The following is a 162,567-nucleotide window of genomic DNA, read 5'->3' as shown; positions in this document are numbered from 1 at the left end:
CCCTACAATTTTTATTCCCCTTGTTCTTTTCCCTATGTCTCTTGAGACAGCCTTTACTGCATAGACTGCATCAGATTCTATAAAATCAATCTCCCCCAATTCCTCTGTGCTTGAATAAAAGATTATATCCTCTTCTCCAAATGGTGGTGTCACCTCAAGCTAATTTCAAGTCTTTTGGATATTCTACTGTAACTTAATTTTTAATTTTCTTTTATCACTTTGTCAATACTTTTTATGCCCAAAAGTTGTATCGGTAGGTTTTTCATTTTCTTCTCTGTAAGTTTATACTCTATGTTAAAGTTTCTTTATATTAGCAAGCTACCTCTGAAAGAAGCAAATCCCAACTTTTGAAAAACATGAAATAATAAAAATATTTATAGCCATAATTTTCTTTTATTGACTATTTTAGTAATACTTTTTTACTCTAAAAGTAGCCTTGTTATTATTTTTTTAAATGCAAGAAAAAAGTAGAAGTGATTGAAGACAGGTATAGAGATACTTACCAGATAGATGGTAGTAATAAGAATATGGACAGCTTCTTCCCATCTTCCTGATGGAAAACTTATTTAAATTCTCTGCCTCCTTTATTAACTCCATTATGTTAAAATCTAGCTCTGGCTGGAAATATTTCTATTTCACATTCCGAAAATTTTAACTTCTATTATCAAGTATCTGCTTCATCTTAATCATAGAGTCTTTCATCGCCCGTATAAGTCTTTCCATAACTAAATACATGTCATCTAAAATCGTTACAACACTAAATTTTTTTTTGTAATCTGGTAGATTAGATCCCATAGCTCCATTTATTTCTATAAAGCTTGTAATAAAATAAGACTGCACAAAATGCATAAATATCTCAAAAAACTTTTTCTCTGAGAAAATCTGTAATGGCTTTTGAATTTGAAGAAACAATCTATTTGCCTCATCAACGTCATATTTTCCATTTTTTTCAAAGTCACTTATGATACTCCTAGTGAATTTTTCTGTAAGTATTTTCCCATCATGCATCTGGGCTATCACCTCATCTGCATAACTAATAGCATCCACTACCTTTTCCATCATCTTTTTCCTTGAAAGTTCTATCTCTTCAAGTGTAGGATAATTAAGAGAGGATTTTATAGTCTCCAACACCCCTATCCTTTCATTTATATATCTATCTATAGCTTCTTTAAAAGATATGACTTCCGTTCCCGGAATCCTTGCACCACCTTCTGTTGCATTAACTACTTTACCATTAAAGTTTGCAATATCTTTCTCGTAATACTTTAGAAATTTATACCATGTTTCTGTGGTCTTTATCTTAGGGACAAAATTCCCTTCAACCTCTAAAATTCTTTCTCCCTTATGATAATGCTCCTCTTTTTCCCCAAAAGTAGCTCCCTTTGCATGGGTGACATCATCCTCACCAAAAGCAAGATCTTGACCAATAAGAATAATCGGATTGCAACCTAAAAACTCAAGAATCTTAAAAGCCATATTAGCAGCAGATGAACCGATGTTTAAGATCCCTTTTTCTATCTCAAGCCATTGAAATGTGGCAAAATTTCTGTATACGATAATTCTCTCTCCAGGGAAATTAGCATAAGTCTCTGGTCTTATCACAGGACAAGCTGCTAAATATACATCTTTTACATCTTCAGCAGTAAGACCTTCAAATAGTTTAGACGTGGCAATCACCCTTTCCAAAGACGTGACCAAGTGAGGCTTAAGTTCATAATTTTTCATTACCCTTACTGACGCATCCACAGCACAGATAACCGACTTATCTTCTAAACCTCTTAATAGTTCTATATTTTTATTTAAGGACGGACCTGTAGCCACCACGATCCCAGGTTTACCTTTAAATTTATCTTTGAGATCTTTGATACCAGGATTTCTTATTATTTCATTGATATTTAGAAAGATATTTTCTATACCTATCAAAGAATCCCAAGGATCATTGCCGAAATGGAGCAGTACCTCCCTGATTGCGTCCTTTAGATGATTCATAATATTTTTATAGTAATAGGTATGAAGTTTTATAGAAAGTTTGTTATCGATAATATTTATAGCTTTTACATAAAGCTTTAAATTCCCCATCATCAATATATCATGAAAGTTTAAAAACATATTCTTATCAGGATCTCCAATAAAAAGAAAAACTCTCTGATCTTTTATCATCAGCTCATAGTCTATCATTTTCATTGCATGATAAAATGGCTCAATTTCTGGGTCTATCACAATATATACCGATTCAGGAACATTATAGTTTTGAAGCATCCCCATCAGCTCATATCCAAGCCCAAAACCAAAAAACAGATTTAGTATCGGTAAATGTACTTTATCCTTAAGATCCTGTAGAATAGGGGTCAAAGGATCATTATTATTGTAAGCCATCATATCCGATGACAAGTGCAAAAGATTTGGATATCTCTTTGGATGATTAGAAGTAATCACTTTATATTTGGAAGGGGAAAAATTTGCTAATTTTTCATAAATCTCAGGTCTATACTTTTTTAAACATTCCAAATTTTTTTTGTAAAAGTCCATACACACTCCAATTTTATTTTATGTATAATTCATGAAAGCAAAGATAATGCCAAAGATATGGGAAATTTTAAACTTTTAAAATATTACAGATCATCCAAAGTCAAGGGCTCTCCACGTTTTATATCTCTTTTTGCTCTTTTCCCCAAAAGCTCTTTGTAATATTTTGGATGAAGACCATACCCGGGCCTAATCGACCTTATATTTTTATCTGTAAATATCTCTCCCACTTTTATATCATCCACAGCGAAAAGACTTCTACTAAATATCCGACTCTTTTCAACTTTGGGGGATAGATCATATGTTACAGTGCCCAAAGCCTTTTCCACCTCCCTGATATTCTTTACCATCTCTGCAAACTCATTAGGCTCAAGGGAAAAAGCAGCATCGGGCCCGCCCAGCTTCCTATCAATTATGAAATGTTTTTCCACAACTCGAGCACCTAAGGCAACAGAAGCAATCGGTACTGAGATACCCAAAGTGTGATCTGAGATACCTACATTCACACCGAATCGGACTTTCATATCAGGTATTGTTAAAAGATTTGCCTCCTCTAAAGGAGCAGGATAGGAAGATGTACACTTTAGCAATGTGATCTCTTTACATCCATTATCCTTGCATGTATCAACGGCAAGCTGAATATCAGATAATGTGGCTATTCCTGTTGAGATTATTATTGGCTTACCTTTAGAAGCGATATATTCAATAAGCGGTATATCTGTTATCTCAAAAGATGCCACTTTATAAATAGGGACATTGAGGGTTTCGAGAAAATCTACAGCAGTTTTATCAAACGGAGTGGAAAAAAAGATGATACCAAGCTTTTCAGCTAAATCTTTAAGCTCATAATGCCATTCCCATGGGGTATAAGCCTGCTTGTAAAGCTGATAAAGGGTCTGCCCATCCCAAAGGGTCCCCTGTTTAATCTGAAAGTATTCGTTATTACAGTTTATAGTAATTGTATCAGGGGTATATGTTTGTAATTTTACCGCATCTGCACCAGATTCCTTCATCGCATAAAGAGTTTCTTTTGCAATTTTTATATCCTGATTGTGATTTGCCGAGAGCTCAGCAATTATAAAAACGTTTTTATCCAAAAGATTAGTCATATATTATCCCCTATTTTGTAAACTATATAAATATCCAACAAACATTTATCTAAAATAAACCTCAGAATCTTATCAAATAGATTTTAATCTTTCACTAAAATCTAAATAATATATCAGCTCTCTTCTACCACTTCTTATTATATTAATACTATTTCTAACCCCTTCGTTAAAAAGTAGATCCAAAACCCCCATATATGGCAAAAACTCACCAAAAAGTTGATTATACTTTGGATGATCGTAATTGTGATAATATAATTTAATATTCTCTCTTGTAAATGCACCACCAATAGTATCACGATCTATATAAACTGAAGAACCTTGTGGAGATATATATGTATCAGCTCCTATTTCTTTACATAATGCCGCCAGCAGATCATCTTTCTTGTAATTTAAATTTGATAAATCCGAGCTTTTAATAGTCTTAGTTTCTATTCCCAAGATATTTTTGATTTGTTCAATAAAATTGATATTAAATTCAGATAAGATCTGAATTTCATTCATAATCAAGCTACTTACAAAAGGGAAGATATCGTCAAAAAATTTCGATTTTTTATAATTGTACTCAATAGCTTTTAAATGATCTCTTCTCCACCCATCTCCATTCACCAAAGCTTTATTTATTGTAATATCATCCCTTGGAGCTGTATGTTTTATTGGTATAGTTAAAAAAAGTTCGCCATTAGGGCTTTTTATCCTATTTCTCACCTGCCAACTTCTTTTAACCAATTGAACATTATCCAGATACACAAAACAATCAACTCTATCTATCAAATCGAAATACCCCAACCAAGGGTTATATGTGGGCTGCATTATTGCACAAATCATAAACTAAAATCGCCCCAAATAACTATATCAGCATTGAAAATCTTTCTATCAACATGGTAATTCTCCTCATAAAGATGAAAAGTCTTAAAATTATTTAATTTCAAATACTCATTAATTAACAACAAGATTTCAGCTTCTTCATATAATGTAAGATAATTATCTTTCTCATTTGTAATTTCACTTTTTATTATATATTCATTTTCACCTACTTTTTCTGATAAAGCCACCCTCATATCTCTTGGAGATCTAAATCTAATAAAGATTTTACCATTCGATTTTAAAAAAGACCTCAAATCCCAAAGAAGCTTTTTAAATTCTTCTCTTTTAATATAATTTATAATATTAGGCAAAAGCACAACATCATATTTAACTTCAGAGCTCAACAATGAATTAAGATCCCTAATATCACCACAATAGAATTGGAAAGAATTGTCTGAATCTGTTTTAAAAAGATTTTCAAAATTATACCTAGCATTTTTAATTTCATCGTCGTCTATATCAATTCCAACAACATCATATTCATAAGAATAAAATAAAGATAGATTGTTACCATTTCCACACCCCAGCTCTAATACATTTCCTGTAATTTTATCAAGTTTTTCTTTGAAAAAAAATTTTGTTACATACAGATCTGGAAATTTTAAACCTTTAATATTACTTATTAAATTACCCATACTAACCTCTTAAATGTTAACTTGAGTAAAAATCTACCAGATATTTTTTTAAATTTCTACAATATCGATAAGTTTTCTTGCTAAACATCACAAGATTTTTGCAATACAAACCGAATCATTACCACCATCTGCATAAGCAAGAAGATCCATATTATTTTGATCTGATAAAATCAGATTCTTTATAATAGATAGCGTAGAATTTTCCATAAAATTACATTTTACTTATTCACCCTTAGCTATGTTAACATAAATTTAAATAATTGTCAAGTATATCTTCGAAAAGGATTAATGTTATGAAATTGTAAAATACCATTTTCTAAAGGGCAAAGTCCATCTCTTTTCAAAATTTAAAATTCCAACGCTGTACTACTCCCATCGATACCATAAACACTAAAACCATCCAATTCTAAAGCCCACAAATTATTCCCAGCACCACCCCCAACCTCTAAAATTTTTACATCATTTTTGGACTTTTCTTTAAGGTAATATCTCAACACAAAACTGATTACCTTCTCATATGGAAATCTTGCTGATCTACCTTCTTTTCTTATATCTTCCCATAAAGTTTAAAACCACTCATAGATCACTTCCCTAAGGGTTTTATTATCCAGACTAAATTTTTCTAAAATTACTAAGAGGATCTAAATTCAATAGACTATTAAATTTTTTTAACAACTTTTCACTAAAAAGCTCTTCAGATATCATCGATATTCTTTCTCGCAAAAGGTCTGATTTCTCTTTTCTATTCTTATATGATGAAAGCTTTAAAATCTTACTTTTGATGTTAGACAACGGTTCATCCCACCATCCTACATTCTCCACTAGCCCCAATTCCTCAAACTTTTTCACATTACCTATCTGATTCTCTGCTACTATCACTGCTATTGTTGGCACACCCACCCTTGCAAGTTCATAAAGGGTCTGACCACCAGCAGAGATGGCAATATCGCTATCCAACATAATATCCCTAATCTTTTTACCATCTGGATGATATACCAAAAACGTTTTATTATCAACATATTTTTCTATCTCATCTATATTCCTAAATCCTCTCCCTATTATCACATACTTTTTTAAACCAGGATACTCCTCTACAAGAAAATTTAAAACCTTAGGAGTCATATTTTTCACATCATCACCACCGAATGTGATCATTATACTTTCCATATTTACCCTAATCTCTTTTTCAGGGAGATCCCAAAATTCCATTCTCAGTGGTAAATATTCCATACCTAAGAGATATACGATATCACCCCTCTCAGGGTAATTTAGATCTTTTGCATGGATATTACCATTTATCACTACACCCCTCGGGTACTCCAACCTATTGTTGTCGTCGTAATAAACGGGAAGTTTTACAATATTACTAATTTCTTCATACAAAGATTTATCTGCCAAATAACTATCAATAATAGCAATATCAGCACCTTTTATAAGGTCGAATAACCTTGCTTTATTATCAATCCAATCAAAAATCTCACACTCTGCTTCTTTAATAATATCTTCAACAAAATCATCACCATTAACTATAAACTTCGGTGTAATACCTCTTACTTTGAACCCTTGATAGACAGCATACATTCGTGTCAGATGCCCAAAACCTATATCTGATCCACCTTCTGTAATTATATATATCTTCATACAATTATCACCGATGATTAATTATACTATACAAAATTACATACCATCAACGAATTTTCTAATTATATCGGCACTTCCATCTAAATCTTGCAACTTCAAAATCTTTATAGCCTCTTTAAGCTCATCTTTTAAATCAAAAAAGTGCTTTTTTTGGACTACTTTTTTATTTATAATTTTCAACCAAGGTTTCGACCTAAAGAGATGGACAACATCACCTGCTAAAAAATATTGTTCCTTTTCGAATAAAAAGTCAAACACAGCACACAATAAAGCGTAATCCTCTTCGGTATCCAGAGTAATCCTTATATCAGGAGCATACAACTCCTGAGGTGCCTCAAACGATGATATCTTAAACATATCACAATGAGTGGTGGAAATGTATGGGCAAACATGCTCCCTTTCAAAACTATCTTTTGCTTGTAAATGAGCCTTCTCAAGGGCTGAAAAAGATATCACCTCCACATCAAGCCCATGTGGAAAGGTGGGTTTTATAGTATTGGATGTATAATCGGCGTTATCCTTTAGATGTAATTCTATAACCTTGTCGATTATCTGCCAGTCTATACAAGGGCAATCAGAGGTAATTCTTACTATCAAATCGATAGAACTTTCCTTTGCTGCATTGTAATATCTACTAAGCACATCCTCTTTACTTCCCCTAAACCATTTAACACCCTCTTGTTCGGATATATCTATTATCTCATCATCGGCAACATCATTTGTGGTAGCAACGATCAATTCATTGATCATGCTGGACTTAAGGGTTCTTCTTATGACCTGTTGAAGAACTGTAATACCACCCCCAAAAGGTAATTTGAGTAAAACTTTTTTTGGAAGCCTCGTGGAAGAGCTCCTCGCTTGAATAATAGCCCCAATTTTCATAAAGATTTAAACACCCCATACGTTTTATCTATTACATAACTTATATCTTCCTCCGTCATTGCCGGATAGATAGGTAAACTAATCTCCCGCTGATAAAAATCCTCGGCATCTTTACAGATCCCCATTTCATAACCCATTGACTCGTAAAATGGATGATGGTATACAGGGATATAATGCACCTGCACACCGATACCATTCTTTCTTAGTAATTCAAAAATCTCTTTTTTGAGATCTTTATATCTATCTTTTAGCCTAATCGGGTAAAGATGATATGAATGAAAAGCATACCCCTTTTCTAAAGGTATATCAAAATAGACGTTTCCTTTAAAATGGGAATTATAAATATCTACTATTTCTCTTCTTTTCAATACAAAACGATCCAATTTGTTTAGCTGACTTATCCCAAGAGCTGCCTGAATTTCAGTCATTCTGTAATTATATCCCAAAAACTGCATTTCGTAATACCAATCCCCATCAAACATAGAATGATACTTGTTAAACTTCCTTTTCTCTTTTGTAATCCCATGATTTCTAAATAAAAGCAACTTCTCATAAAGATCATAATCATTTGTGAGCACTGCCCCACCTTCACCAGTGGTGATATGTTTTACGGGATGGAAGCTAAAAACCGTCATATCAGAAAATTGGCAAGATCCTACTTTGAATGTTAAACCATTGGTTGTATATCTTGCACCGAGGGCGTGACAGGCATCTTCGACCACCTTTAGCTGATATCTATCTGCAATATTCCTGATTTTTTCCATATCACAAGAATGACCAGCATAGTGGATCGGAACGATAAGCTTTGTCTTTTCAGATATTTTGTCTTCAATCAAATCCACATCTATGTTACCTGTATCTGATTCCACATCTACAAACACAGGCTTAGCTCCCAAATAGATCCCTGCATTCGACGTAGCCACAAAGGTCATCGCAGATGTAATAAATTCATCATCTTTTGATAATCCAGCTACAAAATATGCCCCATGCAAGGCAGATGTGCCACTATTAAAAACCACTGCATATTTCGAGCCACAATATTCAGCCAAACCATCTTCAAACTGTTTTACCTTAGGACCTTGGGTTAAAAAATCTGACTTTAATACCTCTACAACAGCATTTATATCTTCATCATCTATATATTGCTTTCCATAAGTGATATATCGATACTGAGTATTTAAGTTTGTTGGTTTATCATCTGTTATCATTTAAATACTCCAACATTTTAGATTTCAAAATTAAGCTCTTTTATAATCTTTATCAATTCTTCTTTTGTTAGCCACCAATTATTATTATCACTTCTGTAAGAAAAGCCCTCCGGAAGAGTCTTACCACCAACACCAAATTCACTTGGCGCTTTCCAATCCAAAAATTCTGGAATAATCCTATAATGATCTTCATATTCCCTCGTATGCCTTGCATCATCCTCAGGGATCATAACCTCATGCATCTTTTCTCCAGGTCTAATACCTATCTCTTTAATCTCTGCCTCCGGTGCAATAGCTTCAGCAAAATCGATCATCTTCATACTAGGTATCTTAGGAACAAATATCTCCCCACCAGTCATATACCTAAAAGCCTTTACCACAAGCTCCACCGCCTGTGGTAATGTAATCCAAAACCTTGTCATATCCCTGCGGGTAATCGTTATCAAACCCTCCCTCTTCTGCTTTAAAAAAAGAGGTAATACTGACCCTCTACTACCCAAAACATTCCCATACCTTACAACGGCAAACCGTGTAATTCTACCTCCAGCGTAAGCATTCCCAGCCACAAAAAGCTTGTCAGAGCATAGTTTTGTAGCTCCATACAGATTTATCGGTATTGCAGCTTTATCTGTGGAAAGAGCTACAACCTTTTTCACATTGTTGTCAATACAAGCCTCAATAACATTTTGGGCACCCAAAATATTAGTTTTTATAACCTCAAAAGGGTTATACTCCGCAGCTGGCACCTGCTTCAATGCAGCGGCATGTACAACATAATCTATACCATAAAAAGCTCTATAGAGCCTATCCTTGTCCCTTACATCACCTAAAAAGAACCTCAAACGCCTGTCATTACTAAATTCTTGGGCCATCTCATACTGTTTAAATTCGTCTCTACTCAATATCACTACACGTTTAGGCTCACATTTGGTCAATAGATATTTTACAAACTCTTTTCCAAAAGATCCGGTGCCACCAGTTATCAGAATATTTTTATCCTTAAACATCATTTCCCCTTGATCCTTTCAAAGCTAATCTGGATCTTCTGACCGTTAAAGTATGATGTAATATCAAACCTGTCACTTTCATTATACATTTTATTGAAAACTTTTTTCAACTCTTTTGTAAAAAGCATCAAAGAAAATTTTCTGCATCCTTTCATAAAAACCTCCTTAAAGGTTTTTAAAGGTCTCTTTTCAATTACCATGCCAAAAGATCGGGAAATTTTATCCTACCGTGTAAAAAAAGGCGGGGTATACCCGCCCATAATCTCACTTAATCGATGCTAAAATTAAATCTTTATACTTTCAGTTTTCTTTACAATTGTCACTTTACCTGCTTCAAATTTGATTTCAACTGCTCCGTAGTAATCCGTATTAAACATTTCCCTCAACATTTCATAAAGTTTGGTAAGCTGAGATTTTTCTTTATTTATATTGTTGTTTTCACTTTTTCTAACTACTGCAGACATAACTTACCTCCATTTTTTTAATTTTTTAAATTATCAAACTATTTCAAAAGTTGTAAAGCCATCTGTGGAATCTGATTGGCCTGGGCCAGCATAGCCATACCAGATTGCCCAAGAATCTGAAATCTTGTGAATGTAGCCATCTCTTCAGCAACATCAAGATCACGAATTCTTGATTCAGAAGCGGTCATATTCTCCTTTGCCACTGTCAGATTGTTAATTGTGTGTTCAAGTCTGTTGATCTGGGCACCTATAGTAGCTCTGATTGTCACCACCTGACTCAAAGCATTGTCAATATCCGGAATTGCCTTCTGGGCAAGAGACTGGGAAACAAGGTACACATTTTCGATCCCAAGCCCTTTCACATCCAGCTGAGGTATAGATACCGAGAGACTCTGCCCTTTGTTTGGCCCTATTTGTAGATCAGTGGAATTATCCACCACATGGAGGTAATATTTCTTGGTGGAAGCATTAGCATTTTCTTTAAATTTCAATGTACTGTTTGTGGAATCCCATTCAGCAGATACGTTTGCCCTTGAATCTATTACGAGTTCTATACCATTGATCACGCCATTTACTCTATCATTACCTGTCTCATCTGTACCTATTAGATTACCGGTGTGGGCATCTTTGATGGTTACAAGGGTGGTGTTGTTTTCTGATTTCTGAATTTCAGCTAAAGAAAGCGCATTAAGGAGTCTCTGATCACCACTGAAAGCTATCTCCCCCTGCTCTCCCGCAAGAGCTGTCTGAATTATAAAGGTACCTTTTACTGTTCTTGCTCCATCAGTTGTCGGTGTAGAGATATAATCCACCAAATGAGAATTTACAAGAGCATTATCAGATCCTAAACCAAGTTTATTTACGATTGCATCTGTCATCTTGTATTCGAAGTCTGATACGGTGTCATCAGCTTCAAGATAGATCATAGCACTCTTCCCGTTACCCCAGATGGTGAGCTCCTGTTTGTTTTCAAATAGGTTATTCCCATCAGCATCTATGAACCTTGCAATATCTTTTAGCTTTGTAGTTGTAGTAGCTGCTTCACCACCGCCAGAGAGATGAAGGGTACCCTGTCCAGTATTGACGGTACCATCTGTCTTGGCAAATACTATATCTATACTACCAAGGTTTAAATTACCTGTCAGTTCATCCAAATCAGCTAGATAGATTGTATGTGTTATATCATCTGTAGAAGATGCAAGTGAATTAACTGCTGTGAAGTTAATTGTTAGATTAATTTGTTTATCTGAAGGGCCATCCGTCAATATTATCGCACCAGAACCATCTCCCACTGTAGTATAATCAATCCCCCTCGAAATGGAAAATAAAAATCTATCTCCATTTTGAAAGGTCCCTACTGCTGAGAGGCTAAAACCTGCAGTGGTTGTTATACCATCAGCGATATCATTATCTGTAGAAGAACCTATCCTCTGCCCTGTTATTGCATCATAAAAATATGTTATTGCAGCACTATTATTATCACCTGTGATCTCCACAAGAGCATAACCGTCAAAGGTCAAATTTGAGCTTATTGTGTTTAATCCTACAGTTCCTGCAGATCCTGGTTGCAAAAAAGAACCTATCGTTGCCACAGCTGAGTTTGTGGTACTTGCCGTACCTACAAGTGTAAGAGTGTAATCTGAACTCCCGGTAGACCAGAGAGTTCTGGGTTCCCTAACCTCTTTGATATTTGTATCATATGTTGCATTTGCTGTGCTATCTTTATATTCCGCACCAATCTTACCCTCTTGAAGGGTCATTATATCAGTTTTGAATATCTGATTCTTGCCGATTTTGTTAGCTTTGAGGGATATTTCGTAGTTCCCTTCGGCAACATTACCCCTGATGATGGCATTGATCTTATTTTCACTTGCCGACCAAAGGGCTGTACCATCACCGTTTAAGAGCTTTTTGGTATTGAATTCGGTGGCTGCCGAGATACGGTTTATTTCAGATTTGAGCTGTTCCACCTCTTTCTGGAGTTCAACCCTATCATTTGAAGTATAGGTACCGTTTGCCGCCTGTACCGCCAGCTCCCTCATCCTCTGGAGCATTGAAGAGACCTCTTCTAAGGCTCCTTCAGCAGTTTGAAGCATAGATATACCATCCTGGGCATTCATAATCGATCTTTTCAGACCACTTATCTGCCCCCTCAGCTTTTCAGAGATTGCCATACCTGAGGCATCATCTGAAGCGTGATTAATCCTGAGACCTGAAGATAGTCTCTCAAGAGACTTTCCCAACATATTGTTGGTTGCCGTGATATGCCTTTGGGCATTCAAAGACATTAGGTTGTTGTAAATTGACACTGCCATATTATCCTCCTTGATTCTTTCAATAGAGGGTTTCTCTATTTTCTATGACGCTTCCCTGCGTCTTAAGCAGTGAATCGGAACAGTTGATTAAAACTTTAGGAAATTTTTAAAATTTCTTTTAAAAAGTCTGAAATATCAGTCTGAAACTCCATAACTGTTGTTTTTACAGGGTGTTTAAACCGTAAATAATAAGCCTGAAGGGTCAACCTTTTATCCTCCCGCTTTTCATTATACAAAAAATCGTAATACAGAGGATACCCCAACGCTTTAAGATGCACCCTTATCTGGTGGGATCTGCCGGTAAGAGGAACAACATCAATTAAAGTCTTATCGGAAAATCTATCTAAGACAAAAAAGGATGTCAGAGCCTTTCTACCACTTTTGAAATTTATCTTATACCTACCATGATAATTCACCTTTGAGATCGGTAGCATACAGGTAAGATCCGACGGGAATCCCCCTTTGCAGATGGCGTAATACCTCTTGTTAACCTCCGATCTTTCAAATTGTATCGACAAATTCCTGTGAGATCTTTCATTTTTGGCAAAGACCATAAGCCCAGAAGTGCCGTAGTCAAGCCTGTGAATCACAAATATTCTACCATAAACTTCGGTAAGGTGATCCTTTAAATTGGGAAGATCCTTATCATACCTATCCGGTAAAACCAATAAACCATGCCCCTTGTTTACCACAAGAATGTCATCATCCTCGTAAACAATTTCAAAATTCATATAATAGTCTTAAAGTCGTATGGATATACTTTTAAAAGTACCCCTTCTTCGATCTCCCCCACCATCTCGGAAGGTATCATACAGAATCCATTCGACTCAGCAATGGAACGGATCATGTGGGAATCCTGATTATCAAAAGGATAAGCCACAAAACGACCATCTTCATATCTTAGTAATACTCTATTGAAGTGGACTCTATCATTTCTTTTCTTCATCCTCCCCTTGAGATAAGCATCCACAGATTTTGGTAATACATCCTTCACACCGTACATTTTTTTTATGAATGGCACCAGATAGAAAAAGACGCAGAAAGCAGAGCTTACTGGATTACCGGGAAGGGCAAAAAATGGCAGTTCATTTATAAATCCAAAAGAAAAAGGTTTCCCAGGTTTCTGCTTTATCCCCCTAATTAACCATTTAACCCCAAGTTCTTCCGACACATTCCCCACCACATCGTAATCACCACTTGATATTCCGGCACTTGATACTATGATGTCATATTTTTTATCGATACGTTTGAGGAAATTTTTCAAATCTTCGTTATCATCTTTAAAAATACCAAGGTATTCCACATCCACACCAAAATTTTTCAAAAACCCCCTTGCAAAAAATCCATTTGAATCGATGGTTTTTTCTGGATATGCCGCATCAGTGGGGAAAGTAAGCTCACCACCTGTGGAAAAGATCCCTACCCTCAACCTTCTACTCACCTTTATATATGTAATACCTGCGGAAAGAAGCCTTGAAAGTATAAAAGGCGTTATCTCTTTCCCCTCCATATCTATTTCATCACCCACATCCACATCTTCGCCGGCCTTCCGGATATGATTACCATATTTCATCTTACCATCTATGTGAACTTTATAGGATCCTTCATTGGTAATTTCGATTTCCGCCACGCTATCCCCACCGGATGGGATAAAACCACCAGTCATTATTTTATAGCATTCCCCTTTCCCCACATGATATCCGGATACATCATCACCAGCTTTTATTACACCATTAACCCGAAATTCCCTGATCCCATTATTATAATCTTCCCATCTGATGACGTAACCATCCATTGCGGAATTATCCTTAGGAGGTAATTTTCTGTTGGAATACACCTTTTCATAAGCTATTCTACCCAAAGCCTCTGTAGATGGTACGATCTCATAGCCCACTTTATCCGCATACTGTAAAATCAATGTCTGTGCTTCTAAAGGAAAATGCATAAAACACCTCGATATTTTTTCTATTGCTTTTTATAACATAACAATTTAAATTAGTAAAGGAGGTAGATATTTTATACGGTTATACTGATAATGTAAAAGTAGGTTATCTAAGAGCTTTAGAAAAATTTATTAAAAAGAAAAATATATCAAACACTCTCATCTCTAATGAACTTTTAAAACGAATCTCCTCAATATCCTTTGAGATGGGAAGACAGATAGGTCTTTTGATAGATAGAAACAACATCATACAAATCGTCCTTGTGGGTACAAACAAAGAGGTGCTTATTCCAAAACTTGAAAGATTTGCCATAACACCTGGTAAACTAAGGGGGCTAAGACTCATCCACACACACCTATATGGAGAAGATCTGGATGAGGATGATATTACTGATCTAAAACTTTTAAGACTGGACGCTGTATCTGTAATAAAACTAAACGACAGGGGAGAACCATACAAACTCCAGATGGCTTACCTTTACCCATCTCAGGAAAAAGAGTATGATATTAAGGAATATAAAGATCCATATAATATTAAGGATAATTTTATTGAATTCATCTCCGCTATAGAATCGGAGCTTTCCAGAAAGATAAAGGAAAGATATGAGGTAAAAAAGGGGTTTTCTGGAGTTTTAATCGGCGTTTATAAAGACAAAAAAGAGGCGGAAGAAAGTCTATTTGAGCTGAAAGAGCTATGTAGAACCGCAGAAATTATCCCCGAAGAGGTATTCATACAGATAAAAGGGACTATTCATCCAAAATTTGTGGTGGGCCCAGGTAAATTAAAAGAGATAGTGATCTATGCCATGCAAAATAATATCGATTATCTAATATTCGACAACATTCTATCCCCAGCTCAATCCCGTAGTATTGCAGAGCAAACAGAGATGAAAATATTGGATAGAACTCAGCTTATTTTAGATATATTCGCCCGTAGAGCAAAGTCTAATGAAGGAAAAATAAGAGTGGAGCTTGCCCAGCTGAAACATATTCTCCCACGACTCACCGGAAGAGACGACTCCCTATCAAGATTGACGGGAGGAATAGGAGGAAGAGGGCCGGGAGAAACAAAGCTTGAAATAGATAAAAGAAGGATCAGGGATAGAATAGCATTTTTAACCAAAAAATTAAAGGAGATAGAATCTGTAAGGCAGACCCAGAGGGTAAAAAGAACGAGGAAAAATCTTCCCATAGTTTCAATAGTGGGTTACACAAATGCAGGTAAATCGACACTTTTGAATAATCTCACCAAAAGTGATGTCTATGCGGACAATCTAATGTTTGCCACACTTGATACCACCTCCAAAAGGCTTCGTTTCCCGGAAGATAGGGAATGTATCCTTACAGATACCGTAGGATTTATAAGAAATCTTCCGGAAAGTCTGAAAGGGGCATTTAAATCTACCCTTGAAGAGCTTGAAGAGTCTGACCTTCTCATTCATCTTGTGGATATTTCCAATAATCAGTATAAAAAACAGATAGACGCTGTAAATCAAACATTTGAAGAACTCAAATTAAATGATAAACCGAAAATAATTGTGTTTAATAAAATTGACCTCGTGGATGAACAGGTAATTACAGAAGCCCAAAAGGATTATCCAGAAGCTATATTCATATCCGCCCTCAACAAAAAAACATTTGAAGAACTATTGATAAAAATAAATCATATTATTTTTATGGGAGGTAAAAAACTTGGAATCCCCGTCAGAGATTATTTTGAAAAGATTTAATGCTTTTACACAGAATAATCCCGATGTTATATATGGTTGCTACGCCAATGGGAGCGATTTTATAAAATTTTTCCCTGAAAAGCAGTCTTATACAGACTTTTTTGAAAACTTGAAAAAAGAGTTACTGTCGATTAATATCACCATTATAAAGACTGAAGAAAAAAAGAATCTGGCAAAAGTATTATTCATAGAATCTTTTCTCTCAATAGAAGAAGGGCAGGTGGACTATTTTTCGAAATCGATCCTTATAAAAATCAATAATGAATGGAAAATACTGAAAGAGACAAGGGAGAAGTCGATCCGCAAGGTTTGATTTCATCTGTAAAGGTAATAAGGTGGTGTGATTATTTTATCGGCTAAAATTTTTTTAGAGTATGTCACATATGTGGTATTATCAAGCAAATTGATCTTTTGCAATGATTTTTTACTGGTAACCAATACTATCTCACATCCATTCTGATTCAGACATACCCTTTTTGAAAACTGATTCGGATGGGCAATTTTTAAAAACCTAGTGTCATATTCCACATCTATATATCCAAAATCCACATACCTACCCCCACCATTTTTAACATATTCCGGAAGGAATCTATATCTAAACTCATATGAAGACCCCTCAAAGTAAACCTCAGAAGTATCACCTAATAAAAAATACCCCCTCGAATGAGAAAGATCCGGAAAAGCAACCAATTTATTAACCTTTCCAGGGTAAAAAAGTATCAAAAAACCAAAAAGCAATATATACCTGTAATGGAGCGTAGACAGAATAAACAATATTACAATAGTCAACATCCCCACCCATACAGGGACACATTTCAGGATAAAACCAAATTCAGTAATCTTTGAAAGCAGATCTATTAAATTATACGTAAGTCTTTCTGCCAAAATTCCGATAGGCATTACAAGCTTTACGCTTAAAAGTGAAAATATTCCCAGAAGGATTATCAAAAAAGCAAATGGTGAAATCAAAATAGAATTCAGGAAAGATAGTAGATTGATCATTCCAAAATTGGCAAGTATATAAGGGGTGGTAAACACTGTGGCATAGATCCCCACCATAATTCCCGATAAGAATTTATGATCTAAAAAATAATCTCTATCTACCTGCGAAATGCCGTAAACAGCAAGAAATGAAAGGGCAAAAGAAGGGGAGTTTAAAACATCAGGTTCTACGATGAGAAATAACGAAGCCACCCATAAAATGAGTTTGTTCATCCTTACCTTTACATCAAATGTATAAGCTATGGCAATTATCAGGACAAAAACCCCCGCCCGTATAACAGGTATTTTAAAACCCGCAATTGGTATAAATAGCAGAATCATTACAGACGAGATGACCATTTTTAACTTAAAAGGCAGTTTATACAACAAAGAAAAAATCACCAACAAAATTATCCCCACGTGCTGCCCGGATATTGCAAGGATATGATTTAACCCCGCCAGAGTAAAATTTTCAGTATCTTTAGCAGAAATATACCTTTTTTCCCCATAAAACATAGCTGGTATAAGTGTGATCTGTTTATTAGATCCATAGTATAGTTTATCGATGGCATCATTTCTAAAACTTATAAGCGCAGAATAAAAAGGTAACCTCATTCTAAAATACTCTTTTTCTATACTATAGTTAGTTCTAAACCCTTCAATATTCCTCGTTATTTTACCAAAAATAATCGTACCCAGAGAAGTATCCACACCCTCCACAACGCCACCTATGGAATAATACTGATAGGTACCATCTTTTTTAAGTTCTTTATCCACGATAAATACAGAAAAATTTGATACAAAAAACAGCACGGTAATGGAAACAATTAAATACCATTTCAAATTTTTTAGATGAAATATACCAAAGATTACAATCATCAGGAGAAATTTCAATATTATATGAATAGACAAGAAAGAGGCTAAAACTATCAGTATAAAAAATAGTTCCACCTTTTTCCCGTTTAACAATTTGTAAGTAAAGTTTAGATCCATAAAGATATTATACATCAATTTTTAGTATTACAAAAGTTTTTTGTAAAAAAATCTTGCTAATTTTTTATTTTGTGTTATTATAATCGCCCTTTTTAGGATAATAGAGTCAGGAGGCTATAGATGGCAAGAAGATGTGATATATGTGGTAAAGGTCCAATGTTTGGACACAATATAAGCCATGCACACAACGTAACCAGAAGAGTTTTTTACCCAAACCTTCATAAGGTAAAAGTATTAAACCCCGATGGAACTGTGGCAAGAATAAAAGTTTGTACTAAGTGCCTCAAAGCCGGCAAAGTCAAAAAAGCCTAAAAATAAAAGGGGCGCACAAGCCCCCTTTTTTATTTACCCCAATCCCTATTTTATAGTTTTATTATTTTTAAGTATGTTTTTTTAGAATGATGGGGGGTAATTTACCCAGAGAACCTCGGTAATCCCATCATAGGCGTTCTTCCAGGAATGTGGTTGGTTGGATTTATAAACGGCAGAGTCCCCCTCTTCAAGGATGAAATGCTCCCCTTCCACCACAATTTCTAACCTACCCTTCATAACGTATGCAAACTCTTCCCCACTATGGCTATGCTGATCTTTACCACTAAAGGCCCCCGGCTCTAATATCATATACAGCGCCTGCAAATCCGAATCGCTAAATTGTGGTCTTAATAGCTCATAAACCACTTTCGATTTGGGATTCGTCATTCGATTTCTCTCCCCTTTTCTCACCACAATTCTCTGTGTTTTAGTGGGGGAGTCAAAAAAATACATCATATTTACTTCAAGTGCATCAGCTATCTTTTTTAACGAAGATACTGTGGGAGATACAAGATCCCTCTCAACCTGGGATAAAAAACCAAGTGAACAACCAGATATCTTGGAAAGCTGTCTCAAGGTGAGATTTTTCTTCATTCTTAATTCGACTATCTTTTTACCTATGCTCATATGTTCAATTTATCAAACAATTTTCAAGATGTCAACAGGAAAATATGCTCACAGTATAGTATTATCAGTTAATAAACAAATGAATCCTTGTTCATATCATTATCTTAAAAAACCTAATCAATTCAATATTACGAAACAATTTTAAATATAAAGCAACTTTTAACTAAATGTAAAAAAAACGCAAAAATATTTAAACCATCAATAAATAAAAAAATGTTTGACAAATTGGAATCTATTAGCTATATGATAGTTCATAATTTAGAACTTCAAATAATTAACTAAAAGGAGGCAACATGAAAAAAACTGTTATTTCAGGAATTGTTGCAGCGATGGTTACAGTGGGAAGTATGGCTTATGCAGCCGGGGAACTTTCTCTGGGAATCCAGGGGCCAGAAACAGGCAATCTTGCCACTTATGGGGCAAAAACTCTTGCAGGAGCAAAACTGGCAGTTGATGAAATTAATGCAAAAGGTGGTATCAATGGCAAAACCCTCAAACTGATAAACTATGACAGCCGCGGTGATAAAGCAGAATCTGCAAATATTATTCAGCGATTCATCAACAAAGATAAGGTTTGCGGTGTAATTGGAGAGCCAACATCCGGCGCAACTTTTGTTATCGGGCCAATAGCAAACAAAGCTTCCTTACCACTCATCTCAGCAGGAGCCACCGCCGATGGTGTTGTTGAAGGAAAACCATTCGTTTTCAGGGATACACTTCTTGACTCAGATGGTGCACCTGCCACATTGAAATTTTTAATGGATACAAAGAAATGGAAAAATTTCGTTCTCATCACTTCTGTAAACAACGATTACAGTGTTTCCATGACCAAAATCTTTAAAAACGCTGCCAAAAAATATGGAGCGAATATAGTTTCAGAAGAAAAAATATCTGATGGGGATAAAGACTTTTCAGCACAGGTTACAGGATTAAAGAGTCAAAAGTTTGATGCTATTATCTTCACAGGATATTATCCAGAAGCTTCTCTTTTTCTTCTTGAATTAAGGAAACAGGGGATTAATACTCCTATCATAGGTGGGGATGGTCTACTTTCACCTGATTTGTGGAAAGTGGCTAAAGATGCAGCTCTTGGTTCTATCATATACGCTGGTTTCTCACCAGAAGCAAAAGCTAAAAAGATTCAAGAATTTGTAGAAAAGATGAAGTCTCGCGGTGAAGCAGACATGTTCTCTGCTCAAGGTTATGATGCTGTTTATCTTTTTGCAGAAGCCATGAAAAAGGCCAAAACTACTAACTGCGAAGATCCAAAACAGAGAAAAGCCATAAGAGATGCATTAGCAAGTATGCCAGAGTTTGATGGTGTAAGTGGTAAAATGAAATTTGATAAAGAAGGTAACGCCATCAAAAAGCCTTTCATTCAGGAAGTGGCTAAGAGAGCTAATGGTGAATACTATCTTAAATTGTTAAATGAATAATATTTATCACAGGGGAGATTTTCTCCCCTATTTTATCAAAACTACTATCCAAATAGGTTTCGTTTTTAATTAAAAAACAATAAGGAGCTGTTGTGTTAAGTACTCTTTTTCAACAAATAATAAATGGAATCACAGTGGGCAGTATCTATTCACTTGTTGCTTTGGGCTATACTATGGTTTATGGTATTATCAAGCTTATAAACTTTGCCCATGGTGATATTTTTATGTTGGGTGCTTTTATTGGACTAATAGTATCGATTAAGATGGGTGCAAACTTCATCCTTGTTATATTTTTTGCAATGATCTTAACATCTTTTATAGGTATATTGGTGGAAAAAATAGCATATAACCCCTTGAGAAACAGAAACTCAGCAAGAATATCTGCCCTTATAAGTGCAATAGGTGTTTCCATATTTATATCCAATTTAGTTGTATTGATAAATGGTCCCCAAAATGAATCTTACCCTGCACTATTGCCAAACAATATCTTACAACCTCTGATAATAGTGATATCTATCGGGCTTATGTACGGCCTTTACTATATAGTTCATAATACTAAAATAGGGATCGCAATGAGAGCCGTTTCCCACAATGTAAATACAGCAAGACTTATGGGAATAAATCCGGATTTAGTAATATCTTTTACTTTCGCAATAGGTTCACTTCTCGCCGGTGCTGCGGGTGTCCTCGTGGGAACATACTACAGGGCAGTGGATCCTTTTATGGGGATGATGTTTGGTTTGAAGGCATTTGTTGCTGCAGTTCTTGGTGGAATTGGTAGTATACCTGGAGCAATGGTGGGTGGACTTATATTGGGATTGACGGAAGTATTAGGCGTTGCTTTTGTATCATCATCCTTCAGGGATGCAATAGCTTTTGGAATTCTAATTTTGATACTCATCATCAAGCCAGCAGGTCTTTTTGGCAAAAAAACAAAAGAAAAGGTATAAAGAGGTAGAGATGGATTTATCATTTTTATTAAATGATTACGTTTTACAGGTGGCAACCACAACATGTATTAATATAATCATGGTATTGGGATTAAATTTAATCACAGGCGTAACGGGACAGCTTTCTCTTGGTCATGCAGCATTTATGAGCATTGGTGCATATTCTTCTGCTTACCTATCTACAGCTTTAGGTGCCCCTTTTATAGTATCATTAATCTTAGGAACGTTTACAGGTGCACTTTTTGGAGCTATCTTAGGTATACCAATTCTAAGACTTAGGGGTGATTATCTTGCCATAGCCACTCTGGGGTTTGGAGAGATAATAAGAGTATTCCTATTAAATACAGATTTTTTAGGTGGTGCCCTTGGCATTTATGGAATACCAGCTTCAACTAATTTCTGGAATGTACTGGTTTTAGCAATTTTCACAATATTTTTCATGTATAGGCTGGAAAAATCCCGACATGGTATGGCAATAAAAAGTATAAGGGAAGATGAGATCGCATCAGAGATGATGGGGATAAATATTTCACGATACAAAATTATCTCTTTCACCATTGGATCAGCTTTTGCAGCCCTTGGCGGTACACTATATGCCCATTTTATGACTTATATAAACCCGGTGGATTTTGGTTTCATGAAATCGATAGAGCAACTTTGCATGTTGGTTTTAGGTGGTATGGGATCCATTTTTGGTGCAGTGGTGGGTACTATCGTATTAAGTACTATACCTGAATTCTTAAGATTTGCATCCGAATACAGGATGCTAACTTATGGGGTTGTATTAATATTGATGATGATTTTCAGACCTCAAGGTCTATTTGGCAAAATTAAAGTGAACGTATAGGTGAATTATGGCTGATATTTTACTAGAACTAAAAAATATATCGATGCATTTTGGTGGATTAAAAGCTGTGGACGATGTTTCTTTTGTAATTCACAAAGGGGAGATATTAAGCTTAATAGGCCCAAATGGTGCCGGGAAAACAACGGCTTTTAACGTTATAACCGGTGTCTATACTCCAACTCTGGGTGAGGTGATTTTCAAAGGTATCAACATCAATGTTCTTAAACCATATCAAATAACAAAGCTAGGGATAGCAAGGACTTTTCAAAACATAAGGCTATTCGGTCAATTATCAGCAATAGATAATATAATAATCGCCATGCATAGCAGAAGAACAACAAATATGTTCCAGTCAATTTTTAGAACATTTAAATACATTGCTGAAGAAAAAAAATGCATAGAGGAAGCAGAGGCTCTCCTGGATTACATGGGGCTGCTGGGTGATAGAAATGAACAGGCCCAAAATCTTCCTTACGGTAAACAGAGAAAACTGGAGATCGCAAGGGCCCTTGCCACTGGTGCAGATTTACTTCTTCTTGATGAACCAGCAGCTGGTATGAACCCTCAGGAAACGGAAGAACTTATGGAAACCATTCAAAATATCAGAAAAGATCTTGAAAAAACAGTCTTTCTTATAGAGCATGATATGAAACTTGTAATGGGAATTTCTGATAGGATTGTGGTGTTTGACTACGGAAAACTTATCGCAGAGGGGAAACCCGAAGAAATAAGAACTAACCCAAGGGTTATAGAAGCTTACTTAGGTAAAGAGGTAGAAAACAATGCTTAAACTAAAAAATATTCATACAAAATATGGCAATATAGAGGCATTAAAAGGTATAGACATCCATATAAAAGAAGGTGAAATCGTAACGATTATTGGTGGTAATGGTGCAGGTAAGACCACCACGCTAAATACCATATCTGGCATTATCAAACCTGTGGCTGGGGAGATACATTTTTTAAACAAAGATATCACCCATTGGAAGGCGGATAAGATAGTTGCCGAAGGTCTTGTGCAGGTACCAGAAGGGAGACAGATTTTCCCCAATTTAACTGTTTATGAAAATCTGCAACTCGGAGCATATCTTGTAAAAGATAAACTAAAAGTATCACAAAAGCTTGAATATGTATATTACCTTTTCCCAAGATTAAAAGAAAGGGAGAAACAGCTTGGGGGAACCCTTTCCGGTGGTGAACAGCAAATGCTTGCGATAGGTAGAGCTCTAATGTCTGACCCTGTATTACTCTTATTGGATGAACCTTCCCTAGGTCTTGCCCCCATTGTGGTGCAAAGTATATTCAAAATAATTCAGGATATCAATAAAAAAGGAACAACCATTCTACTGGTGGAGCAAAACGCCCACATGGCACTTTCCATTGCCAATAGAGGCTACGTACTCGAAACTGGGAAAATAATTCTTGAGGATAATGCAAAAAATCTTCTTTCAAATGATGAAGTAAGAAAAGCTTATCTTGGTGGCTAAAGGGATCCTACCCATTAGCCCCTTTTTTTAAAATCTATCTCACATCTATACTTCTTACCCCATCTGGACGCCAGGCGGGAGAAATTGTTTTGCTACCAAATCTAAGACAGTTTAGTATGGATCCATGGTGAATAGTCCAGCTACCGTAGCGATTATTTATCTTGTCCACTGCGTTGTACAAATTCACCATTTTGGGATTATCAAAAAGGTTCACAAGACTCTTTGAGTTGTGCAGCAGGTTTGAAAGGGATAATCCTATTAATCTAATACCATTTGATATGTTAAAACTTCCAAAAAGATCTCTGGCTATATCATAGATATGATGAGTCGCAGAGGTATAATAAGGTATCGTAATCATTTTACCATCTTTATCCATGCTGGCATATCTGACATAAGCAGAGATAGTTTTACCAGATATCATATTATTCCTTGCCCTTGCGGATACCATTTCTGATAGCTGTAAAATATAAGGGAGAAGTTTCTCCATTGAATATATATCAAACGGCAAAGTCATACTGTGACCTATAGACTTTACGGGCGGCTCTTCATACACAATCGGTTCATATCTTCCATATGCCATTTCGTAATAATGAAACCCGTTTTTACCAAACCTTCTTACCATCTCCTCTATGCCCAATCTTCTTATATCTTTCAGTGAAGATATTCCATGAGAGTAAAACCTCTGCTCCATCTTTTTTCCTATCCCCCAGATATCCGAAAGTTTGAAATCATCAAGAAACTTTATACTATCCTCCTCTTTTACAAAATAAAATCCATCAGGTTTATTTACCCCACTTGCCATTTTTGCCACAAGTTTGCTAATACCTATCCCTACCGAACATGTTATTTGGAATCTCTCCTTTACCCAACTTTTTATGATATATGCCACATCTTTATAATTCTCTCTATTTATATGCGATAGATCAAAAAACATTTCATCAATGGAATAAGCCTCCACCTTAGGAGAAATCTTTGAGATAAACTCAGTTATAAGTTTTGATATGTATATATATTTTTGATTATTTGCCACCACAAGAATCAGATCAGGACAGATATTCAGAGCCTCATACTTACTCATTCCGGTCTTTACACCACACCTTCTTGCTTCATAAGAAGATGTAACAACTACGGTTCGTTCTTTAGATCCTATCACCCCCACCGGCTTACCCCTCAAAAAAGGGTTTGACGCCTGCTCCACAGAGGCAAAAAATGCATCCATATCGACACATCCTATCATGAAACTCCCTCGGCAACTGCAATTAGAAACCATTTTTGAAGATTTGAATTAAATGCTATCTCGTAGATATTTTCCCCGTCAGTAACGGTAAACTTGTATATAAGATAATACCCTTTCCTTTCGTGCCATTTATAAATGACTCTTAAAACATTTATTTTGCGGCCATTTATAAAAAACCACCTGGGCTTTATATCCCCTCTGTCAAAGACAACACCTGCAACAATCTCAGTATTTTCTTGCCTCATAATCTTCTCCAAATAACCTTATTACCATTTTCAACAAACCAACCACCTCAAATGCGTCATTCTCCGTAATATATATCGGCTTATATTTATTATTTTCAGGCTTTAGATATATACGACCATCATTTGTCATTTTAAAGGTCTTGAGCGTAAATTCACCATTAATCATAAAAGCCCCCACCTGATTATTTAAGATATCCGGCTGTTTTTTGATAATCGCAATATCTCCATCCACTATACCTCTTTCCACCATACTATCCCCTATAACCCTGAGTCCAAAACAGCCATTTATATCACCCAGAATATCTTCCAAATGGATATACCCTTCTATATTCTCTTCGGCATCTATAGGTATTCCTGCGGTAATCCTGCCAAGTATAGGGATGCCATTATTAATCTTTAATAGTTCAATACCCCTTGAAATTGATCTGTTTCGCCTTATGAATCCTTTACTTTCAAGGGTATTGAGAAGCTTAAAACCGGCATTTTTAGATTTTATACCAAGATTATTACATATTTCCTGAATAGTGGGGGGATAACCATAATCTTTTATAAAATGACTTATAAAATTAAGACACTCCTTTTGCCTATCGGTAAGATCCATGAAAACCCCTATCATAGATAGTTAGGTAAACAAATGTTCACCTATCTGATAAAATAAACATAAAATAGAAAAAGTCAAGTGAAAAATTAACTGCCGTCACCCCATTTTTTGAATGTTTAAATTATCCCCCCAACTACACCAGAAAAAAATCTGCTTCGAGGTGATCATAGTTTACCCTTGACAATTTTACCGAAATTCTATCCCCAAGCTTGAGCCTCTTTTTTTTCCTCTTACCTATAAACATATTCTGATTATCCAGGTAATAATACTCATCATCCAGCATATTTTCTATAGAGATAAAACCTGTAAGTAAGAATTTTTCAAGATATATGAATATACCATTAGGAGTAAGCCTATTGATGAATGCATCAAAAGTAGCATCGATATGGGATTGAAGAAATTTAAGTTTTTTATAAAGATGTATCTCCCGCTCAGCCTCTTCGGCCATCTGCTCCATCCTTGATGAATTTATGGCAGTAGCATCAAGATAATCTTCATCAAAATCAAAGAAATACCCGAATAGCTTTTTCTTTAATAACCTATGCACCACAAGGTCAGGGTATCTTCTTATGGGGCTTGTGAAGTGGGTATAACAAGTTGAAGAAAGACCAAAATGCCCTGTGTTATCTGGTGAGTAGATAGCTTTTTGCATCGTTCTTACGAGCATTGAGCTGAGTAGATAACTAAACTTTGAATTGGAAATCTTTTCAGAGAGTAACTGTATAGATTTAGGATCATCAACCACAAGTTCCCCCAACTCAATACCGTAAAGATGACATATTGTTACAAATTCCTGTAATTTTTCTGGATCTGGAAAACCATGAACTCTATACATCCCCCTATCATAAGCTTTTTCCAGAAATTCCGCCACGGCCTCATTTGCCTCTATCATAAAAAATTCAATCAAACGATGGGAAATCTTTCTTTCAAGGGGCTTGATATCCACCATATCCCCATTTTCATCAAAATAGAATTCAACTTCCGGCAGGTCAAAATCGATCATACCATCATTTTTTCTCCTTTGCATCAATTTATCCAGCAAAGAAAGCCCCGCATCTATCAGGTTCAGAAGACGTTTATCATCAGTCTTTTCAATACCTTCAATAATATCGTTTACATAGTTATAAGTAAGTCTATAATCGCTCTTTATTACAGATTGATAAAAATTAGCATTAACTCTATTTCCTTTTTCATCATAATCTATTTCCGCCGTAATGGTTAGCCTATCTTCCCCAGGCCTTAAACTACAAAGATCGTTGGACAGCTCTTCCGGCAGCATAGGTATGGCAAACTCGGGGAAATAGATACTCGTACCTCTTCGATAAGCCTCTTTATCGAGCCTGGAATCTGGCCTTACAAAATGTGACACATCTGCTATATGGACAAAAAGCTTATATCCATTTTCCAGTCTATGGATAGATATAGCATCATCAAAATCTCTTGCGGTCTCTCCATCTATCGTAACTGTAAAAAGATCCCGAAAATCTGTTCTTTTGCCGGGATTTTTAAAAAGTTCGAAAGAGTCCCTTGAAAGATTTTTTTTAACAGATTTAGGAAACTCTCTTCTTATCTCATACTTTTCTATTACAATCTCATTTTCTATCCCTTTATCATTTAGATTACCAAGGATCTTTATAATTTTACCTTCCGGGTTTTTCGATTTTTCCTGATATTTTGTTATTTCACATATAACCACATCATCATCTTTCAGATCTTCAGAGTATTTTTTGGGTATATATATGTCAAAACCAAAACGTTTCACAAAAGGGATGACGTATGCAAAAAATCTCGATTTTTCCACTCTACCTACAATTTTGCTGTATCCTCTCTCTAATATCTCCACTACCCTTGCTTCTTTTTTCCCCCTGAAATATTCGATGGTAACCTTTACCTTATCCTTATGTGATGCACCATTGAGCTTATTTTTAGGTATGAAGACATCTTTTTCCTTTGGGTCATCAGGTATGAAAAAACCATACCCATCCGCCGCCATATCAACTTTACCTATTAAAATCTGCAGGTTTTCTTTAATCTTTTTTTTATGTTTAACCCTTTTTCTGCTCATCAATATTAAGCTCCTTTATTCGTGTTCTTAACGTATTTCTGTTTATACCCAAAATCTTTGCTGCCTCGGATTTATTCCAGTTCGTCGTTTCAAGTGATGCCATAAAAAGTGGTCTTTCCACTATTTTTAGATATTCGGAATAGGCATTAAAACTACCAGTAATCTGGGAATAGTCTATAAGATGTTTCGATAGTTCATATAACCTATCGCTGAGGGAGTCACCATCGTCTAACATCCTAACTGACTTGATCTTTTCAGGGAGATCATCAACTGTTATTGAGTTTTGATTCGAATTAACAATGGCGTACTGTATAACATTCTCAAGTTCCCTTATATTACCAGGCCAGTTATACTTTCTAAAAAGCTCCAATACCTCTTCATCCACTTTAAATTGTGCTGATTTTATATAACTGTATTTATTTAAGAAATGTGCCACCAGAATCGGTATATCTTCCTTCCTCTCCCTCAAAGGTGGTATGTGAATCTCCACCACATTAAGCCTGTAAAAAAGATCCTCCCTAAAAAGCCCTTCCTTGACCATCTTTTCAAGGTCTTTGTTTGTGGCAGCAATAATCCTCACATCGAGCCTTATAGTCTTATTTGAACCCAACTTAGAGATCTCTCTGTTTTGCAAAGCACGTAAAATTTTTGACTGTAGAGAAAGCTCCATTTCTCCTATTTCATCCAGAAAGATAGTCCCCCCATCCGCCTCTTCAAATTTACCCTTTTTATCAGCCAATGCACCTGTAAAAGCACCCTTTACATGACCAAATAGTTCACTCTCAATAAGATCCTTGGGGATTGATGCAACATTAACCGCAACAAACGGGTGAGAATTTCTACTACTTTTTTCGTGTATCATATTGGCAATAATCTCTTTACCGGTACCTGTCTCACCTGTGATTAAGACACTAATATCAGTCCTCGCCACTTTGCCAACCAATTTATAAACATCCAGCATCTTCTTTGAATAAGTCTGATAGTCGTAATCTAAGTAATCTTCCATCCCTGTATCCACAACCTTCTTATCCAAAATATCAATAATCCTACTTTTTAACTCCATAACATCGAATGGTTTTGAGAAAAAGTCGATAGCACCTATGTTCATGGCTTCTATAACGTTGCTGCTGGTATTTTGAGCTGTAATCATTATAAATCTGGTATTTTTATATCTACTACTCCATTTTTTGACTAAAGAAAGACCAGTTTCCCCATCTAAAAAGATATCCACAATACATACATCTATAATATCTTTCGAGAGATACCCTTCCGCAGTTATAGAGTCACTACATGTAATAACAGATATCGACCTGTCTTCCAGCCCCTCTTTTAGTAGCCATAGTATGTTGTCCTCATCATCCAGAATCAAAATTTTAATCATTTTCTCCTCCGATTCTGTACGGGATCAAAATAATAAAATTTGTGCCATAACCATACATAGTGTTAACATAAATCCTACCATCATGTTTTTCAATTATACTCTTGGATATAAAAAGACCCAGCCCACTCCCTTTACTTTTAGTTGTAAAAAATGGGGTAAAAATTTTCTCCAGATGTTCATTAGTTATACCACCAGATATATCACTTATGGCAATTTTTAACATTTTAAATGTCTTACTACCAACTTTTTTTCGAACTTTTACCGAAGAATCCAGAGATAAAGAGATCCTTATACTCGTATCCCTTTTTGCTTCGCAACTATTTTTCAATATATTAAATAGTGCTATATAAAGCAACTTTCTATCCCCAAAAAATTCTGAAATCTCAGGGTCTATCTCCACAATAACATCTGAATCCGGGTGAGATATTCTAATAGATTCCACAAGTTCATTAATAATATCCCTGATATTTATATAACCATAACTCAAATCTCTATGCAATAATGATATCTCATCCAGTATATTCTTAATCCTTTTACTCTCTTTTAAAATTTTATCAGCAGTATTGTACACAAAACTATCTTTAATTTTGATCTGAAGTATCTGGGCAGCACCATCTATTACTGTTAAAGGATTTTTAATTTCATGTTGCAACGACATCAGATCCACCACATGATCAATGTCGTCAAAATATTCTGTTATATCTTTCACGTAAAAAAATTCCCCACACCTATCCACACTATATTTCATACCAGAAACCATAAAAGATCTATTCCTATTTTCCACAGATCTTTTTAAAAACCTTACAGGCTCCTCAGGTAAGTTGAGTGAAAATATATTTAAAATATGCTCAGCATAGTTGTTTACAGGAAAGAGCTCATTATCTCTTTCCACAAACTTGCCTATCTTTAAAAAATCAAGATCATCGATATTATTCATTAATTTATAACGTCATTCTCCTTCGGCTCTTCAATAAAAGGCTCAAACTTGAAATCATCCACAATATCTTCAGTCTTTTTGTTTGTATTCGCATCCACCTTATAATAAACCACATCAGGAGATGCAGGAAAAATATTATACGGTATCTTTGAAATAACAGAATTCATAAACGATACCCATATCGGCAGTGCTGCCCTTCCTCCTGTTTCTCCCCTACCTATTGGAATAAATTCATCAAATCCCACCCAGCTACCAACAACGATATCAGGGGTATACCCTATAAACCATGCATCTTTATAATCATTTGTGGTACCCGTCTTGCCGGCAACCATTCTGGGCACAGACTTAGCCGCCTGAGCTGTACCATCCTCCACGACATTCATCAACATCTCATTCATTATATGTATCACGGCGCTTCTTATCTTTTGTTCCCCCTCACCGGGAGATTTTTCGTATATTGTGTTACCATTATCATCCACAACTTTTTTAATGGCATAAGGCTTTACATTTTTACCCATATTTGGAAATAAAGCATAAGCATATACCATCTCCATTAGAGATATAGAAGCAGATCCGATACTTATGGAAAGATCGTTAGCTAATTCTGAACTGATGCCAAATCTTTCATTAGCAAACTCTTTTATCTTTTTTATACCAATCTTTTCAGCAATCTTTACACTCACGACATTCTTTGAAGTGGTTAGAGCATCTTTAACGGTGGTAAATCCATAATACTGACGATCAAAATTCTGTGGAGTCCAATACTTCCCCTTTTCACCGCTTTCAAGCATAATCGGAGCATCGTAAACCAGAGTGGTGGAATTAAAGCCACTATCAATGGCAGCAGTATAAACAAATGGTTTAAAAAGACTCCCCACCTGTCTCTTCGACTGATAAGCTCTATTAAAATAAGATTTTCTATAGTCAAACCCACCCACCATAGCCAATATATCACCAGTTTTGGGAAATATCGCCAGCAAAGCCCCTTCTATTCTCGGTTCCTGCGTCAAAAGATAACCTTTTTCGGTTTTTTTTACCAAAATATAATCGCCATTGTTAATAATTGTTTTAAAATCTGTAAGCTGGCCTAACTTTGAACCATTGGGATAGGCCCATCTATTTTCGTTGAGCTTTAATATCCCCTCTTTATCACCCAAACTAAAGATTACAGTATCTTTTTCAACAGATTTTACCTTAGCTGGATAGATCCCAAATTCAGAAAGATAAGAGATCTTTTTTAACTTCTCCCCAAAAGATGGATCATCGCCTTTAGCCAGAACCCCAAAATACCCCTGCCTCATATTTACAGCCATCAATCCATTTCTCACAGCTTCTTCAGCCTTTAGCTGCATATCAAGGTCAAGTGTGGTATATATTTTATAACCTAAATCATTTAGATCCGGAAGTTTCAATTCATTTTTTAATTCATTTAATACATAATCCACAAAATACCCGGCATAATTTTTCTTGTTTGGGGATATTTGTTCTGATGTGATGGAGGGGACTATTATATTGTTGTATTCATCTTTAGTTATGTATCCTTCCTCAAGCATCCTCCCCAAAACATGTTTCATCCTTTCCACAGATTTAGCAAAATTTGAACTGGGGGAATATATGCCAGGAGCCTTCGGAATACCAGCTAACATTGCACACTCATAGAGATTAAGCTCCCAAACATGCTTACCAAAGTAATTCAGAGCTGCAGATTCAACGCCATACGAACCCTTACCAAAATAGACCTGATTAAGATATATTTCCAGAATCTCTTCTTTAGTAAGATACTTATCTATTTTGTAGGCTAATACAGCCTCTTTTATCTTTCTTTTAAACTTTCTCTCCGGAGTAAGATAAATTACCTTTACAAGCTGCTGTGTTAGTGTGCTACCACCTTCCACAACCCTTCCGGCTTTAATATTAGAAAACGTAGCGCGTAAAACCCCGATAAAATCCACACCCCCGTGCGTAAAAAAACGCGAATCCTCTACAGAAACCAAAGCATTTATTAGATTTTTAGGAATTTTGTCTATTTTTACTGGGATCCTCCTTTCCAATCCAAGCTCTGCTATCTGGTTACCATTTCTATCATATACATACGTAGGTACTTTGTATTTAAAATTTTTCAGCTGGGCAACAGATGGTAGATCACTAATTATAAAAAAAAGATAACCCAAAATGGCAAGACCGGATAATAAAGACAACCCCATAAATATAAATATCTTTTTCTGATGCTTAATGAAAAACTCTTTCATCTACTACCTCGCCTTGTACTCTAAAATAATATCCCTTATTCTGGCAGCTTTTTCAAAATCGAGGGATTCTGCTGCCTTATACATCTCTTTTTCAAGCTCTGCAATCTGTTTTTCAATATTACCGTCAGACTTTATACCAAATTCTTCAATATCGTACTCAAAATAATCTTTTTCGTAAATAGACTCCAATATATTTTTAATTTCACTTTTTATTGTTTCCGGCGTTATACCATGTTCTTGATTGTACTGAAGCTGTTTTTTTCTTCTTCTTGCCGTCTCCTCCACCGCTTTTTTGATAGACTCTGTGATTCTATCCGCATAAAAGATAGCTTTTCCATTTACATTTCGGGCTGCTCTACCAATCGTTTGAATAAGTGACCGTTCTGATCTTAAAAATCCCTCTTTATCAGCATCCAAGACCGCCACAAGAGAAACCTCAGGTAGATCCAACCCTTCCCTGAGAAGATTGATTCCTATAAGTATGTCAATCTTTCCCAATCTTAAATCCCTTAAAATCTTTACCCTATCAAGGGTATCTATATCGGAATGTAGATACTCAACGCTAAAACCAAGATCCTTCATATACCGAGTGAGATCTTCCGCCATTCTTTTCGTCAAGGTGGTTACCAGTACCCTCTCTCCTTTACTTATAACTTTATATGCCTCCCCTATAAGATCATCCACCTGATTTTTGGCAGGTCTGATCTCCACTTCCGGATCCATAAGTCCAGTGGGGCGTATAATCTGCTCCACCACTACCCCTTTTGAATCCTCCAACTCATACTCGGATGGTGTGGCACTAACATACAAAATCTTTTTTGCTTTCTGATTAAACTCATCAAATTTCAGTGGCCTGTTATCCAGCGCCGCCGGCAACCTGAAACCATACTCCACCAATGTCATCTTTCTTGATCTATCACCATTGTACATACCTCTAATCTGTGGTATGGTTATGTGGGATTCATCTATAATCACAAGAGCATCTTTTGGCAGGTAACTCATCAATGTGGGGGGAGGGGTTCCAGGTAATCTCCCATCGAAATACCTTGAGTAATTTTCAATACCGGTGCAGTACCCTGTCTCTTTTATCATCTCAAGATCAAACATCACCCTCTGCTGCAACCTCTGGGCTTCCAGGAGTTTCTGCTGCTGTTCAAACTCCACCACCCTGTTCTTCAAATCCCTCTCTATTTCTTTAATGGCCTGCTCTATCGTCACCTTTGTAGTCACATAGTGAGTATTTGGATAAATTGCAACTTTACTCCTAGTGGACAATGTTTTACCCGTTACAGGGTTAAATTCAGAGATTCTATCGATCTCGTCCCCAAAGAATTCTATTCTGTAAGCAAGGTCGCTTTCATGGGAGGGGAAAACCTCTATCACATCCCCCTTTACCCTGAAGGTACCCCTATGAAAATCTATTTCGTTCCGATCATACTTTATCTCCACCAGCTTAGCGAGTATTTCATCTATAGGTCTTTCCTCACCCACCTCAACAGAAACAAGCATACCATAATAAGCTTCCGGAGAACCTAAACCATATATACATGATACACTTGCAATAATAATTACATCTCTCCTCTCTAATAGACTTCTTGTGGCTGAGTGCCTCATCTTATCAATATCATCATTGATGGATGAATCTTTTTCAATATATGTGTCCGTCTGGGGTATATACGCCTCAGGTTGATAGTAATCGTAATAACTTACAAAATACTCCACTGCATTATCCGGAAAAAATTCCTTAAATTCTCCATATAGCTGAGCCGCTAGAGTCTTATTGTGGGCAATTATTAAAGTGGGAACATTAAGCTCCTGTATCACATTAGCCATAGTAAAAGTCTTTCCAGAACCAGTCACACCCAAAAGTACCTGGCGTTCTATTCCGGATCTAAAATTTTCAACTATCTGTCTGATCGCCTCTGGTTGATCCCCCTGAGGGGTGTAATTGGAAACCAATTTAAACTTCATAAAAACTATAATAATATATTTTGGATAAATTGTGAAGAAAAATATTGACATTACCATTTATAATAAGCTAATTAATATTAGCTTTTTATTTACTACTTTTATAGGAGGATTTATAAAAAAAACTATTTTATTAAGCCTTATTCTAAGCTCTGCCCTGGTCAGTACGGCAATTTCTGCCCTACAAAAACCTTCAATGGCCCCCCCTTTGCAAAGGCTGCCATCTAACTGATAGCAACATGGTAAGGGGAACACTCTACTACTTTGTGGAAAAAACAAAGACATTCCAATTAGACCTCAGCGCACCAGGTGCACCAGCAAAAGAGGTACTATTCTACGACCAATGCACCAAAGTAAAAAACTTAGAAGATATCACCGAAATGGGTGACTACAAAGGTAGGGCTTTTAGGGTTTACTATTATGAAACACCAGAAGGGAAAAAGATAGCTACCCTCATCACAAGGTTCGACATTTTGAAAACTATAGCTCCAGAAGATAAACTGGACAAAGATGGTCTAAAATCTATCCTTACGCATGATAGATCTGCTATTTTAATCGATGCAAGACCACCAATGGCTTACAAAGCAGGCTATATCCCAGGTGCCATTGTCATCCCGGCAGCAGAGTTGGAGAAACATGTGGATAAGCTTCCAAAAGATAAAAATACAACACTCATATTTTATTGTGTAGGTGGTTGCTCAAGCCCAACAGCAGCCATAAAAGCAAAATCTCTTGGCTATAAAAATGTTAAAATCTATGCTGGAGGTTTTCCGGACTGGATATCCTCCGAAATCTCATATATCGATCCAGAACTTGTTGATAACACACTCAAACAAAATCCTAAAGGTTACATTGTAATAGACACAAACAACCCTGATGTTGCTAAAAAAGCTCATCTACCAAACGCTGTAAACGTAACACCCCAAAATTTTGAAGAGATGTCTAAAAAACTACCATCCAAAAAATTAATACCAATAGTTGTTTATGGTGAAAATGCTGTTGAAATTGCATCAAAGCTTATCAATATGAAGTATAAAGGCACAAGAGTACTGCCCATCACAATATCAGAGTGGAAGAAAAAAGGGTATCAAACTCTATCTAACAAACTTGAATCAGCTTTTGTAGTAATACCAACACCTAAACCTGGTACAATAGCAAAAGATGAGTTTGAAAAAATTATACAACAACCTCCAGCAGATACGATTATTATCGATGTTAGAACAAAACAGGAGTACGAAGCTGGACATTTCCCGAATTCTATTAATATTCCGATAGAAGATATCCCCAGCAGTGCTGTAAAATTGCCGAAAGATAAAACGATAATAGTATCCTGTGCAACAGGGGTAAGGGCTGAGATGGCTTATAACCAATTCAAAGACCTTGGCTTCAAAGTTAAATATCTGGATGCCGTAAACAAATTCACTGAAGATGGTGGATATGAGATAAATCCAAACTAAAAATCAAGCGGGGATAACCCCGCTTTTTTATTTTATCGTAAAATAATTACACAATAAATGTTAAAATCCTTCAAAAATAATCCTTGAAAATAATATCTTTTAATTATAATATTAAATTAGTAAAAAATAACATCTTGGCTGGTAAATGGAGAAAAATGGATATGTAACTATTGTCAAAACCCCAAAATACCGTTGGTTGTATAAAAAAGCTGACGAAAAAAAGATTATCGAATTAAAGTTGTTGTATCCAGAACTTCCTAAACCAATATTGGAAGTACTTATCAATAGGGGTTTTACTAACAAAAAAGAGATAGATGAGTTTTTTGAAGCTCCCCTGAGTGGTATGCTCGACCCCTTTTTGCTCAAAGATATGCATAAAGCTGTCAAAAGGGTGATCCATGCCATAAAAAACAGGGAAAAGATCTGCATCTACGGAGACTACGACGTAGATGGTATAACAGCCACCTCATTGATGTATGAATTTTTATCAAGTGTAACCCCTCTTGTGGATTACTACATACCAAATAGGATTGAAGAAGGATATAGTTTAAATATTGATGCACTGAATGAACTCAAGAAAAAAGATGTGAAGGTTGTCATTACTGTGGACTGTGGCATCACATCAATAGATGAAATAGATTATGCAAAGTCCATCGGTTTGGACACAATTGTCACAGATCACCATCAGCTAAGCGATAAACTCCCATCTTCTGCATACGCCATTATAAACCCACAACAACCAGGTGATACCTATCCATTCAAACATCTATCAGGTGTGGGGGTAGCTTTCAAATTTGTTTTAGCTCTCAAATATGCCATTGAAAAACAGTTTGATATAAAACTACCACCTTTAAAATATTTCCTGGACTTAGTTGCCCTCGGAACCATCGCTGATGTGGTACCCATGATCGGAGAAAACAGAATTTTTGTAAAGCATGGTTTGAAATTACTCGAAAACTCCCCAAGACCAGGTATTGCAGAATTAAAAAAGATATCAGGTCTAATCAGTACTGATCTAACATCAGCAAACATTGGTTACAGCCTTGCCCCAAGGATAAATGCTGTAGGAAGGCTTGGGAACAGTGAAACAAGCGTAAAACTCTTGATAACCAAAAATCAAAATGAAGCAAAATGGCTTGCAGAAGAGTTGGAGACAGAAAATCGTTATCGCCAGGAACTTGAAAAAGCTGTTTTAAAAGAAACCATTGAAAAAATTGAACGAAAAAAACTTAACGATAGATATAAAAGTATCATAATGTATTCAAAAAATTGGCATCCAGGGGTAATAGGTATTATAGCCTCCAGGCTTGTGGAAAGGTATTCAAAACCTGCAATTATACTATCTATAGACAATGATCTGGCAAAAGGTTCCGCCAGAAGTATCCCCAACCTAGATATTTTCTCATTTCTAAAAACATCTTCAGATTTATTGATCGAGTTTGGAGGACATAAATATGCAGCAGGCTTGAAACTCTTTACAAAAAACATCAGGCACCTCCAGAGGAAGCTGGATGAATATATAGAAAAAAATAGCCCCAAAGAGAGTTTAATACCTGAAATAGTCATCGATGCATTTTTAAATCCAGAAGATATAAATCAAGATTTAGTCAAATATATAAATAAATTAAGACCATTCGGCAATACCAACAGCGAGCCTATCTTTTGCATGCAAAAGGTAAAAAAAACGCAAGAATTTTCAATAATGGGTAAAGAAAAAAATATCATAAAAGGCTTTATTGGCAAAAATGATACTTTTTTTGAAGTTGTTGGCTTTAATATGGGAGAATACAGGGATCTTATAAGATCCTGTGATACATTTGACATTGTTTTCACGATAGATATAAACAATTGGATGGGTGGTTCAAATATCCAGCTAAAAATAAAAGATATTAAAAAGAGTTATTAGATTATGGCAAAAGATAAAATCGTTCGTTTAATGGATATACTGGAAGTTCTGCAAAAGAATAATATAACCAATATAGAAAAAATTCACAAAGCATACGTTTATGCTGCTCAGAAACATCGAGGTCAATTGAGAAAAAGTGGAGAGCCATACCTCTCCCACCCTTTGAATGTGGCATTGATTCTTGCAAACATGAATATGGATCTCGATACAGTAATAGCAGGTATTCTACACGATACTCTGGAAGATACTGATGCAACGTATGAAGAATTGGCGGAGCTATTTGGTGAAGATGTGGCATTTCTGGTGGATGGTGTCTCTAAAATAGGGAAGATCTCATTTAAATCCTCTGAAGAAAAGATGGCAGAAAACTTTAGAAAAATGCTCATCTCCATGTCCAAAGATGTAAGAGTCATCGTAATTAAACTTGCAGATCGACTTCACAACATGAGAACGTTGGATTACCTTAGCGAGGAGAAAAAGCAAAGGATTGCCAAAGAAACGATGGAAATTTACGCTCCCTTAGCCCATAGGCTTGGTATAGCCTGGATAAAATGGGAGTTGGAGGATCTGGCTTTCAGGATATTAAATCCAGATAAATATTATGAGATATACAACCTTGTAAAATTAAAAAGAAGCGAAAGGGAGGCGTATCTCAATCAGGTAATAAACCTTCTGGATGCACATCTTAAAAATGTCAACATAACAGCAGAGGTAACAGGACGACCGAAACATTTTTACAGCATATACAGCAAAATGATTAAGAAAAAAACATCTTTTGATGAAATATATGATCTCCTTGCCGTTAGGGTCATTGTAAAAACAGTATCCGACTGTTATGCAACCTTAGGGATTATCCATAATCTCTGGAAACCGATCCCAGGTAGGTTTAAAGATTACATAGCAATGCCAAAAGCAAATATGTATCAATCTTTACACACCACCGTTGTTGGCCCAAATGGGCTTAATGTGGAAATTCAGATCCGTACTGAAGAGATGCACAGGATCGCAGAAGAAGGTATTGCCGCCCATTGGAAGTATAAAGAGGGGAAGGTTTTTGACCCCAAAGATGATACCACTTTTGTGTGGCTAAGGCAACTCCTCGAGCAGAAAGAGCTAAATAAACCACAGGATCTTGTTGAAGCCCTCAAAGAAGATATTTTACCAAGACAAATATACATATTCACCCCAAAAGGGGATGTAATAGAACTTCCGGAAGGTTCCACCCCAATAGATTTTGCATACGCAATACATACAAAAGTTGGTGAAAAATGTGTTGGGGCAAAGGTTGATGGTAAGATGGTAAATTTAAAGTACAAACTTAAAAACGGCGAAAAAGTCGAGATAGTCACCTCACCAACACAGGAGCCAAGATCAGATTGGCTAAACATTGTAAAGACCAATAGGGCCAAAATAAGGATAAGAAACTACCTTAGGAAGAAAGAGGAAGACCTTGCAATCAAAACAGGGCAGGATCTACTTTCAAAAGAGTTTGAACTACGTGGTCTTTCTTTCACTAACCTCATAGAAGATGAAAAAAAGCTACGAAGCATTATAGATAAATTTAGTTTAAAAAATCTTGAAGATCTCTATAAGTCTGTGGGGTTTGGAAGAATTTCCCCAAAACAGGTGGCAAATCTATTTCATAAACCAGATGAAAAAGAAGATGAACAACTCACAAGGCCTTCATCACCCAAAAGCTCCCCTTTTAACATCGAAGGCGTAAACGACATTCTGACCACAATCGCAAAATGCTGCCATCCCTTACCTGGTGATAATCTAAAAGGGTATATCAGTGTTGGCAAAGGATTAATAGTCCACAGAGCAGACTGCCCAAATTTAATCGAACTATCAAAAGCCAATGAAGACAGAATAATAGATGTTAACTGGGCTGAGGGAAAAAATACAAAACTGCCTTTTAAAATAACCACTGTCACCTCTGACAAACCAGGAATTTTAAGTGACATAACCACCATGCTAAAAGATATGGCCATAAATATAATCGAACTTTCAGCAAAACCGCAAAAAGATGGGAATGCAAGACAAACTTTTACAATAGAGTTGAGTGGTAAATCTCAACTGGACAAAGTATTGCAAAAACTTCAATCATTGCCCTACATAAAAGAGATAATCTTTTAGTTTAATTTAGAATATTTCTAATAAATATCCTTGTATTTTTTATTTTTACTTATATAATATAAAATATTAGAATGTAAAAAAGGAGGACATATGATTTCTAAAAAAATGTCTAAGGCATTAAATGATCAGCTTAAAAATGAATTATTTTCATCTTATCTTTATCTGTCGATGTCATCATGGGCCACATCAAAAGGTTTAAAAGGTTTTGCAAACTGGTTTTACGTTCAGGCGAAAGAGGAGATGGTGCATGCTCTCAAATTCTATAATTATATACTTGATCAGGGGGAATTTGCAGAATTACAGGAGATACCAAAACCAGAAAAAGACTTCAAAAATCCTGTAAATGTATTCGAAGAGGTCTTAAAACATGAAAAATTTATCACAAAATCGATCTACAATTTAGTAGACCTCGCCCTTGAAGAAAGGGATCACGCCACCAATGCATTTCTACAATGGTTTGTAACAGAGCAGGTGGAAGAAGAAGCATCCGTAAACGAGATTTTAGATCAATTAAAACTTACAAAATCCGATGGTAATGGTATATTTATGATTGATAAAGAGCTTGCCACCCGCACTTTTGTACTACCAGCCGGGGTTACTATATAATTAAGATAAAAAATGTCTTAAAAAACAACTTGACTTTTTGCAAAAATTGAATAAAATATAATTATTAAAATTAAAAATAGGAGGTAGAAGATGAGTTTAGTATCAAAAACAGCACCAACGTTTGAAGCAGATGCCGTATCAAACAAACAATTTGTAAAAGTGAATTTAGAGGATTACAAAGGTAAGTGGGTGGTACTTTTCTTTTATCCATTGGACTTTACTTTTGTTTGTCCCACAGAAATTACAGCTTTAAGCGATGCGGTGGAAGAATTTAGAAAAAGAAATTGTGAAATTATTGGTGTTTCAACAGATAGTAAATTTTCCCACCTTGCCTGGATTAATCAGCCAAGATCCGAAGGTGGCCTTGGTGATATAGCTTATCCACTTGTGGCAGATTTCACTAAAAAGATTTCTGAAGATTACGGAGTACTTCTCCCTGATGGGATGGCTCTGAGGGCTACATTTATAATCGATCCTGAAGGTAAAGTTCAGTTTGAGCTGATCCACGACTTAGGTATAGGTAGAAATGTTGATGAGATATTAAGAAGCCTTGATGCTTTGCAGTACGTGAGAACTTACGGCGAAGTTTGCCCTGCCGGCTGGAGACCTGGTATGGATACAATGAAACCAGATCCAGAAAAGATGAAAGAGTATTTCAAAAAGAATCCAAAAGGCCATCAGTAATACAAATTAAGCGGGGTTCAAACCCCGCTTTTTTTTATTTGGATGTGGGCTTAAGGATATAAATTGCTTTAGGCCCGTTGAATATCCGGGCAGATTCCATAATATCTTTTAGTGATACATTCTTAATCCCATCAATATATTTACTAAAATAATCACTGCCAAGTCCTAAATTATAAAAGAATGCATTGTACCAGGCAACCTTTCCATTTGTTTGAGCTTCAGACAATATTTTACCTAAAATGTAATTTTTATTCGATGTTAAATCATCTTCTGTCACATAATATTTTATATTCTTATTAATCTTATCCATTATATCAATGGCATCAGGGGCATTTTCATACTGCAACCCTATGTATGCCACAAATCTTGAACTGCATAATCTTGATGCATAGTAGGAACCAACTGAGTAAGCATACCCCTTCTCTTTCCTTAAAATATTAAAATATTTAGAACTCATACCACCACCTAAAATATCAGCAAGAAGTTTTATGGCAAGATAATCTTTACTGGATGCTGATGGGGCGGTGTAAGAAAGAAATAGCTTTGCCTGCTTTATCCTGTCATACTCCTCCTCCACAAATATATCTTTTGATATATGAGCCCCTTCACATGATATCTTGTATTTCGATTCTTTTTTTGGGATCCTTTCAAAAATATCTATAAGTCTGTTTAAAAATTGATCAGAATAATTCCCCGCCACAGATAAAATAACATCATCAGAATTCATCATATCTTGATAATACCTGATGAGATCCTCTTTAGTAAGCTTCGAAACAGATTCCAGAGTACCCAACAAACTCATACCGTATGCAAAGTCTCCGTAAGTCGCCTTATTGAAACCATCTCCGGCAACAGAATTAGCATTATCTCTGATGCTCTTTATACGATTGATCTGTATATTTTTTTCTATATCAAAAATCTTTTTATCAAAATCTGGATTTAAAATAAATTTCTCCAATTCATCCATAATATTCGTTGAAAATTCAGATATTATAGATAGATTCACCTCGCCGTAATCGTAAGAGACGGAGCTATTTATCAAGCCACCATAAAACTCTATTTTTTCCAATATAGAATTACTTTTTAACCATACGGAATTAAAAAGCTCACCTATACCATTGTTATTATGATCTTCTCTAAAAACACCACCTTTGATAAAAATAGTCACAGCTACAGTATTTGTATAATCTCTCTTTTCAGTAATCAGTGTCACACCATTTTTAAGCATCCTATGCTCTCCTGCGTAAATATTAGAAAAAATAGAAAAAAATATGAAAAACACCAGCAAAGCTCTCATATATTACCTCGGAATAGATATTATTAATATTGAATAATAAGTCAATGAAAAAGTTCAAACCTTTTTAAACCTAACAATCCTTCCATCGATGTAGATCCTGTCATTTACAATAAGATCTATGGCCCTGCTATAAATGATATGTTCTTTTTGAAGAATCCTGGCAGACAGTGCTTCCACAGTATCATCCTCTAATACCTCCACAACCTCCTGAAGTATAATTGCCCCATGATCAACCTTCTCATCCACAAAATGTACAGTGCATCCGGTATACTTGACCCCATATTCAAGTGCCTGTCTCTGGGCATCAAGTCCAGGAAAAGCAGGTAAAAGGGAAGGATGTATATTAATTATCTTATTTGGAAAACTCTCCACAAAAAATTTCGTGATGATACGCATATACCCTGCAAGACAAACAAGGTCGATCTTTTCTTTTTTTAATAGCTCCACTATAGCTCTATCGTACTGCTCTCTATCCGAATAATCTTTCGGATTAAGGTAAATAGCATTTAAACCAGACTCTCTGGCATAAGTTAAGCCTGGTGCATCATGTTTATTGCTTATAACTAAAACAATCTCAGCATTTTTTATAACACCTGATTGAATATTTTCGTAAATCTTTATGAAATTGCTCCCCCTACCGCTGAGCAATACAGCTAATTTCTTCAAAAATCCACCCCTTGAATACGTATCTTATTAATACCTGTTACTTCACCTATCACTGAAGCATCCTCACCAAGTAGTTTGATATAATTTACAAGCTCATCAGCAATAGATTTATCGACTACGAGAACAAATCCCACTCCCATATTGAAAACCCTAAAAAGCTCCTTATCATCAACTATATTCAGTGATCTAATATATTCAAAAATCTCCAGCTTGTGAAATCTTTCCGGATAGATATCCGCCCCCAGACCATTTTTTATGACTCTTGGCAGGTTGTCGTAAAAACCACCACCGGTAATATGCACCATACCTTTTACAGGATACCTCTGCAAAATCGACAGAACAAGCTTTACATATATCTTTGTGGGAGAAAGTAGCACTTCTCCGAGGCTTCTATCATTAAACAATTTATCATCTATTTTCATATTTAAATGTTCAAAAAAAAGTTTCCTAACAAGTGAGAAACCGTTGCTATGAAGCCCTGATGACTTTACCCCCACCAGAATATCCCCTTCTTTTATACTTTCACCATTTACGACATTCTTTCTATCAACAATCCCCACACAAAAACCAGCAAGATCAAATTCACCTTCCGCATACATTCCGGGCATCTCCGCTGTTTCACCCCCTAAGAGGGCAACAGAAGACTGAAAACATCCGTCAGTTATCCCTTTGATAACATCCACCATTTTATCCGCCGATAATTTACCCGTAGCTATATAATCCAGAAAAAATAGCGGTCTAGCTCCGGTGACAATTATATCATTCACACACATTGCCACAAGATCTATGCCAACTGTATCATATTTATTCATCATAAAAGCTATCTTTAGTTTGGTTCCAACCCCATCAGTGGATGATACAAGCATAGGTTCAGCCATATCCTTTGCAAAACCTATATTATAAAACCCTGCAAATCCACCGATATTTTCCGGAACATTTTCATCCAGAGTTCTGGCCACAAGTTTTTTTATCTTTTCAACGAAGAGATTACCTTCGTCTATATTAACACCAGAAGAGGAATAATCTAATTTTTCTCTAACCATTATTTATCCATAGATTTAATTTTTTCTATTTCAGATAATATGAGTCTTTCCGCAAGCTCCGGAACGATCTCCCATACTGCTTTTTCAAGACTCTTTGCAAGTACATCTTTGATGACAGATTTTACAAAATCCTCATTAATGATTTCAGATATAATAGACTTAATTTTTTCATCATTGATGGTTGGATATTGTGCAGACAACTCAGGTTCAGAAGTTTTTGGGGAGGTATCATCATCAACACCTTTAGGTTGTTCCAATTCAAGATCCTGTTTTAAAAGATCAGAATCAGATTTCAGTGGGGTTTCTATTATAGCTCCACTATAATTCTCCTCGTCTAAAACATCTGGAATCTTTATATCAATAGCTTCTTCCAATTTTAGTTCTTCGTCTTTCAAGACAGTCTCTTCTTTTGTCAAAACTTCTTCAGATTCTGGAGATCCATCTTTTACCTCATCTACACCAGAATTTATATTATCTAAAATAAGATCCTCAAGGATATCAGACTTATCTAATTTCACAGATGTAATATCTTTTTCTATATCCTCGATAGATAAAAGCTCTTCGCTTTCTTTGTTTTCATCTTTTAAAAGCGCAGAAGCATCAAGCTCCTCCAGCCCCGAAAAGATATCCTCAACATTATCTTCTTCCGTTTTTTCTATATCTTCAAGCTGCAATTCTTCATTTTTTTCAGATTTTACATCACCTGAAACCGTCTTATCAACCTCTAAAACAGGCTCATCAAGATCTATCTTAAGGTCTGTTTCTTCAAATATCTCATTTTCCTTAGGCTCTTTGGCTAATTCATCGAAACCGACGTCCTCACTTATCTTGGACATGAGCTCTTCCACAGCAGCATCTTTCTCCTCTACTGGAGAAACAACTATATCTTCATTTTCATTTTGTGGCAGTAGATTTACAAGCTTATCCTCAAGGGACTGTGAGCTAAAAGGCTTAACCAGAAAGTCATCACATCCATACTGCATCAGTTTAGATTCGTCAAAATCATCAAAAGCCCCCACCAAGAGAATCACCCTGGCACCATACGTACTCTTAAGCTCTTTAACAAAAGATGCTACATTCACCCCTTCAAGCTTATTATCGAGCAAAACAACTCCCGGATTAAATTTCTTTATTTTATTTATTGCATCTTCGTATGTAAAAGCTTTTTCCACCTCAAACCTATCACTCTCAAGAGAAAGGTCTATTACCCTGTGTATGGTAATACTATCATCCACCAGCATTATCCTATTTTTCATAGGCAACCTCTAAAATTTTTTTAGCATCAATTAAATAGCTATCCTCATAATTTGAAATCTTAACTACACCCCTAATGTATTCTAACATAAAATTTTCATTTTTGTAAGTGGAAATTTCGTCATTTTTTATTAATTTTAATATTTTATCCACAAGAAGCCCCACAACTCTACCATCTTTACCAATAAAAATTATATCTTCTCCAGATCTACTGTTTGATTTATCGTACAATGTTCTAAAATCTATTACCTTAATATCGTCCAGCTGATCTTTGACTTTTTCATATTGCTCCACCAAAACAACATGATCAATTTCAACACAAAATAATTTATCATCAACTTGAAATAGTAGTTTTTCCAAACAGAGCCTCCCTTATTTTATGAGCTATTTCATCCTCGTCGAAAGGCTTCATGATAAAATCATTGGCCCCCAGCTCCAGAGCTTTATTTCTATGCTTATCTGTTGCCCTCGAGGTAACAACAAATATAGGGGTTGTATGATCGAGCATTTCAGACCTGATATTATTTATAAGCTCATATCCATTCATCAAAGGCATCTCAAGATCAGTTATGATAAGGTCAAATTTTCTCTCCCTAAGCTTATTGATAGCCGCCACACCATCCGTGGCCTCTTCATAATAAAAACCCATCCCATCAAGAAGCTTACAGATATACTTTCTTATACTTAAAGAATCATCAACTATTAGAATACTATTAGGCTTGTACTCAATCTTATTATCTTTTATAGAAATATTTTTCTCTTCAATCTTGATATTTTGGGATAAATTACCCTCTATTAAGTTAGAGGGATCTATTATCAAGGCAATCTGTCCGTAGGCATTTATAGTAGCCCCAGAGTATCTCTTAAAATTCTTCAAAGCACTTGGAAGGGGTTTTGTTACAGTCACAACCTTATCTAAAACCTCATCAACTACCACAATATACTTATCAACTCTATAGAATAGAACCAATGCAGGCTGGCCACTGGTAAACTTACCATTATTCGTTTGTTTTATTAAAACACCCAGATCAAAAATGTTTAAATCTTCCTTTTGCAAGCTATATTTTAAATCTCCAGATTTTTGTTTTAACATATCAGTATTGATTGTAATTATAGAGCTGATGTAGATTATAGGGACGGCAAAAAGCTGATTATTTTCTTTTATGTATAAATACTCCCCTATTACATCTCTCATAGGTATAGTAATAGAAATTTTAGTCCCCTTACCTCGTTCGGAATGTATTTTTACATTTCCACCTAATCGTTCCACAGACTCTTTTACCACATCAAGCCCTACTCCCCTACCAGAAATATCACTAACATTCGTTTTTGTAGTGAAACCTGGCAAAAACAAAAGTTCCATCAATTTGTCGGCCCTCATATTCTGGGCTTCATATTCCGAAAGAACCCCCTTTTCAATCGCTTTCTTCCTTACAGAGGTAAGATCTACACCAGCACCATCATCTTCCACTTCAAAAACTAAAAAATTTTCATGCCTCTGGGCCCTTAATATAATGGTGCCAACCTCATCTTTCCCAGCAGCCAATCTTATATTACTATCTTCAATACCATGAGAAACAGCATTTCTGACTATATGTAAAAATGATTCCCTCAACACATCAAAAACAGATTGATCCACAGAAAGTTTTTCTCCGGTAAACAAGATTTTAATCTTCTTATTTTCCGCTGCAGCTGCTGTTTTAGCCGTCATTATTGCATTATTGAACAAACGATCAACAGATATCATCCTTATGGATGTTATATCTCTTCTCAGCCTATCGAGCAGCCTGTTGGAGCTATTTAAGTCCTCCCGAAAATCTGTTAGTATTTCAACAATATCTTTATAAGAAAGAGTAATATCATTTACAATTTCCATAAGCTGCCTGGAATAGATATTAAAAATATCGTACCTATCAAGTTCCGCAAGGGAAAACTCATCCGCCAGATCAGAATCCGCCTGATTTTCCTGCTTATAAAGATAAGAATAACTAAAATTTTGCTCCACAACGTTAGACAAATTCTGAAGTCTATTTGTGGCATAATTAAGATCTTCAAATCGATCCATGATTAGTTTTATCTTGCTATCTTCGATATTTTTGTAGGTAATCAATTCCCCTATAAGATTCACCAAAAAATCTACCTGAGATAACTTTAAATGGGCGAAGTGTTCTGCTTTATCCACTTTTGATATTTTAGCAAAAGTTTCATCAGCTTTTTTAAGGATCTCCATTCTACTGGTTTGTTTCTCTACTTTTTCCAGCTTTTCCGGAGTATTAATATCAACAGTAGATGCCTCCTGACGATTTAAATTTTCATCACTTTCATAACTTATTTCATCAGACTCTTTTATTATTTGATTTAAACGATTCGAAAACTCAAGTTTGAGATCATCTGAGATATCATCAGAGGTAGTTTTTAGATGATTAAAAAGATCTTCCACAAAAAAGATAACTCTATTAATGAGATTTTTACTAAACTTTTTCACCCCTATACGCATCAACTCAAAAAGATTCTCAAGCTGGTGGGCCAATTTAGAGACATTATTAAAGCCCACCATTGCTGCAGAACCTTTTATCGTATGAGCACTTCTAAATATTTCATCAATTGTCGACCAGTTTTCATTATCAATTGAAAGTGTTTGAAGTCCATTTAGTATAACTTCAAAATGTTCTTCACTCTCAATCTTAAAAAACTCTACAAGACTCTTTCTATCTATATTGGCCATTATTTTTCCACTTTAAATTTATCAACAGCCTCTTTAAACATCTCCGAAAGCTGTGAAAGTGTAGCTATAATTCTGTTTGTATTTTTAACATCCTCCACAGTCTTTTCTGATATTTCTCTAACATATTTGATTGTCTCTGCCACAGATTCAGCCTCTTTTGCCTGAGTAGCAATACCTTCAGCCATTTCTGATACGGCATCAGATGAAGAGATAAGAACGGTATTTATGTTTTTAATCGAATCACCCGTCTTCTCTATAATACCAGAACTAACTTCGATATTAACAGTACTTTCCTCCACGAGTCTAACCGTCTCAGCAGTCTCACTTTGTATCGATTTTATAAGGTCTGCGATCTCTTTAGTTGCCTTGCTACTTCTTTCCGCAAGTTTCCTGATCTCATCAGCAACCACAGAGAAACCCTGTCCATATTCACCTGCCCTTGCCGCTTCTATGGCAGCATTAAGAGCCAGTATATTTGTCTGGTTAGAAATATCAGAAATAACACCTGTGATATCACCAATTGCCAGAGATTTCTCCCCAAGCGCTTTCACTTTTTTACTTGCCATCTGAGAAAACCTTTTAACGTTAAACATAGCATCAACGGTATTATCAAGCAATTCAAGAGACTTAGACGCATTTATTGAAGCATCCCTAATTATTTCAACAGTTTTCTGCGCCATTTCGTTAAGCTTTAAACTAAGCTCTTTAAATCTCTCAATTTTTGAATCCGCATCTTTTAATTCATCGATCTGTATCTGTGCCCCTTTGCTTGTCTGCTCAGCTGAAAGGAGAAGCTTTTCCGTAGCATCCACAATTGAACTACCAGCAGTCTTAATGTCATTAATCAACGATCTCATGTTTTCCGTCATCATATTGAACGCATCCGCAACAGAACCAAGCTCATCTGCGGTTACCTCCGCCTGTGCTGTAAGATCACCATCAGCAGCATTTGAAACAACCTCAAGCAATGAAATTACCTGTTTTTGCATTCTATCAATATCTTCCTGCGTCTGAATATACTTTGTAATCCTATCAAGCATTTCGTTAAAACCTTTACTTAATTGACCAAATTCATTATCCACTTCGACTTTTGCCCGTATATCGTAATTCCCCTCCATAACTTTCTCCATCGTTACCGAAAGATCTTTTAGTGGGAATAAAGTTTTTCTGAGGTAAATTATACTAAAAAGGATAATTATTAACACGAATGCAGAAGTGAGTGCAATAGCAATAAACTTACCCCGCTCTATAGTGGCAAGAACATAATTTTTATTTTTAAGCATCCCAATTAACATTGGCAGCCTGTTAATTTCAAACTTAGCGAATGAACATATAAACTCATTCCCTTTATATGTTATCACACCCTCATATTTATCAGTATTAGCAAGCTTAGTTTTTATTTGATCAAAAATCTCTTTAAATTGTTTTTCTTCACCCACCAATGACTTATCACCATATATAGGAGAAATGAGCAAAACACCATCTTTATCAAAGATCATTGGAAAACCAACATTTTCAAGAGATTTCTCTCCGGTATGGCATGATGCACATGCTGTTTCAGCTTTATGATTTTTATGCCTTGTAAAAACGCTATTCACATTTACTAAAAGCTTGTGTCCATCCACCAAGGCTATCAAAACTCCCTTAACTACATTATCTTTCACGACAGGAGTATAATAAACAAAATATGGGAAATCTTTTGTTAAATAAGGCTCCACATAAGCCACACCAGGCTTTAACGTATCTATGTCTATTAAAATCTCTTTAAGATCAGGTAGCTTTTGCTGAATACGTGAAACTAATGAAATAATATTATAATCCATACCGGCAAGGGCAAGTAATTCAAATTCTGGAGTCATGTTCAATCTCTTTTTAAAAAGAGCTCCACTTCCCGTATCTTTTTTTAGGACAGCATCTTCAATAAAAATAGGACTGGAAGCCATCATTAAAATCTTATCTTTTATTGGTATATCTTTGGTTTTTACAATAGAATCCTGGAAAGTAAGTATCCTTGTGGCAAGATCATCGTAAACAAATGCAATCTGCTTCTTTTTTGATTGAAAATAAATTATATAACCAGAGATAAAAGACGCAAGAAAAATAATAAGTATTACAAAAATTATAAACTTTGTTACTATGCTTTTCCGGGAAACCTTTTGTGCCATACTTTACTCCTTATCATTTTTACTAAAAATAAATTCCAAATCTAAAATACTCAGTTTATCCCCTTCAAAATCAACACCATATCCCGATACAAAATCATCACCACTTAAAATCTCGTTTTCATCATAAATTGAAACTATATCTTTTACTTCATCCACAAACAACCCAATAGTTCCATCCTGAAAAGAAAGAACTACCACTGCACTCTTTTCAGATTTCCATACCGTTTGAATGTTGAGCATATATCTTACATCATAAACAGGTATTATGTTGTTTCTTAAGTTCATCAGTCCCAACAAAAATATGTTACTATCAGGCACAGGGTAAAATTCCAAAGGCTCAGAAATCTCCAAAACCAGTGGCAAATCTATCAAAAAAAACAAGCCGCCCACTTTAAATCTAAGAAACCTCATGAAAGGTTTCCTGGTTTGGTAAACTGGCTCCCCTTTGGACTTTTTTATTAAAATATCTTTTATCATTTTAAAAATTTCTTAACGGCGGATATAATCTGCTCTTCACTCACAGGCTTCACAAGATAGTCATCTGCCCCTTGTTTCATACCCCAAAATTTATCACTATCCTGCCCTTTCGAAGTTATCAAAATTACGGGAATATTTTTAGTAAAATCATCTTTTTTGATATCCCTGCATATCTGAAAACCATTTTTCCCCGGCATAACAACATCTAAAAGTATACAATCAAACTTTTCGGCTTTCAGTTTTCCAATGGCTTTCTCTCCGTCTTCTACGGTTACAACCTCATGCCCTTCACCAACCAAAATCTTCCTAATAAATTCCCTTTCAGTAATACTATCGTCAGCTACCAATATCTTAGCCATACACTACCCCTATAATTTTATAGTTATGTAATTAGTCATTAACAAAGCACCAAGAAGGTTTTTGACAAATCTTTTATTATTACCAAAAAATGTCAAAATCTTACCCAGAGAGTTTTCCCCATTACATAAACCCAATAATCTTTTCTCAAAGTCTGTCAACATACTTGTGTCCTTTTTACTATTATAATATGGTATAATATTAAAATCAAATAGCAATTTGTTTATCTCTATCTGTTCTTCAATAAACTTTTTATAAAGTTTAGAAAGATTATCTGTATGAACCCAAGATTTTAAAGAAAAATCCTTATCTATATCAAACTTATTTACATAATAGTTATATTGTTCGAGTGTTAATGCATCATTTAAAAGCTCCATCATATAGTTTATAAATGTTCTTTTTATAATCTCATCAGAAAAGTTCAATTCTTTCAACTGCTCATATAGCTCCCTAGAAGTTTTAACTTCAAGAAGACATACATTGAAAACATCCTGACATAGCTCAAAAAGATCAGCAATTTTGTCATCCCCCCTGAATCCATAAGCCATAACTCCATTATCAAAATAAAAAGTAAATACCGATTGAGAGTTAAAAATAACAAGCTCACCGGCACCATCAGAGATAATTTCTTTTATCTTATCTATATTTAGGTTATCACCTTTATGATCGCTAATCATATAAGCCGTTTCTAATCTTAAATATTTTTCTATATATTCTCTTACAAAAGGAATGATGCTTTTTTCTATTTTACTAACTATAATATCGATGGCAGAGGCTGAGGAGGATGGTTCTTCCTGTTTTATAGGTTTACCTTCGGTAAGATCAGGGACAATATCTTTAAATAGTTCCTCCGTTTCATCCTTTTTAATATTCAGTATCTTCTGAATCTTGTCTATAAGCTCTTCCGGTTGAAAAGGTTTTGCGATATAATCGATCTTTGTGAAACGCTCTGTAAATTTTTCCCCCACATCTTCCGCTTTACTTGTAATTAACAAAATTGGAATTTCATCAATCCCCATCTCCTCTCTCAAAATTTTACAGAATTGGAAACCGTTAAGTTTCGGCATTACAAAATCAAGAAGTATAATATCAGGCCTAAATTCTTTTGCCAGCTCTAACCCAGTCACACCTGAATCCGCCAATTTTAATTCATATTCCCCTTCATTGAAAATCATTTTAAAAAGTCTATGCATTGTTGGACTGTCATCTATGGCTAATATCTTATACATGAATAAAACCTCCAAATTAAAATGTTATCTATCTCCTCCTCTTGGGGGATATACACATAAGCAAAACCCTCTATTGCATAACTACCGTCATACCTAATAGATAACCGCAAACAGCAACTTCACTGTCATCATTTACGTCCAAACATTCTTTTGGCACCATATCAATTATTGAATAAAAGTATTTTTCTAAATTATATAGCACATTACAGGCTTTGTCAAATTATATTTTTATTTTTTTCATTTTCGTAAACATTTTCAAAAAGAAAGTCTCTCAAAAAATTTACCTCATCTAACGATTCATCCCTCCAAGATTGTGTCTTAAATAAGCTACAATATCAGCCAACCTTACCACCTGTCCTTCTTAGGTAGATGAAAATTTAAACTTATCAAATATAGCCCATTTCTTTTTTGAGTCCTTCAAGATCCTTTCTACAACCTCTTTGCTAAAATTTAACATTTATTATCGTCGTGTTATCGTCTTGAATTTCTCTTCTATTTTAAGATACACCGGATATGGAACAAAACATGAAACATCACCACCAAGCGAAGCGATCTCCCTAATCATACTGGAACTCAAAAATATGTATTTACTACTTGGCATCAAAAACACAGTCTCGCACTCTGGATACATTTTCCTATTCATAAGCGCCAGTTGCAATTCAAATTCAAAATCTGACACAGCTCTCAAACCTCTTAATATGATATTTATGTTATTTTCTTTCATAAAATGGATTAAAAGATTTGAAAAAGGGACTACCGAAACATTTTCAAGAGATTTTAATGATTCCTTGGCCATTTCAACTCTATCCTCAATTGAAAAAAGAGGTTGTTTTCTCTTATTTTCAGCTATAGCCACCACAAGATGCTTAAACATTCTGGAACCTCTTTCTATAATATCAAGGTGTCCATTTGTCATAGGATCAAATGTACCAGGGTATAAAGCCTTCATCATCACCTCCTCATCTTTCTTATACTATCCAGCAGATATGTCAATAAAAATCTTGCATTTTTATCAAAATATCCTATCATAAAAATATGAGATAAGGAGGATACTATGGATATAGAAAAAGCATTGAAATCAAGGAGATCTATCAATTTTTTTGATCAGAATCACACAATATCAGATGAGGAAATAAACTCTATACTGGAACTTGCCAATTACACACCTTCCTCAATGAACCTTCAGCCCTGGAAAATTATTGTCGTAAAATCTTTTGATATAAAAAATAAGCTTAGAGAAGCATGCTTCAATCAGTCAAAAGTCTCTGAAGCCTCATGTAATTTTGTTGTGGTAGCAGATCCTCATGCACTGGAGGAAAATATAGACGATGTACTAAAAAGCTGGGTTGATCTCGGTTATATTACGGAAGAAACCGCATCAAACTACAAAAATATGGCTTTGGGGCTTTATGAAACACAGGACTCTTTAAAAAGAAAGATCTTTGCTGTCAAAAATAGCTCTTTTTATGCTATGTCTCTGATGTACGCAGCTATGGCAATTGGATATGAAACCCACCCGATGGATGGTTTTGATGAAAATAAAGTTAAGACTCTCCTTAATCTGCCCGAATATGTAATTATCCCCGTGATCATTGCCTGTGGCAAATTTAAAAAAGACGCTGTTTTGTTACCAAGGGCTTTCAGAAGAAACGTAGAGAAATTTTCAAAAATCATATAATAGAGGGTGGATAAACCACCCTCTATAAAAAAAGCTTTTATAGAAATTGTCAATATTTCTTTAAAATCTCCACTTTTACAGACTTTTTACCTTCCTCAACCTTCTTATCCAGAATACTTTTAAGTTTATCCATTCTGAGTTTACCTTCGATATGTTTGGAAACTTCCTCATAAGTATAAGTTTTAGCTGGCCTTTTTTCAGTCACCTTTACTATATGATAGCCGTATTGCGTTTTAAAAGGCTCACTGTACTTCCCTACAGGTGTTGAGAATGCAACATTTTCAAACTCTTTCACCATAGCACCTCTTGGGAAAAAACCTAAGTCACCACCATTTGCAGCAGAACCATCCTGAGAATATTTCTTGGCAAGTTCCTCAAAGCTCTTTCCAGATTTTAGTTCTTTATAAATCGCATCTATTTTACTCTTTGCATCTTTATCATTCTGCTTATCATCCACTTTGATTAGTATATGGCTTGCTTTCACCATCTCTGGATCCTTGAAGATATCTTTGTTATTTTGGTAGAAATCCTTTTTTTCCTGCTCTGTAATCTTAATATCCTTTGTAATACTATTTACATAGTTTTCAAGTATTAAATTCTTTTTAATCTTCTCTTTGACCTCTTTTTCATTTGTTCCGGCACTCTTCATTGCATTTTCAAAATCTTTTGGATCTTTATACTTCTTTTTTAAATTTTCATAAGATTCAGAAGTTTTTTTGTCTATATCCTTAGGGATAGATTTCATGGCAAGGGTTAGCAAAATCTCTCTTTGAACAAGATTTTTTACAATATCATTTTTCACTTCCGCAACTTTTGGGTTATTTTGATCAATCGTTTTGGGATCGATACCCTGTTTCATAACAATATCATTTAAAATAATATTCACCTCTTTTTCAGAGATATTCACCTTTCCAACTTTTGCAACCGTCACATCTGCCGCAAAAATAGAGACAGCAAAAAGAAACATAAACAAAAATAACAGTACTCTCATAGAAACTCCTTAATGTTTTAGGTTATGATGATAATAATACAAAAAAGTTCATTAGTAAACAAAAATAAAAAAACTAATTAGCTTCAAATAATTTTATGTAATCATCTGTTATCACATTACAATCTTTTTTTATAAGGGACTTAAGCTTATTTAAAAATAGATTTATAATCTCATCATGACTTCGTTTTGACAAAAAATCTAAAAGATGTACATTTAAAAACCGAATCTGATACTTCAGATTATTTCCAAATGCCTCTATATCATTCTCTTTTAGATATTCAAAGGAATTATAAATTTTATATATCATGTAATGGAGATAGTTGAGCAGATGATCTGGTTTATCTTTATAATAATAATCATAATTTTCGTAATAGAAGTATTCTTGCAGATTATTAATTAAAATTGGCGTCTCTGATGGCTTGATATCTATGTCAATCTCTGTTAAACATAATGAACGACATAATGATTTATCTAACTTAGACAAAACACTGTACAACTCACTGTCGAATAATGTTATCGCTTCAATTAAGGAGTTATCTTGATCTTTTTCAGCAACAACATTATCAATATATTTAAACATTGAAGAATACATAAAAAGCCTTCCCTGGCTTATTTCAGCCAGGGAAGTAGTATTAAATTCATTTACCATATAAGTTGTTCTGCCTCAAACTTGTATTTTTTACCAGTAGACTTAACTTTAGCAGGTGTATAGTAATAAGCTTGAGTTGCTCCCAAACAGCTCAAAAGTGACCAATCATTTAATGATGGATCCAGCATTTCTACTGGGTTAGGAGTAATACCACTAAATACCCATTTTTCAACACCTAAGCCACTATCATAAAAAGCTTTTGGTTTATTTGTAAAAAGAAGCTCTTTCCAATCCTGATCCATATTTCTTATTGGATTGATGGCAGATTCATCTATAGATACTTTTTCTGGAAGGCTATCTAAAAGCTGTTTAATCTTTTTATTTTTGAATCCTGCTATGTATTTAGGCTTGGATATAACGGTATCACTCCATCTACCAAAGCCGTAAGGAACTACAACGCTACCTTTAATAACACTTGGCTCAACCAGTACAGGAGCCTCAATTTCACCAGTAGGTGTTTCCACTGATATTATATCACCAGTTTCCACCCCGAGTTTTTTCGCATCTTCTGGATTCAGGATGGCAAAGTTATCAGGATTGATCTGTCTGATATAATAATACATAACTGCCCTATGTTTAGTAGACAGTGGTCCAGAGGCAAATGTAAGGACGAATGGATAATCCCCATAAAGTTTTTTAAATGGAGTACCAAAAGCTTTCTCCTCTTTCACACCATTTACAAATGCAGAAGCAGATGGCTCATAATATCTTGCAGTTCCCCAATACTTAACACCTGTAACTGTATTGGTAGTTTTGGCAATATCTTCATTCCAGATGGTATGGAAATCTCTGCCTGGTACTTTTCTTTTTGACATACCTTTTTCATCAAATGAAGTATGATAGCTTGTGAATACACCACCCCTTGCAAGAGCATAACATACATACTTCCATTCATCTGGACTTATAACATCTTTAAATTTAGCAATGTAGTAATTTTTCTCTACAAAATCAATATCTTCTTGCGGAACATCCTTAGGAATTATACCTTTTTCTACAGCATCCATAGCACCATTTGCATAAACCTTCATTATAAAATCATATACCGATTCGATGTCATATTTTTTACCAGCATTTTCCTTCTGCCCATCTACAACACCTTTTCCAAAACCTGCTAGTCCAAGGCTCTTCCCAAGATCTATGAAAAATTCATAGAAGCTTGCGTGTCTTGGGTGCCCTAATGGAGATGTTCCAATCTTTAACGTTTTTGGTTCGATAACTGGTACCCTCCAAGCCTCTGCTATGGTTGAACCACCGCTTGTGGCATATAAATATTGTATTCCAGATGTACCAGTTTCAAGATAAGTGGTATCAGGAACTATATAGTCCGCATACATATAGGTTTCATTAATTGTTGTTGTAATCCCTACAAAGAGGGGTAATTTATCTGGGTCAGAAAGAGTTTCAATAAATTTTACCCCATAATTCGCTGCCAGGACAGGATTAGCAAAGTGAAGAATCATTGCTTTTACCTGATATGGATATTTATAAAACATACCTGCAAAGGTCTCAGTATAGCTCTCCTCAGCAGACAAAGGATACCAGGGTCTTGTCGTCCCATAAGGATTTTTCCCCTCTTTAACCTTCATAAGATATTCGAGGGTTTTTTCATATTTAAACTTCGTTCTATCTATTTGGGGACCCCACTTTGGTGGTTGACCTTTAAATTTTGCAACTTCATAAATATAATGACTATAATCTGTGTGATCAGCTCTACCTAACAAACCACCCTTCTTATGATAGTTACCAATTAAAATATCCAGCATCCTATAACTCATTACATTGTATTCACCTGTAGAGTGCATTGCGACCCCTCTGTGCACGTATGTCCCAGCCTGGGGAGCAGCTGCAGCAAAATCTTTAGCCATCTGAACGATAGTTTTCTCATCTATGCCACAAATTTCACCCCATTCTTTAATCGTTTTTGACATAGCCTCTTCTTTGAGTATCTGAAGAGATGTTTTAACTTCAACTTCACTACCATCAGCTAGGTTAACCTTTCCAGAATAGAAAAGCTCACCTTCATTTATTGCATCAAAAGGTTTGAATTCATTCTGATATCTAACCAGAACTTTATCCTCATTAGATACACCAAGGTCTTTTGCTCTAAGAAAATGACCTTTTTTACTACCAGACGTAATAACTAACCAAGTTGCATTAGATGGGGTTGCATAATTCAAAGCTTTAAGAGCAAGCTTATTTGGAACTTTTAGATATTCTTCATTGTACTTTTTATTTTCAAAAACCCATCTGATAAGTGCAAGGGCAAGAGCGGCATCAGTACCAGGTTTTATTGGCACCCAAATGATATTGGCATTTGCTTCAGTTCTTGGGGCTGTGGGGTTCACATAATAGATTTTCACCTCATTATTTACAGCTCTTTGAATAATTAACCCCTGACCTGTAGCACCCGGATGAAGTCTTCCCATTTGTGCACCAGCCATAATGATTGTTTTAGCACTGTAAATATCAACCTGAAGGTCAGTCTGACCAAATACTGCTTTGTTGGCTGTATAATATCCATTTTGACATGCTGAAGTATGCCTTAGCCAGTTTACAGTACCAAAAGAATTAGCAAAGTTAGTTGAAAAGTAGTCTGTATGACCCTGTCCTCTACCTCTATAGTATATAACTTGGTTTGAAATAGTTCCCAAATCTGGTCTATCCGGATCTATTAAAATATCACTTAATTTTAATCCTTTTGCCGAAAGTACTGCTTCATATTTTGATTTAAAAGAGGATATAGCATTTGAAACGTCAAGTGCCGAACTTTTTTTATCTTCAGCAAGCTTTATGATTGCTTCAGTATCTATCTTCATATCTTCTAACAATTTCTGTGGGTTGTCAACACCTGCTTTCTTAAGTTTACCAAGAGCAAAACTATCAGCAAGACCTGGAAGCTTTTCACCTGTAGCTGAAATTGTACCACCAAATGATATCTCATTTATTAACTGTTCCCATGAAATTGTTTCCCATTTACCTTCTCCTCTTTTACCAGCCCTTTTAAGTGGTTTTAAAACTCTATATGGATAATATGTGTAATGAATTCCATCCTGTCCTCTTGGACAAAGAGATCCCACCCACTTCTCATTTGCTTCTTTCACAGGGGTATTATATGGTATTGGGTCATACTTATGCCCCTGTTTATTGACTTCAGCTGCACGATTGTATGGGTGGTATGGATTACCTACAATCCTATCAACTATCTCATTGCCACCAACATTCTTGATTCTTACTCTAATTCCACATCTCACATTACAACCAAGACATGATGAATAAGTATACTTATATTCTGTATTATCCTGCGGTCTTTTGGCTTTATTTTCACCTTCTTTTGCCACAGCAGGCAAACTAGAAAGAACACCAGCGCCCACTGCACCCCCAACAAGAAGTTGCTTTATAAAATCTCTTCTATCTTTATTCATAATATCTATCCTCCATTAATTAGATTTTTTTTGGTAAACTTTTAAAGAATATTTTAGGTTTAGTTTTAAATTCTGGGTTTCTTACAGAAGTTTTATTTGCTTTTATACTCTTAGAAACCTCACCATCTGAATTCAGATCACCAAATATTTTTGCACTCGTTGGGCAAGCTTCTACGCATGCAGGCAGCTTTCCAGAATAAATTCTATGATCACAGAAGGAGCATTTATTGGCTATACCTCTTATAGGATCCAAAAATCTTGCATTGTATGGGCATGCCTTGACACATTTACCACATCCAATACAAACGTTTTCATCAATGACCACGAGTCCATCCGGGCCTTTATATGTGGCATTAACTGGACATGGTTTCACACATGGAGGATTTATACAATGATTACACTGGATTGGAACAAATATAATCTTACCTTTATTTTCAACCTGTCTTCTTACCTTTGTTCTAAAGGAGTTCAAAGGTACATGATTCTCTTCTGCACAGGCAACAACGCAACCCATACAACCATAACACTTATCCACATCAATATAGAAACCAAATTCTTTATTTTTTTCATTTGACGCTTCTGAGGTCTTTGACATCAATGCCACAGTAGCAATTGTAGCACCGGCAGCTTTCAAAAAACCCCTTCTTTTCAAAGTCACTTTTTTATCATTCACATTGGCCTCCTAAGTTTTATTATTTTTGATGGCATGTATTACAGCTATCTTTGTCCTTAACGCTGAAAGCTACTTTCCCATTATGGCATGCACCGCATGATTTACCTTTTGCCATCTGCGCCATTGTCACACTTTTGTGTTTCTTGGTATTCAAAAAAAGTTTGTCATGGCAGTCGGTACATTTGAGCCCTGCCCCTTTTACGTGATTTTCATGACTAAAAACTACTTTGCCAGCTGGAGAGTTAAAGGTAATATCTCCACCACCAATTTTTGCGATTGCAAAACCAAATGCTAATAGTAAAATCAGTCCACTAAACAATAACTTGCTTCGCATCTAATCCTCCTTTATTTTTGTCATTATATTACAATCAAAAACCATGCCATCTAATTACTAAATGAACCACTCCCAAACCACAGGGTTTATCAAAATTAACGCACATTATTTTGTAAACTTAATTAACAACCAATGTAAAGTAAATTTACAAACATTCCTATTGACCTAATAAAAATTATTCTATATAAATATATGTATGGTAAAAATAATTAGCACTTCAATATTTGTACTGATACTATTTACCAATTTGTTGGCTGAAAGCATCAGCACTATAAAAATAGGTGTTTCATCCATTGTTTCTGCTGAAACAAATATCAAAATGTATGATGGGCTAGCTGAATATATCACAAAAAAAACCGGCACCAGAGCTGAAATTATATATAGAAAAAACTACAAAGATATGAATGAACTAATATCCAATAAGCAGGTTGATTTATCTTTTATATGTACAGGGGCCTACGTATTAATTGATAATGCAATAGATATACTTGCGGTTCCACAGGTAAATGGAAAAACCCACTACAAATCATTAATCATAGTAAATAAAACAAGTAACATTCATACCATATCTGACCTTAAAAATAAGATTTTCGCATTTACAGATCCCCTTTCTAATACAGGATATATTTATCCTGTTTACTTATTTCTAAAAAATGGGATAACCGACCGCAGCTACTTCAAGAAAGTATATTATACAAATAGCCATGATAAATCTATATTTCTTGTGAATAATGGGGTTGTGGATGCGGCAGCTGTAGATAGTATGATATTTGAATACTTATCAAAAATATCTCCTAAATATGTTGATAATATTAATATCATTCACAGTTCAATGGAATTTCCGAATCCACCTGTTGTGATAACGAACTTTTTTCTAAAAGATAAACTTGAAAAGATTTTTCTTAACATGCACAATGATCCCAAAGGTAAAACCATTTTAAGAAACTTAGGTATAGAAAAATTCGTAATTGTACCAAAAAAAGAGTACGATATTATAAAGAAAATAAAATCATTTGTAGATAAAAATGTTAAGAATACGAATAACAAAGTCTTTTAAAAAGAGAATTTTTTTCTCTATAAATATCTTTATATTACTGATTTTTATAACTGGAATTTTCATTGCTTATAACATAAACAAAAAGATTTTGTTTGATCAGATGAAAAATATTGCCTATATAAATTATAAAACCATTGAAAGACAGATCGCAGAAGCTATAATATATGACGACATTTACTCAATTTTCTCAATAACAAATGGTATTATATTAAATACTGAAATCTTCTCAAATATATTTATTCTAGATAAAAATGGCGAATATATCACAGATGCAAAAGTAATCAAAAAAATTCCAAATCAGAAAGAAAATATTCTATCTATGAGCTACAACATAACAATAAATGACACTAAAACCGGAACAATTATTTTTGAAATAAACAAAAAATACTTTACGGATAAGTTAATACGATCGCTTTACCTGCTTATTTTAATGCATATTATAGCCTTCGTGATTGTAAGCGTATTTCTCTACAAATTCATAGACTACCTATTGAAACCTCTGACGGATCTGACAAACAAGCTTGAATCTGTTTCAGATATTTCCAGCATACCGAAAAGTGTAACTATTCATCATAATGATCCAAATGAGATTATAAAACTTAAAGAAACCATTATACAATTGTCTAAAAATCTTTTAAAACAGATCCATAAAAATATCGAGCAGGAAAAAGAGATAATAATAAAAGATAAAATATTTTCAATAGGTATGATGGCAGCAGGTCTGGCTCATCATCTCAAGAATCCAATAATGACCATCAAACTACTTTTAACCCCTTTGAGAAACGTTATTAAAACTGATGATGCGAAAAAAGATATAGAAGTAATAAACTCCGAATTAAATAGAATGCTGAAGCTTATAAATGAATTCATGCAACTATCAAAAGATACCAAAATAGCTTTTGAAGAGGTTAAAGTATCTGAACTATTTAACAAAATTCTTAATAATTTTTCGAGTTTAAAAGGGGTAAATTTTAATTTCAATAGTACAGAAATCAGCTTTAGATCAAACTATGAAAAGTTGTTAATGATCTTTGAAAATTTAATTTCCAACTCAATAAATGCTGGCTCCGATAACATATCTATCAATTTCTTTAAAAGAGATGACAAAATTGTATTCGAACTCACTGACAACGGCTCAGGAATACCTGATGATATAAAAGATAAGATATTCATCCCATTTTTTACCACTAAAAAATCTGGTACCGGTCTTGGTTTAGCCTATGTGGAAAATCTTGTTGCACTGTTAAATGGAAGAATATTTGTTGATAAAAGTTATGGAAATGGAACAAAATTTGTGATAGAAATTAAAGATGAAAACGAAAATACTGATAATTGATGACGATAAAGCCCTCACTTACAGTTTAAATCGTGTACTTTCGCAGGATTATGAAGTTTTCATAGGAAACAATTCAAAGGAAGCTTTGGAAATTCTGTCAAAAGAGCATATCTCTTTTTTACTGCTCGATTATAAATTATCTGATGAAGATGGATTGGAAGTGTTGGAAAAGGTTAAAAGTATTTATCCAGATCTACCATCAGTGATGATGACTGCTTACGGCACCAACAATACTTTAATAAATGCAATTAAAAAAGGTGCCGAGGATTTCATATTCAAACCAATAGAAGTAGATGAAATTAAAGCTATTATCAATAAATATATAGATAAGGATGTACCTTTTTCAAATCAGGGTTATATCAAAATACCAGATTATCCTGTTGATGAACTCATAATAGGGACATCAGATGAGATAAAAGATATTTTAAAAATGGTGGCAAATATAGCCAAGACAGACACCCCAGTACTGATAACAGGAGAAAGTGGAACAGGCAAAGAATTGATAGCAAACCTTATCCAATCAAACAGCAACAGATCAGATAATCCATATATAGTATTAAACTGTGCCGCCATTCCATTCGAACTACTTGAAAGTGAACTATTTGGATATGAAAAAGGTGCTTTCAGCGGAGCATTCAAATCAAAGCCTGGTAAATTTGAGCTTGCCGACACAGGAACGATTTTTCTGGATGAAATCGGAGAACTACCTTTTAAGCTTCAGTCAAAACTGCTTAGATTTATTCAGAACGGTGTTGTGGAAAAACTTGGTGCCACAAGTTTTAAAAAGGTGGACGTTAGAATTATTGCCGCCACAAACAGAAATTTAAAAGAATTGGTGGAAGAAGGGAAATTCAGGCTTGATCTATTCTACAGATTAAATGTTATAAACATTCACATCCCACCTCTTAGAAAAAGGAAAGAAGATATCAAACATCTGCTATTCTATTTCATAAAAAAATACTCAAATGAAGCAGGCAAAAATATATCTTATATTTCCAGTGACGTTCTAAATATGCTTGAAAATTACAATTGGCCAGGAAATGTTAGGGAGCTTCAAAATGTCATAAGAAAAATAATCATTCTGGCAAAAAATAACTGTATCGATGAGGATAGTATTTATTTCATTAAAAACGGTACCAGCGATTGTGATCTTACATCCGACAATCTTATAAAATGGATTTTCGAAAATTTTAAAACTAATACATTAAACGAATTTATCAGCTATATTGAAAAAAAGCTGATTCAGGAAGCTCTAAAAATACACAATGGAAACAGATCGAAAACCGCAGAAAATTTAGGCATATCCCGTGTAACATTAAACGAAAAGATCAATAAATATGGCCTCTCCAATCACTAAAAAACCCCCTACCCGGGGGCAATTTGAAAGGAGGTTTATTATTAGTATTGTTGAAAGAATATCCAAACATATCCCATTTGTCAACTATAAATTTTGTAAATTTACTGAAAATTTTGTAAAGATGCAATAGACAGCGCAGGTCTGATGTCATCTAAAAAAAGGGAAAAACCATCTATCTGGGTAAAATAACATTGCAAAAGAAGCCTTTCATAATCTCCATCCCCATATAGTTTATCACCTACTATTGGAAAATTTAGATAGGATAAAGCTGCCCTGATCTGATGTCTATGGGCAAAATCCACCCCAACATCCACCAACGTATAAAAAGAGTAATTTCTAATTGGTTTGATAACAAGAACGTTATCTCCTTTTTGATCTATGATTGATACCTTTTTCTTTTTATTTGCATCTATCTTTTTATCAAAAATGATATTCTCATTTACTATGCCTTTCACCCAGGCTATATATCTCTTATAAACCTTTACAGGTTGGTAGCTATTTTTAATGGCAGCAATAACGCCATCCGTTTCAAAATCAAGTCTACTTATAAAACGGAAATCTTTAAATTCACTCGTTAATATATCTGATAAACATAAGTCATCCGTTGGTTTATGCCGCTCTGTATGCATAAAAGGTGGCTTATAAAAGAATATAACATCTCTAAAATCATCTAATAAAAATTCTTTTAAATTGAAATTTATTTCAGGACAGCTTACCTCTAAAACAAAATGGTCGTTAAATTGTTCAACAATGTAATCATCCTTTACGATTTTCCCCTGGTATGACACCCTGCGTTCTTTTAGATACTTTTTAGCCAGCCTTTTGGAAATATTATATTTTTTTGAAATAATATCAGATACTTTCAATATTAAGTTTCTCGTAAGATTCTGCTAATTGTACAAATGTCTCAGTTGGACTCTTTTTGTGTATAAAACTGTCAGGAACGTTTAGATTTTTAGATTGTATTAAAACATTAAAATTAGTCCCAAAACCACCCTCAGGGATAATCAGAGACTTGATAGCCGCCCTCTGCAGATCTGTTTTTGCATTTGCAACATAATCAAGTATCCCACTCTGCACAAGATACAAGGTTTGGGGTAAAAAATTTACAACTTCAAGTCCCACATCTTTTCCGTATACCATAAGTCCACTAAAATCCACAAATGCGGTGATATCCTGGTCTCCTATTCTTTCAAAAAAATCGTTATTCTGTTTATGTTTAAAATAGCAGGTGACAGTTCCATCCATTCTAAAAGGTGCATAAAGCTTTTCAGCCGGCCAACCATAATCTATCGTAACCACAACACCTTTTCTAATCTTTTCCCCTAAGGCTCTTATCCATTTTGTGGCATCTAGATTTATATCCGCAATCTGTTTGTCCACCAGCTTAATTTTAAGTCTATTTATATAATCTGAAATCTTTTCTGTGGAAAAAAGATCTGGGTAAAACTGAAATTTATCCTCTTTATAAATGACATATATCTCTTTTAGATCTCCGGAAATATTAATAATTCTATGTATAGGGAATGCATCCACCAGTTCGTTGGAGAAAAAGACCCCTTCAAAGTTACAGAACTGATCAAAACTTACCCAATCAACTTTTCCAACATGGTTTTTCAGCACTTCTTTTTGATTATTTATAAGGTATTCACTTTTTTCTATGATAGTATATTTAACAACATCATAGAATCCTGGCTCGTGATCTCTATAATAGTTCAGGATATCATTGGCAAGTAAACCAGAGCCGGCACCCATCTCACAAAGGTTTGGCTGAAGACCAAACTGTCTTATAATATTCAAATTACTTCTTGCTATTGAAAAACCAAACGTTTCTGAGGCATTCACTGAGGTATAAAAACTACCAGTAACCCCGAAAGGATTCTCTTTCTGGTAATAGCCAAGCCCTGGATAGTATAATGCCATCTCCATAAACTCGGCAAAGGTAATCTTACCTCTATCTGAAATCTTTTTTATTATAATATCTTTTAAAATATCACTCATATTATCGAACGTTAAAATAGACTGTTATTTCCGCAGTGTCAATATCTTTGTATGTTACAGATTCAAATCTAATACCGCTAACAAACTTTATTGCCAGCTTTTCTATATTCGGATTGCTTCTTGAAAGAAGTATTATAGAATATGGTACCCCATTGCTATCTATGCTAAACCTCAACCTAACCTTCGTATTCGACTCCAACGAAAAGGTAGGCTTTTCGGGGATATAAACAATTCTCCTTTCATTTTTTGTATTACCTTTTATCTCAAAGAAATCACTTTTTCCAGTGGAAACAACTTTTTTATCACCACTGCCATCATTTTTTCCAGACTTCAATTTTGATTCAGATGCGGCTATCTCCTTACCAAGATTTAAATTCATATTTTTATTATAATTAGCTGATATATTAACATTTTCATTGAGATTATTGGATACTGGTATTTTTTCCATTACACTAACAATCGGCAGATCCACATTAGGCTTTAAAATACCTGATGAATTAGGCCTATTTTTTTTATGGTCCCCAACACTTGCCCTGCCCACTTCAGCCTTTTGTATATTCAACTCAGCCTTAGCAACGTTTAAAGGAACCTTTATTAGCTCTACATCTATCGGCTCTCTCTTCTTTATCCTTATACTAAAATCAGGGTTTGGTAGATATAGTAATATTGTTAGATGAATCAGGAATGATACAATTATGTATAGCGTCGTTCTGCTAAATTGTTTCATTACTCTTCGGTCTCCGCGGCAATAGCCAGCTTATTAAAACCTACCTTTTTACTTTCATCCATCACGTACACCACATCCCCATGTAAAGCTTCTTTATCCGCCTGAATCATAATACTGGCGTCAGGAAATTTGTCATGGTATTCCTTTAATCTGGAAGGTATAAGATTTGGATCAATCCTTTGATTTTCTATTGAAAATTCCCTATTTTTTGTTATGGCAATTACTATAGTTTTTGTCTCGGCTACATTTTCCCCTTTAGCTTTTGGGAGACTTATATTAAGGTTATTTATATTGTATGTGGTAAAAGTCGCAGAAACCATTAGGAAAAGAACGATTAAAAATATTATATCGGTAATTGACGTTGTGGGAACTTCAATACCACTATTTTTTATTCTATCCTTACGGAATTTCATCTTCCACCCTCTTTAAAAATGAGGTTCATTATTTGGGATGTTGCCTTCTCAAGTTCAAGAGAAATCTTATCCGCCCTATGTCTGATTATATGGTAAAATATAACGGTGGGAACCGCCACAAAAAGACCGGCCGCAGTGGTTAAAAGTGCCACTGCAATACCACCAGAAAGCGCCTGTATATTAGCATTCCCTTGATTTGCCATAACCATAAATGTCTGGATCATTCCAAGCACAGTACCCAGAAATCCCAAAAGGGGGGCAAGACTGGCCACCGTTTGGAGTGTGGGCAAAAACCTTTCCAATCTTTGAACCTCAAAATTTCCAGCTTCTTCCACAAATTCGGTAAGCCTGGAAACAGGAAGGTCAATGTTGTTTACTATATCCTTAGCTATCCTTGCTATGGATGATCTATCAGCTTCACAAAGCTGAATTGCCCCTTCAAAATCTTTCTTAGCTAAAAAAAGCGACAATTTATCTAAAAATACTTTGGGGACAAAATTGGAAACACGAAGTACAAACAACCTTTCCAAAAAAATTCCAAGGGATATTACCGACAGTAGAATAATAGGGTACATCATTATTCCACCTTTCTGGATAATTTCAAACATCAATTGCCTCCTTTATCATAATTTTTAATTATATCTTCCACCTTTTTGGCTGATTCCTGATCACCATTTTTCTTATAAATCTGCATAGCCAATTGCAGAGCTTTATATGTGAAAGGGGATTTAGGAAAAAGGTAATGGCACCTCATCGCATAATTCAATGCTGTTTTAGTATCATTCTTTGTATACATAAGAACACTTTTATAATAATATCCAGCAGGGACAAACGACTCATCCCGAGATGCAATAAGCTCATCTATATACTTATCGTATTCAGGAAAATCTTTTCTAACTTCCAGCAGACCCAGCATCCTCACCAGAGTCTTATAATATAAAAGTAGGTCAATAGCTTTCACCTGTGGAAGGTAATTACTGATCTGAACAGGATCATCACTCAAAGAAACGATCTCCTTCAATGAAACCTCTTTAAACCTTACACTTTTATTAACCAATTCCTCAAATATTTTTAAAGAGGTATCTTTATTTATTTTTTTACTGCATATTGCTTTAATATAATAAGCCTCCTCATCTTTAGGGTTATAATCGATAACTCTATCGGCATCTTTTATACAATCATCAAAAAAACCAAGGGATTCATTTATGTAGCCTCTTAGTATATAAGCCTCTTTGAGATAATTAGATGTGGGAAAGCTCTTCACAAATTTATTTATATGTTCTAAAGCAATTCTTTTATCTCCATTTTCAAAAAGATATCTTATCATACTAATTAACAGCGTATCCTTATTTTCAAACTTGAGATTTGAAACCTTCGATAGAATATTACCCAACATTTTAGCATCCTTATTTTGTTGAGCGATTGAAAATATAGCCATAGCAGATTCATATATATAAACCTTTTTATCGATCAGGTCAAAATACCTTTTTACAGATTCGTTGTGGTTGCCGAGAGAAAAGTATGAATTGGCAAGCATTAACTCCTGTTCAGCTGTGATTTTATCTTTAGTTTGAAGAATATTTATAACATCAGAATAGTAATTCCCTAAATAGAGATATAAAACGGCATTTTCTGTAAATTCCCTGTCATAATTGTACTTTTTATATATATCAAGACCTTTTGGAATATCCCCGAGTTTGAAATACGTAAGCATCTTAAGAAAGTTTGATTCCCTATTGGCATTCTGAATTTTATTGAGATATTGCAAAGCACCTTCATAATTCTTCAAATTAAATAGAGAAGATGCAGCGATCAAAAATCCCCTATCAGTAATCACAAAAGAAGCCAAAGATGCAGCTTTATTATAGTCCCCCTTATTGAAAAATATCTCAGCTTTCAATTCATTACACTGTATCAGGTCGCATTTATCAAGCGATTTTATAGCATCATCGTATTTTTTATCCACAAATAGAAATTGGGCGATCATATATCTTGCTATGTTTAACTTCTCTGGATCTTTACCCACCCCAAGGTATCTGTTAAAAAATATATCAGACAGTCCATAATCTGTATAGTAATAACAAACACCCAGATAAAATATGCTATTCTCTATAAGCTCTTCATAAAAACTTATTTTATTAAGATAAGTTGAAGCCTCCATATATTCCTTTTCTTTAACCAGATAAAGACCAATGTAAAAATTGATATAATCATAATAAACAGGCTTTTCAAATTTGAGGTTTTTGAGAAGTACTATATCTAAATTGTCAAAGTTTTTACTGATATAGTACAAAACAAGGAAAAGTTTATTATTGTCAGTGGCAATATTATTTAAATTACTTTTTATATAAGTGATATCTTTTTTAATAATTGCAAGCTTAAGCTGATAGAAATCTTTTACATCCTTCTGGTCTATGCGATTTATCATCGATTCAGCTTTATTTAATTCCCCCTTTTCTAAATTCGCATCAGCAATATAAGCCACCACATCTTTATAGATATCCGGATCGTATTTAGCAACATTTTTTAAATCACCTTTGGCATATTGGGCAGCTATTTTATAAACAAGAAGCTGCTTATTTTTATCAATCAAATTACTATTTTTATCACTAATTGATATGATCTCATCATAGAGATCTTTCTTATAGTAGGCATCGAGGCAGCTATTTAAGGAATACTCCGTAAAATGACTCAACTTTCCACATATCGCCACCTTTTTTTCTAAATTATCGGTTCTATTCAAATATTCAAACAGCTTGTCCTGAGCGAAAAAACTTACATTATCGTTATTCAGGGAAAGCTCTTCAAGTATCTCCACCGCCTTGTTGGGATTACTTGTTTCCATTAGTGCTATAGCATAAAAAAGTTTTATCTCCGTTTCAAAATCCCCACCCTTTAGTTTTTCTGCATACTTTTCATACCCATCTACTACGTGTAAATACTCCTTCTGAAAAAATTTTTTTGCAATGTAATTTCTGTATGCTTTATTACCAACAAAGATAGAAGCAATTGCAGTCCTTACGGTTCCGCCAAAGAAAAAACCAGGTTCTTCAAATGAATAGTCATTTTTATCGATTTTCTGATGTTCAATCTTGAGCTTTTCAAGATATATATTTACCGAACTCTCAGCCTTAAATTTTATATTAATATCAGCAAAACTTGGCTTTACAGTTATTTTCCCTATCTCTTTACCAATAAAAGAAAATTCAGGTAATTTGACCCTGGCAGAGCCGGATGCGGCAAAAAGGAAGATAAAAATTACTATATATAAAAAACTTTTCTTCATTTTGCTGTATTTGACTGATCTGGAGAACTTGGATTACTCTGAGAACAGCCATCACAGCCACTAATTACAACCAATGACGACAGTAGAAGTAATATTACAAGAAATCTTCTCATATTTCCACCTCTGTTCCTTTAAGTTTATTAAAAATATCATAATCCGTAAGGTCATATTTTATCGGTGTAACACTCACATACCCCTTGGAAACCCAAAAATCATCACAATCTTCACCATGCTCCACAGTAATCCTCTCTCCTGTAAGCCAAAAATATGTATTTCCTCTTGGATCAACCCGTTTTTCAAATGTGTCAAGATACTTACTCTTACCCTGTATGGTATAGCGCCAACCTTTTATCTCACTTTTGCTAAGTGGTGGTACGTTTATATTAAATATTATATTATGATTGATATCATTTTTTACAAAAAGTTCTGCAAATTTTCTTGTAAACTCTGCAGCCACAGAAAAATCATTATAAGCTACAGATGCAAGACTAACCGCAAAGGCTCTGACACCCTGCAAAGCAGCCTCCGTGGCAGCGGAAACTGTACCGGAGTATATCACATTTGACGCAAGATTTGCACCATGATTTATACCAGAAACAACGATATCTGGTTTAGTTGTGAGGATATCGTAAAATGCAAGCTTTACACAATCAGCTGGAGTCCCCTGAACACCGTATCCAAAAAATTTATCTTTTCTATTAACCTCATAAATCCTAAGTGGCGTAGAAATTGTGATTGAATGCCCCACAGCACTCTGCTCCATTATAGGAGCCACCACAACCACATCACCTATCTTGCTAAGTTCTTCATAGGCAGAGTAAATTCCCTTTGAATATATCCCGTCATCGTTTGTCAATAATATCTTCATATTTCACCCTAACTTTTGTATTGATACTAATATTTTTATTTGGGTATGTCAAGAATGAGAAAAAATAAATTAAATTAATTTGACAAAACTTATATATTTTATACAATAAAAATTATGATATTGATATTTAAAAAAGGGTTGAATCTACCATTAGAAAAAGAGATATCTGGAGAAATCATTCATTATAAAAGTAATAAATTTGGCATAGTATCAGATGACTACATATCTTTGAAACCTAAATTTGAAAAAAATCCAGGCGATTTAATAAAGCCCGGCGACCTGCTATTTTATGATGCGAAAAATAGAGGCATAAGATTCTATTCATTTGTTAATGGTGAGGTTTGTGAAATAACAAGAGGTGAAAAAAGAAGATTTATATCTTACTCTTTTAAAGGGGAACCTTCTGTCTACAATTATCCAGAAAATTTATCAAAAATTGCATTGAAAAAAGAAAACAGAGATAAAATCATTGATATCATAATAAACTCAGGATTCTGGATATCCATAAGGCAGAGACCATTTGACAAAGTGGCCAATCCTGATGTGGTACCTGATAAAATTTTTGCAATGCTAATAGATACCAGACCATACTCACCTGACGTAAAAACTATTTTAAACGGAAACGAAGAGTATCTTAAAATGGGTCTAAAGATTTTTAGTATCCTGACGAAGACAGATCTTTATCTGATCAAGGACAAAAAGGTAACTTTCGACTTAGAATTGGAAAACTTAAAAATAATAGATGTATCGGGCCCTCACCCGGCAGGTCTTGTGGGAACACATATCAATAATCTATACCCACTAAACAGAAAAAGATCTATCTGGTACATAGACTATCAGGATATAATAGCCATAGGAAAGCTTTTTAGAGATAATATCATAGATAATCAAAAAGTCATTTCTGTTGCAGGGGAAGGGGTAAATAACAGTTTATATAGAGTATACAACCATGCTTCAGTGGATCCACTCATTCAATTTAACGAAGAGATAAGAATAATATCCGGCTCACCTCTTCACGGTAGAAAGGTTAAAAACAAAACCAATTATATCAATAGGTACATAAATATAATATCATCTTTAAAAGAGGCAAATGAAAGAGAGTTTATGGGATGGTTAAAGCCAGGTTTAAATAGATTTTCTGTAAAAAATGTGTTCCTATCAAAACTATTAAAAAAAGAGGTTGTTTTCAATACATCCTTAAATGGTAGCTTTAGACCTATGGTACCTGTGGGTTCCTATGAAAAAGTCTGTTTGCTTGACCTTCCAATAACACATTTCTTGAGATATCTTTTGGTTGAAGATATTGAAATGGCAGAAAAATTAGGTGTTCTGGATTTTGGTGAAGAGGATATGTCTGTGTTTACTTTTGTATGTGTGGGAAAGTATGACTATGCTGTATATTTACGCAAGATACTTGATGAAATAGAAGGTGAAATGTGAGGAAGTATTTCGAAAAAATAGCTCCACTGTTCCATAAAGGTGGAAAATACGAAAAATTTTTTCCCATTTTTGAAATGGTGGAAACCTTCCTTTACGATCCATTGATAAGAACTGATGGTAAAACACACATACGGGATGGGCTTGATCTTAAAAGAACGATGATAATAGTATTTTTTGCAATAATGCCAACTGCAATATTCGGTATTTACAACGTTGGATATCAGGCAAATATCGTATTACAACAATCAGGACTCCATCTAATAGGTTTTCGCAATGAAATTGTACAGTTCTTTGGAATTAACCATGACCCCAGTTCGATATTTTCAAACTTTTTTGTTGGGTCACTATATTTCATCCCCCTTTATTTAATCACATTGATAGTGGGTGGTTTCTGGGAAGTCTTATTTGCAGTGGTGAGAAAACATGAGATTGCTGAAGCATTTCTGGTGACAAGTCTATTATACCCACTTATATTACCTCCAACTGTCCCCCTATGGCAGGCAGCCCTGGCTCTCAGTGTGGGATTAGTATTCGGCAAAGAGGTTTTTGGTGGGACAGGTAGAAACTTCGTAAACCCTGCCCTATTCTCAAGGGCTATTCTATTCTTCTCATACCCCCAATCTGTAACCGGTAATACAATGTGGGTTGCGGTTGATGGATATTCAAAAGCCACTCCACTTGCTGCATTCTCTTCTAAAGGGTTTGACTTTGGCTATACATTTGTGGATGGACTCTTGGGGTTTATACCAGGATCCATAGGGGAAACATCCGCTTTTTAGTAGGTTTTCTAAATGCCCTTGTAAGAGTTATAAATCCTGCATTCCCTGAAGGGACAATGCTTGCCATACTTTTTGGGAATATTTTTGCTCCTTTTATAGACAGCATATTTATCAAAAGATATATAAAAAACAGAGCATTGAAATATGAAAGAGACAAAGCTTAGAATATTTTTTGTATCTTTGGTGGTTGCTCTCTTCTTTTCTTTTTTAGTCTCCCTATCGGTCTATTTACTTAAAGAAAAACAGGATACAAATATACAACAGGACAGGCTAAAACATATATTATCCCTTGTAGGTGATAAAAAACTTCAAATGAATATAGTTATGGTGGATATTAAAACAGGGGAATATGAGAGTATAAATTCAGATTCAGTTTTTTTTAAAAACTTCAAGCTCCTGTCAACAGACGAAAATGCCATAAAGATCCCGAAAAAGGATGATATAATAGGTATCGGTTCCCATCCATCCAAAATACCAGCTTATATTTTTTCAAAAGATGGTAAGCTAAAAAAAAGTTGTTCTTTTCGTTTATGGAAACGGTTTATGGTCTACGATGTACGGTTTTATAGGGCTTTCTGAAGATCTCAATACAATGGGAATTAAAAATGATACATTTCTTGGACCGATATTTGTAAACAACCCAATAACTATTCAGGTTCTGGGGATATGTTCCTCCCTTGCAGTAACCACACAGCTTAAAACTGCCCTTGTAATGGGGCTTTCTGTTACTGTGGTGGTTGCATTGAGTAATCTTCTTATAAGTCTTATGAGAAACCAGATACCAACATCTGTAAGAATTATCATTGAAATGACTGTCATTGCATCTTTTGTTATAATTGTTGATCAGTTTTTAAAAGCATTCTTTTTTGACATAAGCAAGCAGTTGTCAGTTTTTGTGGGACTTATTATCACCAACTGCATCCTTATGGGTAGAGCAGAGGCCTTTGCATTAAAGAATCCACCTTTTTTGAGCTTCCTTGACGGTCTTGGAAATGGTATCGGATATGGACTAATTCTTGTCATAGTTGGTACCATCAGGGAGCTTGCAGGTACTGGTAAGCTTTTTGGATATGAGATATTTAAGTTAAAAGTAAATGGTGGTTGGTACATACCTAATGGCATGTTTCTACTTGCTCCCAGCGGATTTTTTATAATTGCCACCATCATCTGGTTTGTAAAAGAACGAGAAAAGAGAAAAAGGGGGATTAAATGATAGAGCAATATCTTAGTCTCCTCATAAAATCGATTTTCATTGAAAATATGGCATTATCTTTTTTCCTTGGGATGTGTACTTTTCTTGCTGTCTCCAACAACATTGAAACTGCAAAAGGGCTGGGTGTAGCGGTGGTGGTTGTCCAAACTATAACAGTACCTATAAACAATCTACTTTACACCTTTGTTTTCAAAGATGGAGCTATGGAGAGATTTGGACTTGTAGATATAAATCTTGGTTTCATAAGTTTAGTCGTTTACATTGGGGTGATAGCTGCAATCGTTCAAGTTCTTGAAATGATTCTGGATAGATTCTTCCCCAAGCTTTACACTGCTCTTGGGATCTTTCTGCCACTTATAACAGTAAATTGTGCAATATTAGGCGGCACTCTTTTCATGGCCCAAAGAGGATATACTTTTCCAGAATCTATAATTTACGGGTTTGGTAGTGGAACAGGTTGGGCTCTTGCTATTATCGGACTAGCTGGCATAAGAGAAAAGATGAAATACAGCGATATTCCATACGGTCTTAGGGGGCTTGGTATTGTTTTCATTGCCGCGGGTATAATGGCCGTGGCATTTATGATATTCTCGGGGATACAGTTGTGATTGTATTAGTTGGAACGATTTTTTTCACTCTCTTGATCCTTATACTGGTGGGTTTCATCATTGAAGCCAGAAAATTCCTTGTGAAAGAAGGTAAAGTAAAAATATTAATAAACAATGAAAAAGAGATAGAAACTTCCCCTGGCGATAAATTGTTGAATATTTTAGCATCAGAAAAAATATTCGTTTCTTCCGCCTGTGGAGGTGGTGGATCCTGCGGCCAATGCAAAGTAAAAGTTCTGGAAGGGGGAGGTTCACTCCTACCCACAGAAAAAGCACATATTTCAAGGAAACTTGAAAAAGAGGGCTTTAGACTCTCCTGCCAGTTACCGGTAAAAAATGATCTGAAAATCTTCTTGCCACCGGAAGTATTTAATGCAAAAGAATATCATTGTGAGGTAATATCAAATAGAAACGTTGCCACCTTCATAAAAGAATTAGTTTTGAAGCTTCCCACTGATGAATTCGATTTTGAAGCAGGCGGATATATACAGATAAAAATACCACCTTATGCGTTATCCTTTAAGGATTTCATTATAGAAGATGAGTACAAGCCGGATTGGGATAAATACAACCTATGGAGCTTAAGATCTAAAAATGACCGGGAAGTAATAAGAGCCTATTCTATGGCAAACTTCCCTCTTGAAAAAGGGATAGTCAAACTAAATGTGAGAATAGCAACACCTCCCCCCAGGAGTATCAATATCCCTCCAGGTGTAGGTTCATCTTATATCTTCTCCCTCAAACCCGGGGATAAGGTAACAATTTTAGGTCCATTTGGTGAATTCAAAGCATCAGATACCGATGCTGAAATGTTATTTATTGGTGGCGGAGCCGGAATGGCACCTTTAAGGTCAATAATTTTTGATCAATTAATAAGGCTTAATTCAAAAAGGAAAATAACATACTGGTATGGTGCAAGAAGCCTCAGAGAGATCTTTTATTCAGAAGATTTTGAAAAACTACAAACCAAATTTGATAATTTTAAATGGTATATCGCCCTTTCAGAGCCCCTACCTGAAGATAACTGGCAGGGGTATGTAGGATTTATCCATCAGGTGGTTTTTGAACACTACCTAAAAAATCATCCGGAGCCAGAATCTGTAGAATATTATCTATGTGGACCTCCACCTATGCTTAAAGCTGTCCTGGAGATGCTTGATAATTTAGGTGTGGAAAGGGGTAATATCAGGTTTGACGATTTTGGAAGCTAACAAAGAAAGGGGGGATTATCCCTCTTCTTCACATAAGTAGTTCATTTCTTTTTATTTTTTACTAATAAATCATACAGATCCATAGGAACTACTTGTTTTTGTTCTGCAATCTCCTTCAGTGTCATACCCTCTTTAGGGTTAAATCCCTCTTTTTTGAGCATTGTGATTGCTTCGTCTATATTTATTTTGTATTTCTTGCTAAATTCAGAAAGTTTCATCTTACCAAGTCCTGTTGGTTGATTTTCAGTAATCACTTTTTCTAAAGAAGCATTATTATCCCCTTTAATCTTTTCTTCATAGTCATCATACTTCGATTCTACAAGATCCCACAATGAAGATGGGCTAAGCTTGTTTTTACGGCTAATATCCAAAAATTTTTCATCCACAGAACTAAACTGTACATTATTATCTTTCAAAATCTGAACCACAACATTAATATCCAATCCCTCTTTTTTGCACAACTCACTCAACTTTGATAACTCGGCATGTGGATATGGGGGGGTTCCAACTTTATCTCTCCAGCTTTCCTTTACCTTATCACTCAGGACAAGTAAGTCATTAAAAGGGGAAATTTTATAATATGTCCCAAAAATAAATACTAAAAATATAATCGTTGAAATGATAAAACTCGGTGTAAAAACGACGATCTTTTTAGCTTTTGACTTGAAATACAGGATAATGGCATTCCAGTTGAGATAAGTATGAAGCAAACCAGAAATCATGAATAATGCAGAGATTGTAGTATGCAAATCCCCCCATTGATCCTTAGTCAATCCTATTATGTGTAAATCTGCCCAATAAGCAACTCTACCTTCTGGAACTATAAATAGGACGATACCGGTAAGGGTCATCCCTATAAAAGACCACAATGTTGTAAGTGATACAATTTTTCTGAACATATAAAAACAAACCTCCATTTTTTCATTCCTTAATATCAAAAAAGATGCCAATTGACCTTACTATTAAATATAAGATATGTTCAAACAAATATAATAAAAAATGTGAAAATATTTCACAGAATGTGAAAGGGCAGTTCATTACCCTTTCACATTTTTTTTAAGCAACTTTTACAAACTTATCGGATGGTACACCACAAATTGGACATTTCGATGGTGCTGCATCAAATTCTATATATCCACAAACAGGACAGAGATAGAAATCGGTATTTTCTAAATCCTTACCGGTCTCCACTGCTTCAAGAGCTTTTTTATAAAGCTTTGCGTGTACCTCTTCCGCTTTAATGGCAAAGTTAAACATTATTTTTGCTTTATGACCTTCTTCCACAGCCTTTTCCAGCATTGGGGGGTACATCTCGGTGAATTCAAAGGTTTCACCTTCGATCGCAGCCTTGAGATTATCCGCAGTGGAGGAAATCATTTCAAGTGCGTTCAAATGTCCTTCTGCATGGATTCTCTCCGCCTCGGCGGTTGTCTTAAAAAGCTTGGCAACGTTTTTAAAACCCTCTTTTTCTGCTTTCTTTGCAAATGCAACGTATTTCTGATAAGCCTGGCTTTCACCAGCAAAAGCCTCTTTAAGGTTTGATTTTGTTTCTGACATAAATAATACCTCCTTTTTTAAAATTTTATCATATTTGTTTTTGTCAGCAATACCTTATTTCTCGTACCTGGTCCATTTAAAAGAGTGTATATCACCGCCTGCTCCCCATAAAGATCGGCGGATATACCATCAACCGGAATAACAATTAAATACCCCCTCTGGGCAGCTTCAGTAGCAGTAAAAAGCACAGCCCCATTTGCGGCAGTACCTGTAATGATCAATTTTCTAATATTCCTATCCTTTAGCACTTTATCCAGTTCTGTGTTCAAAAATTTATTCACACTCGAATTCACTATTGGTTCACCATCAATCGGTTTTACAGGTAATAGAATCGTATCTTTAGTTCCGTTTGGAGTAAGGGAATATACCACAAATACCCCATTTGACCTGGCTTTCTTAATAATCTTTTCGATATTTGGAACAGATTCAAGACATCTTGGCCGTCTATCCTTGTTACATGTAAGTTCCTCTATATCCAAAATCAAAAGGGCCGTCTCATTATCAACGATGTAATCTAACAATCCTGGTTTTTCAGGTGGCACCACCCAGTCCCATTCATCGATAATATCCGCAGCATACAAAAAACCACTCAAAATAAGTGGCATAAGTGCAAAAATAATCTTCTTCATAATGACCTCTTTAGATATTTTTCTTTTTTAAGCCTTCCAGAACAATACTAAATTTCCTCTCCAATTCTATTATAGCAGATTTTTTCATTGTTTCATTCAAAAAATTAAATTTTAATAATTTACAAAGGGAAAGCAATCTATAATATTCCAGATATGGTGTATTAAGACTCAATTGATGACCATTATGGGCAACTTTGATAATTGTTTTTATGGGAAGATACCCTATACTATAATGTAAAGCAATTCTTAGCCACATATCATAATCCTCACAAACCGGAAGGCCAACGTCGAATAAACCAACATGCCTGAATATATCTTTATGAATCACCACCGATGATGGGCTTATTCTACAAAAATCTAAAATTTTAGCAAATATCTTCCCACCATACTTCCCATGTTTCCTTCCCTGATTTACAAATCTACCATTTTTAAACCAGAATTCATCAGTATGGCAGATCAAAAATCGATTTTTCTCCATAAAATCTTTCTGTAACTTCAGCTTGTTTGGCAGCCAGATATCATCCGAATCAAGAAAAGCGATAAAATCATAATTGGAGTTTTCTATACCAACATTTCTGGCAAAACTAACACCTTTATTTTCAGGTATTTTAATATAATTAATTCTTGAAAGATAAGGTCTTAAGACTTTAAAAATATCAATCAAAGATCCATCATCCACAACGATAACTTCATAATTATCATAGGTCTGCAATAAAACAGATTCAATTGCATTTTTAAGTAGATCTGTTCTATTGTATACAGGTATGACAACGGAAAAAAACACTTCTACACCGGTTTTTTCCTATCCATTATAGTAGAAAATACCAAAATAGTATTTGTCTTCTGTACTCCCTTTATATTTCTAATCTTTTTAATTAAATTGGAAAGTGTTTCGGTATTTTTCGTAATAACTTTTGCTATCATTGTAAAGTCACCGGTTACATGATGACATTCTATCAAATCTTCATCTATATTAGATATATTCTTTTCAAAGTCAGAAATACTCTGGGCACTGTCCAGAGAAATGCCAATAAAAGCTAAAATATCATATCCGAGGGCTTTATAATTAACATTAGCAGTATAACTTTTTATTATTCCGTTTGCTTCTAACTTTTTTATCCGCTCTATCACCGAAGGGGATGAAAGATCCACCTCCTTGGCCATATCTGCATAAGACGTTCTGGAATTGGATATAAGCATATTAATAAGCTTTTTATCTATATTATCAATTAGTTCTGCCATCACTACCTCCATCTTTTTATATTTATTTTAGCACAAGAATTATTGAATTTGCAAGTAGAACAAAGTGGTGAAGTAGGTTTGCACACATTCTGTCCGTAAGCCACAAGATATTCATTCCATTTTATCCAATATTTTACTGGTAATCTCTCCCTCAACACCATCTCTGTTTCATCAGGATTTTTTGTATTTACAAGTCCCATTCTATTCATAATTCTATGCACATGAGTATCAACACACACAGCCGGTATACCAAACCCCTCCACCAAAACTAAATTTGCCGTTTTTCTTCCAACACCTTTTATTTTTAAAAGTTCATCTAAACTATCCGGCACTCTTCCCTGATAATTTTCCAAGAGATATTTCGATATATTAAGTATTTGAAGACTTTTTTTCTTGTAAAATCCTGCAGGATATATCAGCTTTTCAATTTCATCAACCTGTAATTTCAACATATCAAAAGGGTTGTCCGCTCGACTCAAAAGCCTTTCCGATGCTTTCAGAGTCACTTCATCCTTAGTTCTTAGGGATATCAATGTGCTAATAAGCACAGCAAAAGGGTTACCTTTTATAAGATTTGCAATCTTTGTGACAGATGGAGTTTCAAATCTTTTGTATTCAGTTTCCAGAAGTAAGAAGATCTCATCAATATCAAAATTCACTGCACTTCGTCCAGATATTCCCGCAATTTCGGTTTGAGATGGAATTTACTTAAATCGAAGTTTTTAATGGACTTTGCTATTACTGATACTTTGTAGTCATCCTTTGCTTTTTTATCGATTATGATATAAAATTTATCTTCCACCTTACAAAGCCCCCCTCGGGCAGAGGTCTTCTCATATCTTAATATTATACCTAATTTCGAGCACAACTCCTCAAGATCTTTTAAAATCTGCTTAACATTCATCCTGTATCATTTACTTCTTATAAAGAGGTGACATCTCCCTGAGCTTTTGAACACTTGCTTTCAATATATCTACAGCAGTATCCACCTCTTGTATTGCATTGAATCTACCAAAGCTAAATCTAATAGAACCATGAATATCTACCGGATCGACTTTTATAGCTTTCAACACATGGGAAGCATCGATATCACCGGAAGAACAGGCAGACCCAGTGGAACAACATATTTCGGAAGCATAAACCATAAGAGCTTCCGCTTCTATGTGTCTAAAGGTAATATTAGAAATGTTGCAAACCCTTTTATCCTTATCTCCATTCACATAAACATCCGGAATCTCACTCAGTACCCTTTCCTCAAACCTATCCCTGATGGCAGATATATGCTTGATATCTTTATCCAGTTCATTTTGTATAATTCTGCAGGCTTCAGAAATACCTATTATATAAGGGACATTTTCAGTACCAGATCTTATCCCAAACTCCTGATGTCCACCATGAATGATCGGCTGGATGAGATTTTTTAGCTCTTTGTCTATGTACAATACTCCGATCCCTTTAGGAGCATAAATCTTATGTCCAGAGAAACTCAAAAGATGTACCCCCAATTCACACACATCAACATTCATCTTCCCCACCGCCTGTACAGCATCTGTATGAAGAATAAACCCATGTTTTCTGGCAAGCTGTCCAATTTCTTTGATAGGTTGAATGGTGCCTATTTCGTTGTTTGCAAGCATTATACTTACGAGTATAGTATCATCTCTCAGAGCATTTTTAAAGTCTTCTATATCTATAATACCATCTTTTTTTACAGGAAGATACGTTACATCAAATCCATTTTCCTCAAGGTATTTGCATGATTCCTGTACAGCTTTATGCTCTATATTTGATGTTATTATATGTTTACCTTTCCCCTTCAATGCAAAAGCAATACCTTTTATAGCCAGATTATCCGACTCCGTTCCACTACTACAGAATATAATCTCCTCCGGCAGGGCTGATATAGTTTTTGCAACTATTTCCCGAGCTTTTTCCACATCATCTCTTATTGCTCTACCTTCTTTGTGTATACTGGAGGGATTAGCGAACCTTTCTTTAAAATAAGGTATCATCGATTCGAAAACTCTTTCATCTACCTTTGTAGTAGCACTGTTATCAAAGTAAATACCCATAACTAAGCTCCAAAATGCATATCTTTCATTCTTTGTAATGTAATTCTTTCAAAGTAATTGTCAATATCTTTTTTAAGACCAAACCACACCCAATTAACAGCACAAACACTTGATTTTTCACATCCATTAGAATCTATACAATCCACAGGTTTTATTGGTCCATCCATAGAATAAATAATATCTTTAAGCGTTATCTCATTTAAAGGCCTAGCAAAAGTATAACCACCAAGGGTTCCCCTTACAGACTTTACTATCTTATTTTTTCTCAATTTTGTAAAAAGTTGTTCAAGGTATTTGACTGAAATATCTTCAAAATCTGAAATCTTCTTTATGGAAACAGGCTCTTTGTCTCCACCTAACGCCAACATTGCAAATATGGCTCTTATTGCATACCTGCTTTTAGTTGTTATCTTCATCCTTACCTCCTTTTCGGAGCTCTTCTATCTCTTTTTCCAGCATCACCACTCTATCGACGATGCAGGAAATAGCTTTTGCAACAGGATCGGGCAATTTGTCATGTTCAAAATCCTGGGGTCTTGATGATTCAGTTACAACTCTTCCGGGGATACCAACAACGGTAGCATTTTCAGGCACCTCTTTTATAACCACCGAATTAGATCCTATCTTAGCCCCATCCCCAACTTTAAAAGGCCCCAAAATTTTGGCTCCTGATCCTATCACTACGCCATTACCTATTGTGGGATGCCTTTTCCCCTTATTCAAGGAAACCCCCCCAAGAGTAACACCATGATAAATAGTAACGTCATCTCCTATTTCGGCAGTTTCACCTATAACAACACCCATTCCATGATCGATAAAAAACCTTTTACCTATCTTCGCCCCGGGATGGATTTCAATGCCTGTTAAAAATCTTGAAATATGGGACACAAATCTGGCCAGAAAATAGAGCTTCATATTCCACAACCTATGCGCAAAACGATGGAATAACCTGGCATGAAATCCTGGATAGCAAAATATCACTTCCAAAGTGCTTCTTGCCGCTGGATCTCTTTCAAAAATTGCCTGGATATCCTCTTTTATCTCTTTGAAAAGCCCCATATCATACCCACGTAGTAGAAAATTTATTTAAAATATAAGGGGCTTACGCCCCAAATAAGAATAATTAGCGTGCTTCAATAGCATCCACCGGGCAAACTTCCACACAAGCACCACAATCAGTGCAAGTATCAGCATCAATGACCCTTTTACCATCAGCTTCGCTGATAGCTCCTACTGGGCACTCATCCTCGCAAGCTCCACAGTTTGTACAAACATCTGTTATAAAATGTGCCATTTTGCACCTCCTAAATTTGTTATATACTCATAGACAGATGTACCAACATTGTCAACAAAAATTTTTAGATTTTAAAAACTCTTCATTGTTTAACAATTCTTTAGTCCATAGGCAAATAGGCGTAACCCCTATTTTGATACCCTATAATTGAAAGATAACCATTTCTTACCACTTTGATTTCTTCAAGAATATCAATAACTTCTACCCCTCTTAGACCAGCAGCAATAGCGCATAACTCAAAATTCACCCCTTTACTCTGTAATAGAAGTATCATTTTTCTAACTTTTTTGTGAGCTTCAACATATTCAGATTTTATATATTTTGGTGTTTTTGTCATAAAATCCACCGCTCCACCTCTAATGGCAACGACAACATCGTACTTTTTATTGTTATTTTCAATATCATTAAGAGTTTTTTCCAAAAGTCCAAGTCTTAAAAGTATCATATCAGGTGATGATACGTTAAAATCCACAACTATTTTAATAAACTCCAAACCATCAAGTGAACTACCAATCGGAAGCTTGTCAACGGCATAACAATATGAAAATGATGTTAAAAAAATAATAATACAAAAAATTTTTCTCACAATGTAACTCCCGAAAGTCTATTATTTTTAATTTTAAAATAATAAGACAAAAATTCAAACAAAAAATATTTTCACAAATAAAAGATTTTCAAATAGCAGTGAATCAAAAAGTAATTGCTATCTGTGGTAACAGTTAAACCACAGATAGCAAAAAGAACAGAAATTATAAGTTTTATTTTAAAATATTAGCTGCAATGGGAGTATCCACATGAATAACAAACATCGCAACCCTCAAGGTACTGAATAGGACCACCGCATTCCGGGCAGGCACCATTTTTCACCACCACTTCCTCTTTCTCTTCCGCCTGCTCCAGTAATTTATCCACAGTAACACCTGGGGAGATAACTCTTATTTCCACAGGATTATTGACCGCTTTTTCGATAGCCTTAGCAACAGCATCCGCACAGCTCAACACCTGATTTGGGCCAAAACCGAATTTCATATGGCATGAGATACCTTTTAATTGTTTAATAATAGTCTCCGGAGCTCCACCGCTTCTGAATACTATCGATATTAACCGCCCAATTGCTTCACACTGACTCTGGGCACAGCCGCCAGCTTTACCCATACTCGTAAATACTTCAAAAGGATCACCATTTTCATCTGAATTTATAGTAACATACAATTTACCACATCCAGTCATCATCTCTATGGTTTTACCGTAAAGTATCTTTGGTCTTGGCCTTGGGGTAAAAGTAGCCTTATACTCAACATTCATCTGTTCTTTCTCTTTTTCTGTCTTAGTTCCTATGTTTATTACCTGATCCTCTCTGCAGCCATCTCTGTATATAGTGATCCCTTTACATCCAAGTTTATATGCAAGAAGATATGCATTTCTTACATCTTCTATCGTTGCATCATGGGAAAAATTAACTGTTTTACTCACCGCATTATCAGTATACTTCTGAAAAGCTGCCTGCATCTTAACATGCCAGATGGGGCTTATCTCATGGGCTGTTACAAAAACTTTTTTCAATTTCTCAGGGATATCAGGTATATCTTTTAAAATCCCCTTTTCAGCAATCTTCTCCATAAGTTCTTCAGAGTAAATTCCATATTCTTTTACTTTATTTTTAAAGTATGGGTTTACCTCCACAAGCTTGGTGTTATCCATCACATTCCTATAAAAAGCTATAGCAAAATACGGTTCCACCCCGCTGGATGCATTACCTATAATTGATATGGTACCTGTTGGAGCAATTGTCGTAGTTGTTGCATTCCTAAGATATTTATAACCCATTTCAGGATATATGCTATCTTCAAAATTTGGAAAATTACCCCGTACCTCAGCAAGTTTTGAAGATGCTTTTTTAGATTCATCATTGAAAAACTTCATTACTTTTTCTGCTAATTCTATACCTTCATAACTATTATAAGGAATCTCCAGTAAAGCAAGAGTATCAGCCCATCCCATCAAACCAAGCCCTATCTTTCTATTCTTTTTTGTCATATGCTCTATTTCAGGAATGGGATATTTATTCATATCGATAACATTATCAAGGAAATGAACGCTAGTATGTATTACATATCTAAGCTCTTCCCAATCTATTTTCTTATCCTTAACGAATTTAGCTATATTAATAGACCCTAAATTACATGACTCATAGGGTAAAAGTGGCTGCTCACCGCAAGGATTAGTGCTTTCTATTTCACCTTCTTTCGGTGTGGGATTTGCTTTATTTATTCTATCTAAAAAGATTATACCGGGATCGCCACCCTCCCAAGCTAGTTTAACCATTTCATCAAATACTTTTCTTGCATTTAGTTTCCCTACTACTTTTTTATTTCTTGGATTAATCAATTCAAAATCTTTACCCTCCTCAACAGCTTTCATAAATTCTTCAGTAAGCCCAACAGATAGGTTAAAATTTGTAAGCTTTGATTTATCTTTCTTAGCATATATAAAATCCATTATATCTGGATGATCCACCCTAAGGATACCCATATTAGCTCCTCTTCTTGTTCCACCTTGTTTAATTACTTCAGTAGCAGCATCAAATACAGATATGAAGGATATAGGACCACTGGAAACACCTTTAGTCGTTTTTACAACATCATCTTTAGGTCTAAGCCTTGAAAAAGAAAAACCTGTTCCGCCACCAGATTTATGGATTAATGCTGTATATTTTACAGCTTCAAAGATTTTATCCAAAGAATCTTCTATTGGTAAAACAAAACAAGCCGAAAGCTGTTGAAGCTCTTTACCAGCATTCATAAGAGTAGGAGAATTTGGTAAAAATTTTAAATCTACCATAATATCATAAAACTTTTTAGCAGTCTCTGCTATATCAGCATCCTTATTGTAGTTTAAATCAGCCTGAGCAATATTAATTGCTACTCTCTGGAACATCTCTTTTGGAGTTTCTTGTAAATTACCTTCAGCATCTCTTTTAAGATACCTTTTCTTCAAAACGGTAATCGCATTGCTTGACAACTCTGGCTCTTTTGTCAATGAAGCCTTTATTTTTTCCATAAACCATATTCCTCCAGTTTTAATATTCTATAATAACTATTAAAAATTCTCCATAGAATCAACCTTAAAAAAAATAACACTTTATTCAATAAAAAGATAAAAACATAGAACGGTGTTTTGCAATTAAAATGAAGATTTTTTTATTATTTATCAGATATTTACTATACAAGATTAGAAACGTTAACTTTTTTTAGTTCATTGATCAAATTACATCTTACCTGATCAAGGACATTATGAATTTTACAATTACCGGATATTTTGCAGGCATTACCCTCCACAAGACATTCATTGATTACTATTTCCCCCTCAACTGATCTAATAATATCATAAAGAGTAATATCTTCAGGGTTCTTACTCAACCTAAAACCACCCTTTTTACCTCTCTCTGATTCTAATATACCTGACTTTACAAGATGTTGTAAAATTTTACCTAAGAAACTATCCGGTACACTACATATCTCCGACAGCTCATTTCTCATATAGTATCTATTTTTTTCAGCAGTGGCAAAAAAGCCCACAACCCTCAATGCGTAATCTGAAGCTTTGGTAATCTTCATACAATACCTCAGTTTTTAATCTAATATAATTTAATTTGAAGTTATGTCAACATATTTTAAGATAAAAAAACTCTTTTTTAAAAACCTATTGACAACAATAAGCAAAAAAAATATTCTAATGCATGGAGAAAAAGGTCTACAACAAAGTAATACTTAAATTTCTCAATAAATATTCTTCTGGTGTCAACGCAACATCGCAACTGAGAGAGCAAAAAGAACACCTTCAATTCAGCCAAAAGAGGATAACCTACAAAGTCAAAGAAAATAGTAAAAGCTGAAATATATTAAACTGATATGTTCAAAAGAAATTACCACCCCAGAATGGTGTGTTGTATGAGGAGATAATATGAGATACATCTTCGGTCCAGTACCCTCAAGAAGACTTGGAAGTTCTCTTGGAATCGATATTGTACCACATAAAACATGTAATCTGGACTGTCTCTACTGTGAAGTGGGGAAAACGACAAGATTGACAAATAAACTAAGTAGTTACATTGATATTGAGATTATGCTTAAGGAGTTGGAACAGAGTTATAGCCAGCTAAAGGATCACATCGATGTCGTGACAATAACAGGAGCCGGAGAACCAACCTTGAACTCTGATCTTCACATCATAATCAAAGAGATAAAAAAGATTGTTTCCCACCCCATAGCCATTCTTACCAATTCTACACTTATTGATGATGATTCTGTTCAGAAGGCTCTGATGGATCTGGATATCATCGTTCCAAGTGTGGATGCTATTTCTCTAGAAGTGATAAAAAAGATCAATAGACCACATAAAAGATTGGATTGGAACAATATTCTCAAAGCCCTTAAAGATTTTTCAAATAAATATAATGGCAAGATCTTCATCGAAACACTTTTCGTAAAAGGTATAAATGACAACGAAGAAGAATTAAATAGATTGGCAGATTATTTCAAAGAGCTTAAATATACTAAAATTCAATTAAATACTGTATTTAGACCTCCCGCTTATCCTAACACCAGAGGGTTAACAGGGATGGAATTACTAGATATAGCAATATTTTTTAGGAAAAAAGGATTATTGGTGGAACCTGTTGGAAATTTTGTTAAGGAGATCCCCCCACACGTTTCGAATAATTTAAAAGATACCATAATAACTTTGCTTAAAATGCGCCCTTGCACGATGGAAGAGCTAAAGCTGTTATTTTCCATTAATGAAAATGAAATCGAAAATTTATTAAAGGATATTGAAATCATAGAAAAAAAATCATACATTAATGAAACTTATCTAATTGCGAGGAACAAATGAGTGAGATAAAAAAAGTTGCCATCGTAGGTGCCGGTGCAATGGGGATACTCTATGCCCACCAGTTTCAAAATGCAAACTTTAAAACATACCTTGCCGCAAACGGTGATAGACTCTTGAAACTCAAAAATACACCTTTCTCATTCAACGGACAAGGCTACCTCTTTGATACAATCGATCTCGATAATCCATTCACCAGGGTCGACCTTGTAATGGTAGCGGTGAAATTTGATAAACTTGATGAAATAATTCCACTTTTAGAAGGCATAATTCATGAAAATACATTGATAATATCCATTTTAAACGGTCTTGATAGTGAATATGAAATTGCAAAAGTATATGGGCTTGATAGGATACTTTTTACCACAACAGTTGGTATGGATGCCGTAAGGGTTGATAATATAATAAACTGTAAAAATTACGGTAAACTACTCATTGGGGAACTTAAAAATGATACTATTTCCGAAAAAGTAAAACGTATCCAGAGTGCATTGGAAAAAGCAAAAATAGCTTACGAAATACCTCTCGATATGCAAAAAGAGTTGTGGTGGAAGTTTATGGTAAATGTTGGAATGAACCAGACATCTGCCGTATTAAGGGCTACCTATGGAGTATTCCAGAGGGATGAAGGGGTGAGAAAGCTAATGGAAAACCTGATGAAAGAGGTTATAGATCTATCCGTATATGAAGGGGTAAATCTTGAATATGAATCCGACCTTAAAAAAAGATGGTACAACGTATTGTACAAACTCGATCCTGATGGAAAAACTTCTATGCTCCAGGATGTAGAAGCAAAAAGGAAAACAGAAGTGGATATCTTTGCCGGAAAAGTCTTGAAACTTGCCAGAGAACACAACTATTCAGCTAAATACAATGAAATTTTTTACGATATCATAAAAGGGATTGAGAAAAGCTATTAAATAGAGGTACATAATGAATAGAATAATTAATAATGGTATTAAAAAAGAGATTTTTGAATTTATGATCAACAGCGGCTACAGATTTTATATGAACATTATGCCAACCGAGCAACTTATAGTGGGAAAAAGAGGGTTAACACCTGAAGAGAAAGAGACAGGACTTACCCTCATATTTTCTAAAACATCATATAAAAATCTAAGTTTTGATGAACATTTCATATATTGTGATATGAAGTTTAAGGGGATATGGGAAAATCTAAAAATACCTATTTACGCCATCAACTATATCCTGGATGACCTTTATGACCCAAGTTTTGTATTTAAATTTAAAATATCATACCCAACAAAAACGATTCCAGAAAACAAAGCGAGCTCTACTTCCAAAAAACCTCAACTTAAACTTATCAAATAATCAATAAAAAAGGGGCCAAAAGGCCCCCGTCATCTAAACCCTTTAAGAGTTTAATTATTTTTTAGCTGCATTGTCAGCTGGTGCTGCATTGTCAGCTGGTGCTGCATTGTCAGCTGGTGCTGCATTGTCAGCTGGTGCTGCATTGCCAGCTGGTGCTGCATTGTCAACTGCTGGAGCAGGAGCTGGTGCTGGTGCTTCTTGTTTTTTCTGACACCCAGCAACGAATACTGTTGCTGCAATAACAACTACTGCCATAAGAGCTAAAAGCTTTTTCATATTAATTTCCTCCTTACCTTTAAAGGCGTATTTATTTGGTTAGTGGTTGCTATATATCCAAAAAAATAGTTTGTCAAATATTTTTTTTAGATTTTTTACCACTATTAAAAATTCTTAATCTACAATAACTTAATAAACAGGATTGATCTATTAACCATAAAAAGGCAATGTTTTAATTATATTATAAAATTGTTTGATTACAACAAACATTAACCCTGCTTATATAACTTTAAAAATCTCTTCCCTGATAGTTTGCAGCTTACTTTTATCTTCTATCTTATTACCAAACTCATCGGTTATGTAAAAAGAATCCACCACCCTATTTACATCTGTGGAGATTTTCGCTTTCTGGACACTGATTCGTAGTTTTTCAAAAACAGAAAGGATGTAATATAAAAGTCCAACGAAATCCTCTGTATATATATCAACTATAGTAAAAAGAGGTGAAGTAATATTATCAAACTCGATTTTTCTGTTTATCTTAAATAGCTTTTTCCTGGAATAGATCGTGCCTAATGTTTTTGACAACAGATCTTCAACTTTTACCTTCCCTGACAGGACATCATGGATTCTCTTCTCGATATCAGGAAATCTTTCCGCAACATATTCCACACTCTCATTATTCATATTCACCTGAATCTTGTCGATCGCTATCATTCTATTTAGTGTATAGATTTGTGCACCTAATATATTAATATTAAAAGACGCAAGTACACCGGAAACTTTTTTCAGCAGCCCTATAGAATCAAAAGTACAGATGGTAATTTCGAAACAATTAAGTTCATCCCTTATATCACCATAGATAATTTTTCTATTATCATCATTTAATTTTATAGCCATATCAAGATGTCTTATAATATGATTTATTTTATTACTGAATATATAATCATCATCAAGGGAATCTATCATATTAAGCATCAAAACATTTCCTCCAACTCTATCTTTCAATTTAGTCTTTTTATTTGAAACTATTGAAACAAATTCTTTAAGCATATCTTCCGACTGCATATACCTGAGAGCATTATGATAAAGATCTGTTAGTAAACTCTTTTTCCAATTATTAAAATTATTTCCCCCCGTAGCCCTGGAATCAGCATATGTCAAAATATAAAGCATTCTGAGTTCTTCTTCACTGTTTATGAATGAGATAAAATGCTTAATTACATCAAGATCGTTTATGTCTCTTCGCTGAGAAATGTGTGCCATAAGCAAATGATGTTCCACAAGATTTGCTATTGTATCGATATCATCAAGCTTAAATCCGAGCCTTCCGGATATAACTCTTGACATCTTCGCACCAACTTCCGAATGGTTTTTCCCCTGTCCTTTACCTATATCGTGCAAAAGCACCGACATCGCTAAGAGATCTTTTCTCTCTATCTCAGTGAAAACCTTCTGATAGTCAGCATATTTAGAAGTAAAGATATTTGCCAGATCATCTATAAATTTTAAAGCAAGAAGTGTATGCTCATCCACAGTATAATGATGATATGTATTAAACTGAGCCTTACAATAAATATCTTCAAACTCCGGAATGAATCTAATAAGGACACCATCCTTTAGCATAGAATTAGCCACCTTAAAGCTGTAAGGAAAACTCGATACTGCCTTTAAGAAAAAGTATCCATTTTTTCTAAGATAATTTTCATCAATCAGAAAAAGGTTTTCCCTTATAAGCTGTGATGTATTATCAGAAATTTTTAGGCCATTTTTAGCAGCAATCGTATAAATATTTATAAGAAGCAATGGGTATTTTTCGAATATCCTGCTGTCGCTTACGGTGAGGGTATTTTCATATTTTACCAGCCCAAAACCAAGATCCTCCATATAAATCTTTTTCAAATTGTTGTTAATTGTGTAATTTGTGAAAACTTTTTCAAAAACCTTATGAGTAATATCTGATATTGTTCTTGCTGATCTATAATAATCCCTCAAAAATAGTTCCACCCCGAGGGAATATGAGGTATCGATATACCCAAAAGATTCTGATATGTATTTCTGCGATTCCATATTTAATATGTCATTTTTACGGTTGTAAAAATAGTGGAGTCTTATACGGATCTTAAAGATAAATTCCACACTTTTTTTAAATGATTCATATTCATCGTAATTAATTATCTTTTCATGGACAAGTGTAATAAGATTTTCACTTTCAAACAAAACTTTACTAACCCAATAAACGGCGTTGTAATCCCTAACCCCACCAATACCATCCTTTATGTTCGGCTCTATTTTATACATAGAATCTCTATATCTCTTCATTCTATTTCTTACATCATTTATTTTAGCCACCAGAAAATTGTATTTGCCTCTATTCAGGATATAATTTGCCACTATCCTTTCAAATTTCTGGTATACTAAAAAACTGCCCTCAAGAAAGCGGTGATCGATGAGAGAGTTTTTTACTATTTCATCAAGATAAGATGGCTCACATAATTCATCTATATCTTTTATCTGTACCCCCGGCGCAAGGCCTATATCCCACAATCTTGATATAAAAGATTGTATAAACTCCTCATCTTTTTTACTTAATGCTTTAGTGTGAAAAATGAGAATATCAATATCCGAAAAGGGGCACATCTCTTTTCTGGCATACCCCCCTAAGGAAATAATAGCTATTTCACTTAAATCTATATCAAAACTTTTAAGGGCTAATCTGATAGTTTCGTCTGAAAGGCTTGATATACTACTTAAAAAATCCCATACTATAAATTGATTGTTGTTAAATTGTTCTTTTTTTATCCTATTCCAATTTCCCCAGTAAAAATCTTTAAGCTCAGATAAATTCATAAACTCCCTTTAGATGTTATTCAAAATAATTATAACATTTTTGAAAAAATTAAAACAAAAATCTTCACTTTTAAAAGAAAATATAATATTATATAAAAATGAAAATAGCTTTTCATACGTTTGGTTGCAAAGTAAATCTTGTGGAAACAGAAAACCTCAAAGAAAAGGCAAATATTGAAGGTTTCAAATACACTGATAGTATCGAAGAATCTGATATCATTGTGATAAACTCCTGTGCCGTCACCGATACCGCCGAAAAAAAATCGCTAAACTATTTAAAAAAGTTAAAACAGAAATTTCCAGAAAAAAAGATAGTTCTCACAGGATGCCTTGCGGAGATGAAAAAAGATTTGATAAAAGATGCAGACATACTGGTTACCAATATAGATAAAGATGAAATATTCAAATACATAAAAGAAAATAAACATCAGCTAACCCCAATAGACGAACTTGACTACTACAAAGAATCTTTTCCCAATGCCATCGTGGATAAAACCAGGGGATTCTTGAAGATTCAGGATGGCTGTGATGCCTTTTGCAGTTATTGCATTATCCCCCATTTGAGGGGGAAACCCAGAAGCAAAAGTGAAGAGATAATTATCAGAGAGTTTACCCAGCTTGTGGATAAAGGCTTTAAAGAGATTGTGCTTGTGGGGATACATATAGGCAAATATGGTTTTGACACAAAAACAGATCTTAAGACACTTTTGAAAAAATTGATACAGATTGAAGGTAATTTTAGAATACGTCTTTCCTCATTGGAGTTAAACGAAATAGATACGGAGATGATAGAACTAATTTTAAATTCTGATAAAATCTGTAAGCATCTTCACATACCTCTTCAGGGTTCCACAAATAAAATTCTCAAATTGATGAATAGACATTATACCTTTGAAAAATTTGCATCCACTGTGGAATATCTAAAGAGTAAAAACGAATCTTTGACCATAGGAACAGATATTATAACAGGGTTTCCAGGTGAAACCGAAGAAGATTTTACACAGGGTTATGATAATTTACTGAATCTAGCTATAAGTTATATGCATGTTTTCCCTTTCTCAGAAAGGAAAGGAACAAAGGCATCCATCCTGCCGGATAAAGTATCCAACGAAATAAAAAAGAAGAGATCTGGAATGCTTAGGGATCTCAGTGAATCAAAAAGGTTTAACTCCGCCAAAAGGCTCTTCGGCACAGTACAAAAGGTTTTGACAGAAAAAGATAACATGGCTCTTACCGATAACTATTTTGAAGTTTGTATAAACGAAGAGATTGAAGCAAACAGCTTTTTAAACGTAAAGATTATTGGTGTGTCGATGGATGGCACACTAATTGGAAAATCTATATAAAGAGGTGTGAATGGGGAAAAAAATTCTGGTAATAGGCGGTGTAGCAGCAGGGGCAACTGCAGCTGCAAAAGCAAGACGAACAGATGAAACAGCTGAAATAACAATTCTTGAAAAAAATGGATACGTTTCATTCGCCAATTGTGGTATCCCTTACTATATCGGCAATGTGATAAAAAGCAGAAATTCATTATTACTCCAAAACGCAAAATCGCTAAAAAAGAGATACAATATAGACGTCTACACAAATACCGAGGCGATAAGAATAGATCCAGATAAGAAAATCGTATTTGCCAAAAATAACAGAGATGAAAACCTCACTTTCAACTACGATAAATTGATTTTATGTAATGGAGCAAAAACTATTATACCCCAAATAGAAGGGATCTCAGAAATCGACTACTTTACGGTAAGATCAATTGAAGATATGGATAAGATAAAAGATTTCATTGAAGATCATAAACCCGAATCCGCCTGTGTAATCGGAGCAGGATACATCGGGATTGAGACCTCTGAAGCATTGATGCATTGCGGCTTGAAGGTAACCGTAGTGGAAGCATTACCACATATCCTGCCCACATTCAGCCCTGAAGTATCATTAAAAATATATGAAAAGATGTCATCCTGTGGTATCACTTTAAAAACAGAAACTAAAATAGTTAAAGCATATAAACAGGATAATAAAATTATACTCTTGTCTGAAAAGGGTGAAAGTTTTACCACTGATCTTTTAATTATTGCAACTGGCGTAAAGCCAGATGTAGAACTTGCAAAAACTGCTGGATTGGAAATAGGTTTAGCCGGAGGAGTAATGGTAAATAGCAGGATGGAAACCTCTGTGGCAGATATTTATGCAGCTGGTGATTTAGTGGAAAAAAAGGATGTTATAACGGGGAATTATATTTTAGCTCCCCTTGCTGGCCCTGCAAATAGGGAGGGACGGGTGGCTGGATGTAATGCAGCAGGGGGAAACTTAGAATATAAAGGCACGTTGAGGACAGCAATTGTAAGTTTTGAAAATGCCTGCTGCGCCCAAACCGGTTTATCCCATAAAGAAGCCATAAAATATGGTTTCGATGCAAGTTTTACCTACACAGAAGACCCAAACCATGTTGAATACTACCCCGATCCAAAGTATATCTTTATAAAACTTATCTTCGACAGAAAAACTGGAAAGATACTTGGAGCAGAGGCTTCAGGGGAAAATGGAGTTGAAAGAAGGATAGATGTAATATCCACAGCCATATTTGCAGGTCTAACCGTTTACGATCTTGGGGAGATCGACTTTTGCTACTCACCTCCTTATGGAGCAGCCAAAGACCCTGTAAATATATCAGGTCTCGTGGCTACGAATTTTATAAATGGTTCAAGTCTCATAACACCGCAACAATTTTTAGAAATATACAGTAGTGAACTCCAAATTCTGGATGTGCGTACCAGAATCGAATTTAAATCCTACAGAGTAAAAAATGCAAGAAATATTTACGTAAATGATTTAAGAGAATCCATACCGGAGTTAGATAAAAACAGGCCGGTTTATATCTACTGCGCTGTGGGTTACAGAGGGTATGTGGCCACAAAACTGCTCAGAAGTTACGGTTTTGATGCTTATAATATATCTGGTGGGATAGAAGCAATAAAAAGAACAGCAAAAATAAAAAGTATGGAGGTCATTGATGCAGGTAATTCTTAATACCAATCTCGAAGGGCTAAAGCTGATTGGAAGAGGGAAAGTAAGAGATATATACGATTTAGGGGAATATCTCTTGATCGTTACAACAGACAGAATATCCGCATTTGACGTTATTATGCCGAATGGTATCCCTATGAAAGGGTATGTTTTGACTCAGCTTTCAAAGTTTTGGTTTGAACAGACGAAAGATATTGTGGAAAATCATCTTATTACCACTGATATTGACCAGATGCCCGAAGAGGTTAGAAAACATAAGGATATACTCAAAGATCGTACTATGATGGTGAAAAAAGCAAAACCCTACCCAATTGAGTGTGTTGTGAGAGGTTATCTATCTGGATCAGGATGGAAGGATTACAAAGCTACAGGATCTATAAGCGGCATAAAATTAAGGGAAGGTATGGTGGAATCAGAAAAATTTGATGAGCCTATTTTCACCCCTGCCACAAAAGAGGAACTAGGTAAACATGATGAAAATATCAGTTTTGAAAGGATGTGTGAAATTGTTGGTAAAGAGATAGCAGAAAAATTAAGAGAATTAACCATAAAAGTTTATAAAAGAGCATTAGAAATTGCAGAGGAAAAGGGTATAATCATAGCTGACACAAAATTTGAATTCGGTAATTATAACGGCAACATCATATTGATAGATGAAGTATTAACACCTGATTCTTCCAGATTCTGGTTTAAAAAACTCTACCAGCCTGGTAAACCACAAGAAAGTATGGATAAACAGTTTTTGAGAAACTATCTTGAAACCCTCGATTGGAATAAAACTGCCCCTGGACCTGAGCTTCCACCTCACATTGTTGAACAGACCTCCAAACGCTACCTTGAGATAATGGAAATTCTCACAAAGTAATAAACTTTAAGAGGTGGGTTATCCCCATCTCTTTTTATATTAAAAAAAGGCATATTTCCGTTTTTCTCAAACTGCCTATTGACAATTTTTTAAAAAAAGATTAGAAAGGTTAGCTCAAGGCGCCCGTAGCTCAGCTGGATAGAGCAACGGACTTCTAATCCGTAGGTCAGAGGTTCGAATCCTCTCGGGCGCGTTTTTCTATGGTGGATGTAGCTCAGCTGGTAGAGTCCCGGATTGTGGCTCCGGTTGTCGCGGGTTCGAGTCCCGTCATCCACCCTTATTTCTCATGCGAGTGTGGCGGAACTGGTAGACGCGCTAGACTTAGGATCTAGTGCCACAAGCGTGGGGGTTCAAGTCCCTCCACTCGCACTTTTCCATTGCTTTTCATAATCAAGGAGTTTTTTCTTTAGCTCAAGTCCAGGAGTAAACCCTCCAAGGTCTTTCTTACCCACTACTCTATGACATGGAATCAAAATGGGAAATCTATTTCTTCTCATGGCATTCCCCACTGCCCTGGCACCACCTTTTATACCTATCTCATTTGCCAGCTCGCTATAAGTTATAACTTCTCCTGCTGGCACTTCTAATAATCTCTTATAAACCTTCCTTTCAAAAGAGGTAAACTCAACTCCACCTAAAACATCAAATATATCGTATCTTTCAAAAGAGTAATAATTTTTTAAAATTTGGTACATTTTTCTTATATTGCAGGGCAAATCTCCATTTAAAAACTCAGAATCATAAGTAAAATCTATAGATTCCGGTATGCCATCAAAACTCCAGTTAATTTTGAGATTTACGATATCAAAAAAATTGCATATCAAAAAACATTCCATATTTTTATATATCACATTAATTAGCCAAATCAACAAAAAGATTGACTAAACTAACAAATATTGTAAAATATAAAAAAAGGAGGTCCAGATGATATCTAAAACTATGTTGATAGCAGAAGTTATAAAAAAATTTCCACAATCTAAAAAAGTTTTTGATGAATTTAATATGGGTTGTTTAAGCTGTATGGGGATACAAAATGAAACCATCGAAAAAGGATGCATGATGCACGGAATAGACCCAGAAAAACTGATAAAGGCAATAGAAAAAGAAATAAAACAAAATTAGCTAATGATACATTATATAAGCAATAAAGTTTTCACCTTAGATTTAGGCCCAAACATGGTTATGGGGTTTGATGAAGGCGATAACGTAATTTTATTTGATACTGGCATTGACGATTCTATTGGTAGAAAAATAGATAAATTTATAGGCAAGCGAGTATCTTTGATAGTAAACTCCCACTCCCATGCTGATCACATAGGAGGCAATAGTTACTTTCAAAAAAAATACAATTCAAAGGTTTTTGCTGAACCAGGTGAACTTTCTTTTATTAACAATACAGAGTTAGAGACATCCCTTTTAAATGGTGGTTTCTGGGAGTATATGCTTGCTGATAAATTTTTAAAAGCAAAAGGTTCCATACCAGAGCCCATTGATAAAGGATTCCTATCCACGAAAGGTATTGAAGTTTTAGACCTTCCGGGACATTCCCCCTCCCTAATTGGATTAAAAATTGATAAAATTGTTTATCTGGGGGATGCTCTTTTTTCAGGTGAAGTCATAAAAAAATATGGGGTATTGTATCTATATGATGTGGACCGATTTGAGAAATCATTATCAAAAATTGAAGAATTGACATTCGAAAAAGCCGTCATCTGTCATAAAGGTTTATACGATAAAGAGGTAATTCTTGATCTGATCCATACCAACAGAAACCATACTGAAACGATGAAATCTTTAATTCTGGAAAACTTACAATTCAACACTGATTATGAGATAACAGAAAAGATCATACACAAGCTCTCAATAGAGCCAAACCTTACTATTTATATGCTTATTTTATCCACAATGAGAAGCTACCTATCTTTCCTCCAAAAAACTGGGGCAGTTGAAATGGTGTTTGACAGAGGAGTCAGATGGAAAAGGAGATAATCACATTAGATATACATTTTGAAGAGGGTTTTTATACCTTTTCTGATCAAATAAAATCACAGGTAAAACCTCTGACAGAATACTCTCTTAACGATTTTTTTACTGACAAAAAACCGCTAAATGTGGAAATAGGTATTGGTAATGGTGAGTTTTTATGCCATATGGCGGAAAAGAGACCGGATGAACATTTTATAGGGTTTGAAGTATTCAGAAAAATATTTAGAAAAGCTATAGCAAAGGTGCAGAAGAAAAATCTTTCAAATGTTAAACTCATTCAGTATGATGCAAGCTTTTTCGTACCACTTTTAGCCAATAATTCTGTTTCAAACTTTTATGTCAACTTCCCGGATCCTTGGCCTAAGAAAAAACATAACAAGCGTCGTCTTTTAAAGCCTGAATTTCTTAAAATCATCAGTGATAAACTGATTATTGGTGGAAGACTATTTATCGCAACAGACCATGATGACTATGCTGAAGAGATATCAATCAATCTTAAGGCTGTTTCTGGATTAAAACCAGAATTTGAAAACTACTTTGTAAATGAACTAATCGACTACTACCCCACCAAATACTACAGAAAATTTGCCATAAACAGTAAGGTATATTTCTTCAGGATGGTAAAACGATGAAAAGACTTATATTAATAGCACTATTTTTAATATTTTCATTACCGGTTTTCTCAAAAGAGATATACACAATAGAGATAAATGGAATTATAACCGAGTTTACGTATAAATTTATAAAGGTTAATTTAGAGAATGCTTCCAGATCAGATTCCGTATTTTTAGTGAAGATTGACACACCTGGTGGGATTCTTGAATCCACCCGTAAAATAGTACAGCTTTTTCTTGAGTCAAAGATCCCCGTTGTTGTCTATGTCTCTCCCCAGGGAGCAAGGGCAACATCCGCCGGAGCCTTTATTGCGCTTTCTTCGAATTATCTCTTAATGTCCGATGGTACTCATATCGGCGCGGCACATCCGGTAAATATTACAGGCGAAGATATCAAAGGGGATATGAGGAAAAAAGTGGAAAATGACACAACGGCCTTTATAAGATCCATCGCCCAGAAAAGGGGGAAAAATGAGCAGATCGCAACGGAAATGGTCATAAACTCGATAAGCCTCACCGCCAGAGAGGCTTACGATAAAAAGATCGTTGATGATATAGTCAATACCGAAGATCAATTAATAGAAAAGATAAAAAATAGGTTTAATATAAATGAAACACTCTTTTTAAAAAAATATGAACCGTCAATTACGGAAAAGATTGCATTCTTTCTTTCAGATCCGAATATCATAGTATTACTTTTACTCATTGCAATAGCTTCAATTTTTCTTGAATTTAAGATGCCGGGGACGTTTATTTTTGCATCAATAGGGATAGCGGCGATCATACTTTTTCTTCTGGCAATAAATATAATACCTATAAACTATCTTGGCTTGTTACTGATATTAGCCGGAATTGCTCTTCTCATTGCAGAGATATTCATCACAAGTTTTGGACTACTTTCTATTGCAGGAATATCTGCTCTTGCCGCTGGACTATACATCCTTTTTAGTAAAGGAGGAAACATGGGAATAAATGTTTCATTGCCCATTATTATAGTATTGATTCTGTTTTTCGGTGGCATCATCCTTCTGATAGGAAAACTTGTCATCAAAGATTTTAAAAAGAGATCCGTAACAGGTACAGAAGGAATGATTGGGAAAGTTGGGGAGGTATTGGACTGGGATATATCATCCCACAAAGGGAAAATACTCGTTCACGGGGAAATATGGAGTGCAGAGTCAAATACAGATTTCAACAGGGGGGATAAGGTTGAGGTTCTACAGGTAAACGATCTGATGCTCAAGGTGAAAGGTCTTGGTAAATAATCATATATTTGTTCTCGATAAATTCAACAAATTCTCCATAAGAGCTCTTCTGGTGGCTTTTGAAAAATGGTTTCCGGAGATTAATTATAAAGTACTAAAAGTGGATGAGATCGGTTCAAATCCACAAGCAGGTTTTTACTATTTTTCATTCAATAGCATAAATGCGAAATTTTATATAGAGTTAGCCCAGAAGTTAAAGCAGAATAAGAATATAAAGATAGCCTGTGGAGGCCCCCATCCTTCAGCCAGATCAGATGAGATGACAAAATATTTTGACAAGGTTTGTAGTGGTGAAGGAGAGATAGTTTTAAGGGAGATAGTGGAAGATTTTAAATCAGGAATAGATGACAAAAAGATATACAAAGGTACTAAAAAAGTTGATTTAAATCATTTTGATGCGTATCCTAAGAAAAAAAGTCTTTTTGGTGCCATAGAGATCATGAGGGGATGTACATTTTCCTGTAAATACTGCCAGACACCACAGCTATATAAAGGGAAATTACGTTTTAAATCGATCGATAGAATACTTGAGGACGTCTCTTTTGGTATATTACACAATAAAACCGACTTAAGATTTATCGCACCTGACTCAGCATCATACTTCTATGACAACGGAATAAATATATCAAAAATTGAAGAGCTATTAGAAAAACTGCATAACCTTTTATATAGTAGAGGGAGAATATTTTATGGCTCTTTCCCATCCGAAATAAATCCATATTTTGTAAATGAGGAATTTGTAAAACTAATCAAATACTATTGCCACAATAGACGGGTGGTCATAGGGCTACAATCGGCCTCCAGAAAATTATTAAAAAAGATGAACCGACCCGAAAATATAGAAAAAGTCGAAGAAACCATAAATCTCTTTTTGAAATACAAATTCACCGTGGATGTGGATTTTATTTTTGGATTACCATTTGAAAATGATGAAACCTTAAAAGAAACGATTGAATGGATCGAAAAGTGGAGCAACAGGGTGCGGATACATTCCCATTACTTCATGCCTCTTCCGGGTAGCAAATGGGAAGAACTGCCCCCCACAGAGATGCCGGAATATTTTGAAAGGTTTGTAAAAAGTCTGGAGGGGAAAAGTCGCCTATTTGGTCAATGGAATACCCAGCAAAACATAGCCTATTGCCTAAAAGATTAGGTCAGCTAAAAATAATTTAAAAAAACAGGTTTTATCTGTTGATTTTTAGAGATATCACTATATATTAAGAGTAAAATAGTCCTAAAGAGGTGTATTATGAGAGAAGAAGTACTGGAAATGAAACAAAGATTAATACTTTTTGATGAGATGCAGGCCACAGAGGAAGAGATTTTATCTGAAGTGGGAATGACTCTTGATAACTATGAGGAAACTGTTGAAAAACATTATGAAGCCCTCCCCGATGAAGACAAAGAATGGGTGGACAGACAGCTTATTGAATGGTTTAAAAATTACAAACAATTTTTCGGAGGAGGATGTTCGTTAAACTGCAGTAGTTGTGGAAAACACAATGTTGAGTTTTAATATACAATAGATTTAGACATACACTTTCGACAAAAAAGTATGCTTAAGTATCAAAAAACGTAAAATTTAAAGAAATTTAATAATCAACCAATTAATATTTAAGAGAATAACTTCAAGCTCTTAAAATCATTAATTTTCTAAAGCTTTTAAAACATCATTCGAAAATAACTTCTTGACCTTTTGATGATATTTATTTAAAAATGCTAAATAGTAAAGCAATACCTGTAAAAATAATATAGTTAAAGGTTGACGAATGAGGATATCTTTAGCAGCAGATCATGGTGGTTTCGAGCTAAAAAACTCAATATTTTCATACTTAAAGTCCAAACATTATGATGTAATAGACCTTGGTACGTTTTCATCCGAATCTGTGGATTATCCGGATTTTGCTTTAAAAGCAGTGGAAAGTATCCTGATGAAAGAAGCTGATAGATCAATAATTATGTGTGGCTCTGGAATAGGTATATCCATAACTGCAAATAGATTTCCGGGGATAAGAGCCGCCCTTTGCTGGGATCCTTACACTGCGAAACTTAGCAGACTTCACAACGATGCCAATATCCTCGCAATGGGAGGAAGGCTCATAGGTGTAGAGCTCGCAAAAGAAATCGTTGATACATGGCTTTCCACCGATTTTGAAGGGGGAAGACACGAAAGAAGAATTGCAAAAATAGACGAATATGCAAAAAATTTTTGGAAAAAATATACGGAAGGTGAAAAATGAACCTTTATAATGCAGTAAAACAAACAGATCCAGAAATTTATGATGCCCTGATGAAAGAGATCGAAAGGCAGGAGACACATATAGAGCTTATTGCCAGTGAAAATTTTGTCAGCCCAGCTGTTTTGGAAGTACAGGGCTCTATCATGACAAACAAATATGCCGAAGGTTATCCAGCAAAAAGGTATTATGGTGGCTGTGAGTTTGTTGACATTGCGGAAGAGCTTGCCATCAAAAGGGCTAAAGAGCTTTTTGGTGCAGAGCATGCAAATGTCCAAGCACATTCCGGCAGTCAAGCCAATATGGCTGTATACTTTGCAGTACTAAAACCTGGTGATACCATAATGGGGATGAATCTTTCCCATGGAGGACACCTCACCCACGGAAGCCCGGTAAACTTTTCCGGGAAACTTTTTAATGTTATCTCATACGGAGTGAATAAAGAAACTGAGACAATAGACTACGATGAGGCAGAAAAGCTTGCCGTAGATCAGAAACCTAAACTCATAATGGTTGGAGCAAGTGCATACCCCAGAATCATCGACTTCAAAAAATTTAGAGAAATTGCTGATAAAATAGGCGCCATATTGGTGGTGGATATGGCACACATAGCCGGATTGGTAGCCGCCGGTGCACATCCTTCCCCTGTTCCCTATGCTGATTTTGTAACAACTACCACACATAAAACTTTAAGGGGTCCAAGGGGTGGGCTTATACTTTGCAAAGAAGAATACGCCAAAACATTAAATTCTCAAATTTTCCCCGGAATCCAGGGGGGGCCCCTCATGCATGTAATAGCAGCCAAAGCTGTTGCCCTCAAGGAGGCAATGTCTGAAGAATTCAAGACTTACCAGCATCAGATAGTAAAAAACGCCAAAAGATTATCCGAAAGGCTCATGAAACATGGCTTTAAGCTGGTATCAGGTGGCACCGATAATCATCTCATGTTGATCAATTTAAGTAATTCTGACATAACAGGTAAAGAAGCTGAAGAGGCACTGGGAAGGGCAAATATCACAGTCAATAAAAATACCGTACCATTCGAAACGAGATCCCCTTTTGTCACAAGTGGTGTGAGGATTGGTACACCAGCCGTAACCACCAGAGGTATGAAAGAATCAGAGATGGATTTTATAGGAGATCTCATAGCCCAGGTTTTATCTGATATCAAAAGTGATTCAAACATTAATGATGTAAAAAGTAAAGTATTGGAACTATGCAAGCAATTCCCATTGTATAGGAGTAAATTATATTGAGACCCAGCTGGGATGAATACTTTTTTAATATCATAGAAGTTGTAAAAGAAAGGTCTACCTGCATCAGAAGACAGGTAGGTGCCGTTATAGTAAAGGACAACCGTATACTTGCCACCGGATATAATGGTGTCCCATCAAAAATCTCCCATTGTTCTGAAAAAGGATGCTTAAGGGCAAAGTTAAATGTCCCATCAGGGCAGAGACATGAGCTTTGTAGAGGGCTACATGCTGAGCAGAATGCCATTATTCAAGCATCAAAATATGGTACACCGATAGACGGATCCATCATATATACAAATGCTAAACCATGCTCCATATGTACAAAAATGATTATCAATGCCGGAATTAAAGAGATAGTCTACATGGAATACTATGATGATCCTCTTGCGGATGAATTATTGAAAGAAACAGATATCATTGTAAGAAAATTCAATAATAGGGGATGAAGATGCAAAAACACTCATTTTACGGAGGTATACACCCTGATTACAACAAGGAGAAAACTGCTGGGAAAAAGATCGAAATCCTCCCATATTCCATAGGGGAATCTTTAACAATTCCCATAACCCAGCACCTCGGTGCACCCTCTAAAGAGATAGTAAAAAAGAAAGATGTTGTAAAAAAAGGGCAGTTGATAGCTTCTTCCGGTGGATTTATCAGTAGTAATCTCCACTCACCCTTTACCGGAGAGGTGGATGGTATCACATTGGCACCAAACCCTATTGCGGGAAATGTCCCTGCAATAAAGCTTATCATAAAAGAGACAAATGACGATTTTTTGAAAATAGAAAAATTTGATAAATTTCAGGATACCATATCAGCAGCAGGAATAGTGGGTTTGGGTGGTGCAACATTCCCAAGCCATGTCAAGCTTTCCCCTCCCAAAAAAGTCGATACTTTAATAGTAAATGGTGCCGAATGCGAGCCTTTTTTAACGTGCGATCATAGACTAATGATTGAAAATACAGAAGAAATATTGTTGGGTGCACTGCTCGTAAAGGAAAAGCTTTCCATAGAACGTCTCATAGTAGGGATAGAAGATAATAAATTAGATGCTTACAGAGAGTTTGAAAAATACCAGACTAAATACAATTTTGAATTACATCTCTTACATTCAAAATATCCTCAGGGCGGCGAAAAACAACTTATATTTGTCACCACTGGCAGAATAGTACCGGAGGGGAAATTACCGCTGGATGTTGGGGTAATAGTTCATAATGTGGGCACTTTCAAAGCGATATTTGAAGCTTGGACATTTGGTAAGCCTCTCTTTGAGAGGGTTGTGACCGTCACAGGCGCAGTGAAAGAGCCTAAAAATATCCTTGTCAAAATTGGTACACCTATATCGAAACTGATCGATTTCTGTGGAGGTTTTGTCGGAAAACCTAAGAAGATAATCATAGGTGGTCCCATGACGGGATTCGCTGCATCTTCACTGGATACCCCCACCACCAAAGGTACCAATGGAGTGATCGTGTTAAGAGAAGAAGATTTGCCGGATATGAGAAAAACAAGCTGTATCCGATGTGGAAGATGTGTGGAAGCATGTCCAATGGGGCTCGTCCCTGCCATCATGGAGCAGTTTAGCCTCAACGAAATGTACGAAAAATTGATAGATTGGCATGTTGTAAACTGCATTGAGTGTGGTTGCTGCAGTTATGTATGCCCTTCCAGACGACCATTGGTGGGGTATTTCAAAACAGCAAAACGTCAGGTGATGAATATTTTAAGACAGAGGGCACAAAAATGAGCGACAAACTTTTAGTAACCTTTTCCCCCCACATTAGAGATGAAATGACAACATCAAAGGTTATGCTGCACGTAGTATATGCATTACTTCCGGCAGTTGCTGTATCGATATATTTTTTTGGTGCATATGCAGTAAAGACTTATGCTCTAACCATTTTTTTTACCCTATTTTTTGAATATCTCTTTCAGAAAATAAGAAAAAGAGAGATTACCCTTCACGACAACAGCGCCCTTGTGACAGCAATACTGCTTGCAATGAATCTCCCCCCTAATTCACCCTGGTGGCTGATAGCTGTGGGGTCATTCATTGCAATAATAGTCAGTAAACAGATATACGGTGGCTTAGGGCAAAACCCATTCAATCCAGCCCTTGTTGCAAGAGTGTTTCTCTTAATCTCTTGGCCATCTCAGATGACAGCCTGGATAAAGCCGGTACCTCTTCATAAATCGTTTTTTTTCGATGCGGTAAGCACCGCCACACCGCTGGGACAAGCAAAGGCTGAAATTATATCCCATGGGAAAATAGTGGGAGAATATAATGATCTATTAAATTACTTCGGCGGTTATATGGCTGGTTCTCTTGGCGAGGTGGCAGCATTTGCCCTTATTTTAGGTGGAATATATCTTTTGATAAAAAAAATAATCAGCTATCATATTCCATTGTCATATCTTGTAGGATTTCTCATAGTAGTTGTACCATACTGGGTTATATACCCTGAAAAAACTTTAAACCCCATAGTTCATTTGACCACTGGGGGACTAATGTTGGGAGTATTCTTTATGGCCACAGATATGGTGACAAGTCCTGTAACCAAAAAAGGTCAAGTGATATTTGGATTCGGATGTGGGTTGATCACAGCAATCATAAGAATATTTGGAAGCTATCCTGAAGGGGTCTCCTTTGCAATTCTCATAATGAATGCTTTTGTTCCATTAATAGATTACTACCTTAGGCCCAAAAGCTTCGGGGAGGCAATAAATGAAAAATAATCTTAATCTTATATACATACCTGCCATTGTTTCAGCTATTGCTGCATTTCTGCTTGCATTCACATTTAGTAGTACAAAAGAAAAGATAGAAGAAGCCTACCGTCAGGAAATGTTGAAAGCTTTAAATATCGTATTACCTAAGCATAATAACAAACCGGATCAGGAAAAAGTAGAGCTGGAAGGTAAAGAGGTGTACATAGCAAAAGAAGATGGCTCCTTAGTGGGCTTTGCCATAAAAAGTAAATCATCCAAAGGTTACAGCGGAGATATTGATATACTTGTGGGGATTGATAAATCTGGCAAAGTATCCGGGGTAGAGATATTGAAACATGCCGAAACACCTGGACTGGGATCTAAAATCGAAACCGACAGTTTTAAAAATAGCTTCAAAGGCTTAGGTAAATCTGATAAAATAATGGTTAAGAAAGATGGTGGGATAATAGATCAATTCAGTGGTGCAACGATCAGCCCACGGGCTGTTTGCGAAGCAGTCACCGAAGCAGTCAGATTTATAAATGACAAAGTTATCACAAATAGCAAGATATCAGGAGGCGGAAAATGAGATTTTCCCCATTTATCGATGGACTTTGGAAAAATAATGGAGTTTTTAAACAAGTATTAGGAACGTGCCCAACACTTGCAGTTACCACCTCAGTAAAAAATGGTTTGGGTATGGGGCTTGCCACGACTTTTGTACTTATATGCTCTAATGCGGTAATATCGATGATAAAAAACATAGTCCCTTCAAAAGTAAGAATCCCTGTTTTCATAGTAGTCATAGCCAGTTTTGTAACTATTGTGGACCTTATTATGAATGCATATCTACATGATCTGCACAAGGTATTGGGTCTATTTATACCTTTAATCGTAGTAAACTGTATTATTTTGGGAAGAGCTGAAAGCTTTGCATCAAAAAACTCTGTATTCTCTTCAATACTTGACGGGTTTGGAATAGGACTCGGATTTACCCTTGCCCTAACCATTCTGGGATCACTGAGGGAAATATTGGGTAATGGATCTATAATTGGGATAAATATCTTTGGCGGATCTTATAGTCCGGCAATAGTTATGATTCTTCCTCCGGGAGCTTTTATCGGGCTCGGCTTTATAATGTTTATGATAGCATACTTTGAAAAAAGAAAAAAGAATTGAGGTAACATATGGAATACATCCTGCTATTCATCTCTGCAAGTATCGTAAATAACTTTGTTTTATCAAGATTTTTAGGCATATGCCCCTTCATAGGTGTTTCCAAAAAATTAGATACCTCAATAGGTATGTCTCTGGCGGTTATATTTGTGATGGGGGTTGCAGGTATAGTCACATGGATTATCCAGTATGGAATTTTAAACCCTTTGAATTTGGGATACCTTCAGACTATTATATTTATTCTGGTAATTGCCGCACTGGTACAGTTTGTTGAGATGGTGATAGAAAAAACATCCCCTGCATTGTACAGCAGTCTTGGGATATTCTTACCGCTTATTACGACTAATTGTGCAGTATTAGGTTCAGCCATATTGAATATCCAGAACAATTTTAGTTTTGTAAAAATGCTCATATTCACCATAGGATCAGCTTTCGGCTTTGCCCTTTCCTTAACAATTTTTGCTGGCATTAGAGAAAGGATTGAATTATCAGACATCCCGTTTTACTTCAGGGGTTTGCCAATCACACTTATTACCGCCGGTATACTTTCCCTTGCCTTCATGGGATTTAGCGGTCTGGTAAAATAGGGGGAAAGGGTCATGATAGATGCAATAATTGTTTTAGGTTTAGCTGGCACGGTAGCTGGAACTGGACTTTTGATAGCCTCGAAAAAATTTTCAGTGGAAAAGGATGAAAGGATAGAAAAAATTATAGAGGTATTACCATCAGCCAATTGCGGAGGTTGTGGTTATCCTGGATGTGCTGCATTTGCAGATGCTTTAATAAAAGGTTCAGCCCAGGTTAATGGTTGTCCTGTGGGGGGGAACGATGTTGCCCAAAAAGTGGCTGAGATATTGGGGGTGGAGTTTTCAGCATCGATTAAAAAAGTTGCAAGGGTAAGATGCAACGGTGGACATTCAAACTGCCAGGAGAAATATCAATATGATGGCCCCGGAGACTGTCACAGCATCGTAATGCTTGCGGGCGGTACAAAACAATGTATCTACGGATGTGTTGGTGGAGGTAGCTGTGTCACCACATGCAAATTTGATGCTATTTACATTGGAAATGAAGGGATACCGATTGTGGATACTGAAAAATGCACGGCATGTGGTGCCTGTGTAAAAGCCTGTCCGAGAAAACTTATAGAGATAGTTCCTTTTGATAAAAGATTTACCGTCACCTGCAGATCCTTAGATAAAGGGGCTGATGCAAAAAATTTCTGCAAAGTCGCCTGCATAGCATGTAAACTCTGCCAGAAGAATTGCCCTGTGGATGCCATCACCGTTGAAAACAACTTAGCCTATATAGATCCCGATAAGTGTATCAACTGTGGTAAATGCAAAGAGGTTTGCCCCACAAAAGCTATAAATGAGTTTTGATATATTTACAAAATTTAGTTTTTGTATATTATTAAAGATATGAAAAAATATGCCATATTTATATTAATAGTAGCCATAGGGCTGATAATAGGTTATATATTTTATCCTAAAACGGTCAAGAGATCCGTTATAGATAATAAAACATTGAATAACGTTGATGAATCTGTGAAAATCATTGCACCAGTGATCACTAAAGAATCTTCAGCTTTGAATGCCCTAAATAAACTCCACGATTCATCCGAAAAAGGGTTCAGTGAAATACCAAAAGAATTGAAATTTACTAAAGTGGAGTATGATAAAAAAGATTCCATAGCCACTGTTTATGCTCGATTTGACGGTTCAAAAGAAAGTTTATCCTCTTTTCAGGAATCAAAAATGCTACTTCAGATATTCAATACTGTAAAACTCAATATACCGGAGGCAAAAAGATTTAGAATCATTTTCAGTGGGGACTCACCATTTACAGAGATGAGGACTGATCTATTATTTACTGTAGAAGGGGAAAATCTAATAGTATTGGGGGAATAGATGAGAAATGATGGTAGATTAAATGACCAGCTAAGGGATATCCGGGTGGTAAAAGATTATATCAGATACCCACAGGGTTCAGTTTTAATAGAATATGGCGAAACAAAAGTAATTTGCAATGCCACAATATCAGAAGGTGTCCCACCTTTTTTAAAAGGGTCGGGCACAGGTTGGCTAACATCAGAATATTCGATGCTCCCCTGCTCCACCCATACGAGAAATCAGCGGGAATCCCAGAAAGGTAAATTAACCGGCAGAACTCAGGAGATTTCAAGGTTAATCGGAAGATCCCTCAGAAGCGCTATAGATCTTAGCCTTATAGGTGAAAGAACGATAACCATTGATTGCGATGTTATACAGGCAGATGGTGGTACCAGAACAGCATCCATAACAGGCGGTTTTTTAGCTCTATATATTGCCGCTCAGAAACTATCAGAAGAGCTTCAGATAGATTGCCCTATTAAGTCTCTTGTGGCAGCCGTAAGTCTTGGGATCGTAAATGGTGAGCTCATGTTGGATCTTAATTATGAAGAGGACTCTAATGCCGAAGTGGATATCAATCTTATAGCCAATGAGAAATCGGAAATAATTGAGATACAGGGGACATCGGAAAAAGGAACATTTGACAAAGATATGTTAAATAGAATGATAGATCTCGGGCTTAATGGCATAAACCAGCTAATCGATATTCAAAAGAGGGTTCTAAATCTAAAATGAAGATCCTCTTATCCACCAAAAACAGGCACAAATTGAGGGAAATAAGTGAAATTTTCTTCAATTCAAACTATGAAATAGAATCAGCCTACGATTATGTAAAAGATATGGATATAGAAGAATCAGGCAATAGTTTTGAAGAAAACGCCATTTTAAAGGCGGTGGAGATATCAAAATTGATAGACCATTACGTAATTGCAGACGATTCCGGAATAATGGTGGATGCCTTAGGTGGTGCACCAGGAGTATATTCTGCACGATTTGCAGGGGAAAATGCAACTGATGACGAAAACAATAAGCTTCTATTGGAAAAATTAGGCAATCTACCTATGGATAAAAGAACCGCAAAATATGTCTGTGTAATAGCCCTTGCTAAAGGTGGTAAATTGATCACCACCACACAGGGGGAATGCCACGGTTTTATAGGATATGAATACAAAGGTACAAATGGTTTCGGCTATGATCCTATTTTTGTCTTACCAGATGGCAGGCATATGGCGGAGCTTTCTCCCGAAGAGAAAAATCGGATCAGCCATCGATTTAAGGCGCTTATCTCTTTAAAAAGATATCTTGAGCAAAATCGTCTGAAATGAAAAGAGCATTATACATTTTATTAGCTTTAATATTAATTTCAGTATTTATATTATACTTTGTTAGAAAAAATTTTATTCAATCAGGTGAAATTTATTATTCAACATTTATAACACATAAAAACCCGGAAGACAAAGAATTGACATTCGTCGATAAAAATGGTGACCCTTTTTTCTCCAAAACAATAGTCTTTGGTGGTGAATTATCACTGGATGAGTTGGATAATATATCCCAACAATTTTTAGATCGCAGATGCAACCCCAAAGAGAAGTTAAACCGATTATTTACTACAATATTTATTATTGATTATAATATGTTAAAAGAATTTCACACCGGGTGCATGGATAATTTGCCAGATAATATTTTTAAAAGATATGGCGTATATAAATATATAATAGATTATGGAAATAAAAAGTTTGTAGACAAAGCTATTCTGGATAAAATAAACTATTCTTCGAAAATATATGGACTACAGGGGTTGTCAAATTATCTTTTCGGTAGACCCTACGGTGATCTAACCATAAATGAAAAAATTTATCTCTTTTATAAAATTGAAGAAAAAGATAATCCCCAGCTGACTTTTGAGGATTACAAAACCGATATATTTAAGATAAATGACAATTCTCAGCTGAGACTTGTAAAAAACAAGATAAACCTGAACCAATATCCCCACATAACTGATGCCATAATTAAGGAGCTTGAAGAGTATGGGCTTGATAGAATTGCTCACAAAGCAATTATCCACACATCGTTTGATCCAGATGCTTATGAAAAGGTCAAAAAAGTACTGAATGATTATTTTGAAAATAAAGACCCCAAACTACAATCAGCAGGTGTTGTAATTGACTCATCAAAAGGGGAAATAATAACCCTCTATGGTGGGAAACAGGAAAATAGCAGGATAAATCGTGCCCTTAATTTAAAACGGCAGGTTGGTTCTATCTTCAAACCGGTGGTATACCTGGCAGCATTTGAAAATGGCATAAAACCATCAGATATTATTGAAGACAAACCCACCACTTTTGGAAAAGGGAAAAATGCATATTCACCTAAAAATTTTGATGATTTTTATATGGGTAAAACAAAAGTTGAAAATGCACTTATATATTCACTAAACAATGGCACTTTGCAGGTGGCATTAAAAACCGGACTGAATAATGTAGCAAATATGGCACAAAAACTTGGGCTCGAAGCAAAACCCCTTCTGGGATTCTGCCTTGGGTCAGGGGAATACACTGTTTTACAGATTGCAAAATATTTTAGTGTGATTGCAAACAATGGAATTAAAAAGAGGATAGGTTTTGTAAAATCGATTGAAAATACTGATAACGCAAGTATAACACCATTAGATGGTAATGAAGAAAGGATAGTATCTGAAGAAACGGTAAAAACTATTCAAGAGATATTAAAAAAGGTAGTAAAAATAGGGACCGCAAGAGGCACTGGCCTTTTGAAAGGTACATACGGGAAAACAGGCACCACAAATGACTCAAGAGATGTCTGGTTTGCCTCAGTATACGATAAATATGTAATCGTGGTCTGGATAGGAAGAGACGATTATAAAACAATGGGAGAAAAAGATACCGGCGGAAGCCTTGCCGCCCCCCTCGTGGCTCGAATTCAAAGATCTCTGATTACTCCTATGGAATAAATTAGTTTATAATATTTTTTGGTTAATCCCTCTGATAATGTCAGTTCACAATTTAATTTTGTTTTAATCTAAAACGAAGATGAAGCTAAAAATCTCCCATCTGCTTTTATAATCAAATAGATATAACTTTATAGATACTCAATAATTTGAGAGATAAAATAAATAGTCATTATTACTTTTTTAGAATCCATCCCAGGATAATGATTAATAGATTTCAACAGCGAGGACTGACAAGATTATATAGATATTTCCGGTTATTTTGTTCATAATAATCATCCAGTTCTCATTTTACTGGATTATTTAAAATATATTCTGCAATTTTACTATAGGAGTTTTCATTTCTAATTATACGTTCATAAAACGTGATTGCCATTGAAAATTTGGTTCAATATTTCTTATTTTTATTGTGCAGATTCTTTTGGATTGGTTGACCCTAATGTCTCTTGTTTCCATTTTTTCCCAATTGATGTTGTAGAGACTGCCAAATTGGGCGTCTCTACATAAAAACAGAAATTCAATCTATTTTCTTTCCCCAAGCTTTTCCGTGTCTTCTATGGTAAAATTTATAATCTATTTCTTCTCCGGTTCCTCCTCAACGTTTCCACCACCACCAAGAGCCGAATAAAGCCTTACATGGTTTACCCTTTTGGCAAGTTCAAGATTTAAAAGGGATTGCTTTGCCTGAAGAAGATTTCTTGTGGCATCAAGAACGGAGAAAAAGCTTTCCACCCCCTGAGTATACAACTGATTGGAAATGGTATAATTTTTTTCCAGTGAATTTATAAGATTTTTTTGCGATTCTATCTGCAAGTCTATTGTTCCCCTTACCACAAGAAGATCCATCACCTCTTTGAAAGCAGCCTGTATGGTTTTCTCATATTGCGCAATATACAGCTCTTTTTGTATCTTACTCAGTTCATACCCCTGCCACACTCTTGCATCAAAAAGTGGAACGGAGATATTTCCACCAATATTCCATGTATGAGATCCTGAGTCAAACAAACGTGTAAGCTCAGTGCTTGCCATACCTACACCAGCCAGCAGTGAGATCCTTGGAAATATCGCTGCTCTGGCAGCTCCAATATTTGCATTTGCAGCTTTTAGCTGATGCTCAGCAGCCATTATATCCGGACGGTTTAACAGGACAACCGACGATAAATTAGGAGAAAAATCCCTCATTACCTGAATGTTAGTTAACCCATCCGGAAACAATGAATCATCCACTTTCCCCCCAACCAGATAATTGATAGCATTTTTATCTAACTCTATAATCTGTTCAAACTTCGAGAGGCTAACTTTTATGGTATCCAGAGCTATCTGGGATCTATTTAAATCGATTTCAGTAGCAAGCCCCACGTTATACTGACTCTGCACCATTTTATAATTTTCATAGGCTATATCATATAACCTTCTTGTAATACTATAATTTTCTCTGTCCACCGCAAGCGTGATATAACTTCTGGATAATTCCGAAATTAATGCTATCTGTACAGCTCTTTTATTTTCTTTTGTGGCAAAAAACTGCTCAAGAGCACTTTCCTTTAGACTTCTTATCCTTCCAAAAAAATCTATCTCCCATTCTGCTAATCCAAAATTTACATTATATTGATCCTGAGGAGACCCTTTACCTTTCGGTGAAAAGTCATCTGATACTCTACTTCTGATCACACCACCAGATCCGTATAATGATGGATAGAGCTCCGCTCTTTTAATACCATACATCAACCTTGCTGATTCCAGATTAAACGCAGCTATTTTCAAATCTTTGTTGTTTTTAAGCCCCAGCTCGATAATCTTTTTCAGCTTTTCATCACTGAAAAACTCCTGCCATTTTAAATTATATACTTCAGAACTATTATCAAAATTTATATTAGCATAAACCCCATCTGAAGGAAATTTTTGTGGTATGGGGAGATCTGGTTTCGAATATTCAGGGATAAAGCTACATGATGACAAAAAAAACAGAAACAAAAATGGCACCATCATCCTTTTTTTCATTTTTCCCCTCCTATTTCTTTATAAATTTCATACCTGATATCAACTTCTTTACTACGCTTTCCAAGTAATTTATATATCACAACATAAAATAAAGGAATAAGTATCGTAGCAAGAAACGTAGATGTTATTGTACCGCCCACTACAACAGTACCTATGGCATTTTGGGCACCTGCACCTGCACCTTTTGATAATGCAAGAGGCAACACACCAAACCCAAAGGCAAAAGATGTCATTAAAATAGGTCTAAGTCTCAATTTTGCTGCTTCAAGCACAGCATCCAACAGCTTATATCCTGCATCAATCCTTTCCCTTGCAAATTGTACTATCAAAATTGCATTCTTGGTTGTAAGCCCCAATATCGTCACAAGACCTATTTGAAAATATACGTCATTATCAAAACCCCTATATTTTGTGGCTATTATACCACCTATCACTCCTAAGGGCATACTCAACATTATAGCTATCGGTATAGGCCAGCTTTCATAAAGAGCAGCAAGCACCATAAATATAACAAAAATAGCAAAACCATACACCAGTAGCCCCTGGTTTGTGGCCATCTTCTCCTGGTAGGAAAGTCCAGTCCAGGCAAATCCAACCTCTTTTGGAAGTTTTGCCGCAAGCTCCTCCATAATATTTATAGCATCGCCGGAGCTCAAACCGAATGCTGGCTCTCCCACGATATTGATGGATGGAAAGCCGTTGTATCGTTCAAGCTGTTGTGCACCATACACCCATTTTCCAGTAGCAAAAGATGAAAAAGGCACCATCTTCCCCTCAGCATTTCTTACATAAATCCTATTAAGATCCTCCGGCAACATTCTGTAAGGTGCTTCATATTGCAGGTAAACCCTTTTTACCCTTCCATTTTTCACAAAATTGTTTACATACAATCCACCAAAAGCCGCAGATATGTTTGCATTTATGGATGTTATGGGCAACTGAAGAGATCCCGATTTTTCCCAATCAACATCTATTTTATATTGCGCCACCGGATCCATGCCATTTGGCCTTACCCTCACCAATCTTTTATCCTGCATAGCCATAAAAAGTAACTGATTTCTCACTTCTATTAACTTCTGGTAACCTATTCCACCGTAATCCAGCATCTGAAAATCGAAACCAGCCGCATTACCAAGCTCAATAATAGGTGGCGGTAAAAAAGCAAATACCATAGCTTCATTAATTGTAGAGCAGTACCTCATCAATCTTCCAGCCACCGCAAAAGCCGATAGGTCAGCTCGTTTTCTCTCTTTCCAATCTTTCAATTTAATAAAACCGAGTCCCACATTCTGCGCTTGACCCCCAAAGGAGAAACCAGTAATTGCTGCAAAAGATTCTATGGTTCCCTTTTCGTTTTCCTCGATATATTTGGCCACCTTATTTAAAACTCTATCCGTCTGTTCCATCGTAGCCCCTGAGGGTAATATCGCCTGCACAAAGAGTATTCCCTGATCCTCATTCGGAAGATAGCCTGTTTTCATATTTATAAAAAGATAACCGGTAACCCCAACTATAACAACGTATAATATTATAAATCTTATCTTTTTTGCAAGTGTATAACCCACCGTTTTTAGATATAGATTCCTACCTTTACTTAAGATATAGTCAAATAGTCTTAAAAAAGGTCTGAATATAAAAAAGGCATCTTCGTAATGTTCTTCCCCTTTTTTCTTGGGTTTTAAAATAGTGGCACATAAGACCGGAGTAAGTACCAGAGCTACCACCACTGATAGAAGCATTGCAGCTGCCACAGTAACGGAAAACTGCCTATATATAATTCCCGTGGATCCAGGGAAAAAAGCCATTGGCAAAAATACTGCCGAAAGTACAAGTCCTATACCGATTAGAGCCCCGGTAATTTCATCCATAGACTTTGCGGTGGCTTCATAGGGTGACAAACCTTCCTCCTCCATAATCCGGTCAACATTTTCCACCACCACAATCGCATCATCCACAAGTAACCCTATGGCTAAGACCATTGCAAACATCGTAAGCATATTCACGGTAAACCCAAGCAACCATATAATACCAAAGGTCCCAAGTACCACAACAGGTACAGCTATAGTTGGTATAATTGTGGCTCTGAAACTACCAAGGAACACAAACATCACTATAAACACAAGAATAACTGCCTCATAAAGAGTCTTTATAACCTCATCTATGGCAACTTTTGTAAAAGGTGTCGTGTCGTAAGGGTATACAATCTTTACATTTTGAGGAAAGTATCTACTCATTTCTGCCAATTTCTTCTTAATATTTCCTGCCACTGCTAAGGAATTTGCTGATGATTGTTTTCTCACCGCCAGCATGGCCACAGGTTTACCGTTGTATGTGGCATTGATATCGTATCTATCAGTACCAAGTTCAACTTTTCCAATATCTCTTATATATATTGTACTACCATCTTTGTTTATTCTAACCGGAATTTTGTAAAATTCTTCAGGTGTCCGCAGGTAATGACTTATCGTAATAGTCGCATTGAGCTTCTGACCTTTTACCGACGGAGCCGCCCCAAATTGACCTGCGGAAATCTCTACGTTGTAAGATTTAAGAGCCTGTGCAACATCTTCTATCGTTAGATTATATTTTACAAGTCTATCTGGATCAAGCCATACTCTCATCGCATATTCTGTACCAAAAACCTCCACTTCCCCAACACCTGGCACTCTTGCCAGAATGCTTTCCAGATTCGACTTGGCATAATCCCTTAAATCATTTCCATTGTATTTCCCATCCTCAGACACAAGCCCAACTATGAGCAAGTAATTTCTCGTGGACTTGCTCACCTTGACCCCCTGCTGCTGAACAACGTCAGGTAAACTGGCAGTGGCAAGCTGGACTTTGTTCTGTACCTTCGACCATGCAATATCCGGATCTGTCCCCGGAGCAAAAGTTAGCTCTATTCTCACCTGACCGGAAGAGCTACTTTTGGAGCTTATGTACCAGAGTCCATCCAGCCCCGTAAGCTTCTGCTCTATTATTTGTGTGACGGTACTCTCCGCCGTTTCGGCAGAAGCACCAGGATAAAATGCTTCCACAGAAATGAGAGGAGGAGCAATCTCCGGATACTGAGATACAGGTAAAAACTTTATCCCCAAAATACCAAAAGTCATTATCGAAATTGCAATTACCCATGCAAAAACAGGTCTTTTCAAAAAGAATCTGGAAAACATACCTCCCCCTATTTGATATTGGATATTTTAGCTGAACTTTTTTTATCGTTTAAACCATCAACTCCAGCTTCACCGTTATCCTCATTAATAGGTTCAGCATTAACAGGCATACCAGGTCTAACGTATTGAACACCGTAAACGATAACTTTATCACCAACATTTAGACCACTGTTGACAATCCACTTATTCCGAATAGCCCTTTCAATAACCAACATCCTCACTTCAGCTTTCCCATCCTTACCCACTACATAGACAAAAGGCTCCCCTTTGGTATTCCTCTGCACACTTTCCTGTGGCACCACAATAGCGTTCTGTTTTACCCCTTCATTAATGACCGCTCTTACATACATACCTGGCAACAGCGTTTGATTTTTATTAGGAAAAGATGCTCTCAAAATAACAGAACCTGTTGAAGGATCAACAGTTACATCATTAAATTTCAATTCCCCCTCGTAAGGATATAAAGAGCCATCATCAAGTATCAACTTAATCTTATTACTCAAATTTTTATTATATTTGATAGTGCCACTTTCAATCTTTTTCTTAAGTTTTGTAATTTCGTAGGTGGAGCGTGGAATATCCACATAAACAGGATCAAAAAACTGTATCTCCGCCATAGGATTAGGTTGATAAGCAGCCACCGTAGCCCCTTCCGTCACAAATGACTTACCTATTCTACCCGAAATAGGAGCCTTTACATAGCAATGGTCTAAGTTTATCATGGTGCTTTTCACCTGAGATTCGTAAAGCTTTATGTTTGCTTTGAGTTGCTGCAATGCAGAAAGGGTATCATCGTAAGTCTGCTGACTTATCGATTTTGTTTTGATAAGTTCACTATACCTTTCAAACTGCTTTTCCAATGCAGGGAGCTTGGCTTTTGCCATTTCAAGAGTTGCTTTTGCAGATTCAAGGGCTGATTCATATATAGAAGTATCTATAATATAGAGGAGATCACCTTTTTTTACATCTGTGCCCTCCACAAAAACACGTTTTTTTACTACACCACTCACCTGAGGTACTATCGGAGCAGTTTGAAATGCAGATACCCTACCTGGTAATTCAGTGGTAAGGACTATGGGTTTGCTTTTAACTTCTAAATAATTTACCTTGGGTACCATCATCCCACTGCCAGCAGGAGGCTGCTTACCCCCCTTATCTCTATTACATCCACTCACAAAAATTACTAAAAAGAAGACCAAAAATGACATCCCCTTAAAAAAGTGTTTAGCTACCATTATATCCTCCAATTATTTCTTTATTCCATTTAAAAATATATCTACAAAAGCATTTATAACATTGTTTAATTCGATATCATCCACCTTTTTTTTCAAAAAGATTTCATTCGTTAGAAAAAATGAATATATCATCCCTATAAACCCCATTGACGCAACTTTTAAATCAAAATTTTTAAGTTTTAAATCACAGATCTTTGATTCAAATATACTAATCAACATAGAATCTAATTCTTCTCTAAAATTACTATATATATCAATAATCTCTTCGGAATAATGGTTAATTTCAGATAACATGATTCTAACAAACTGCTTTCTTTCCAAAAGTGTGTTGTAAAATTTTACTGCTATAAGTTTCAACGTATCCTGTAAATCGATCCCATCCGACTCTATCTTTATCTTGTAGAGAACTGGTAAAAATGAATACCTTTTCAGCATCTCCTTAAAAATATCAGACTTTGTACTGAAATATCTAAATAAGGTTACCTCTGAAACCCCTGCCGTTTTTGCAATCTCTTTAGTAGTTGTGGCATTGTACCCTTTCTCGGAAAAACAATCATATGCCGCTTTTACAATTTTATCTTTAGTATTTGATATATCCATCTATCCTCCTTTCTCCTTGTATGTAAGTACTTACTAACACACAAGTCAAATCATGTCAATAAAATTCTTAAACATCTCTTCCCTTAAACTATTTTAATATTTTTATTGATAAAGAGAAAAAATCATTCTATAATAAATCAAAATTAAAATGAGGTGTGCAATGCAGGATTACAAAGTAAAAGACATTTCTTTGTGGGAATTTGGAAGAAAGGAGATAGAAATTGCCGAGCAGGAGATGCCTGGGTTGATGGCCATCAGGAAAAAATATGCAAAAGAGAAACCTTTAAAAGGTGCAAGGATTTCAGGTTCACTTCACATGACTATACAGACAGCTGTTTTAATAGAAACATTGGTTGATTTGGGGGCAGAAGTAAGGTGGTCAAGTTGCAACATATTCTCCACCCAGGATCATGCTGCCGCCGCAATAGCAAAAGCAGGTGTTCCGGTTTTTGCCTGGAAAGGTGAAACCCTAGAAGAATACTGGTGGTGTATAGAGCAGGCTCTCACCTTCCCCGGAGGAAAAGGACCAAACCTTATCGTGGATGATGGTGGCGATGCCACTTTGATGGTTCATTTAGGTTATAAGGCAGAACAAAACCCCTCATCAATTGAATACAACACCGACAGTGAAGACGAAAAAGAACTTTTAAAAAGGTTAAATACAATACTAAACTCAAATCCCCAGAAATGGCACAATACTTTAAAAGAGCTTTACGGAGTATCCGAAGAAACCACAACTGGGGTTCACAGGCTATATCAGATGAAAGAGAAAGGGGAGCTCCTCATTCCAGCTATAAATGTCAATGACTCTGTTACCAAATCAAAATTTGACAATATTTATGGCTGTAGAGAATCACTTCTGGATGGTATCAAAAGGGCAATGGATGTGATGATTGCGGGTAAAGTTGCTGTTGTGTGTGGCTATGGTGAGGTGGGTAAAGGTTCCGCCCAGGCCCTGAGGGGACAGGGGGCAAGAGTAATAGTCACCGAGATAGATCCTATTTGTGCGCTTCAGGCTGCAATGGAAGGATACCAGGTAACCACAGTGGAAGATACTTTAGGTATAGCCGATATCTATGTAACTGCCACCGGCAACAAAGATGTCATCACAATAGATCATATGTCAAAAATGAAAGATCAGGCAATTGTATGTAACATAGGTCATTTTGATAATGAAATTCAGGTAGCTCAGCTGGAAGCTTACCCCGGGATAAAAAAGATTAACATCAAACCTCAGGTTGATAAGTATACCTTCCCTGATGGGCATTCCATATATCTTCTTGCGGAGGGTAGACTGGTGAATTTGGGATGCGCCTCCGGACACCCATCCTTCGTAATGTCTGCATCCTTCAGTAATCAGGTGCTGGCACAACTTGACCTCTGGAAAAACAAAGAAAAATATAAACCAGACGTATATATCCTCCCAAAACATCTGGATGAAGAGGTAGCAAGACTACATCTGGAAAAAATTGGAGTCAAACTCACAAGGCTTACAGAAGAGCAGGCAAAATACATCGGAGTAAGTGTTGATGGACCATATAAACCGTCACATTACAGATATTAAAAAAATATTAATAAAATAAATTTTAGGTATTGACAAATTCAAAAAAGTTTAATATATTAAACGCAGAAGGTTACAAAGACCCTCCTCCCCCCTCCTTAAAATATATGGAGATTGCCGAGGCCAAGTGCCTCGGCTTTTTTATTAATATAATGTTACTAATCTTAAAAGTCAGTTTACCTTTTGTTGGATTTGAAGTTTCAGTAGATAGTTGTTCAATTAATAGAACGATAAAAACATTGCAGGATCTCTGCCCCAGCACTCGTAGGATTGATCTCTCCAGATTTTACCTTTTCATTGTAAAAAGATAAAAGCTCCCTAACTTCTTTAGAGCTCTGAAGATCATCTTTGATTGTATCCATAATAAAAGACCACATCCAGGAGATATTCTGCTCCCCCCTTTTTTTGTCAAATTTCCCAGATCCCATCATTAGATCTAAATATTTATTAACTTTGTGCCAAAACTCATCGATCCCTTCACCTGTTATGGCACTAACCAATATTACAGGCGTATGCCATATCTCATTCTTTTCAAGAGTGAGATGTAGAGCATATTCAATCTGCTTTTTTGCAATCTCAGCTTTACTTCGATTCTCCCCTTCCGATTTATTTATCAATATAATATCGGCAATCTCCATTACCCCCCTTTTCATCCCCTGCAGTTCATCACCTGTGTTGGGAACCTGAATAAGGGTAAATAAATCAACCATATTGGATACTGTAATCTCTGATTGCCCCACCCCAACAGTCTCAATAATTATAATATCATACCCGGCTGCCTCACAGAGAAGCATAGCCTCTCTTGTTTTACGAGCAACTCCTCCCAACGAGTCTCCGGAAGGGGAAGGCCGAATAAATGCATTTTCATTTTTGGATAATTCCTCCATCCTTGTCTTATCTCCTAGGATGCTCCCTCCAGAAATTTGGGAGGTTGGGTCAACGGCAAGAACAGCCACTTTGTGACCAATTTTAGTAAGATATAGACCAAAAGCTTCGATAAAAGTACTCTTACCTGCCCCCGGAACACCACTAATCCCAAGCCTTATTGATTTTCCGGTATAAGGCATTATGCAGGATATCAATTCTGATCCCTTCTGCTTATCAGAACTTCTTTTACTTTCTATTAAAGTAATAGCTTTGGCAAGGTGCCTCCTTTTTCCGGAGAGCACCCCGCTTAGCATCTCTTCTAAATTCATCTACCCTTTCTATCTTTGATACATTCAAGAATCTTTCTGGCAGATTCAACAATATTCGTACCAGGACCAAATACGGCACTTGCTCCAGATTTGTAGAGGAATTCATAATCCTGAGGTGGTATTACCCCCCCCACAAATACTACAATATCGTCAGCATCATTTTTCTTAAGCTCTTCCACAAGGGCTGGTACAAGGGTATTATGACCTGCCGCAAGGGTGGATACACCAACAGCATGAACATCATTTTCTATTGCCATCTTGGCAGCTTCCTCAGGTGTCTGGAACATAGGCCCAACATCCACATCAAACCCCATATCGGCCAAAGCTGTAGCCACAACTTTTACCCCTCTATCGTGGCCATCCTGCCCCATCTTAACCATTAAAATCCTGGGACGCCTACCTTCCACCTCTTCAAACTCTTTTACTAGTTTCCTCACCTCTTCTATCAGATCTTTCTTCCCATATGCATTTCCATACGTTCCTGTCTGTAACCTTATCTCAGCCTTGTACCTACCAAAAACGACCTCCATAGCATCGGATATCTCCCCAAGCGTAGCCCTGAGTCTTGCAGCATTCACAGCATACTCAAGCAGGTTTTTATCTTTTGATCTGGCAGCTTCGGAAAGCTTTTCCAACGCTTCTTTTACAGCCTGATTATCCCTTTTTATTTTTATTTCATTTAATTTCTGAATCTGCTTGTTTCTCACAGCAGTGTTGTCTATCATGAGAACATCTATTGGATCCTCTTTTTCCAGCTTATACTTATTAACACCCACAATTACATCCAGACCACTATCTATTCTGGCCTGCTTTTTAGCTGCAGACTCCTCTATCTTCAGTTTTGGCATTCCGGTTTCAATGGCTTTGGTCATTCCACCCAGAGCTTCCACTTCGGCAATTATCTTTTCAGCTTCCTTAATGAGCTCATTGGTAAGATTTTCCACATAGTAGGAGCCACCAAGAGGGTCTATAACGTTACAGATATTCGTCTCTTCCTGAATAATCAGCTGAGTATTTCTTGCTATCCTTGCAGAAAAGTCAGTCGGTAATGCCAGTGCTTCATCAAGGGCATTGGTATGTAATGACTGGGTACCACCTAAAACCGCCGCCAGAGCTTCAATGGTTGTCCTGATTACATTATTGTAAGGATCTTGAGCTGTAAGACTCCAACCAGATGTCTGACAATGCGTCCTGAGTGCCATCGACTTTGGATCTTTTGGATTAAATTGACTTATCAATTTTGCCCACAGATACCTTGCGGCTCTCAATTTAGCAATCTCCATAAAGAAATTCATCCCAATAGCGAAGAAAAATGATAATCTTGGGGCAAACTTGTCTATATCCAACCCACGTGAAAGGGCTGTCCTGACATATTCCAGGCCATCCGCAAGTGTGAATGCAAGCTCAAGAGCACTATTAGCCCCTGCCTCTTGAATATGATAACCGCTTATACTGATAGAATTAAACTTTGGCATATACTTACTGGTATACTCAATGATATCAGCCACTATCCTCATTGAAGGCTCTGGAGGATAGATATATGTATTTCTGACCATAAACTCTTTTAAAATGTCGTTTTGGATGGTACCTGACAGTTTATCCTGGCTTACCCCCTGTTCTTCCGCAGCAACAATGTAAAAAGCCATCACAGGTATAACAGCACCATTCATCGTCATTGAAACAGACACTTTATCAAGAGGAATCCCATCAAAGAGGATTTTCATATCTTCCACAGAGTCAATAGCCACACCAGCTTTCCCCACGTCACCAATTACCCTTGGATGATCTGAGTCGTAACCTCTATGGGTTGCAAGGTCAAACGCCACAGATAACCCCTGCTGACCTGCGGCAAGATTTCTTTTATAAAAGGCATTGGACTCTTCCGCCGTAGAGAAACCAGCATACTGTCTCACCGTCCATGGTTTACCAGCATACATAGTAGCCATAGGCCCCCTTACAAAGGGTGGAAGACCAGGATATGTATCGATATCAAACGCTAAGTTTTTCAGATCTTCCGCAGTATAAAGAGGTTTAACGTCAAAACCTTCGGCAGTATGCCATATTAATTTGTCAAGGCTATCACTTTTAATCTCTTTTTTAGCTTTATCTTCCCAATCACTATAGCTGTATTTTTTAAATTCCGCCATAACTCACCTTCAAAAAATTATAGGAGGGGTTGTCCCCTCCTTAAATCTACTCAACAATAGCCAGTTTATCCCCCATTGCAACTGTACTTTCCTGTGGATTTTCGCTCGCTTTTACAAATATTTCCTGGATTACTCCATCCTTAGGAGATTTTATCTCGTTTTCCATCTTCATAGCCACAAGGATCATAATAGGCTCACCGGCTTTTACTTCATCCCCAACCTCTTTAAGCATCTTCCAGATATATCCAGGCATTGGGGCTTCTATCACCTGACGACCTTCCACAGATGAACTACCGCGCATCTTCATCAAACGCTTGAGTTCATCCAATACTTCCACATTAAAATGATCGCCATTTACGATGATATCGTATTTATCACCTTTATCCGTCATATCCACAGCATAAGAATTACCATCTATTATTACAGAATAAATTGTTTCATTAATCTGCTGAAAATCCACATGATACTCTTTACCATCCACAACAGCAACATAATCACCCGGGGCATTTTCGGTAAGGTTTACCTCTTTTTCACCTTCAAAACCTTCTACGTTTACAAAATATTGTCTTTTGATCGCCATAACATCCTCCCCTTATACAGTTTTGCTGAGGTTAATCATTTTACCAAAACGCTTCCAGTTAGACTCGGTGATATCCGGTCTTGTGACCGCCCTTGAAGCAGATATCTTCTCGGAGATAAGCTGTTTGATACTTGCAACAATTGCCGCCACTGTAGGATCAAGATGCTCCCTTCTTTTCAATTCTTCCATATCAAATTTATTTTCGATGAAACCTGTATCGTAGACGCCACTTAAAAATGTTGGATTTTTAAGTACCGCCATATGGAATGGTATGGAAGTCTTAATACCAGAAATCATATATTCAGAAAGGATCCTTTTCATATGCTCTATTGCACCATTTCTATCTTTACTAAACGAACATACCTTAGCTATCATGGGGTCATAATACAGAGGTATTTCATAACCCTGATATGCTCCACTTTCCACCCTCACATTCGGCCCCTCAGGTGTTTGATATACGGTAAGTAATCCAGGTGATGGGGCGAAATTGTTGGATGGGTCTTCCGCATATATCCTGCATTCAATTGCATGCCCCAAAATAGATATATCCTCCTGTTTATAGCTGAGAGGTTTCCCTTCAGCCACGAAGATCATCTCCCTTACGATATCTACACCTGTGATCATCTCAGTTATTGGGTGCTCCACCTGCAACCTTGTGTTCATTTCGAGGAAATAGAAATTCTGATCAGCACCCACTATAAACTCAAGTGTTCCGGCACTGTAATACCCTATTTTCCTAATCGCCTCCGCCGCCACCTTACACATCTTTGCCCTTGTTTCTTTGGAGATAAATGGGGATGGAGCCTCTTCTATCACCTTTTGATGCCTTCTCTGGATGGAGCATTCCCTATCAAAAAGGTGGATTGCGTTTCCATGCATATCACCTAAAACCTGTATCTCCACGTGGTGGGGTTGAATGATAAACTTTTCCATGTAAACATCGCCATTGCCAAAGGCATTTAGAGCTTCACTGCTTGCCATCCTAAAAGAAGATTCAAAATCTTCCTCTTTGTGGACAAGCCTCATCCCTTTACCACCACCACCATACACAGCTTTTAACATAATTGGGTAGCCTATCTCTCTGGCTATCTTTTTTGCCTCTTCCACATCCCTGATGGGATTTTTTGTACCAGGAACAGTAGGAACACCTGCTTCAGCCATCACAGCCCTTGCACCTGTTTTACTACCCATCATCTCAATATGTTCTGCGGAAGGGCCAATAAAAATAACACCTGCTTCATCACAAGCTCTTCTAAAATCAGCATTTTCTGCGTAGAATCCGTACCCTGGATGTATAGCTGCTCCAGTTTTTTTAGCAATTTCTATGATACGATCTTTCTTAAGATAGCTCGTATCGGAAGGCCCATCAGTTATACAATAAGCTTCATCTGCATACCTTACGTGAGGTGCCTTCCTATCCGCATGTGTATAGATTGCTACAGTTTTTATACCAATTCTTCTACAAGTTCTAAATATCCTTATGGCGATTTCGCCTCTATTTGCAACTAATACCTTTTTGATCTCTGGCATATATTCCTCCAATACCCTTAAAGTGGCAGGTTGTCATGTTTTTTAGGTGGAACAGACTGTCTCTTGTTTGCCAGAAGTTCAAAGGCCTGTATAAGCTTTGGTCTGGTCTCCTCTGGTAGGATAACCTCATCAATGAAACCAAGCTCCGCAGCCCTGTATGGATTTGCAAATGTTTCTCTATAGCTATCCACAAGCTCCTTCTTCTTGGCAACAGGATCTGGTGAAGCCGCCACCTCTTTGCTAAAAAGGATCTGCACGGCACCATCTGGCCCCATAACTGCAATCTCTGCAGTTGGATAAGCATAATTGATATCCCCTCTTACATGTTTGGAACTCATAACATCATAAGCTCCACCGTAAGCTTTTCTGGTGATAAGTGTAACCTTAGGAACTGTAGCTTCACAATAGGCGTAAAGAAGCTTAGCACCATGTTTTATAATACCACCATACTCCTGAGCAACCCCCGGCATAAATCCAGGTACGTCAACGAATGTAAGAAGTGGTATATTAAAAGCATCGCAAAAACGTACAAACCTTGCCCCTTTTATGGAAGAATTTATATCCAGAGCCCCAGCCATAACTGAAGGCTGATTTGCCACTATACCGATAGTTTTACCATTTAATCTGGCAAAACCAACAACTATGTTTTTGGCGTAGTGTTCCTGTACTTCAAAAAAATTACCATCATCCACAACTTTTAAAATAATATCTTTCATATCGTAAGGCTTGTTAGGATCAACTGGAACTATATTTCTTATGGACATATCTGTCCTATTCGGGTCATCCTTTGTTGGAACAAATGGAGGATCCTCCATATTATTCGATGGCAGATAGCTCAAAAGCTCCCTTATTTTAAGAATACAATCGGTATCATTTTCAGCAGCAAAATGAGCAACACCTGTTTTAGTATTGTGAGTCATTGCTCCACCAAGTTCCTCTTTTGTTACATCTTCACTGGTAACGGTTTTTACAACCTCAGGACCGGTTATAAACATATAGCTGGTTTCTTTTACCATAAAAATAAAATCTGTAAGCGCAGGAGAATAAACTGCACCACCAGCACACGGTCCCATAATTGCAGATATCTGTGGGATGACACCGGATGCAAGGGAATTTCTCAAAAAGATATCAGCATAACCCGCAAGGGACATTACCCCTTCCTGAATCCTTGCACCCCCAGAATCGTTTAACCCTATTACTGGAGCCCCCACCTCCATTGCAAGATCCATAATTTTGCATATCTTTTTGGCAAACATCTCCGATAGAGATCCACCAAATACTGTAAAGTCCTGGGCAAATACAAATACTGTTCTACCATTAATTTTTCCATAACCAGTTACTACACCATCCCCCAGAATCTTCTGTTTTTCCATTCCAAAATAACTGCACCTATGAACCACAAACTTATCAAGCTCAACGAACGTGCCTTTATCAAGCAGCTTTTCAATCCTCTCTCTTGCCGTAAGCTTACCCTGAGAATGCATCTTTTTGATTCTTTCAAGCCCACCACCCAGCTCAGCCTGCTGGTTTAATTCTTTTAGTTTTTTAATGAGTTCTTCCATAAACAGTATCCCCCTGAACATATTAGTGTCAATAATAAAACATAATTTTGAACACATGTCAAGAGAGCAGTTTTTTATTAATTTAATATTAAACTTATGGAAAATTGAACAGGTAAGCTATATTAACATATAAACAAAAGTCGTTTTAATTTTTCACAGCCACACATTCAATCTCTATTAAAACATCTTTTGGAAGTCTCGAAACCTCCACAACTGCTCGTGCCGGTCTGTGATCACCAAAAAAATCTTCATAAACCCGATTCACCGCCACAAAATTATCCATATCCTTTAGAAAAATTGTCACCTTTGCTATGTCATACAAACTAAATCCCGCGTCAATTACAATATTTTTTAAATTATTTAATACAAGTCTGGTAACTTCTTCAATAGTTCCATCAATAAGTTGATTTGTAACTGGATCTATCGGAATCTGTCCGGATACAAAAAGGAGATTACCCACTTTCACTGCCTGTGAGTAAGGGCCAATGGCCTTTGGTGCTTTATCTGTTTTAATATACTCCATAAAAACCCCCAAAGATTTGTATATTTTTTACTAACACTTAAACCCTTTCACCACTTTCCATGAAATGTTGTAGTCAATATTTAAATGAGATATAGGCTTAAAAAATCTCTCCCTCTCATCTTCATCCTGGAATAAAAACCTTCTGTATGTATCCATATTGAATAGATCAATAATATGAGAAACCTCCATCTTTGTAAGCACATCTTCCTCATCAACTTTCATGAATATATTTTTAAGAGCATTCTTAAAAGTAGTACCCCATCTCAAAAATTTCTCCTTTACAGGTATCTCCGAAATTAGGCTGAGACCATTTAAAATATCTCTCCCCTGTTCGTCAAAAATATCAGGATATAAAGTTATTACAAATTTCCCACCCGCCACAAGCACCCTATTGATGGCGTGTACAGCGTCAAAAACCGGAGAAATCCCGAAATATGAACCTATACTGATAAAGAGATCCACCTTATGCCCCATTATAGTCTTCAGGAAATCACCCCGAAAAGGAACCGATAAGATGGATTCATTATCAGAGTAATTTCTATCTGAAATGGTAAAAATCTTCCTATATCCATAATAATTGAATAGATATTCAGGCACAATAAAATCGCTAAAAGACGCATCAAAAACAACAGTATCTGGATTTTTTGGGAAAGCAAGTCCATCAATTAATTTTTGAAACATCAAGCTACTCTGCTCAAAAAGCTTAATTTCAGTCATATACACCTTTTGAAATCATTTTTTATTTTACAAAATGGAAATTTTGTAATAATATAATGGGTAAAAAATTAAAAATAGCAATAAAAAATTAAATTAGAGGAAGCTTGATGAATATTTCCGATGTTACTTATTTGGTAAAAGATAAGCTTGCGCTTCTTGAAAGGGAATTGAAAAAAAATCTTGATTCAGATGTGGAAATGGTAAATGAGGTTGCTTATTACGTTTTTGAAAGTGGAGGCAAAAGATTAAGACCGATCTTTATGTTTCTATCTTCCGGTCTTGGAGGATATTCAGGCAATAGGGATGTAATTTTAAGTGGTGTGGTGGAATATATCCATACCGCCACATTACTTCACGACGATGTGATCGATGGAGCAAAATTTAGAAGGGGAAGAGCCAGTGCAAATCAGGCTTTTGGCAACGATATCACCGTATTATGTGGTGACTTCTTATATTCAAGAGCATTTGTAAACCTCGTGAAAGATGGTGACCCAAAGGTTCAGATGATCCTTGCAAATGCTGCAAAGACTATGAGTGAAGGGGAAGTATTTCAGCTGGTAAAAACGGCAAACTTCAATTTATCATTAGAAGAGTACAACAAGATCATCTTTTCCAAAACAGCTGTCTTATTTTCCGCCTGCTGTGAAATAGGTGCTATGCTGGCAGGATTTGATGAAAAAAAGGTAAAAATGATGGCCGAATTTGGTAAAATTGTGGGATTATCATTCCAGATGAGCGATGATATCCTTGATTATCTGGGGGATCCTGCTAAAACTGGTAAAAAACCTGGTACAGATCTCAAAGAAGGAAAGATGACTTTACCCATGCTTTTACTTAGAGATATGGCTAATGAATCAGAGCTTAATAAGATGAAAGATATAATCGCATCAGATCCAGATGAAAATGATATAACTTATATTGTAGATCTAATGAAACGTTACGATATCAAATCAAAAGCAGAGTCTTTCGTAGATAGCTACACAAAATCCGCCATAGATCTCCTATCAAGCTTCCCTGATAATGAATATCGTCGGGCTCTTGAGTTTTTATCCGAGTACGTAATCCTCAGGGACAGATGAAAGAAGCTCTTTTTTACGAAAAATTAGATGACAAAAAAGTTAGATGCCTTTTATGCCCCCATAGATGTATAATATCAAACAAGGGTCATGGTATCTGCCTTATCAGAAAAAATATAGAAGGCACCCTTCATCAGACATCTTATGGGGAAGTTTCCTCCATCAATGTGGATCCAATAGAAAAAAAACCTTTATACCACTTTCATCCGGGATCGGAGATCCTATCTATAGGTACAAACGGCTGTAATTTAAACTGTGCTTACTGTCAAAACTTTTCCATTTCAAAGAACTTAACTCTAAGACAAAAAGTCACACCGGAAGAACTTATATCGTTGGCCCAAAAAACAAATTCTATAGGCATAGCATATACCTACAACGAACCTACCATCTGGTATGAATTTGTATACGACACAGCAATGATATTCCAAAAAAGTGGCTTTAAAAACGTCCTGGTAACAAATGGATATATCAATTCTGAACCATTAAAACAGCTTTTACCATATATTGATGCCGCTAATATAGACCTTAAGGCCTTTTCAGAAGAGAAATACAAGATGCTCGGGGGCAGTCTGAAAGAGGTCTTAAATACCATTGAAACGATGTACAGAAAAGATATACATATAGAGATAACCCATCTTGCGGTGGAAAACTATACCACCGACATAAAAGAGTTTGATGAACTTTGTAGATTCATTTCATCCATAAATAAGAGTATCCCCCTTCACATCTCCAGATACTTTCCATGCTATAAACTAAGCTTACCGCCCACCAGAAATGAGTTTCTCTTAGATCTTTTTGACATAGCCAAAAGGTATCTTTCATTCGTTTACCTCGGGAATGTCCTATATAATAATGACACCACATGCCCCGTTTGTGGAGCAAAAATCATAATAAGAAACGGTTACAAAATAAGCTCTTTTCTATCAGACAACAGATGCCCAATATGCAAAAGCTCTCTTTATTTCTCATTTTAATTATTCTTTTTGGCTGTAATGAGTCATTCACCACAAAACCATTTTTTTCGATGGGAACTTTGGTGGAGATAACAGTTTCAGAAAAAGACAAAACCGAAATTGAAAACATTAAATCTGAAATTGAACGTTTAAGTGAATTTGTAAAAGAAGAAACTAACAAAATAAACGTAGCCGGGAAAAATGAAAAGGTCGTAGTGGATAAAAGATTTATAGATCTACTGAAAAAGGGTGGATATTTTCATGATATATCACAAGGTAGATTTGACATAACGATACACACAATTATGAAACTGTATGGATTCCCGGAAGGCCCTTACAAAGTACCATCCCGTTCAACTTTGGATCAGTTTTCATCCTATATCGGTTTTGAAAATCTAATAATTAATGAAAATTTCGTCATTAAGAAATCTGATTTCACAATTGATATGGGTGCTTATGCCAAAGGATGGATTGTGGATGAAGCGATAAATTTTATGAAAAATAGAAGTATAAAAAATGGTATTGTCAACGCCGGAGGGGATCTATATTGTCTTGGTGATAAAAATGGAGATGGCTGGAAGATAGGTATTCAACATCCAGATGATAAAGAAAAGGTTATCTCTGTTTTAAAACTCGTAAATAAAGCTGTGGTCACAAGTGGAGACTATGAAAGATTTTTTATTGAAAATGGTAAAAAATATATCCATATATTCGACGCAAAGAAAAAAGAAACAGCGGATAATTATAAAAGTATCAGTGTAATAGCTGACAGTGTGGAAATGGCTGATGGATTGTCCACGGTATATTTCCTTTTAAATCCCCAGGAGATAAGATCCCTGTGTGATAAACTTAAAACCCCTGTTCTTATCTACCACCTGAATGGTAACATAGAAAAACTATGTGGGTGGGAGAAATTTGAAGTCAATTAAACCTTTTGACATTATTGTGATACTTTTTATCTTTGGTATAACGATCTATTTGATGAAAACTGAAAATGAAGCCATCAAAAAAGCGTATATTATAATTGATGAAAAAAAATACCCACTGAATTTAGACCAGAATGGCATAATAGATTTGAAAATCTACGGTAAAAATATGAAAGTAGAAGTGAAGGATAAAAAGGCACACATAATAGAGTCGGACTGCAGAGATAAAATATGCATACACATGGGCTACGTAAAAGATTGCGGCGATACCGCCATCTGCTTACCAAACAAAACCGCCATCGTCATAGAATGTGAGAAAAATAGATATGATGGCATATCCAGATAATACAAAGATCATTTCTATTCTTGCTTCCATTTCTATAGTGCTGGGTTTTCTGGAAAATCTTTTTCCTTTACCTATACCATTTATTCGTCTTGGAATATCAAACATCCCAATCGTAATAGGTGTATACCTGATAAAAGAGTTGCGTTTTCTTCTACTTCTTGGCGGAATAAAATCTTTAATAACTGCCATATTCTCCACTGGCTTCATATTCAGACTGATAATAGCCTTTCCGTCGATTCTGGTAGCAATTCTATTTATGTTTTACTATCATAAGGCCACAAAAAATTACTCATCAGCGATATCCACAAGTGTAATTGGTAGCGTTGTAAATATAACAATGCAATTTATTATAATTAAACTTGTAATAATAAAACATCTTGCATTTCTTAAAATTTTGCCTTATTTCATATTAGCTGCAATTTTAACTGGAGCTATTGTAGGTTTAATATCAAACAATATTTTGAACAAAAGGGGTTGATAATGTATCAAAAAATTATATTAGCCAGCGGATCTCCCAGAAGAAGAGAGCTTTTTACGAGATTGGGTATCAATTTTCAATATACTACATCCGCCACAAAAGAGGAATTTAATGAAAATGAACCAATAGAGCAACAGGTGATGAAAGTGGCAGCTATGAAGGCTTATGATGTGGCTAGAATCTATGACGAAGCTTTTATTGTGGCGGCAGATACTATCGTTTATTGTGAAAATAGGATATTAGGAAAGCCAAGAGATGTAAAAGATGCTCAGGACATGTTAAATTTCCTGAGTGGAAAGATGCATGAGGTCATCACAGGTGTTGTAGTAATCAATAAAAATCACAATATTCACGAACAATTCTACGATAAAACAGAAGTATATTTTAAAAAACTAAATAACGAAATGATAAATTGGTATATCGATTCAGAAGAACCTATGGATAAAGCAGGGGCATACGCCATCCAGGGAAAAGGTTCCCTGTTTGTAGAAAAGATCGTTGGAAATTATGATACCGTTGTGGGTTTGCCAGTGGGAAAACTTCTTGAAGTTTTTGCAAAGCTGGGGATAAGACCTTATGGGGGATTTCATGAAATTTAATCATCTTGGGGAGATACTTTTATTTAATGCTAAAATAAGGCCAAACAAAACATATATCTATTATGAAAAAAAGAAATTTACCTACAGAGAAATAGATGAGCTGTCAAATAAAGTGGCAAAGGTTTTTTTGAAGTTTGGCGTTACAAAAGGGGATCGAGTATGTCTACTACTCGAAAACTCACCAGAATTTATAATTACCTATTTTGGGATTGCAAAGGCTGGTGGGGTAGCCGTACCTTTAAATACTTACCTGAAAGAGGAAGAGATTCAATATATCATTGATAACGCCGAAAGCAAAATACTTGTTACTTCTTCAAGATTTGAAGATGTGGTAAAAAATCAAAAAAAGCTATGCCCCACTCTAAAACATATATTCACCTACGATCATAGTAATTTTGAATCAGTTAATATGCTACATCTGGCAAAAGCAGAGACAGATTTACCCCCAAATGTTAAGATTACCCCTGAAGATCTTGCCGTGTTTATTTATACTTCAGGTACTACAGGCCACCCCAAAGGGGCTATGCTTACTCATAAAAATCTTTTAAGCAACGTATCAGCCTGTCTTCAGGTATTCCACATAGATCATACCTATAAAGTTTTACTCGCCCTACCGATGTTCCATTCCTACACATTTACCGCAAGCGTTCTTTTACCCACTTATGCAGGATGCGGCATAATAGTCCTTGCCTCAATTATGGAACTTAAGAAAAAATCTTTTAAAAAGATCCTTTTATTCCAGAGACCAAACTTCTTTTTGGGGGTACCACAAATATACACAGCTCTGGCAAGAGCAAACATACCAGATTGGTTTGCAAAATTTTTATACCCTATAAAAATTCACGTAAGTGGTGGTGCTCCACTTCCGGAAGATATTATCAATGAATTCTATAAAAAATATAGAAAGCCTATCATTGAAGGCTACGGTCTATCTGAAGCATCCCCTGTGGTGGCGGTAAATCCCCTTAATAAACAGAAACCATACTCGGTGGGGCCAGCACTTCCAGGCATAGAGGTAAAAATTGTCAATGACGATGAAGAGGAACTACCCATAGGAGAGGTGGGTGAATTAATCGTAAAAGGGCCAAACGTGATGAAAGGGTATTGGAAAATGGAAGATGCCACAGCCCTCACAATCAGAAATGGGTGGCTTTTTACCGGCGACCTGGCAAAAATAGACAAAGACGGATACATTTACATTGTAGACAGAAAGAAAGATCTCATTATCGTTAAGGGAATTAATGTTTATCCCAGGGAGATAGAAGAATATCTGTATCTTTACGAAGGAATAGATGCGGCTGCTGTGATAGGAATACCCGACAAACAAAGTGGTGAGGTACCAGTGGCTTTTATAAAAGTAAAAGAAGGTTCAAAGGTAGATCTGAACGCTTTAAAAGAATACCTTAAAAAACATTTAGCCAATTTTAAGGTACCAAAACATATCTACATAAAGGATGACATACCGATGACCGCCACCGGCAAGGTATTGAAAAGAAAGCTTAAAGAGATGGTTTTGGCGGAGATGAAATTTTAGCTTAAATTTCAACTCATAAGTGGAAAACAGATTCTATCTCTTTTGAAACATGATCCAATAATTTTGGTAGATTGCTTTTCACCTCTTCGGATAGGTTCATTTCCATATCTATATTCTTAGTTTGGATACCAAATAAAACTATATCTGAAGGTCTGCAATCGATAAGTTCAGCCGCCAGAAGGATATCTTTTAGCCCCATCTGATGAGGTGAAAGTTTTGATTCAAACACCACATTAATATCTTCCCCCTCAATCCTCACGACCGTTCCGGCTGGTAGATTAAGATTTACTCCATCCACAATGATAAGCTTATCCGCCCATTCTAAGTAGTGTATCAGATCAAGTCCAAGTGTCCCACCATCTATTATTTTTAATGTATCGGTATCTCTATATAATTTTTTTAATTCCTGCACCGCCAGAACACCAACGGCATCATCATTCATCAAAAGATTCCCCAAACCCATCACCAAAACTTTCAAGCTTTCCTCCAGCTATTTTTTTATTCCGCAAGAAATTTTACCATCTACATCAATGGCGCAATGACTGCACTTCTTACAATTCTCCACATTCACTTTTATGGTATATCCATTAATACTTTTCAATACCCCCCCGGAACAGCCCTCCACATTCATTATAAGAGATGCTTCATTGCCAAAGAGTGTCACCATAACCCAATCAAAAAATACCCCCAATTGTTTTCTAAGCATCCCTATCTTATAAATATAAACCAATTTCCACAATATATATGCAAATGCACCCCTGAATTTAAGTCCAAACAGGTTCACTACAGAATTATTTTTCCCAAGTGAAACAAGATAACCGAAATGGATATATTTAAAATCCTGCAAAGGAAAGCCATTTTCTAAATTTAAAATATTTTTCACAGCTATTGCCGCCTGTTGCATGGCAAGGGGAGCAACGGGGGGTAATATTTTACCCCTATATTCATAAGCGGAACTATCACCTATTACAAATATCCCATCGTTCTGTCCATCCATTGGAGTAAGATTTTTATTCACCTTTATCCTTCCATCCGGCAATCTCTCATTTGAAACAGATTTTAAGAAATCTTGGGCTTTTACACCAGCCGTCCATACAATTATGTTTGTAAGATGCTCTTTAACTTCTCCATTCTGGTTATAATAAATCACACCATCAGATATTCTGTCAACCGAAGCATTAGTTATTATCTTAACCCCCTTCTCCCCAACATATTGTTGAGCTTTTATAGATTGGGACTCATCGATGGCAGGGAGTATATACTTAGCATATTCAAAGATTGTAACCTCAAAATCATCATCGCTTAATAATGAATATTCCTTTTTAATCTCATCTTTTATAAAATCCACCAATTCACACGCCAGCTCCACACCGGTAATCCCTCCACCAATGATGGAAAAAGATAGAATTCTACGTCTTTCCTCTTTTGGAGTGGATATCGCCGCCTCCAGAAGTTCAATTACAAAATATTTTAAAGCAATACCATCAGTTATACTTTTATACTCAAAGCAATGTTCTTCTGCTGTTTTATTACCGCGAAAATTAGTTGTGGACCCTGTGGCAATAATGAGATAGTCATAATGGTATTCCCCTTTCTCACATTTTACCAATTTATTTTCCCTATCCACATATAATACAGTATCTCTAACAAAGTTTGAGTTATTTTTTTTGGTAATCTCTCTTAATGGGAAAACTATATTATCTGGAGTTACATTGCCACTTACAACCTCCGGAAGCATGGGGGTAAACAATGAGTAGTTGTTTTTATCTATTAATGTTACGTCAAATAACTTTCCTGCATACCTCTTCAATTTTGTAATGGCAGTAAGTCCTCCAAAACCACCGCCCAAAACCAAAATCTTTTTCATCCTTCACCCAATTTATTTTTTTATTGTAATATACACTATTAAAAACTATAATCAATATAAAAAAGATAAAGGGAGTCCGTATGGAAAAATACCAGAAGCTTATCCGTCAGCTCTTTGACTATTATCAAAAATACCTCCAGGGAAAAGAGAAAGCAATTAAACTTACGATAATATCTTTTCTCAGCAGAGGTCATGTGTTGATAGAGGATAATCCTGGTCTGGGTAAAACCACTCTGGCAATAGCCATAGCCAAATCGATGGGACTCACATTTGGAAGGATACAGTGTACGAACGATCTACTACCCACCGATGTCACCGGACTTAATATTTTTAATAAGGAGAAAAATGAGTTTGAGTTCAAAAAAGGACCTATATTCAATAATATAGTTTTAATAGATGAGATAAATAGAGCTACACCCAAAACCCAGAGTGCACTACTGGAAGCTATGGGTGAAAAACAGGTTACCGTTGAAGGGTCAACTTACAACCTCCCCAAACCTTTCTTTGTGATCGCCACCCAAAACCCTTCTGAATCTTTTGGAACATTCCCATTACCAGAGTCACAGCTTGACCGTTTTCTGATGAAGATTAGCATCGGATACCCCAGAAGGGAGGAAGAATTGGATATCTTAAGAGGTGGTAGTTCCAGAAAAGGGATTTACGAATCTAAATCGGTGATTTCAAGTGAGGATGTACTGGAGATGATACAGTATATAAAAACTCATATCACTGTCAAAGATAATATTTTAGAATACATCATGGATCTGGTGGATAAAACAAGGAATCATCCCCAGATAGCAATCGGTCTTTCCACAAGAGCTGCACTCTCCATAGTGAATGCCGCCAGAAGTTCCGCTTTTATAAATGGCAGAGACTACGTAATCCCTGAAGACATATTAGACTATTACCAGTACACAATGCTACACAGGATGACTTTTAAAGAAAAATTAACATCTTCCGAAAAGCTTGGTATTCTCACATCTATGGTAAAAACCACTAAACTTCCGTATGCTTAAATGGAGGATTTATTAAATGGGGATTCGATTTACAAAGGCTGGGGTGATATACATTATACTTACAATATTCATGGGTTTTTCCGCCATAAATACAAACAACAATCTTGTATTCTTAGTGGTATCTTTTATGCTTGCCATAATGGGTATTTCTGGTTTTTTAGGTAAGGCTAATATAGAAAAATTAAACGTCAGAATACACCCCGTAGAAGACCCCTTTGCAAAAAGAGGTTCAAGATTTATACTTGAAATCAAAAATGGTAAAAGATATCTCCCATCAATCCTTTTGAAAACTAATTTAAGAGATCGTGAAATAACGTTCATCATACTAAAGCCTTTGTCATCCATCAGACAGGAGACCATATTAAAATTTGATAGAAGAGGAAGGATTTTACTTGATGATGTCATGGTAAGTTCCCCTTTCCCTTTTAATTTTTTTGTCAGGTATAAAAAATACCACATCAATGAAGAGATAATAGTTTTTCCGGAGATTGGAGAAAAAAGTTTTTTTAATTTCAACAGGAATGCAGAAGAGAATACAACCTCAACCAATGATAAAATAACAATGAAATTGGAAGAATTAAGTAATATACGCAGTTATAGTAATGACCCCGCCAAAAGGATCTTCTGGAAACAGTTTGCCAAAACCGGTGAATTATACACCAAAGAATACACCGGTGAAGATTCTGAATCCTTTAGGTTGTACTTTGAAGATATCTTAAAACTTTATCCATTGGAAGAAGCAATCAAGATAGCTACAAAAACGGTATTGGAAGCTTATAACAATTCCATTCCACTTACCTTCACCATCTCCAACGAAACTTACAATGTAAAAACGGATGCTGATAAAAGATCTGTATTGAAGAGGCTTGCCCTTTATGATGCTTAGAAGATTGATAGATTTAGGGATCACATCTCTTGTAATCATATCTGTTATATCTGTGGTAAAGTATGTAAGTTTTCCATACTTTTTACCTTTAATAGCCTCCCTTATATTTAATCTATACTCAAGAAAAACTCTAAACAGGCATGTTTTAACAGCTGTAGCCATATTCTTAACAATTTTCATAGCCTTTAACACCACCCTTAATACACTTGTGAATAATCTAATGAAGGTAATAATAATCTTTATATCCATCAAACTTTTGGAAGAAAAGCGATATAGAGACTACATGCAGATCATCACCCTATCAATTTTTCTTATCACTTCATCTGCACTTCTTAATATAAATATGATATTTTTGTTTTATATCATTACCTCGATATTTTTAGTTAATTTTCTCATCATACTTCTTACGATATATGATAATCTCCCTGAATACAGCCTCAATAGGGAAGAATTAAAGGAAATATTCTACAAAACTGCAATAATACCGATCATTTCAATCCCCTTTGCCATATTACTATTTTTTATCATACCCAGAACGAGTACCCCCCTTTTCGATTTTATTAATAGAGAAGATGTTGCAAAAACTGGTTTTACATCAAAGATAGGATTGGGAGGGGTATCAACTATTCAGGAGACGGAGACAATAGCCTTCAGGGCAATAATGAAAGAGGTAGATCCATCTAAACTTTATTGGAGGGGAGTAGTATTTGACATTTACAGAGATGGCAGCTGGCACTCTTCAAATAGAACCAATAGAATAAACTTTACCATAAAAGGTGGGGAGTCGATATCATACGAAATCTATTTTGAACCAACATACGATAAATACCTAATCACATTGGATAAGCCAGTGGATTTAAAATTTCAGGGTACTCTAACGAAAACCGAAAATCTCGAATTTTTGACCACAAACGTTATATCAAAAAAGATACATTACAATGGTAGCTCTATTCTGACGGAAAGCTTTTTGGATATAGATTCCGATATCACTCATTCCAAAGACAAAAAAGGGATAACCGATTCGATTTTTGCACTTGCAAAAAGTCTTAAAAAAGAAAACGACACTGAAACGATAAATAATATATTAAAATACCTTAAAGAAAACTACCGATACTCCCTGACTGATCTCCCTTCAGGCCAATCACCTGTAGAAGAATTTCTCTTTAGAAACAAAAAAGGGAACTGTGAATATTTTGCATCAGCAATGGCTTTACTGTTAAGGGCAAATGATATACCCGCAAGGCTTGTGGGGGGATTTCTGGGTGGATACTACAATAAAAACGCAGGTTATTACGCCATATCAAATAAAAATGCCCACGTCTGGGTAGAAGCTCTGATAAACAACAGATGGATAAGGCTCGACCCAACTCCAGCATCTATAAGTAGCTTTACCCAGAGAGATCTTCTTTCCCTCAAGATGAAGTTTAAGATCTATCTGGATTATATTTCGTTTTACTGGACAAAATTTATCATAAACTACGATCTCCAGACACAAATGGAATTAGCGGTAAAATTTACCACAAATTTCAAAACAGTTAAAATCAAACCGGATAAAATTACAAACTATACATTAATATCTATAATACTTTTAGCTTTAACTTCTTTCTTATTTATAAAAAACAAGCGCAACACCCCGTCATACTTTATCAATAAATTTTACAAGATACTCTCAGAAAAGGGGATAAATATAGATCCATCCATACCAATAATGAGAAATATAGACAGAATAGATGATGAAAAACTGAAAAAAGAATCAAAAAAATTTGCAGAAGAAATTAACAAAATGCTATTTAAAGATGGTAAACTAGAAAAAAATACTTTACAAACGATATTGAAAAATATTAAAAGACTTTAATGACTCTTAAAAGAGGGATGAATATGGAGACAAACGATCTTTCCCCTGTAAATATCAAAATAAATGAAAAAGTAATTGAACATTTGATGAGTTTCGGTACGAAACAAACATTTGAATCATCCCAATTCATATTTAAAGAAGATGAAGAATCTGATGACGTTTATATCATTATTGAAGGTGAAGTGGAGGTACTCACTTACGACCATAAAGGTTCTCTGGTGCGTATAGCCCTTCTGGACAAAGGGTGTATCTTTGGGGAGATGAGTATCTTTTTAAAAAACAAAAGATCCGCTTCCATAAGACCCATCAAAACTACCGAAGTCCTCAAAATGACAAGGAAACAGTTTCTGGAATCCCTCACAAAAATACCGGCCTTCACATTAAACCTTATGAATATCCTCACCACAAGACTCTATTCTATGAATAAACGTTTTGTAAATTTGAATCATTACAAAATATACAACTCGATAGCAATATATCTAAGATATAATTACATAGCCAAAAAGATACCAAACCCGATAAAATTAAGTCCAAAAGAGATAGCTGAAAAGGTTGGCTTATCATTAAACGACTTTTTAAAAGGCTTAATGTATCTTGAAAGGGAAAAAGCAATATCAAACCTTAATACGGATGATATATTAAATGTAAGCTTTGCGATAAGTGCAGATAATCTGGACAGCTTTATAGAAAAGATAGCATATAAGCAGATATAATAAAAAAATAAAAGGGGGGCTTTACCCCCATTTTTTAAAGCTCTATCTTTGTACCCAAAAGTTCTAAAAACTTCCTCATCCATTCCGGATGGGCTGGCCAGGCCGGAGCAGTCACAAAATTACCGCTAACCACTGCATTGGTGAATGTGCTATTGACTTCCTCCCATTTAGCTCCTGCTTTTACAACATCAGGCATAACAGCAGGATACGCCGTACAGGTTATACCATTTAAAACATCCGCCGCCACCAGAATCTGTTGACCATGACATATGGATGCAATAGGCTTCTTCTTATTCGCAAATTCTTTTACTATCTCTATCACCCTGCTATTAAGCCTTAGATATTCCGGTGCTCTACCACCAGGGATTACAAGTCCATTATAATTGTCTACTTTAACATCATCAAAATTAAAAGTTATGGCAAAATTATGTCCCCTCTTTTCGGAATATGTTTGATCCCCTTCAAAATCGTGAACAGCTGTTTTTACAACATCACCAGGCTTTTTACCTGGACAAACAACATCCACAGAGTGACCAACTGTCAAAAGGATCTGATAAGGTACCATACATTCGTAATCTTCCACATAATCCCCAACAATCATCAAAATCTTTTTAGCCGCCATAAAAACCCCCTTTTTAAAGAATGTAATATATATAATATTATCCCGATAGTATCAGATGTCAATTAAAATCTCACTAAAATTTAATGAGATTTAGATATAAATCTTGCAAGGGGTAAAATGATAGTTTATAAAAAGGTTGGAGGTAAGAGATCATAAATTTTACAAAAAAATTAGAATATCACAAGATCGAAGCCAAAAGGATTTTTTACATAGCTTTCCCCATAATCATAGCCTCTGTGTCCCATCTACTGATGGGTTTTACAGATAACGTGATGGCTGGTAGATACTCAAGTAATGATCTTGCCGGTGTATCTGTGGGATCGGCAATATGGCTACCACTGACACTTTTTTTTATGGCTGTATTAAGCAGTACCACACCCCTTATGTCTGTAGAAATAGGTAAGGATGGTGGAAAAAGCAATGGAACCATCTATAAAACCGCATTAATAACTGCCATCATCACAGGTGTAATCCTTTTTATAATCTTACATTTAATAACGATAATATTAAAAAATTTTTTGGTGGATAACCAGACGTTTAATATAACCAGAAGATATCTTATGTATGTGTCATTTGCCATCCCGGGCTTTCTGGTTTTCCAGGTTTTTAGATCTGTATTTGAATCAACGGGTAAAACATCCGCAATAATGATAAGCAGTTTCATCGGGATGCTGTTAAATATACCATTAAATTACATATTTATCTATGGAAAACTTGGGATACCAGAAATGGGAGGATCTGGCTGTGGTTTGGCCACATCGATTTCTACTTACATTATGGTCTTTATTATTTATTTTATCATTAAAAAAGGTAACCTTATCGAAAATGGTAATTTTTCAACTTCAGAAGTAATAAAAATTGTAAAACTTGGTCTACCGCTCGGGATTTCAACATTTCTGGAAGCATTCATATTTAGCTTTGGAAGTATAATCCTGGCTCCACTTGGATCTTTAGTGGTGGCTTCACATCAGATAGCTTTAAATTTCATATCAACAATTTTTATGATACCTTTAAGTCTTGGAGTTGCGATATCCGTTAGAATAAGCCATAGATACGGTGAAAACAAACTAATGTTATCCACCATCGCATGGAAAACGGGACTTTTTATAGTAATTGTAATTTCATTTTTTTTATCGCTACTGATGTACCTATTTTTGGATACAATAATAAGTCTATACACAAAAGACCAACATCTCATTCAGTTAACAAGACCGCTTATGATCCTGGCTATCTCGTTTCACATTATCGATGCGTTTCAGGTGGCAGCCAACAATAGCCTCAAAGGGTATCACAACACTAAATACCCCATGTGGGTGGTATTTTTTTCATATTGGGTTATGGCACTACCCTTATCCCTTATATTCATATACCATTTTAATATGGGGGCATTCGGCTTCTGGCTTTCACTTATTGTGGGTATTATAATGGCGGCAATTCTTTTGGGGTATAAGCTACTAAAAGAGTATAATTTCAAAAATATGTAAAAAAAATGTTAATATTAAATCTTCACTCATCTTTTAGGTTATAATTATAGTAGGAGGTTCATATGAAAGTTTACTTTATAAGACATGCCATCGCAATGGAAAGGGAAGAATGGCAGGATGATGATCTAAAAAGACCTTTGACAAAGGATGGTATAAAAAAATTCAAATCTTTCTTTAAAAAAATATCAAAAAATCTGAAAAAACCGGATCTTTTAATCGCTTCCGAAGCAGAAAGAAGCATAGCCACAGCAAAAATAATCGCTAAGTTGTATGATATAGACTACAAAATTGACAATAGAATCAATCCAGGTTCAGATATTATGCAATACAAGCTTGTCCTGGATGAAATGGCAGATAATAATGTCAATTCTATAGCTATCGTGGGCCACGAACCGGATTTATCAAACTTCATCTCCTTCTACATTGCAGAAACTGCTCTGAGTTTGAAACTCAAAAAAGGTGCCATAGTTTGTATAAAAGACAAAGTGCTGTATGGCCTCATACAGCCAGATATGTTAAAATGAAAGAATACCTCGGAAAACAGCTGGATACGATTCTTAATCTGGTTGAAAATGTTATAAATTATGACAAACAGGATGCTCTACACGATTTTAGGGTGGCTTTGAGGAGATTTCTTGTAGTATTTAATATCCTGGCGAAAGTTCAAGAACCACCCGTTGGTATCCAGCAATCAGTTGATATATTTAAAAATATCAGATCCTCATCAAACAAGCTCAGAGACCTGGAGGTCCTTAAAGAACATATATTAAACCATAAATTCGACACAGAATTTGGTGAAAAAGGTAAATCAAATCTACTTACCATAATCGATAGAAAGATTCATAAAGAACATGAGGAACTGTTGCAGATACTTTTGAATGCCAATCTTACAGAAAATGTGAAAAATTTTAGAGAATACATATTCAATTTACAGATTCAGATAGATTCAACCTCTTACATTAAAAAATTTTTAAAAAGAATAAAAAAAGCTCTCTCCGAAGACCCCACCGATGATACAATCCATATGATAAGAGTAAATTTTAAAAAGATAAGATATATCATGGAAATGACAAAAAATGATGACAAACTTATCGATTCAATTAAAAATATGCAAGAACTATTAGGAACATACAACGATCTGAGAATAGGAATATCGATCTTAAATTTAATAACAGAAGAAAAGATAGTAATGAATAAGAGCTACTTATATGCTATAGGATACTTAGATGCCACTTTTTTATATAAAAAAATAGATTTACGCAGAAAAATTATTGAAAATTCTAAAAAACTAATAAAGTTAATTAAAAACCACATTAGTTCTTTTACTAATTGACATATAATCACAGAAATATTATAACCATTATATGAAAAAAATCTTGACGTTGCTTTTTATAATTATTTTAAACATATCCTGCACAAAAGATGATGGAAAAATAGTTATAAGCGGCAGAATTGAAGCTGATGAGATAAATTTTTCCTTTAAGTATCCCGGAATGATTGAGGAGATAAACTTCTCTGAAGGGGATTTTGTATTAAAAGATACGATTCTGGCAAGGATAAAGGCAAACGATATTAAAGCTCAGGTTAATAGATCAAAGATAGAGGAAAAAACCGCTTCAACCGCTATGGATGCCAAATATCTCCAATATCAATCCGCATTAAACAGAATCGAACAATTAAAGATAAAAAAACAGTTTCTCATCGATAGTATAAACAATGAAATTCTTATGGCTGAAAACAATGTCAAAAACGCCGATCACAAATTGAAGATGGATAGGATAAATATTCAAAAAGCGAGGGCAAATTTTGAAAAGATTAAAAACGATTATGAACGTTTTAAAGTATTATACAATGAAAATGCCATCCCAAAACAGAAATTTGATGAAATAGAAGCCGCTTATAAGATATCTCAAGAAGATCTATCCCTAACGGAGGAATCCCTCAAGATATCAGAGAAGAATTTTTTATCAGCCCAGAATAGTCTTGCAATATCCAAAGCAAGAAAAAAGGAGATTGAGGCAATAGAAAAAGAGATAAAAGCAGCGGAAAAGGATATAGGAATTATAAAAAAAGAAATAGAGATCGCCTCCTTGAATAAACTAAAAACTATAGAACTAACAAATGAGCTGACCAGCCATCTGGAGGATACTATAATTAAAGCTCCAAATAATATGATAATAACCAAAAAGTTCTTTCAGAAAGGGGAGATCATCGCCGCAGGGCAATCTTTGGCGGTGGGGTACAACCCACAGGAAATATACTTTAGAGGTTTTGTCCCTGAACCACTATTAGGAAAGATAAAGCTCAATATGGAAGGGGATCTGAAGATCGACTCATATCCCAATAAAAGTTTTAAAGGGAAGATTACATTTATAAATAGTCGTTCTGAGTTTACCCCAAAGGATGTACAGACACCTCAGGAGAGGGTTAAACAGGTATTTCTCATAAAAGCAAAGATTGAAGACAAAAAAAATATCCTAAAACCTGGTATGCCCGCAGACTTTATAATCAAGACAGAATGAATGCGGTCTCTATTTACAACTTAAAAAAAAATTACAAGAAGCTAACTGCTCTTAAGAATGTAACCCTTACAATACCAAAAAATAAATTAACATGCATTGTTGGACCAGACGGTGCAGGAAAGTCCACCCTTTTGAAGATAATAGCAGGGGTACTCACCTTTGATGAGGGGGAATTATACATAAATGATAAAAAGATAATGAAAATATCTGAAATGGAAGATTTCAAAGATAAAATAGCTTTTATGCCACAGGGACTTGGACTTAATTTATATCAGAATCTTTCCATAGAGGAAAATATCGATTTTTTTGCAAGTCTTCATGATCTTGATAAAAACAAAGCAGCAAAAAGGAAAGAAACACTTCTAAAGATAACAAACCTTTACCGTTTTAAGGAAAGGGAGGTTTCAAAACTTTCTGGCGGGATGAAGCAGAAATTGGGTATCTGCTGCTCTTTAATCCATTCTCCGGAGCTGATGATCCTAGATGAACCCACAACAGGTGTTGATCCGGTCTCCAGAAAGGAATTATACCTTTTGATACATCAATTCATCGAAGAGGAAGGGATAACGGCTGTTATATCTACATCTTATATCGACGAAGCGGAAAGGGGGGATAAGATTATTATCCTTAATGATGGACAGATAATCCTTGATGATAAAAATTTTAAAGATGACATAAACGTATACGAGATCTCATCGCCAGATTTCCTTGAGATTTACAATAGATTAAATTCTGAAGAATACCATTTTATAAAACTTAATAGAGACAATATACGGCTAAGTCCAAAAAATAACGAAATGGTGACAAAAGATTGGCATCAGGTGAAACCCACCCTTGACGACAGAATACTCTCCGTAATAGGCACAAGAAAATTAGATTTTATAATATCACCCCAAAAATTAAGGGATTCCAACATTATAGATATTAAAAATATCTCCAAAAATTTCGGTAATTTCTTTGCCGTAAAAGATGTTAGTCTGGAAATAAAAAAAGGTGAAATTATGGGACTTCTGGGGCCAAACGGAGCAGGTAAAACAACATTAATAAAGCTTATCCTAAACCTTTATACCCCCACTTCTGGTTATATAAAGATAGATGTCCCGGAAAGTGAGTTAAAAAATAGTATCGGGTATATGTCCCAAAAGTTTTCCCTTTACTCAGATCTTACCGTAAGAGAAAATCTTCTATTTTATGGTTCCACGAGGGGGGTATCGCTTTCCCGATTGAAGGCAAGGGTGGAAGAATTAATCGATTTAGGTAATCTAAAAATGTATAAAGATGAGATTGTAGAGAATCTACCCCTTGGAATAAGACAGAGGCTAGCCCTTATGACATCCATAATGCATAACCCGGAGATCATTTTTCTTGATGAACCAACGGCAGGTGTTAATATTGCCGAGAGGGATACATTCTGGCAAATCATCAGATATCTTTCAAACAACCATAACATTACCATAATAGTTTCCACCCATTACATGGATGAAGCAAACTATTGCGATAGATTATGTCTTATGTTTGAAGGGAAAATTTCACTGATTGGAACACCGGATGAATTAAAAAGATCCCTTGAAGAGAAGGCCGGAACCCCTTACCTCATTGAAACCGAAAATCCTTATCTTCTATACTCTGAACTAAAACAGAAAGGGCTAAAGGTGGATTTACTTGGTAATAAGGTAAAATTATTTACAAAGGATCGAGCAGAAGCTTTAAAAAATTATGACAGAATATATAAAACAGATGTAACCGTAGAAGATGTCTTCGTGAGTGTAACAGAAGATGAATACTCATAAAATGAAAACGATTTTCATAAAAGAGATTAAAGAGCTCAAAAGGGATAAGATTTCAAGAATAATGGTATTTCTTCTTCCTGTGGTGATATTGCTTGTTTTCGGTTATGGTATGGCGTTGGATGTGGAAAAGATACCATTTTCAATACTCGATGAAGATAATACCTTCACCAGCAGGGAGATATCGTATAAATTCATAAACAACTACAGATATTACACGTTTAAAGGGTATGTAAAAAAACAATCGGAAGGTATAGAACTAATAGATCGAAATAGAATTAGAATGCTACTCGTAATTCCAAACGGATTCGAAAAAGATTTAAAAAATGGCAGAGGTTCCTCCATCCAGATCATTGAAGATGGTGTTTTCCCATACAGAGCCTCCATCTCCAAAACCTATTCAAATATAATAATCAACAAGTTTAATATAGAAAAATTTGAAAACAAAAATATAAAAGAACTATTTATAGATTTAAGAATCAGATACTGGTTTAACGAAGAGATGAGACAGAAGAATGTCACCGCCTCTGGTGTTTTACTGGTGGTACTTTTTATATCTCCTGCGATATTCGCTTCCCTTCTGATAGTAAAAGAAAAGGAATTGGGATCTATCTACAACATATGGACATCATCAATTTCTAAAAAAGAGTTTTTATTGGCAAAACAGTCAGTTGCAGTGATGATATCATTTTTAAACTATTTTATACTTTTTGCAATGATTATTGTGTTATTTAAAACACCCTTCAAAGGTAGTTTTATACTGTTTACAATATCATCGTTTATCTATATACTTGTTTCCACCTCCCTTGGAATACTGATCTCCACATTTGTAAAAACACAGGTTTCTGCAGTGGTAGCTACATCAATTATATGTATTATTCCATCGATCCTTTATTCCGGCTATCTCACCCCCATAAGCTCCATGACCAACGAGGCCTTTATTGTAGCCCACCTTTTCCCAAATTATTACTATTTTAACATAATCAAGATGAGCTTTTTAAAAGGTTTTAACCTCAACATCTTTATAAAAAATATTATAATACTTATATTTTTCTATCTGTTTTTTATATCTATCTCAATAGCTAGGTTTAGGAAGTACCAATGTTAGTAAGATTGACTTCACTAATAATAAAAGAGTTATTGCAATTTTTCAGAGATAAAAGTTTGCTTATCTTCGTTTTGTATCTATTTACCGGGGATCTTTACATAGCGGCAAATGGCATCGACCTTACTTTAAAAAATGCTAGATTCTATGTTCTGGATGAATCTTTATCGTTGAACTCCAAAGAGTTGATTTCAAGATTTCAACCCCCCACATTTAACTTTCAGGGGTACTTAATCGATGAAAAGATGATCGAAAAGATTCTATCGGAAGATAAAGCAGTGGCTGTAATTGTAATTCCAAAAGATTTTGACGAAAATCTAAAAAATGGTAAAGGTAATCAAATCGCCCTTTATGTAAACGGTAGTGAAACATCAGTGGGGTACCTTTTTGCAGGCTATGCATCTGAAATTGTTACTAAGTTTGCATTGGAGTATAGAAAAAAAGAGTTGGGTAAAAATCTACCCATAATAGAATTAAAACAGAGGGTACTATACAATCAGAACACAGATTCAAATATTTTCATGTCGATCACAGAGCTTTTTTCTGTAATTACCCTTCTTATCTTAATATTACCGGCTTCTGCTATTATAAGAGAAAAAACAAATGGAAACCTGGAAATGATAATGATATCCCCCATTAGCATAACAGAATTTATGATTTCAAAAATTATTGCCATGAATATAGTAATCATTACAGGTGTAGTTTTATCATCAATATTAATATTAAATCTTTTACTGAAGATACCACTTAATAGTAACTTTTTCAATTTTATAATCCTCACTATTCTTTACGTATTCACATCTTCCGGTTTGTCGATGTTTATTGCATCTCTATCAAACAATATGCTTCAGGTATCCCAGATAACAATTATAGTCCTTATGCCGATACTTTATCTATCAGGCTCCTGGACACCATTCGAAAGTATGCCATACATCTTTCAAAAACTGACCTACCTTTCTCCGCTCAAATATTACCTTGAAGGTTCATTCTCTGTTATACTAAAAGGGCTTGGGTTCGACTTTGTTTACAAATATATGCTTATGATACTTGCTCTGGGGATACCGATATTTGCATCAGGAGCCTACTTTTTAAAGAAACGAATATAGGGGGATAAATGAAAATAGGAATTGCACTCGGAAGTGGCGCCGCAAGAGGGCTTGCCCATATAGGACTTTTAAAGGCTTTTGAAGACAGTAAGATTAAACCATACGCCATCACCGGTAGCAGTATGGGGGCATTGATTGGGGGAGTTTATGCATCAGGATATCCTATTGACAAAATCGAAGAATTCTATTTACAGCTTGATCTATCCGTTTTTAAAAGATTTGTTGATATAAAGGTATCTTCGGCAGGCTTGATTGGAGGTGAAAAACTTGAAGAACTAATAGCCTCCACTATTAAACAAAGAAATATTGAAGAGCTTGACGTAAAGTTCAAATGTGTGGCAACTGATCTTTTGACAGGTCTTGAGATAGTCTTTGATAAAGGTGATCTTGTGAAGGCAATAAGAGCAAGCATATCATTCCCTGCTGTTTTTGTCCCTGTTTACTATGAAAAGATGTTTTTAGTGGATGGAGGGATAAAAAACCCTGTTCCCGTAAATATTTTACCTGAAGAATGTGATATTAAGTTTGCCATAAATGTAGGCCCATCTGTGATAAAAGAGCAATTAGTCCAAAAATATTATCTGGATAATAGTTTTAAAAAATATAAAGATACCAATTCTCTCATGGAAAAATTTCAGAGCTTCATAAATGGATATTTCAAAAATTTCGTATTAGATGATTCCATAAAGTATCCAAGCATGCTGGAAACAATTGTACAAGCCATTGCCATACTTCAGGAAAATGCTTATATTAATAAATTAAAAGAGGCAAAAGGTAATGTCATAGAGGTATCCCCTGATTTGAGCAACTTTAAACTAACCGACTTCACAAAAGCAAAAGAGATTATCAACATTGGATACCTGGAAGGAATAAAAATCATAAAAGAGTATTTAAGCTAAAAATTATTAAAGGGTGGATTAAACCACCCCTTAAATTTAAGCTGCAACAAGATTTATAGAGCTTCTAATTCTAAATTTTTGAATTAATATCACCAATACAAATAGGGCTACCCCCAGAGCATAAAAATAATATCTATAATCTGGACTTAAATTAAGCAAAGTTGTGGCTATTTTTGGATTAAAGCATATAAGGGAAGCCGCAAGTAAAAGAGGCATTTCATACCACTTATTTTTTGTAATAAGCCATCCCTGAAGTAGACTTGCAAAAGCAAAACCACCAATCACAGACATAGCGAATATAAAGAGAGCAAAACTCCAGGAGTTTATCCCGTGTAATATCAGATCGGGATTGAAAATGAACATAAAAGGGATTATAAAGGTTCTCAAATGATATATAAAACCCTGCAAACCTGTTTCGATAGGGTTTGATCCAGCAAGTGCAGCAGCAGCATAAGAAGCTAGACCAACCGGAGGGGTATCGTCCGCCAGCATTCCAAAATAGAAACAAAACATATGGGCAGCCATTAGTGGCACCATAAAACCATAGTTACCACCAAGTTCTACAATAACCGGCGCAATAAGGGAAGCCATAACGATATACGTAGCAGTGGTGGGTAAACCCATCCCTAAAATTAAGCTTGCAAAAGCAGTCACAAAAACCAGAATATAGATATTACCCTGGGATACTGACTCCACAATCTGAGTCAACATGCCCCCAACCCCAAGAGTAACGATACCCACAATTATACCTGCTGAAGCACACGCCAGAGCCACAGATATCATATTTTTTGATCCATTTACAAATCCATCTATTAGATCTATAGAAAACCTCTTAATGGCAAGAAAATAGCTTTCTCTGTTTTTATGGGCATTTACTAAATGTTTCAAGAGCATTATTAAAACTAAAAATATGATGGCCCTGAATGCAGACATTTCAGGAGAATGTCTCAATATTACAAGTTCATATAATAGTATAAAAATAGGTAAAAGATATATAAAACCTTTTTTTAATGTTTCCATAAACTTAGGTGTTTCTTCCGGTGCTAACCCTTTTATACCAAGCTTTGATGCTTCAAGATGACTCACAAAAAATAGAGCAAAATATGATGTAAAAGCAGGAATAGCAGCAGCTTTGATTACTTCAATATAAGGAACTCCCACATATTCACCTATTATAAAAGCCGCAGCTCCCATTACAGGTGGCATTATCTGACCATCTATACTTGCAGCCACTTCAGTAGCCGCTGCCTTCTTGGCAGGATACCCCACTTTTTTCATAAGAGGTATTGTAAACGTACCAGTAGTAACAACATTGGCTATACTGGATCCGGATACAAGCCCTGTGAGGCCACTGGAGACTATAGCAGCCTTTGCTGGACCCCCTTTATACTTCCCAAAAACAGAAAGAGCAAGGTCTATAAAAAACTTACCGGCACCAGCTTTTTCAAGTATTGCCCCCAGTAAAACAAAATAAAACACAACACCAGCCGAAACCCCCAGAGGTATACCAAATATCCCCTCTGTGGATAGATAGATCTGATTCATAAATTTCGTCATAGAAACATTTTTAAGAGCAAGAAAATCAGGCATCTTGGAACCATACAAAACATATAGACTGAAAAGAATCACTATCACAGGCATAGCAATTCCGATGACTCTCCTGGTGGCCTCCAAAATAAACAAAATTGCAAATATTCCAAAAAGAATGTCCTTATCTGAAGGTAAGCCTGCCCTTTCCGTAAGCTCTTTGAAATTAAACACCGTATACATTACTGAATAGAAACCTAATGTAGCAAATATATAGTCCAAAAGGGGTATACGATCCCTTACTGATAAGAAACTAAAAAACCCCTTTATTTTTTTCCTTTTTAGAAACGGCATACACAAAAATGCAAGAATAATTGCAAAAGTTAGATGGATGGCTCTAATACGGGCACTATCAAGGACGATAAAAGTTAATAACCCAAATTGAAATACAACCCAACCAATAGCAACAAGACTTATAATGATTTTCTCAAATTTTCTTGGCTCTCTTAAACTTCCTGTATCCTCTTTAACCAATTCTTCAAGGTCAATATTAGAAGTAGCTGACATTATATCCTCTCCAAAAAGATTTCATTATAATTAAAGTAAAAAAGGGGGGATTAGCCCCCCAAACATTTTATTTTATTTTATTTCATCTTATTTTATTAATCCTTTCTCTTTGAAATATTTTAAAGCACCTGGATGAAATGGAGCTACATTTACGTTCACCATATCTTCAAGATCAAGACCACTAAGAGCTGGATGGAGTTTTTTGAATTCCTGGATATTTTCCACAACTTCTTTAGTAATGGCATAAACCACATCAGCAGGCACGTCTGTACTTGTCACAAGAAGAGCTTGAATACCTATTGATGGTACTTTTCCATCCTTTGCATTTGCAGCATTCGGATAGAGTGACACAGGGATATACCCTTTTGAATAGTATGGCAATTCCTTTATAAGCTTTTCTACTGGTGTACCTATTATAGGAACTATTTTAACTTTTATTCTTCCAGAAGTTGCTTCACTCACACTACCATTGGGATGACCAACGGTATAGAAAAATGCATCAAGTCTTTCATCCTGTATGAGACCAGCAGATTCCACAGGCTTTATATATTCAGCTTTTAAATCTGATTCTTTCAAACCAAAAACCTTAAGAAGGTCTCTGGAGTTTTCAAGCTGACCTGATCCTACCCCACCTAAATTGACCCTTTTACCTTTTAAATCCGGAATACCATTGATACCGCTATTTACAGAAGCTACAAGCGTTACAAACTCATTATGAAGTCCAAAAACAACCGCAAGCTTCTTTTGGGAGCCTTTATCCTTCCATGCCCCCTGTCCATGGTAAGCCTGATATGTAAGATCAGCCTGAGCAATACCAAATTCCAAATCTCCAGAAAGAACAGAGTTAATATTATAAACCGAACCACCTGTCGATTCCACAGTTGCCTTGATATTATAGTGTGCTTTTTTAGCATTCACCAGTCTTGCGATAGCACCACCCACAGGGTAATAAACACCTGTTACACCACCTGTACCTATTGTTACAAATGTTTGCTTGGCAGCAAAAATGGATCCTGAAAAAAGAAAACTGAAAGCCATCATCATAACTAAAATTTTCTTCATAGCTATTACCTCCTTTTTTTTGATTTTAATAAAGTAAATGAAAAAAGTCAACAAAAATTAATCAGAGAAGAACATACTTATCAAAAAATATTATACACTAGTGTGTTACAAAAGAAAATAAGTTAACAAAATTTAATATGACTAAACTAATCTTTTTTTTGATATTTTATTTTATATATGCTATAATTGAATAAACGAGGGTTAGATGGATAAGGTAAAGTTTGAATATTATGCAAATTTATTAAACCTTGGATATAATTTCTCATTTGACGATGTAAAAAAGAGTTATTTAAAATTGGTGAAAGAGTATCATCCGGATAAACATATTAGCCTCGGCCAAGAGGCTTACCAGAATGCTTTGGAAAAGTTTCAAGAAATTAAAGAGGCTTATGAATACATAACCAACAACTACGAGATATATTTTAAAAAAGATGATTCCATAACCAGTTATAATGAAGAAACTAATCTTGAATCTTATTACCTAAACGGTATCCATTATTTCAAAAAAGGTGATATCAACTCTGCATTAAACTGTTTTCTTATTTGTCATAGAAAACAGGAAGATAATCCAAAATATATAAGAGGCATAATAAGGTGTCTTTTTACGAAGAATAGAAGATGGATGGAGGCTCTTGAGTACTGCCAAAAATTGATCAAGGTAGAGTCTTTGAGGAATGAGAATCTGTTTTTGATAGGAAAATGTTACTATTTATTAAAGGATAATGAAAAGGCATTATTTTATTTAAAAAAAGCAAAAGAGATGGGGTATAATCTGGAAGACATAGACAACATCATAGACGAACTTGAACCTAAATCGATTGTAAAAAAAATGTTATCAATGTTTAAAAAATCATAATCATAGATTATTTTCATTGTAAAATTTATAAAATATGTTAATCTAGTTAGTATGGATAAAAATATCTTAAATCAAAACATTGCTGTCATCGATCTTGGAAGCAACAGTCTTAGAATGCAAATTGCAACAGTTTTTGAAAAAAGCTATAAAATCGTATGTGAATACAAAGATCTTATTCGAATAGGGGATGACCTCTTTCAAAATGGAAAACTTACAAAAAACTCCATTTCAAAATTGAACAGATCCTTTATGGAAATTAAGACACTTATGGATTCATATAATGTTGTAAGTTACAGAGCTGTTGCCACTGCCACACTGAGATCCTCTCCTAATGGTGGAAAAATCATAGAGGATATCCACCAGAAAAGCGGCATAAAAGTGGAAATAATTGATGGAGAAGATGAGGCGAAGCTTTCTTTTTTAGGTGTAAAGAGCTGCTTTAATCTCAAAAAATACAACTCCCTTATCACCGATATAGGTGGCGGAAGTTCTGAGTTTATTCTATCTGAAAAAGGTGAAATAAAAAGCATAATGACAAAAAAATTAGGTGGGGCAAGAATTAAGCACAATTTTTTAAAAAACGATCCACCAGAATTTGAAGAGGTGGAAACATTAAAACACTTCATAAGGAAAGAATTGTCAGATCTAAGTGAATATGATGTGGATGTGATCATCTGTACCGGTGGTACATCAAACAATCTCTCCACCGTTGCATATCTGCGGGAAAAAAAAGATCACACTTCCCAGATAAAATACACAACAAGAGATTTTTTAAGATCCTTTATAAATGAAATCAAAAGAAAAAAGATATCCTCCATTTCTAAGATAAAGGGTGTGGAGGAAAAAAGAGCCGATCTTTTGCTACCAATTGCCATCCAGATTGATCAGATATTAGAGCTCACCGGAAGATCCGGATTCTATACATTTTCTGGAGGATTGCGAACCGGCTTGATTATAGATACTTTAAACAGATATGGTATCCATCTACCATTTCAAACCTTAGAGATCGATGTAAACCAGGCAAGATTGATAGAAATAGGCAACAAATTCCATTTCAACGAGGAGCATGCATTGAAAGTGTCACAACTTGCAGTTATAATCTTTGACAAACTTCACACTCTGTTGGGTATTCAAAAAGAGTTCAAAGAGATTTTACATGCCGCTGCAGTTCTCCACGACATTGGCAATTTCATATCTCTATCAAAACATCATCTTCATAGTGAATATTTGATATTAAACACAGATCTAACAGGCTTCAACAGCTATGAGAGAGCCATCATAAGTCAGATCGCCAGATACCACCGAAAAAGATTTCCCAAAAAAACTGATCCATTATACAGTCTGGTAAAGAAAAAAGATATCGAAGTCACCCTTAAATTAGCCGCTATCCTGAGAGTCGCTGACGCTCTTGATAGAACTCATAAAGGTAAAGTTGAAGATATTCAGATTGAGATTATCGAAGATAACATAATATTTAAGCCCATCCATCAGGGTGATATTTCAATGGAAAAAAGCAACTTTGATGAAAAAAAAGACTTTCTTGAAAAATACACAGGTTTTAAGGTGACAATTGTATGAAAAGCTCTCTATACGCAGTTATTAATGTTGGTGCAAGTGCTGTCAGGATGCAAATCAGTGAATTTGTAAATGGAAAAGAAACGTTATTAGAATATTTAGTTTCCCCTCTAAGATTAGGTAGAGATACCTTTTCAAAAGGCTATATTACCCTTGAGAGTCTCAACAAAGCTGTGGATATTATGAAAAAATTTGCCGATAAACTTACGGAATACGATTTGTGGAAAAACTACAAAGCCATATGCACCAGTGGGGTAAGAGATGCCGATAATAAATATTTTTTTATAGACAGAATCAAAACTAAAACCGGCATTGAGCTAAATATAATTGATGAATTAGAAGAATTATACGTAAAATACTTAGCCATTAAAAACGACATCAAAGATTTCAAAAAGTTCGAAGAAGAAGGGGTTTTGCTACTAAATTTCTCCAGCGGTAATGTTGGAATAAACATTTTTAAAAATGGAATAAACCTTTTTTCATCCGTCCTCCCCTATGGAAGTCTCCGCATTGCGGAATATGTAAAAAATATTAAAAATGAATTAAAACACAGAGCCTTTGATATCTATGCTGAAAAGCTTACAAACCAGATCAAACAATATTGTAAAGGGATAAACGAAATAAAATATCTAATAGGCTCCGGAAGTTCCATAAACCTATTAACAGAGGTAACGTATCCCAAAAGCAACACCATAAAAAAGAGTGATCTGGAAAAACTATACAACAAAGTGAAATTTTTAGAACCAGCTGCCATATCACAAGAATTAAAGGTAAGTGATTACAACGGTGAGATATTTCTCCCCACTGTCAGGCTATACCTATCGATTATGAATATGCTTGGAACAAAAGAGATGATATTCAGTAAACAGACATTCCCCCACCAACTTCTACTTTACTACTCAAAAAAGATAAAAGAAAATAACCTACAAAAAAAAATAATTAAGAACCTTCTCCATTTCGGTAAAAAGTACAACTTAGATGAAAAACATGCCAAACAGGTATCTAATTTTTCATTAAAGCTTTTTGATGCACTGGAGGATCTTCATTCCCTTGGTAATAAAGAAAAATTCATATTAGAAGCAGCCTCTTTGCTCCATGACATAGGATATTATATCGATATACACAACCACCATGAGCATTCATCCTATATAATAAGCTCTTTTAAAATGCCCGGGTATGATAAAAATGCTATGCGGATAATTTCAGTTATTTCATATCTCCACAGGGGGAAAAAAGTAAAATCAGATCATATATTCAACCAATTATCCCCAGATGATCAACTGGTGATTAAAAAAATTGTAGCGATTCTTAAGATTGCTGACGCCCTTGATGCAAGCCACATGCAGATCGTTCAGGATATAAATGTCTCTGTCAGTGATAATGTGATAAAGATCACTGCCATTTCTAAGGATATCCCTTATATAGAGGAAAAGGTTTTCAATCGTAAAAATAGAGACTTCCTTGAAATTTTTGGTATTCCAATTCTTTTCGAGGCAAAGATAGGTTATGAATAATAAATTTTTCAACAGAGAACTAAGCTGGCTTGCCTTCAACGAACGAGTCTTATTGGAAGCAACAGATCCCAATCTCCCCCTGTTGGAAAAATTGAAATTCATAGGGATATTTTCATCCAATCTGGATGAATTCTTCATGATCAGGGTGGCTGGTTTGATAGATCAGATGAAATCTGGATACAACAAGAGGGACCTCTCCGGATTAACACCTTCGGATCAATTATCAAAAATCCGTGAAAAGGTACTTGCACTGATAAAAAAACAATCCGACATTTTTTCAGAGATTTTAACAAAATTAAACAAAGAAAAGGTATTTTTCAATTTAGACTATGACCTCTTCCCCATTGATAGTATTTTCTTTAATGAAATTCTACCCGTGATCACTCCAATCACAATAAGTCCCGCTAACCCCTTCCCTTTTATACATAATCTTAATATTAATATCTTTTCAACTGTAAAAAAAGATGGGAAAATTTTTCATTCTATAATCATTATACCTGGATCCTTAAAAAGATTCTTTATATTCCAACAGGGGGAAAGCTATTATATCTTTTTAACTGAAACTATTATTCAAAGGTTTCTAAAATTTATATATCCAAACTTTGAAATTGTAGAATCTTTTTTATTCAGAATTACAAGAAATGCTGACCTTAACTTCCATAGTGAAGAGGTGGAAGATCTATACAAAGAGATACAAAATTCACTTATAAAAAGGGCTGTTGGTTCACCCGTAAGGATGGAAGTCCTGGGTAGATTTCAAAAAGAATCGATATCGATGCTGATGGAAGAATTTGAATTGAATGAGGATGGACTCTACGAAGTGAATGAAATCATAGATTATAAGTTCCTTATAAATATAGACATACCGATGGATAAACACAGATATCCCGGAATTAAAAAAAGTAGTCTTAATTTAAATGAAAAAAAATTTATTTTTAACTACATAAAAAACAATGATATCCTCCTTTTCAGACCCTACAATGATCTTACTTTTGTAAGCCAGATGGTTTCAGAAGCGGCTGACGACCCAGATGTAATAGCAATTAAAATGACTCTTTACAGAGCCAACAAAGATTCATCCATCATAAAATCGTTAGAAAAAGCCGCCCTAGCTGGAAAACATGTATGTGTGGTGATTGAATTAAAGGCAAGGTTTGACGAAGAAAAGAACCTTGAATGGGCAAAGAAACTTGAACATGCAGGTTGTATTGTCTCCTACGGATTTGTAGATCTTAAAATACACGCCAAAGCTTTACTCATAGTAAAAAAAGAGAAAGGGAAAATTGTAAGATATACTCATCTTTCCACAGGGAATTACAATGAGCTTACAGCCAATCTATACACAGATATAGATTTTATTACATCTAATGACGCCATAGGCTCTGACGTTGTAAACCTTTTCAATTTTATAATGAGCTATTCGGATCCGCTCGGGTGGAATGAACTTATCGTAGCACCAATCTATCTCAGGGAAAAACTTTACAACCTCATAGACAACGAAATTGAAAATGCAAAAAAAGGTAGCCCCGCAAGAATAATTGTAAAGTTAAATTCTTTGTACGATGAAGCTCTGACACTAAAGCTTTATGAAGCATCCGCCGCAGGTGTGCAGATAGATCTGATCATAAGAGGTATATGCTCCCTCGTACCTGGTGTAAAAGGGTTGAGCGAAAATATTAAAGTAAAAAGTATAATCGGAAGATTTCTTGAACACCCGAGAGTTCTTTATTTTCATAACAAAGGGAGCTATAAAATATTTCTCTCAACAGCCGACTGGATGATTAGAAATTTAGACAAAAGAGTAGAAGTACTTTTTGAAATAAAAAATCATAAATTAAAAGAAAAATTATATGATTATCTCCAATTGAATTTAAAAGATAACCAGAAATCCTGGATTCTGAGCCAAAACGGTATCTACAAAAAACAGATTGCTAAATCAGATAGATTAAACCTACAGGAAGAGATGCAGAAGCTAACATTTATACTTTAGAGATATAGTAAACTAATAGATAAAAAAATAAAAATATCATCACCCAGAGGAGCGAATCTCCTACCCGGATGTTTGTTTTTACAGATCTTATATTCCTGAGCTTTTCTAAGTTTTCCTGATATTTATCCTTATCATCCTCAAACACTTTATAATAAATTAAATTGTAAAGCACTTTTGTTAGACCAGAAGGATTTGATAGTAGCATAGATAGTTTTTGAGTTGCTTTCACAAAAATAAATTCTTTAAAACTCTGTCCATATTTTACAATATATTTATCTATAAATTTGACCATGTAAGTGGCACCCTTTCTATAAAACCAATCTGTATCAAGTGTAATAGTCTCAGTCCGTTTTAACATTGGAAGCATAAAAAAGAACGCTGCAGCAGAAAACATAAGTATCTGCATCTGTAGTAACACATGTGATGGGGTGTATGGTACATAATCAACGGGATATGGTAAGATTTTATACAAAATATCCGGATATATCCCTAAAAAGATGCATAAAAAGCTCACAAACCCCATGGCCAAAAGCATATTAAAAGGAGCTTCTTTAGGCCTTAAACCGGAGTCTTTATGGAAAAATACGAAATAGGGGAATTTAATTCCCGCATGCAAAAATACTCCGGCAGAAGCCAGCAAAAGTATGTGATAAATAATGGATTTATGTTCTTGTACGGATGCAGCAATTATCAATGACTTAGTTGTAAACCCACTTGTGAGGGGAAAAGAAGAGATGGCCGCCGCACCAACACAGCTAAAAAGTAGAGTTAGAGGCATTGTTTTATAAAGTCCTCCCAATTGTGATGTTTTGCTTATACCTGTTCTGAATAACACTGCCCCCGCCCCCATCATTAAAAGAGCTTTGTAAAGTATGTGTGCAAAAGCATGAGCAGCAGCACCATTTATAGCCATCTGAGTACCAAGTCCTACCCCAGTTATCATAAAACCCACCTGGTTTATAATGCTGTAGGACAATACTCTCCTCATATCATTTTCTAATATGGCATAAATTATTCCATAAACCGTCATGATAGCACCGGCATACATAAGAATAGATTCCCCCGGAAATCCCCTGGCCAACACATAAACGGCAGTTTTACTGGTGAATGCACTTAAAAAAACTGTGCCTGTTACTGTAGACTCTGGATAGGAATCTGATAACCACGCGGAAAATGGTGGTATCGCTGCATTTATGGCAAAACCCAACATTATAAGAAGAGTGGCAAGATTATTCAAACCGATGTATCCAAAATCAAGTTTACCTGTCTGATAAAAATATAATACTATGCCTGCAAAAAGTAATTGCCCTCCAAATGCATGCACCAAAAGATATCTGAAGCCAGCCCCCTTAGCAGCTTCTGTTTTACGTCCAAAGATTATCATAGTGGAAAATATGGCCATCAATTCCCAGAATATAAACAAGGTTAAAAGATTCCCAGCAAATATAACCCCATAGGAACTACCTACATACAATGTTGTCCAAACATTTTCTTTGTGATCATCATTATGATAAGCAAAAATAGCCCCAGAAAAGGCCATAATTGCGAATATATAGCCCCAGACTTTACTCAGTTTGTCAATGAAAACTCCCTTAAGCTCAAGTCCCAAAAAATTATAGTAGTATGATACACCTTCCGGTGCATTCAAAACTGAGAAAAATGCCACAACAGGTATCATGATAAATAGATACTTATGCACTCTCCCTCTAGAATGTAAAAGCAACAGAGCACCCACAAAAAATATCGAAAACGCCGGGAGATTAAATATCATATTTACCCCTATCGTAGTAATCCTCTGGTTTTTGAAGCCATAATTTACCCAAAAACTTAGACACGATAACTATTAACACACATGAAAAAAAACCATATAATGCATAGGCTCCAAAAAGATTTTCCCAACCGTAATGGGGATGCTTCTCCACAAAAATATCGAGTATCACAAGTAAAAATAACAAAAAATAGAAACACCTTTGTAATATTTTTATATTTTCCTCTTTATCAAAAAAATCAAACTCCTTCTTCATCTTCCACCTCCATGTAAATCTACAGTGTTGACGGCAAGTTGCAAAAATATATCAGGATAAAAAAATAGAACAATTGTTAA

The 162,567-nt window shown here is 35.5% G+C and carries 156 protein-coding genes, 3 tRNA genes and 1 pseudogene (1 of these 160 only partly in view); 76 read left to right on the top strand and 84 right to left on the bottom strand.

Annotated elements, in window-relative coordinates; genetic code table 11:
• Positions 1-651: 651 nt before the first annotated feature.
• The 14 genes from ACP5Q2_RS02680 to ACP5Q2_RS02615 all read right to left on the bottom strand — a co-directional run bounded on the left by ACP5Q2_RS02680 (position 652) and on the right by ACP5Q2_RS02615 (position 14,596).
• Positions 652-2,529 carry a 6-hydroxymethylpterin diphosphokinase MptE-like protein gene (locus ACP5Q2_RS02680; RefSeq protein WP_424605943.1) on the bottom strand — a complete coding sequence of 626 codons (1,878 nt, stop codon included), beginning with the start codon at positions 2,527-2,529 and terminating at the stop codon, positions 652-654.
• Between the two features lie 83 nt (positions 2,530-2,612).
• Entirely contained in the window at positions 2,613-3,635 is a 1,023-nt protein-coding gene (pseI, locus tag ACP5Q2_RS02675) for a pseudaminic acid synthase (protein WP_424605944.1), read from the bottom strand.
• 72 nt (positions 3,636-3,707) lie between these two features.
• Entirely contained in the window at positions 3,708-4,460 is a 753-nt protein-coding gene (locus ACP5Q2_RS02670; protein WP_428096949.1) for a WbqC family protein, read from the bottom strand.
• Positions 4,457-5,134, bottom strand: a complete 678-nt coding sequence (locus ACP5Q2_RS02665) for a class I SAM-dependent methyltransferase (protein WP_428096946.1) — start codon at positions 5,132-5,134, stop codon at positions 4,457-4,459. The genes ACP5Q2_RS02670 and ACP5Q2_RS02665 overlap by 4 nt, the downstream gene beginning before the upstream one ends.
• Before the next feature lie 347 nt (positions 5,135-5,481).
• Complete coding sequence (locus tag ACP5Q2_RS02660; RefSeq protein ID WP_428096944.1) at positions 5,482-5,631, bottom strand: hypothetical protein; 150 nt, start codon at positions 5,629-5,631, stop codon at positions 5,482-5,484.
• Between the two features lie 115 nt (positions 5,632-5,746).
• Complete coding sequence (locus ACP5Q2_RS02655; RefSeq protein WP_428096941.1) at positions 5,747-6,775, bottom strand: PseG/SpsG family protein; 1,029 nt, start codon at positions 6,773-6,775, stop codon at positions 5,747-5,749.
• Between the two features lie 36 nt (positions 6,776-6,811).
• A complete protein-coding gene (locus ACP5Q2_RS02650) occupies positions 6,812-7,657 on the bottom strand; it encodes a cytidylyltransferase domain-containing protein (RefSeq protein ID WP_428096938.1) in 846 nt (281 codons plus the stop codon).
• Positions 7,654-8,865, bottom strand: a complete 1,212-nt coding sequence (pseC, locus tag ACP5Q2_RS02645; protein ID WP_428096935.1) for a UDP-4-amino-4,6-dideoxy-N-acetyl-beta-L-altrosamine transaminase — start codon at positions 8,863-8,865, stop codon at positions 7,654-7,656. The genes ACP5Q2_RS02650 and pseC overlap by 4 nt, the downstream gene beginning before the upstream one ends.
• A gap of 17 nt (positions 8,866-8,882) precedes the next feature.
• Positions 8,883-9,872, bottom strand: a complete 990-nt coding sequence (gene pseB / locus ACP5Q2_RS02640; protein WP_428096932.1) for a UDP-N-acetylglucosamine 4,6-dehydratase (inverting) — start codon at positions 9,870-9,872, stop codon at positions 8,883-8,885.
• Positions 9,872-10,027, bottom strand: coding sequence for a hypothetical protein (locus ACP5Q2_RS02635; protein ID WP_424605955.1), 156 nt, complete (start codon positions 10,025-10,027; stop codon positions 9,872-9,874). Before ACP5Q2_RS02635 ends, pseB begins: the two co-directional genes overlap by 1 nt.
• A gap of 129 nt (positions 10,028-10,156) precedes the next feature.
• On the bottom strand, positions 10,157-10,336 hold the full coding sequence (locus ACP5Q2_RS02630; protein WP_013450831.1) for a hypothetical protein: 180 nt from the start codon (positions 10,334-10,336) through the stop codon (positions 10,157-10,159).
• A 38-nt stretch (positions 10,337-10,374) separates the two neighbouring features.
• Positions 10,375-12,651 (bottom strand): flagellin, encoded by a 2,277-nt coding sequence (locus tag ACP5Q2_RS02625; protein ID WP_428096928.1) that lies wholly within the window; start codon positions 12,649-12,651, stop codon positions 10,375-10,377.
• A gap of 95 nt (positions 12,652-12,746) precedes the next feature.
• Complete coding sequence (locus ACP5Q2_RS02620) at positions 12,747-13,382, bottom strand: RluA family pseudouridine synthase (RefSeq protein WP_428096925.1); 636 nt, start codon at positions 13,380-13,382, stop codon at positions 12,747-12,749.
• Positions 13,379-14,596 (bottom strand): molybdopterin molybdotransferase MoeA, encoded by a 1,218-nt coding sequence (locus ACP5Q2_RS02615; RefSeq protein WP_428096922.1) that lies wholly within the window; start codon positions 14,594-14,596, stop codon positions 13,379-13,381. Before ACP5Q2_RS02615 ends, ACP5Q2_RS02620 begins: the two co-directional genes overlap by 4 nt.
• Before the next feature lie 203 nt (positions 14,597-14,799).
• On the opposite strand from ACP5Q2_RS02615, the gene hflX reads away from it, so the two are divergent.
• Together hflX and ACP5Q2_RS02605 are read left to right on the top strand one after the other, a co-directional pair.
• Positions 14,800-16,323 (top strand): GTPase HflX, encoded by a 1,524-nt coding sequence (gene hflX, locus ACP5Q2_RS02610; protein ID WP_428096919.1) that lies wholly within the window; start codon positions 14,800-14,802, stop codon positions 16,321-16,323.
• Entirely contained in the window at positions 16,310-16,636 is a 327-nt protein-coding gene (locus tag ACP5Q2_RS02605) for a hypothetical protein (protein ID WP_424605960.1), read from the top strand. Before hflX ends, ACP5Q2_RS02605 begins: the two co-directional genes overlap by 14 nt.
• 2 nt (positions 16,637-16,638) lie before the next feature.
• On the opposite strand, the gene ACP5Q2_RS02600 is transcribed toward ACP5Q2_RS02605, so the two are convergent.
• Positions 16,639-18,312: a ComEC/Rec2 family competence protein gene (locus tag ACP5Q2_RS02600; RefSeq protein ID WP_428096916.1), complete on the bottom strand. Its 1,674-nt coding sequence runs from the start codon at positions 18,310-18,312 to the stop codon at positions 16,639-16,641.
• Positions 18,313-18,417: 105 nt separating this feature from the next.
• On the opposite strand from ACP5Q2_RS02600, the gene rpmB reads away from it, so the two are divergent.
• Complete coding sequence (rpmB, locus tag ACP5Q2_RS02595) at positions 18,418-18,609, top strand: 50S ribosomal protein L28 (protein ID WP_424605962.1); 192 nt, start codon at positions 18,418-18,420, stop codon at positions 18,607-18,609.
• 81 nt (positions 18,610-18,690) lie between these two features.
• Here the strand turns inward: rpmB and ACP5Q2_RS02590 are convergent, their stop codons facing one another.
• Positions 18,691-19,236, bottom strand: a complete 546-nt coding sequence (locus ACP5Q2_RS02590) for a helix-turn-helix domain-containing protein (protein ID WP_428096913.1) — start codon at positions 19,234-19,236, stop codon at positions 18,691-18,693.
• Positions 19,237-19,529: 293 nt separating this feature from the next.
• Here ACP5Q2_RS02590 and ACP5Q2_RS02585 point away from each other — a divergent pair, with 293 nt between their 5' ends.
• The 5 genes from ACP5Q2_RS02585 (at position 19,530) to ACP5Q2_RS02565 (ending at position 23,956) form a co-directional block, all read left to right on the top strand.
• Positions 19,530-20,672, top strand: coding sequence for an ABC transporter substrate-binding protein (locus ACP5Q2_RS02585; RefSeq protein WP_428096911.1), 1,143 nt, complete (start codon positions 19,530-19,532; stop codon positions 20,670-20,672).
• 92 nt (positions 20,673-20,764) lie between these two features.
• Positions 20,765-21,622 carry a branched-chain amino acid ABC transporter permease gene (locus ACP5Q2_RS02580; RefSeq protein ID WP_428096908.1) on the top strand — a complete coding sequence of 286 codons (858 nt, stop codon included), beginning with the start codon at positions 20,765-20,767 and terminating at the stop codon, positions 21,620-21,622.
• Positions 21,623-21,632: 10 nt separating this feature from the next.
• Positions 21,633-22,469, top strand: coding sequence for a branched-chain amino acid ABC transporter permease (locus tag ACP5Q2_RS02575; protein WP_424605966.1), 837 nt, complete (start codon positions 21,633-21,635; stop codon positions 22,467-22,469).
• Between the two features lie 7 nt (positions 22,470-22,476).
• On the top strand, positions 22,477-23,259 hold the full coding sequence (locus tag ACP5Q2_RS02570) for an ABC transporter ATP-binding protein (RefSeq protein WP_424605967.1): 783 nt from the start codon (positions 22,477-22,479) through the stop codon (positions 23,257-23,259).
• Positions 23,252-23,956 carry an ABC transporter ATP-binding protein gene (locus tag ACP5Q2_RS02565; protein WP_428096904.1) on the top strand — a complete coding sequence of 235 codons (705 nt, stop codon included), beginning with the start codon at positions 23,252-23,254 and terminating at the stop codon, positions 23,954-23,956. The genes ACP5Q2_RS02570 and ACP5Q2_RS02565 overlap by 8 nt, the downstream gene beginning before the upstream one ends.
• A gap of 34 nt (positions 23,957-23,990) precedes the next feature.
• Here the strand turns inward: ACP5Q2_RS02565 and ACP5Q2_RS02560 are convergent, their stop codons facing one another.
• The 8 genes from ACP5Q2_RS02560 to uvrB all read right to left on the bottom strand — a co-directional run bounded on the left by ACP5Q2_RS02560 (position 23,991) and on the right by uvrB (position 34,642).
• Positions 23,991-25,193: a DNA polymerase Y family protein gene (locus ACP5Q2_RS02560; protein WP_424605969.1), complete on the bottom strand. Its 1,203-nt coding sequence runs from the start codon at positions 25,191-25,193 to the stop codon at positions 23,991-23,993.
• On the bottom strand, positions 25,190-25,438 hold the full coding sequence (locus ACP5Q2_RS02555; RefSeq protein WP_424605970.1) for a hypothetical protein: 249 nt from the start codon (positions 25,436-25,438) through the stop codon (positions 25,190-25,192). The genes ACP5Q2_RS02560 and ACP5Q2_RS02555 overlap by 4 nt, the downstream gene beginning before the upstream one ends.
• Positions 25,419-26,039, bottom strand: coding sequence for a transcriptional repressor LexA (lexA, locus tag ACP5Q2_RS02550; protein ID WP_428096901.1), 621 nt, complete (start codon positions 26,037-26,039; stop codon positions 25,419-25,421). Before lexA ends, ACP5Q2_RS02555 begins: the two co-directional genes overlap by 20 nt.
• Positions 26,040-26,172: 133 nt before the next feature.
• A complete protein-coding gene (gene rnr / locus ACP5Q2_RS02545; RefSeq protein WP_428096898.1) occupies positions 26,173-28,104 on the bottom strand; it encodes a ribonuclease R in 1,932 nt (643 codons plus the stop codon).
• Complete coding sequence (locus ACP5Q2_RS02540; protein WP_428096896.1) at positions 28,085-29,485, bottom strand: sigma-54-dependent transcriptional regulator; 1,401 nt, start codon at positions 29,483-29,485, stop codon at positions 28,085-28,087. The genes rnr and ACP5Q2_RS02540 overlap by 20 nt, the downstream gene beginning before the upstream one ends.
• The gene (locus ACP5Q2_RS02535) at positions 29,478-30,422 is read right to left on the bottom strand and encodes a two-component system sensor histidine kinase NtrB (protein WP_428096893.1); all 945 of its coding nucleotides are present in this window, start codon (positions 30,420-30,422) and stop codon (positions 29,478-29,480) included. The genes ACP5Q2_RS02540 and ACP5Q2_RS02535 overlap by 8 nt, the downstream gene beginning before the upstream one ends.
• Positions 30,422-32,671: a penicillin-binding protein 1A gene (locus ACP5Q2_RS02530; protein ID WP_424605975.1), complete on the bottom strand. Its 2,250-nt coding sequence runs from the start codon at positions 32,669-32,671 to the stop codon at positions 30,422-30,424. The genes ACP5Q2_RS02535 and ACP5Q2_RS02530 overlap by 1 nt, the downstream gene beginning before the upstream one ends.
• Positions 32,672-32,674: 3 nt before the next feature.
• Complete coding sequence (uvrB, locus tag ACP5Q2_RS02525) at positions 32,675-34,642, bottom strand: excinuclease ABC subunit UvrB (protein ID WP_428096890.1); 1,968 nt, start codon at positions 34,640-34,642, stop codon at positions 32,675-32,677.
• Positions 34,643-34,905: 263 nt separating this feature from the next.
• On the opposite strand from uvrB, the gene ACP5Q2_RS02520 reads away from it, so the two are divergent.
• The 5 genes from ACP5Q2_RS02520 to ACP5Q2_RS02500 all read left to right on the top strand — a co-directional run bounded on the left by ACP5Q2_RS02520 (position 34,906) and on the right by ACP5Q2_RS02500 (position 41,428).
• On the top strand, positions 34,906-36,096 hold the full coding sequence (locus ACP5Q2_RS02520) for a rhodanese-like domain-containing protein (protein WP_428096888.1): 1,191 nt from the start codon (positions 34,906-34,908) through the stop codon (positions 36,094-36,096).
• Between the two features lie 145 nt (positions 36,097-36,241).
• Positions 36,242-38,002, top strand: coding sequence for a single-stranded-DNA-specific exonuclease RecJ (gene recJ, locus ACP5Q2_RS02515; protein WP_428096885.1), 1,761 nt, complete (start codon positions 36,242-36,244; stop codon positions 38,000-38,002).
• Positions 38,003-38,005: 3 nt separating this feature from the next.
• Complete coding sequence (locus ACP5Q2_RS02510) at positions 38,006-40,138, top strand: RelA/SpoT family protein (protein WP_428096883.1); 2,133 nt, start codon at positions 38,006-38,008, stop codon at positions 40,136-40,138.
• A gap of 90 nt (positions 40,139-40,228) precedes the next feature.
• Positions 40,229-40,744: a ferritin gene (locus ACP5Q2_RS02505; RefSeq protein ID WP_428096880.1), complete on the top strand. Its 516-nt coding sequence runs from the start codon at positions 40,229-40,231 to the stop codon at positions 40,742-40,744.
• A 90-nt stretch (positions 40,745-40,834) separates the two neighbouring features.
• Entirely contained in the window at positions 40,835-41,428 is a 594-nt protein-coding gene (locus tag ACP5Q2_RS02500) for a peroxiredoxin (protein ID WP_428096878.1), read from the top strand.
• Between the two features lie 34 nt (positions 41,429-41,462).
• On the opposite strand, the gene ACP5Q2_RS02495 is transcribed toward ACP5Q2_RS02500, so the two are convergent.
• The 12 genes from ACP5Q2_RS02495 to coaD form a co-directional block, all read right to left on the bottom strand.
• The gene (locus tag ACP5Q2_RS02495; RefSeq protein WP_424605982.1) at positions 41,463-42,725 is read right to left on the bottom strand and encodes a M16 family metallopeptidase; all 1,263 of its coding nucleotides are present in this window, start codon (positions 42,723-42,725) and stop codon (positions 41,463-41,465) included.
• Between the two features lie 54 nt (positions 42,726-42,779).
• Positions 42,780-43,391 carry a phosphoribosylglycinamide formyltransferase gene (gene purN / locus ACP5Q2_RS02490; RefSeq protein WP_428096874.1) on the bottom strand — a complete coding sequence of 204 codons (612 nt, stop codon included), beginning with the start codon at positions 43,389-43,391 and terminating at the stop codon, positions 42,780-42,782.
• Positions 43,388-44,434: a phosphoribosylformylglycinamidine cyclo-ligase gene (gene purM, locus ACP5Q2_RS02485; protein WP_428096871.1), complete on the bottom strand. Its 1,047-nt coding sequence runs from the start codon at positions 44,432-44,434 to the stop codon at positions 43,388-43,390. The genes purN and purM overlap by 4 nt, the downstream gene beginning before the upstream one ends.
• Complete coding sequence (locus ACP5Q2_RS02480; protein WP_428096868.1) at positions 44,434-45,690, bottom strand: response regulator; 1,257 nt, start codon at positions 45,688-45,690, stop codon at positions 44,434-44,436. The genes purM and ACP5Q2_RS02480 overlap by 1 nt, the downstream gene beginning before the upstream one ends.
• On the bottom strand, positions 45,680-46,048 hold the full coding sequence (locus tag ACP5Q2_RS02475) for a hypothetical protein (RefSeq protein WP_428096866.1): 369 nt from the start codon (positions 46,046-46,048) through the stop codon (positions 45,680-45,682). The genes ACP5Q2_RS02480 and ACP5Q2_RS02475 overlap by 11 nt, the downstream gene beginning before the upstream one ends.
• On the bottom strand, positions 46,023-48,413 hold the full coding sequence (locus ACP5Q2_RS02470; protein ID WP_428096863.1) for a hybrid sensor histidine kinase/response regulator: 2,391 nt from the start codon (positions 48,411-48,413) through the stop codon (positions 46,023-46,025). The genes ACP5Q2_RS02475 and ACP5Q2_RS02470 overlap by 26 nt, the downstream gene beginning before the upstream one ends.
• Positions 48,413-50,578 carry a methyl-accepting chemotaxis protein gene (locus ACP5Q2_RS02465; RefSeq protein ID WP_428096860.1) on the bottom strand — a complete coding sequence of 722 codons (2,166 nt, stop codon included), beginning with the start codon at positions 50,576-50,578 and terminating at the stop codon, positions 48,413-48,415. The genes ACP5Q2_RS02470 and ACP5Q2_RS02465 overlap by 1 nt, the downstream gene beginning before the upstream one ends.
• Positions 50,579-50,581: 3 nt before the next feature.
• Entirely contained in the window at positions 50,582-50,989 is a 408-nt protein-coding gene (locus tag ACP5Q2_RS02460; RefSeq protein WP_428096857.1) for a chemotaxis protein CheW, read from the bottom strand.
• 62 nt (positions 50,990-51,051) lie between these two features.
• Positions 51,052-51,414, bottom strand: coding sequence for a response regulator transcription factor (locus ACP5Q2_RS02455; protein WP_424605990.1), 363 nt, complete (start codon positions 51,412-51,414; stop codon positions 51,052-51,054).
• Positions 51,415-51,423: 9 nt separating this feature from the next.
• Complete coding sequence (locus ACP5Q2_RS02450; RefSeq protein ID WP_428096854.1) at positions 51,424-52,641, bottom strand: response regulator; 1,218 nt, start codon at positions 52,639-52,641, stop codon at positions 51,424-51,426.
• 70 nt (positions 52,642-52,711) lie between these two features.
• On the bottom strand, positions 52,712-52,843 hold the full coding sequence (locus ACP5Q2_RS02445) for a hypothetical protein (RefSeq protein WP_428096852.1): 132 nt from the start codon (positions 52,841-52,843) through the stop codon (positions 52,712-52,714).
• A 258-nt stretch (positions 52,844-53,101) separates the two neighbouring features.
• Positions 53,102-53,593 (bottom strand): pantetheine-phosphate adenylyltransferase, encoded by a 492-nt coding sequence (coaD, locus tag ACP5Q2_RS02440; RefSeq protein ID WP_424605993.1) that lies wholly within the window; start codon positions 53,591-53,593, stop codon positions 53,102-53,104.
• A gap of 102 nt (positions 53,594-53,695) precedes the next feature.
• Between coaD and ACP5Q2_RS02435 the strand changes: the two genes are divergently transcribed.
• Entirely contained in the window at positions 53,696-54,319 is a 624-nt protein-coding gene (locus tag ACP5Q2_RS02435; RefSeq protein WP_424605994.1) for a nitroreductase family protein, read from the top strand.
• Positions 54,320-54,368: 49 nt separating this feature from the next.
• Here the strand turns inward: ACP5Q2_RS02435 and ACP5Q2_RS02430 are convergent, their stop codons facing one another.
• The 5 genes from ACP5Q2_RS02430 to ACP5Q2_RS02410 form a co-directional block, all read right to left on the bottom strand.
• Positions 54,369-55,310, bottom strand: a complete 942-nt coding sequence (locus tag ACP5Q2_RS02430) for a peptidylprolyl isomerase (protein WP_424605995.1) — start codon at positions 55,308-55,310, stop codon at positions 54,369-54,371.
• 73 nt (positions 55,311-55,383) lie between these two features.
• On the bottom strand, positions 55,384-55,959 hold the full coding sequence (locus ACP5Q2_RS02425) for a hypothetical protein (RefSeq protein WP_428096848.1): 576 nt from the start codon (positions 55,957-55,959) through the stop codon (positions 55,384-55,386).
• Positions 55,953-59,381: a molybdopterin-dependent oxidoreductase gene (locus ACP5Q2_RS02420; RefSeq protein ID WP_428096845.1), complete on the bottom strand. Its 3,429-nt coding sequence runs from the start codon at positions 59,379-59,381 to the stop codon at positions 55,953-55,955. Before ACP5Q2_RS02420 ends, ACP5Q2_RS02425 begins: the two co-directional genes overlap by 7 nt.
• A 19-nt stretch (positions 59,382-59,400) precedes the next feature.
• A complete protein-coding gene (locus tag ACP5Q2_RS02415; protein ID WP_428096843.1) occupies positions 59,401-60,054 on the bottom strand; it encodes a 4Fe-4S dicluster domain-containing protein in 654 nt (217 codons plus the stop codon).
• A 19-nt stretch (positions 60,055-60,073) separates the two neighbouring features.
• A complete protein-coding gene (locus ACP5Q2_RS02410; RefSeq protein WP_428096840.1) occupies positions 60,074-60,388 on the bottom strand; it encodes a cytochrome c3 family protein in 315 nt (104 codons plus the stop codon).
• Between the two features lie 196 nt (positions 60,389-60,584).
• On the opposite strand from ACP5Q2_RS02410, the gene phnD reads away from it, so the two are divergent.
• From phnD to ACP5Q2_RS02395, 3 genes are all read left to right on the top strand, one after another.
• A complete protein-coding gene (gene phnD, locus ACP5Q2_RS02405; protein WP_428096836.1) occupies positions 60,585-61,445 on the top strand; it encodes a phosphate/phosphite/phosphonate ABC transporter substrate-binding protein in 861 nt (286 codons plus the stop codon).
• A gap of 100 nt (positions 61,446-61,545) precedes the next feature.
• Complete coding sequence (locus ACP5Q2_RS02400; RefSeq protein ID WP_428096833.1) at positions 61,546-62,781, top strand: sensor histidine kinase; 1,236 nt, start codon at positions 61,546-61,548, stop codon at positions 62,779-62,781.
• The gene (locus ACP5Q2_RS02395; protein WP_428096831.1) at positions 62,756-64,138 is read left to right on the top strand and encodes a sigma-54-dependent transcriptional regulator; all 1,383 of its coding nucleotides are present in this window, start codon (positions 62,756-62,758) and stop codon (positions 64,136-64,138) included. The genes ACP5Q2_RS02400 and ACP5Q2_RS02395 overlap by 26 nt, the downstream gene beginning before the upstream one ends.
• Before the next feature lie 101 nt (positions 64,139-64,239).
• Here ACP5Q2_RS02395 and ACP5Q2_RS02390 read toward each other — a convergent pair whose 3' ends face one another.
• The 7 genes from ACP5Q2_RS02390 to surE form a co-directional block, all read right to left on the bottom strand.
• Complete coding sequence (locus ACP5Q2_RS02390) at positions 64,240-65,004, bottom strand: pseudouridine synthase (RefSeq protein WP_428096828.1); 765 nt, start codon at positions 65,002-65,004, stop codon at positions 64,240-64,242.
• Complete coding sequence (locus ACP5Q2_RS02385) at positions 64,991-66,139, bottom strand: class I SAM-dependent methyltransferase (RefSeq protein WP_424606006.1); 1,149 nt, start codon at positions 66,137-66,139, stop codon at positions 64,991-64,993. The genes ACP5Q2_RS02390 and ACP5Q2_RS02385 overlap by 14 nt, the downstream gene beginning before the upstream one ends.
• 1 nt (position 66,140) lies before the next feature.
• Entirely contained in the window at positions 66,141-66,866 is a 726-nt protein-coding gene (locus ACP5Q2_RS02380) for a hypothetical protein (protein WP_428096824.1), read from the bottom strand.
• The gene (locus ACP5Q2_RS02375) at positions 66,866-67,279 is read right to left on the bottom strand and encodes an ExbD/TolR family protein (RefSeq protein ID WP_428096821.1); all 414 of its coding nucleotides are present in this window, start codon (positions 67,277-67,279) and stop codon (positions 66,866-66,868) included. The genes ACP5Q2_RS02380 and ACP5Q2_RS02375 overlap by 1 nt, the downstream gene beginning before the upstream one ends.
• Positions 67,276-67,887 (bottom strand): MotA/TolQ/ExbB proton channel family protein, encoded by a 612-nt coding sequence (locus tag ACP5Q2_RS02370; protein WP_424606009.1) that lies wholly within the window; start codon positions 67,885-67,887, stop codon positions 67,276-67,278. The genes ACP5Q2_RS02375 and ACP5Q2_RS02370 overlap by 4 nt, the downstream gene beginning before the upstream one ends.
• Positions 67,887-70,565, bottom strand: coding sequence for a tetratricopeptide repeat protein (locus tag ACP5Q2_RS02365; RefSeq protein ID WP_428096818.1), 2,679 nt, complete (start codon positions 70,563-70,565; stop codon positions 67,887-67,889). Before ACP5Q2_RS02365 ends, ACP5Q2_RS02370 begins: the two co-directional genes overlap by 1 nt.
• Before the next feature lie 109 nt (positions 70,566-70,674).
• A complete protein-coding gene (gene surE, locus ACP5Q2_RS02360; RefSeq protein WP_428096815.1) occupies positions 70,675-71,433 on the bottom strand; it encodes a 5'/3'-nucleotidase SurE in 759 nt (252 codons plus the stop codon).
• Positions 71,434-71,547: 114 nt separating this feature from the next.
• Between surE and nqrA the strand changes: the two genes are divergently transcribed.
• The 6 genes and pseudogenes from nqrA to nqrF all read left to right on the top strand — a co-directional run bounded on the left by nqrA (position 71,548) and on the right by nqrF (position 76,684).
• Positions 71,548-72,873, top strand: a complete 1,326-nt coding sequence (nqrA, locus tag ACP5Q2_RS02355) for an NADH:ubiquinone reductase (Na(+)-transporting) subunit A (protein ID WP_428096812.1) — start codon at positions 71,548-71,550, stop codon at positions 72,871-72,873.
• Positions 72,870-73,816 (top strand): annotated as a pseudogene (locus ACP5Q2_RS02350) (RnfABCDGE type electron transport complex subunit D). Before nqrA ends, ACP5Q2_RS02350 begins: the two are co-directional and overlap by 4 nt.
• Positions 73,797-74,231 carry a hypothetical protein gene (locus tag ACP5Q2_RS02345; RefSeq protein WP_428096810.1) on the top strand — a complete coding sequence of 145 codons (435 nt, stop codon included), beginning with the start codon at positions 73,797-73,799 and terminating at the stop codon, positions 74,229-74,231. Before ACP5Q2_RS02350 ends, ACP5Q2_RS02345 begins: the two are co-directional and overlap by 20 nt.
• Positions 74,232-74,244: 13 nt before the next feature.
• Positions 74,245-74,865 (top strand): NADH:ubiquinone reductase (Na(+)-transporting) subunit D, encoded by a 621-nt coding sequence (locus tag ACP5Q2_RS02340; RefSeq protein ID WP_428096961.1) that lies wholly within the window; start codon positions 74,245-74,247, stop codon positions 74,863-74,865.
• Complete coding sequence (gene nqrE, locus ACP5Q2_RS02335) at positions 74,862-75,473, top strand: NADH:ubiquinone reductase (Na(+)-transporting) subunit E (protein ID WP_428096807.1); 612 nt, start codon at positions 74,862-74,864, stop codon at positions 75,471-75,473. The genes ACP5Q2_RS02340 and nqrE overlap by 4 nt, the downstream gene beginning before the upstream one ends.
• Positions 75,470-76,684: an NADH:ubiquinone reductase (Na(+)-transporting) subunit F gene (gene nqrF, locus ACP5Q2_RS02330; RefSeq protein WP_428096804.1), complete on the top strand. Its 1,215-nt coding sequence runs from the start codon at positions 75,470-75,472 to the stop codon at positions 76,682-76,684. The genes nqrE and nqrF overlap by 4 nt, the downstream gene beginning before the upstream one ends.
• A 41-nt stretch (positions 76,685-76,725) precedes the next feature.
• On the opposite strand, the gene ACP5Q2_RS02325 is transcribed toward nqrF, so the two are convergent.
• The 14 genes from ACP5Q2_RS02325 to ACP5Q2_RS02260 form a co-directional block, all read right to left on the bottom strand.
• The gene (locus tag ACP5Q2_RS02325; protein WP_428096802.1) at positions 76,726-77,583 is read right to left on the bottom strand and encodes a DUF4405 domain-containing protein; all 858 of its coding nucleotides are present in this window, start codon (positions 77,581-77,583) and stop codon (positions 76,726-76,728) included.
• A gap of 157 nt (positions 77,584-77,740) precedes the next feature.
• Positions 77,741-78,241, bottom strand: a complete 501-nt coding sequence (locus tag ACP5Q2_RS02320) for a rubrerythrin family protein (protein WP_424606344.1) — start codon at positions 78,239-78,241, stop codon at positions 77,741-77,743.
• 17 nt (positions 78,242-78,258) lie between these two features.
• A complete protein-coding gene (locus ACP5Q2_RS02315) occupies positions 78,259-78,870 on the bottom strand; it encodes a cysteine hydrolase family protein (protein ID WP_428096799.1) in 612 nt (203 codons plus the stop codon).
• A 10-nt stretch (positions 78,871-78,880) separates the two neighbouring features.
• Entirely contained in the window at positions 78,881-79,654 is a 774-nt protein-coding gene (locus ACP5Q2_RS02310; RefSeq protein WP_428096796.1) for a glycosyltransferase family 2 protein, read from the bottom strand.
• 2 nt (positions 79,655-79,656) lie between these two features.
• Entirely contained in the window at positions 79,657-80,112 is a 456-nt protein-coding gene (locus ACP5Q2_RS02305) for an Lrp/AsnC family transcriptional regulator (RefSeq protein ID WP_424606341.1), read from the bottom strand.
• A 2-nt stretch (positions 80,113-80,114) separates the two neighbouring features.
• Complete coding sequence (locus tag ACP5Q2_RS02300; protein WP_424606340.1) at positions 80,115-80,771, bottom strand: endonuclease III domain-containing protein; 657 nt, start codon at positions 80,769-80,771, stop codon at positions 80,115-80,117.
• A complete protein-coding gene (locus ACP5Q2_RS02295) occupies positions 80,768-81,016 on the bottom strand; it encodes a hypothetical protein (RefSeq protein WP_424606339.1) in 249 nt (82 codons plus the stop codon). Before ACP5Q2_RS02295 ends, ACP5Q2_RS02300 begins: the two co-directional genes overlap by 4 nt.
• A gap of 10 nt (positions 81,017-81,026) precedes the next feature.
• Positions 81,027-82,184 (bottom strand): cysteine desulfurase family protein, encoded by a 1,158-nt coding sequence (locus ACP5Q2_RS02290; RefSeq protein WP_428096792.1) that lies wholly within the window; start codon positions 82,182-82,184, stop codon positions 81,027-81,029.
• Between the two features lie 2 nt (positions 82,185-82,186).
• A complete protein-coding gene (locus ACP5Q2_RS02285; protein WP_428096789.1) occupies positions 82,187-82,600 on the bottom strand; it encodes an RrF2 family transcriptional regulator in 414 nt (137 codons plus the stop codon).
• Positions 82,584-83,243: a serine O-acetyltransferase gene (gene cysE, locus ACP5Q2_RS02280; RefSeq protein WP_424606336.1), complete on the bottom strand. Its 660-nt coding sequence runs from the start codon at positions 83,241-83,243 to the stop codon at positions 82,584-82,586. Before cysE ends, ACP5Q2_RS02285 begins: the two co-directional genes overlap by 17 nt.
• Positions 83,244-83,307: 64 nt before the next feature.
• Complete coding sequence (locus ACP5Q2_RS02275) at positions 83,308-83,478, bottom strand: indolepyruvate ferredoxin oxidoreductase subunit alpha (RefSeq protein ID WP_428096785.1); 171 nt, start codon at positions 83,476-83,478, stop codon at positions 83,308-83,310.
• Between the two features lie 100 nt (positions 83,479-83,578).
• Positions 83,579-84,064: a DsrE family protein gene (locus ACP5Q2_RS02270; RefSeq protein ID WP_428096782.1), complete on the bottom strand. Its 486-nt coding sequence runs from the start codon at positions 84,062-84,064 to the stop codon at positions 83,579-83,581.
• Positions 84,065-84,249: 185 nt separating this feature from the next.
• Positions 84,250-86,538: a vitamin B12-dependent ribonucleotide reductase gene (locus ACP5Q2_RS02265; RefSeq protein ID WP_428096779.1), complete on the bottom strand. Its 2,289-nt coding sequence runs from the start codon at positions 86,536-86,538 to the stop codon at positions 84,250-84,252.
• 161 nt (positions 86,539-86,699) lie between these two features.
• Positions 86,700-87,095 (bottom strand): RrF2 family transcriptional regulator, encoded by a 396-nt coding sequence (locus ACP5Q2_RS02260; RefSeq protein ID WP_424606073.1) that lies wholly within the window; start codon positions 87,093-87,095, stop codon positions 86,700-86,702.
• Positions 87,096-87,217: 122 nt separating this feature from the next.
• Here ACP5Q2_RS02260 and ACP5Q2_RS02255 point away from each other — a divergent pair, with 122 nt between their 5' ends.
• The 4 genes from ACP5Q2_RS02255 to ACP5Q2_RS02240 all read left to right on the top strand — a co-directional run bounded on the left by ACP5Q2_RS02255 (position 87,218) and on the right by ACP5Q2_RS02240 (position 89,700).
• Entirely contained in the window at positions 87,218-87,373 is a 156-nt protein-coding gene (locus ACP5Q2_RS02255) for a hypothetical protein (protein WP_428096776.1), read from the top strand.
• A gap of 68 nt (positions 87,374-87,441) precedes the next feature.
• Positions 87,442-88,371: a radical SAM protein gene (locus ACP5Q2_RS02250; RefSeq protein WP_424606071.1), complete on the top strand. Its 930-nt coding sequence runs from the start codon at positions 87,442-87,444 to the stop codon at positions 88,369-88,371.
• Positions 88,368-89,288, top strand: a complete 921-nt coding sequence (locus ACP5Q2_RS02245) for a ketopantoate reductase family protein (protein WP_428096773.1) — start codon at positions 88,368-88,370, stop codon at positions 89,286-89,288. The genes ACP5Q2_RS02250 and ACP5Q2_RS02245 overlap by 4 nt, the downstream gene beginning before the upstream one ends.
• Positions 89,289-89,301: 13 nt before the next feature.
• Positions 89,302-89,700 (top strand): hypothetical protein, encoded by a 399-nt coding sequence (locus ACP5Q2_RS02240; protein WP_428096770.1) that lies wholly within the window; start codon positions 89,302-89,304, stop codon positions 89,698-89,700.
• 54 nt (positions 89,701-89,754) lie between these two features.
• Here ACP5Q2_RS02240 and ACP5Q2_RS02235 read toward each other — a convergent pair whose 3' ends face one another.
• Both ACP5Q2_RS02235 and glnD read right to left on the bottom strand, forming a co-directional pair.
• On the bottom strand, positions 89,755-89,976 hold the full coding sequence (locus tag ACP5Q2_RS02235; protein WP_428096768.1) for a hypothetical protein: 222 nt from the start codon (positions 89,974-89,976) through the stop codon (positions 89,755-89,757).
• Between the two features lie 219 nt (positions 89,977-90,195).
• The gene (gene glnD / locus ACP5Q2_RS02230) at positions 90,196-92,766 is read right to left on the bottom strand and encodes a [protein-PII] uridylyltransferase (protein ID WP_428096765.1); all 2,571 of its coding nucleotides are present in this window, start codon (positions 92,764-92,766) and stop codon (positions 90,196-90,198) included.
• A 98-nt stretch (positions 92,767-92,864) separates the two neighbouring features.
• On the opposite strand from glnD, the gene mtaB reads away from it, so the two are divergent.
• The 6 genes from mtaB (at position 92,865) to ACP5Q2_RS02200 (ending at position 97,033) form a co-directional block, all read left to right on the top strand.
• A complete protein-coding gene (gene mtaB / locus ACP5Q2_RS02225; RefSeq protein ID WP_428096762.1) occupies positions 92,865-94,112 on the top strand; it encodes a tRNA (N(6)-L-threonylcarbamoyladenosine(37)-C(2))-methylthiotransferase MtaB in 1,248 nt (415 codons plus the stop codon).
• Between the two features lie 10 nt (positions 94,113-94,122).
• A complete protein-coding gene (locus ACP5Q2_RS02220) occupies positions 94,123-95,802 on the top strand; it encodes an FAD-dependent oxidoreductase (protein WP_428096760.1) in 1,680 nt (559 codons plus the stop codon).
• Positions 95,783-96,664, top strand: a complete 882-nt coding sequence (locus tag ACP5Q2_RS02215) for a phosphoribosylaminoimidazolesuccinocarboxamide synthase (RefSeq protein ID WP_428096757.1) — start codon at positions 95,783-95,785, stop codon at positions 96,662-96,664. The genes ACP5Q2_RS02220 and ACP5Q2_RS02215 overlap by 20 nt, the downstream gene beginning before the upstream one ends.
• Before the next feature lie 119 nt (positions 96,665-96,783).
• Positions 96,784-96,857, top strand: a tRNA-Arg gene (locus ACP5Q2_RS02210).
• 10 nt (positions 96,858-96,867) lie between these two features.
• Positions 96,868-96,940: transfer RNA gene (locus ACP5Q2_RS02205), tRNA-His, on the top strand.
• Positions 96,941-96,952: 12 nt separating this feature from the next.
• Positions 96,953-97,033 (top strand) — tRNA-Leu (locus ACP5Q2_RS02200).
• Here the strand turns inward: ACP5Q2_RS02200 and ACP5Q2_RS02195 are convergent.
• Entirely contained in the window at positions 97,015-97,500 is a 486-nt protein-coding gene (locus ACP5Q2_RS02195; protein WP_428096754.1) for a methylated-DNA--[protein]-cysteine S-methyltransferase, read from the bottom strand. The two genes, ACP5Q2_RS02200 and ACP5Q2_RS02195, sit on opposite strands and share 19 nt — an antisense overlap.
• A gap of 88 nt (positions 97,501-97,588) precedes the next feature.
• Here ACP5Q2_RS02195 and ACP5Q2_RS02190 point away from each other — a divergent pair, with 88 nt between their 5' ends.
• The 19 genes from ACP5Q2_RS02190 (at position 97,589) to ACP5Q2_RS02100 (ending at position 112,776) form a co-directional block, all read left to right on the top strand.
• Positions 97,589-97,786, top strand: coding sequence for a DUF1858 domain-containing protein (locus ACP5Q2_RS02190; RefSeq protein WP_013450724.1), 198 nt, complete (start codon positions 97,589-97,591; stop codon positions 97,784-97,786).
• Positions 97,787-97,846: 60 nt separating this feature from the next.
• Positions 97,847-98,653 (top strand): MBL fold metallo-hydrolase, encoded by an 807-nt coding sequence (locus ACP5Q2_RS02185; protein WP_428096750.1) that lies wholly within the window; start codon positions 97,847-97,849, stop codon positions 98,651-98,653.
• Positions 98,638-99,282 (top strand): tRNA (guanosine(46)-N7)-methyltransferase TrmB, encoded by a 645-nt coding sequence (gene trmB, locus ACP5Q2_RS02180; protein WP_428096747.1) that lies wholly within the window; start codon positions 98,638-98,640, stop codon positions 99,280-99,282. The genes ACP5Q2_RS02185 and trmB overlap by 16 nt, the downstream gene beginning before the upstream one ends.
• Complete coding sequence (locus ACP5Q2_RS02175) at positions 99,279-100,529, top strand: NfeD family protein (RefSeq protein WP_428096744.1); 1,251 nt, start codon at positions 99,279-99,281, stop codon at positions 100,527-100,529. Before trmB ends, ACP5Q2_RS02175 begins: the two co-directional genes overlap by 4 nt.
• Complete coding sequence (locus ACP5Q2_RS02170) at positions 100,519-101,682, top strand: TIGR04013 family B12-binding domain/radical SAM domain-containing protein (RefSeq protein WP_428096742.1); 1,164 nt, start codon at positions 100,519-100,521, stop codon at positions 101,680-101,682. Before ACP5Q2_RS02175 ends, ACP5Q2_RS02170 begins: the two co-directional genes overlap by 11 nt.
• Positions 101,683-101,778: 96 nt before the next feature.
• A complete protein-coding gene (locus ACP5Q2_RS02165) occupies positions 101,779-102,045 on the top strand; it encodes a hypothetical protein (protein WP_428096739.1) in 267 nt (88 codons plus the stop codon).
• A 253-nt stretch (positions 102,046-102,298) separates the two neighbouring features.
• A complete protein-coding gene (rpiB, locus tag ACP5Q2_RS02160; protein ID WP_424606057.1) occupies positions 102,299-102,769 on the top strand; it encodes a ribose 5-phosphate isomerase B in 471 nt (156 codons plus the stop codon).
• Entirely contained in the window at positions 102,766-104,022 is a 1,257-nt protein-coding gene (gene glyA, locus ACP5Q2_RS02155) for a serine hydroxymethyltransferase (protein ID WP_428096735.1), read from the top strand. The genes rpiB and glyA overlap by 4 nt, the downstream gene beginning before the upstream one ends.
• Complete coding sequence (locus tag ACP5Q2_RS02150; protein WP_428096732.1) at positions 104,019-104,468, top strand: deoxycytidylate deaminase; 450 nt, start codon at positions 104,019-104,021, stop codon at positions 104,466-104,468. The genes glyA and ACP5Q2_RS02150 overlap by 4 nt, the downstream gene beginning before the upstream one ends.
• 2 nt (positions 104,469-104,470) lie before the next feature.
• On the top strand, positions 104,471-105,772 hold the full coding sequence (gene rsxC / locus ACP5Q2_RS02145) for an electron transport complex subunit RsxC (RefSeq protein WP_428096729.1): 1,302 nt from the start codon (positions 104,471-104,473) through the stop codon (positions 105,770-105,772).
• Positions 105,769-106,761 (top strand): RnfABCDGE type electron transport complex subunit D, encoded by a 993-nt coding sequence (locus ACP5Q2_RS02140; protein WP_428096727.1) that lies wholly within the window; start codon positions 105,769-105,771, stop codon positions 106,759-106,761. The genes rsxC and ACP5Q2_RS02140 overlap by 4 nt, the downstream gene beginning before the upstream one ends.
• Entirely contained in the window at positions 106,751-107,323 is a 573-nt protein-coding gene (locus tag ACP5Q2_RS02135) for an RnfABCDGE type electron transport complex subunit G (RefSeq protein ID WP_424606052.1), read from the top strand. Before ACP5Q2_RS02140 ends, ACP5Q2_RS02135 begins: the two co-directional genes overlap by 11 nt.
• A complete protein-coding gene (gene rsxE, locus ACP5Q2_RS02130; RefSeq protein WP_428096723.1) occupies positions 107,320-107,913 on the top strand; it encodes an electron transport complex subunit RsxE in 594 nt (197 codons plus the stop codon). The genes ACP5Q2_RS02135 and rsxE overlap by 4 nt, the downstream gene beginning before the upstream one ends.
• Before the next feature lie 8 nt (positions 107,914-107,921).
• On the top strand, positions 107,922-108,497 hold the full coding sequence (gene rsxA / locus ACP5Q2_RS02125) for an electron transport complex subunit RsxA (protein WP_424606050.1): 576 nt from the start codon (positions 107,922-107,924) through the stop codon (positions 108,495-108,497).
• A 12-nt stretch (positions 108,498-108,509) separates the two neighbouring features.
• Positions 108,510-109,292, top strand: a complete 783-nt coding sequence (locus ACP5Q2_RS02120) for an RnfABCDGE type electron transport complex subunit B (protein WP_424606049.1) — start codon at positions 108,510-108,512, stop codon at positions 109,290-109,292.
• Positions 109,293-109,331: 39 nt separating this feature from the next.
• A complete protein-coding gene (locus ACP5Q2_RS02115) occupies positions 109,332-109,820 on the top strand; it encodes a hypothetical protein (protein WP_428096719.1) in 489 nt (162 codons plus the stop codon).
• A complete protein-coding gene (rph, locus tag ACP5Q2_RS02110) occupies positions 109,821-110,537 on the top strand; it encodes a ribonuclease PH (RefSeq protein ID WP_424606047.1) in 717 nt (238 codons plus the stop codon).
• The gene (locus ACP5Q2_RS02105; protein ID WP_428096716.1) at positions 110,534-111,127 is read left to right on the top strand and encodes an XTP/dITP diphosphatase; all 594 of its coding nucleotides are present in this window, start codon (positions 110,534-110,536) and stop codon (positions 111,125-111,127) included. Before rph ends, ACP5Q2_RS02105 begins: the two co-directional genes overlap by 4 nt.
• Positions 111,124-112,776 carry a transglycosylase domain-containing protein gene (locus tag ACP5Q2_RS02100; protein WP_428096712.1) on the top strand — a complete coding sequence of 551 codons (1,653 nt, stop codon included), beginning with the start codon at positions 111,124-111,126 and terminating at the stop codon, positions 112,774-112,776. Before ACP5Q2_RS02105 ends, ACP5Q2_RS02100 begins: the two co-directional genes overlap by 4 nt.
• A gap of 570 nt (positions 112,777-113,346) precedes the next feature.
• On the opposite strand, the gene ACP5Q2_RS02095 is transcribed toward ACP5Q2_RS02100, so the two are convergent.
• Genes ACP5Q2_RS02095 through ACP5Q2_RS02080 form a run of 4 tightly spaced genes read right to left on the bottom strand, consistent with a single transcriptional unit; the run spans position 113,347 to position 119,782 of the window.
• Positions 113,347-114,774 (bottom strand): efflux transporter outer membrane subunit, encoded by a 1,428-nt coding sequence (locus ACP5Q2_RS02095; protein ID WP_428096709.1) that lies wholly within the window; start codon positions 114,772-114,774, stop codon positions 113,347-113,349.
• Positions 114,771-117,947, bottom strand: a complete 3,177-nt coding sequence (locus tag ACP5Q2_RS02090) for an efflux RND transporter permease subunit (protein WP_428096706.1) — start codon at positions 117,945-117,947, stop codon at positions 114,771-114,773. Before ACP5Q2_RS02090 ends, ACP5Q2_RS02095 begins: the two co-directional genes overlap by 4 nt.
• Positions 117,948-117,955: 8 nt before the next feature.
• On the bottom strand, positions 117,956-119,182 hold the full coding sequence (locus ACP5Q2_RS02085) for an efflux RND transporter periplasmic adaptor subunit (protein WP_428096703.1): 1,227 nt from the start codon (positions 119,180-119,182) through the stop codon (positions 117,956-117,958).
• 12 nt (positions 119,183-119,194) lie between these two features.
• The gene (locus ACP5Q2_RS02080; protein ID WP_424606041.1) at positions 119,195-119,782 is read right to left on the bottom strand and encodes a TetR/AcrR family transcriptional regulator; all 588 of its coding nucleotides are present in this window, start codon (positions 119,780-119,782) and stop codon (positions 119,195-119,197) included.
• A gap of 160 nt (positions 119,783-119,942) precedes the next feature.
• Between ACP5Q2_RS02080 and ahcY the strand changes: the two genes are divergently transcribed.
• Complete coding sequence (ahcY, locus tag ACP5Q2_RS02075) at positions 119,943-121,346, top strand: adenosylhomocysteinase (RefSeq protein ID WP_424606040.1); 1,404 nt, start codon at positions 119,943-119,945, stop codon at positions 121,344-121,346.
• 212 nt (positions 121,347-121,558) lie between these two features.
• Here ahcY and meaB read toward each other — a convergent pair whose 3' ends face one another.
• The 7 genes from meaB to ACP5Q2_RS02040 form a co-directional block, all read right to left on the bottom strand.
• Complete coding sequence (gene meaB, locus ACP5Q2_RS02070) at positions 121,559-122,539, bottom strand: methylmalonyl Co-A mutase-associated GTPase MeaB (protein WP_424606039.1); 981 nt, start codon at positions 122,537-122,539, stop codon at positions 121,559-121,561.
• Positions 122,536-124,686, bottom strand: a complete 2,151-nt coding sequence (gene scpA / locus ACP5Q2_RS02065; RefSeq protein ID WP_428096698.1) for a methylmalonyl-CoA mutase — start codon at positions 124,684-124,686, stop codon at positions 122,536-122,538. The genes meaB and scpA overlap by 4 nt, the downstream gene beginning before the upstream one ends.
• A 46-nt stretch (positions 124,687-124,732) precedes the next feature.
• Complete coding sequence (locus ACP5Q2_RS02060; protein ID WP_424606038.1) at positions 124,733-125,266, bottom strand: biotin/lipoyl-containing protein; 534 nt, start codon at positions 125,264-125,266, stop codon at positions 124,733-124,735.
• 12 nt (positions 125,267-125,278) lie between these two features.
• Positions 125,279-126,796, bottom strand: coding sequence for an acetyl-CoA carboxylase biotin carboxylase subunit (gene accC, locus ACP5Q2_RS02055; protein ID WP_428096694.1), 1,518 nt, complete (start codon positions 126,794-126,796; stop codon positions 125,279-125,281).
• A 17-nt stretch (positions 126,797-126,813) separates the two neighbouring features.
• Positions 126,814-128,358, bottom strand: a complete 1,545-nt coding sequence (locus tag ACP5Q2_RS02050) for an acyl-CoA carboxylase subunit beta (protein WP_428096691.1) — start codon at positions 128,356-128,358, stop codon at positions 126,814-126,816.
• Positions 128,359-128,503: 145 nt separating this feature from the next.
• Positions 128,504-128,881 (bottom strand): RidA family protein, encoded by a 378-nt coding sequence (locus ACP5Q2_RS02045; RefSeq protein WP_424606036.1) that lies wholly within the window; start codon positions 128,879-128,881, stop codon positions 128,504-128,506.
• A gap of 30 nt (positions 128,882-128,911) precedes the next feature.
• Positions 128,912-129,598: a hypothetical protein gene (locus ACP5Q2_RS02040; RefSeq protein WP_428096688.1), complete on the bottom strand. Its 687-nt coding sequence runs from the start codon at positions 129,596-129,598 to the stop codon at positions 128,912-128,914.
• Positions 129,599-129,705: 107 nt separating this feature from the next.
• On the opposite strand from ACP5Q2_RS02040, the gene ACP5Q2_RS02035 reads away from it, so the two are divergent.
• Genes ACP5Q2_RS02035 through ACP5Q2_RS02005 form a run of 7 tightly spaced genes read left to right on the top strand, consistent with a single transcriptional unit; the run spans position 129,706 to position 135,510 of the window.
• The gene (locus tag ACP5Q2_RS02035) at positions 129,706-130,677 is read left to right on the top strand and encodes a polyprenyl synthetase family protein (protein WP_428096685.1); all 972 of its coding nucleotides are present in this window, start codon (positions 129,706-129,708) and stop codon (positions 130,675-130,677) included.
• Positions 130,674-131,648 carry an AmmeMemoRadiSam system radical SAM enzyme gene (gene amrS, locus ACP5Q2_RS02030; RefSeq protein ID WP_428096682.1) on the top strand — a complete coding sequence of 325 codons (975 nt, stop codon included), beginning with the start codon at positions 130,674-130,676 and terminating at the stop codon, positions 131,646-131,648. Before ACP5Q2_RS02035 ends, amrS begins: the two co-directional genes overlap by 4 nt.
• Complete coding sequence (locus tag ACP5Q2_RS02025) at positions 131,618-132,556, top strand: FAD:protein FMN transferase (RefSeq protein ID WP_428096679.1); 939 nt, start codon at positions 131,618-131,620, stop codon at positions 132,554-132,556. The genes amrS and ACP5Q2_RS02025 overlap by 31 nt, the downstream gene beginning before the upstream one ends.
• A complete protein-coding gene (locus tag ACP5Q2_RS02020; RefSeq protein ID WP_428096676.1) occupies positions 132,543-132,899 on the top strand; it encodes a NusG domain II-containing protein in 357 nt (118 codons plus the stop codon). The genes ACP5Q2_RS02025 and ACP5Q2_RS02020 overlap by 14 nt, the downstream gene beginning before the upstream one ends.
• Positions 132,865-133,377 carry a Gx transporter family protein gene (locus ACP5Q2_RS02015; RefSeq protein ID WP_424606030.1) on the top strand — a complete coding sequence of 171 codons (513 nt, stop codon included), beginning with the start codon at positions 132,865-132,867 and terminating at the stop codon, positions 133,375-133,377. Before ACP5Q2_RS02020 ends, ACP5Q2_RS02015 begins: the two co-directional genes overlap by 35 nt.
• A gap of 2 nt (positions 133,378-133,379) precedes the next feature.
• Entirely contained in the window at positions 133,380-133,976 is a 597-nt protein-coding gene (locus ACP5Q2_RS02010) for a Maf family protein (RefSeq protein ID WP_424606029.1), read from the top strand.
• Positions 133,966-135,510 (top strand): long-chain-fatty-acid--CoA ligase, encoded by a 1,545-nt coding sequence (locus ACP5Q2_RS02005; RefSeq protein ID WP_428096673.1) that lies wholly within the window; start codon positions 133,966-133,968, stop codon positions 135,508-135,510. Before ACP5Q2_RS02010 ends, ACP5Q2_RS02005 begins: the two co-directional genes overlap by 11 nt.
• Positions 135,511-135,523: 13 nt before the next feature.
• On the opposite strand, the gene ACP5Q2_RS02000 is transcribed toward ACP5Q2_RS02005, so the two are convergent.
• Both ACP5Q2_RS02000 and ACP5Q2_RS01995 read right to left on the bottom strand, forming a co-directional pair.
• Positions 135,524-135,988 carry a HyaD/HybD family hydrogenase maturation endopeptidase gene (locus ACP5Q2_RS02000; RefSeq protein WP_424606027.1) on the bottom strand — a complete coding sequence of 155 codons (465 nt, stop codon included), beginning with the start codon at positions 135,986-135,988 and terminating at the stop codon, positions 135,524-135,526.
• A gap of 12 nt (positions 135,989-136,000) precedes the next feature.
• A complete protein-coding gene (locus ACP5Q2_RS01995) occupies positions 136,001-137,377 on the bottom strand; it encodes an NAD(P)/FAD-dependent oxidoreductase (RefSeq protein ID WP_428096670.1) in 1,377 nt (458 codons plus the stop codon).
• An 80-nt stretch (positions 137,378-137,457) separates the two neighbouring features.
• Between ACP5Q2_RS01995 and ACP5Q2_RS01990 the strand changes: the two genes are divergently transcribed.
• Genes ACP5Q2_RS01990 through ACP5Q2_RS01975 form a run of 4 tightly spaced genes read left to right on the top strand, consistent with a single transcriptional unit; the run spans position 137,458 to position 141,847 of the window.
• Complete coding sequence (locus ACP5Q2_RS01990; RefSeq protein WP_428096667.1) at positions 137,458-138,393, top strand: AAA family ATPase; 936 nt, start codon at positions 137,458-137,460, stop codon at positions 138,391-138,393.
• A gap of 16 nt (positions 138,394-138,409) precedes the next feature.
• On the top strand, positions 138,410-139,279 hold the full coding sequence (locus ACP5Q2_RS01985; RefSeq protein ID WP_428096665.1) for a DUF58 domain-containing protein: 870 nt from the start codon (positions 138,410-138,412) through the stop codon (positions 139,277-139,279).
• Positions 139,272-141,134 (top strand): transglutaminaseTgpA domain-containing protein, encoded by a 1,863-nt coding sequence (locus ACP5Q2_RS01980; protein ID WP_428096662.1) that lies wholly within the window; start codon positions 139,272-139,274, stop codon positions 141,132-141,134. The genes ACP5Q2_RS01985 and ACP5Q2_RS01980 overlap by 8 nt, the downstream gene beginning before the upstream one ends.
• The gene (locus ACP5Q2_RS01975) at positions 141,134-141,847 is read left to right on the top strand and encodes a Crp/Fnr family transcriptional regulator (protein ID WP_428096660.1); all 714 of its coding nucleotides are present in this window, start codon (positions 141,134-141,136) and stop codon (positions 141,845-141,847) included. The genes ACP5Q2_RS01980 and ACP5Q2_RS01975 overlap by 1 nt, the downstream gene beginning before the upstream one ends.
• A 34-nt stretch (positions 141,848-141,881) precedes the next feature.
• On the opposite strand, the gene ACP5Q2_RS01970 is transcribed toward ACP5Q2_RS01975, so the two are convergent.
• The gene (locus ACP5Q2_RS01970) at positions 141,882-142,469 is read right to left on the bottom strand and encodes a DJ-1/PfpI family protein (protein ID WP_424606021.1); all 588 of its coding nucleotides are present in this window, start codon (positions 142,467-142,469) and stop codon (positions 141,882-141,884) included.
• A gap of 149 nt (positions 142,470-142,618) precedes the next feature.
• On the opposite strand from ACP5Q2_RS01970, the gene ACP5Q2_RS01965 reads away from it, so the two are divergent.
• The 8 genes from ACP5Q2_RS01965 (at position 142,619) to ACP5Q2_RS01930 (ending at position 151,372) form a co-directional block, all read left to right on the top strand.
• The gene (locus tag ACP5Q2_RS01965; RefSeq protein WP_428096959.1) at positions 142,619-143,953 is read left to right on the top strand and encodes an MATE family efflux transporter; all 1,335 of its coding nucleotides are present in this window, start codon (positions 142,619-142,621) and stop codon (positions 143,951-143,953) included.
• A gap of 62 nt (positions 143,954-144,015) precedes the next feature.
• Positions 144,016-144,477, top strand: a complete 462-nt coding sequence (locus tag ACP5Q2_RS01960; RefSeq protein WP_428096657.1) for a SixA phosphatase family protein — start codon at positions 144,016-144,018, stop codon at positions 144,475-144,477.
• Positions 144,423-145,286 (top strand): CHAD domain-containing protein, encoded by an 864-nt coding sequence (locus tag ACP5Q2_RS01955; RefSeq protein WP_424606019.1) that lies wholly within the window; start codon positions 144,423-144,425, stop codon positions 145,284-145,286. Before ACP5Q2_RS01960 ends, ACP5Q2_RS01955 begins: the two co-directional genes overlap by 55 nt.
• A 31-nt stretch (positions 145,287-145,317) precedes the next feature.
• Positions 145,318-146,475 carry an HlyD family secretion protein gene (locus ACP5Q2_RS01950; protein ID WP_428096654.1) on the top strand — a complete coding sequence of 386 codons (1,158 nt, stop codon included), beginning with the start codon at positions 145,318-145,320 and terminating at the stop codon, positions 146,473-146,475.
• Positions 146,472-148,265, top strand: coding sequence for an ATP-binding cassette domain-containing protein (locus ACP5Q2_RS01945; RefSeq protein WP_428096651.1), 1,794 nt, complete (start codon positions 146,472-146,474; stop codon positions 148,263-148,265). Before ACP5Q2_RS01950 ends, ACP5Q2_RS01945 begins: the two co-directional genes overlap by 4 nt.
• Positions 148,252-149,370 (top strand): ABC transporter permease, encoded by a 1,119-nt coding sequence (locus ACP5Q2_RS01940; RefSeq protein WP_428096648.1) that lies wholly within the window; start codon positions 148,252-148,254, stop codon positions 149,368-149,370. The genes ACP5Q2_RS01945 and ACP5Q2_RS01940 overlap by 14 nt, the downstream gene beginning before the upstream one ends.
• Positions 149,364-150,473 carry an ABC transporter permease gene (locus ACP5Q2_RS01935; protein WP_424606015.1) on the top strand — a complete coding sequence of 370 codons (1,110 nt, stop codon included), beginning with the start codon at positions 149,364-149,366 and terminating at the stop codon, positions 150,471-150,473. Before ACP5Q2_RS01940 ends, ACP5Q2_RS01935 begins: the two co-directional genes overlap by 7 nt.
• A gap of 8 nt (positions 150,474-150,481) precedes the next feature.
• The gene (locus ACP5Q2_RS01930; protein ID WP_428096644.1) at positions 150,482-151,372 is read left to right on the top strand and encodes a patatin-like phospholipase family protein; all 891 of its coding nucleotides are present in this window, start codon (positions 150,482-150,484) and stop codon (positions 151,370-151,372) included.
• A gap of 36 nt (positions 151,373-151,408) precedes the next feature.
• Here ACP5Q2_RS01930 and ACP5Q2_RS01925 read toward each other — a convergent pair whose 3' ends face one another.
• Complete coding sequence (locus ACP5Q2_RS01925) at positions 151,409-153,466, bottom strand: TRAP transporter permease (RefSeq protein WP_428096641.1); 2,058 nt, start codon at positions 153,464-153,466, stop codon at positions 151,409-151,411.
• Positions 153,467-153,553: 87 nt separating this feature from the next.
• A complete protein-coding gene (locus tag ACP5Q2_RS01920; RefSeq protein WP_428096638.1) occupies positions 153,554-154,528 on the bottom strand; it encodes a TAXI family TRAP transporter solute-binding subunit in 975 nt (324 codons plus the stop codon).
• 205 nt (positions 154,529-154,733) lie between these two features.
• Here ACP5Q2_RS01920 and ACP5Q2_RS01915 point away from each other — a divergent pair, with 205 nt between their 5' ends.
• Genes ACP5Q2_RS01915 through ppk1 form a run of 4 tightly spaced genes read left to right on the top strand, consistent with a single transcriptional unit; the run spans position 154,734 to position 160,463 of the window.
• The gene (locus tag ACP5Q2_RS01915; protein WP_424604874.1) at positions 154,734-155,384 is read left to right on the top strand and encodes a J domain-containing protein; all 651 of its coding nucleotides are present in this window, start codon (positions 154,734-154,736) and stop codon (positions 155,382-155,384) included.
• A gap of 51 nt (positions 155,385-155,435) precedes the next feature.
• On the top strand, positions 155,436-156,962 hold the full coding sequence (locus tag ACP5Q2_RS01910; protein WP_428096635.1) for an HD domain-containing protein: 1,527 nt from the start codon (positions 155,436-155,438) through the stop codon (positions 156,960-156,962).
• Complete coding sequence (locus tag ACP5Q2_RS01905) at positions 156,959-158,473, top strand: HD domain-containing protein (RefSeq protein ID WP_428096633.1); 1,515 nt, start codon at positions 156,959-156,961, stop codon at positions 158,471-158,473. Before ACP5Q2_RS01910 ends, ACP5Q2_RS01905 begins: the two co-directional genes overlap by 4 nt.
• Positions 158,466-160,463: a polyphosphate kinase 1 gene (ppk1, locus tag ACP5Q2_RS01900; protein WP_428096630.1), complete on the top strand. Its 1,998-nt coding sequence runs from the start codon at positions 158,466-158,468 to the stop codon at positions 160,461-160,463. The genes ACP5Q2_RS01905 and ppk1 overlap by 8 nt, the downstream gene beginning before the upstream one ends.
• On the opposite strand, the gene ACP5Q2_RS01895 is transcribed toward ppk1, so the two are convergent.
• The 3 genes in view from ACP5Q2_RS01895 to ACP5Q2_RS01885 are tightly spaced (each overlapping or abutting the next) and all read right to left on the bottom strand, a layout consistent with a single transcriptional unit that may run on beyond the window.
• The gene (locus ACP5Q2_RS01895; protein WP_428096628.1) at positions 160,453-162,234 is read right to left on the bottom strand and encodes a Na(+)/H(+) antiporter subunit D; all 1,782 of its coding nucleotides are present in this window, start codon (positions 162,232-162,234) and stop codon (positions 160,453-160,455) included. The genes ppk1 and ACP5Q2_RS01895 overlap by 11 nt on opposite strands.
• Complete coding sequence (locus ACP5Q2_RS01890; protein WP_424604869.1) at positions 162,224-162,487, bottom strand: hypothetical protein; 264 nt, start codon at positions 162,485-162,487, stop codon at positions 162,224-162,226. The genes ACP5Q2_RS01895 and ACP5Q2_RS01890 overlap by 11 nt, the downstream gene beginning before the upstream one ends.
• A protein-coding gene (locus tag ACP5Q2_RS01885) for a monovalent cation/H+ antiporter subunit D family protein (protein ID WP_428096625.1) crosses the window boundary here: on the bottom strand, positions 162,484-162,567 show its 3' end. 1,398 nt of this gene lie beyond the right edge of the window; only the last 84 of its 1,482 coding nucleotides appear in the window; its start codon lies beyond the right edge, outside the window; it ends in the stop codon at positions 162,484-162,486. The genes ACP5Q2_RS01890 and ACP5Q2_RS01885 overlap by 4 nt, the downstream gene beginning before the upstream one ends.

It is taken from the genome of Calditerrivibrio sp., assembly GCF_049968475.1.
Taxonomy (GTDB): domain Bacteria; phylum Chrysiogenota; class Deferribacteres; order Deferribacterales; family Calditerrivibrionaceae; genus Calditerrivibrio; species Calditerrivibrio nitroreducens_A.
The sequence above is the reverse complement of the archived record's forward strand: the minus strand, read 5'-3'. Positions and strand labels throughout refer to the sequence as shown.

Coding starts and splice junctions, on each gene's coding strand:
- ACP5Q2_RS02680 (WP_424605943.1), bottom strand. CDS start 2,529: ATGGACTTTTACAAAAAAAATTTGGAATGTTTAAAAAAGTATAGACCT.
- pseI (WP_424605944.1), bottom strand. CDS start 3,635: ATGACTAATCTTTTGGATAAAAACGTTTTTATAATTGCTGAGCTCTCG.
- ACP5Q2_RS02670 (WP_428096949.1), bottom strand. CDS start 4,460: ATGATTTGTGCAATAATGCAGCCCACATATAACCCTTGGTTGGGGTAT.
- ACP5Q2_RS02665 (WP_428096946.1), bottom strand. CDS start 5,134: ATGGGTAATTTAATAAGTAATATTAAAGGTTTAAAATTTCCAGATCTG.
- ACP5Q2_RS02655 (WP_428096941.1), bottom strand. CDS start 6,775: ATGAAGATATATATAATTACAGAAGGTGGATCAGATATAGGTTTTGGG.
- ACP5Q2_RS02650 (WP_428096938.1), bottom strand. CDS start 7,657: ATGAAAATTGGGGCTATTATTCAAGCGAGGAGCTCTTCCACGAGGCTT.
- pseC (WP_428096935.1), bottom strand. CDS start 8,865: ATGATAACAGATGATAAACCAACAAACTTAAATACTCAGTATCGATAT.
- pseB (WP_428096932.1), bottom strand. CDS start 9,872: ATGTTTAAGGATAAAAATATTCTGATAACTGGTGGCACCGGATCTTTT.
- ACP5Q2_RS02635 (WP_424605955.1), bottom strand. CDS start 10,027: ATGAAAGGATGCAGAAAATTTTCTTTGATGCTTTTTACAAAAGAGTTG.
- ACP5Q2_RS02630 (WP_013450831.1), bottom strand. CDS start 10,336: ATGTCTGCAGTAGTTAGAAAAAGTGAAAACAACAATATAAATAAAGAA.
- ACP5Q2_RS02625 (WP_428096928.1), bottom strand. CDS start 12,651: ATGGCAGTGTCAATTTACAACAACCTAATGTCTTTGAATGCCCAAAGG.
- ACP5Q2_RS02620 (WP_428096925.1), bottom strand. CDS start 13,382: ATGAATTTTGAAATTGTTTACGAGGATGATGACATTCTTGTGGTAAAC.
- ACP5Q2_RS02615 (WP_428096922.1), bottom strand. CDS start 14,596: ATGCATTTTCCTTTAGAAGCACAGACATTGATTTTACAGTATGCGGAT.
- hflX (WP_428096919.1), top strand. CDS start 14,800: ATGGGAAGACAGATAGGTCTTTTGATAGATAGAAACAACATCATACAA.
- ACP5Q2_RS02600 (WP_428096916.1), bottom strand. CDS start 18,312: ATGTATAATATCTTTATGGATCTAAACTTTACTTACAAATTGTTAAAC.
- rpmB (WP_424605962.1), top strand. CDS start 18,418: ATGGCAAGAAGATGTGATATATGTGGTAAAGGTCCAATGTTTGGACAC.
- ACP5Q2_RS02590 (WP_428096913.1), bottom strand. CDS start 19,236: ATGAGCATAGGTAAAAAGATAGTCGAATTAAGAATGAAGAAAAATCTC.
- ACP5Q2_RS02585 (WP_428096911.1), top strand. CDS start 19,530: ATGAAAAAAACTGTTATTTCAGGAATTGTTGCAGCGATGGTTACAGTG.
- ACP5Q2_RS02575 (WP_424605966.1), top strand. CDS start 21,633: ATGGATTTATCATTTTTATTAAATGATTACGTTTTACAGGTGGCAACC.
- ACP5Q2_RS02570 (WP_424605967.1), top strand. CDS start 22,477: ATGGCTGATATTTTACTAGAACTAAAAAATATATCGATGCATTTTGGT.
- ACP5Q2_RS02565 (WP_428096904.1), top strand. CDS start 23,252: ATGCTTAAACTAAAAAATATTCATACAAAATATGGCAATATAGAGGCA.
- ACP5Q2_RS02560 (WP_424605969.1), bottom strand. CDS start 25,193: ATGATAGGATGTGTCGATATGGATGCATTTTTTGCCTCTGTGGAGCAG.
- ACP5Q2_RS02555 (WP_424605970.1), bottom strand. CDS start 25,438: ATGAGGCAAGAAAATACTGAGATTGTTGCAGGTGTTGTCTTTGACAGA.
- lexA (WP_428096901.1), bottom strand. CDS start 26,039: ATGGATCTTACCGATAGGCAAAAGGAGTGTCTTAATTTTATAAGTCAT.
- rnr (WP_428096898.1), bottom strand. CDS start 28,104: ATGAGCAGAAAAAGGGTTAAACATAAAAAAAAGATTAAAGAAAACCTG.
- ACP5Q2_RS02540 (WP_428096896.1), bottom strand. CDS start 29,485: ATGATTAAAATTTTGATTCTGGATGATGAGGACAACATACTATGGCTA.
- ACP5Q2_RS02535 (WP_428096893.1), bottom strand. CDS start 30,422: ATGAATAATATCGATGATCTTGATTTTTTAAAGATAGGCAAGTTTGTG.
- ACP5Q2_RS02530 (WP_424605975.1), bottom strand. CDS start 32,671: ATGAAAGAGTTTTTCATTAAGCATCAGAAAAAGATATTTATATTTATG.
- uvrB (WP_428096890.1), bottom strand. CDS start 34,642: ATGAAGTTTAAATTGGTTTCCAATTACACCCCTCAGGGGGATCAACCA.
- recJ (WP_428096885.1), top strand. CDS start 36,242: ATGGAGAAAAATGGATATGTAACTATTGTCAAAACCCCAAAATACCGT.
- ACP5Q2_RS02510 (WP_428096883.1), top strand. CDS start 38,006: ATGGCAAAAGATAAAATCGTTCGTTTAATGGATATACTGGAAGTTCTG.
- ACP5Q2_RS02505 (WP_428096880.1), top strand. CDS start 40,229: ATGATTTCTAAAAAAATGTCTAAGGCATTAAATGATCAGCTTAAAAAT.
- ACP5Q2_RS02500 (WP_428096878.1), top strand. CDS start 40,835: ATGAGTTTAGTATCAAAAACAGCACCAACGTTTGAAGCAGATGCCGTA.
- ACP5Q2_RS02495 (WP_424605982.1), bottom strand. CDS start 42,725: ATGAGAGCTTTGCTGGTGTTTTTCATATTTTTTTCTATTTTTTCTAAT.
- purM (WP_428096871.1), bottom strand. CDS start 44,434: ATGGTTAGAGAAAAATTAGATTATTCCTCTTCTGGTGTTAATATAGAC.
- ACP5Q2_RS02480 (WP_428096868.1), bottom strand. CDS start 45,690: ATGAAAAATAGGATAATGCTGGTGGATGATAGTATTACCATACACAGG.
- ACP5Q2_RS02470 (WP_428096863.1), bottom strand. CDS start 48,413: ATGGCCAATATAGATAGAAAGAGTCTTGTAGAGTTTTTTAAGATTGAG.
- ACP5Q2_RS02465 (WP_428096860.1), bottom strand. CDS start 50,578: ATGGCACAAAAGGTTTCCCGGAAAAGCATAGTAACAAAGTTTATAATT.
- ACP5Q2_RS02460 (WP_428096857.1), bottom strand. CDS start 50,989: ATGAGGTTTCTTAGATTTAAAGTGGGCGGCTTGTTTTTTTTGATAGAT.
- ACP5Q2_RS02455 (WP_424605990.1), bottom strand. CDS start 51,414: ATGGCTAAGATATTGGTAGCTGACGATAGTATTACTGAAAGGGAATTT.
- ACP5Q2_RS02450 (WP_428096854.1), bottom strand. CDS start 52,641: ATGTATAAGATATTAGCCATAGATGACAGTCCAACAATGCATAGACTT.
- coaD (WP_424605993.1), bottom strand. CDS start 53,593: ATGATGAAGGCTTTATACCCTGGTACATTTGATCCTATGACAAATGGA.
- ACP5Q2_RS02435 (WP_424605994.1), top strand. CDS start 53,696: ATGGATATAGAAAAAGCATTGAAATCAAGGAGATCTATCAATTTTTTT.
- ACP5Q2_RS02430 (WP_424605995.1), bottom strand. CDS start 55,310: ATGAGAGTACTGTTATTTTTGTTTATGTTTCTTTTTGCTGTCTCTATT.
- ACP5Q2_RS02425 (WP_428096848.1), bottom strand. CDS start 55,959: ATGGTAAATGAATTTAATACTACTTCCCTGGCTGAAATAAGCCAGGGA.
- ACP5Q2_RS02420 (WP_428096845.1), bottom strand. CDS start 59,381: ATGAATAAAGATAGAAGAGATTTTATAAAGCAACTTCTTGTTGGGGGT.
- ACP5Q2_RS02410 (WP_428096840.1), bottom strand. CDS start 60,388: ATGCGAAGCAAGTTATTGTTTAGTGGACTGATTTTACTATTAGCATTT.
- phnD (WP_428096836.1), top strand. CDS start 60,585: ATGGTAAAAATAATTAGCACTTCAATATTTGTACTGATACTATTTACC.
- ACP5Q2_RS02400 (WP_428096833.1), top strand. CDS start 61,546: ATGAAAAATATTGCCTATATAAATTATAAAACCATTGAAAGACAGATC.
- ACP5Q2_RS02395 (WP_428096831.1), top strand. CDS start 62,756: ATGAAAACGAAAATACTGATAATTGATGACGATAAAGCCCTCACTTAC.
- ACP5Q2_RS02385 (WP_424606006.1), bottom strand. CDS start 66,139: ATGAGTGATATTTTAAAAGATATTATAATAAAAAAGATTTCAGATAGA.
- ACP5Q2_RS02380 (WP_428096824.1), bottom strand. CDS start 66,866: ATGAAACAATTTAGCAGAACGACGCTATACATAATTGTATCATTCCTG.
- ACP5Q2_RS02375 (WP_428096821.1), bottom strand. CDS start 67,279: ATGAAATTCCGTAAGGATAGAATAAAAAATAGTGGTATTGAAGTTCCC.
- ACP5Q2_RS02370 (WP_424606009.1), bottom strand. CDS start 67,887: ATGTTTGAAATTATCCAGAAAGGTGGAATAATGATGTACCCTATTATT.
- ACP5Q2_RS02365 (WP_428096818.1), bottom strand. CDS start 70,565: ATGAAGAAAAGTTTTTTATATATAGTAATTTTTATCTTCCTTTTTGCC.
- surE (WP_428096815.1), bottom strand. CDS start 71,433: ATGAAGATATTATTGACAAACGATGACGGGATATATTCAAAGGGAATT.
- nqrA (WP_428096812.1), top strand. CDS start 71,548: ATGATATTGATATTTAAAAAAGGGTTGAATCTACCATTAGAAAAAGAG.
- ACP5Q2_RS02345 (WP_428096810.1), top strand. CDS start 73,797: ATGAAAGAGACAAAGCTTAGAATATTTTTTGTATCTTTGGTGGTTGCT.
- ACP5Q2_RS02340 (WP_428096961.1), top strand. CDS start 74,245: ATGGGAATTAAAAATGATACATTTCTTGGACCGATATTTGTAAACAAC.
- nqrE (WP_428096807.1), top strand. CDS start 74,862: ATGATAGAGCAATATCTTAGTCTCCTCATAAAATCGATTTTCATTGAA.
- ACP5Q2_RS02325 (WP_428096802.1), bottom strand. CDS start 77,583: ATGTTCAGAAAAATTGTATCACTTACAACATTGTGGTCTTTTATAGGG.
- ACP5Q2_RS02320 (WP_424606344.1), bottom strand. CDS start 78,241: ATGTCAGAAACAAAATCAAACCTTAAAGAGGCTTTTGCTGGTGAAAGC.
- ACP5Q2_RS02315 (WP_428096799.1), bottom strand. CDS start 78,870: ATGAAGAAGATTATTTTTGCACTTATGCCACTTATTTTGAGTGGTTTT.
- ACP5Q2_RS02305 (WP_424606341.1), bottom strand. CDS start 80,112: ATGGCAGAACTAATTGATAATATAGATAAAAAGCTTATTAATATGCTT.
- ACP5Q2_RS02295 (WP_424606339.1), bottom strand. CDS start 81,016: ATGAATGTTAAGCAGATTTTAAAAGATCTTGAGGAGTTGTGCTCGAAA.
- ACP5Q2_RS02290 (WP_428096792.1), bottom strand. CDS start 82,184: ATGGGTATTTACTTTGATAACAGTGCTACTACAAAGGTAGATGAAAGA.
- ACP5Q2_RS02285 (WP_428096789.1), bottom strand. CDS start 82,600: ATGAAGATAACAACTAAAAGCAGGTATGCAATAAGAGCCATATTTGCA.
- cysE (WP_424606336.1), bottom strand. CDS start 83,243: ATGGGGCTTTTCAAAGAGATAAAAGAGGATATCCAGGCAATTTTTGAA.
- ACP5Q2_RS02275 (WP_428096785.1), bottom strand. CDS start 83,478: ATGGCACATTTTATAACAGATGTTTGTACAAACTGTGGAGCTTGCGAG.
- ACP5Q2_RS02265 (WP_428096779.1), bottom strand. CDS start 86,538: ATGGAAAAAATAAAGGCTTCATTGACAAAAGAGCCAGAGTTGTCAAGC.
- ACP5Q2_RS02260 (WP_424606073.1), bottom strand. CDS start 87,095: ATGAAGATTACCAAAGCTTCAGATTACGCATTGAGGGTTGTGGGCTTT.
- ACP5Q2_RS02255 (WP_428096776.1), top strand. CDS start 87,218: ATGGAGAAAAAGGTCTACAACAAAGTAATACTTAAATTTCTCAATAAA.
- ACP5Q2_RS02250 (WP_424606071.1), top strand. CDS start 87,442: ATGAGATACATCTTCGGTCCAGTACCCTCAAGAAGACTTGGAAGTTCT.
- ACP5Q2_RS02245 (WP_428096773.1), top strand. CDS start 88,368: ATGAGTGAGATAAAAAAAGTTGCCATCGTAGGTGCCGGTGCAATGGGG.
- ACP5Q2_RS02240 (WP_428096770.1), top strand. CDS start 89,302: ATGAATAGAATAATTAATAATGGTATTAAAAAAGAGATTTTTGAATTT.
- ACP5Q2_RS02235 (WP_428096768.1), bottom strand. CDS start 89,976: ATGAAAAAGCTTTTAGCTCTTATGGCAGTAGTTGTTATTGCAGCAACA.
- glnD (WP_428096765.1), bottom strand. CDS start 92,766: ATGAATTTATCTGAGCTTAAAGATTTTTACTGGGGAAATTGGAATAGG.
- mtaB (WP_428096762.1), top strand. CDS start 92,865: ATGAAAATAGCTTTTCATACGTTTGGTTGCAAAGTAAATCTTGTGGAA.
- ACP5Q2_RS02220 (WP_428096760.1), top strand. CDS start 94,123: ATGGGGAAAAAAATTCTGGTAATAGGCGGTGTAGCAGCAGGGGCAACT.
- ACP5Q2_RS02195 (WP_428096754.1), bottom strand. CDS start 97,500: ATGGAATGTTTTTTGATATGCAATTTTTTTGATATCGTAAATCTCAAA.
- ACP5Q2_RS02190 (WP_013450724.1), top strand. CDS start 97,589: ATGATATCTAAAACTATGTTGATAGCAGAAGTTATAAAAAAATTTCCA.
- ACP5Q2_RS02185 (WP_428096750.1), top strand. CDS start 97,847: ATGGGGTTTGATGAAGGCGATAACGTAATTTTATTTGATACTGGCATT.
- trmB (WP_428096747.1), top strand. CDS start 98,638: ATGGAAAAGGAGATAATCACATTAGATATACATTTTGAAGAGGGTTTT.
- ACP5Q2_RS02175 (WP_428096744.1), top strand. CDS start 99,279: ATGAAAAGACTTATATTAATAGCACTATTTTTAATATTTTCATTACCG.
- ACP5Q2_RS02165 (WP_428096739.1), top strand. CDS start 101,779: ATGAGAGAAGAAGTACTGGAAATGAAACAAAGATTAATACTTTTTGAT.
- rpiB (WP_424606057.1), top strand. CDS start 102,299: ATGAGGATATCTTTAGCAGCAGATCATGGTGGTTTCGAGCTAAAAAAC.
- glyA (WP_428096735.1), top strand. CDS start 102,766: ATGAACCTTTATAATGCAGTAAAACAAACAGATCCAGAAATTTATGAT.
- rsxC (WP_428096729.1), top strand. CDS start 104,471: ATGCAAAAACACTCATTTTACGGAGGTATACACCCTGATTACAACAAG.
- ACP5Q2_RS02140 (WP_428096727.1), top strand. CDS start 105,769: ATGAGCGACAAACTTTTAGTAACCTTTTCCCCCCACATTAGAGATGAA.
- ACP5Q2_RS02135 (WP_424606052.1), top strand. CDS start 106,751: ATGAAAAATAATCTTAATCTTATATACATACCTGCCATTGTTTCAGCT.
- rsxE (WP_428096723.1), top strand. CDS start 107,320: ATGAGATTTTCCCCATTTATCGATGGACTTTGGAAAAATAATGGAGTT.
- rsxA (WP_424606050.1), top strand. CDS start 107,922: ATGGAATACATCCTGCTATTCATCTCTGCAAGTATCGTAAATAACTTT.
- ACP5Q2_RS02120 (WP_424606049.1), top strand. CDS start 108,510: ATGATAGATGCAATAATTGTTTTAGGTTTAGCTGGCACGGTAGCTGGA.
- ACP5Q2_RS02115 (WP_428096719.1), top strand. CDS start 109,332: ATGAAAAAATATGCCATATTTATATTAATAGTAGCCATAGGGCTGATA.
- rph (WP_424606047.1), top strand. CDS start 109,821: ATGAGAAATGATGGTAGATTAAATGACCAGCTAAGGGATATCCGGGTG.
- ACP5Q2_RS02105 (WP_428096716.1), top strand. CDS start 110,534: ATGAAGATCCTCTTATCCACCAAAAACAGGCACAAATTGAGGGAAATA.
- ACP5Q2_RS02100 (WP_428096712.1), top strand. CDS start 111,124: ATGAAAAGAGCATTATACATTTTATTAGCTTTAATATTAATTTCAGTA.
- ACP5Q2_RS02095 (WP_428096709.1), bottom strand. CDS start 114,774: ATGAAAAAAAGGATGATGGTGCCATTTTTGTTTCTGTTTTTTTTGTCA.
- ACP5Q2_RS02090 (WP_428096706.1), bottom strand. CDS start 117,947: ATGTTTTCCAGATTCTTTTTGAAAAGACCTGTTTTTGCATGGGTAATT.
- ACP5Q2_RS02085 (WP_428096703.1), bottom strand. CDS start 119,182: ATGGTAGCTAAACACTTTTTTAAGGGGATGTCATTTTTGGTCTTCTTT.
- ACP5Q2_RS02080 (WP_424606041.1), bottom strand. CDS start 119,782: ATGGATATATCAAATACTAAAGATAAAATTGTAAAAGCGGCATATGAT.
- ahcY (WP_424606040.1), top strand. CDS start 119,943: ATGCAGGATTACAAAGTAAAAGACATTTCTTTGTGGGAATTTGGAAGA.
- meaB (WP_424606039.1), bottom strand. CDS start 122,539: ATGAATTTAGAAGAGATGCTAAGCGGGGTGCTCTCCGGAAAAAGGAGG.
- scpA (WP_428096698.1), bottom strand. CDS start 124,686: ATGGCGGAATTTAAAAAATACAGCTATAGTGATTGGGAAGATAAAGCT.
- ACP5Q2_RS02060 (WP_424606038.1), bottom strand. CDS start 125,266: ATGGCGATCAAAAGACAATATTTTGTAAACGTAGAAGGTTTTGAAGGT.
- accC (WP_428096694.1), bottom strand. CDS start 126,796: ATGCCAGAGATCAAAAAGGTATTAGTTGCAAATAGAGGCGAAATCGCC.
- ACP5Q2_RS02050 (WP_428096691.1), bottom strand. CDS start 128,358: ATGGAAGAACTCATTAAAAAACTAAAAGAATTAAACCAGCAGGCTGAG.
- ACP5Q2_RS02045 (WP_424606036.1), bottom strand. CDS start 128,881: ATGGAGTATATTAAAACAGATAAAGCACCAAAGGCCATTGGCCCTTAC.
- ACP5Q2_RS02040 (WP_428096688.1), bottom strand. CDS start 129,598: ATGACTGAAATTAAGCTTTTTGAGCAGAGTAGCTTGATGTTTCAAAAA.
- ACP5Q2_RS02035 (WP_428096685.1), top strand. CDS start 129,706: ATGAATATTTCCGATGTTACTTATTTGGTAAAAGATAAGCTTGCGCTT.
- amrS (WP_428096682.1), top strand. CDS start 130,674: ATGAAAGAAGCTCTTTTTTACGAAAAATTAGATGACAAAAAAGTTAGA.
- ACP5Q2_RS02025 (WP_428096679.1), top strand. CDS start 131,618: ATGCAAAAGCTCTCTTTATTTCTCATTTTAATTATTCTTTTTGGCTGT.
- ACP5Q2_RS02010 (WP_424606029.1), top strand. CDS start 133,380: ATGTATCAAAAAATTATATTAGCCAGCGGATCTCCCAGAAGAAGAGAG.
- ACP5Q2_RS02005 (WP_428096673.1), top strand. CDS start 133,966: ATGAAATTTAATCATCTTGGGGAGATACTTTTATTTAATGCTAAAATA.
- ACP5Q2_RS01995 (WP_428096670.1), bottom strand. CDS start 137,377: ATGAAAAAGATTTTGGTTTTGGGCGGTGGTTTTGGAGGACTTACTGCC.
- ACP5Q2_RS01990 (WP_428096667.1), top strand. CDS start 137,458: ATGGAAAAATACCAGAAGCTTATCCGTCAGCTCTTTGACTATTATCAA.
- ACP5Q2_RS01985 (WP_428096665.1), top strand. CDS start 138,410: ATGGGGATTCGATTTACAAAGGCTGGGGTGATATACATTATACTTACA.
- ACP5Q2_RS01980 (WP_428096662.1), top strand. CDS start 139,272: ATGCTTAGAAGATTGATAGATTTAGGGATCACATCTCTTGTAATCATA.
- ACP5Q2_RS01975 (WP_428096660.1), top strand. CDS start 141,134: ATGACTCTTAAAAGAGGGATGAATATGGAGACAAACGATCTTTCCCCT.
- ACP5Q2_RS01970 (WP_424606021.1), bottom strand. CDS start 142,469: ATGGCGGCTAAAAAGATTTTGATGATTGTTGGGGATTATGTGGAAGAT.
- ACP5Q2_RS01960 (WP_428096657.1), top strand. CDS start 144,016: ATGAAAGTTTACTTTATAAGACATGCCATCGCAATGGAAAGGGAAGAA.
- ACP5Q2_RS01950 (WP_428096654.1), top strand. CDS start 145,318: ATGAAAAAAATCTTGACGTTGCTTTTTATAATTATTTTAAACATATCC.
- ACP5Q2_RS01945 (WP_428096651.1), top strand. CDS start 146,472: ATGAATGCGGTCTCTATTTACAACTTAAAAAAAAATTACAAGAAGCTA.
- ACP5Q2_RS01940 (WP_428096648.1), top strand. CDS start 148,252: ATGAATACTCATAAAATGAAAACGATTTTCATAAAAGAGATTAAAGAG.
- ACP5Q2_RS01935 (WP_424606015.1), top strand. CDS start 149,364: ATGTTAGTAAGATTGACTTCACTAATAATAAAAGAGTTATTGCAATTT.
- ACP5Q2_RS01930 (WP_428096644.1), top strand. CDS start 150,482: ATGAAAATAGGAATTGCACTCGGAAGTGGCGCCGCAAGAGGGCTTGCC.
- ACP5Q2_RS01925 (WP_428096641.1), bottom strand. CDS start 153,466: ATGTCAGCTACTTCTAATATTGACCTTGAAGAATTGGTTAAAGAGGAT.
- ACP5Q2_RS01920 (WP_428096638.1), bottom strand. CDS start 154,528: ATGAAGAAAATTTTAGTTATGATGATGGCTTTCAGTTTTCTTTTTTCA.
- ACP5Q2_RS01915 (WP_424604874.1), top strand. CDS start 154,734: ATGGATAAGGTAAAGTTTGAATATTATGCAAATTTATTAAACCTTGGA.
- ACP5Q2_RS01910 (WP_428096635.1), top strand. CDS start 155,436: ATGGATAAAAATATCTTAAATCAAAACATTGCTGTCATCGATCTTGGA.
- ACP5Q2_RS01905 (WP_428096633.1), top strand. CDS start 156,959: ATGAAAAGCTCTCTATACGCAGTTATTAATGTTGGTGCAAGTGCTGTC.
- ppk1 (WP_428096630.1), top strand. CDS start 158,466: ATGAATAATAAATTTTTCAACAGAGAACTAAGCTGGCTTGCCTTCAAC.
- ACP5Q2_RS01895 (WP_428096628.1), bottom strand. CDS start 162,234: ATGATATTTAATCTCCCGGCGTTTTCGATATTTTTTGTGGGTGCTCTG.
- ACP5Q2_RS01890 (WP_424604869.1), bottom strand. CDS start 162,487: ATGAAGAAGGAGTTTGATTTTTTTGATAAAGAGGAAAATATAAAAATA.